The sequence below is a fragment of the Pseudomonas jessenii genome (assembly GCF_002236115.1).
GTDB lineage: Bacteria > Pseudomonadota > Gammaproteobacteria > Pseudomonadales > Pseudomonadaceae > Aquipseudomonas > Aquipseudomonas jessenii.
Genome location: NZ_NIWT01000002.1, coordinates 1 through 229107, shown reverse-complemented (window position 1 = coordinate 229107; position 229107 = coordinate 1). Strand labels below are relative to the sequence as shown.

The window sequence follows — 229107 nt, the reverse complement described above, 5'->3', positions numbered from 1 at the left end:
CACCCACACCGGTATGGCGAAGACTGAAGCGCGTATACCTGGAATCATCAGCATGACGCAGACGATCATGACCATGAAGGCCAGGCACAGGTAGTTGCTGAAGGGAAACCAGAACGACTTGAAGCCCGGAACGATGCCTTGCTGGCTCATGCTTTTGCGAAACTTCAGGTGCGTCAGGCTGATCATCGCCCAGTTGATCATCAGCGATGCGACCACCAGTGCAAAGAGCAACTCAAGCGCTTCATGCGGGGCGAGGTAGTTGACCAGCACGGACAGCAGGGTGATCAACGCCGATACGCCCAGCGCCAGCAGAGGCACGCCCTGCTTGTTCAGTTTCATCAGCGCCTTGGGTGCGTCGCCCTGTTCGGCCAGGCCATAGAGCATACGGCTGTTGCAGTAGACGCCACTGTTATAGACAGAGAGCGCAGCGGTGAGCACCACGAAATTGAGGATGTGCGCTGCTGTGTCGCTGCCGATCAAGGAGAAGATCTGCACGAACGGGCTGCCGCCATAGGCATCGCCCGAAGCGCCGAGTGTCTGTAGCAGTTGGTCCCACGGATACAACGACAGCAGCACGGTGAGCGCGCCGACGTAGAAGATCAGCACGCGATAAACCACCTGGTTGATCGCCTTGGGAATCACCTTTCCCGGCTCGCTGGCTTCAGCGGCGGTGATGCCGACCAGCTCCAGGCCGCCGAAGGAGAACATGATGAACGCCATCGCCATCAGCAGACCGCTGTAGCCGTTTGGGAAGAACCCGCCGTGGTCCCACAGATTGCTGACCGAGGCCTGCGGGCCGCCGGTGCCGCTGAACAGCATGTAGCAGCCCAGGGCGATCATGCCAATGATCGCTACGACCTTGATGATTGCGAACCAGAATTCCATCTCACCGAAGACTTTAACGTTCATCATATTGATCAAATTGACCAGGACGAAGAACACCGCCGCGCTGACCCAGGAGGGGACTTCCGGCCACCAGAACTGCACGTACTTGCCGACGGCCGTCAACTCGGCCATGCCCACCAGCACATACAGCACCCAGTAGTTCCAGCCGGACAGAAAGCCGGCATAGCCGCCCCAGTACTTGTGGGCAAAATGACTGAAGGAGCCGGCCACCGGTTCCTCGACAATCATCTCGCCCAGCTGGCGCATGATCAGAAAGGCGATGAATCCGGCAATCGCATAGCCGAGGATCATCGACGGCCCGGCCGACTTGAGCACGCCGGCAGAGCCGAGAAACAACCCGGTACCTATCGCGCCGCCCAATGCGATCAGCTGAATATGACGATTTTTCAGCCCTCGCTTGAGTTCGCCTTGTCGCAAGATTTCATCCGCCATCTGGTTACCTTCTAATTGTTATGGTCAGGCATGGTTTGAATGCGTCAATTTTTTCAATTGCCGCCCGGTTTAAGCGTTCAGACATGACTCTCGGTAAATCAGAGCGTTGAGCGCACTCGCCACAACTCCGGGAACAGCACGGTATCGAGCATCTTGCGCAGATAACCGACACCTTCTGTGCCACCGGTCCCTGGTTGGAAGCCGATGATCCGCTCGACCGTGGTCACATGCCGGAAGCGCCATTGCCGGAACGAATCCTCAAGGTCGATGAGTTTCTCCGCCAACTGATAGAGATCCCAATAACGCGAAGGGTCCGTGTAGACCACGCGCCACGCTGCTTCGACCGACGCGTCATGCGCCGTCGGACTGGTCGGATCACGCTCGAAACGCTGTGGGTCGATGGTCAAGCCAGCGCTGGCCATCAAGCGAATCGCCTCGTCATACAGCGACGGTGTGGCGATCGCCTTTTCAAGCGCCTGCAACAGTTCCGGCCGATGCGCATGGGGGCGCAACAGGGTCGCGCTTTTGTTGCCCAGAATGAATTCGATCTCGCGGTACTGGAACGACTGAAAGCCCGATGACTGCCCCAGAAAGGGCCGTATCGCGTGGTACTCGGTGGGAGTCATGGTGGCCAGCACCGTCCAGGCATGCACCAGCTGATCAAAAATCCGCGAGACCCGCGCCAGCATCTTGAACGCGGGCGGCAACTCTCCCAGTCGAACGTGCTCACGGGCGGCATTGAGCTCGTGCAGCATCAGCTTCATCCACAGCTCCGAGGTCTGATGCTGGATGATGAACAGCATCTCGTTATGGTCCGGAGACAGCGGGTGCTGTGCGCTGAGAATGCGCCCCAGATCCAGGTAGTCGCCGTAGCTCATGGAGTCGGAAAAATTCAGCTCGGCGTTATGCCATTCTTCCGTCTGGTTTGCAGGTGAATAGGGGCATTGGCTCATTGAGTCGGTTCCTCAAGTTGCGGTTTGTTCAGTGGACGCAAAATTGCCCTGACCGGACTGGCGTCCAGATGGGCAAAACGCAGCGGCAGCGCGATCAATTCATAGTCCCCTTCCGGGACGTCATCGAGCACGATGCCCTCGAGGATAGCCATGCCATGTCGGGCCACGGCATTGTGCGAATCCATGGTTTTGGATTGCTGAGGGTCCAGCGACGGCGTATCGATACCGATCAAGCGCACACCGAGGCTCGCCAGCAGGTCGACGGTTTCTTTGGCGACTGCAGAGAAATCAGGATCCCAGGCGCTCAACGGCGCTTGTCGCCAGGTGCGCAGCAGCACCCGTTCAGGCAGGTCTTGCAAGCGACCTTCAAGCTGTTCGGGGTGCACCAGCCGGCCGCTGTTCAGGCAATGCAGCACACGGCAAGGCCCCATATAGACATCGAGCGACACATCGCCAATAGCCGCGCCATCAGCGCTGTAATGCAGTGGTGCGTCGACATGGGCACCCGTATGAGGCGACAGGGTGATACGCCCGACATTCACCGGACACTCTGGTCCGAAGCTCCACACGCGCTCTTCCTGAAAAGGTGTGTCACCCGGCCAGGTAGGTGTAGTGGTGCTCAACGGCGGGCTGATATCCCACCACGACAGTGTTGTTTTCATTGCAAAGCTCTCGGACTGTTCCGAGAGAATGATACGAGTGATACCTGTGAATTTTCTTGCGAAAATCTTCGGTAACGCCCAAATGTTTCGCACAAAATTCTAAAAAAACGGAATTTACCGGATGGAAATCTCAACGAGAAAAGCAGACAGCTAGAAAGCTGTTTTCATCCGTAAGGCGCTTTCGCGAGCAAGCCCGCGAAAGCGGTAAATCAGACGCCGAAGATCAACCAGCCACCCCCGCATCCGCCCTCAGCCCCTGCCCCTCGATCGCGCGGATCGCACATTGCTCGTCAACATCTGACAGATCCCCGCTGATGCCCACCGCCCCCAGCACAGTCCCGTCCTGATCCCGAACCAGCACGCCGCCCGGCACCGGGACGACGCTGCCCTGCCCCAAGCTATTCAGCGCGGCGAAGAACGCCGGGCGTTGTTGCGCGTCCTGTGCCAGCAGGCGTGACCCCTTGCCCAGCGCGATCGCGCCCCAGGCCTTGCCGATGGCGACGTGCGGGCGCAGAAGGCTGGCGCCGTCTTCGCGTTGCAGGGTGATCAGATGCCCGCCGGCATCCAGTACTGCGATGGTCAATGGCGCGGCAGAGATTGCCCGCCCCGCGGTGATGGCCTGATCGACCAGGTTGACTGCGACTTTCAAGGTTAAAGCGCTCATGGTGCCGTCCTCATTTGTTTTTCGGAAAGTCGGTGGACTGCGCCGTTGTGCCGCAGCCCGATGCAACAAATAGAACACAATGAATTATTTTTTTGTATACAATAATCATCGAAAGGCGCCACATGCGACGAAAAGCCACAGCAGAACGGGCTTCCGACGAATGAAACAAGCGCTTGAGAAAATGGATTGACCTGCGCCGTCCGCCGTGAATACACTCTGCGCAAAGCCACTTGTATACAATTACAAAACGTAAAGAGGCACAAAACCATGAGCAAAATGAGAGCAATCGAAGCCGCCGTTCTGGTGATGCGCCGTGAAGGGGTCGATACCGCTTTTGGCATCCCGGGTGCCGCCATCAACCCGTTGTACTCCGCCCTGCAAAAGGTCGGCGGCATCGATCACGTACTCGCTCGCCACGTTGAAGGCGCCTCGCACATGGCCGAGGGCTACACCCGCACCAAGGCCGGCAACATCGGCGTGTGCATCGGCACTTCCGGCCCTGCCGGTACCGACATGGTCACCGGGCTCTACAGCGCCTCGGCCGACTCGATTCCAATCCTCTGCATCACAGGGCAAGCACCCCGCGCCCGTATGCACAAGGAAGACTTCCAGGCTGTCGATATCACCACCATCGTCAAGCCAGTCACCAAGTGGTCGACCACCGTCATGGAACCGGGCCAGGTGCCTTACGCGTTCCAGAAAGCTTTCTATGAAATGCGCTCCGGCCGTCCGGGCCCGGTGCTGATCGACCTGCCGTTCGACGTGCAGATGGCCGAAATCGAATTCGACATCGACGCCTACCAGCCACTGCCATTGGCCAAGCCGAGCGCTACCCGCGTCCAGGTTGAAAAGGCCCTGGCCATGCTGGATCAGGCCGAGCGTCCATTGCTGGTGGCCGGTGGCGGCATCATCAATGCCGATGCCGCCGATCTGCTGGTGGAGTTCGCCGAACTGACCGGTATTCCAGTGATCCCGACCCTGATGGGCTGGGGCGCCATCCCGGACGATCACCCGTTGATGGTGGGCATGGTTGGCCTGCAGACGTCGCACCGCTACGGCAACGCCACCATGCTCAAGTCCGATGTGGTTCTGGGCGTAGGCAACCGCTGGGCCAACCGTCACACCGGTTCCGTTGACGTGTACACCGAAGGCCGCAAGTTCATTCACGTTGATATCGAACCGACCCAGATCGGCCGCGTGTTCACCCCGGACCTGGGCATCGTTTCCGACGCTGCCGCCGCGCTGACCGTGTTCATCGAAGTCGCTCGCGAATGGCAAGCCGCCGGCAAGCTGAAGAACCGCAGCGCCTGGTTGCAAGACTGCCAGCAGCGTAAAGCCAGCCTGCAGCGCAAGACTCACTTCGACAACGTGCCGGTCAAGCCGCAACGCGTTTACGAAGAAATGAACCAGGTGTTCGGCAAAGACACCTGCTACGTCAGCACCATCGGTCTGTCGCAGATTGCCGGCGCTCAGTTCCTGCACGTCTACAAGCCGCGTCACTGGATCAACTGCGGTCAGGCAGGTCCTCTGGGCTGGACCATTCCGGCAGCACTGGGCGTGGTCAAGGCTGATCCGAACCGTAAAGTCGTGGCCCTGTCGGGGGACTATGACTTCCAGTTCATGATCGAAGAATTGGCAGTGGGCGCGCAGTTCAAGCTGCCGTACATTCATGTGGTGGTAAACAACTCGTACCTGGGTCTGATCCGTCAGGCGCAGCGCGGTTTCGACATGGATTACTGCGTACAGCTGTCGTTCGACAACCTGAACGCGCCGGAACTCAACGGCTACGGTGTGGACCACGTCGCAGTTGCCGAAGGCTTGGGCTGCAAGGCACTGCGTGTGTTCGAACCGGCTCAGATCCAGCCTGCCCTGCGCAAGGCCCAGGAGCTGATCGAAGAGTTCAAGGTTCCGGTGATCGTCGAGATCATCCTGGAGCGCGTGACCAACATTTCCATGGGTACCGAGATCAACGCCGTCAACGAATTCGAAGACCTGGCGCTGGTCGGCGACGACGCACCGACTGCGATTTCGTTGCTTGATTAACTTGTAGGATCGTTCCCACATCCTGTGGGAGCGAGCTTGCTCGCGATTGCGTACTGCCATTCAGCATCCATGTCGACTGACACACCGCTATCGCGAGCAAGCTCGCTCCCACAGGGATCCGGGAACGCTCACCATACATATTCAGGAGACCACCATGCCGCGTTTCGCAGCCAACCTGTCCATGCTGTTCACCGAACAGGACTTTCTTGCCCGTTTCGAAGCGGCCGCCAAGGCCGGTTTCAGTGGTGTTGAGTACCTGTTCCCGTACGACTTCAGCTCCGCCGAAATCAAGGCCCAGCTCGATGCCAACGGTCTGACCCAAGTGCTGTTCAACCTGCCGGCCGGCGACTGGGCCAAGGGCGAGCGCGGTATCGCCTGCCTGCCGGACCGGGTCGAAGAGTTCCGTGCCGGTGTCGACCTGGCCATCGCTTACGCGCAAGTGCTGGGCAACACCCAGGTCAACTGCCTGGCCGGTATTCGTCCGCAGGGCTTTGACGATGCCACCGTGGAGAAAACCTTCGTCGCCAACCTCAAGTACGCGGCCGACAAGCTGCAAGCGGCGGGCATCAAACTGGTGATGGAAGCGATCAACACCCGTGACATTCCAGGTTTCTACCTGAACAACACGGCGCAAGCCCTGTCGATTCGCGAGCAGGTCGGTAGCGCCAACCTGTTCCTGCAATACGACATCTATCACATGCAAATCATGGAAGGCGATCTGGCCCGCACCCTGCAATCGCACCTGGGCGAGATCAACCACGTGCAGCTCGCGGACAACCCGGGGCGCAACGAACCAGGCACCGGTGAAATCAACTACCGCTTCCTGTTCGAACACCTGGACCGCATCGGTTACCAGGGCTGGGTCGGTTGCGAATACAAGCCGCTGACCACCACTGAAGCGGGCTTGGGCTGGCTCAAGACCCATAACGCGATCTGATGTAGATCCCTGTGGGAGCGAGCTTGCTCGCGATAGCGGTGGGACAGTCGACATCGATGCTGAATGTTATGGCCCCATCGCGAGCAAGCTCGCTCCCACAAAGAGCAGTACTCCCCTATTTGCTTGAAGCAGCAATAAAAACAAGAGGATTTTCTCATGGCTAAAATCGGATTTATCGGCACCGGCATCATGGGCCACCCAATGGCGTTGAACCTGCAGAAAGCCGGTCACAGCCTGTTCCTGTCGGCTCACCACGACCCTGCGCCTGCCGACCTGGTCGCCGCTGGCGCCGTTGCCCTGGCGAACCCGAAGGAAGTCGCCCAGGAAGCCGAATTCATCATCGTCATGGTGCCGGATACCCCACAGGTCGATGACGTGCTGTTCCGCGCTGATGGCGTTGCCGCCGGTGTTGGCAAAGGCAAAGTGGTGATCGACATGAGCTCGATCTCGCCGACCGCCACCAAGGCTTTCGCAGCAAAGATCAACGAAAAAGGCGCGCAATACCTCGACGCCCCGGTCTCCGGCGGTGAAGTCGGCGCCAAGGCTGCGACCCTGAGCATCATGGTCGGCGGCGATGCCGACGCCTTCGAGCGCGCCCTGCCACTGTTCCAGGCCATGGGCAAGAACATCACCCTGGTCGGTGGCAACGGCGACGGTCAAACCGCCAAGGTGGCCAACCAGATCATCGTGGCCCTGAACATCCAGGCCGTGGCCGAAGCCCTGCTGTTCGCTTCGAAAAACGGTGCCGATCCGGCCAAGGTGCGTGAAGCACTGATGGGCGGTTTCGCGTCCTCCAAGATCCTCGAAGTGCACGGCGAGCGCATGATCAAGGGCACCTTCGATCCAGGCTTCCGCATCAGCCTGCACCAGAAGGACCTGAACCTGGCCCTGCAAGGCGCCAAGGAGCTGAACATCAACCTGCCGAACACCGCCAACACCCAGCAAGTGTTCAGCACCTGCGCGGCCATCGGTGGCAGCAACTGGGACCACTCGGCGCTGATCAAGGGCCTGGAACACATGGCGAATTTCTCGATTCGCGATAAGAAGTAAGCCCCTGCCCGAAACTGCATCAAACCTGTGGGAGCGAACTTGCTCGCGATGAGGCCCTGACTATCAACATCCATGTTGACTGACACACCGCTATCGCGAGCAAGCTCGCTCCCACAGGAACCCGAGTTGCCCTTCAAATAACAAGAATTCCGGGAGCCCGCCATGTCGGTCGATCCGCAACAATTGCTGCGCGAGCTGTTTGCCACAGCCATCGATGCGGCGCATCCGCAACAAGTCCTCGAAGCCCATTTGCCTGCTGACCGCAGCGGTCGCGTGATCGTCATCGGTGCTGGCAAAGCCGCAGCCGCCATGGCCCAGGTGGTCGAGCGCTGCTGGCAGGGTGAAGTGTCCGGCCTGGTGGTGACCCGCTACAGTCACGGCGCACCTTGCGAAAAAATCGAAGTGGTCGAAGCCGCACATCCGGTACCGGACGCGGCTGGTCTGGCGGTGGCCAAGCGTGTGCTGGAACTGGTCAGCGACCTGAACGAATCCGACCGCGTGATCTTCCTGCTCTCCGGCGGTGGCTCTGCCCTGCTGGCACTGCCGGCCGAAGGCATCACCCTGGCCGACAAGCAGTTGATCAACAAAGCCCTGCTCAAGTCCGGCGCCACCATCGGCGAGATGAACTGCGTGCGCAAGCACCTCTCGGCGATCAAGGGTGGGCGTCTGGGCAAAGCCTGCTGGCCTGCCACGGTTTATACCTATGCGATTTCCGATGTGCCGGGCGACCTCGCCACGGTCATCGCCTCCGGCCCTACCGTGGCCGACCCGAGCACGTCGGCCGAAGCGCTGGCGATCCTAAAACGCTACGCCATCGAGGTTCCGGCTTCGGTGCGCACCTGGCTGCAAAGCCCCGAATCGGAAACCGTCAAACCCGGCGACCCGAGCCTGGCACGCAGTCATTTCCAGTTGATCGCCCGCCCGCAGCAATCCCTTGAAGCGGCGGCGGTGAAATGCCGTCAGGCCGGGTTCAGTCCGCTGATCCTCGGCGACCTTGAAGGCGAATCCCGCGAGGTGGCGAAAGTCCACGCCGGCATCGCACGGCAGATCGTCCTGCACGGTCAGCCGCTGGCGGCGCCCTGCGTGATTCTCTCGGGCGGTGAGACCACCGTGACCGTGCGCGGCAATGGCCGTGGCGGGCGCAACGCCGAGTTCCTGCTCAGCCTGACCGACAGCCTCAAGGGCCTGCCCGGCGTCTACGCACTGGCCGGTGACACCGACGGCATCGACGGTTCCGAAGACAACGCCGGCGCGATCATGACCCCGGACAGCTACGCCCGCGCCGCGGCAAAGGGCCTGAGCGCCAGCGACGAGTTGGATAACAACAACGGTTACGGCTACTTCGAGGCGCTGGACGCCCTGATCGTCACCGAGCCGACCCGTACCAACGTCAACGACTTCCGCGCCATTCTGATCCTTGAGAGCACTAAACATGACGCCTGATAAAAAGGTCAAAATCCTCGCCACGCTCGGCCCGGCCATCGACGGCATCGATGCCATCCGTGAACTGGTGCTGGCCGGGGTCAACATCTTCCGTCTGAACTTCAGCCATGGCGATCATGCTGACCACGCCCAGCGTTTCCAGTGGATTCGTGAAGTCGAGCGTCAGCTCAATTATCCATTGGGCATCCTGATGGACCTGCAAGGCCCGAAACTGCGGGTCGGCAAGTTCGCCGAAGGCAAGGTGCAACTGGTTCGCGGCCAGGCCTTGCGTCTGGACCTCGATGCCACGCCGGGCGATGAGCGCCGGGTCAACCTGCCCCACCCGGAAATCATCGCCGCGCTGGAGCCGGGCATGGACCTGCTGCTGGACGATGGCAAGTTGCGTCTGCGGGTGGTGACCAAGTACGCCGACGCCATCGACACCACCGTGCTCAATGGCGGCGAACTGTCGGACCGCAAAGGCGTGAACGTACCGCAAGCGGTGCTCGACCTGAGCCCGCTGACCGCCAAGGATCGCCGCGACTTGGCCTTCGGGCTGGAGTTGGGTGTGGACTGGGTGGCGCTATCGTTCGTGCAACGTCCCGATGACATCCGCGAAGCCCGTACCCTGATCGGCGACAAGGCGTTCCTGATGGCCAAGATCGAGAAGCCCTCGGCCGTCGAGCAACTGCGCGAGATCGCCGAATTGAGCGACGCGATCATGGTCGCCCGGGGTGACCTGGGCGTGGAAGTGCCGGCCGAAAGCGTGCCGCAGATCCAGAAGAACATCATCAGCACCTGCCGCCAGCTCGGCAAACCGGTGGTGGTCGCCACTCAGATGCTGGAGTCGATGCGCTTCTCACCCGCGCCAACCCGCGCCGAAGTCACCGATGTGGCCAACGCCGTGGCCGAAGGTGCGGACGCGGTGATGCTGTCGGCGGAAACCGCATCCGGCGAATACCCGCTCGAAGCCGTGCAGATGATGAGCAAGATCATCCGCCAGGTGGAAAACGGTCCGGACTATCAGACTCAACTGGACGTCAGCCGGCCGAAAGCCGAGGCGACTGTTTCAGATGCGATCAGCTGCGCCATTCGCCGTATCAGCAACGTGTTGCCGGTGGCGGTGCTGGTCAACTACAGCGAGTCCGGTGCGTCGAGCCTGCGTGCGGCGCGGGAGCGGCCGACGGTGCCGATCCTCAACCTGACACCAAACCTGCAGACCGCCCGTCGCCTGAGCGTGGCGTGGGGTGTGCACTCGGTGGTCAACGACCGCCTGCGTCAGGTCGATGAAGTCTGCTCGACGGCACTGGAAATTGCCCAGGCCCAGGGCATGGCGCAGCGTGGCGACACACTGTTGATCACCGCAGGTGTGCCCTTTGGCCAGCCGGGGTCGACTAACTCTCTGCGTATCGAGACATTGATCTAGCGCCTGTACCGGCCTTATCGCGAGCAAGCTCGCTCCCACATTGGTTTTGTGTCGTTCACGGAACCAAGACTGAACAAAGATTCAGTGTGTGAGCGAGCTTGATCGCGATGCAGGCAACCCGGTCCCACTGACTTTCAGACCTGCCATGCCTGCCAACCATTTCAACACCCACTGCCCCGACTGGGCCGAAGCCTTGCTCAACGGCTTCAGCCAGATCTTTCTCCAGCGCAATCCGCTGTGCGGCCTGCTGTGCGTCCTGGCCATTTTGTTCACGGCGCCCGCCTTGCTCGGCGGCGCCTTGCTCGGTGGTGTCGCCGGGCTGCTCACCGCGCAACGCCGAAACTATGCCAAGGCTGATCGTCAGGCCGGGTTGTTCAGCTACAACGGCGTGCTGCTCGGACTGTTGCTGAGCCTGTATTTCCCCTGGTCGGCGATGATGCCGCCACTGATTCTGGCCGCCGGTGGCCTGAGCGCGATGGTCACCCAACAGTGGCTCAAGCGCGTCCGGTTCAGCCAATACCTGCCGGCTTACACCGCGCCCTTCGTTGGGCTGGGCTGGTTGCTGCTGTGCTTCGCCACGCCCTCGACAGAGCCGCATTTGATCGAAGTCAGCACCCTGAACATGCTCGCCGCGCCACTCAAAGGCCTCGGCCAAGTGATGTTCCTCGGTCATCCGCTGGCCGGTGCGATGATTGCCGCCGGTTTGCTGATCGCTGATCGCCGCGCATTCTGCTGGGCGTTGCTGGCCTCAGTCGCGGGCATGGGCTGGAGCCTGCTGAACCACGATTTCTATACCGCACTGCTCGGCCTCGGTGGCTATAACGCCGTGCTGGCCGCCCTCGCCTTCAGCTCGCAGCGTCGCCAACCGTGGCTGCCGCTGGTTGGCATCGGCCTGGCGCTGCTGCTGACGCCGCTGTTTGCCGCCATCGGTCTGCCCACCCTGACCGCGCCGTTCATTCTTGCCGGCTGGCTGATTCGCAGTGTTATTCAAATGCTCGGCAAAGCCACAGTCGAAAGCGCGCCTTGCGCTCCCGGGGAGAATCAACCTAGGCTGCGCTGATTTGCGGCCAAGGCGATGTGCATGATCAGCAACGACACGTGGCGAAATCGCCTGTACGTGATTATTTTCCAGACCGACACCGTCGCCGGTCGACGCTTCGACTCCACCCTGCTGCTGATCATCTTCGCCAGCCTGGTAGTCGTGATTCTGGACAGCATCGATGACGTTCACCAGCACTACGCCAGCCTGCTGGCGTACATCGAGTGGGGCTTCACGGCGATCTTCCTCGGCGAGTACATCCTGCGCCTGTACTGCTCGCCCAAGCCCCTGCGCTACGCCTTCAGTTTCTATGGGCTGGTGGACCTGCTGGCCATCGTGCCCGGCATCCTCGCGCTGTACTACAGCGATGCCCAGTACCTGCTGATCATCCGGGTGATCCGGATGCTGCGGATCTTCCGCGTGCTCAAGCTCGGCCCGTACCTCAAGCAAGCTCATTACCTGCTCGATGCCCTGCGTGGCAGCAAGCAAAAGATCCTTGTTTTCCTGCTCAGCGTCTGCACCCTGGTGACGGTGTTCGGCACCCTGATGTATGTGGTCGAAGGCCCGCAACATGGCTTCACCAGCATTCCCAAGGGCATTTACTGGGCTATCGTGACGTTGACCACCGTCGGTTACGGCGACATCGTGCCCAAGACCGCACTGGGCCAGGTCATCTCGTCGATGGTGATGATCACCGGTTACTCGATCATCGCCGTGCCCACCGGGATCTTCACCGCCGAACTGGCCACGGCCATGCGTGGCGGCCAGTTGCAGCACCACTGCCCGGTGTGCGCCAAGGACAGCCATGAGCCGGAGGCGTCGTTCTGCTCCCGTTGCGGTAATGCGCTGTTCAGGAAACGGGAATAAGCAAAGAGCTTTTTAATCTTTAAAGGACTATACGAGCCCAGTTATAGTCGCTGGCAAATTGCCCCACTTTTAATAGAACAAGGAATGCGCAGTGAAAAAACTCTTTGGCGCCTCGCTTATCGCCGCTGGCCTGGCCCTGGGCAACATCGCCCAGGCTGCACCGACCCTGCTCAACGTTTCCTACGACGTGATGCGCGATTTCTACAAGGACTACAACACTGCGTTCCAGAAACACTGGCAAGCCGAGCATAACGAAAACATCACCCTGCAAATGTCCTTCGGCGGCTCCAGCAAACAGGCGCGTTCGGTCATCGACGGCTTGCCGGCCGACGTCATCACCATGAACATGGCCACCGACATCAACGCCCTGGCGGACAATGGCAAACTGGTCCCGGACAACTGGGTCACGCGCCTGCCGAACAACAGCGCGCCGTTCACCTCGGCCACCGTGTTCATCGTGCGCAAGGGCAACCCGAAAACCCTGAAAGACTGGCCTGACCTGCTCAAGGACGGCGTTCAGGTCATCGTGCCAAACCCGAAAACCTCCGGTAACGGTCGCTATACCTACCTCTCGGCCTGGGGCTACGTGCTGAAAAACGGCGGCGACGAGAACAAGGCCAAAGACTTCGTCGGCAAACTGTTCAAGCAAGCGCCGGTACTCGATACCGGTGGCCGTGCCGCCACCACCACCTTCATGACCAACCAGATCGGCGACGTGTTGGTGACGTTCGAGAATGAAGCGGAAATGATCGCCCGCGAGTTCGGCCGTGATCAGTTCGAAGTCATCTACCCAAGCGTTTCCGCCGAAGCCGAGCCACCGGTGTCGGTAGTCGACAAGACCGTCGACAAAAAAGGCACCCGTGCAGCGGCCGAGGAATACCTGAAATACTTGTGGTCGCCGGAAGGTCAGGAAATTGCCGCGGCAAACTACCTGCGCCCGCGTGACCCAGCCGTGCTGGCCAAGTACACCGACCGTTTCCCGAAAGTAGACTTCCTGTCGGTCGAGAAGACCTTCGGCGACTGGCGCACCGTGCAGAAGACCCACTTCAATGATGGCGGGGTTTTCGACCAGATCTACAGCGGCAAGTAATCGACTGAAACACTGCAACTTCTATGGGAGCGAGCTTGCTCGCGATGACAATTGAACAGTCAGCATCGTCGTTGACTGCCATTACGCTATCGCGAGCAAGCTCGCTCCCACAGGTTCTGCGACCTCCCGCTACATCGGCGGCGTCACGCCATCCTTGCCCGCCGAAATGGATTGGGCGGTGAGCGTGCCGTCAGCGCCCTGCGTCACAAAGGTCACGATCTTCACGAACAAGATGTAAGTGAATGTATCATTCACCCTCGATGCTCTGACGCAAGACACACACGTTCGTCAGTCATTCCGCAATGGAATGATTGCTATCACTCCAATCCCACTTCCGCCGTTTCAGTCAGCCCATTAGCCTGCGCGCATTCCTTTCCGTACAGCGAGACCCGTTATGAACCCAGCGACCCAGGTGCCCCACGGCACCACGACAATGACCCGAGGCATGGTGCTGCTGTTCGCCTTCTGCTGCGGCGCCATTGTCGCCAATATCTACTACGCCCAGCCGATCATCGGCCTGATCGCGCCGGACATTGGCCTGACCAACACCATGGCCAGCCTGATCGTTTCCTTGACTCAGATCGGCTATGCGCTGGGACTGTTTTTCCTGGTGCCGCTGGGGGATCTGCTGGAGAACCGCCGGTTGATGATCATCACCACGCTAGTGGCAATTGTCAGCCTGCTAGGTGCGGCGTTTACCGACCAGCCGAACGTGTTTTTGCTGATTTCGCTGTTGGTGGGCTTCAGTTCGGTTTCGGTGCAAATCCTGATTCCGTTGGCCGCGCACCTGGCACCGGAAGAAACCCGTGGTCGTGTGGTGGGCGGGATCATGGGTGGGTTGTTGCTCGGCATTCTGCTGGCCCGACCGGTGTCCAGCGTGGTGGCCGACCACTTTGGCTGGCGGGCGATGTTTGTGATTGCCGCAGTGTTGATGGCGGCCATCAGCATCGTGCTGGCCGTGACCATTCCCAAGCGTGAGCCTGATCACAGCGCGTCCTATGGCCAGTTGCTGGGCTCGCTTTGGACGCTTTTGCGCAAGCAACCGGTCCTGCGCCAGCGTGCGTTTTACCAAGGCTGCATGTTTGCCACCTTCAGCCTGTTCTGGACCGCCGTGCCGCTGGAACTGGCGCGCAATCACGGTTTGTCGCAAAGCGAGATCGCGATCTTCGCCCTGGTCGGGGCCATCGGCGCCATTGCTGCCCCGATCGCCGGTCGCCTGGCCGATGCCGGTCACACCCGCATCGCATCGTTGCTGGCCCTGCTGTTCGCCAGCCTGAGTTTCATGCCGGCGTTTATCCATCCGGCCTACAGCGTCATCGGCCTGGCGGTGACCGGCGTGGTGCTCGACTTCTGCGTGCAGATGAACATGGTCCTCGGCCAGCGCGCGGTCTACGCCCTCGACGGCAAAAGCCGCAGCCGCCTGAATGCGCTGTACATGACCAGCATCTTCATCGGCGGCGCCTTCGGCTCTTCGGTGGCCAGCGCGTTGTACGAACACGGCGGCTGGTTGTGGATCGTGATCGTCGGCAGCGCTTTTCCGCTGTTGGCGTTGTTGCGGTTCTTGAGTGTTTCGCAGAAGGCTTCGCTGGCGACGGCGTAAGCCTCAAAACCCGGTCGGATCGCCGCCCGGAGCAGGCTCGCTCCCACAGTGGATCGGCCGTTCAACAAGGCCGGCGAGGAGCAATCGGTCATCTTCAGTGGCCGGATCCGCGTCAATGCCGCCGAAGGCCTGCGAGAAGCCGTGCTGGCCCACCAAGGGCTGGCCATGGCCTCGCAATGGATGTTTGCGCCGGAACTGGCCGACGGTTCGGTTCGGGAAGTGATGAAGGACTGGACACTGCCGGACCTGGATTTGTGGACGGTTTTCCCTACGGGGAGAATGGCCAGCGCCAACGCTCGGGCATTCGTGGAGTATGTGCAGGGGTTGTTGGCCTGGAAGGCCTGAAAGGCAGCCGGGAGTTACTCGTCAATGCAGACCAGCAACCGTTCGACCGTTTGCTCAAGCGGCCCTGAGTTGTCGAGCAAGTGCACGGCCGGGTCCTCCGCCAGCAATTGCTCGCAGAATCGGGCATTGCGTGCCAACCGCTGATCGATCTCGATCGGCGATTCCCGCCCGCGTTCCAGCAAGCGCTGGCGCAGTACTGCCTGATCCACAGTCAACAACAGCACCAACGCGTTCGGATAGCGCTGGCGCGTGTTCTGCAAATGCCCTCGAGAGCCATTGATCAGCACGTCCTGCCCGGCGGCCAGCCAATCGTCGATTTCCCGCGGGATGCCATAGGACAACCCGTTGGCGTGCCAGCTCAGGGCAAACGCGCCCTGGGCCTCCATTTCGGCGAACTGCTGTTCACTGACGCCCAGCGCCGCTTCGCCCACGGCTTCTGCCGAACGCGTGATGACCCGCCGCACGACGCGGCAGCCTCGTTCGGCCAACCGTGTACGCGCGGCATCCAGCAGGCTGTCCTTGCCCGAACCTGAAGGCCCGATGAGATAGATCAACCTGCCCGCCATCAAACCACCCTCTTCATTTTTCGACCTGTTTGCCGGCCCCACGGCAGACCGTCCTGATTGCGCTTGCGCCAGATCAGCCCGCAGGCCCCGCGTATGATCCATCACCGACACCGGTTGCACCAGCGGGTTTTCCAGCGGGTCACGGTTACGCTGAGGGTGTCCTCGCAGCGCAGGTCAATCCGGCGTTGGAGGCTGTGGGTGCTTGGCTTGCCTGCGGTGGCGGAGTGTTTTTACCGGTGTACATATCCGTTTCTGCGGTCACGGCCATTTAGGGTTCCGCCCTTATGTATGGACTCATTCAGGCCGCCATCGCGAGCAAGCTCGCTCCCACAGAATTCAGCAGTGACCCACCCATCACATTCCGGCAGGCACAAAAAAGGCGACCCGAAGGTCGCCTTTTTTGCGTTACTGCCCGAATTTCCGTCCCAGGCCACCCGGTACACCCTGGATGTCAGTATCTTCCCACGGCCCTTGCGGACTAATCGACCGACTCCAACCATTATCCCAGCGGTAATAGGTACGTTGGCGATAAAAGGTATTGGGCTGGTCATCAAGCACATACACCCCAAGCTTCGGATCCCAATGGCTATTGCCCCCCGGTGGTGGCGCGAAGCTGGCAGAAGTGCGTGGCAACGGCTTGGAGGGTTTGGCCGGGATGGTCGGCTTGCTCGGTACAGGCGACGTCGATGGCGTGGGGCTAGGCTGCGACGGCGGGAACGGTGGTGGTGCCTGATGTTCCGTTGGTTGCTGGACCGCACAAGCGCTTAACCCCAAAACAGCGCTGAGCAGGGCAATACGAGCAATGGCGGTCATGGTGGCGTTTCCTGTTATTTATCCGGGCTGTCGATGGTCAGTGTCTGCGGCGCGGTGGTGCTGCTGGCCAGGGGCTGGCTGCGACCAATCCATTCGCCGGCGGTCGGTTTGCCGGCACGGGAAATGCGCGCAACCAGTTGGACTTCAGGGAAGTTCGACAGTTTCAATTGCGGCATCATTGCGTCGGCGTCGCCCAGTTCGACGGTCACCGGCAGGTCGGCCACGGTCATGCGCTTGACCGCCAGCGGGGCCGGAGGACCGGAGATCGCACGGGCGAAGATGAACACGCTGTCGCCAGGCTGGACCTTGGATTTGAGGTCCGCGGCCAGATCGACACTGACCTTGAGCAACGCCGAGGCCTTTGCCGCCGGTGCTTGTGCAACCTTGCCGCCACTGGCCACCAGCTTTTCCGTGGCCCGGGTAATTCCGCCTTGCAGCGCCTCGCGGGACTTGTCCTCCGGCGGCAGCTGCGCCAACAGGCGATTCCAGTAATCGATGGCGTCCTGATAACGCTCGCTTTCAAACGCGGCAATGCCAAGCAAGCCAAGGCTGGTGACTTCTTTCGGATCGGTCTTGAGCGCTTCGTCGGTCAGGGCCTGGACCTTGTCCGACCACTTCTTGCCATCGGCGAAGTACTGGGCCTGGGCCCATTGACCGAGCAACTCGGGCTGGCGACCGGCCAGACTCACGGTGCGTTCGAACATTTTCGCCGCGTCCGCCGGGCGATCCTGAGCCATGTAGGTGCGACCGAGGAAATACATGCCTTCAGCGGAATCCGGTTGAGCGGCGACCGCACGTTCCAGGCGCCGCGTCATCTCTTCCATCGACTGGGGTGCCTGGGAGAATTCGCGGGTCAGTTCGACCTTGTCGCTGGCACCGAAATGCAGATACAGGCCCAGGCCCAGCACCGGCACCAGAATGGCCGCCAGCAACGGCAAGGGTTTGCCCAGACGCGACACTCGTGGCGCTTCAGCGCCTTCGGTGTCCGCCAGCAACTCACGGGCAGCTTCGGCGCGACCGGCGTCCATTTGCGCGGCATCGAGCACGCCCTCTTCCTGCTGAGTCTGCAACTCAGTCACGCGCTCCTGATACAGCGCGACGTTCAGGGCGGTACGATCCTCTTCGCACTGGGCGCGACGGCTGCGCAGCACCGGGATCAACAGAAAACTCAGGGCAACCAGAAGCAGCAGACCTGCAGCGAGCCAGAAATCAATCATTCTTGGTTTTATCCAACAGGTGGTCGAGGCGCGAGCGCTCCTCGGCAGAAAGCGAGTCCGGGGTGCCGGCGCGTTGCACGCGACGACGGCGGACGATCACCGCGATGATCACGACACCGCCCAGCAGCAGGCCGGCGGGGCCAAACCAGAGCAAGGCGGTCTTGGCGTTCAGCGCAGGCTTGTAGCGGACGAAATCACCGTAGCGATCGACCATGAAGTCGATGATCTGCTGGTTGTCCTTGCCCTCGCCGAGCATGCGGTAAATCTCTTTGCGCAGGTCGGCGGCAATCGGTGCGTTGGAATCGGCGATGTCCTGATTCTGGCACTTGGGGCAACGCAGCTCCTTGGTCAACTCGCGGAAACGCTCGCGGTCTTCTTCCTTGGCGAACTCGTAGGTGTCGATGGCCGCGTGGGCCACGCCCGCCAGGCTCAAGCCCAGGACAACGGCAGCGAACCAGCGCTTCATGGCTTGACCTCATCGACCAGCGCCTGGTACTTGCCCGCCAGTTTTTCACGCCAGACCTGCTCGTCGATCACGCCGACGAACTTGTCACGGATGATGCCCTTGGCGTCGATGAAGAAGGTTTCCGGTGCGCCGTACACGCCGAGATTCAGGCCCAGCGAGCCTTCGTCGTCACGAATGTCCAGCGCATACGGGTTGTGGAAGTCCTTCAGCCACTTCAAGGCATCAGCGTTGACGTCCTTGTAGTTGATGCCGTAGATCACCACGCCCTGCTGGGCCAGTTTGTTCAACACCGGGTGCTCGACCCGGCAGGAAATGCACCAGGTGCCCCAGACGTTGACCAGCGCCGGTTTGCCCAGAATGTCAGCGCGGGTCAGGGTCTTGTCGCCCTGCACCGACGGCAGGGAAAACTCCGGGAACGGCTTGTTGATCATGGCCGAAGGCAGCTCGGCCGGATCCAGGTACAACCCACGGTAAAGGAATACCGCGACCACCAGAAAAATCGCCAGTGGCAGCAACATCAACCAACGCTTCATGCAGTGGCTCCCGACATGCCCAGTGCTTCGCGCACGCGGCTTTTGACCTTGACCCGATAACGCCGATCCAGCGCCGCCAGCAACCCGCCTGCACCTGTCAGCAAGCCGCCGAACCAGATCCAGCGCACGAACGGCTTGACGTGCACACGCACAGCCCAGGCGCCGTTACCCAGTGGTTCACCGAGGGCGACATAGAGGTCGCGGGTGAAACCGGCGTCGATACCCGCTTCGGTCATCACCGAGTTCTGCACGGTATAGAGGCGTTTTTCCGGGTGCAGCACGCTGATTTCCTTGCCGTTGCGGATCACCCGCACGGTGCCCTTGTCGGAGGTGAAGTTCGGGCCTTCGAAGTGTTTGGCGCCTTCGAAGACGAACTGATAGCCGCCCAGGTCCATGGATTCGCCGGGCGCCAGGCGCAGGTCGCGCTCGGCACTGTTCTGGCTCGACAGCACGACACCCAGCGCACACACGGCGATGCCCAGGTGCGCGATCTGCATGCCCCAGTAGCTGCGGGTCAGGGTTGGCAGTCCTTTGATCAGGCCCTTGTGGCGAGTCTTGTCGAAGATGTCACGCACGCCGGCCAGCAACACCCAGGCAGCGAGCATGAAGGTCGCGAGCACGGCCCAGTTGAAATCGCCGTAGGCGATGCCGGCCACTACGGCCAGCGCGGCACTGCCGAGCAGGACCGGGGTGAGCATGCTTACCAGCCATTTCACCGGAGTGTCTTTCCAGCGCACGATCACGCCGACCGCCATCACCACCATCAGCAATGCCATCAACGGAATGAACAGCGCGTTGAAGTATGGCGGGCCGACGGACAGCTTGGCGCCGGTCATGGCGTCCAGAATCAGCGGATACAAGGTGCCGAGCAGAATCATCGACGCGGCCACCACCAGCACCAGGTTGTTACCCAACAGCAGGGTTTCCCGGGACCAGAGGTTGAAGCCCACCTGGCTCTTGACCACCGGCGCGCGCAGGGCGAACAGCGTCAGCGAACCACCGACCACGAACAGCAGGAAAATCAGGATGAACACCCCGCGCTCCGGGTCGGACGCAAAGGCGTGCACCGAGGTCAGCACGCCGGAACGCACGAGGAAGGTGCCCAGCAGACTCAAGGAGAATGCGGCGATGGCCAGCAACACGGTCCAGCTTTTGAACACGCCACGTTTTTCCGTGACCGCCAACGAGTGAATCAGTGCGGTGCCCACCAGCCATGGCATGAACGAGGCGTTTTCCACCGGGTCCCAGAACCACCAGCCACCCCAGCCGAGTTCGTAGTACGCCCACCACGAACCGAGGGTGATGCCGATGCCGAGGAACGCCCAGGCCACGATGGTCCACGGACGCGACCAGCGCGCCCAGGCGGCGTCCAGGCGACCGCCCATCAGCGCGGCGATGGCGAAGGCGAAGGCCACCGAGAAACCGACGTAGCCCATGTACAGCATGGGCGGGTGAACGATCAGGCCGATGTCTTGCAGCAGCGGGTTGAGGTCGGCACCGTCGGTGGGCATTTGCGGCAGGATGCGCTTGAACGGGTTGGAGGTCATGATCAGGAACAGCAGGAAACCGGTGCTGATCATGCCCATCACCGCCAGCACGCGGGCCAGCATGACCTGCGGCAATTGCCGGGAAAACACCGATACCGCAAAGGTCCAGCCGCCGAGAATCAAGGCCCACAACAGCAGGGAACCTTCGTGGGCACCCCACACGGCGCTGAACTTGTAGTACCACGGCAAGGCACTGTTGGAGTTGTTGGCCACATAGGCCACGGAGAAATCGTCGACCATGAAGGCGTAGGTCAGGCAACCGAAGGCGAACAGCAAGAACGCGAACTGCCCCCACGCGGCCGGCTGGGCCAGGCTCATCCAGAAGCGGTCACCGCGCCAGGCACCGACCAATGGCACCACGGCCTGAACCAGCGCGAAACATAGCGCCAGGATCATGGCCAGGTGGCCCAATTCGGGAATGAAGATTCCAGCTGTCATCAGTTAGCCCTCTTTCGCGGGAGTGGGTGCCGACTGGCCGCTGTCTTTCAACGCCTTGGTCACTTCCGGCGGCATGTACTTTTCATCGTGCTTGGCCAGCACTTCATCGGCCACCACGACGCCGTCAGCGTTGAGTTTGCCCAGGGCAACAATGCCCTGCCCTTCGCGGAACAGGTCCGGCAGGATGCCGCGATAAGTGATGGTCACGGATTTGTTGAAGTCGGTGACGACAAACTTCACGTCCAGCGAGTCGCCGGAGCGCTGCAAGGAACCGGCTTCGACCATGCCGCCGGCACGGATACGCGTGTCCTGCGGGGCTTCGCCGTTGGCGATCTGGGTCGGTGTGTAAAACAGGTTGATGTTCTGCTGCAGGGCACTCAGGGCCAGGCCAACGGCAGCGCCGACCCCGACCAGGATCGCGAGAATGATGATAAGACGCTTTTTACGCAGCGGATTCACTTGCCGTTCTCCCGGCGCAGACGGCGCGCCTCTTGTTGCAGATACCGCTTGCGGGCCAGGATCGGCGCCGCCACGTTGAGGGCCAATACCGCCAGGCAGATGCCATAGGCTGACCAGACATACAGGCCATGATGACCCATGGCGATGAAGTCGCCGAATGAAGCAAAACTCATCGAGCGACCTCCAGGCTGTTTTCGACTTCGGTCTTGACCCAACTGGCCCGGGCTTCGCGCTTGAGCACTTCAAGACGCATGCGCAGCAGCAGGACCGCGCCGAAGAAACAGTAGAAACCCAGCGCCGTCAGCAGCAGTGGCAGCCACATCTCGGCTGGCATCGCCGGTTTTTCGGTGAGGGTGAAGGTCGCGCCCTGGTGCAGGGTGTTCCACCACTCCACCGAGTACTTGATGATCGGGATGTTGATCACACCAACGATCGCCAGCACCGCACAGGCCTTGGCCGCGCTGTCACGATTGCTGATGGCGTTGCCCAATGCAATGAGACCGAAGTACAGGAACAGCAGGATAAGCATGGACGTAAGGCGTGCATCCCAGACCCACCACGAGCCCCAGGTCGGCTTGCCCCAGATGGCCCCGGTGACCAGCGCCACGGCGGTCATCCAGGCGCCGATGGGCGCCGCGCATTGCAGGGCGACGTCGGCCAGTTTCATCTTCCACACAAGGCCGACGATGCCGCACACGGCCAGCATCACGTAGATGGACTGCGCCAGCATGGCGGCCGGAACGTGGATATAGATGATGCGGAAGCTGTTGCCCTGCTGGTAGTCCGGCGGCGCGAAGGCCAGGCCCCAGACCACGCCAACGCCGATCAGCAGCAACGCCGCGACGCTCAGCCAGGGCAGCATTCTGCCGCTGATACCGTAAAACCATTTGGGCGAGCCGAGTTTGTGAAACCACGTCCAGTTCATACTGTTTCCATCACGGTTGCTCTTTACTGTGAAGAGCCAGGGCCTTTACTGATCAATTTTTGACCAGACCTCATTATTCGCCGACGCTGATCTTCAAGCCAGCGGCTATTGCAAAAGGTGTCAGGGTTATCGCCAAGGCGGTCAGGCTGCCAAGCCATAGGAGATAACCGGTCGCCGGCATTCCCTGCAAGGCCGCCTGCAAGGCGCCACTGCCAAGGATCAATACCGGGATGTACAACGGCAGAATCAGCAGTGCCAGCAACAGGCCGCCGCGCTTCAAACCTACTGTCAGCGCCGCACCCACCGCACCGAGCAGGCTCAGTACCGGTGTACCGAGCAGCAACGAAAGCAGCAACACCGGCAGACAGGCGGCAGGCAAACCGAGCATCAGCGCCAGCAAGGGTGCGAGCAAAACCAGTGCCAGACCGGAAAAAGCCCAGTGTGCCAGCACTTTGGCCAAAACCAGAAGAGGCAGGGGGTGCGGCGAAAGGACCCACTGCTCAAGGGATCCGTCTTCGAAATCACTGCGGAAAAGCCCGTCCAGCGAGAGCAGAACCGATAAAAGTGCCGCGACCCAGACCAACCCCGGAGACAAGGTTTGCAACAATTGAGACTCGGGTCCGACCGCCAACGGGAACAAGGAAACGACGATGGCGAAAAACACCAGCGGATTGGCCAGCTCCGCGGGACGGCGAAACAGCAGACGGGCCTCACGGGCGACCAACAGGCCAAAAACACTCATACGGCCCAATTCCCCAGATCGATGTCGCGATAAGCGGCCGGCATCCGGCTCAGCGTGTGGTGGGTGGTCAACACCACCATGCCGCCACGTTCGCAGTGGCCGGCCAGGTGTTCTTCGAGTTGCGCCACGCCTTGCTTGTCGAGAGCGGTGAACGGCTCATCGAGAATCCACAACGGCGGGCTGTCCAGATACAAACGCGCCAGTGCGACGCGACGCCGCTGCCCAGCGGACAGAGTGTGGCAGGGAACATCTTCGAATCCGCGCAATCCGACCGCCGCCAAGGCTTGCCAGATCGCCTCACGGGAGGCCGGTTGATGCAAGGCGCACAGCCAGCTCAGGTTCTCTTCCGGCGTCAGCAGATCCTTGATCCCGGCCGCATGGCCGATCCACAGCAGGTTGCGCGCCAGCTCACCGCGTTGTTCATTCAGCGGCTGGCCGTTGAGCAACACTTGACCGGCGGTCGGCTGCATCAGCCCCGAGAGCAGGCGCAACAGGCTGGTCTTGCCGCTGCCGTTGGGGCCGCTGATTTGCATCATTTCGCCACTGGCCAGTCTCAAATCGAGATTTTCGAAGAGCAGCCGAAGGTCTCGCTCACAGGCAAGGGCAACGGTTTGCAGGACAGGACTGGTCAAGGGATCACGGGCCTTATACGGTTCAAGTCGGCTCTGGCGCGGCCGTTAAAGAGATGCAGCATAGTTGCAATGGCGTCTTGTTCTAGAGAGCTGCGTCAAACAATTGCAAAGTTTTCGCCATTATTGGATACAACGGCGCGGCATTATACATGCCATACCTTACTCTAAAGAGTGCATTTTCCTCAGGTTGTGACCGCGTATGACAGGCGAAATGAACATCCTCCCGCTACCTCAAACCCTCCCGGCGACTTCGCGCCCGCAGGTGGTCAGCGGTGAGTTGCTCAAGTTGCTGACGCCAGTGGAGGGGCTGATCAGCGTCGGTCAAACCGCCCAGGCCGAAGTGTTGTCGCTCAAGCAGGCGGACCAGACTTTCCAGCTGCTGCTCAAGGTCACCCTCGACAGCGGTCGCCAGACCACGGTCCAGACCACCAGCAATCAACCGCTGGCCCAGGGCACCACGCTGGTCGTCACCCAACCCTCTGCCGGCAACCTGGCCGTGACGGTGCAACAGGCCATTGCTTCGAACGTCGCCACCCTCACCCGCCTCGACACCGCGCAACTGCCCGTTGGCACCCTGCTGCAGGGCAAAGTGCTGACCTCGCAAGTGCTACCCCAGGTGCCCGGCCAGCCCATGGTGTTTCGCTCGATGGTGGGCCTGCTCAACACCGCACTGAGCGGCAGCACACTGAGTATCGACAGCCCGCAACCCTTGCGCATCGGCACCTTGTTGAGCGCACAGGTGCAGGACGCCCAGACCGTGAAGTTCGTGCCCCTGAGCAGCCGACAGGAACAACTGGCGGTGACCCAGCAACTGGTCGACCAGCAAAGCCGCCAGGGCTCGCTGGATAGCTTGCTCAAGCGCCTGCAGAACCTTCCGCCCTCGGACCAGACATCCGTTGAATTGCGCAGCGCTGCTGCCCGTTTGCTCGCCGGCTTGCCGGATGTTCAACAGTTGAGCACCCCCAAGGGCCTGGCCCAGGCCCTGGCCAGCAGCGGCATGTTTCTCGAAAGCAAACTGCTGACCGGGCAAAACCCGACGCTCGCGCCGGACATGAAAGGCGATTTGCTCAAACTGGTTGCGCAGTTGAGTCAGGGCTTGCCAGCCAACACCAGCCTCGGCGCGATCATCGCCGCCAATACCCTGGCCCAGGCCATGCCGAATTTTGTCCGCAATGCCCTGGGCATGCTCGGTCAGGTCAGTGCCAAGCCGTCGCCGACCGGTTTCCCGCTGCCCGAACGTCTGTTAAAAGGTGCCGACGGTGAAAACGACCTCGAACACCTGCTTCGCCTGGCCGCCGCCGCGGTTTCACGCCTGCAAAGCCATCAACTGTCGAGCCTGGAACAGACCGGCGTAACCGCCGACGGACGACTGATGAGCACCTGGCAGCTGGAAATCCCGATGCGCAATATGCAGGACATCGTGCCCTTGCAGGTCAAGTTCCAGCGCGAAGACGCCCCCGAAAAACAACAGCCAAAGGAGCGTCGCGAAGAACACGAACCCAAGCAACAGCTGTGGCGTGTGGAGCTGGCCTTCGCCATGGAGCCTTTGGGGCCGCTGCAAATCCAGGCGCAACTGGTCAAGGGCAGCCTCTGCGGCCAGCTCTGGGCCGAGCGGCCATACACCGCCAGCCTGATCGAAAGCAATTTGGCCGGGCTGCGTGATCGCCTGCTGTCCGCCGGCCTGAACGTCGGCGATCTGGACTGCCACCTCGGTACACCGCCCCAAGGCCCGCAAACCCGCCTCGAACAACGCTGGGTCGACGAAACCGCATGAAAAACCCCAACGCCCCACGCCAGGCCATCGCCCTCAAATACGACGGCACCCACGCCCCCACCCTCACCGCCAAGGGCGACGAAGAGCTGGCGGAAGAAATCCTGCGCATTGCCCGCGACTGCGAAGTGCCGATCTACGAAAACGCCGAACTGGTGAGACTGCTGGCGCGCATGGAACTGGGGGACAGCATTCCGCAGGAACTCTATCTGACGATTGCCGAGATCATTGCGTTTGCGTGGAGTTTGAAGGGGAAATTTCCGGCGGGGCAGGATACGGATGCGCTGATGGTCGAGAAGGATATTACCGAGCGCGGGGATGATTATTGAGTTTGCGAGTACGCCATCGCGAGCAGGCTCGCTCCCACAGATGAACTCATGTTCCATGTCCGACATGGAACCATTGTAGGAGCGAGCTTGCTCGCGATGGAGGCATGAGCGCCGCGTTTCTCCAGGAAGCCCGCGTCATCGTTGACGTCCATCGCGAGCAAGCTCACTCCTACAGATGATCTGCGGTGAACACATGTTCTGTGTCCGACATGGAACCATTGTAGGAGCGAGCCTGCTCGCGATGGAGGCATGAGCGCCGCGTTTCTTCAGGAGGTCCGCGTCATCGTTGACGTCCATCGCGAGCAAGCTCGCTCCCACAGATGATCTGCGGTGAACACATGTTCTGTGTCCGACATGGAACCACTGTAGGAGCGAGCTTGCTCGCGATGGAGGCATGAGCGCCGCGTTTCTCCAGGAAGCCCGCGTCATCGTTAACGTCCATCGCGAGCGGGCTCGCTCCTACAGGCTGTCAGTTCTTGTGCAACTTGCTCATCAACTCCGCCTCAGCCTGGGTCAAGCCGCAGGACTGGGTCAGTTCGCTGACGCTGGCGCCCATCCCGACCAGTCGCGCCGCCTGGGCGAACGACAGGCTTGAGGGGTCGCGTTGTTCCAGCTGGGCGAGTTTGTCCGGCAAGGGCGCAACGATCGCCCGCAGTTCATGCAGGTCCTCGCCCATGCGCACATTGCCGTTCTGGTAATCCTCGACGCGCCTGGCCAGGTCCTTGATGCGCTGATCGCGCAGCGCATCACCTTGGGCCTGTTGCGCGGCGATCTGCTTTTGACCGCGAATGTACGCCAGGAACATTGCCAGCGTGCCTGCCCAAAACAGGAACAGGACAATGACCGCAACCTCGAGAATCAATCAGATACTCTCCAGTTCCGACCATTCTTCTTCGCTCATCATCTTGTCGAGCTCGACCAGGATGAGCAATTCGTTGTTCTTGTTGCATACGCCTTGAATGAACTTGGCGGACTCTTCGTTACCCACGTTCGGCGCGGTTTCGATTTCCGACTGACGCAGGTAAACCACTTCGGCCACGCTGTCGACCATGATCCCGACCACCTGCTTGTCGGCTTCGATGATGACGATACGGGTGTTGTCGCTGATCTCGGCATTCATCAGGCCGAAGCGCTGGCGGGTGTCGATCACGGTCACGACGTTGCCGCGCAGGTTGATGATGCCCAGCACGTAGCTCGGGGCACCCGGGACCGGGGCGATTTCGGTGTAACGCAAGACTTCCTGGACGCGCATCACGTTGATGCCGTAGGTCTCGTTGTCCAGCTTGAAGGTGACCCATTGCAGGATCGGATCTTCGGAACCTTTTGCCGCCGTTGCCTTGTCATTCATACCCTGCCCCCTCAAGAAACCGCCCTGGCGGTGTGTGTTCTGTGCAACATCATCAGAGTGACGTCGCCTGTTTTGTTTATTTGACTGATGTCGGTTTGTGGCCCGGCTTGTCGCCGGACATGTGCCGGGCTCCGCCGCTGGCGATCAACTCGGCCAGTGAGGCGACATCGAGCAAGGCGCACATGTGTTCAATTACCGTGCCGGCGAGCCATGGCCGCTGACCTCGGTGACTTCTCCATTTGATTTCATTCGGGTTCAGGCGCAACGAGCGGCTGACCTGATGCACTGCCAGCCCCCACTCGTAGCCTTGCACCGAAATCACGTATTGAAGACCTTGCTTGAAATCGTCGCGGTATCGGTCGGGCATGACCCAACGCGCGGTATCGAGCACCTTGAGATTGCCGGCCTGGCTCGGCAGGATGCCCAGGAACCATTCGGGCTGGCCGAACAATGGGGTCAACTCGTGGCCGGCCAGGGAGTAAATCGACCCCAGGCACACCAGCGGCACCGCCAGGGTCAAGCCGGCGACATCGAACAGCAGGCATTCGAAGGGTTCGGCAGCCCAGGACGGACGACCGTCGGTTTCCACCGGTGGCGGCGTATTGCTTGGCGGCAGATGAACTTCGACGACTGGCGGCACCAGTGCCTGAGGCACTTCGACAACAGCTGGCTCCGGTGCTGGCTGCACCTCGACGGCCGGCGGCACCAACGCCTGGAGCAACGGTGCGATGGTCGATACCGGCGCCAGCATGGGTGTCGGTGCTTCGACCACAGCTACTGGAGCCTTCGCTACCGGCGTGACCACAGGAGCGGGAGCAACCACAATTTTCTGCGCATCGTGGGCCTGTTCTTCGAGCACTGCCGCCTGGAATTCGTCCAGCGCCGCTTCAACCTCGACCACCCGGGGAGGCGCTTCGATTTGTGGCGCAAATTCCTCGGTGATGTCCTGCAGCAAGCTGTCCAGATAAGACTGAAGCGCCAGTTGCGGGCGCGAGGTGGTCTTAAACGGCCGGTTCATGGCTGCCCCCCTGCAGGAGCGAGCTTGCTCGCGAAAAACTGTCGGGAAACGCGATCATCCAGACAGCGCACGTAATCGTTGTCGTCCATCGCGAGCAAGCTCGCTCCTACAGGGATTGGTTTCATCTCATGCCACCTGTGGCACAAGTTGCGCCGCCAGCAAATGCTTGAGCAACGCACGGTAAGCGAGAACGCCACGGCTCTTGCCGTCGAATTGTGAAGGCGTCAGACCGGCGCGGCTGGCGTCGCGCAGGCGCGTGTCCACCGGGATATAGCCTTGCCAGATTTCGTCGGGGAATTTGTCGCGCAGCACGCGCAACGTTCCGAGGGACGCCTGGGTGCGGCGGTCAAACAGGGTTGGCACGATGGTGAAGGGCAGCGCCTGTTTGCGAGAGCGATTGATCATCGCCAGGGTGTTGACCATGCGCTCAAGGCCTTTGACCGCCAGATGCTCGGTCTGCACCGGGATCACCAGTTGCTGGCTCGCCGCCAAGGCATTGACCATCAGCACGCCGAGCAATGGCGGGCTGTCGATCACGGCGTAATCGAAGTCCTGCCACAGTTGCGCCAGGCTCTTGGCAATCACCAGGCCCAAACCGCTCTGCCCCGGCGACTGGCGCTCAAGGGTGGCCAGTGCGGTGCTGGAGGGCAACAGGGAGATGCGCTCGTCACTGGTCGACAGCAGCAGTTGACCCGGCAGGCCTTGGGGCACGTTGCCTTTGTGCAGGAACAAATCGTAGCTGCTGTGCTCCAGGGCGTCGGGATCGTAGCCGAAGTAGCTGGTCATGGAGCCGTGGGGGTCGAGATCGACCACGACCACGCGCTTGCCCGCCTCCGCCAGTAAACCGGCTAAAGCGATGGAGGAAGTGGTTTTACCGACACCACCCTTTTGATTGGCGACTGCCCAGACTCTCATTCGGATTGTTCCTCCCGGCCGAACGGATCGACCGAGAAATAGCTCAACGTGTTAATGCGGGTGACGGAGAATTGACGGCGTTCTCTCGTACCGGCGACTTGACCGGGGTCGGTGCAGTTTGTGTGCCAGCACGCTTCAATGCGGCATCCGGTTGCGCATGGGCGGTTCCGGTGCCGGTCAGGCTGCGGCGAACATCGAGGTTGCGCGACACCACCAGCACCACGCGACGGTTTCGGGCGCGGCCTTCGGCGGTGGCGTTGTTGGCCACCGGCTGAAACTCGCCGTAGCCCACTGAAGCCAGGCGACCGGGGTTCACCCCCTGCATCGCCAGCATGCGCACGATGCTGGCCGAGCGGGCCGAGGACAGCTCCCAGTTGGTCGGGTACTGCGCGGTGCGGATCGGCTGATCGTCAGTGAAACCTTCGACATGGATCGGGTTGTCGAACGGCTTCAGGATCGCCGCGACCTTGTCGATGATGTTGAACGCGATGTCGCTGGGCATGGCGTCGCCACTGCCGAACAGCAGGCTGGAATTGAGCTCGATCTCAACCCACAACTCGTTGCCGCGCACGGTCATCTGGTTGGAGCTGATCAGGTCACCGAACGCCGCACTGATGTCGTCGGCGATGCTCTTGAGCGGATCGCTGGCGCCGGAGACGCCGGCATCGACCTGGTCACTGTCCTTGACCAGCGGCTTGGCCGGGGTCACGGTCTTCGGTCGCTCGTCACCGATCGGGATCGGCTTGAGCGAACGATCGGAATCGGTAAAGACCCCGATCAGCGCCTCGGAAATGACCTTGTACTTGCCTTCGTTGATCGACGAGATGGAGTACATCACCACGAAAAAGGCGAACAGCAAGGTGATGAAGTCCGCGTAGGACACCAGCCAGCGCTCGTGGTTAACGTGTTCTTCCTGATGTCGACGACGGGCCATGAGCTTATTCCCTTAATCCATGAAGCCCTGAAGCTTCAACTCAATGGAGCGAGGGTTTTCACCTTCGGCGATCGACAGGAGCCCTTCCAGCAACATCTCGCGATAACGCGACTGACGTAACGCGATGGATTTGAGTTTGGCGGCAATCGGCAGCAGCACCAGGTTGGCACTGGCCACGCCGTAGATAGTGGCGACGAACGCCACGGCAATACCGCTGCCCAGTTGCGATGGATCAGCGAGGTTGCCCATGACATGAATCAGGCCCATGACCGCACCGATGATGCCGATGGTCGGCGCGTAACCGCCCATGCTTTCGAAGACTTTGGCCGCTTCGATGTCGCGGCTTTCCTGGGTGTAGAAGTCCACTTCCAGAATGCTGCGGATCGCTTCCGGCTCGGCGCCGTCAACCAGCAGTTGCAGGCCTTTGCGTGCGTAGTTGTCCGGCTCGGCGTCGGCGATGCCTTCAAGGCCCAGCAGGCCTTCCTTGCGGGCGGTCAGGCTCCAGTTCACCACGCGGTCGATGCCACCGGCCAGATCGACACGGGGCGGGAACAGGATCCAGGCGAGGATCTGCATGGCACGCTTGAAGGCACTCATCGGCGATTGCAGTAGCGCGGCGCCAATGGTGCCGCCGAGCACGATCAGCGCTGCCGGGCCGTTGGCCAGGGCGCCGAGGTGACCGCCTTCAAGGTAGTTGCCGCCGATGATCGCGACAAAGGCCATGATGATGCCAATCAGGCTTAGGACATCCATCAGATACAGGCCTCGACCAGGTGCCTGCCAATGTCGTCCAGGCTGTACACCGCGTCGGCAAGCTCGGCTTTGACGATGGCCATCGGCATGCCGTAGATCACGCAACTGGCTTCGTCCTGGGCCCAGATCGAACTGCCGCCCTGCTTGAGCAGGCGCGCGCCTTCGCGGCCGTCGGCACCCATGCCGGTCAGGACCACCGCCAGAACTTTGTCACCGTAGGTCTTGGCTGCCGAACCGAAGGTGATGTCCACGCACGGCTTGTAATTGAGACGTTCGTCACCCGGGAGGATTTTCACCGCGCCGCGGCCGTCGATCATCATCTGCTTGCCACCCGGCGCCAGCAGCGCCAGGCCCGGACGCAGGATATCGCCATCCTCGGCCTCCTTGACGCTGATGCGGCAGAGCTTGTCCAGGCGTTCGGCGAAGGCCTTGGTGAAGGCCGCCGGCATGTGTTGAACCAGCACGATCGGGGCCGGGAAGTTGGCCGGCAATTGAGTCAACACTCGCTGCAGGGCGACCGGGCCGCCGGTGGACGTACCGATGGCCACCAGTTTGAAGGCTTTGCGTTTCGGCGCGGGCGACGACGCAGTGGCCGCATGCGTACGCGCAGGGATCGGTGCCGGACGCGCGGGCGCGCTGCTTCCGTAACTGCCGACGCTCGAAGGCGCAGCTGTTGGAGCAGGTGCGGCCACAGGGGCCGGAGCGCTGTAAGTGCTGACGCGACGATTGCTGCGCGAGATGCTCAGGATCTTCTCGCACAACAGTTGTTTGACCTTCTCGGGGTTGCGCGAGATGTCTTCGAAATTCTTCGGCAGGAAGTCCACCGCGCCGGCATCCAGCGCATCGAGGGTGACCCGGGCGCCTTCATGGGTCAGCGAAGAGAACATCAGGACCGGGGTCGGGCAGCGTTGCATGATGTGCCGCACGGCGGTGATGCCGTCCATCATCGGCATCTCGTAGTCCATGGTGATCACATCCGGCTTGAGGGCCAGCGCCTGATCGATCGCCTCTTTGCCGTTGGTCGCCGTGCCGACGACCTGGATATTGGAATCCGCTGAAAGAATTTCCGAGACGCGGCGGCGGAAAAACCCCGAATCGTCCACCACCAGGACTTTGACTGCCATAAACACTCCATTAGATGGAGCGAGGCCAGGCGCCTCGCTCCACCAGAATCAAATACGCCGTGTGGCGTAACGCTTGAGCATGCTCGGAACATCGAGAATCAGCGCGATGCGGCCGTCACCGGTGATGGTGGCGCCGGACATGCCCGGGGTTCCCTGGAGCATTTTGCCCAATGGCTTGATGACTACTTCTTCCTGGCCCACCAGTTGATCGACGACAAAGCCGATCCGCTGCGTGCCCACCGAAAGGATCACCACATGGCCCTCGCGCTGCTCTTCGTGAGCGGCGGAGCTGACCAGCCAGCGTTTGAGATAGAACAATGGCAGCGCCTTGTCCCGCACGATCACCACTTCCTGGCCGTCCACGACGTTGGTGGTCGACAGGTCGAGGTGGAAGATCTCGTTGACGTTCACCAGCGGGAACGCGAACGCCTGGTTACCGAGCATGACCATCAGCGTCGGCATGATCGCCAGGGTCAGCGGCACCTTGATGACGATCTTCGAACCCTGGCCCTTGGCCGAGTAGATGTTGATCGAGCCGTTGAGCTGGGAAATCTTGGTTTTCACCACGTCCATGCCCACGCCACGACCCGATACGTCGGAAATCTCGGTCTTGGTCGAGAAACCCGGGGCGAAGATCAGGTTGTAGCATTCGGTGTCGCTCAGGCGATCGGCGGCGTCCTTGTCCATCACACCGCGTTTTACCGCGATGGAACGCAGCACGTTCGGGTCCATGCCCTTGCCGTCGTCGGAGATCGACAGCAGGATGTGGTCGCCTTCCTGCTCCGCCGCCAGGATCACCTTGCCACCCCGGGCCTTGCCCGAGGCTTCGCGTTCTTCCGGCGACTCGATGCCGTGGTCAACCGCGTTGCGCACCAAGTGGACCAGCGGGTCGGCCAGGGCCTCGACGAGGTTCTTGTCGAGGTCGGTTTCTTCGCCGACCAGCTCCAGGTTGATCTCTTTCTTGAGCTGGCGGGCCAAGTCGCGAACCAGGCGCGGGAAGCGCCCGAAGACTTTCTTGATCGGTTGCATCCGGGTCTTCATGACTGCGGTTTGCAAGTCGGCGGTGACCACGTCGAGGTTCGACACGGCCTTGGACATGGCTTCGTCGCCGCTGTTGAGGCCCAGGCGGACCAGGCGGTTACGCACCAGCACCAACTCGCCGACCATGTTCATGATCTCGTCCAGACGCGCGGTATCGACACGTACCGTGGTCTCGGCTTCGCTCGCCGGCTTTTCCGCCGGTGGCGCGGCCGGGGCACGGGACGATGCCGGTGCAGCAGTTGCCGGGGCCGGCGCTTCGGTTTTTGGCTCGGGGGCCCTGGCCACCGGTTTCGGCGCGGCTGCCTTGGCGGCAGGTGCCGCAACCGAGGCGTTGGCGCCGGTTGCCGTTCCAACCGTCGCGCCCACTTCAGTGAACTTGCCTTTGCCGTGCAATTCGTCGAGCAGCGCTTCGAACTCGTGATCGGAAATCAGATCGCTGCCGGCCGCCACCGCGCTTGGTGCCGCGGGTGCAGGCACAGAAGCAATGGCCGACTCCAGCGCCTCGACAGCAAAATTACCCTTGCCGTGCAGCTGGTCGAGCAGTGCTTCGAATTCGTCGTCAGTAATATCGGAACTGTCGCCAGCCGCTTTCGGGGCTTCTGGCGCAGCCGGTGCCTGGACCACCGCGTCAACGGCGAACTGGCCTTTACCGTGCAGTTGATCGAGCAACGACTCGAACTCGGCATCGGTGATTTCGTCGCTGCCAGCGGCATTGCCGGCAGGCGCTGGAACAGCCGCCGGGGCCTCGGCCTGGGCCTTGACGGCGTTCAGTGAGTCCAGCAGTTGTTCGAATTCATTGTCGGTGATATCGCCCGATTCGCTTTCAGCCACAGGCGCTTCGACCACGGCGACGACAGGTGCGGCAGCCGCCTCGTCAGCCGATTGCGGCTCGGCCAGACGGGCCAGTGCCGCGAGCAGTTCCGGTGTCGCGGCCGTGATCGGGCTGCGTTCGCGGACTTCGCTGAACATGCTGTTCACCGCGTCCAGCGCTTCGAGAACCACGTCCATCAGTTCCGAGTCGACGCGACGCTCACCCTTGCGCAGGATGTCGAACACGTTCTCGGCGATGTGGCAGCACTCCACCAGCTCGTTGAGCTGGAGGAAGCCGGCGCCCCCTTTTACAGTGTGAAAACCGCGAAAAATTGCATTGAGCAAATCCGCATCATCCGGGCGGCTTTCCAGCTCGACCAGTTGCTCGGACAGTTGCTCTAGAATCTCGCCGGCCTCAACCAGGAAATCCTGAAGGATCTCTTCATCGGCGCCGAAGCTCATTAAGGGGGTGCTCCTAAAGGTCTAAAAACCTAAAATGCCTAAAATTCTAAAACCCTAGGCTGGATAGCAAATCGTCCACATCGTCCTGACCGGACACAACGTCTTCTCTTTTATCGGCATGAATCTGCGGACCTTCACCCTGAGAGAGATGTTTTTGTGGATCTTTTTCAGCAAGCATCGCTTCACGGTCATGTTCGATGCCCGCAAAGCGGTCCACCTGACTGGCCATCAGCACGAGCTTGAGCAGGTTGCTTTCAACTTCGGTGACCAACTGGGTCACACGCTTGATCACCTGGCCTGTGAGGTCCTGGTAATCCTGGGCGAGCAGGATGTCGTTCAGGTTGCCCGACACCGCGCGATTGTCCGTGCCGCTGCGCGTCAGGAACCCGTCGACCCGCCGGGCCAGTTCACGAAACTCTTCGGCGCCGACTTCGCGACGCATGAAGCGCCCCCAGTCCGCGCTCAACACCTTGGCTTCATCGGCCAGGCCATTGACCAGTGGTGTGGCACTTTCCACCAGATCCATGGTGCGGTTGGCCGCAGCCTCGGTCAGCTTGACCACATACCCCAGGCGCTCGGTGGCGTCGGTGATCTGCGACACTTCTTCGGCCTGCGGCATGTGCGGGTCAATCTGGAAATTGACGATCGCGCTATGCAGTTCGCGGGTGAGCTTGCCCACTTCCTGATACAGGCCGCGGTCACGGGTCTGGTTGAGCTCATGGATCAATTGCACCGCGTCGCCGAACTTGCCTTTTTCAAGGCTCTCGACCAATTCGACGGCGTGTTTTTTCAGGGTCGATTCAAAATCGCCCAATGAAGTTTCGTTATTGCCCATAGCTCCCCCGTGGCGCACTCATCAACCGATGCGTTCGAAAATCTTCTCGATTTTTTCTTTCAACGCCTGGGCCGTGAAGGGCTTGACCACATAGCCGTTAACGCCGGCCTGGGCCGCTTCGATGATCTGTTCGCGCTTGGCTTCAGCGGTCACCATCAGCACCGGCAGGTGCTTGAGCTTTTCATCGGCACGCACGTGGCGCAGCAGATCGATACCGGTCATGCCAGGCATGTTCCAGTCCGTTACCAGAAAGTCGATGCTTCCGCTGTTGAGCACCGGGATGGCGGTAGTGCCATCGTCGGCCTCGACGGTGTTGGTGAACCCAAGGTCACGCAGCAGGTTCTTGATGATCCGCCGCATCGTTGAGAAGTCATCAACGATGAGGATTTTCATGTTCTTGTCCAATTCGACCTCCAAGCAGTCTTAAACGCGCCCAGCACCTGGACACGCCATTTCAATCAATCCGGCAAAGCACTCAATGACTGTCTGGAGCACAACAGATCGCGACCGGCGCAGTTCAACACCACACCAGCCTCGTTCGCAGTGTCCCCCACACTGCCTTCAGCGCGCTCGCCACTCCCCCAAACGCCCCCGCAAACGGGCCGCGCACTGGCTGTGTAACTGGCTGACCCGCGATTCGCTGACCCCCAGGACCTCACCGATTTCCTTGAGATTCAACTCTTCGTCGTAGTACAGCGCCAACACCAGTCGCTCACGCTCCGGCAAATTGGCAATCGCATCCGCCAGCGCAGCCTGGAAGCGTTCATCCTCCAGGTCGCGTGACGGCTCGACATGAGCACTCGCGCCATCCTCGTGCAGCCCTTCGTGTTCGCCGTCCTGCAACAGGTCGTCGAAACTGAACAGCCGGCTGCCCAGGGTGTCGTTCAAAATCCCGTAGTAATCGTCGAGACTCAATTGGAGTTCGGCCGCAACTTCGTGATCTTTAGCGTCACGGCCGGTTTTAGCTTCAATCGAGCGAATGGCATCGCTGACCATGCGCGTATTGCGGTGGACCGAACGTGGCGCCCAGTCCCCCTTGCGCACTTCATCGAGCATGGCGCCGCGGATTCGTATGCCCGCGTACGTCTCGAAACTGGCGCCTTTGCCGGCGTCATATTTGGTCGACACTTCAAGCAGGCCAATCATCCCGGCCTGGATCAGGTCTTCGACCTGGACACTGGCCGGTAAACGCGCCAGCAAGTGGTAGGCAATGCGTTTAACCAGCGGCGCGTAACGCTCGATCAGCTCGTACTGCGCATCACGTGCCGACTTCTTGTAGAGGTTGTAGCCGCTGGCTGTCATAGAACAGGTCCTGCTGTCTGCTGCACGAGGCGCTCGACGAAAAACTCCAGGTGCCCGCGCGGGTTGGCAGGCAGCGGCCAGGTATCAACCTTCTGCGCGATGGCCTTGAACGCCAGCGAGCACTTGGAACGAGGGAAGGCCTCGTAGACGGCGCGCTGCTTCTGCACGGCCTTGCGCACGCTTTCGTCGTAAGGCACCGCACCGACGTATTGCAGGGCGACGTCGAGGAAGCGATCCGTGACCTTGGTCAACTTGGCGAACAGGTTGCGTCCTTCCTGCGGGCTCTGGGCCATGTTGGCCAGGACGCGGAAGCGGTTCATGCCGTAGTCGCGATTGAGCAACTTAATCAAGGCGTAGGCATCGGTGATCGAGGTCGGCTCGTCGCACACCACCAGCAGCACTTCCTGGGCTGCGCGGACGAAACTGACTACCGAGTCACCAATGCCCGCAGCGGTGTCGATCACCAGTACGTCGAGGTTATCGCCGATATCACTGAAAGCCTGGATCAGGCCGGCGTGTTGCGCGGGGCTCAGATGCACCATGCTCTGAGTGCCGGATGCGGCCGGAACGATACGGATGCCGCCGGGTCCCTGCAGCAATACATCGCGCAGTTCGCAGCGGCCCTCGATCACGTCGGCCAGGGTACGTTTGGGTGTCAGGCCCAGCAGAACGTCGACGTTCGCCAGTCCCAGGTCGGCGTCCAACAGCATGACGCGCCGGCCAAGTTCGGCCAAAGCCAGGGACAAGTTCACTGACACATTAGTTTTCCCGACGCCACCTTTGCCGCCGGTCACCGCGATCACCTGTACGGGATGCATGCTGCCCATGTTATTTCTTTACCTTGTCTTGCATAGACGGAGGCCACATTACTGGCTGCGCGTTCACAAACGGAACAATGCATGGCAGACCATCGATGTAGGTACAAAAACTGTTCATTATTACCTCAGCCAACCTGCTTGGTCGGGCTGTGGTAGATGTCAGCGAACATGTCAGCCATGGCTTCTTCGCTGGGTTCTTCCTGCATTTGCACGCTCACGGCGCGGCTGACCAATTGATGACGGCGCGGCAGATGCAAATCATCCGGGATCCGCGGGCCATCGGTCAGGTAAGCCACCGGCAGTTCATGGCTGATGGCAAGGCTCAACACCTCACCCAGACTAGCCGTTTCATCCAGTTTAGTCAGAATGCAGCCGGAGAGCCCGCAGCGCTTGTAACTGTGATACGCGGCCGTTAGAACCTGTTTCTGGCTGGTGGTTGCCAGGACCAGATAATTTTTTGATTTGATGCCGCGACCGGCCAGGCTTTCGAGCTGCATGCGCAGCGCCGGATCGCTGGCCTGCAGGCCCGCGGTATCGATCAGCACCACGCGTTTGCGCAGCAACGGCTCCAGGGCCTGCACCAGGGACTGGCCGGGATCGACGTGGGTCACCGACACATTGAGAATGCGCCCCAGGGTCTTGAGCTGTTCCTGGGCGCCGATGCGGAAGCTGTCCATGCTCACCAGCGCAATGTTCTGCGCGCCGTACTTGAGTACGTAACGGGCGGCCAGCTTGGCCAGGGTGGTGGTCTTGCCCATGCCGGCAGGGCCGACCATGGCGATCACTCCGCCCTCTTCCAGCGGCTCGACGTCCGGAGTGACGATCATGCGCGCCAGGTGCGCCAGCAACATACGCCAGGCCTGACGAGGCTCTTCGATTTCGGTGATCATTGCCAGCAGGTCGCGCGACAGCGGGCCAGACAGGCCGATACGTTGCAGGCGACGCCAGAGGTTGGCCTGGTCCGGACGGCTGCCTTGCAGCTGATTCCAGGCCAGGGAGCCGAGTTGTACTTCCATGAGTTCGCGCAGGCTGTTGAGCTCGAAACGCATCGAGTCGAACGCGCGCGGGTCCACGCCACCGGACGCTGGCGCAGCGGCCGGCGCGGGGCGACGGGGTTCGGCGTAGGTCGGCTCGATCAGAGGCTCGGCGGCAGTCAACGGCAATCCGGCGAACAGTTGGCGATTGGTTGCATTGTCGCTCTCGCCATCGCCACGCAGGCTCAATTCGGCCTGGGCGGTGACGATCCGCGACTGAGTCTTGCGCAATTCGTCTTCGAGTTCCATGTTCGGAACCCGCGGCGCCAGCGCCGACAACTTGTAATCCAGCGCAGCTGTCAGTTCGACCCCCCCGGCGATCCGGCGGTTGCCAATGATGGCGGCATCAGCGCCCAACTCATCGCGAACCAGCTTCATGGCCTGACGCATATCGGCGGCGAAAAAACGCTTAACTTGCATAAACCACTACCTCAGCCGTTGGGCCCTACTGTCGCAACGATGGTCACTTGCTTGTTGTCAGGGATTTCCTGGTAAGCCAACACATGCAAACCCGGGACTGCGAGCCGGCCAAATCGCGAGAGCATCGCGCGAACCGGACCGGCCACCAGCAGAATCACCGGCTGACCTTGCATCTCCTGACGCTGCGCCGCGTCGATCAACGAACGTTGCAGCTTCTCAGCCATGCTTGGCTCCAGCAGAACGCCCTCTTCCGAGCCTTGTCCTGCCTTTTGCAGACTATTGAGCAATATCTGTTCCAACCTTGGCTCCAGCGTGATAACTGGCAGCTCCGACTCAGTACCTACAATGCTTTGGACGATTGCGCGGGATACGCCAACCCGCACGGCAGCCACCAGCGCGGCGGTATCTTGACTCTTGGCGGCATTGTTGGCGATCGCCTCGGCAATACTGCGGATATCGCGAACAGGCACTTGTTCGGCCAACAGCGCTTGCAGCACCTTGAGCAACTGCGACAGCGAAACCACGCCCGGCACCAGCTCCTCGGCCAGTTTCGGCGAGCTTTTGGCCAGCAATTGCATGAGTTGCTGCACTTCTTCGTGACCGATCAGCTCACTGGAATGCTTGTAGAGTATCTGGTTCAAGTGAGTAGCCACTACTGTACTGGCATCGACCACCGTATAACCGAGGGATTGCGCCTGAGCGCGCTGGCTGATTTCGATCCAGACCGCCTCCAGGCCGAAAGCCGGATCTTTGGCGGTAATGCCGTTGAGCGTGCCGTAGACCTGCCCCGGGTTGATCGCCAGCTCGCGATCCGGGTAAATCTCCGCTTCGGCCAGGATCACTCCCATGAGGGTCAGGCGATAGGCACTCGGCGCCAGGTCGAGGTTGTCGCGGATATGCACCGTGGGCATCAGGAAGCCCAGATCCTGGGACAGCTTCTTGCGCACGCCCTTGATTCGCGCCAGCAACTGGCCGCCCTGGTTGCGGTCCACCAGCGGAATCAGGCGATAACCCACCTCCAGGCCGATCATGTCGATCGGTGTCACGTCATCCCAGCCAAGCTCCTTGGTTTCCTGTGCGCGGGCCGGCGACGGCAGCAACTCCTGCTGGCGCTTGACCTCTTGCAGGGCGTGAACCTTGGCGACGTTCTGCTTCTTCCAGAACAGGTAAGCGCCACCGGCCGCCAGGGCCGCCATGCTCAGGAACGAGAAGTGCGGCATGCCGGGCACCAGGCCCATGACCGCCATCAAACCGGCCGCCACCGCCAGCGCCTTGGGCGAAGCGAACATCTGGCGATTGATTTGCTTGCCCATGTCTTCCGAACCGGACGCACGGGTCACCATGATTGCCGCTGCTGTCGATAACAACAGTGATGGCAATTGCGCCACCAAACCGTCACCGATGGTCAGCAGCGCATACACCTTACCGGCGTCACCGAAGGTCATGCCGTGCTGGAAGATACCGACCGCCATGCCGCCGATCAGGTTGATGAACAGGATCAACAGACCGGCGATGGCGTCACCGCGGACGAATTTGCTGGCGCCGTCCATGGAACCGTAGAACTCAGCTTCCTGGGCCACTTCCGAACGACGGGCCTTGGCCTGGGCCTGATCGATCAGACCGGCGTTGAGGTCGGCGTCGATCGCCATTTGCTTGCCGGGCATCGCATCGAGGGTGAAACGCGCGCTCACCTCGGAAATCCGCCCCGCGCCCTTGGTCACCACGACGAAGTTGATGATCATCAAAATCGCGAAGACCACGATACCGACCACGTAGTTACCGCCGATCACCACCTCACCGAAGGCCTGGATCACCTTGCCGGCCGCCGCATGACCGTCCTGGCCGTGGAGCATCACCACCCGCGTCGAAGCCACGTTCAACGCCAGGCGCAACAACGTCGCCACCAGCAGAATGGTCGGAAACACCGCGAAATCCAGCGGGCGCAGAGCATAGACGCACACCAGCAGCACGACGATGGACAGGGCAATGTTGAAGGTGAAGAACACGTCCAGCAGGAACGGCGGCACCGGCAACATCATCATCGCCAGCATGACCAGCAGCAACAGCGGCACGCCCAGATTGCCGCGACTCAAATCGGCAACGTTTGTGCGAGCAGTGTTGAATAACTGAGAGCGATCCACCGGTTTTCCCCGTTCCTTTAAAGCAAACTTTTGACGCCTGAAGCGGGCGCAGGGCGGCTACTGCAAGAAGCTTTCCAACTTTTGCGTGGAGGGAAATTGAGGTTGTGGAGTAAGCCTGTGCGGCTTCAGAAAAAGGCTAAATTTCAGAACAGCGGAGAACCCAGTGGGAGCGAGCTTGCTCGCGATGACGTCGGCACAACAAACATACTTGCTGGCTGACCCACCGCTATCGCGAGCAAGCTCACTCCCACAGGAATTGCGGCGCTCCGAACTGCCCACCCGCCGCAAAGACTACTGAACCTATCAGTTCTGCTAGTACCCACCTGCGACTGACCGACCGATACTCAATCGCCCTCCCTTTGAGAATCTGGAGCGACCTCCATGGAATCCACACAACCCATCCTGCGTTGCCGCTACAGCTATGACCCTCTGGATCGCCTGATCAGCCAGCTTCAACCGGATGTACCCGCTCACCAGCGTTTTTACTGCAAAAGCCGCTTGGCGACCGAAATTCAGGGCGCGACGAGGCATTCAATTTTTCAAAACGACGACCTTTTATTGGCTCAGCAGCAACGCGAGGGCGACGCACTCGATACCACGTTGCTGGCTACCGACTTGCAACGCTCGGTATTACACACCGTCAACAAGGGCCTCCAACCGCCCCCCATCGCTTACTCCCCTTATGGCCATCGCCCGGCACTCAACGGCTTGCTCAGCCTGCTGGGTTTTAACGGCGAACGGCTGGACCCGGTGACCGGGCATTATTTGTTGGGAAATGGCTATCGGGCGTTTAATCCGCATTTGATGCGGTTTAATAGTCCGGATAATTTAAGCCCATTTGGGAAGGGAGGGCTGAATACCTATGCTTATTGTTTAGGCGATCCAATAAATCGTTACGATCCAAATGGACATTTTTCTATAACAAAATTGTTTCGCACGTTTTTTTCACGCTTTGGAACCAATCCTGTTCGACCCGCCTATAAAAACGGACCTGAAACGCTATTCACAACAGCTAAAAATGTGAAAACACTTAAACCTGATAACTCTTGGCAAGAATTGACTACCTGGAAATGGAGCGACGATGATTATCGAACTAAAGTCGTGATAGCTGACGAAACAACAATATCAACAAAAACCGAGCATAGCATATGGACAACTACAAAGCGCAACCCCACTCTTCAAGAACTAATCTACTCAACACTAAATCATGAACAAATGAGTCAACTTCCTCCACCGCTCCCTTACCGCATAGATAGGTACGTGGATTTATACAACATGAAAAATGCAGCAGAAAATATAAGACCTGCACTTAGAGAAAATAACCTTTCAGGCAGAAATATTGTTCACGAAAGCCTTAACGTAACAGCCGTAAAAGCAACAGAAGGCGTATTAACCGGAGTTCATCCAGAAAAAGCCCGTTTACTAATCAGGGATGGAATCTATCCAATTTATTAACTCGCACGTGCAGCATCCAATCTAGGAGTCACGCCTCAAATCCGGCGGAATCGGCAAATCATCCTTAAGCGGATCAGGCCGCTTGCCCTTGCCCGCCCGATACTGTCGAATCTGATAAACGTAAGCCAGCACCTGCGCGACCGCCAGGTAGAGACCGCCGGGAATCTCCTGCTCCAGTTCCGTGGAGTAGTAGATCGACCGCGCCAGCGCCGGAGACTCCAGCAACAGAATCTCGTTGGCCGCAGCGATCTCACGGATCTTCAGGGCCAGGAAGTCGCTACCCTTGGCCAGCAATACCGGCGCATTACCCTTTTCCGGGTCGTACTTGAGCGCCACGGCGTAGTGCGTCGGGTTGGTGATGACCACGTCGGCCTCGGGAATGGCGGCCATCATCCGTCGCTGGGACATCTCGCGCTGCAGCTGACGGATCCGTTGTTTGACCTCCGGCCGCCCTTCCTGGTCCTTGTGTTCATCGCGCACTTCCTGCTTGGTCATCAGCAGCTTCTTGTGGCTTTCCCAGAGCTGCACCGGTACATCCACCGCAGCGATGAGGATCAATCCGCAGGCCATCCACAAGGTGCTCCAGCCCACGACTTGCAGACTGTGAATAATGGCCATATCCAAGGGCTCATGGGCGATGCGCAGCAGGTCGTCGATGTCCGACGACAGCACCGCCAGCGCCACGAACAGGATGATGATGAACTTGGCCAGAGCCTTGAGCAGTTCGACCAGCGACTTGGTCGAGAACATGCGCTTGAGGCCGGGACCGGGGTTCAAGCGGCTGAATTTGGGCGCCATGGAACTTGGCGCGAACAGCCAGCCACCCAAGGAAATCGGACCGATGATGGCGGCCAGCACCAACGTGATCATCACTGGCTGGATCGACCACAGGGCAATCTGCCCCGAGCGCATCAGGTAGGTGGCCATGGAGCGCTGATCCAGAATCACCTCCCGCGGCAGCGAGAAGTTGATGCGCATCAGCTCCATCATGTCCTGCGCCATGGCGCCGCCAAAAATCAGCAGCGCCGAGGCACCGACCAGCATGATCGCCAGGGTGTTGAGCTCCTTGGACCGCGCAATCTCACCCTTTTCACGGGAGTCCTGCTTGCGCTTCTCCGTGGGGTCTTCTGTTTTATCCTGACCGCTTTCGCTCTCGGCCATGACTCAGCTCGCCCGTGCCATTTCGCGTAACAACTGCAAGGCCTCGGAGGCCAGCGGTTGATACTGGTTGAGAATGTCCGCCAGCCCGACCCAGACGATAAACAGCCCAAGCACCAGGATCAGCGGGAAGCCGACAGAGAAAATATTGAGTTGCGGCGCCGCCCGGGTCATGACGCCAAACGCGATGTTGACCACCAGCAACGCGGTGATCGCCGGCAGTACCAGCAACAGCGCCGCACCGAGCACCCAGCCGAGCTTGCCGGCCAGTTCCCAGTAGTGGTTGACCATCAGGCCGCCCCCCACCGGCAACGTGGTGAAACTCTCGGTGAGGATCTCGAACACCACCAGATGACCGTTCATGGACAGGAACAGCAGCGTCACCAGCATGGTGAAGAACTGCCCGATCACCGCCGTCGATACGCCGTTGGCCGGGTCGATCATGGAGGCGAAGCCCATGCCCATCTGGATGGCGACGATTTGCCCGGCCACCACAAAGGCCTGGAAGAACAGCTGCAAGGAAAAACCCATCACCGCACCGATGAGAATCTGCTCGGCAATCAGCAATAGCCCGCTCAAATCCAGAGCATTGACCGGAGGCATCGGCGGCAGGCCCGGCGCGATGACCACGGTGATGGCCAACGCGAAATACAGGCGGATGCGCCGGGGCAGCAAGGTCGTGCCAAACACCGGCATGACCATCAGCAAGGCGCCGACGCGAAACAGCGGCAACATGAACGTCGCCACCCAGGTGCTGATCTGGGTATCGGTCAGTGCAAGCAGTGACATGGCTTAGCCGATGACCTGCGGAATACTGCCGTACAACTGCAGGATGTACTCCATGAAAGTCTGCACCAGCCATGGACCGCCAACGATCAGCGTCACCAGCATCACCAACAGGCGCGGCAAAAAGCTCAGGGTCTGTTCGTTGATCTGCGTGGCGGCCTGAAACATCGCCACCAACAGGCCCACCAGCAAACTCGGAATCACCAGCACGGCGACCATCATGGTGGTCAGCCACAGCGCTTCGCGAAAGATGTCGACCGCAACTTCCGGGGTCATGGCGAGACACCGCCAAAGCTGCTGGCCAGCGTGCCGATGATCAGCGCCCAGCCATCCACCAGCACGAACAACATGATCTTGAACGGCAGGGAAATGATCAGCGGCGACAGCATCATCATACCCATGGCCATCAACACACTGGCCACGACCAGGTCGATGATCAGGAACGGAATGAAGATCATGAAGCCGATCTGGAATGCCGTTTTCAGCTCGGAGGTCACGAAGGCCGGCACCAGGATGGTCAATGGCGCCTGATCCGGCGTCGCGATGTCAGTGCGCTTGGACAGGCGCATGAACAGTTCCAGATCGCTGGTGCGGGTCTGGGCGAGCATGAAGTTCTTGATCGGCACCTGGGCCTTGGCGACCGCATCCTGGGCCGTCAGTTTTTCCGCCAGATACGGCTGCAAGGCGTCCTGGTTCACCCGGTCGAACACCGGCGCCATGATGAACAGGGTCAGGAACAGCGCCATGCCGGTGAGGATCTGGTTCGACGGTGTCTGCTGCAGGCCCAGGGCCTGGCGCAGGATCGAGAAGACAATGATGATCCGGGTGAAACTGGTCATCAGCATGACAAACGCCGGGATAAAACTCAGCGCGGTCATGATCAGCAGGATTTGCAGGCTGACCGAGTATTCCTGCGCACCCTGCGCATTGGTGCCCAGGGTGATGGCCGGGATCGACAACGGATCGGCGGCGAATGCCAGCGGCGCGGCCAGCATCAGGGTCAGCATCAAGGCGATGCGCAGCGCACCCATTACTTCTTATCCTTCTGATCTTTACCCAGCATCTCCAACAGGCGCTGGGCAAATTCCGGCGTCGGCTTCTCGGTACTCGGCACTTGCACCGGCTCCTTGAGCACATGCAATGCAGTGATGTTGCCGGGGCTCAGGCCCAACAGGATCTGCTCGTTGCCGACCTGCACCAGCATCAGGCGGTCGCGAGGCCCCAGCGCGCGGGAACCGACAATCTCGATCACCTGCCCCTTGCCAGCCGGACCTGCCTGCTGGACCCGACGCAGCAACCAGGCGAGGAGGAAGATCAGCCCCAGCACCAGCAACAAGCCGAACACCAGCTGCGTCAGTTGCCCAGCCACACCGCTGCTCACCGCCGGCGCGGCAGCCGTGGTCGCCGTAGCGACAGGCTCAGCCGCCAGCACGTTGAACGGCATCGCCAATACAAACCCGAGAACCCTTTTCACTCAGCGCAGCTTCTTGATGCGTTCGCTCGGGCTGATCACGTCCGTCAGGCGGATGCCGAACTTCTCGTTGACCACCACCACTTCGCCGTGGGCGATGAGCGTGCCATTGACCAGCACGTCCAGCGGCTCGCCGGCCAGGCGATCAAGCTCGATCACCGAACCCTGGTTCAGTTGCAGCAGGTTGCGGATGTTGATGTCGGTGCTGCCCACTTCCATGGAAATCGACACCGGGATATCGAGGATCACGTCCAGGTTCGGGCCTTCGAGGCTCACCGGATCGTTGTTTTTCGGCACGCTGCCGAACTCTTCCATGGGCAGGCGGTTGGACGCGGAGCTGCCGGAGTCGGCGGCCAGCAAGGCATCGATATCGGCCTGCCCGGCATCACCGGTTTCTTCCAGGGCTGCTGCCCACTCATCGGCCAGAGCCTGGTCGTCTTGCGTGTTCATTTGTCAGTGTCCTCGGCGAGCAAAAATTCAGAATTCGTTTAATCGCGAATGGGTACGAGCGCCGGTCAACGGCGCTCGATCGGCTCGATCACTTGCAACGCCAGATTGCCCTTGTGCGAGCCCATCTTGACCTTGAAGGCCGGCACGCCGTTGGCGCGCATGATCATTTCTTCCGGCATGTCGACCGGGATCACATCCCCCGGCTGCATGTGCAGGATGTCGCGCAGGCGCAACTGACGACGAGCCACCGTCGCACCGATCGGCACGTCGACGTCCAGCACGTCCTGGCGCAGGGCGTTGACCCAGCGCTCGTCCTGATCGTCGAGATCCGACTGGAAGCCGGCGTCGAGCATTTCGCGCACTGGCTCGATCATCGAGTACGGCATGGTCACGTGCAGGTCGCCGCCACCGCCATCGAGTTCGATGTGGAAGGTCGACACCACAATGGCCTCGCTCGGGCCGACGATGTTGGCCATGGCCGGGTTCACTTCCGAGTTGATGTACTCGAAGTTGACTTCCATGATCGCCTGCCAGGCTTCCTTCAAATCGACGAACGCCTGCTCCAGCACCATGCGTACCACGCGCAGTTCGGTCGGCGTGAATTCACGCCCTTCGATCTTGGCGTGGCGGCCGTCGCCGCCGAAGAAGTTGTCCACCAGCTTGAACACCAGCTTGGCGTCGAGGATGAACAGCGCGGTGCCGCGCAGGGGTTTGATCTTGACCAGGTTGAGACTGGTCGGCACGTACAGCGAGTGCACGTATTCGCCGAACTTCATCACCTGCACGCCGCCGACCGCCACGTCCGCCGAGCGACGCAGCATGTTGAACATGCTGATGCGTGTGTAGCGGGCGAAACGCTCGTTGATCATTTCCAGGGTCGGCATGCGTCCACGGACGATGCGATCCTGGCTGGTCAGGTCATAGCTTTTGACGCTGCCGGGTTCGGCAGCGTTTTCGGTCTGTACCAGACCATCGTCGACGCCATGCAACAGCGCGTCGATCTCATCCTGGGACAGCAGGTCCTGCACGGCCATGTCGTGTTCCTACTGCAGTACGAAATTAGTGAAAAGCAACTGTTCGATCACCACTTTACCGAGCTCTTTCTGCGCCACTTCCTGGACACTGGCGGTAGCTTTCTGCCGCAGCATTTCCTGGCCGACCGGCGAGGCGAGGGTCGCGAAGTCCTGCCCGGAGAACAGCATCACCAGGTTATTGCGGATCACCGGCATGTGGACCTTGAGCGCCTCCAGATCCGCCTGGTTGCGCGCGAGCATGGTGATGCTCACTTGCATGTAGCGCTGGCGACCGTTCTGGTTGAAGTTGGCCACGAAAGCTGGCGCCATCGCCTCGAAAATCGCTGGCTGCTTGCCGACAGGAGCGGTTTGTTCCACTGCGGCGGCAGGCTTGCTCTGAGCGCTGTGCATGAAGTACCAGGTCGCCCCCACGGACACACCGATCGCCAGCAGCAGGGCCAGCACGATCACGATAATCAGCTTGAGTTTGCCTTTCGTTGCGGGGTCTTTTACTGCTGCGTCGCTCTTCGCCATGCCAATAATCCGTCACTATTCGGGTTTTCACAGTCGCACGGCAAGGCAAGAGCAAGTGTTATGCCAGAAGTATCGGGAAGAGCTGGGCGGACCGGCTTCGATCGGAAGATCACCACGAAGCCACTGTGGGAGCGAGCTTGCTCGCGATGGCATTTTAACAGTCAACAGTTTCATCGACTGTTACACCGCTATCGCGAGCAAGCTCGCTCCCACAGGGTTAGGTGTTCGTTTGGTCAGGCGTAGTAATCGACCGCGCTGGAGCCGATCACGCTGGTGGTATTGACCGCCGCTTCAGCGACGCTTGGGGTGATGTCATCATCCATTGAATCGAGGCGACCGCCGCTGGCACTGGTCCGCCCGCTCTGACCTTGCCGGGCTTGTTCCTGCCCCTGCTGCGAACCACGGGACTGGTCCGAAACGTTGACATCGACCTGCCCCATGCCCTGCTGCGCGAACATGTCGCGCAAGCGATGGACCTGCCCATCCAGCGCCTCACGGACGCCCGGATGCGCACTCATGAACGTGACCTGGGTCTGTTGATCGGGAACCATGTTCACCCGAATGTCCAGACGCCCGAGCTCAGCGGGCTGCAACTGGATGTCCGCCGCCTTGAGATTGGCGCTGGACAGGTACATGACCCGGTTCACCACCTCTTCGGTCCACCCGCTCTGGTGCATGGCGATCGGCTGGTTCACCGGCAAGGCATTGGCTGTCTTCGGTGTGGCCGCCTGGGTCAGCGCTGCCAGACGGTTGGCGAAATCATCGACACGGGTGTCGCTGCTGGCGGACTTGAGATCCTTCAGGCCATCATCGATCAAGCCGCTGAAAGCCTTGTCTTCACCCGGGCTGGTGTCGCTCTTGTCGCCCTTAACACCCAACAGGGTCGCCATGCCGGCGGCAAAGTTTTGCTCTGGCGTCAGCTCTGCGTCAGCCTGGGCTTGCGCCTGTGTCGGTGCAGCCTTGGGCTGCGCCTGGCTGGAAGCCGATACGTGACCGCCCTGCTCCATCGCCAGGCGCACCGCCGGCAATGCGTCGAGCGGATCGGTCGAGGGATCGAAATCGCCCTCGGCAGTGGCCAGCGCTGGAGCGAGTACAGCCGTAGCCATTGCCGTAGCGGCAACCGGCGCATCAACGACAGGTTGCACCGTGTCGACCACGGCGGGGGCTACCGGTGCCGATACGATGGATTGCAATGTAGGATCAAGCGCCGGATCCAGCAGTGCGGCGTCAACGACCGGAGCCGGGTCGGCATCTGACGCATCATCGCCAGCGACCTTGTCGCCAGCCTGCACCGAACTCTCGGCAGGCAAGGATTTGCCGCCATCGGCAACCACCGGTTCCTCGGCGGCAGACTTGTCGTCACCAGCGTCTTTGGTTCCGGCAACATCGCTGGTTTTGTCGCGACCCGGCTTGAGCGACGCATCCGCCAACGCAGTGGGCTTGCTTTGCGCCTGATCGGCGTAGACATCAGCGAAGCTTGCGGCCTTGCCCCCGGGCTCAGAGGTCTGCGCCGGAGGATTGGCGGAGCCAGCTTGAGTCTTGGCCTGCCTGGAGGCCTGAAACAGAATATCGGGGGTAACGGGCATGAAACGGTCTCCGCTGCACGGGGCTCGTAAGTACAGTTGGATGAGTTGATTGCAAAGGTCGAGCCAGTTTCACTCGAAGAGGACCAAATGCAGCGTGTGCTCAGATTTTCGCCGGGCAACGCTGTCGTTCAGCTTCGTACAGAGGCCGGATACCGGCGAACTCGCGATCGATTTCGCCGACCAGTTCCTGAACGGCGGTGCATGGCAAACTTCTGGCCTGCAGCTCAAGTTGATGGCACAGCTCGGTCAGCCTCAGGGCGCCCATATTGCTGCTGCTGCCCTTGAAGCTATGGGCGGTTTCAACCAGCAGTGCAGCACTGTCAGCCGTTCTCAAGACTTTCAGGCGCTCTTCGGAGTCCGCAAGAAAGATATCCAGCAGATCCGGATAGCCCCCTTCCATCACTTCCTGCAATACGCTCAGCACGTCGCGATCCACATGTGTGTCGTCCACTTGCTCACTCCTTGATCAAGAATGCGCGGATTATGCCAGAGCCTCCCAGATAAACTCCACGCGTGCACTTCGACCATTGTCGCTCCAGCGGGCATTACGCCCCAACTGGCGGATCAGACTGACCCCTCGCCCCGACAGGCGGACGTCTTCCAAAGGTCTTGCGATCACCCGCTCGACATCGAAACCCTTGCCGCTGTCTTCGATGTGAATGGTCAGGCAACCGCCATCGTCCGTTGGCGTCACCTGCAAATGCAACCGTACATAACCATCCAGCAGCTCGTCCAGCCGGGCATTGCGCTCTTGATAATATCGCGCAAAACCCGAGGCATCGCGCTTGAGACTCGAATCCAGCCCCAGCACGCCATGCTCCAGCGCATTGGAGTAGAGCTCCGCCAGCACGCTGTAGAGCGCACCGCTCTGAGCCCGAAGACCATGGACCTCAAGCAACAACTGCAACAGATAGGGTAACGGATTGAAGCGCTTGAGCGTGGCGGCGCGAAACTCGAAACTTACCGACCAGTCCAGCGGGCAGGACTGGCCGCTGTCGGAGTAGACCAACGCCGGCGGAGTGATTTGCGTCGACTCCAGCAGGCTGACTTCGACCATACTGACATCGTCACGCGCTTCACCGCCGAAATGACGCAGCGCCTGCTCGATCTCTTCGAACAGCGCATTCGGATGCCGATTGGCGGCAAACACTTGCTGCAATCGCTGCGCGCCAAACAGTTGATCATTGGCGTCGCAGGTATCGATCACCCCATCGGACAGCAGAAACACCCGATCCCCGAGGGCCATGGGATACACGTCGGTACGCTCATCGAAGGATTCCGGGCTCAGCACACCCAAAGGCAGGTTCCGCGCAGGCAGAGGCGTTCGCTCGCCACTGGCAACGCGATGCAGGTAACCGTCCGGCATGCCGCCATTCCAGACTTCCACCGAACGACGCTGAAAACTCAGGCACAGCAACGTGGCACAGCAGAACATGTCCACCGGCAGGATGCGCTTGAGCTTGGCATTCATCTCGCGCAGGATTTCCGCCAGGCCATAGCCCTTGGCGGTCATGCCGTAGAAGACCTCGGCCAAGGGCATCGCACCCACTGCCGCTGGCAAACCGTGGCCGGTGAAATCGCCCAGCAGCACGTGCATGTCTCCAGCCGGGGTGAACGCGGCCAGCAACAGGTCGCCGTTGAACAGCGCATAGGGCGATTGCAGATAACGGATATTCGGAGCGGCATTCAGGCAGCCGGAGTGCGCCACCTTGTCGAAAACGGCCTTGGCCACACGCTGTTCGTTGAGCAGGTAGTCGTGGTGCCGGGCGATCTGGTCACGCTGTTGCAGCACGGTGTCCTGCAAGCGCCGCAAGCGATCCATCGCCTTGATCTTGGCAGCGAGAATCACCTGGTTGTAGGGCTTGGCCAGAAAGTCGTCACCGCCGACTTCCAGGCAACGGGCCAGGGCTTCGCTTTCGGACAACGACGTGAGGAAGATGATCGGCACCAGGGTTTCCCCGGCCAGAGCCTTGATCTGCCGGGCCGCCTCGAAGCCGTCCATCACCGGCATCAGCGCATCCATCAACACCAGGTGCGGTGATTGCTGGCGAAACACCTCGACCGCTTCGGCACCGTTGGCCGCCGTCAGCACTTCGTGCCCCTGGCGGCGCAGAATGCTCGACAACAGCAGGCGATCGGCGGCGCTATCCTCGGCAATCAGGATCGTCAGCGGCTCCAGTGGCTGCATGGCAATCAACTGATGTCGAACAGCTTGTCGAAGTTGGAGATGGCGAGGATCTTGCGCACGTCGGTACTGCTGTTGACGACGCGGACATCGGATTCGTCGCCACCGGCGTGATCACGCAGCAAAAGCAGCATGCCCAGCGCCGAGCTGTCGAGGTAAGTGGCGTCTTTCAGGTCGACCACAACCGCCGATATCTCTTTATTTTCGTAGGACTGACGAAACTCCTGATGCTTGGCGAAATCGAATCGTCCCTTGACCGATATCGTCAGTTTTTGCCCATCCGGAGAGAGTTCTGTAACGACTGACATTTCATGGCTTCCTTGTCATTGGTAAACCCGCTTGCACAAGGTTTAGCATTTGGTAGAGGTTGGAGCAAGGCGGTAGGTTGTGGTGACTGTCGAATCGTTATCGCTGTAAACCTGACACCCCCGTGCGCTCACAGGTTCATCGCGAGCGAGTTCGCTCCTACAGGTGATCCTGCCGTGGCAGGCGCTGGGACAATTCATCCAACAGTTTCTGTTCGCGCCGGTCTTCAAGCGCCCGCGCCTCATCGGCATAGCGCTGAACCAGCTTGCGCAAACCCTCGACCCGGGCAAACGCCTGCTGCCAGGTTTCCCGGGCCTTGTTCAGGTTGTTCTGATGCCAGGCCAGGCTTTGCCGCTGCTGGTCGATGGCCGTGCCCAGTTGCGCGAGAAAGCCCTGATAGCCCAGCAACCATTGGCCCGAGACGCCGCCGCTGCCGCGCACGATCCATTGTTCCTGATAGTCGAGACGGAAGGCTTCGAGGTCGGCGAGTTTGCTTTCGGCCAAACGCACTTGCCCCTGAAAGTGCCCCAGGCGCTGGACTGCGGTTTTCTCGGCCTTTTCGGCCATTTCCACCACGGGGGCCAGGCGCCCTGCCCGAGTCTGGGCCATGGCCGGTTAGCCGCCTGCCGCGGGCGCGAAGATCGACGCGAGGTAAGCTTCGCTTTCGCCCAGGCTGATGCTGTCGTTGAGCCCCTGGCGCAGGTATTTGACCAGCTGCGGTTGCAAGGAAATCGCCAGGTCGGTCTCGCGGTCGCCGCCAGCGACGTAGGCGCCGACGCTGATCAGGTCGCGACTCTGCTGATAGCGCGACCACAATTGCTTGAAATACTGCGCTCGCATCATGTGCTCCGGCGACACCACCGCCGGCATCACCCGGCTGATGGATGCCTCGATATCAATGGCCGGGTAATGACCTTCCTCGGCCAGTCGCCGGGACAGCACGATGTGCCCGTCGAGCACGCCCCGCGCCGAGTCGGCAATCGGGTCCTGCTGGTCATCGCCTTCGGACAGCACGGTGTAGAACGCGGTGATCGAACCACCACCCTTCTCGGCATTACCGGCCCGCTCCACCAGTTTCGGCAGCTTGGCGAATACCGACGGCGGATAGCCTTTGGTCGCCGGCGGCTCGCCGATGGCCAAGGCGATTTCCCGCTGGGCCTGGGCGAAACGGGTCAGCGAATCCATGAGCAACAGGACGTTCTTGCCCTTGTCGCGGAAATATTCGGCGATGCGCGTGCAGTACATGGCGGCGCGCAGTCGCATCAGCGGCGCATCGTCCGCCGGGGACGCCACCACTACCGAACGCTTGAGCCCTTCTTCACCGAGGATGTGCTCGATGAATTCTTTAACTTCACGCCCCCGCTCACCGATCAGCCCGACGACGATAATGTCGGCCTCGGTAAAGCGCGTCATCATCCCCAACAGCACGGATTTACCGACACCGGTACCGGCGAACAGGCCGAGCCGCTGGCCGCGGCCGACCGTCAGCATGCCATTGATGCAACGGATGCCCACGTCCAGCGGTTCGCTGATCGGTTCGCGCTTGAGCGGGTTGATGGTCGGGCCGTCCATTGGCACCCAGTCTTCGGCCTTCATCCCGCCCTTGCCGTCCAGCGCACGACCGGCGCCATCCAGCACCCGCCCGAGCATGCTCATGCCCATGGGCAGGCGACCGGTATCGGCCAAGGGCACCACTCGGGCACCGGGCGCGATGCCGGCGACACTGCCGACTGGCATCAGGAAGACTTTACTGCCGGAGAAGCCCATCACCTCGGCTTCGACCTGCATCGGGTGATAGCTGTCGTCGTTGATGACCATGCAGCGGCTGCCCATGGCGGCGCGCAGGCCTTCGGCTTCAAGGGTCAGGCCGACCATGCGTAGCAGGCGGCCTTCGAGGATCGGTGCGCCCTCCAGTCCCGTGGCCTCGGCATAGCTGCCCAGGCGCTTGGCGAAACTGGTGCGTTCAAGGCGCATCGGGAACATCCTGAGCCGGTGCGACCGCAGGCTTACTTTCGATCGGCAGTTCCAGGCTCAGGTCCGGCGCGGCCGGGTGCAAGGCCTGCTCGTGCAACTGATCGAACAGCTTGTCCATCACCCGCGCGACACGGGTTTCGACCGTGGCGTCGATGCGGCTGTGTTCTGTCTCGACCCGGCAACCGCCAGGCAACAACGCTTCGTCCTCGACGATGCGCCAGGTTTCTTCATGACGTTCGCGCAGGGCTTTGACCTGTTCGAAATCCTGCGGATTGATGTACAGCCGTACATTGCCCACGCCCAGCGGCAAGAGCTTGAGCGCCTCGCGCATGACGTGTTCGATCTGCGTCGAGTCGATGGCCAGTTCGCGCTGAATCACCTGTCTGGTGATGTGCTGCACGAGGTCGACCAGGGACTTTTCAATCTCGGTGTCCTGTTCGGCAATGGGCTCGAACAGGTGCGTCATCAGTTGCTCCAACGCCGCAATCTTGGCGGTCAGGGCCATTTCGGCTTCCTGACGGACCTTGAGCGTGGTGCTGTGGAAACCTTCCTTCTCACCCACCGCGAAGCCTTCGTTATAGGCTTCCTGGCGAATGCTTTCGAGCTCTTCGAGGGTCAGTGGCTGGACTTCCTCCAGCGGCACTTCTTCCATTTCCGGCGGTTCGGGTTCAGGCTCAGGTTCCGGCTCGGGCTCCGGCGGGTCGAAACTGGGTAGCGCCCAGGTATCGAAACCACTGACATCCCTGGCCCGGATCAGGTCAGTGGGTGCATCATCATTCTTGACCATGGTGTTAGATCATTTCCTCGCCGCCCTTGCCGCCGAGAACGATTTCCCCGGCTTCGGCCATACGGCGGGCGATGGTGAGGATTTCCTTCTGCGCGGTTTCCACGTCGCTGACGCGCACCGGGCCCTTGGCTTCCAGGTCGTCGCGCAACAGTTCGGCGGCACGCTTGGACATGTTCTTGAAGATCTTCTCCTTGACGCCTTCGTCCGACCCTTTGAGGGCCAGCACCAGCACATCGGAGGACACCTCGCGCAGCAGCGCCTGAATCCCGCGGTCGTCGACATCGGCCAGGTTGTTGAACACGAACATGAGGTCTTCGATCTGACCGGACAGGTCTTCGTCGACTTCGCGGATCGAGTCCATGAGCTGGCCTTCGATCGAGCTGTCGAGGAAGTTCATGATGTCCGCCGCGCGTTTGATGCCACCCAGGGTGGTGCGCGAGGCATTCGAGTTGCCGGAGAACTGCTTCTCGAGAATCTGGTTGAGCTCTTTCAGGGCCGCTGGCTGTACGGTGTTCAGCGAAGAGACCCGCAGGATGATGTCGAGCCGCACCTTGTGGTCGAAGTTGCCGAGCACTTCACCGGCCTGGTCCGGATCGAGATACGCCACCACGATCGCCTGGATCTGCGGGTGTTCATAACGGATCACGTCGGCGACGGCGCGCGGCTCCATCCACTTCAGGCTGTCGAGGCCGCTGGTGTTGCCACCGAGCAGGATGCGGTCGATCAGGCCGTTGGCCTTGTCTTCGCCAAGAGCCTGGGTGAGCATCTTGCGCACATAGTCGTCGGAGCCGACGCCCAGGCTGGTCTGGTCGCCGACGATATCGACGAACTCGCTCATCACCTGTTCGACCTGCTCGCGGTGCACATTACCCATCTGGGCCATGGCCACACCCACGCGCTGAACCTCTTTGGGGCCCATGTGGCGCAGCACCTGGGCAGCGTCGGTGGACCCCAGGGACAGCAACAGGATTGCGGCTTTGTCGACCTTGGACAGTTTGGCGGCAACGGCTCGGTTATCACTCATCTGCGTTAATCCACTCTTTCACGACCTGGGCCACACGACCCGGGTCTTCTGCCACCAGACTCTTGATTGCGTTCAACTGAGCGTCATAGCCTTCGCTCGGGCTCGGCAACAGGATGCTGGTCGGGCCACCGAGGCTGACACGGTCGTTGGCCAGTTCGCCATCCAGACCGCCCATGCCACCCAACTCGACGTCGCTGCCGATACCGGCCAACTGCTTGCCCTTGCCACCACCGGTAATATTGTTGAGCACCGGACGCAGCACACCGAATACCAGCACCAGAATGAACAGCACACCCAGCACTTGCTTGACGATGTCCCAGAACCACGGCTGGGAGTAGAACGGAATTTCGGCAATCGCTTCACCGCGCTCGGCGGAGAACGGCATGTTGATCACACTGACGCTGTCACCACGGCTGGCATCGAAGCCGACCGCGTCCTGAACCAGGCGAGTGAAGCGCGCCAATTCATCGGCGCTCCATGGCGCACGGGTGGTTTCGCCGCTGGCCGGATTGATCTTGACCTGATCATCGACCACCACCGACACCGACAGGCGATTCAACCGGCCCTGCTGCTGCTTGGTGTGGCTGATGGATCGGTCGAGTTCGAAGTTCTTGGTCGATTGTTGACGCTTGTCTGCCGGGTACGGAGCGAGCATCGGCTGACCGGTGGCCGGGTCCATGATTTGCTGGCCATTGGCATCAACCAGCGGCTGGCCCGGCTGCACCATGCCGGCTGCCCCCGGAGTGCCGCCGGTGGTTTGCGGTGCGGAGGCCGGCGCTGGAGGCTGGTTGCTCAAGGCACCCGGCACGCCTTGCGGGCCATTGCTGGCGGTACGTTGTTCGTTGACCGACTGCTCGCTGCGCAACGCCGGTTGATCCGGGTTGAATTGCTCGGAAGTCGATTCGACCGCACTGAAATCCACGTCGGCCGAGACTTCGGCCTTGTAACGGTCGTTGCCCAGCACCGGCTGCAGGATGTTGTGCACGCGCTGAGTGAGCATGCTTTCCATGCGACGGCTGTAGTCGAACTGCTTGCCAGCCATGGTCAGTTCGGAGTTTTCCGCCTGATCGGAGAGCAGGTTGCCCTTCTGGTCGACCACGGTGATCTGCGATTTGCTGAGTTCGGGAACGCTGGTCGCTACCAGATTGATGATGGCAACGACCTGGCCTGGCTCGAGGGAGCGACCGGAATAGAGTTCAACCAGAACCGAAGCGCTTGGCTTGCGTTCGTCGCGCACGAACACCGAACTTTTCGGGATCGCCAGGTGTACGCGGGCACCCTTGACGTTGTTCAGGCTGGAAATGGTGCGGGCCAGTTCGCCTTCGAGGCCGCGACGGTAGCGGGTCGCTTCCATGAACTGGCTGGTGCCAAGCCCCTGCTCCTTGTCGAGGATTTCAAAACCGATGTTGCCGTCGCTGGGAGTGACACCAGCGGCCGCGAGCTTGAGCCGCGCTCGGGACAGGTCATCGGCCTTGACCAGCAAGGCACCGGAATTGGGTTCGACGGTGTACGGGATATCGGCGGAGGCCAGGGTATCCATGACCTGCTTGGCGTCCATGCCGGCAAGGCTGCCGTACAGAGGCCGGTAGTCCGGTTGCTGGGACCACAACACCACGGCAAAACCAATCGCCACGCTCGCCGCCAGGCCGACCAACAGGCCCACCTGACGCAACATGGTCATCTCGGAGAGGTTTTCCAGGAAGGACAACCCGAACAGCGGCGGTTTGCCGTCTATTGGAGTGGCCTTGGCCGGAACGTTATCGGCGACTGCTTCTGCCATGACTCAATCTCGTCCTTTAAACCGGCATCTGCATGATGTCTTGGTAGGCCTGAACCAGTTTGTTGCGCACCTGGGTCAATGCCTGGAAGGACACGCTGGCTTTCTGCGATGAGATCATCACGTCTGTAAGATCGACGCCGCTTTTGCCGATTTCGAACGCACTGGCCAACTGCGTGGAAGCCTGTTGGGTGTCGTTCACTTTATTGACGGCCTGACCGAGCATGTCGGAAAAGCTGCTGCCCGACACTTCAGGAACGGCAGTCGATTTCGGCGCAGACATGGCATCCATTTGCATGGCGCGCATATCCAGCATCAACCGATTGAATTCAATACCTTGGCTCATGGTTTCTCTCTTTGACGACCCGCAATTTTTTGACACTCACTCGGCGGGTCATGAGGTGTTAGCAACAAGGGTGCCAGCTCCATGGCCTTGTTTCACAAAAGCCCTTCTCATCGCCGCTAGCCGCTGTAGGAGCGAGCTTGCTCGCGATGAACTGAAGAACGCCGCGTTTATCCTGACGCCCCGCATTATCGTTAACGACCATCGCGAGCAGAGCTCGCTCCTACAGGAACAGGATCAGGTGGCGAACAGATAGGCTTCCACATCCATACCGGCATCGCGCATTTGCGCCAGCTTGTAGCGCAGGGTCCGCGGGCTGATACCCAGGCGCTCGGCCGCCTCTTTGCGACGACCGCGCTCGGCGCGCAGGGTATCGATGATCATCTGGAATTCTCGGCGACGCAGATCATCGCCCAGCGCACCGGCCGACTCGGCCTCGACTTCCACTGGACGCACCGGCGCCTGCGCCAACGCAGGCAATGGAGCGCAAGCCACCGGCCCGGCCAGGCAGAAATCCTGCGGCTGGATCAAGCCACCCTGCTGCAGAATCAACGCTCGCTGAATCGCGTTGTCCAGCTCACGCACGTTACCCGGCCACGGATAAGCGATCAGACACGCCTGGGCCTCGGGGGACAATCTGGCCGGTGAATGCTTCATTTTATTGACGTGCCTGGCCAGCAGACGCTCGGCCAGCGGCAGGATGTCGGCGGTACGCTCGCGCAACGGACGCCAGGCCAGGGGAAACACTGACAGGCGATAGTAAAGATCTTCACGGAAGCGCCCCGCTGCCACTTCACCCGCCAGGTCGCGATTGGTGGTGGCGACTACACGAATGTCCAGCGTGATCGGCTTGCGCGCCCCAACCCTTTCGACCTCACGTTCTTGCAGTACGCGCAGCAATTTGGCCTGGAGCCCCAGGGGCATTTCGGAAATTTCGTCGAGCAGAATGGTGCCGCCGTCGGCCTGCTCGAACTTGCCGGCTTGCGCGGCAATGGCACCGGTGAAGGAGCCCTTCTCGTGCCCGAACAAGGTCGCTTCGAGCATGTTGTCCGGGATCGCCGCACAGTTGATCGCAATGAATGGCTGATTGGCGCGATGAGAATGCTGATGGATGTAGCGCGCCAGCACTTCCTTGCCCGTGCCCGACTCACCCGAGATCAACACCGTGGAATCGCTGCGTGCGACCCGCGCTGCCAATTCGAGCAACTGCGCGCTCGCCGGCTCGAATGCTATCGGCCCTTCACCCTCAGCCAGACCGAGACTGCCCAGGGCATGACACCCCACCAGATCGAGCAACGCCTTGGGCTCGAATGGTTTGACCAGATAGTCCACCGCACCTTGGCGCATCGCATCGACCGCACGCTCGACCGCGCCGTGAGCCGTCATCAGCAACACCGGCAATTGCGGCTGCCGCGCTCGCAACAGGCCCAGCAACTGGTGGCCGTCCATACCCGGCATGTTGACGTCGCTGATCACCAGGCTGAAGGACTCGCCGCCGACGGCAAGCAACGCCTCCTCTGCCGAACCCACCGCCTTGTAATCGTGCCCCGCGAGCAATAGCGTATCGGCCAGCGCCTCGCGCAACGCGCGGTCGTCCTCGACCAGCAGAACCTTGATACCCATCTGTGTCACTCCGCTCCTTGAGCGCTGCTGAACAACGGCAGGATAACTTGCGCGCAAGTGCCGCGACCGAGTCGCGAGCGCAACTGCAATTGTCCCTGATGAGCACGCGCCACTGCCTTGACCACGGTCAGGCCAAGACCTGTGCCAGTGGCCTTGGTGGTAAAAAAGGGTTCGCCCAATCGCGCCAGAACGGCGGCATCGATACCGGAGCCACTGTCGCTGACGCACAGGTGCAGGTAATTGCCGCGGGTATAGAGGTGAATCTTGAGGCGCAATGGACCGGCACTGGACTGGATGGCGTTCTCGATCAGATTGAGGATCGCACCGACCAGGGTGTCGCGATTGCACAGCAATTCCCCCGAATGACTGTCGCACTGCCAGCGGATCGGCAGATCCTGTACGTGGGTCAGCGCTGCCGCTTGCAACGATTGCATCAACTGAGCGGGCGTCACGCGATCGGTCAGCGGCAACTCGCCCCGGGCGAAAACCAGCATGTCGCGCACCTGGTGCTCCAGCTCGTGCAGGCGCTCCTTGAGGCGCCCGGCAAAGCGCTGCTGGGTAGCGACCGGCAGCTCTTGCTCGGTCAAATGACTGGCATACAGCAACGCGGCGGACAACGGCGTGCGTATCTGATGAGCCAACGAAGCGACCATGCGCCCCAACGACGACAGCCGCTCATGACGGGCCAGTTGATCCTGCAGGTGACGGGTTTCAGTCAGGTCGTTGAGCAACACCAACTGGCCAGGCTCGGCGTCCAGCGAGCGCGTGGCGATCGACAGGCGCCGACCATCCTTGAGGGAGACTTCATGACCATCGTCTTCGCGCGGCGCAAAACAGCGGGCAATGACGTGGCGCCACAATTCACCTTCCAGCGGCAACCCCAGCAACTCGCACGCCGCCGGATTGGCTTCGCGCACGATGCCCTGGGCGTCAATGACGATGACGCCGCCGGGTAAGAGATCAAGGAGGTTTTGCAGGCGGTTGGCCAGGCGTTCTTTTTCCGCCAGCTCCTGCATGCGCTGGGCACTGACCACTGCCAATTCACCCTTGAGCTCGGTTACCCGGGCTTCAAGCATGCTGTAGGAATCGGTCAACTGACTGGACATCTGGTTGAACAGCGAAAATGCCTGCTCAAGGCCAAGCCGGCTCGCCAGCTCTACGGACGACGGTTGTCCCGAAGCATCAAGGACAGGAGACATCTGGGCGGCTTGGGGCATCGTGCTCTCTCGCTTGGCTGACCGTCAGTGAAACGGAACGTTGCGAGGGACGTAGCAATACCCGTGCCTAAAAAAAACTTCTTATAAATGAACGAGTTGAAAAACAGGCGTCAATCATCCGCCTGCTCGTCTCCATCACGACGGCTCATGCCGTACTTGCGCATCTTTTCCACCAGCGTGGTACGACGAATACGCAGGCGCTCGGCCGCGCGCGCCACAATGCCGTTGGCATCATCCAGCGCCTGCTGGATCAGCCCCTGCTCCAGACCACCGAGGTAGTCCTTCAGGTCCAGACCTTCCGGAGGCAACATGGCATTGGCGGTAAAGTCCTGGGTATGGCCGTTGATAGCCACGCGCTCTTCCAGATCGCTGCGCAGGCTGTCGACCATTTGCTCGTCTTCATCGTCGACGTAGCGGAATTTCTTCGGCAACTCGACCACGCCGATCACGCCGTATGGGTGCATGATCGCCATGCGCTCCACCAGGTTGGCCAATTCGCGGACGTTGCCCGGCCAGCCATGACGACACAGCGACATGATGGCCGCCGAGTTGAAACGGATCGAACCGCGCTTCTCGTGCTCCATGCGCGAGATCAGCTCGTTCATCAGCAGCGGAATGTCTTCGACGCGCTCACGCAGCGGCGCCATCTCGATCGGGAACACATTCAGGCGGTAGTACAAATCTTCGCGGAAGGTGCCGATCTCGATCATGCTTTCGAGATTCTTGTGGGTCGCCGCAATGATGCGCACGTCGACGCTCTGGGTCTTGTTGCTGCCCACGCGCTCGAAGGTGCGCTCCTGCAACACACGCAGCAACTTGACCTGCATCGGCAGCGGCATGTCGCCGATTTCATCGAGGAACAGGGTGCCGCCGTTGGCCAGCTCGAATCGACCGGCGCGGCTGGTGATCGCCCCGGTGAAGGCGCCCTTCTCATGGCCGAACAATTCGCTTTCCAGCAACTCGGCCGGAATCGCCCCGCAGTTGACCGGCACGAACGGCGCTTCGCGGCGCTTGGAATGGTAATGCAGGTTGCGCGCAACCACTTCCTTGCCGGTGCCGGACTCACCGAGGATCAGCACGCTGGCATCGGTGTCGGCGACCTGCTGCATCATCTGGCGGACGTGTTGAATCGCCCGGCTGGTGCCGACAAGGCTGCGGAAAAGATTGGGTTCGCGATGACGACCGCGCTCGCGGGCCTGGTCGTACATCTCGCGATAGACCTGGGCACGGTGCAGCGAATCGAGCAATTTGCTGTAGCTGGGCGGCATTTCGAGGGTCGAAAGCACTCGCCGACGCTGGTCTTCCGGCAAGTCAATGGAAGAATTATCGCCCATTAACAAAACCGGAAGGAACTCATCCCATGTCGACAGTGTCTTAAGCAAGCCCAGAAGTGCACCAGGAGCATTGACCGTCCCGATGAGGACACAGATCACTTCACGACTTGACGACAAAGAGCCGACAGCCTGCTGCCAGTCATGGCTTCCGCAGGGTAAATTTTCTTCGCCGAGAAAATTCAAAATCACCGCCAGGTCGCGGCGGCGGACGCTATCGTCATCAATCAGCAGAATTTTGGTTTCACGCCACATGCAATAGCAACTTCCCTAGTCAACTCAATGCCCAAAATGCTGGGGCAAGCTAAACGCTTGCAGGCCTTGTATGCCTGAAGACGACTGAAATCTGGAACCAGCCACTAGTTAAGTCAAAAATCCGTGCACAGTCAAATTTATGGCGCACTTGTTTGGATTAACCGGGTTTTATTATCCAAACAGATGGTAAACCTTTGCCGCGTTCCGCGCTTGCTGGATCTGAGACATTTCATCGACTATCGCCTGCCTTTCACCCATCGCGACTTCAAGCAACTGCTTGTAGACATACAGCAACTCCTCAAGATTGCTGCGCAAAACCTCTTCATCCAGCGAAGCCTCGCTCATGACATCTTCCATGCAGGAACGGCAATCCAGGTCCAATTGACCGATGGCCTCCCAGTCACGCTCGGCCAAAGCACCGACCAGCGCTTCACGAGTTTGCTCTATCCGCTGCAATACAAGACTCATGGCGATCTCCCTTAGAACTGCGGACCTGGCTCAGCAATGCCGTCCCAGCCTTCTTTCACCGTGCGCAACAAGCTCGCGACCTCATCGAGAATCTCCGGATCGCTGCTGATGTTCGCCTCGGCCAGGCGCTTCATCATGTAGAGGTAAAGGCTGTCGAGTTCACCCACGGCATCGGCGCAGTTTTCAAGATCCAGGCCTTCACGCAAACCACCGATGATGCCGATCGCCTTGCTGATCGACACACACTTGCCGGGAATGTCCTTGCGCTCCAGGGCGCCTTTGGCCTGGGCAATACGGTCCAGGCCACCCCCCATGAGCATCTGCACCAAACGATGCGGACTTGCTTCTGACGTCTGGGCGTGCGCACCCACTTTCTGATACTGCCGAAGGGCTAACATTGGATTCATGTTCTACCTCATTACCACAAAGACTCGTATGACCAGTGTATCGTCCGCGAGCCAGAGAACTTTAGATCAAAAGACAAAAACCCGGCACACGCGAAAATGCGTAGCCGGGTTTTTATCGTCAGTTCATGACTAGCTGTTGGACTTCTGGGCGTTCAAGGAAGTGAAGAACGAGGTGATGTTACTCGCCGTCGCTTTCATCTGCCCGACCAAAAGGTCCATTGCGTTGTACTTGGCGGTCAACGTCTTGGTCATGTTGGCGACACGCAAGTCCAGCGCAGTCTGCTGATTTGAAAGGTTCTTGCTCACGGTCTGCAGGCTGGTATTGCGCTGGTCAAGCAACCCGCCCGTCTGCACATAAGGCTTGATTACAGTGCCCATGCGCGCCAGGAGGCCGTTGGTAGCATTGCTACCGTTGAACAACTGCTGCACCTGGCCGCTCATGCCGTTGATGGCCATCGTCTTGTTGAACGCCGTTGTATCGAACGCCAGGTTGCCAGTTTTCTCATTCGTCAGCACGCCGATCTGCGACAGCACGGCCAATGGACCGCCCGCCCCGGGAGCGGTCAGCACGCTGCGGATATCGGAGATCAGTGTGCGCGACATCGAATCACCGGTAAACGCCGCCTGAACAGTCAGGTTGCCATCGGCATCCGCTGTCGCCTTGGACAGGGAGTTGATGGTGTTCATCAGGGTGTTGTAGGAATCAACGAACGACTGGATCGACGTCTGCAAACCGGCGGTGTTGTTCGCGACGGTGACGGTCGCCGCAGCCGGCGGCGTACCCGGGCTCACGGATGTCAGGTTCAGGGTCAGGCCACTGACCGCGCCGGTAACCGTATTGCTCTTGCTGGTCACTGCCAGTCCATCGATGGTCAGCGATGCATCCACCGCAATCCCGTTGACAGCTCCTGAACTGGAGGCCGAAGGGTTGGTGCCCATCGGTTGGGTGCCGTCGATTTCAAGGCCGGCGATACCGCTGACCGTCAGGTCGGAACCCGCGCCAGTCTTGGTGGAGCTGATCACCAGACGCGACGCACCCGTGCTGTCGGTCACGATGTTGGCAGAAATACCATTACTCGCCTGTGCAGAGTTGATGGCGTCCCGGGTGCTCTGCAAGGTCGCATTGGCTGGAATCGTGACATCGTAATCAGTGCCATTCTGACTGATTTTCAAAGTACCACTCGGAATGGCACTGGCGGCACCGCCAGCAAAAGAAGCACTGGCTACTTTCGAGCTGGTGGCCAGGTTATTCACAACAACGCTGTAAGTACCGGCAACGGCGGTATTGTCAGAAGTTGCACCCAGGATCGACGGGGTACCCGAAGTTGCGGTATAGCCCGCAAACGCAGGATTGGTCTTGCTACCGAGATTGGTCAGCGCCGTCTGAAAGGCCGTCAGTGCGCTTTTCAAGGAACCGACACCGGAGATCTTCAGCGTGTTGGTTTTGGTCTGAGTATCGATCTGCGTCTGTTTCGCCGATTTGTCGGCATTGACCAGCGCAGTAACGATCGCACCGATATCCAGGCCAGAGCCCAGGCCCGTACCCGGTAAAATTGGACTTGCCATTTTTCGTCTCCCTTCAGGTTGCTGCCACTCTTTTGACCTTTATCAGCGCCCAAAGAACGTACAAACACTATTCATGCCAGCTATCAAACTTTGGCATCGAACAATACATGGCTCGCATTGCTCAGGCTTTCCGCCAATTTGAGGGCCTCGGCGGAGGGGATCTGTCGCACGACTTCGCCCGTTTCGCTTGCAATCACTTTGACGACGACTTTTCCGGATTGCTCGTCTATCGAGAACTCCAGATTGCGCTTGATCGACTGTACAAACTTTTCGATCTGCTGCACCGCCTGCTTCAAGTGGGTGTCATCCGTATCCAGCTTCTTTTGCGCCACGGGAGTCTCGCTGGCGACTTTAGGCTTTTCCGGCGCTTTATCCGAAACGGTGCTCGCTGGCTGGGGAGCCGGATAAGACACGCCAAGCTTTACGCTCATCTCCATGCCCATCACCTCTTAACGTAAAAAGCGAGAGAGCGTGACAGCACACTCCCCCGCCCAAACTCTTGCCGAAATTACTGAAGCAGCTTCAGTACAGCGGAAGGCAGTTGGTTGGCTTGAGCCAGAACCGAGGTAGAAGCCTGTTGCAGGGTTTGCTGCTTGGTCAGGTTCGCGGTTTCTGCGGCGAAGTCGGTGTCTTGTACACGGCCTTGTGCAGCAGTGGTGTTTTCCACGATGTTCTGCAGGTTGGAGATGGTGCTGGTCAGACGGTTCTGCGAAGCACCCAGGTTTGCGCGGGTGGCGTTGATCGATGCCAGAGCAGCGTCGATCGCGGTGATCGCGTTGTCGATGTTGGCAGACAGGGTAGCGGAAGTTGCACCAGTCAGAACAACAGTACCGCTGCCTACGGACAGGGATACGGCGTCGAACTTGGAGCTCAGTACCAGGTCGATGCGGTTAGCCGAACCAGTGTTGGCGCCAACTTGCAGTTGCATGGTACCAGCGGTACCGTCCAGCAGGTTTTTGCCGTTCAGATTGGTGGAAGCAGAGATACGAGTGATCTCGTCAGACATCTGAGCGAATTCGGAGTTGGTAGCGGTCTGGTCAGCAGTGCTGTTGGTGCCGTTACGTGCTTTAACAGCCAGTTCACGCATACGCTGCAGAATGTCGGTCGAAGCTTGCAGCGCGCCTTCAGCGGTCTGGGCAACGGAGATACCGTCGTTGGCGTTCTGCACTGCCTGATTGCCACCACGAATCTGCGCAGCCATGCGAGTTGCGATCTGCAGGCCAGCGGCGTCGTCTTTAGCGCTGTTGATTTTCAGGCCGGAAGACAGGCGAGCCATCGAAGTCGACAGAGCGTCGGTAGCACGGTTCAGGTTTTTCTGAACGTTCAGCGACGTGGTGTTGGTGTTTACTGTTAAAGCCATGACGAATTCCTCGTTGGTTGGGTACTGCGGCTTCCGGCCCTGGCAACCGCCGGGTATGGCCTAGAGAACCTTCGTATTAGTTATCGTCGGGTTGGCAGGTTGCTTGAGGGCTTTTTTTAAAAAAAATGCCATCACCCTGCCACCCCCGAGAAAACAAGGGCTTAGCGCCCCTCAACCGCGAAAAAATGACGCCATAAAACTGTCCAGCCCGAAAACGCCCGTGCCAAAGCTGTTGTTGCCCTCAGGCCGGCATGTTTTCGAGCAATTCGATCAACTCATATTCCATGAAATCGGCGAGCCCCAGCCAATCCTGGCGCTCCTGGCAGGCGAGCATTTGCCTGAGCAACGATGCCCACGCCTGTTGCACGTCCTGAGGCGCCTGCAAAAACAGGCGCTGCGCCTCATCGAACAGATCGACCATGTTCAACGCCGCTTCGACATCACGCCCCAAGCGAAACAAACCGGCGCATTGCCGGTATTCCTCGATACCTATCGCCTGATGCTTCATCGCACGAAATCCTGATTGAACTGTGTCCCGGCAATCATTGCCCCCGCCCGACTGCTGTTGAGGAAAAGGACCTGGGGATGCCTGGCAATGTAACGCTCCAGCTCGCACAGATAGCCGCGAAAATTCAACTGCGTCTTGACCTTCTGGCCATGACCATCGTGCACCCAGTATCTGGCCTGACTCACCGGCGGCCCCAGGTCACCATCGTTCCAGCCGGTGTGGGTCCGGTTCATTGGAAAGGCAAAGTCGGCACCGAAAAGCGTGATGCGCTGCGCGCCCATCTTCACCGCCAGATCCACGGCCGGGTGAATCACGCTGCCGCCCACGTTCAGTTGCGCACGGGGATGCTGTTCGCGCAACGTGGCGTAGATCGGGCTTGCGGAGTAACCACCGTAACGCTTGCCTTTCCAGGCATTGAGCATTTGTGGATCGCTCAATGGCAAGTACACCAGCGCAATATCCTCGGACGCATCACCGGGCAAGTGCAGCACGCTGATGCGCTGGTCGATGCTCACGACCAGGTCAGGCTTGATTCCGTGCTCGCGAAGGGGCTTGTAGGCCGTGTCCACACAGATGAACAGAGGTCGCGGGGATTGGTTGCGCACCGCTGCCAAACGCTCGAAATTCCCTTCCAGGCTCGGCCCGGTGGCAATCACATAAACCTCACGCCCGGGACAAGTGCCAAAGAGCCGAGCCACATCGTCATCGGCAAGCAGTAGTCCAAGGGTGTCCTGCAAGCGCTGCAGAATGACCGGCGACTGCGGGTCGAAATCACGATTGTTGAAACTCAAGTGCACTTCGCTGACCAGCCGATCACGAATCTTCGCACTGTGGTCATCGGCCAGCAGCATTTCGGCGGGCAAGGCAAAAAACGGCGTGAAGATGTCGGACAGATCGCCGGCGTAGAGCAATTGCACGCGCGGATCGCCCAGCCATTGGCGTTGATCGATCAGCTCCAGCACCAACAGGAAAAGCGCGCCGTTGAGAATGTGGACATAGAGTTTTTCAAGCCCGGCGCGTTCCAGCAAAACCGCAGGCAAATCGCCGAAGCCGGTGCCGTAAACGTGCAGCTGTGGCTTGTCGAGCGGGAGGCTGGCGGCCTGCAGGCGGGCCTCGCGCAGACGACCATGACGGCTGGTGAGCTGGATGCCACCCACACACAGCGTCGAGTCCCGCCCCTCGATCAGGTCGACCTCGACGGCCAGGCGGTCTTCCGTTTTCAATCGCGCATACAGCGACGGCCAGCGACGCTGGATAACCTGAGCATTGTCTTCAAAGCATTCGCTCATGCTACCTCGCATTCCTTACAAGCAAAAAAGCGCTCAAGGTTAACCCTTGAGCGCTTTTTTGTACCGGCCTTTTTATTAAAAGACGTTCACTCAAGGACGATAGATAATCGCCGAACCCCATGACAGCCCCACTCCGAAACCGCTGAGCGCAACGCGCTTCCATTCGGAATCGAGAATATGCTTTTCCAGCAGCAATGGAATGCTCGACGACACCGTGTTACCGGTCTCGACCATGTCCTTGATGAACTTCTGCGGGCACTCTTCGAAGCGCCTCGCAACTGCGTCGACAATCGCCGCGCTGCCTTGGTGAATGCAGAACGCATCGATGTCGTCAGCGCTCAATTGCGATTCGCCCAGCAACTCATGCAAATGCGCCGGCACCTTGAGCAGTGCGAAATTGAACACCTGGCGACCGTTCATGAAGAACACGCCGTCGGTGACTTTCAAATGTGGGGCGCCGGAACCATCGGTGCCGAACTTGGCCTTGCCCAGTGCCCAGGTCGGGTTCTCACCCATCCAGGTAGCCGTGGCCGCATCGCCGAACAGCATGGTGGTGTTGCGGTCTTCCGGGTCGACGATCTTCGAATACGGGTCGGCAGTGATCAGCAGGCCGTTCTTCAGGCCAGCGGCCTCCATGAAGCCCTTGATCGCATAAATGCCGTAGACGTAACCGGAACAACCCAGGGAAATATCGAACGCAGCGACGTTGGTCGGCAGGCCGAGTTTGTCCTGCACGATGGCCGCGGTATGCGGCAGGCCCTCTTCGTCACCGTTCTGGGTGACGACGATCAACGCATCGATGGACTCGCGTTTCAAATCGGGGTTGCTGGCAAACAGCGCATTGGCCGCTTCAACGCACAGATCGGAAGTTTCCTGATCAACGCCCTTGCGCGGCAGGAAAGCCGAACCAATCTTGCCCAGGATGAATTCTTCATCCTTCTCGAATTTTGCACCTTGTGCGTAATTGTCCACGCCGGCTACAGGAACGTAGCTCGCAATGCTCTTTATGCCAATCATTACGGCTTCCCAATAATAAACAGCCCAATACCACCACTCGCAGGAATCGAGGGGCGCCGACAAACCTGGATTTGCGTCGCCCCAAGGCGACGGCCGGGAAGCGTAGAGGGCCATCACTGAACCCGATAAAGGGTCAGGCGCCATCTTCCCGGTCAATACAATACAGTGAAGATGCCCGTTATGACTCGCAGGTCACGCTATTTTGCCGAATCAGCCCGGCAACGGGTCATTCGACCAACGACCAATCCAGTGCTGTTCCACGCTTGATGGCCTGACGGGCACGGCGTCCCAGGAGACTTTGCGCGTGTTTGGGCGCCAGCCCGAGACCCGGACGGATGGCTCTCAGATTTGTCCCATCGAAGGGCTCGCCGGCCGCCATATCCCGGGTTACATACAACGATCTACGGTACACCAGGGATTGGCGCTCAGACTCGGTGACACCGTAATGCACCTGCCCCATGGCTTGCCAGGCGCGCTCGGTTTCAATCACCAGGCTGGCCAGTTCGGAAGGCTCCAGCGAGAAACTGGCGTCGACGCCACCGGCCGCACGGTCGAGGGTGAAATGCTTTTCCACCACCGTTGCCCCCAATGCCACCGCCGCCACGGACACACCGACCCCCATGGAGTGATCGGACAGCCCCACCTGGCAATCGAACAACTCGCGCAAATGCGCGATCGTGCGCAGGTTGCTGTTCGCGGGTGATGCCGGATAGGTGCTGGTGCATTTGAGCAGCACCAGATCCTTGCACCCGGCCTCGCGGGCGGCGCGCACGGTTTCATCGAGCTCGGCGATGCTGGCCATGCCGGTGGAAATGATCAGCGGCTTGCCCGTCGCGGCCACCCGGCGTATCAGCGGCAGGTCGGTATTTTCGAAACTGGCGATCTTGTAGGCCGGCACGTCGAGGCTTTCGAGGAAGTCCACGGCGCTCTCATCGAATGGCGTGGAGAACGCCAGCAGGCCCAACTCCCTGGCGCGAGCGAAAATCGGCGCATGCCATTCCCAGGGCGTGTATGCCTTCTCGTACAGCGCGTACAACGAACTACCGGCCCACAGGCTGTTGGGGTCCTTGATGAAAAACTCACCCTCGGCCAGGTCCAGGGTCATGGTGTCGGCGGTGTAGGTCTGCAGTTTCAACGCATGGGCACCGGCCTTGGCCGCGGCCTCGACGATTTGCAGCGCCACGTCCAGGGACTGGTTATGGTTGCCGCTCATCTCGGCAATAATCAATGGCGGCGCATCGGCACCGATCAGGCGCTCGCCAATCTTGAAGCTAGTCATCTGCGTGATCCTTCAATACGCGCGTGAACGCGCAGGCACTCTGGGTAAAACCGGCTTCGCGAAAGACATTCAGCGACGGCTGGTTAGCGGGCAATACCTGGGCGGTGAGCGACTCAAGTTCTGGCCAGCGGGCCTTCACAAAGGCTTCTCCACGGTCCAGCAGCGCCCTGCCCCAGCCCAGGCCGAACCGGCCTTCGAACAGATAAATCGACACTTCGGCGGTAAAGCCACGCACGTCATAACGCAGCACACCGACCGGACCGTCATCGGCCTCGGCTATCAGCAGCAGCCGCCGGGGATTGCTCAGGGTCGCCGTCAGCCAGTTTTGATGCGCGGGCCACTCGATCACTCCGGTCTCCAGCGACCAGTGGCGCACGGCCTCGGTGTTGCGCCCGTCGAACAACAGCTGCGCATCACCCAGGGTCGCCGGACGCACCCTCAGCACCGCGCCGGCCAGCGCAGCCGCCACTCGCTGCGCCCCCCGGCCATCGACCAGTTGTCGCGATTGCCGCGCCAGGCTCTGGCGCAGCCCCTGGTTACCCGCGACAAAGCCGATGGCCAGGCGCAATTGCTCGACACTGACCTGCTCGCGCGCCCCCATGAACACATGGGCGCCCGCGACCGCCATGACCTCGCCGTTGACCTGCTGGTTGTTCGATACGGCAATGCAAATCGTCGGCAGCCCCATGGCCGCCCGCTCCCAACTGGTGCCGCCACCCGCCCCGACAAACAGGTCGGCCTCGGTCATCAATCGATAAAAGTCACTGACAAAACTGTGCAGGCGCCAATGCGGGCGACTCACCGCCAACGCCTGCATCTGCGCCCAGGCCGGATTATCTGCTCCGGCGACAAAATCGACTTCCAGCTCAGCAAAGTCTGCCAGCGCCAGCATCGCATGATGGGTCTGCATTGCCGCGTCGAAACCGCCGAAATTTACCAGCACACGCCGGGCCTGAGGCTTGATTTCGATGGCCGGGCAACGGAACTCGTCGCGCAGCATGGCAAACCTTGGGCCGAACAAGGTCCGGCAGCCTGGCGCCAGCAGCGACGCATAAGCCTCTGGCGTTCCCGAGAGATTCTGGTTCAGCAGCAAGTCGGCGCTGTAGGTCCGCGTGGCGAGGTCATCGACCACGGCGATCCGTGGTGCAAAGCGCCGGGCGGCCGTCTGCCAGTGATGATCGAGGCCGTAGTGGTCGACAATGATCCAGTCAAACGCCGGCTGGTGCTCCAGCAGCGGCTCGAGCGCGGCGATGTCCGTCTGCCATGGCAGCATGGACTCGATGGCTTGCTGCGGGTCTTCATCGCTGTAGCGCTCGGGCAGCGCGAAGGTTTCGAAGCCTTCGGCCCGCAGTGCCTCCAGTCGATGCCCCGGTAACAGGCGACAGGCGAACGCCACATGACTGCCCTGCCTGCGCAACACCCGGGCCAGGCACAGGCAGCGCGCAATGTGGCCGCTGCCGATGGTTGGCGAGGCGTCAGAGCGAATCAGCACTCTCATTGCAGCTCACCCCCGGCCTTCAGCGCGGCATACAGGTATTCGGCGCGTTTCCAGTCCTGCGGTGTGTCGATGTCCTGCACCAGATAACGCGGCAGGATGACCGGCAGGCTGTACGGCGAATACAACACCTCGCCACGCAGCCAGGCATCGCTGCGGCCCCAGTAGAACTGCCCGGCATCCTGATAGGCGATCGACAGATCCTGGGAGCGGGTATCACGATACTGCGGATACAGCGCCGTTAATGCCCCCTGATCATCAAGGGTCAGGGCTCGCTGGACCGGGAATCCGAAGTCGCACACCGAAAAAGCGTATGACTTGTCGGGATGCTGTTCCAGCAGGCTCAGCCCCTGGACAAGAAATCGCGATTGCAACAAAGGCGCGGTCGCGTAGATACAACAGGCGCGATCAAACTCGCCCCCTTGTTCGCGCAAGGCTTGCAGGGCATGGGCGATCACCGCCGCAGTGCCCGTGAAGTCGTCGGCTAGTGCCGCCGGGCGCATGAAGGGCACCTGGGCGCCGCAGTCCCGCGCCAGCCCGGCAATTTCCTCGTCGTCGGTGCTGACCACCACCCGGGAAAACAACCCGGATTCCAAAGCGACCTGAATCGATCGGGCAATCATCGGCACACCGGCAAACGGCTTGAGATTCTTGCGGGGTATGCGTTTGCTGCCACCGCGGGCCGGAATAATGGCGACGTTGTTCAACGGCATTTTTCCAGGACAAACCAGGTGATGTCATCCACCGGGAATTGCCGATCGCGGTGGTAACCAAAACCGTAATCAACCAGTTGCAGGTCGTCATAGCGATCGAGCATTTCACCGGCGAAATCGCGTTTGAACAACTTGCCGCTGTTACCGCGATACGGGACCTCGACCGGCACCGGGTTGTAGTACTCGGCGATCAGTATGTAGCGCTGGCTCAGCTCATACAGTTGCGCGTACGCGACCGGCAGCAACTCCGGCGCCAGGTGAATCAGCACACCTTTGCTCAGGGTCAGGTCGAAGGTGCGTTCCCGTGGGAAGTCGAACAGCGAACCCTGCCAGATGTGTGCGATACCCAATGCCCGGGCCGCGGCACAAGCGCTGGCATTGATTTCCACGCCGAACAACTCGCAGCGCGGCAACAGCTGGTGCAGTGCCTGCAGGTTGTTGCCGGCATTGGTGCCCAGTTCTACCAGGCTGTCGATGTGCCCGACCCGTGTCAGTGCCTTGGCGAACAACGCCAGGTTGGCCGCCACCAGCGGCTGCCCGACATTGCGCTCAACGTACTGGTTACCGAATTCACCCTGCCAGAAGGTTTCCTGCTCGGTCAGTTCATGCATCACACATTTCCCACCCGCCGCAATGGCTGGATTATTTCGATCAGCTGCCGCATCTGCTCGACCACGTAGTCCTGTTGTTCATCACTGAGCAACGGATATAACGGCAGGCTGATGGCTTCGGCGTAGTAACGTTCTGCCTGCGGAAAATCACCTTCGACGAACCCTAGATCACGATAGTAAGGCTGCAAATGCACGGGAATGTAGTGCAGGTTCACACCGACCCCGGCCTCTCGCAACCCCTCGAACACCTCACGATGAGTGAGACCGATCTGATCGAGTTGCAGCCGCACCACATACAGATGCCATGACGACTCGGCCTCGGGTTGCGCACCAGGCAAGGTCAGCGGCAAATACGCCAGCAAGCGGTCATAACGAGCCGCCAGTTCACGCCGGCGCTCGATGAACTCATCCAGTTTGTTCAACTGCGACAAACCAAGGGCCGCTTGCAGGTCGGTAATGCGGTAATTGAAGCCCAGCTCCACCTGCTCGTAGTACCAGGGGCCGTGGCTGGGCCCGGTCATCTGCTGCGGATCCCGGGTCATGCCGTGGCTGCGCAAGCGTTGCAGACGCTCGGCCAGTTCCGGGCTGTTGGTCATCACCATGCCACCTTCGGCGCTGGTGATGATCTTCACCGGATGAAAACTGAACACGGTCATCGCGGCAAACTCGCCACAACCCACCGGCCGCCCGGCGTAGGACGCACCAGCGGCATGGGCCGCGTCTTCGATCACAGTAACGCCATATCGCCTGGCCAGTGCGGCAATCCTGCGCATGTCGCAGCTCTGCCCGGAGAACGCCACCGCCACCAGCACTTTCGGCAGCCGGCCTTCACGCTCGGCCCGCTCCAGCTTGACGGCCAGCGCAGCGGCATCGAGATTCCAGGTCAGCGGGTCGATGTCGACAAAATCCACCTCGGCACCGCAGTAGCGACCACAGTTGGCCGAGGCGAGAAAGGTGTTCGGTGTCGTCCACAGCCAATCGCCCGGGCCGAGCCCTGCCGCCAGGCAAGCGATGTGCAGGGCCGCCGTGGCATTGCACACCGCCACGGCAAAACCTGCCTCGCAGCGTTCGGCCATCGCTCGCTCAAAGCGCTCGATGGTCGGCCCCTGGGTCAGCCAGTCAGACTGCAATACACCGACCACGGCATCGATGTCCGCCTGATCAAGGCTTTGCCTAGCGTAAGGAATCATGCTGGCAACCAGACACGCACCAGCGCGTCCCGAATGATCCGACACCCGAACGAACCGGTCCCGCCTGCGATGAAAATCGATTTTCCGTTGAACATGCCTTGAATCCTTATACCTGTTCGCCAGGCCTAGCCGAGCATCTGCGCCCAGTTCACCGAAGCACTTTCGCCCAGGGCAAAGCCTTTGCCGCTCAAGGCCAGATTGGCGTTATAGGCCTGGTCCTGAGCAAAGGCCGGGGCCCACTTGTCACGCAGTGCATCGAGGGCTTGCGGCGCTTGTGGTATTTCACCCGAATGAATCACCTGTACCAGCGGCGTCCACACGGTGAGGTAACCGGCCTGACCGGCCCGCAGGCACAGGTCGACGTCGCTCAAGCCGTCGGCGAAGGTCACGCTGTCCAGACCGTCCAGCTCGTCGAACAACGCTTTACGCACCATCAGGCATACCATCGACACCGCCGAGTAGTTCTGCTCCAGCGCCAACCGGTGCAAGTAACCTTCGGCGTCGTGTTTTTCACCAACAAAGGCTGAACCCACACCACCGTTCATGCCGAGAATCAGACCGGCCTGAGTGACCTTGCCGTCGCGGTCGATCAACTTGGGACCGACCACGCCGACTTCCGGACGCTGGGCGTGATTGAGCAGCGACTCAAGCCAGTTCGGGTTGACCACTTCACTGTCGGCGGCCAACAGTATCAGGTACTCGCCCTGCGCCTGCTGGCTGGCCGCGTTGTACAACGCCGCATCGCTCATACGCTGATCGGTGCGCAGGACGCTGACTTTCGGATGCTGATAAGTACCGAGCCAGTCATTGACCTCGGCCGACTGATGCTGATTGATCGCAACCAACACTTCGTACTGGATGTAGCGGGTTCGCAGCAAGACCGCTTGCAGGCACTGCTGCAGGGCCGAAAGATTGTCCCCGGCCGGCACGATGATCGATACCAGCGGGCGTTCGGTGTGGCGGTAATCGATCTGCCAGGTGCCAGGTACCGTCGAAGTGATCTTGGCCTTGTAGCCGCGATTGCCCAGGTGGCGCAACAACGCCAGGCGCTCATCGGCGTTTTCTTCCAGTACCGGCGCCCGGGCAATCACCAGCGGCTCATCCAGGTGGGCCAGCCCGTTGAGGCCACCCTGCTCGATGATGCGCAGCAGCAGGTCGAACTCAAGGGCCTTGCTGAAGTCAGGCTGGTACCCACCGACTTCAAGGAACACTTCCCGACGGATCAGCCAGTGACGCGCCATCAAGGCCGGCAGGCTTTGCAGCAGATCAAGATTGAAGCCAGGACGGAATACGTCCACCAGTGCGCCTTCGCTGGTGCGCTGGATTTCGTCGGTGGCGACGGCGCGGCAATCCGCGGCAGACAACAGTTCCAGACTGGCGCGCAACAGCCCGCCGGTAGTGAACTCGTCGCCGGCTTCGGCCAGCATCAACCAGTCGCAAGGCGACTGACGAGCACCCTGGTTCAGCTTGTCGACGTAGTTGCTTTGGGTAACCCGGACAAAGTGCAGAGTGTTCTGCGCCGTGGTCGCGGCCGGTGCTTCACCGGTGGTGAAGACCACAATCCTGAACGCCTTGCTGTGACCTTCGAGCAGGCTGTCGAGAGAGACTTGCAGCTTGTCGATATCGTTATCCAGGTCGAGCAGGAAAATCCCGAACTGAGGACCACCGTCGTTGGCCGCAAGGTGTTGGGCGATCGTCTCAGCCTCTTGTTCATCAGGCTGGCGGGGGGAGAGCCATTTGAGCAGTCGACCGGAGAGCATCTTGTCGAACGTCGCACGATTACCCTCAACCGACACCGCCTCCAGACGTGCAGCCCAATCGCCCAGGGCCTGCGCTTCTTCGTCTTCACCCAGCAGTTCCAGCTGGGCCACCAGACGCTTGACCACCGCGCGGTTGAAGATGTTGCTGTCGTGGGCTTGCCACAAACGGTCGACCACACTTTCCGGCGTGTCATTGTTGCGCGCCAGCATCAGGCTCTGCTGACGGGTCCAGATACCCTCCAGGCCTGCCAACTGAACGCGACCGGCCGGCATGGCGTGCAACAGGAACTCGAACTGGGTCAACTGATCGAAAAACGCCTGGTTGTAGAACGGCATTTCGACGTATTGCTTGGGGCCGAAACGGCGCACAGGGCCTTTCTCGACGCTCGTCCAGGCGGACTCGATAATCAGCTCGGTGGTCAGTGCGCGACCGGTGCGCAAGCTATCGGCCAAGGCCTCAAAGCTTTGCAGCGCGAACTGCCGGCCTTGCTCCGGGTCCTCGCTTTGAACTTGAGTCGGCAAGCCGAAGAGGAAAGCGGCAAAGGCTTCACGCTCGGCGACCGTCCTGGCATCCGTATGAGCCAGCGTGTGGAAGATTTCAGTGTTGTGATCCGAGTACCCGTAGTTCATTTCACGCACGACATACGGGATCGGCAGAATCCGCGCCTTGCCCCGCGCCAGCATGTAATAGGTGTGACCGATTTCCTGCCATTGGAAGGACGTATCCTGAGGCATCACCTGATACCAGTCACGTACCAGGTCGGTGCGCTGTACGGCATAGAAAGGCGGCAGGTACTGGTGCATGTAATCGAGCACACGCTCCTCGGCGTGCTCGGACGAATAGTCTTCGCAGACCTTCTTGTCCCGCCGGAAGTAGCTGACGCTGTTGGGTTGCGACAGGTACATCATGCTGTAGCCGTGGCACAGGCCGTAATCGGGATTGGCCTGCATGAATGCCACGGCTGCGCGCAGGGCGTCGTGCACATGGAAGTCATCGTCGGCGGCGAACACCATGAACGGCGTGGTCACTTGTTCCACGCCAAAGGCCAGCTTGGCACGGACTCCCCAGTAGCCAAACTGCGGAACATGCTGGTAATCCACATTTTCAAACTGCCCGGCCAGGCTTGGCTGACCTTCAGTCGAAGAATCCAGCACCAGAATCCTGCAAGGCAAGCTGCTGTAGAAACGTGCGGCCCGGCGCAAAAATGCCGGCCGCTCGTGAGACATCAGCACCACGGTCAACTGTTCGTTGAGTGCCAACCCGTGTTCAGAATTGTTCTTGCCTTGCATACATTTCCCCACAACGGCGAATCGCCGAAAAAACCCAACGATGTCTTGTCGATTACCGCACGCGACGCAGATAGCCATCCGGCGCGACGGTGATCAGCAGCTTGCTGTGAATGGCCTGATCGATTTCAAAACCGCCGTTTTCTTCCAGGTAAGCCCATACCGCGGTCTTCGGGTTGTCACCCTTGCCCCACGGACGGTCCGGGAACGCGTCTTCGGGCATGTCTTCAACCACGGTATCCATCACCACGCAGTAGCTGCCCACCGAGGTCATCGGCGCATAGGCCCGCAGCTCTTCCAGGACGTGCTCGTGGGTATGGTTGGAGTCCAGCACCACCAGCACTTTCTTGCCTTCGACGCGCTGACGGACCTGCTCGACGATTGCCGGATCAATGCTCGAACCCTGGATCATCTGGATCCGCTTGCTCATCGGGTGCGCTTCGATCGCCTCACGGTTGTGCTGGCGGATATCGATGTCGACGCCCAGCACTTCGCCATGGCCGATCAGTTCGAGCATCGAGGCGTAAAACACCAGCGAGCCGCCGTGGGCAATACCGGTCTCGACAATGATGTCCGGCCGCAGCGCCCAGATGATCTCCTGCATGGCGACCATGTCCTGGGGAAACTGAATGATCGGGCGGCCCATCCAGCTGAAGTTGTAGGTGTACTTATGTTTGGCGGTCGTGCCAACCCAGTCCAGCGACGTGGCTTGCAACGCTTTGTCCTGTTGCAGGCCTTCGATGTTCTCTTTTACTTCTTCACGAAACTGCTCATGAGGATTCATTACAGACTCTCCGGAAATTGGTGCGGTGGTTAATTGAAAACCCGACCGTCTTGAAAGGAAGCAGGATTGGTCTTGATGGTCCTGGCGGGACTGCCCACCACAACCGCATAGTCTGGAACGTCTTTGGTCACCACGGCGCCTGCACCGATGGTGACCCAACGACCGATGCGCAATCGCGGCAGGATCGTGGCGTTGGTGCCGATGAAGGTGCCATCGCCGATCTCGACGCAACCGGCAATGCAGACACCCGGCGCCATGAATACCGAATGGCCGATCTGTCCCTCATGCCCGACGACGCTGCCGGCGCTGATGCTGGTGTTATCACCGAGGCTGACTTGCGCCTGCATGATCACGCCCTCTTGCAGATAGGTGCCGACGCCCATGGTGATCATCGTCAGATCGATGCCCGGGTGGATGAAGTTGCCCAGGGTGCCACCGGCCTCGACGATTTCGCAGGTGGTCCGGTAACGCAGCGCCGTGGTGCCAGTGATCAGATTGACAAAGCGTGTATCGGGGCCTTTCAGCTCGGCCACCTTGTCGGTACCACCCACCACCGGTACGCCATAAAACAGCGTGCCTTGCTTCGCCGGATCGTTATCGAGAAAGGCGAACTGCACGTCCGGCTGGCTGCGTTGCAGGGTGAGGATCATCCGTACCGCTTCAGGATTGGCCGCCCCCAGCAGGTAAACCTTCATAGCTGCGTCCTTTTGAGTACCAGCGCGCGCAGCACCTCGATGACCCGTTGCTGATCGTCATCAGTCATGTCGTGATAACTCGGCAGATTGATCGCGCGCTCCGGCAGCGCATGCGCCACGGGCGAGTCAGCCGTCAGTTCGCTGAACATCGGCAAGGACGACAGCGGCCAGAAGAACACCCGCGCATCGATATCGGCGGCCTGGAAGGCTGCAATCAACATGTCCCGCGTGATCCCCAGCTCGCGGTCAAAGACGACGGTGGGCATCCAGTAACCGTTGCGTGCGTGTTCGGACTCAGGGTTCATGGACAGGCCCGGCAGCAGGGCCAGCGCCTGGGCATAGTTGGCGAAGATCGCGCGCTTGCGTTCGATCAGCTCGTCGATCCGTTCAACCTGAGCGCAACCGACGGCCGCTTGCAGGTTGCTCATTTTGTATTTGAAGCCCAGGAAATCCGGCCAGAACTGTTTGCTGCCGCCCGCTACCCGGCCATGGTTGGACAGGGTCAATACCCGGTCATACAGGGCCTTGTCCGACGTCACGAAGATCCCGCCTTCGCCGGTGGTCATGGTCTTGGTGCCGTGAAAGGAAAACGCACCGAACGCGCCCAGTGAACCCGCCGCCTGACCGCGCCACTGCGAGCCGATCGCCTCGGCGGCGTCTTCGATGACCGGCAGGCCAAACTCGCGACCGATGGCCAGCAGCGCATCCATGTCGCAGAGATTGCCGTAGAGGTGCACCGCCAGAATCGCCTTGGTCCGTGGGGTAATTGCCCGGCGAACCTGCTGCGGGTCAAGGCACCAACTGTCGGCCAGCACGTCGACGAACACCGGTGTCGCACCCAGATAGGTGATGGGCGCAGCCGAGGCGATCCAGTTGGTATCGGCGAGGATCACCTCATCGCCGGCACCGATGCCCAGCGCCGCCATGCCCATGTGCAGCGCGCCGGTGCAACTGGACGTTGCAATCGCGTAGGTCGCACCCACGTGCTCGGCAAAGGACTTTTCGAAGCGTGTCAGGTACTCGTAGCAGCGCTCTCCCCAACCATGGCGGACGGCATCGAGTACGTAGTCAGCTTCCAGCTCACCGACACTGGGCTTGGTGTAATGAATTCGGCTCATCGAATGATCAACTCGGGAATGGCAATGACAAAACGGCCGTCCCATGCACGAATGCCGGCAAAGGCCTGGGTGATCTCATCCAGCAGGTTCCACGGCAGCACCAGCACGTAGTCCGGTTTTTCGATGTCGATCTGTGCTGGCGACACGATCGGAATGCGGCTCCCGGGCAGGTACTTGCCTTGCTTGTGCGGGTTGGCATCGGCCACCCAGGCCAGCAGGTCCGGCTTGACCCCGGCGTAGTTGAGCAAGGTGTTGCCCTTGGCGGCGGCGCCGTAGCCGACCACGCGCTTGCCATCGGCCTTGGCCTGCAACAGGAAGCGCAGCAGGTCATGCTTGATGCGCTCGGCGGCGGGCGCCAGGGTCGCGTAGTACTCAGGGGTTTTCACCCCGGCGGCGAGTTCAGCCTGCAGCTGTTGCCGAACCGTCGGTTGCACTTCGCGACGCTCGCCGTCCAGCCGCTGGACGAAGACCCGCAGCGAGCCGCCATGGGTGGGGAGCTGACTGACGTCGAACACTTGCAGGCCATTGCGCTCGCACAAGGTCTGCACAGCGGTCAGCGAGAGGTAGGAATAATGCTCGTGGTACAGCGTGTCGAACTGCTGGCCGGCCATCAGGGTCAGCAACTGCGGGAATTCGAAAGTCGCCACACCCGCCGGCTTGAGCAAGGTCGCAAAGCCGCCGAGGAAATCGTTGATATCCGGGACGTGGGCCAACACGTTGTTGGCGGCCATCAGGTCGGCGCCCCAGCCTTCGTTTTTCAATTGCGCGGCGGTGTCGCGACCGAAAAACAGCTCACGAATCTCCAAGCCTTTTTCCCGCGCCGCTTGCGCGGTGCTGCGGGTCGGCTCGACGCCCAGGCAAGGGATGCCGCGCCCGGCCACGTACTGCAACAGGTAACCGTCGTTGGCCGCGACTTCCACCACACGGCTGTCGGCGCTCAGGCCGAAGCGTTCGACCATCTCGGCCACATAACGCTCGGCATGGGCCAGCCAGGTGCTGGAGAACGAACTGAAATAGGCGTACTCGGCATCGAACAGGCTGTCGGCGCTGGTGTAATCCTCGGTTTGCACCAGCCAGCACTGCTGGCACACGGCAACCTTCAACGGCACCCATTGTTCGGCCTGCTCCAGCTGATCGGCACGCACGTAAGCGTTGGACGGCGGCGAGGTGCCCAGGTCAATCAGCGGCAGGGCCAGCGCAGCGGCGCAACCACGGCAGTTCATAGACGCACTCCGGCAAAGTGTTCATCGAGCGCCGGATGGCTCGCATCGCGCACCGACAGATTATTGACAGGCAACGGCCAGGCAATCGCCAGCCGTGGATCGAGCACCGACAACCCGCCTTCATGTTCCGGCGTGTAGTCGTTGCTGTGCAGGTAAAGCAGCTCGGCATCGGCACTCAGGGTCTGGAAGCCATGAGCGAACCCGGCAGGAATCAACAGGCTGCGGCCATCGCCGGCACGCAGGTGTTCGGCGTGCCAGTGCAGGAAAGTCTCGGAGTCGGGACGCAGATCCACCGCGACATCCCAGACTTCACCGCGCAGGCAAGTGATCAATTTGGCTTCCGGTGCACGGGCACTCTGGTAATGCAGGCCACGCACGCTGCCGCGTTCGCGGGTGCAGGAGTGATTGATCTGGCGAATATGAAACGCCTGGCCAAACGCACCGAGGCTGCCTTCGCAAAACAACCGGGAAAAGTGCCCGCGCTCGTCCTCGAAACGTTTGTGCTGCACGCTGAACAATCCGTTCAGCGGCAACGTCTTCAGCAGAAATTCACTCACAGCGTGCCTCGGTACAGGTTCAATTGCGCCAGGCTGACGGCGCGCATGTCATCGCCGTTCTGCCACGCCAAATGCCAATCCAGGGTCTGGGTCAGGCACTGCTGCAACGACCAGCGCGGTTGCCAGCCCAGCAATTGACGGGCGCGGCTGCTGTCCAGGCGCAACAGGCCGGCCTCATGCATATCGCTCGGTTCGATGCGTAGCCCGCGTGCTTGCGGCCAGCGGCTGGCGAGCAGTTCGACCACTTCACCGACGCTGCGCATGTCCGCCTCACCGGGGCCGAAATTCCACGCCCCGGCGAATTGCGGGCCCTGCTCAAACAGGCCGGCCGCCAGTTGCAGATAGCCGGCCAGCGGTTCCAGCGCGTGCTGCCATGGGCGCACCGCCTGGGGATAGCGCAAGGTCACGGGCTCATCCGCCGACCACGCCCGCAGCACGTCGGGAATCAGCCGCTCCGGGGCGAAATCGCCACCGCCGAGCACATTGCCGGCGCGGGCCGTGGCCAACGCCAGACCATGCTCGCCATGCTTTTGCGGCGCAAAGAACGAGGCGGCATAGGATTGCGCCAGCAATTCGCAGCACGCCTTGCTGCTGCTGTAGGGATCATGACCGCCCAACGCTTCGTTTTCGCGGTACGGCCACAGCCATTCCTGATTGGCGTAGACCTTGTCGGTGGTCACCAGCACGCAGGCGCGCACGCCGCCCACCTGACGGATCGCCTCGAGCAGGTTGAGCGTGCCCATGACGTTACTGGAGTACGTGCCCAACGGGTCGCGATAACCTTCGCGCACCAGCGGCTGGGCCGCCAGGTGCAGAACGATCTGCGGCTGGGTTTCGGCGATCAGTTCCAGCAAGGCCCCCAGATCACGCAGGTCGCCGCGCTGATCATTGATGCCTTCGTGAACCCGGGCCAGTTCGAACAGGCTCGGCTCGGTGGACGGGTCGAGGGAAAACCCGCTGACCTCGGCACCCAGGCTTTGCAGCCACAACGTCAGCCAACTGCCCTTGAACCCGGTGTGGCCGGTGACCAGCACGCGCTTGCCACGCCAGAATTGCGGGCTCAATCCCATTGCTTCCATGGGGCCTCCCCGCTCTGCCACAGCGCTTCGAGGTGATTCTTGTCGCGCAGGGTATCCATCGGTTGCCAGAAACCGTCGTGCTGGAACGCCATGAGTTCGCCGCGCTCGGCCAGGCCGTCCAGCGGGCCGGACTCCCACGAGGTTTCATCGCCGTCAATCAACGGCAGCACTTTGGGCGACAGGACAAAGAACCCGCCATTGATCCAGCCACCGTCGCCGCGAGGTTTTTCAGTGAAGCCCAAGACCTTGTCGCCATCGCGATTGAGCGCACCGTAGCGACCTGGTGGCTGTACTGCGGTGACGGTCGCGAGCTTTCCGTGCTTGAGATGAAAATCCACCAACGCACCGATATTGAGGTCCGACACGCCGTCGCCATAGGTAAAACAGAAGGCCTTTTCGTCTTCGAGGTAGCGTCGGGCGCGGCGCAAACGGCCGCCGGTCATGGTCTCTTCGCCGGTATCGATCAGCGTGACGCGCCATGGCTCGCTGTAGTTCTGGTGAACATCCATGCGGTTATTGCGCATGTCGAACGTGACGTCGGAGGTGTGCAGGAAGTAGTTGGCGAAGAAGTCCTTGATCGCATAGCCCTTGTAGCCAAGACAGATCACGAAATCGTGGATTCCGTGAGCGGAGTACTGCTTCATGATGTGCCAGAGAATTGGCTTGCCGCCGACCTCGATCATCGGCTTGGGCTTGAGGTGCGACTCCTCGCTGATCCGCGTACCCAGGCCACCCGCCAAAATAACTGCCTTCATCCCCTTCCCTCTTGTTCGTCACAGGGCTCAGCCAAGCTGTATCAAGCTTTTGCGGGGCCATCTGGGTTAAACCTGCCGCCGTTCAGGACACGTCCGGACTCCCCGGAAGTGCTCGTTTTATGGCGATATAAGGGGGACTTGCAGGAAACGCGCCAGCTCTTTCAATCCGCTACCGGGCAATGCCTGGCGGGCATCTTCAACGCTGATTGGAAAACCTGGCGGCAAAAAAAAGGCAGGCGACTCAACGTCGCCTGCCTGGACGGGATGGATGCGCGAACGGTCAGTCCGCCAGCCAGCCATTTTCCCAGTAGCGCAAATTGTCGCCGCGCAGCACGTAGTCACGCAGCACGATCTCGCGCAACTCATCGCCCATGCGATAGCTGGCGTCCGGATCGGCCAGGTGCATGCGGATCGCCTGCAGCCATTCATCCGTGGAGTTGGTCTTGATCCGGGTGCACGGCAAGTAGCCGCGATAGGCTTCGGTGTCGGTGCAGATCACCGGGTAACCGCACGCGCCATACTCCAGCAGCCGCAGGTTGCTCTTGCAGTCGTTGAAGATGTGGAACTCCAACGGCGCCAATGCCAGATCCAGGTTCAGGCTGGCCAGCTTGGCCGGGTACACATCCAGCCCGATCACCCCATGAAACTCATGCATGTACGGGCGCAAATCGTCCGGGCACATGCCGAAGAAGACCCAGTCGACTTCATTGGCCAATTCGCGGACCACATCGGCGATGACCGCCAGGTCACCGTGGTGGCTGGTGCCGCCACCCCAGCCGACCCGAGGCTTTTTCGAAGTGCGGCGCTGACTGCGCAGATCGGCCCACAAGTGCGACGCCAACATGTTGGGTACCACGCGGATGTCGTGATGCATGTCCGACAGTGCGTTACCCAGCGGTTCGGTGGAGACCACCACGCGATCGCACATGCCGATGGCGCGCCGGACCAGCGACTCCATTTCATCCTTGCCCGGCATATTGCGAATATGCGCATTACGGTGCGGGACGTTGATCACAAAGTCATCCAGCTCATAGATACGTCGCGCGCTGGAATATTTTTGCAGGCTCGGGATTTCGTTGATCGGACCTTCGGAATAGCGCCCCTGCAAGATGATCACGTCAGGCGAATGGCGCTCGACTTCGATGATGGTCGGCAGGTTGTAATGAATGCGCCCATGCGCCCTGCCGGCGGCCTCCAGTTCGATCAGCGGTTGCGTGACCCGATAATGGCCAATGGCGGATGCGTTGACCGGCAACGCGAGAATCTTCGGTAATTGCGCCTTGGAAAACGGACTCCAACCGGATCGCAAGCCGGGCTCGAGACTGAAGCTTGCCCCGCCCAACCCCTGCAACGCCAGGTTGGTGTTGTAGGCCGGATCACGGGCCACGATCGGCAGCCAGCGCTTATAGAAAACCTCCTGTTCCTGTTCGCTCCGGGCCTGGTCACCCTCTTGCGCAACCACCGCCGGCTGCGCGCCCAAGGCCAGTTGCGCGTGGGGCGTCCACACCACCAGATAACCTTCCTGGCCGACCCGCAGGCACAGGTCCACCTCGTTGAGGGAGTGCGCCAGGCCCTGCTCATCCAGGCCGCCGACCGCATCGAAGACCGCCTTGCGCACCATCAGGCAGTCGCCGCCGACGGCACTGAAATTGTGGGCGACCTGCAAGCGGTACATGTAGCCTGCCGCGTGCAGCATCTCGCCATGGAACGGCACGCCGGCGGGCCCTTGAAGCCCGAGAATCAGGCCGGCATGCAGCACGCGGCCATCGGGGTTGAACAGCTTGGCCCCCACCACACCGACTTCCGGACGTTGTGCATGATTGAGCAGTTCACCCAGCCATTGCGCCTGGGTGATCACCGTGTAGGGGTTGAGCATCAGGACATACTCGCCAGCGGCCTGCTGCACGGCGAAGTTGCGCACCGCCGCTGCATTGCCCTGCAACTCGTAACGCAACACCCGGACCCGGTCGCTGCCCAGTTGCGCCATGCCGGCGAACCAGTCAAGCGCCTCGGCGCTCTCGCTGCCATTGTCCACCAACAGCAACTCGTATTCACCGTACGCGGTTTTCTCCAGCAGGCTCTCGACACAGCGTTGCAACGCCAGGGTCTGGTCCTTGCTGACGATAACGATCGACACCAGCGGCCGATCTTCATGGTGATAGTCGACCCGATTGAGCAGTGCCGAACTGCCCTGGCGAATGCCGTGGGCGACACCCAGGCGCTGCAAGTGCGCCTCGAGTAACCGCGGATTGGTGTCCACCACTTGCGGCAGCGACAGCCATTTGGTCAGGTCGAACGCCGACTCCAGCAGAACCTCCGAAACGTGTCCGACCACCTGCGTACCGCCGCTCTCGACCATTCGCCACAACACATCGTGTGGCGCCAATTCGCCGTACACCGAATCGAAACCGCCCAGCGCCAGGAACTGCTCGCGCTCGAATGCCAGCGCTCGCCCCACGTAGGGATAACTGCGCATCAGGTCCAGGTTGAAGTCCGGCTTGAATGCAGGCTCGGCCGACTCCCCCTGATGCAACCCACCTTCGTCGCTGTACAGACAGGTAAGCGCGCGCGACAGCGCAATGCGTTCAGCCATGACCAGCAAGGCCGGCGCCACCAGCCGATCACCGGCACGCAGCAGATAGAACCAGCCAGTGCCTTCCAGTTGCGGTAACAAGGCGTTGATCTGCTGCTGCCAGTCGTCCTGCAACGGCAAACGGAACACACGCTCGTCCAGCACGGCTTCTGTGCACGATGCCGACAGCACCAGCGTCAGCTCAGGGGCGTAATCCTGATCCGCCAGCGATTGCAGGGTGAGCTCCAACGCCGAACGGCTGCCGTGCTCATCGATGATGATCGGAACGATTTTGGGCTTTGTTGGCCACGCCTCCAACGTGTCCGCCAGCAGCTCGCGCTGACCGTCGGAGAGACGGCGGCACGCCAGCCACTGGGCATACAGTTGCGCGAAACTGACACTGGCGATGCCGACATGCCAGTCCTGGGTGGTCTGCTTGGTGCCCAGGGTCCGGCTCAGCGGCAACTCCTCCCAAACCCGCGGCGACTCGTCCACCCGGGTCAATGGCAGATAGCGCACCCAGCCCTGGGCCGGCGCTGATTCGCCGCTACGTGCCTTGAGCATCTGCGACAGCCACTGCCGCTCGATTTCGGCTGCGTCCCTCATCGACTGTTGGCCGCTCAATCGTTCGGGGTACAGGCGTTCGACGCCGAGCACGTGATTGGACACCGCCAGGTTGCCGCGCCGCATCAGGCAGACATACAAGGCGAAGTCGAGGGTCGCGACGAAGCAATGGCCTGGCTGAGTCAGTACCGGGAACAGTTCGAGCACGTCAGCCCGACGGAACATCGCGTTGCTGAAACCACCGAGGATGTTGACCGGGAAGTTTTCGAAGATCGCCAGCAGGTCCTCCCCCTTGAACACCCCGCCCACCGGGGACAGCGGGGTATTTTCCAGGCGCGAAGGCAGAGGCATGTCGTCGGCATCCCAAAGCAGTCGCTGGGCGACGACCAGATTGACGTCGGCACAATCGATGAGCATCTGCGCCTGACGCTCGATGCAGGCCGAGAACAACTGGTCGTCATCACAAAGAAACTTGATGTACTCGCCCCGCGCCTGCTCCAGGCAAGCCTGCAGGTTACCCACCAGCCCCAGGGTTCGCGGGTTACGCACATAACGTACGCTCGCCCCCTCCTCAACCAGCGAAGCCACGATGTCTTCGATTTCCTGGCCGCGACTGTCATCGCAAACGATGATCTCCAGATTGCCGTAGCTCTGGCTCACAGCCGTGTGCAAGGCACGACCGAAAAAGCGCGGATTGAAGGCGGGAATGACCAGGCTGACAAGCGGGAGTGAATTCACGGCGGGCTCACAGGCGGCGCGAGCCCGCCCTGAAAAGCGAGCCCTTTGTTACCGCAAAAAAAGACGATAAATACTGAAGGGACAAGGCCATCGGGCGCCTGCGCGCCCGACCACCGTCAGATCTTGTTGAACAGGCCCAACTGGGAAATCTTGCTGAACGCCAGCTGCGCAGCCTGCAACATGGTTTGCTGCAAGGTCAGGCGAGTCATGACTTCGGCCGGGTCCGAATCGCGAATTGACTTCTGGCTCTCGCTGTTCGCAAGGGTCAGGCTCTCGTTGGTCGCGGTCTGGTTATCCAGCGCCTGGCCGCGAGCACCGATCGTGGTGATGGCCGAACCGATCTGGTTGGCCGCACTGTCGATGTTGCCCATTCCCGACTCCATGGCCCCCAGAAACTTCTGCTTGGCCACTGCGTCGCCGTCGACTGGCGTGTTCAGCGCGGTGATCATCTGGCCCAGGGTGTCGAGCACGTTCTGGGTCTGATGGTTGTTGTTCTGGATCACGAACTGGTCGCCGGACGCTGGAGTGCCTCCGCCCAGGGCAAAGGTCACGCCCGCCGCAGTGGCGTTGCCGCCCGAAACCGTGCCCGACGAGACCGGCTTGCTGTCAGCGGTGATCGGGGCTGCATACAGGTCGAAATTGGTGGTGCTGGTGAACTTGAGGATCGCCCCGCCCGCCGGGAAGGCGTTGGTGTAAGCCGTCGGGTCGGTCACGCTGGAACCGGTGATGACCGCGGTCGACGGGTTACCGGCGCTGCGCGAGGTGTTGAAGGTATCCGACGTGGAAGACAGATTGAAACTGTGGCCGGCGATCACCGCATCCGGGTTGGTATCACCGGATTTGAGGTTGATGTTCAGCTTGAGGTCGACGCCACGGAAACTGACCGTCTGGTTGGCGCCGTTGGCATTGCTGATCAGACCGTTCTGGCTGGCTTCGGCGGTCACGTCGTTGCCCAGCGAGTCGGTGATCTTCAACTGGGTGCTGCTGAGGAAACTGACGGTGTAGGGCTGGCCGCCAGTGAACTTCGCGTTGTAGGTGGAGCTGGTGCCAACCGTACCGTTGGACAGCACCACGCGACCGTCATCCACCACCGGAGCAGTCATGGTGGTCTGGGTGCGACTGGTATTGATGGTCTGCTGGAACGCATCCCAGCCAGTGGTGTTGGTCCCGACCGTCATGCCATCGCCAATGCCAAGGTCGATGGTGGTCTGGTCACCGTTGTAGCTGTAGGTGCCGTCGGCGTTCTGCGAGTAAGGCGCGGTGTCGGTTTTCGAACCGGAGAACAGGTAGTTGCCGCTCGCGTCCTTGGAGTTCATCAGGCCCAGCACTTGTTGCTGGATCTGGCCCAGTTCCGACGCATAAGCCTTGCGGTCCGCGTCGGTGGCAATGCCGTTGCTGGCAGCGAGGGCCAGTTCCTTGACGCGCTGCAAAGCGGTACCGATGGAACTGAGCGTGGTTTCCTGCAGGCTCAACGCATTCTTGGTGCTGCCGATGTTGGTTTTGTACTGCTCAAGCATCGCGCTCTGCTGGCCCAGTTGCAGCAAACGACCGGCGCCGATCGGATCATCGGCGGCAGTATTGATGCGGGTCAGGCTGCTGGCTTCGTTGCTGGTCGCGATGGCCTTGTTGAAGTTGCGCTGGTAGTTGGCAGCGGTGATTTCGTAATACTGGGCGGTGGAAATGCGCATGAATTACGACTCCTTAAAGGCTATTGATCAGCGTGGTGAAAATTTCCTGCGCAGCCTTGATGATCTGCGAAGACGCGGTGTAGTACTGCTGGTACTTGACCAGGTTGCCGGTTTCCTCATCCAGGTCGACCCCGGAGTTCGAATCCCGCGCCCCCTTGGCATTGGCCAGGATTGCCGTGGTGGCGTCGCTGTCGGACTTGCCCTGGGCAGCCTTGGCGCCGACGTTGGTCACCAGCTTGTTGTAGGCATCGGTCAGGCTGATGCCCTTGCTCGCGGTGCCGGTGTCTACGGTCTGCTTGGTTTGCAAACCCACCAGCGCTTGAGCATTGCGGTTGTCCGAAGACGCCGCGCCGGTCAGGTTGATGGTGAAGCTTTCGCCGCTCGCTGGCGTGGCGCCGACCGTGGTCTGCACAGTGAAGGTCTTCTGCACGGCTGGCGTGACGCTGTTGTCCATCACCGGCGCACCGCTGGCATCGACCATGCCCACTTTCAGGTTCAGGGTGTTGCTCTGGCCGGGAACGATGGTGCCGGTGCCGATCGAGTTGCCCTTGGCATCGACCATGTTGTAGGTCTGGCTACCGCCGCTGGCCGCCCCGAACACCAGTTTGACCGGCGTCGAGTTCTTGAGCGCGGTCTGCATTTCCGCCTGGGCCGCCGGGTTGTAGATATCTATGGTGCTGGTCAGCGTCGGCTGGGTGTAGGTGCCGGTGTTGTTGGCGCTGGTCACACCGGTCAAGGGTGCGGCCGCGGCGATTTTTTTCGGGTCGCTGAGCACGGTCTGGATACCGGCCGCCGCGCCACGGGTCGGTGTCACCTTGAACGAGTCGCCGGCGCTCAACGCACCGCCGTTGAGGTTCAGGCTGAAGCCATCGATCACCGGAGCCGGCGTCGTCGTGGTGCTGAACGAGCCCATGTCGGTGCCGTCCGAGCGCTTGACGCTGTAGTTGGTCGCGCTGGTGAACGTCACCTGATAGTCGCTGGCGGTCAGCTTGCCGGTATCCTTGATGGTGACATCCAGGTTGCCGGAGCCGGCACTGTTGCCCGCTGCCGCAATGCTGCGCTGACTGATCAGGGCGGCACTGTTGATGTTGTTGAAGATCGCCGCGCCGAAGTCACCGTTCTTGTCGATGCCTTGCGCCTGCTGGCTGTTGATCTGGTCGGCCACCACCAGCGCCACGCGCCCCAGCTCATTGAGCGAAGGGTCGAGCACTTCCTTGCGGTAAGTCAGCAGACCACCGATTTCACCACCGCTGATCACCGAGGTCACGTCGATGGTGCTGGAGCCACGGTTCAGCTGCAGCGCCATGCGCGACGGATCGTTCTGGCTCGGCACGGTTTGCAGTGAATTGGTGGTGTTGCCGACCACCAGGGGCTGGCCGCTGCCGATGTAGATGTCGTAGCTGCTGCCACGCTCGACCACTTGGGTACCGACCAGCTCGGACAGTTGCCGCACGGCTTCGTTGCGTGAGTCCAGCAGGTCGTTTGGCTGATTGGTGCCGGTGGAGAGCTCGGAAATCTTCTGGTTGAGCGTGGCAATAGTGGTAGACAGCTTGTTCACCTGATCCGCCATGTCGCCCAGGCTGCCGTTCAGGTTGGTGTTCTGGTCGTTCAACTGCTTGGCAATCGAATTGAAGCGGGCGGACAGGGCCTGGGCACCGGTCAGCACCGACTGGCGGGACGTGTCGTCGGTGGCCGAGGTCGAAACGCCCTGCATCGAGGTGAAGAACTTTTGCAGCACGCCGGTCAGCCCGGTGTTGGTATCGGAAAGCGTGGCGTCCAGCGGAGTGGCCTGAGCGTTGTACGACGCCGCTTCGCTGTTGAGCGAGGTGGCGGTACGCAACTGCGAATCGAGGTAGGCGTTGTACACGCGACGCACATCGGCCAGCGTTGTGCCGGTGCCGATGAACACATTGCCGTACTGAATCGAGCCTTTGGTGCTCTGCACAGATTGCTGGCGCGAGTACCCGGCGGTGTCGACGTTGGCAATGTTGTTGCCGGTCGTCACCAACGAGTTATGGCCAGCACTCAGCCCCGACATCCCGATATTGAGCAAACTCATGGTTCAGACCTTATACCTTGTGCCTATAAAGGCGTAGTTGAAACGCCCGCCGCAGCGTAGTTCTGGTAACTCGTCATCTGCTTGGCTATCTGCGAAATCTTGCTCGCGTAGTTCGGATCGGTTGCGTAACCGGCCTTCTGCAACTCGCGTACAAACTGTTCTGGGTTATCGGCCGACTTCACGACATCTTGATAGCGATTGTTGGTCTGCAGCAAAGTTACAAGGTCGTGGAAACTGTCCTCGTAGGAGTCGTAGGAGCGGAACTGCGCCGTCTCCTTGACCATCTGCCCGTTCCTGAATTCGCTGGTGATCGCCCGCGCCGAATTGCCCTGCCAACTATTGCCGGCCTTGATGCCGAACAGGTTGTGGCTGCTGCTGCCGTCCTGAGCACGCATGACCGACTTGCCCCAGCCGGTTTCCAGGGCCGCCTGCGCCACCAGGTAACGCGGATCGACACCAATGCGGGCCGCCGCTTCCTTGGCCATCGGCAACATGGTGTTGACGAACTGGTCGGCGGAACCGAAGGCTTTCTTCGCCGGCGCCAGCGGAATCTGCGCCATGGCGCGACCGTAGATCTGCATGCCGCCACTGGAGGTTTGCTGCGCGCTGGCCAGCCAGTCGCCGTTATACAAAGGACCGGTGCCAGTGCTTGTCGCGCGCTCAGGCAACGGTGTCTTGTTGATCGTCGTGGCTGCGGCCGTCGCCGAAGGCACCAACCCGGCCAACAGACGATCAGCCAGCTTCGGCGGCAACGCCAGGCGTCGCTGATTGATCAGAGCCATGTCATTGCGATGACCACCCTCGCCCGCCTCTTGCGGCGCATGGACCGATCGCGAAGCCCACAATGGACGCTGGCCATTGACCCGCGACAGCGGCCCATTGACCGCAACCGTGCCCGCCGCCACCGGCGTTTGCACGGCGGCCTTGGCAGCCTCTTGCCTGGCCAGCGATGCAGCAGCGGCCTCGCCCGGCGCCAATGGCTTGTTCTTCGACATCTGGCGCATCAGCACGTCCGCCAGGCCGATACCACCGCCCTCGCGGGACATGGAAACGGCCAGTTGCTGGTCGTACATTTCCTGGTACTGCTTGGCCGCCGGCGTGTTCATCGGATTGTCCTGCCCCAGCGCTTCGGTTGCCGAGCGCATGGACTTGAGCATCTCACCGAGGAACAGCGATTCGAACTCCTGCGCCACCTTGCGCATGTTGCCGTCGCTGTTCTTGTCGCCGACCTTGAGCTGATTCAGACGATTGAGGTCCGAATAGGAGCCCGAATCGCTGCTGCTGACCAGACCGCTCTTGCGCATATCCACGATGGCCGTCCTCAGATCACGATCAGATCGGCTTGCAGGGCGCCGGCCTGCTTCAGCGCTTCGAGGATGGCCATCAAGTCACCCGGTGCCGCGCCGACCTGGTTCACCGCCCGCACGATCTCGTCGAGGGTGGTACCAGGGCCGAACTTGAACATCGGCTTGGCTTCCTGCTGGGCGTTGACCTTCGAACGCGGCACCACCGCCGTCGTGCCATTGGACAGAGGGCCGGGCTGGCTGACGATCGGGTCTTCGGTAATGGTCACGGTCAGGCTGCCGTGGGTCACGGCGGCCGGGGAAACCTTGACATTCTGGCCGATCACGATGGTGCCGGTACGGGAGTTGATGATGACTTTCGCGACTGCCTGGCCCGGATCGACTTCGAGGTTTTCCAGGATCGACAGGTAGTCGACGCGCTGGCTCGGATCGAGCGGCGCGGTGACGCGAATCGACCCGCCGTCGATGGCCTGGGCCACGCCAGGACCGAGCATGTTGTTGATCTTGTCGACGATGCGCTTGGCGGTGGTGAAGTCGGAACGGTTGAGGTTCAGCGTCAGGCTGTTGCCCTGGTTGAAACCGCTCGGCACCGCACGTTCCACCGACGCACCACCGGGGATGCGACCGGCCGACGGAACGTTGACGGTGATCTTCGAGCCGTCTCGCCCTTCCGCGTCGAAACCGCCGACCACCAGGTTGCCCTGGGCCACCGCATAGACGTTGCCATCGATACCCTTGAGTGGCGTCAGCAGCAAGGTGCCGCCACGCAGGCTCTTGGAGTTACCGATGGACGAAACGGTGATATCGACCTGCTGACCCGGCTTGGCGAACGCCGGCAAATCGGCACTGATCGACACCGCCGCGACGTTCTTCAACTGCACGTTGCCCGAACCCGGCGGCACCTTGATGCCGAACTGCGAGAGCATGTTGTTGAAGGTCTGCAGGGTGAACGGGGTCTGCGTCGTCTGGTCGCCGGTGCCGTTTAGCCCGACCACCAGGCCGTAGCCGATCAATTGGTTGGAACGCACGCCGGAAATGCTGGCGATGTCCTTCAGGCGCTCGGCTTGAACGTTGAACGCTGCGGACATCAGGAACGCAGCCATCATGAGACTTCTGAAATTCAACGTAGCCACCTAGAAAGGGAACAGCGGGCTGAGGAAGAAACGGTCGAACCAGCCTGGCTGACTCGCATCGGCAAACGAACCGGTGCCCGAGTAGGTGATGCGCGCATCGGCGACACGGGTCGACGGCACGGTGTTGTCGGTGGCGATGTCATCGGCGCGAACCAGGCCGGCAATCCGCACCAGCTCGTCGCCGGTGTTGAGGGTCATCCACTTCTCGCCGCGTACCGCGATAATGCCGTTGGGCAACACATCGGCGACGGTGACAGTGATCGAACCGGTCAAGGTGTTGCCCTGAGCCGCCTTGCTGTCCCCCTTGGTCGCGCGGTCACCTTCGTAGCTGGCACTCAGGCTCAGGTCGCCATCGCTGAACGGGTTGTTGGTGGTGGCGCTGCTGCCGAACAGCGAACTCAGGCCGATGTTGGCCTTGCTGTTCTTGCCAATTTGCGAGTTGGCGTTTTTGCTGGCCTGGGTCCTTTCGTTCAGGGTGATGGTGATGATGTCACCGACCCGGAACGCCTTGCGGTCGCTGTAGAGGTTCTGTTCGAAACCGGCCTGATAGATCGAGCCATTGTTCGCGGCCGCCGGCAACGGCGTGCGCGGCAACACCGGAGCGTAGTAAGGGTCATTGGGCTTGGGCGTCGCAGGCACGCAACCTGCGAGCGCGGTGATCCCACTCAGTGCCAGAACAGATACATAGCGATTCATGACCCTACCTCACGGTGTTGCAGGCGACCCAATGGCCGCCACATAGACTTGATTACAGATTCTGCGTTACGAACGAGAGCATCTGGTCGGCGGTGGAGATCACCTTGGAGTTCATCTCGTAGGCGCGCTGGGTGGTGATCATGTTGACCATCTCCTCAACGGTGCTGACGTTGGACGTTTCCAGGGTGTTCTGCAGCGTGGAGCCGAAACCGTTCAGGCCCGGAGTGCCGACTTGCGGCGCGCCACTGGCGGCGGTTTCCAGGAACAGGTTGTTGCCCACCGCCTGCAGGCCGGCCGGGTTGATGAAGTCGGCGGTTTGCAGGTTGCCGATCACCTGGGCTGCCGGGTTGCCGGCAACGGTGATGGACACGGTGCCGTCGCGGCCGACCGTGAAGGTCTGCGCGTCGTTCGGAATGACAATGGCCGGCTCCAGGGCAAAGCCGCTGGCGTTGACGATCTGGCCGTTGGAGTCCAGGTGGAACGTACCGTCACGGGTGTAGGACGTGGTGCCGTCCGGTTGCAGGATCTGGAAGAAACCACGGCCGTCGATGGCCATGTCCAGCGGCTGCTCGGTAGTTTGCAGGCTGCCGGCGGTGAAGTTTTTCTGGGTGCCAACGATGCGCACACCGGTACCCAGTTGCAGACCCGACGGCAGTTCGCTGTCCTGGGTCGACTGGGCGCCTGGCTGGCGCTTGATCTGGTAGAGCAGGTCCTGGAACTCGGCGCGGTCACGTTTGAAACCCGTGGTCGACACGTTGGCCAGGTTGTTGGAAATGGTGGTCAGGTTGGTGTCCTGGGCGGACAGACCTGTTTTGGCAACCCATAGAGCCGGAAGCATTCGATTCTCCTCGTGCGCCTGTTTTACGGCGCGACGTTCTGGTAATTAGCTGATCTGCAAGACCCGAGCCATGGCCTGGTCATCGTCTTTGGCGGTGTTCATCATCTTGATGTGCAGCTCGAACTGCTTGGCCAGGGCCAGAACGGAGGTCATCTCCTCCACGGCATTGACGTTGCTCGATTCGAGGAACCCGGACACCAGCTTGACGTTGGCATCGGCCTGCGCAGGCGCGCCGTCTTTGGTGTGGATCGAACCATCCAGGCCCTTGGTCATGTTCTTGAAGTCCGGGTTGACCAGCTTGATGCGGTCGACTTCCGCCATCACCCGGGGACCTTCGCCCATCGCGCGGATGCTGATGGTGCCGTCCTCGCCGACTTCGATCTGCTGCTCCGGCGGCACGGAAATCGGCCCGCCATTGCCCATGACCGGCATGCCGTTGCCGGCGCGCAGCACACCCAGGGCGTCAACGTTCAGGCTGCCGGTGCGCACGTAGCTTTCACCGCCATCGGGATTCTGTACGGCAATCCAGCCGTTGCCTTGCACGGCAACGTCGAGGTCGCGGCCGGTTTCCACCAGTGAGCCGGGGGAAAAATCCGTGGCCGGGCGTTCGGACATGGCAAACGCACGCGCCGGAAAGCTGTCACCGAACACCGGCATCGAACGGGCCTGCTCCAGGTCTTTCTGGAAGCCGTTGGTGGAGATGTTCGCGAGGTTGTTGGCATGAGCCTTTTGCGCCAGTGCATTCTGGCTGGCGCCGGTCATTGCCACATAAAGGTACTTGTCCACACTCTTTCCTCTGCCTGCCGGACGTTTGCCGCCCACTGCTGTGTTGCGCAGGCTGTAGCAATTTGCAGACCAACTTGCGCGCAGCGGCTCCAACCCCCTTTAAACAGGGGCTGAAGGCTAATCAGAAGGGAATCGAACGATGTATCGAAGACGAAAAACCGGCGCGGTTATGCCGCTTGGCGGCAACGCCTTGAAAAGCCGGCTACCAACCTTTCACGCCGCTCATGTCGGGCAATTTGTGGGCAATGCCTTTATGGCAATCGATACAGGTCGCCTGGCCGCTGGCCAATGAGGTGGAGTGCATGTTGGCGGCGCGTTTACCCTGGCGTGTGAAGTCCATGAACTCGAAGTTATGGCAGTTGCGACACTCCCGGGAATCGTTGGCCTTGAGCCGTGCCCACTCATGTTCGGCCAGCTCCCGGCGCATGCCCAGAAACTTGTCCCGGGTACTGATCGTGCCGAACAGCTTGCCCCAGACCTCCTTGGAAGCCTGCATCTTGCGGGCGATCTTGTGCGTCCACTCGTGGGGGACGTGACAGTCCGGGCACGTGGCGCGCACGCCCGAGCGGTTGGTGTAGTGAATGGTTTCCTGCAACTCGACAAAAACGTTGTCACGCATTTCATGGCAAGACGTGCAGAACTTCTCGGTGTTGGTCGCTTCCAGCGCGGTGTTGAACCCACCCCAGAAAATCACCCCGGCGATAAACCCGCCGAGGGTCAGGAAACCCAGGCTGTAATGCACACTGGGCCGACGCAGCACACCCCAATAATCCTTGAGCAAGGCAAGCAAAGATTTCATGGCCTTTCCTCAAGGTTTCGGCTGGTGGTTGATTTCGTCTTGCAAGACCTGGTCGATGTTCTTGAAGCTGTTGCTCACCAGTGGCTTCACATCCTTTTGCGGCACGTGACACTGGTTGCAGAAGTATCGGCGCGGCGACACCGCCGCCAATGCCTGGCCGTCGCGGTCCATGTAGTGAGTGATGCTGATCATCGGCGCCTGGGTACGCGCACTGTTGGCGCGACTGTGGCAGGTCAGGCACTTGTTGCTGTTCATGTCGATGGCATACCCGCGAATGCTGTGGGGTATGGTGGGCGGTTGATCGGGGTAATTGCGCTCACGCTTGAGGTCCTTGTTCTCGTCTTCGGCAATGGGCGGTGCCGGCAGCTCCTGGGTCAGGGTCCCGCCGACTCGCCGCCCATCCGGTGCCGGCGCATCCAGTGGGTAACCGGGTTCTGCCGCAAATGTCGCGGGCAGCCACATCAGCAGCATGACAAGCAAGGACAGCGAACGATAATTCATGAAAGCTCTCCTTATGCCGTCTTGATCAACTCAATCCTGATCGCGCATTTCTTGTAATCGGTCTGTTTGGAGATCGGGTCCGTCGCATCAAGCGTGACTTTGTTGATCAGCTTGTTGGCATCGAAAAACGGCACGAACACCAGGCCTTGGGGCGGCTTGTTGCGCCCCCGGGTTTCAATCCGTGCACGCATCTCGCCGCGCCGACTGATCAGTTTTACTTCGCTGCCACGCCGGGCATTCAAGGCCTTGGCATCGGCCGGGTGCATGTAGACCAGCGCATCGGGGACCGCTTTATAAAGTTCTTCGACACGCTGGGTCATAGTCCCGGTGTGCCAATGCTCAAGCACCCGACCGGTGCTCAACCAGAACGGGAAGTCCGCGTCCGGGGCTTCCGCTGGAGGCTCGTAAGGCAGCGCGAAGATGATTGCCTTCTTATCGGGGTAGCCGTAGAACTGCACGCCACTGCCCTTCTCGACATACGGGTCGTAACCTTCGCGGAAGCGCCAAAGCGTTTCCTTGCCTTCGACGACAGGCCAGCGCAACCCGCGCTCGGAGTGATAACGATCAAAGGGTGCCAAGTCATGACCATGTCCACGGCCGAACTGGGCATATTCTTCGAACAGGCCTTTTTGCAGGTAGAAACCGAAATCCCGGGCTTCGTCGTTCTGATAGCCCGCCGCCATTTGTTCAACAGGGAACTGATCGACCTGGCCATTCTTGAACAGCACCTCATACAGGGTCTTGCCCTTGTATTGCGGTGAGCCGTCCAACAGTTCCTGCGGCCAGACCTCGTCGGTTTTAAAGCGCTTGGAAAACTCGACCAATTGCCAAAGGTCCGACTTGGCGTCACCCGGCGCCGAGACCAGTTGATGCCAGAACTGCGTACGCCGCTCCGCGTTGCCGTAAGCGCCTTCTTTCTCGACCCACATCGCCGTCGGCAAAATCAGATCGGCCGCCTGTGCCGAGACGGTGGGATACACATCCGACACCACCACGAAGTTCTCGGGGTTGCGCCACCCCGGCAGCACTTCCTGCATGATGTTGGGCCCGGCCTGCATGTTGTTGCTGGCCATCGTCCAATACACATTGAGCACGCCGTCCTTGAGCATGCGACTCTGCTGCACGGCATGGAACCCGACCTTTTCCTTGATAGTGCCCGCCGGGAGCTTCCAGATTTTTTCCGCGGTGGCGCGGTGCGCCGGATTGGTGACCACCAGGTCGGCCGGCAAACGATGGGAGAACGTGCCCACTTCACGTGCCGTCCCGCAGGCCGAAGGCTGGCCCGTCAGGGAGAACGGACTGTTGCCCGGCTCGCTGATTTTCCCGGTCAGCAGGTGAATGTTGTAGATCAGGTTGTTGGCCCACACACCCCGGGTGTGCTGGTTGAAGCCCATGGTCCAGAACGAAACCACCTTGCGCTTGGGGTCGGCGTACAGTTCGGCCAATGCCTTGAGGCGCTCGGCCGGCACACCGGTTTCTTTCGCCGTGCGCTCAAGGGTGTAGGGTTTTACAAAAGCGGCGAATTGCTCGAAGTCGATGTCGGTCCAGGTGTTCGCCTTGTCGGCATTTTTGGCTTTCATCTCCAGCGGATTATCGGCACGCAAACCGTAGCCGATGTCATCCGTGCCTTTGGCGAACTTGGTGTGTTTGCTGACGAAGTCTTTGTTGACCGAACCGCTTTCAATGATGTGATTGGCGATGTAGTTGAGAATGAGCAGGTCAGTCTGCGGCTTGAACACCATCGGAATGTCGGCCAGTTCAAAACTGCGATGTTCGAAAGTAGAGAGCACGGCCACTTTCACATTCGGCTGGCTTAGACGGCGATCAGTGACCCGACTCCACAGAATCGGATGCATTTCCGCCATGTTCGAACCCCACAAGACGAATGCATCGGTGACTTCGATATCGTCATAACAGCCCATTGGCTCATCGATACCGAACGTGCGCATAAAGCCCATGACCGCCGAGGCCATGCAATGGCGTGCATTGGGATCGATGTTGTTCGAGCGAAACCCCGCCTTCATCAATTTGTTGGCCGCGTACCCTTCCCAGATCGTCCACTGTCCGGAACCGAACATGGCGATAGACTCCCCGCCCTTGTTCTTCAGCGCCTCCTTGTACTTCAACTCCATCACATCGAACGCCTGTTTCCAGGACACCGGGTGAAACTCGCCTTGTTTGTCATATTGCCCATTGGTCATGCGCAACAGTGGCTGAGTCAGCCGATCAACGCCGTACATGATCTTGGATAGAAAGTAGCCTTTGACGCAGTTCAACCCGCGATTGACCTCGGCTTTTACGTCGCCGTGGGTTGCAACAACCCTGTTGTCCTTGGTCGCCACCATGACGCTGCAACCGGTGCCGCAAAAACGACAGGGCGCCTTGTTCCAGTCCAGGGCGACCATGTCTTGTTCGGTAATCAGGTTGCTGGCAGAGGTAAAGACCGGGAGGCCCGCAGCCGCTGCCGCGATCCCGGCAGCCTGGGCTTTGACAAACTCTCGCCGCGTCATAGGCATGTGCTTTCTCCCGTTACATCGAGAATCTCGTGATAAACCAGGGCGGCATTGAGCACGCCTGGCAAGCGATTGATCTGATCGATTCGCTGAAGAATCTGGCTTTCGTGATCGGTTTCCAGCACAACCACCAGTTTGCCGGCAGGGCTTTCCTGATGAAGTTCAACACCCTTGAGCAAACGCAGGTTGGCTTTCACCGCCTCGAACAGGGCCGGACGGGCATGTACCACCAGACTGGCAATGTGCAGCGTCTTTCCCATGTCCCGTACTCCCCGCTGAAATAGAGATAGATGGCGATCAGTTGGGGGGGCCTGGCGGACCGAGGAGCATTTGCAGGAACCAGACAAAAAAACCGTAACCACCGACTATCGCCACCGATAACAGTGGAAACAGAACAATGATCAGGAAATAGAAGAGGCGAGTTTCTTTGCGAACTCGCTGGGTAGAGTCATCCATTGATGGCATGGTCAGCACTCCTGCCAAACTTTGAGAGGAGCCTAGATGGCTTCCTCTATAAGTTCCATGATTCAGATCAATAGCAGAAGCTTTAGCGCCTTAAATGCGAACTGACAGCACTGGATAAATATTGACACTCGAGAAGAGATTTTATTTGAGTGAGTTTTTAACGCTCCAGTTTGCCTATTTCATATTCACGCAACTTGTTGGCAATCGTTGTGTGGGAAACACCCAGTCGCTTGCCGAGCAATCGGCTGCTGGCATGTTCCGAATAAAGCCGTTCCAGCACCGCCTTCTCGAAACGCCCGACGATCTCGTCCAACCCACCCTCCAGCGAAAAATCGCCAAGGGGCTGACGCACGCCATAATCCGGCAGACGAATATGCTCGGCCTTGACCGTGCCGCCGTCGCATAGGGAAACCGCCTGGAATAGCACATTCTCCAGTTGCCGCACGTTACCCGGCCAATGGTAATGGCTGAGCCGCTCCATGGCCGCCGGCGCCAGCTTTGGCAACGAGCAGCCGATCTGCCGACTGGCCTGATCGAGGAAGTGCTCCACCAGCGGCGTCAAGCCGTCGAGGCATTCGCGCAACGGCGGGATGTGCAGCGACAACACATTCAAGCGGTGGTAGAGGTCCTGGCGGAACTCACCGCGAGCGCACAATTCGGACAGGTCGACCTGGGTCGCGCAGATCACTCGCACGTCGAGGTAGACCTCTTCATCACTGCCCACACGACGGAAGCAACCGTCCTGCAAAAAACGCAGCAATTTCACCTGCAAGCGCGGGCTCATTTCCCCGACGCCATCGAGAAACAGCGTGCCGCCCGCCGTCAGTTCCAGCAGCCCGAGCTTGCCTTCGGCCCGCGCCCCTTCAAAGGCACCCGGGCCGTAACCGAACAATTCCGTCTCGGCCATGGACTCCGGCAGACCGGCGCAATTGAGCGCCATCAACGGCGACTGCCCTCGAGGACTGGCCAAGTGGCAGGCCCGCGCCAGCAACTCTTTGCCGGTGCCGGTTTCCCCTTCTATCAACAGCGGTGCATCCAATGGCGCCATGCGCCGCGCTTCGCGCACCACGGCGGCCATGACTTTCGAGCTTTGGAAGATGCTGTCGAAGCCGCGCAATTCCTGCTTGCGCACGTTGTAGATGCGCTCGCCCACCCGGTCGGCGCGGTGCAATGTCAGCACCGCACCGGCCATGGCCTCGCTGTCGTCATGCTCCGATTGCAGCGGCGCGATGTCGGCCAGGAACACATCCCCCTTGACCTTGACCCGCAGCCCGTTGATCCGCGACTTGTTGGCGCGCACCAGTTCCGGCAAATCGAAATCCTCGGCATACCGCGACAGGGGAATCCCCGGCACCTCGTCGACGCGCACCCCGAGCAACTGCGCCGCCGCACGGTTGGCCGCGACAATGGAACCGCCCATGTCGATCGACAGCACCGGAAACTCCAGCGCACCGAGCAGTGCATTGAGTTCCATGTGCCGACGCTCGCTGGGCATCAGCCCTACACGCTTGACGCCAAAGACCCCGGCAATCGCTTCGAATTTCGGACGCAAGGCCTGGAACTGAATGTTGATCAGGTTTGGGCAATGCAGGTAGATGGCATTGCCATGCTCACCGCCCACCTCACCGCGGGCCACGTTGATCCCGTACTCCACCAACAGGTTGAGAATGTCGCGCAGGATGCCGATGCGGTTCTGGCAGTGGACTTTGATACGCATATAAAAGGCCCGAAAAAACGATGAATGGGGTGCGTAACCTGTAGGAGCGAGCCTGCTCGCGATGGAGTCGAGCGCAACGCGTTTATTCAGGATGAACGCGTTTTCGTTTACGTCCATCGCGAGCAGGCTCGCTCCTACGGGGATTATTTTTCTGCTGAGGTGCTCAGATAGTCGTCAAGATTATGTGACAGGTACGATGTTTTTCAAACCCGAAAAACTCAACATCTGCGCCACAGCAGTTAATCCGTAACGAAAAATTTACGAAAAACGGTAAATCTTCCTGCGAATTACCAGAGTCACCTGCTGCAACAGCGCAATTCTTGAGGTATTTCTAGGTCCATAGCAGTACATAACAAGAACGAATCCCCCTAGCAGGAGAGCAGCATGAAGCAGACGCAATACGTGGCTCGCGAGCCCGATGCGCAAGGTTTTATCGACTACCCCGCCGAAGAACACGCGGTGTGGAACACGCTGATCACTCGTCAACTGAAAGTGATCGAAGGGCGTGCGTGCCAGGAGTACCTGGACGGTATCGAAAAACTCGGTCTGCCCCACGACCGCATTCCTCAACTCGGCGAAATCAACAAGGTCCTCGCTGAAACCACCGGCTGGCAGGTTGCCCGGGTTCCCGCACTGATTCCCTTCCAGACCTTTTTCGAATTGCTGGCCAGCAAGCAGTTTCCGGTGGCGACCTTTATTCGTACCCGCGAAGAACTGGACTACCTGCAAGAGCCGGACATTTTCCACGAGATCTTCGGTCACTGCCCGCTGCTGACCAACCCGTGGTTCGCCGAATTCACCCACACCTACGGCAAGCTCGGCCTCAAGGCGTCCAAGGAAGAACGCGTGTACCTGGCGCGCCTGTACTGGATGACCATCGAGTTCGGCCTGCTCGACACCCCGCAAGGCCAGCGCATCTACGGCGGTGGCATCCTGTCCTCGCCGAAAGAGACCGTCTACAGCCTGTCGAACGAGCCTGAACACCAAGCCTTCGACCCGCTGGAATGCATGCGCACGCCTTACCGCATCGACATCCTGCAACCCCTGTATTTCGTTCTGCCGAACCTCAAGCGCCTGTTCGACCTGGCCCACGAAGACATCATGGGCATGGTCAAGCAAGCGATGCAGATGGGTCTGCACACGCCGAAATTTCCGCCAAAGGCCGCGTGAACCGCGACTTTTACTGACAAGTGAGTCTGTCAGTCACCGTCGCTTTGGTTTAGCGTGACGGCACTGTCGACCGATATAAAAACACTCGATTACAGGAAACACACCATGTCCACTTTGAACCAAGCCCATTGCGAAGCCTGCCGCGCCGACGCCCCACAAGTCAGCGACGAAGAACTGCCGATCCTGATCAAGCAGATCCCGGACTGGAACATCGAAGTACGTGACAGCGTCATGCAGCTGGAAAAGGTCTTCCTGTTCAAGAACTTCAAGCACGCCCTGGCGTTCACCAACGCCGTCGGCGAAATCTCCGAGGCCGAAGGCCATCACCCGGGCCTGCTGACCGAGTGGGGCAAAGTGACCGTGACCTGGTGGAGCCACTCGATCAAGGGCCTGCACCGCAACGATTTCATCATGGCCGCGCGCACTGACGAAGTGGCGAAGGACGCTGAGGGGCGCAAGTAATGCATTTCGACGCCATCGGTCGAGTGCCTGGCGACCCGATTCTGGGCCTGATGGAGGCCTACGCGCAGGACCCGAACCCGCGCAAATTCGATTTGGGCGTGGGTGTCTACAAGGACGCCCAGGGCCTGACGCCGATTCTCGAGTCGGTGAAACTTGCCGAGCAGCGCCTGGTGGATCACCAGTCCACCAAGACCTACATCGGTGGTCACGGCGAACCGGCGTTCGGCAAAGCGATCAATGAGCTGGTGCTGGGTGCCGACTCGAAGCTGATCAGCGCACAACGCGCCGGCGCCACCCAGACTCCGGGCGGCACTGGGGCTTTGCGCCTGAGCGCGGACTTTATCGCCCAATGCCTGCCAGGGCGTGGCGTGTGGTTGAGCAACCCGACCTGGCCGATCCACGAAACGATTTTTGCGGCAGCCAAGGTCAAGGTCAGCCACTACCCGTACGTGGGCAGTGACAACCGTCTCGACATCGACGGCATGCTGGCGGCGCTCAATGAAGCGCCCAAGGGTGACGTGGTCTTGCTGCACGCCTGCTGCCACAACCCGACCGGTTTCGACCTGTCCCAGGAAGACTGGCAACGGGTGCTGGACGTGGTGCGCCGTCGCGAACTGCTGCCGCTGATCGACTTCGCGTATCAAGGATTCGGCGATGGGCTGGAACAGGATGCCTGGTCGACCCGGCTGTTCGCCGCCGAGTTGCCGGAACTGCTGATCACCAGTTCCTGCTCAAAGAACTTCGGCCTCTACCGCGACCGCACCGGCGCGCTGATTGTCTGCGCGAAAACCGCCGACAAGCTGGTGGATATCCGCAGCCAACTGGCCAACATCGCCCGCAACCTTTGGTCGACGCCGCCGGATCATGGCGCTGCCGTTGTAGCGACCATCCTCGGTGATCCAGAGCTGAAACGCCTGTGGGCCGACGAAGTTGAAGCGATGCGCCTGCGTATCGCCCAACTGCGCAGCGGTTTGGTAGAAGCTCTGGAGCCTCACGGTTTGCGCGAGCGCTTTGCCCATATTGGCGTGCAACGCGGAATGTTCTCCTACACCGGCCTGTCGCCTGAGCAAGTGAAGAACCTGCGCGATCATCACAGCGTGTACATGGTCAGCTCGGGCCGGGCCAACGTGGCCGGCATTGATGCCACGCGCCTGGATTTGCTGGCCGAGGCGATTGCCAGCGTCTGCAAGTAATCCTCGGGCACTGCAATCCCCCTGTGGGAGCGAGCTTGCTCGCGATAGCGGTCTATCAGTCAACATCATCGTTGAATGACACTCCGCAATCGCGAGCAAGCTCGCTCCCACATTTGCTTCTGCGTAATTGTTACTTATCTGTCTATACAACCCCATCCGTCGAAACAAATGGATATAAAAGTCCGTTTGTCATTTTCAGTGCTGTATCCTGCCCAGGCTTTTTTAAAGCGCGGATCTACCAGATCTATCAACAGACTTAGCGAGGAGCGCAACCATGCACGAGATTCCTAATCTCCCCTTCCCAAGCCTGCACGTACCTGAGCAGACGCCCACGCAGCAAGCCGGAGCCCAACAGCCCGAGCCGAAAGAAGCCACTGACAGCCGCCAGGCTGACAGAGAAGACTGAAACACCCGCCGTACAGACCGTGTGGAAAGCGCTACCATGCGCTTTCCACACTGCCTGAAACGAGAACTTTCCATGACCGATGAATTCAGCGAAGCGCAGGCCAGCGTCCTGATCGGCACCGCCGAGAAAATGATCGAGATCTGGAATCGCCTCTCTCCCGAGAAACAAGCCGCTTTGCTCGCCCGCTTCGGCACCCAGGAAAATGCGCTGGCCGCCCTGGTCACCACGCAACTGGTCGCTCCCGTCAAAGCTGAATGACCACCGCCCGGTAAATAGTTTTACTTTTTCACAACCGACGACCGTCCACACCGCTATCATAAGCAGCCTATCTATCCTGCTTTACCGTGGACCTTTACCCATGCCTGAAAACCAGCGCCCCCTGGCGGTCACGCTGCAAGTCGTTTCCATCGTCCTTTTCACCTTCATTGGCTACCTGAACATCGGCATCCCCCTGGCCGTATTGCCCGGTTACGTCCACAGCGACCTGGGCTTCGGCGCGGTGATCGCGGGTCTGGTGATCAGCGTGCAATACCTGGCCACCCTGCTCAGCCGCCCCTATGCCGGGAAGATCATCGACAATAAGGGCAGCAAACTGGCTGTAATGTATGGCCTGGCCGGTTGCGGCTTGAGCGGTGTGTTCATGTTGATCTCGGCCTGGACCCAGAGCCTGCCGACCTTGAGCCTGATCAGCCTGTTGATCGGCCGCCTGGTTCTCGGCAGCGCGGAAAGCCTGGTGGGCTCGGGCTCGATTGGCTGGGGTATCGGCCGGGTCGGTGCAGCGAACACCGCCAAGGTCATCTCCTGGAACGGTATCGCCAGCTACGGCGCACTGGCCGTCGGCGCGCCCCTGGGCGTGTTGATCGTCCATCAACTGGGCTTGTGGAGCATGGGCGTCAGTATTGTGTTGCTGGCCGTGCTCGGTCTGCTGCTGGCCTGGCCGAAAACCGCCGCGCCGATCGTTGCCGGTGAGCGCCTGCCGTTCATGCATGTGCTGGGGCGAGTCTTCCCCCACGGTTGCGGCCTGGCCCTGGGCTCCATCGGCTTCGGCACCATCGCCACCTTCATCACCTTGTATTACGCCACGCAACACTGGGACAACGCGGTGCTGTGCCTAAGCCTGTTCGGCGCCAGCTTCATCGGCGCGCGCTTACTGTTCGGCAACCTGATCAACCGCCTCGGCGGCTTTCGCGTGGCCATTGCCTGCCTGTCAGTGGAAACCCTGGGATTGCTCCTGCTGTGGCTGGCACCGGATGCCCATTGGGCACTGGCGGGTGCGGCGCTGAGCGGCTTCGGCTTTTCGCTGGTGTTTCCGGCACTGGGCGTGGAGGCGGTCAACCTGGTCCCGGCCTCCAGCCGTGGTGCAGCGGTCGGCGCCTATTCGCTGTTCATCGACTTGTCACTGGGGATCACCGGGCCGCTGGCCGGGGCGATTGCCGCCGGGTTCGGGTTCGCTTCGATCTTCCTGTTCGCCGCCCTCGCCGCGCTCAGCGGTTTGATGCTGAGCCTATACCTGTACCGGCAGGCGCCGAAGCAACGCGAAGCGCGGGACGCCCGTTAGAAGTCGACCTTGCCGCGCCCGGCCTTGATGTTGCCGCGCTTGCTCTTGGATTCGAGGCGACGGGTCTTCGAGCCGAGGGTCGGCTTGGTCGGACGGCGCTTTTTCTCGACCTTGGTGGCACTGAGGATCAACTCGGTCAGCCGCAACAGCGCATCGGCGCGGTTCTGCTCCTGCGTCCGGTACTGCTGGGCCTTGATGATCAACACACCGTCGCTGGTGATGCGACTGTCGCGCAGCGCCAGCAGCCGCTCCTTGTAGAACTCGGGCAAGGACGACGCCGGAATGTCGAAGCGCAGGTGCACGGCGCTGGAAACCTTGTTGACGTTCTGCCCACCCGCGCCCTGGGCGCGAATGGCCGTCAACTCGATCTCGGCATCCGGCAGCTGCACGTTGTTGGAAATCACCAGCATGGAAAAGCGTCCGTATTCAGAACGTGCAGGATACCGCGAATAGATGGGAGGAATCCGGACCTTGTGGGAGCAAGCCCGCTCCCAGAAAGGGATTTATGTGAACCCCGAAAACAACAAACCCGGCACATGGCCGGGTTCGTTGTTTCTGCGTTCTGCGTTTACTTCGCCGCAGAGCCGGCAACCTGCAGTGCATGTTGCGCACTGCGCTTGTTCTTGATGCCGTAGCAGACCCACATGAACACGAGCCACACCGGAATCGCGTACACCGATGTCTGGATCCCCGGAATCAACAACATCACACCAAGGATGAACAACACGAACGCCAGGCAGATGTAGTTGCCGTACGGATACCACAAGGCCTTGAACAGCGGCGTCTGTTTTGTCTTGTTCATGTGCTGGCGGAACTTGAAGTGCGAGTAGCTGATCATCGCCCAGTTGATCACCAGGGTGGCCACCACCAGCGACATCAGCAGTTCCAGCGCGCTGTGCGGAATCAGGTAGTTCAGCAGTACCGCGATCAGAGTCACGGCGGCCGAGGCCAGGATCGAGCGCACCGGCACACCGCGCTTGTCGATCTTCGCCAATGCCTTTGGCGCATCGCCTTGCTCGGCCATGCCCAGCAGCATGCGGCTGTTGCAGTAGGTGCCGCTGTTGTACACCGACAGCGCAGCGGTCAGGACCACGAAGTTGAGGATGTGCGCGGCGGTATTGCTGCCCAGCATCGAGAACACTTGCACGAACGGGCTGCCGCTATAGGAATCACCGGAAGCGTTCAGGGTGGTCAGCAAGCTGTCCCACGGCGTCAACGACAGCAGGATCACCAATGCACCGATGTAGAAAATCAGGATCCGGTAGATCACCTGGTTGATCGCTTTCGGAATCACGGTTTTTGGCTTGTCGGCTTCGGCAGCGGTGAAACCGAGCATTTCCAGGCCACCGAAGGAAAACATGATGAAAGCCATGGCCATCACCAGACCCGTGACACCGTTCGGGAAGAAGCCACCGTGGGACCACAGGTTGCTGACCGCAGCTTGCGGGCCGCCATTGCCACTGACCAGCAGGTAGCTGCCCAGAGCGATCATGCCGACGATCGCCACGACCTTGATGATCGCAAACCAGAACTCGGCCTCGCCAAAGACTTTGACGTTGGCCAGGTTGATGGCGTTGATCAGCACGAAGAAGGCAGCTGCGGAGGCCCAGGTCGGGATGTCCGGCGCCCAGTAGTGGATGTATTTGCCGACCGCGGTCAGCTCGGACATACCCACCAGAATGTACAGAATCCAGCAGTTCCAGCCCGACAGGAAGCCGGCAAAGCCGCCCCAGTACTTGTGCGCGAAGTGGCTGAAGGAGCCGGCCACCGGATCTTCGACGATCATTTCGCCCAGTTGGCGCATGATCATGAAGGCGATGAAGCCGCAGATGGCGTAGCCGAGGATCATCGACGGGCCGGCGGATTTCAGCACCCCGGCCGAGCCGAGGAACAAGCCGGTACCGATCGCGCCACCGAGGGCGATCAATTGAATGTGGCGATTTTTCAGGCCGCGTTTCAGCTCGCCTGATTGCGGGTTTTGTCCACTCATGAAAAGGGTCTCACGCAAGGTTTGATGATGTTCAGTAGACGTTGCTGCTCAAGAAAGGCGTTAAGCGGCACCGATCAAACCCCAGCGCAGGCACCAGGAGTTCAGCGTAATTACAACGGTCATGCGTCACCTGTTTGTTTTTATCTGTGACGAAATCGAACCCGACACGCTCGTGACGCGACGGAGTGAACAAGGCGGATAGCCTTGAGGTTTGCGCAGATGCGCAGGAGGTCACAGGTAAAACGCGGCGCATTGTACACCTGTAACCCCCTGCTGCCAGACCCGCTGGACAAGCGTGTCTATGGCCGGGATTGCCTGTGTCCGCCCCGAGAGGCTCGGGCGGCTGCAAAAAATGGGTCAGATCCTTGCGGATCATCGACGCAGACGGCGCCAAACACGCCACTCGCGGAGAGATGAAAACGGATTGCGGCGTTCATTGCGCCTCCTTTTTGTTATGCACCTGCACGACAGGCATGGCGCGCATAACACCCTGCATGGAGCGGTGAAACAAGCGGGCCAGAGGGTCGGAAGGAGGAAGGAAGACGCTGAAGCGTAAGCGTTTTCTTACGGTATCCAGGGAGTGGCGAATCCACGGGGTTAATCCGTGGTTTTTGTCAGGATTTCTTTACATCGCGTAAACCATGATTTCCATATTGGAGGTCTCAGCGCGATGGCGCCCTCAAAAACAATACGGACATAAAGCCAGACGAAAAAAACGCCAACCCGAAGGTTGGCGTTTTTGAATTGTCGCTAACAGCTTACCGCTGCCTCACTCCGGCTTGCGACGACCGAAGCCTGGACGCTGACCGGAACCGGCCGGTGCGCCACGGCGCTTGCCCGATGGCGTGTCACCGTCGACCAGTTTGATCCCCGGACGCTTCGGCGCAGGCTTGGCCGGGCGCTTGGTGTCCGCCGGGCGATCGGCTACCGGCGTACCACGACCTTCGCCACGCTCGGTACGACCGTTGGCCGGACGTGGTGTACGTGGACCGCGTTCGCCGTCCTGACGGGCAGCAGGCTTGCGCCCTGGACGCTCGCCTTCGATCTGCGGCTCGCGGCTGGCACGAGGCGCGGCAGGTGCGGCGGCTGCACCAGTGGCTGGACGCAGGGTACGAACGCGTTCGGTCTTGGCCATCGGACGCGACGACTTGCGCTGCATCCGGTCAAGCTTGTCCTTGCTCTTGGCGTTCATCTGCGGCATCGCGACCGGCGTCAGGCCGACCTCGGCACTCAGGATGTCGACTTCGTACTGGCTCATTTCGCGCCAGCGGCCCATCGGCAGATCGGAGTTGAGGAACACCGGGCCGAAACGCACGCGCTTCAGACGGCTGACCACCAGGCCCTGGGATTCCCACAGGCGACGAACTTCGCGGTTACGACCTTCCATCACCACGCAGTGATACCAGTGGTTGAAACCTTCACCGCCTGGCGCCTGCTTGATGTCGGTGAACTTGGCCGGGCCGTCTTCAAGGACAACACCAGCCTTCAGACGCTCGATCATCTCGTCATCGACTTCACCACGCACACGTACCGCATATTCACGGTCCATTTCGTAGGAAGGGTGCATCAGGCGGTTGGCCAGTTCACCGTCGGTGGTGAACATCAGCAAACCGGTGGTGTTGATGTCCAGGCGACCGATGTTGATCCAGCGGCCTTCTTTCGGGCGCGGCATCTTGTCGAACACGGTCGGACGGCCTTCCGGGTCAACGCGGGTGCAGATCTCGCCGTCGGGCTTGTTGTACATGATCACGCGGCGGACCGACTCGGCAGCCTCTTCGCGCTTGATCACCTTGCCATCGATGGTGATGGCGTCGTGCATGTCGACACGCTGGCCGAGGGTGGCGTCTTTGCCGTTGACCTTGATGCGACCGTGGCTGATCCAGGCTTCCACGTCACGGCGCGAGCCGACGCCGATACGGGCGAGGACTTTCTGCAGTTTTTCGCCTGCTGGGCCGATTGGCTGATCGTCTTGCTGGTCTTTGATACTCATCTGGGCACCTCCCGGTGTGGTCTGAAAACTGGGTACTTGGGCGAAGGGATCGCCGAAGGGTCGCGAATCATACGCGCATGAGGGCGTTTGCGCATCAGAGACTAGCTGATCAAGGCAAGGTTATTTGCTTTTCCGCCGACCGGTGACACGCAACTTGATCATTCGGCGATCACAACCCCCTGTAGGAGCGAGCTTGCTCGCGAAAAACCCAATGGCGCCACGGGCATCCGGATGTGCGCGTCATCGTTCACGACCATCGCGAGCAAGCTCGCTCCTACAGGATCGGTGTCAGTCCTCGAACTGGCGCCGTTCGGCCTCGATGGCTTCGGCCAGGGCCTGGGCTTCGGCTTCTTCGTCCGACAGTTCGGGCTCGGGTTTCGGCTGTTCGAGGGCAGCCACGGCGGCCAGGAGCTTTTCCCGGGCTTCGGCGACACCGAGGATGTCGTCTTCTTGCTCCGGTTCAATTTCCGGTTCAGGCTCGGGCTGTGCCGCTTCGACTTCTGGCTCGATGACCGACTGTTCCGGATCGAATTCAGGCGACGCCCCATCACGCAGCAAATCGTCGAAATCGGTCTTGATCCCCTCCTCCATGCTGTCCAGCTCCAGCAGCAGCGTGTGGAAACTGGTTTCTTCCTTGGGCTCTTCCGGTTCGGCACTGGCGTCGGCCAGTTCCTGCAGGGCTGCCGGTACCGGGGCATCATCGAAGTCGAGCACCGGATCCGGTTCCAGCTCGCGCAGTTCCGCCAGCGGTGGCAGGTCGTCGAGGTTCTTCAGGTTGAAGTGATCGAGGAACGCCTTGGTGGTGGCGAACATCGCCGGCTTACCGGGCACATCGCGGTAGCCAACGATGCGGATCCACTCGCGCTCCATCAAGGTCTTGACGATATTGCTGTTGACCGCCACGCCCCGCACGTCTTCGATTTCACCGCGGGTGATGGGCTGGCGATAGGCAATCAGTGCCATGGTTTCCAGCATGGCCCGGGAGTAACGCTGCGGGCGCTCCTCCCACAGACGCCCGACCCAAGGCGCAAATTTCTCGCGAATTTGCAGGCGATACCCCGAGGCCACTTCCTTGAGTTCAAACGCGCGGCCATCGCAGGACTTGGCGAGAATCGTCAGGGCCTTCTTGAAGACCGGTGGTTCCGGGCGTTCGCCTTCTTCGAAGAGTTCGAACAGGCTTTCCAAAGATTGCGGCTTTCCCGAGGCCAACAGAAAGGCTTCAAGCAAGGGTGCCAGATCACGGGGTTCAGTCAGGTTCATGTTTCGACTCGTTACTCGGCTCGGGCTCGCACGTGGATCGCGGCAAATGGCTCATTCTGCACCAGCTCGACCAGGGATTCCTTGACCAATTCAAGGATCGCCATAAAGGTCACCACCACCCCCAGGCGCCCTTCTTCAGCGGTGAACAGCTCGACAAACGGTACGAAACCGCCGCCCTTGAGGCGCTCCAGCACATCGCTCATGCGTTCGCGGGTCGACAGCGCTTCGCGGCTGACCTGATGGCTTTCGAACATGTCGCCACGGCGCAACACCTCGGCCATGGACAACAGCAGCTCTGACAAGCGCACATCCGGCAACAGCTTGCGTGCCCGGGCCTCCGGGGCGTCAAGCTTGGGCACCACCACATCACGGCCGACGCGGCTCAAGCCATCGATGCCTTCGGCGGCAGCCTTGAAACGCTCGTACTCCTGCAAGCGGCGGATCAGTTCGGCGCGCGGGTCTTCCTCTTCGTCTTCGACGGTTTCGGCCCGTGGCAACAGCATCCGCGACTTGATCTCGGCCAGCATCGCGGCCATCACCAGGTATTCGGCGGCCAGCTCCAGGCGCACCGACTGCATCAATTCGACGTAGCCCATGTACTGGCGAGTGATTTCCGCCACCGGGATGTCGAGGATGTTGATGTTCTGTTTGCGGATCAGGTACAGCAGCAGGTCGAGCGGGCCTTCGAACGCCTCGAGAAAGACTTCGAGGGCATCCGGCGGGATGTACAGGTCCAGCGGCATTTCCATGACCGCCTGGCCATAGACCATGGCGAAGGGCAGTTCCTGCTGGGCTCCGGCCTGACTGTCGACGGGTTCTACTGCGGACATCTAGGCCTCGACCATGAACGGCGCAGGGTCGCCGCAACCAACGCGAATGACTTCCGGCTCGCCGTCGGCGAGGCTGATCACGGTGGACGCCTTGATCCCGCCGAAACCGCCGTCGATGATCAGATCGACCTGATGTTCGAGCAACTGGCGCATTTCGTGGGGATCGCTCAACGGATCTTCATCGCCTGGCATGATCAGGGTTACGCTCATCAACGGCTCGCCCAGTTCAGCCAGCAGCGCCAGGGCAATCGGGTGGCTAGGCACACGCAGTCCGATGGTGCGCTTCTTCGGGTGCAACAACAGCCGCGGCACTTCGCGGGTGGCATTGAGAATGAAGGTATACGGCCCCGGCAGATGGGCCTTGAGAATGCGGAAAGTGCCGGTGTCGATCTTGGCGAACAGCCCCAGTTGCGACAGGTCGCTGCAAATCAGCGCGAAGTTGTGCTTTTCATCCAGCTGCCGCAGACGCCGAACGCGCTCCACGGCTACCTTGTCGCCGATCTGGCAACCTATGGCGTAGGAAGAGTCCGTGGGATAAATCACCACCCCGCCCTTGCGGATGATCTCGACTGCCTGTTTGATCAGGCGCGCTTGCGGGTTTTCCGGATGAATCTGGAAAAATTGACTCACATTCTCTACCTGTTCAGACGGCGGCAATAACTGGGTCATGTTTGAATCGACACCATAGCGGTGGCAGATCCTCCGGGAGTGGCCGGTATTCACCGATCTCCGACCAGCCTCCGGGGCCATGAAAATCACTGCCGGCACTGACCAGCAGACCGAACTCGCGGGCCAGAATGGCCAAGCTGCCCACTTGCTCGGCAGGCTGGTAACCATTGACCACTTCGATGGCGTGGCCCCCTGCTTGAATATAGTCGGCAATCAGGCGACGTCGCTTGCTGCGCGTGAATTCATAGTGCCATGGGTGTGCCAGACTGACCCAGGCCTTGGCCGCGCGCAGGGTTTCGACGGTTTCCTCCAGGGTCGGCCAGTGTTGCTTGACGTCGCCCAGCTTGCCGGCGCCCAGCCATTTGCGGAACGCCTCGGCGCGATCCTTGACGAATCCTTCACGCACCATCCAGTCGGCGAAATGCGGGCGAGCCGGCGCGTTACCGCTGTCGCCCAGCTCCTGCTGGATCTCCCGGGCGCCTTCAAGCGCCCCCGGCATGCCTTTGAGCGCCAGTTTGCGGCTGATTTCCTCGGAGCGTAGCCAGCGGCCATCATGCAATCTGGCGATGGCCTCGACCAACGGAGCGGCGTTGACGTCAAAACCGTAGCCCAGGATATGAATGGTCGCGCCGCCCCAGGTGCAGGACAATTCGACGCCGTTGACCAGTTGCATCCCCAGCGCGGTAGCCGCGTGCCGGGCCTCGTCGAGGCCCTCGAGGGTGTCGTGATCGGTCAAGGCCAGGACTCGCACGCCTTTCTCGAACGCCCGCGCCACCAGAACCGCAGGCGCCAGGGCGCCATCGGAGGCCGTGCTATGGCAGTGCAAATCAACATTCACAGGGCTTTGTAACCTCAAATCAGCTGGCGCTATCGCGCGCCCATATGTTTGTTATTATGCCGCCACATCCTGCTTCTGGCTGCCACTGTGAAACAATTCATCGATTTCATCCCGCTACTGCTGTTTTTCATCGTCTTCAAAATCGACCCACAGGTCGTCGACATCGCCGGTCATGAGATCACTGTAGGCGGTATTTACAGCGCCACCGCGATGCTGATCGTCAGTTCACTGGTGGTCTACGGCACACTGTTCATCAAGCAGCGCAAGCTGGAGAAGAGCCAGTGGCTGACCCTGATCGCCTGCCTGGTCTTCGGCAGTCTGACGCTCGCGTTCCACAGCGAGACGTTCCTTAAGTGGAAAGCACCGGTGGTCAACTGGCTGTTCGCCCTTGCGTTCATCGGCAGCCACTTCGTCGGTGACAGCCTGCTGATCAAACGCATCATGGGCCACGCGCTGAGCTTGCCGGAGCCGGTCTGGACGCGCCTGAACATCGCCTGGATCGCCTTCTTCCTGTTTTGCGGTGCCGCCAACCTGTTTGTCGCGTTCACCTTCCAGAGCTACTGGGTCGACTTCAAGGTCTTCGGCAGCCTGGGCATGACTTTGCTGTTCCTGATCGGCCAGGGCATCTACCTGTCCCGTCATCTGCACGATGCCGACACCACAACGCCAAAAACCGAGGACTGACATGCTTTACGCAATCATTGCCACAGACGTCGCCAATTCCCTGGAAGCCCGCCTGGCCGCTCGGCCTGCACACCTCGAGCGCCTGCAAGTGCTCAAGGGCGAAGGTCGCATCGTACTGGCCGGCCCACATCCGGCGATCGACAGCAATGATCCGGGCGCGGCGGGTTTCACCGGCAGCCTGATCGTCGCCGAATTCGATTCCCTGAGCGCCGCCCAGGCCTGGGCCGACGCTGATCCGTACATCGCCGCAGGCGTCTACGCCAACGTTCTGGTGAAGCCGTTCAAGCAAGTCCTGCCGTAACTTTCTTCTCGCAATGCCCCCACGCGGTGAACCATATCGGTTCATCGCGCTCTCAATCGCTCATTATTCTCGTTTGCCGGCCGACAACTTTCCCAATACTCGTATTGGAACCAGGAGTCGCCATGCGCAAGGGTCCGTTGTGCCTGATGTTGGTCACGTTGTCGATCGTGGCGCCCGCCCACGGTGAAGAAAACGCCGAGGGGGGCAACTCGACGCCGCTTTCCTTGAGCGCCGGAAGCCAGATCACCGAGCTGCAGCAACGCTTGAAAGAAAGCGAACGGCAACGGGAAGAACTGAACAAACAATTGCAAACTGCCGATGGCGAACGCGAAAGCCCGCTCCTGGCCCGGTTGCGCCAGGAGAACCAGCGTTTGAAGCTGCAACTCAAGGAAGCCCAGGCCAGCAGTCCGCTGCCGCGCCTGCTGACCGACCAGCAACAATGGTTCGTCATTGGCGCCGGGGTAGCGCTATTGGCTCTGCTCTGCGGTATCTTCGCCAGTGGAGCAAGTCGAAAACGTCGACAATGGCTAAATTGAGTGAGTCATGAGCGAGCTGTTACTTATTGATGATGACCAGGAGCTGTGTGAGCTCCTGAGCAGTTGGCTGAGCCAGGAAGGGTTTCAGGTTCGGGCCTGTCACGACGGCCAGAGCGCACGCCGCGCGCTGGCTGAAACCGCCCCGGCGGCCGTGGTGCTGGATGTGATGTTGCCCGATGGCAGCGGCCTGGAACTGCTCAAGCAGTTGCGCAGCGATCACCCGGACTTGCCCGTACTGATGCTCTCGGCCCGGGGCGAACCGCTGGACCGTATCCTCGGCCTGGAACTCGGCGCCGACGATTACCTGGCCAAGCCCTGCGACCCACGGGAACTGACCGCCCGCTTGCGCGCAGTCCTGCGCCGTAGCCACCCGGCGGCGGTGTCCAGCCAGATGGAACTGGGCGACCTGTGTTTCAGCCCGGTGCGCGGCGTGGTCAGCATCGACGAACAGGAATTCACCCTCACCGTCTCCGAAAGCCGCCTGCTGGAAGCCTTGCTCAAGCAACCGGGCGAGCCCCTGGACAAACAGGAACTGGCGCAGATCGCCCTCGGCCGCAAGCTGACCCTGTACGACCGCAGCCTGGACATGCACGTCAGCAACCTGCGCAAGAAGATCGGCCCACACCCCGATGGTCGACCCCGCATCGTGGCCCTGCGCAGCCGCGGTTACTACTACAGCCTGTAGGAGCAGCCGGTCGACGCTCGATTGCTCGCGATGGTCTCACAGTCAACGCGCTTTTCCAGACAGCACGCGTAATCGTTCAACTCCATCGCGAGCGAGCTCGCTCCTACAGTCAGGCACCTGGACGTTTTGTCAGGTCGGCGCAAAATCATCTTTACCCAAGCTTTACGTACCGCTGACCGCCGCTGACCTTGATCTGCGTAATCTGTACTCATCCGGAACGTACCGGGAACGAGACAAGGAGATACACCATGCGCAAGACTCTTATCGCTCTGATGTTCGCTGCTGCCCTGCCGACCGTTGCCATGGCCATGCCTGAAGGCACGGGCCCCATGGGTGGGTCGATGGACGGTTCGCGCCACGGCGGTCAGATGCACGGCATGCACGGCAAAGGCCCGTACAGTGAACTGGACCTGAGCCGCGAACAGCGCGAGCAGATCCGCAAGATCATGGGCGAGCAGATGCACGAGCGTAAGCAACTGGTCGATAAGTACCTGGAGAAACTCTCGCCAGCCGACCAGAAAGCCATGAAGGACGAGATGGCCGCCAACCACAAGAAAGCGGAAGCGGATGTGCGCGCCTTGCTGAAACCGGATCAACAGAAGAAATTCGACGAGATCCAGAAAAAACAGGCTGAACGTCGCGCCGAGTGGGCCGAGTTCAAGGCCTGGAAAGCGCAACAACCGCAAAAGGCGCAATAATGCGCTGACCCCGGACCCGACGGCTGAACACCGTTGGTGTCTGACACCACACAATTCACTGTGGGAGCGAGCTTGCTCGCGATAGCGTCAGCACGTTCAACATCAACGTGACTGAAAGACCGCCATCGCGAGCAAGCTCGCTCCCACATGGACTTGTGATCGTTTGAGGATTTTCCGTGCGTTCATTGTTCTGGCGTATCCTGGCCAGCTTCTGGCTGGCCATCGCCCTGGTTGCAGGGCTTTCCATCCTGCTCGGGCACATGCTCAACCAGGACGCATGGATTCTCAGCCGCCACCCGGGCCTCAACACGCTGGCCGAAGAGTGGACGCAAACCTACGAAAGCCAGGGTGAAGACGCCGCCCAGGACATTCTCCAGCAACGCAAACGCCAGTATCACATCGACGTTCAGGTGCTTAACGAAAGCGGCGATCCGCTGGTGCGCGGCACTTTCCCCAAACGTGCGGCGGCCTTTGAGGCGCGCCAGAACAATGAGGACCGGCGCCTGCCGTGGCGGCGTCTGACCGATGAGTTCACCAGCGAAAAAACCGGTGACACCTACCTGTTCATCTACCGCATTGCGCACCCGGAACTGGACGCTTGGCACCGCGAGAGCCTGCTCTGGCCGCTCAGTGCGCTGGGGATCGCCCTGGTGGTGCTGACCCTGTTCAGCCTGCTGGTGACCTTCTCCATCACTCGCCCGCTCAGCCGTCTGCGCGGCGCGGTGCATGACCTGGGACAAACCACGTATCAACAGAACAGCCTGGTCAAGCTGGCCAACCGTCGCGATGAGTTCGGCGTCCTTGCCAACGACTTCAACCGCATGGGCGCGCGCCTGCAAAGCCTGATTGGCAGTCAGCGGCAACTGCTGCGGGATGTGTCCCATGAACTGCGCTCGCCCCTCGCCCGCCTGCGTATCGCGCTGGCACTGGCCGAACGGGCCACCCCGCAGGAACGGGAACAGCTGTGGCCGCGCCTGACCCGCGAGTGCGACCGACTGGAAGCGCTGATCAGCGAAATCCTGGTACTGGCGCGGGTCGACTCCGATAACGCCAGTGCGGAAGAGGTGGACCTGAACGCCTTGCTCAATACCCTGCAAAAGGATGCGCAACTCGGTTCACCCGAGCAACTGGTCCACCTCGAAGCCGAATCGCAACTGAATCTGAAGGGCTGGCCGACCATGATCGAACGGGCCGTCGACAATCTGCTGCGCAATGCACAGCGTTTCAATCCGGTGGGTGGCCTACCGATCGAAATGCAGGCGCTGCGTCAGGGTGAGCGGATCGTCGTGACTGTGCGCGATCATGGGCCCGGAGTCAGTGCCGAATACATGAGCCAGCTCGGTGAGCCGTTCTATCGGGCGCCGGGGCAGACTGCGGCCGGACACGGCCTGGGCCTGGCTATCGCCCGGCGCGCGGCGGAGCGACATGGCGGCAGCCTGGTGCTGGCCAATCACCCGGAAGGCGGGTTCATTGCCAGCCTGGAATTGCCGTTGGTGCCGGGGGCTGTCGTACAGCCCTGAAACGGACACCCTTTGATGTGAGCTACCTGGATCTACTGTGGGAGTGAGCTTGCTCGCGATGACGGCGGCACTCTCAACAATCAAATTGACTGACCGGCCGCTATCGCGAGCAAGCTCGCTCCCACAGGTTTTGCGGTGTCAGACTTTGCCCGGCCAGGCGCTGACGAATTCGGCCAGGTCGACTTTCTCGGCCACACGCGGTTCTTTCTGCGGTGTGCCCAGATACAGGAAAGCAATCACCTCCTCCCCTTCCGCCAGGCCCAAACCCTTGGCCACATGGGGCGAGTAAGCCAGGTCACCGGTACGCCACACCGCGCCAATGCCCTGCGCATACGCTGCGAGCAAAATCCCGTGGGCCGCACAGCCTGCCGCCAGCAATTGCTCGGACTTCGGATACTTGACGTGATCCTGCAACCGCGCAATCACCACCACCACCAGTGGTGCACGCAGTGGATTATTGCGCGCCTTGTCGATGGCCGCTTCGCCGACTTCGCTGTCTTGCAGTTTCGCCGCCTCGGCCAGCAACTCGCCCATCTGCTCACGCGCCGCGCCTTCCACCGTCAGGAAACGCCAAGGCTGCAAGTGACCGTGATCCGGAGCGCGCATGGCGGCGCCAAACAGCACCTCGCGCTGCTCGGCAGTGGGTGCAGGGTCAATCAGTCGTGGAACGGAAACACGGTTGAGCAAAGCGTCGAGAGCCTGCATCGGCCACCTCCTGAAAAATTTGTGCGGCTATTCTAGCTGTAACTGTCGCAGCAGTGCCGGTTTACATGCCCTGCCCCGCAGGTAGAATGGCGCCCTTTCCACTATCAGCCGAGCGGACCTCATGGCGTTGCCGACCTTACGGATCATTGGTTTCATCATCGGCATCTTCCTGATCACGCTGGCGATCTCCATGGTCGTGCCCATGGCCACGCTGGTCATTTTCGAGCGCACCAGCGATCTGCCGTCGTTCCTCTGGGCCAGCATGATCACCTTTGTCGCCGGTTTGGCGCTGGTGATTCCAGGGCGCCCCGAACATGTTCACCTGCGCCCCCGGGACATGTACCTGCTGACCGTCAGCAGTTGGCTGGTGGTGTGCATCTTCGCCGCGCTGCCATTCCTGCTGACCCAGCACATCAGCTACACCGATTCATTCTTCGAAAGCATGTCCGGCATCACCGCCACTGGCGCAACCGTGCTCAACGGCCTGGACAACATGTCCCCCGGCATCCTGATGTGGCGCTCGTTGCTGCACTGGATCGGCGGCATCGGCTTCATCGGCATGGCGGTGGCGATCCTGCCGCTGTTGCGCATCGGTGGCATGCGGCTGTTCCAGACCGAGTCGTCGGACCGCTCGGAAAAGGTCATGCCCCGCTCACACATGGTGGCGCGGCTGATCGTGGCGGCCTACGTCGGCATTACCATTGTCGGCAGCCTGGCGTTCTGGTGGGCCGGGATGAGCCCGTTCGACGCCATCAACCATGCGATGTCGGCCATTTCCACCGGCGGCTTCTCGACCTCCGACCAGTCTTTGGCCAAGTGGCCGCAACCGGCGGTGCATTGGGTAGCGATCGTCATCATGATTCTCGGTGCCCTGCCGTTCACCCTGTATGTGGCCACGTTGCGTGGAAACCGTCGGGCACTGATCAAGGACGAACAGGTTCAAGGCCTGCTCGGCATGCTGCTGGTGACTTGGCTGGTGCTCGGCACCTGGTATTGGTGGACTACCCAGCTGCATTGGCTGGAGGCGTTGCGGCATGTGGCGCTGAACGTGACATCGGTGGTGACGACGACCGGTTTCGCGCTGGGGGACTACAGCCTCTGGGGCAATTTCTCGCTGATGCTGTTTTTCTACCTGGGGTTTATCGGCGGTTGTTCCGGCTCGACCGCGGGCGGGATCAAGATTTTCCGCTTCCAGGTGGCCTATATCCTGCTCAAGGCCAACCTTAACCAGCTGATTCACCCGCGGGCGGTGATCAAGCAGAAGTACAACGGTCACCGCCTCGACGAAGAAATCGTACGGTCGATTCTGACCTTTTCGTTCTTCTTTGCAATCACCATCTGTGTGATCGCGCTGCTGCTGTCGCTGCTTGGCGTGGACTGGATGACCGCGCTCACCGGCGCGGCCAGCACCGTGTCCGGTGTCGGCCCGGGGCTCGGCGAAACCATCGGCCCGGCGGGCAACTTCGCCACCCTGCCGGATGCCGCCAAGTGGATTCTCTCGTTCGGCATGCTGCTGGGCCGACTGGAGATCATTACGGTGTTTGTGCTGTGTATTCCGGCATTTTGGCGTCATTGACCGCATCAGGTGCTTGCATCAGCCGCATCCGGTACTCGCCGGGTGTGGCATCGAACCAGCGCCGGAAAGCACGGAAGAAGTTGCTCGGATCGGCAAACCCCAGCAAGTAGGCAATTTCCAGCAAGGTCATGTTCGGTCGTGCCAGGTACTGTTCGGCCAGTTCGCGCCGGGTATCGTCCAGCAGCGCCTGAAAACTCGTACCCTCTTCCTGCAAGCGCCGCTGCAAGGTGCGCTGGGACAGATGCAGCGTCTGCGCCACGGTATCGCGCTTGGGTTCGCCTTGGGGCAACAGGCGGCACAACACCTGCCGCGCCTTGTGGGTCACGCGGCTTTCGGAAAAACGCGCCAGGTACTCGCCGGCAAAGCGGTCATGCAGCAACGCCATGGCCTCGTTGGCCGTCGGCAGCGGCGCTTCCATATCGGCGGGTTCGAAAATCAGCGCATCGTAAGGTGCGTTGAACACCAGCGGTGCATGGAAAGCTTGTTTATAGGGTTCCAGATTGACCGGCTCGGTACCTTGCAACAACACTTTGCGCGGTTGCAACGTACGCCCGGTCAACCAGCCACACAGCGCCAAGGCACAGGCCATTGAAGCTTCGGCGCTTTGCCGGGTCGGCGGCAGGTGATCGCCATGCACTGTCAGAATCAGCCCGTAGCCTTCTTCCAGCAGCTGGAAACTCAGGTCGGCACTTTCGGCGATGATCCGCTGATAGCGCACCAGACGCTGAAAGCCTTCGGCCAGGGTCCGGCTGGACATCAAGGCGTAACCGGCCACATGAAACTGCGCCGGTCGCAGCACCTTGCCCATGTTCAGGCCGATGGCCGGGTTCCCGGACAGCTCGACCGCGCGTTGCCACAACCGGGTCATGGAATCTTGGGGGAAGCGTGCGTCCGGATCATCCAGTGCCGCGTAGTCGAGCCCCAACTGCTTGAACAGAGCCCGGCAATCCAGGCCGTCCATCTCCAGCGCTTTGACAATCCCCATCGCCCAGCTTGCAGAAGTCGTTCGTTCGCTCATGGCGTTTTCTTACATGGTGGCCGCATGCTACGGCTATTGACCGAAGGATACTAAAGTGGCGCCTATTGTCAGTGGCTGATGCCATTGATCACTCTAGACTCAAATAAGCTACCCACAGAACAACTTGCAGCAAGAACAATAACCACAGAGATCGCTGTCGTGGAAAACGTCAAACGATTCAACAGCTTCGCTGAGTTCTATCCTTACTACCTCAGTGAGCACAGCAACAGTACCTGCCGCCGTTTACACTTTATCGGCACGACCCTGGTTATCTTGATTCTGACGCTGACCATTGGTCGCGGAGCCTGGATGCTGTTGTGGGCCCTGCCACTGGCAGGCTACAGCTTTGCCTGGGTCGGGCATTTCTTCTTCGAGAAAAACCGCCCGGCAACGTTCCAACACCCCTTCTATAGCCTGCTCGGCGATTTTGTCATGTACCGGGACATGGTCCTGGGGCGCGTTCCGTTCTAGCTGACTTGCGTCACAAGAGAGTTACCGATGAATGCCAATGCCCGCTTCACCCACATGAAGGACGGCACACAGGAAGACTGGGCGATCATCGCCGCGGACTTCAGTGCCTATGCGCGACAATTGCCGACAAGGATCGTGGCGCACCTGAAGTTGCTGGAGGGGGATTTTGGCGGCTTCCCGGTGGATCGCCTGACCCACTCCCTGCAAACCGCCACCCGCGCCTGGCGCGATGGTCGCGACGAGGAGTACGTGGTCTGCGCCCTGCTCCACGATATCGGCGACACCCTGGGCACCTACAATCACCCGGACATCGCGGCGGCGATCCTCAAGCCGTTCGTCAGCGCCGAGAACTTGTGGATGGTGGAAAAGCACGGGATTTTCCAGGGCTACTATTTCTTCCATCACTTGGGTATGGATCGGCACTTGCGCGAGCAATTCAAGGACCATCCGCAGTTCCAGGCGACCGTCGAGTTCTGCGCCAAATACGATGCGGCGGCGTTTGATCCGGCGTACGACACGCTGCCGTTGAGCTTTTTCGAGCCGATGATGGAGCGCCTGTTTGCGCACCCCAGGAATTCGATCTACAAGGCGGCGATGGAAGAACAGGCTCCAGCGTGATGACCTATGGCGACCATTGTGGCGAGGGGGCTTGCCCCCGTTGGGCTGCGCAGCAGCCCTAAAGCCATTCACCGCAGATCACCAGATAGATCGCGCTCACAGGTTCACGGCGGCTTCGCCACCGAACGGGGCGGTGCGGCGTTCCGACAAGCCCCCTCGCCACAAAAATCAAATCAATCAGGCCAACTCCGCAACCCTGGCCGCCTTCATCTGTTCCTCGCGCGCCTGGGCATCCGCCAGTCGATACAACTCGATCGAGCCATCCCAGTGCTCGATCAGCGCGGTGCACGATTCCACCCAGTCGCCGCAATTGAGGTAGTCCACCTCGCCGACCTTGCGAATCTCGGCATGGTGAATGTGCCCGCACACCACTCCGTGCAACTCGCGCTTGACGCATTCATGGGCGATGGCTTCTTCGAAGTCGCTGATGAAGCTGACCGCGGTTTTCACCTTGTGCTTGAGGTAGGCCGACAGCGACCAGTAGCCGTAGCCATATCGCGCGCGCCAATGATTGAGCCAGCGGTTGAGGGTCAGGGTGAATTCGTAGGCCGAGTCACCGAGAAACGCCAGCCAGCGATGGTAACGGGTGATCACATCGAACTGGTCGCCGTGTATCACCAGCAGGTGTCGGCCGTCGGCGGTGACGTGCACGGCTTCGTCGACCAACTGGATGTTGCCCAGGATCAGCTTCGAATAGCGGCGCAGGAATTCGTCGTGGTTGCCGGTGACGTAGATCACCTCGGTACCACGCTTGCTCATGGTCAGCAGGCGGCGGATGACGTTGGTGTGTGCTTGCGGCCAGTACATGCCGCCGCGCAGTTTCCAACCGTCGATGATGTCGCCGACCAGGTAGATCTTGTCTGCGTGGTAGCTCTTGAGAAACTGCGACAGGTGTTCAGCCTGGCAATCCCGGGTGCCCAAATGCACGTCGGAAATCCATAAAGTCCGTACGCGTTGCTTACGGGTGGGTTTGGCGAGCTCGGCGCTGGTCATGGGCAACCCTCTGACAAGTTTTGCCAAGTCTGCCCCGGCCCGGTTAATGGTCCATGACAGCGTCAAGTCAGTCCTGTGACAGCGCTTGTTGGCCCGCTCGGTGTAGACTGACGCCCTGAACCGGGAGACCCGCGATGAGACCGATCCTCACGCTTCGCCAATACAGCCACGACCTGATCGTCCATAGCCACGAACACGCGCAACTGGTGTTCGGGCTCTCGGGCGCCCTGGATTTCGAGGTCGACGGCCGTGGCAGCCAGGTGGTCCAGCAGAGTTTCGTGGTGGTGCCCTCCGGAGCGCATCACGCGTGTGGCAGCACCAATGGCAGCCGTTGCCTGGTGCTGGATGTCCCCAGCGAACAATGGGTTGCCCAGTCGTTGGGCGATCACGCCGACTCCAGCCGACGCCTGCTCGACAACGCCGGGCGCCTGCCTCTGGACGCCGGGCAAAGCCAATTGGTCAGTTGGCTGGCGAACAGTCCGGTCGATGATCCGCTGATCGCTCAACAAGGCGCGGTGCTTTTGCTGGCCAGTCTCAACAACGCCAGGCCCGAGGCCGTCGGCGGTCGGCGCCTGCCCTATGCGGCGCTGAACGCACACATCGATCAGTACGCGGCGTACCCGTTGCAAGTGGCCGACCTGGCCCGGGTCGCCGGCCTTTCCAGTGCCCGTTTGCATGCGCGGTTCGTGGCCGAATGCGGGCAGACGCCGATGGACTACATCCGCAGCCGACGCCTGCACATCGCGGTGGGCTTGCTGCGCAATTCGGCGTTGCCCATCGGCGAGATTGCCAGCCGCGTCGGCTACAGCTCCCAGAGTGCCTTTGCGGCGGCGGTGCTGCGCGAGTTCGGGGCATCCCCCGGAAAACTGCGGCGCGAGGCTGGCGACAAATAACGCGAGTTTGCCGACAGACTTGATGGGCCATTACGCGCTTCAATGAGGCCTCTGTTCGTTTGTCGTTAAGGATTGCAATGACTCCCCGTACCGCCCTTGGCGCCTTGCATATAGGCGCATTGATGTTCGGCCTGACCGGTGTGTTCGGCAAACTGGCCGCTGCGTCCCCGGCGATCATCGTTTTCGGCCGTGCCGCTTTCGCCGTGCTCGCGCTGGCGTTTTTTGCACGGTTCGCCAGCCAGACGCGCTGGCAGAAACTCGAGGCCATGGACTGGCGTCGGTTGTTGCTCAGCGGCTTGTTGCTGGCCGGACACTGGGTGAGCTTCTTCATTGCGGTAAAAGTCGCAGGCGTGGCGATTGCGACGCTCGGTTTCGCCAGTTTCCCGGCCTTTACCGTGATCCTCGAAGGGTTGATCTTTCGCGAGCGCATTCGCGCCAATGAGATCGTGTTGGTGCTGCTGGTGAGTGTCGGCCTGGTGCTGGTCACGCCCGATTTTGACCTCGCCAGCGGCGCCACCACCGGCCTGCTGTGGGCCGTGGGTTCCGGATTGCTGTTCGCCCTGCTGTCACTGACCAACCGTGCCAGCTCCGGGCGAGTTCCGCCGGTACAGGCGGCACTGTGCCAGAACGTGGTGGTTGCCCTGTGCCTGCTGCCGGTGGCGGCGCCTCAATTGAGCGAAGTGCGCGCCATCGACTGGCTGTGGATCGGCCTGCTCGGTGTGTTCTGTACCGGTGTCGCCCACAGCCTGTTCGTCGCCAGCCTCGCGGTGATCAAGGCCCGCACTGCCGCCGTGGTGTTCGCCCTGGAGCCGGTCTACGGCATCACCGTCGCCTGGCTGCTGTTCAACGAAAACCCGACCCTGCGCATGTTGCTGGGGGGTGCGCTGATCATTGTGGCGATTGTGGTCTCCAGCCGCTTCTCAAGTGGCACAAGCAAGAAAGCCATTGCAGCCGAGGCCACATCTCACTGAGTGCGGTCGTTGTGCCCCAGGTCGCGGTCCGGGTCGATCTGGTCGCGGACCCGCTGCTTGAGCACTTTGGCCTCGGGGAAGCCACCGTCCGCCTTGCGCTCCCAGATCTGCACGGCGTCACAGTAGATATGAAAGACCCCGCCGGTGCCTGGCACCAGGGAGACTTTGCCCAGGTCATCACCAAAGGTGCTGAGCAGTTCCTGGGCCAGCCAGGCCGCACGCAACAGCCATTGGCATTGCGTGCAGTAGGTGATGATGATTTCCGGTTTGTTGACGGTCATGGTGGGACCTGACTCCAGAGTTTGACGACGCCGCTATGATAGCCCGACCGGAGGCTGTCGAGACGGCGCAACGGGTTGCATCTCCAACTCGAACTCAGGCTCGATCATGGCCAGAGCCGCCGGCTGCGGGTTCTCGGTCAGACTGATCACGTCCCAACTCGACGCCATGGACAGCTCCTCCAGGTTGAGCCGGTACTCATCGTCAGTAGCGGATTCGCCGGATATCGCCAAACCCGGAACCACCGCCATGGCAACAGCAACCGGGACGGAATGATGGCTATCGACCCGTTCAAGCTCGTCGTTGGCCGGCACCCCGTCGCGATGCCCAGTGGATGGTTGCATGACGGAGGGCCACATCACTGGCTCGGTAAAGAGCTCAGCCAGCGGTTCATGCTGCGACGGCAGCGCCTCTGACGCTGTGGCTTGAAGCTGCCGGCGGCGAACAAACCAACCCAGCGCCAGCAACGCTATCAGCGCCGACAAACCGGCAATCGGCAGCCAGCCAATCCCGGGGGTTTCAGCAACAACAGGGGCTGGCGTCGCCACGTCGGAAGCAACCGGTTGGGCCTTTACCTTCTGGAGCTCCGCGAGTTGGGTTTGCAGCTCGGCCAAATGTTTTTTCTGGCCGGCGATCAGCTCATCCTGGCCTTGAAGCTTCGCGTTGAGCTCATCGACAGTGGTTTGCAACTGGTGGTTTTGCAGGGCGCTGGCGGCCAGTTGTTCGACAGCGGGATCAACCACTGCGGCGTCCGTTTCTGGCGTCGTCCTGGTCACGGGTGACGGCGCCACGACCGGTTTAACACGGGGGAATGCGGACGCCGGAGAACCGGATGCCGCTTCATCAGCGGCGGGAGCAACCCCAGGCGCACCCGGCGGATCGATCAGTAACGTGTACTCACGCAGCAATCGCCCATTAGGCTGATTGAGCTGCACGAGGAAATTCAGGAACGGCTCACTCACCGGTTTGTTGGAGGTCACCTGGATCACGCTGCGATTACCGCGCAACACCGGGGTGAACTTCAGGTTGCTGAGGAAAAACGCCCGGTCGACCCCGGCACGGCTGAACTCGTCTGCCGTTGCCAGGCTCACCGACAGCTGGTTTTCCTCCACGCCAGCAGCATCCACCAGTGCGATATCGGCACGCAGCGGTTGATTCAGCGCCGAATGCAGGGTGATTTCACCCAGGCCCAGCGCAGGTGCCCATGCCGAATAAGTGACCGCGGCCCCGGTCAGCAACCACAGAGAACCACCGCGTAAAACCAATCGCCAACACTTGAGCATGAGCATCCTTGAGATCTACAGAAACCATCCGCACGGGTTCGTACATCCGTTACGAACACGATATTGCCGAGTAGTTCTTATAGTCTGTCCAATGCGGTCTCTCAAAAATCTGGCGTTCGGTTATGCCTCAAGACTTTTCAAGGTTGCCCAGGATGTGCCCGTGAACCCGCATGCACACCTTCAAATCCGCCTCATCGACGCCTTCGAACAGTTCGTGACGCAGTTGCGTGGCAATGGTTTCAATTTGTTCGATCAGGGGACGCGCTGGCGCGCAGAGCACGATTTTCTTCGCCCGACGGTCTTCCAGCACTGCCTGGCGTTGCACCAGGCCCTGGCTTTCCAGGCTGTCGAGTAAACGGGCCAGGGTCGGACCTTCGACGCCGACGCTTTGTGCCAGCTCACGCTGGGTCGGTGCTTCTTCGAAACGGGCCAGGTGCAGCAGCACCAGCCAGCGCGCCTGGGACAAGCCCATGCCCGCCAGTCGGCGGTCCAGTTCGGCACGCCAGCCACGGGACATCTGGGCCAATTGCATGCCAAAGCGGTGTTGATCGGTTAACGGCATAAAACACTCATGATTAGACTGAAATAAATAAAAACTAATTATTAGTCAGCTAAGCATGAGCCTCGACTTGAGGCAAGGCTTGATCTGTAGTGAATCGTTACATCAGCACTACGGATGTCTCAAATCTCAAACTCCGACTGCAAGGCAGCGCGAACGCAGTACAACACCCCTTCCGGCACCCGGCCCGCGAACAGCGCGGCGATCTCGGAAACCGGCGGCAACTCGCCTTCGCCGTCGAGGAAGGCGTCCTGGACTTCACCCATCAGGTCTTCAGGCAGATCCAGCGCCTGTTCCAACGACAACTGCTGCTTGCCGATCGCTTCGGCCAGCATGGTGTAGACGTTCTTTTCCGAGCACTGCAACTGACCGGCGATCTGCACCGGCGTCATCCCGGCCCGCGCCAGCGTGATCAGTTCGTGACGTACGTCGGCCACCGGTTTCGGCGCCTCGACCTGGCCGCCGAGCACTTCGAGGAAGGCCTCGCCGTAACGCTCCAGCTTGCGCGCGCCGACGCCGCTGACCGTGGCCATTTCCGCCAGCGAGGTCGGCTGGCTGCGCAGCATCTCCAGCAAGGTCGAGTCGGGGAAGATGACATACGGCGGCACGCCATGTTCTTCGGCGAGCTTGCGACGCAGGGCGCGCAAGGCTTCCCATTGTTCGCGCTCCTCGCCACGGACCAGCTGGCTCGCCTGGCTCTTGCTGCTTTTCGCCACGGTTTGCGCCTTGAGATCGCGGCGCAGTTCCAGGGTCACTTCACCCTTGAGCAGCGGCCGGCAGCTGTCGCTCAGGCGCAGGCCACCGTAGCCTTCGAGGTCGATGTCCGCCAGACCACGGGCCACCAGTTGGCGGAACAACGAGCGCCATTCGCCCTCCGCCATCGTCTTGCCAACACCATACACCGACAGGTGCTGATGGCCGAAGCTGCGGACCTTCTCGTTGTCCTTGCCCAGCAATACATCCACCAGGTGCCCGACGCCGTAGCGCTGACCGGTGCGGTAGATCGCCGACAGCGCCTGACGCGCAGGCTCCGTGGCATCCCAGGTCTGCACGCCGTCGACGCAGTTGTCGCAATGACCGCAGGGCTCGGGCATGTCTTCGTCGAAGTAGGCCAGCAGCGTTTGCCGACGGCAGCGGGTTTCTTCACAGAGCGAGAGCATGGCGTCGAGCTTGTGCTGCTCCAGACGCTTGTGGCGTTCGTCGCCTTCGGAGTTCTGCAGCATCTGCTTGAGCATCACCACGTCTTGCAGGCCGTAGGCCATCCAGGCATCCGCCGGCAGACCGTCACGGCCACCACGACCGGTTTCCTGGTAATAGGCCTCAAGGGATTTCGGCAAATCGAGGTGCGCGACAAAACGCACGTTGGGCTTGTCGATGCCCATGCCGAACGCCACCGTCGCGACCATGATCAGGCCTTCCTCATTGAGGAAGCGCTTCTGATGGTAGGCCCGCAGATCATTGGGTAGCCCGGCGTGGTACGGCAGCGCCGGGAAGCCTTGCTCGCTGAGGAACGCGGCGACTTCCTCGACTTTCTTGCGCGACAGGCAATACACGATGCCCGCATCGCTACGGCGCTCGGCGAGGAACGCCAGCAACTGCTTGCGCGGCTGTTCCTTGGGCACGATGCGATAAAAGATGTTCGGTCGGTCGAAGCTCGACAGGAAGCGCTCGGCGTCTTGCAGGTGCAGCCGGGTGACGATTTCTTCCCGGGTGCGCTTGTCGGCCGTGGCGGTCAGGGCGATGCGCGGCACGTCGGGGAACATTTCCGCCAACTGGCCCAGTTGCAGGTATTCCGGGCGGAAATCGTGGCCCCATTGCGACACGCAATGCGCTTCGTCGATGGCGAACAGGGAGATGTCCAGGCCCTGCAGGAAGGACAACATACGCGGCTGGACCAGGCGTTCCGGCGCCAGATAGAGCATTTTCACTTCACCGCGGCGGATACGGGCGGCGAGGTCGCGTTGCTGCTCGGCACTGAGGGTGGAGTTCAACGCGGCGGCGGCCACGCCCAGTTCTTCGAGGGTAGCGACCTGATCGTCCATCAGTGCGATCAGCGGCGAGACCACCACGGCCAGGCCTTCGCGCAACAGCGCCGGAACCTGGAAGCACAGGGACTTGCCGCCGCCGGTAGGCATCAGGACCAGGGCATCGCCGCCGCTGGCCACGCGCTCAATGATTGCACCCTGGCGGCCACGGAAACTGTCGTAGCCGAAGATGTCCTTGAGGACGCGTTGAGCCTGTTCGAGCATAAAAACTCCAAAAATCACCGAAACATCCCTGCAAGGCTGGTTCAGAACCCGCGACGCTGCACCGATAAATCGTAAGTGCGCATTGCATGACGCTTCACATTTCAGCCGTGACGCCAGCAGGGCATCACAAAACGCGCGAGTATACCCGAGCCCCGTCCGGCAAAGGGCACCGCTGATAAGACACCGGCAAACCCGATGTGCATAAAAAACTGTGGGAGCGAGCTCGCTCGCGATGAGGCCATCACAGTCAACATTGATTTCGCCTGAACCACCGCTATCGCGAGCAAGCTCGCTCCCACAGGGGTAGCGCTTGACCGAACTGTAAGGGGAGCAGCTCCCACAAACGGGCAAATATGCCGTGCGGCTGGCCCAAGTGCTCAAGAAGGCCTAGAATTCCCGCATCGAACATTCCCCAAGGTAGTCCTTTAATGTCCTTCGCTGAGCAACTAACCCGCCTGCAAGTCTTCCTCGACGCTGATGAACTGCATGACGAGGCGCTGGACTACGTGGCCGCCCACGGCTACCTCACCGCGCTGTCGATCTGTTCCGAAGTCGTTCCTGATCGTGAGTGGATCGACGCACTTTTCGCCGAGGAGCCGCATTACAGCAGCGAAGCCCAGCGCGAAGAGATCGAAGCCACCCTGATCGGCCTCAAGGCCCACATCGCTCGCCAGCTGGCCTCCGATGAAGAATTCGAACTGCCATGCGACCTGGACCTGGGCGACGAGCCGGACGATTCCGACCTGCGCGGCTGGTGCATCGGCTTCATGGAAGGCGTATTCCTGCGCGAAGCGGCCTGGTTCGAAAGCGCCGAAGACGAAGTCAGCGAAATGCTGCTGCCGATCATGGTCGGTTCGGGCCTGTTCGACGAGCAGCCGGAGTTCGAAGACATCGCCAAAGATGCCAACCTGATGGACGACATGATCGTACAGATCCCGGAGGCCCTGACCGCGCTGTACCTGCTGTGCAACGCGCCAGACGAAAAACCGGCGATTCTCAAGCCCCGCCACCACTAAGGTTCTGCCTATGGACAACCCCATAGGCAACCGCCCCCTGATGTTGCGCTACGTGCTGCTGGCCATCGGCTGGCTGAGCGTGGCGCTGGGGGTGATCGGGATTTTCCTGCCGGTATTGCCCACCACCCCTTTCCTGCTGCTGGCGGCCGCCTGCTTCGCCCGCAGTTCGCCGCGCTTTTATCAATGGCTGGTCGAGCATCCACGGCTTGGCCCGTGGATTCGCGATTACCTCAACGGCAACGGCATTCCGCTCAAGGGCAAGGTCTACGCCATTGGCCTGATGTGGCCGAGTATCCTGTTCTCCTGCTACCTGGTGCCGCTGTACTGGGCACGGTGTTTCATGCTGACTAGCGCGGTGCTGGTGACGATTTACATCCTCAAGCAGAAAACCCTGCGCAAATCCTGAAATTTCCCGCGACCATTGTGGCGAGGGGGCTTGCCCCCGTTGGGTTGCGCAGCAGCCCTAAAGCCATTCACCGCAGATCACCAGATAGATCGCGCTCACAGGTTCACGGCGGCTTCGCCACCGAACGGGGCGGTGCGGCGTTCCGACAAGCCCCCTCGCCACAAAAAACTCAGTGAGCGTCCTTCGGCCGACGACCTGCCCTGCCCCGGCAAAAACACCACCTAAACTTCACAAACCTACACTCGAGCAGCCAGACATGGCCCGCAGTCTGCGTAGTCCAGGATGGTCAACGCTCCGACTTCGGCTCGGCGGCTGGTTGCTGCTGGCTGGTTTGGTACTGATTGTATGCAACGGGGTCCGGGCCGACTGGGATTTTGCGCAGATCCTGCAAACCGTTGAAAAACGCTACGGCCCCCTTGGACCGGCGAGAGGCCGGATCGAGGCCTGGAGTCAAATGCTGCAAAGTGCACGCGGCGCCCCCGAACGCGAGCAGCTCAACGCGGTGAACCGCTTCTTCGATCAACAGCTGAACTTCCAGGACGACACGCGCATCTGGCAACAGACCGATTACTGGGCCACACCCGTCGAAGCCCTGATCAAGGGCGCCGCCGATTGCGAGGACTATGCTCTGGCGAAGTATTTCAGCCTGCGCCGGCTTGGTATTCCCAGCGAAAAACTGCGCATCACCTACGTCAAGGCCTTGAGCCAGAACCAGGCGCACATGGTGTTGACGTTCTACAGCACTCCCACAAGCGAACCACTGGTGCTGGACAACCTGATCGGCGATATCCGCCCCGCCTCCCAACGCAAAGACTTGCTGCCGGTGTACGCCTTCAATGCCGAAGGCCTGTACCTGCCGGGTAAAAACGGCGGCCAGCGCAGCAGCGACTCGAAAAAGCTGTCGCGCTGGCAGGACGTGTTGAAAAAGATGCAGGCCGAAGGGTTCGACATCGGCGACGGCTAACCGCCTTGGCAAGGAGCGAAGCATGACACTGCGTAAACAGTTGTTCCTGGCAATCTGCCTGTTCCTGCTGGTGGCGTTCAGTGGCAGTTTTTTTGCCAGCCTGGAAAGCTCCCGCGAACAAACGCTCAGCCAACTGCGCGCCCACGCCCAGGACGCGGCCACCGCGCTGGGGCTGTCGCTGACGGCACAGGTCGATGACCCGGCAATGATGGAACTGATGGTCAGTTCGATTTTCGACAGCGGCTATTTCAGCAGCATCCGCGTCATCAGGCTCAAGGATCAGCAAACCCTGGTGCAACGCTCCGCACCGACAAAAATCGACGGTGTGCCTGACTGGTTCGTCAACCTGGTCGACCTGCGCCCGGAAGGCGGCGATGCCCTGATCATGCGCGGCTGGGAACAACTGGCACGGGTCGAAGTGCTGAGCAATCCGCAATTCGCCCTGGCCAAGCTCTGGGAAAGCACCCTTGGTAGCCTGATCTGGCTGCTACTGTGCGGGCTGTTCAGCGCCGTGATTGGAGGATGGATGCTGCGCCGGCAATTTCGCCCACTCGACAGCATGGTCCGACAAGCCGAGGCCATCAGCAAACGCGAATTTCTCAGTCTGCCCAAACTGCCGCGCACACCGGAATTGAAACGGGTCGTGCTGGCGATGAACCAGATGGTCGAGAAGCTCAAGGCGCTGTTCGTCGAGGAGGCTGCACGCAGCGAAAAACTGCGGGCCGAATCCTATCTGGACAGCCTCACCGGCCTGGCCAACCGACGCCTGCTCGACGAGCAACTGGCAGACCATTTACGCGTGTGCGAACAGAGCCGTGACGGCCATTTGCTGATGTTGCGAATCAACGACCTGAACGGCCTCAACCAGCGCCTGGGTGGCCAACGGACTGATGCGCTGATCACTGCCGTCGGCGAATTGCTCAAGCGCCTGACTCAACTGCCGGAGCGTCGAACCTGGCTGGCGGCGCGTAACCGTGGCGGCGAATTCAGCCTGCTGACACCGGGTCTGGATGCTGAAAGTGCCGCGCGCCTGGCCGCCGATGTCAGCGTCAGCCTGGAGAACCTGCGCCTGACCGGCGCCAGCGATTGCATGCCGGTCGCCCATCTGGGCGTTGTCGCCTACCGCCCCGGTGAGCCGATCAGCACCGTTCTCCTGCGCCTTGATCAGGCGCTGACAGAGTCCCGCCAGCATCCCGAACGCCCCTGGGTTCATTTGAGCCATCGTGACACGGCACCCAATCACTCCCAGCACGACTGGCGCACCTGGATCGACGACGCCCTGACCCATGGCAAAGTGCAGCTGTACTTTCAGCCCGTCGTGCAATGCGCCGACACCCGCCAGATGCTGCATCACAAAGTACTCGCACGCCTGCTCGACCCGCAGGGCGAAGCGATTGCCGCAGGGCATTTCCTGCCGTGGATCGAGCGTCTCGGCTGGTCGGGACGGTTCGACCTGGCGATGCTCGAAGCCACGCTGGACGAGCTGGTGGTCAACCGCAGCCCCTTGGCATTGAGCCTGTCCGGGAGCACCCTGCGCGACCCGGTGCAATGGCGAACAATTCTCGACCTGCTCGAATCCCTTCCCGAACTGGCGCCGCTGTTGACCCTGGAAATCGACGAGCGCCAGTTGCCATCCCCCGAAGTGCTGCAGAACCTTTGCAGCACATTGCTCAAGACCGGTTATCGAGTCGGCCTGCAACACTTTGGCGGGCGCTTCAGCCAGATCGGCAACCTGACCCAATTGGGCTTGGCGTACCTGAAAATCGATGGAGCCTACATTCGCAACATCGACGAGCAGCCTGACAAACGGCTGTTCATCGACGCGATCTTTCGCGCGACCCACAGCATAGATTTGCCGCTGATTGCGGAAATGGTCGAGACGCGTGGGGAACTGGAGGTCATCAGTGAGTTGGGAATATTCGGGGCCATGGGTCGATTGATCGGGGCGCCCAGGTTTTCTAACCACTGACCGGGCATCGACCATTGTCCCGGGCAACAAAAAACCCGCCTCCCCTTCACAGGGATGGCGGGTTCTTTAGCGGGTTTTCAGGTCACACGGTATCCACCTTCAATGAATGATCGTTGAGCATGCCGTTGATAATGGTCCCCGTGTCATGCCCACCCGCGACCACCCCACCCGCGCCTGGCGTTACACCGTATTGACTGGCGAGGTCGACGCCGGCCAAGTCGATGGTCTGGTTCGGCGCGGCACCGGCCATGGCGCTGACGTCGATGCTGGTCACTGTCGACGGCCCGCTGCCGGTGACGGTGAAGTGCAGGTAATCATCCAGCGAAGCCGTGGTGCCGCTTTCCCCTTGCAGCAGTTGCGACAGGTCGAGTTTGTCGGTGCCGGGCGTGAAGTCAGTGATCACGTCATGGCCACTGTTGCCCTTGAACCACTGGAAGGTATCGCCCCCCGCCCCCCCGGTCAGGGTGTTATTGCCCAGGCCACCAATCAGCAAGTCATCGCCGCCCCCACCGCTGAGGATGTCGTTGCCAAGACCGCCATTGATCGTGTTGTTAGTGTTGTCGCCGGTCAGGGTGTCGTGGAAGTTCGAGCCGATGAGGTTTTCGATACCGGTCAGGGTGTCAGTGCCGGCACCGAGAGTATTTTGCCCACCCGGCAGGCTGAGGCCGACCGTCACTCCAGCCGTGGCGTGGGCGTAACTGGCCGTGTCGATACCCGTGCCGCCATCAAGGATGTCATTGCCCTGGCCGCTGAAGAGCAGATCATTGCCGGCGCCACCATGCAGCTCGTTGTTGCCGGAACCGGCAGTGAGCACATCGTTGCCGTCGCCGGCATTGATGATGTTGTTGCCCGTGCCCGCCACCAGTACGTCATCCCCGCTGGTACCGGTGAGGGTATGGCCGTCCTGATAGCTGATGGTCAGGTTGGCCGAGTCGCTGCCGCCGTGGTTGTCGTTGGCGGTGTAGGTGCCATGGTAGTCCGTAGTGACTTCGTGTGCTCCGGCGTAGTTGACGGTCATGGTCAGTTCGTAGTTTTCTGCCCCATTCTTATTGCCGCCACTGGAGTTGGCGATGTTGGTCACGTGGATCTGGTAAGTGCCATCGGCGCCTGCGGTGATGGTGTCACCATCGGCGATGCTTACGAACGCCCCACCGTTGAGCGAATACTCCATCGTGATGTGCCCGGCATCCAGGTTGTGATTGAGGTTGAGCGTCTCACCTTGATTCAGCTTGACCGTGATGAAGTCTTCATTGTTGCCATTGGAGTTGTTCGCTGCGCCAAGATAGCCACTGACCACCAGCAGCGCCGTCATGGTCGCCGCGTTGGCCGCAAAGGCGTTGCGCACGTTGGCCAGATTCTGGTTGCCGGGGTTGTTGTTTTCGCCGGCGAAGCTGATCGCGCCGGTGCCGGCGAAGTCCGCGCCTTTCACGACCCAGCCGGTGTTGAACGAGGTCGGTGTCGCCGAAAGTTGGTCGCCATTGGGGTCGGTGTCGTTGGCCAGCAACAGTTCGCCCGGCACCACGATGGTGCCCGAGAGCACGTTGGTGATGACGTGGTCGTCCACCGCCACCGGAGGCGCGTTGGGGATCACTTTCACGGTCAGCGTCGAGCTGGCGAGGTCGCCATCGTTGTCGCTGGCGGTGAAACCGATGTTCTCGGTGATCACCACCGCAGTGGTTTTCTGCGAGGTGTAGTTGTAATCGCCAGTGTCGAGGTTGATCACCAACGTGCCGCCGTTGTTGGTGGCGATGCTCACCGTGTTGTTCACGGTGTTGAAGGTGCCGTGGTTGGTGCCGCCGCTTGATGTCAACGAACCCTGGCCGCTGAGGGCGTTTGGATCGTAAGTGTAGGTAGTGCCGTCGACCACGATGGATTTGATGAAACCGCCATCAGCGCCGAACGTGCCGCCCTCACCCAGCAACGAACCGGTGACCGGTGAGCCGACCACGGTGCCGGACAGCACCGAGTTGAGTTGGTTGAGGTCAGTGACCACCACCGCATTGGTGTTGGTGTGGCTGATGCCGTCGTAGGCCAGCGGATCGAGGTTGGCGTTGCTCACGCCACTGCCCAGGCCGATCGCGTAGTTCTTGATGTTGTTGGCATCGAGGAAGGCTTTCAGCGCGGTTTCGTCGGCGGTGCCGATTTCCTGGCCGGTGGTGGGCTTGCCGTCGGAGAAGAAGTAGCCGACGTTTTGCGCACCGGTCAGTTTGCCCGAGGTGTTGAACGCGGCCTGCATGGTCACCACGGCCGCGTCGTAGTTGGTCCCGCCGTTCGCGGTGAGGCCGGCCAGCAGTGTCTTGGCGGTCGCGACATCGACCCACACAGAGGTCATGTCGGTAGCGCTGCTGCTGAAGGTGACGAGCTGCACTTTCACATCGCCGAGATCATCGTATTTATCCAGCAAGGCACTGATGGCCTGCTTGGCCAGGGCCAGGCGCGACAGGCCCGACACGCCGGATGGGTCGGCCATGCTGCCGGAGACGTCGAGCACGATCAGCAGGTTGGAATCGATCTCCACCGCCGCCACCGAGCGATCCGTTGCCACCGCCTTGGGCACGTCATCGACAATGTTGACCACGATGGTGCTGGTGCTGCTGTTGCCCAGCGCATCGGTCGCTTTGTAGGTGAAGCTTTCACTCAGGCTGTTCGGCCCGTCGTTGGCATTCGGCAAGGTTTTCGGAGCCGAGGTCAGGGTGTAGGTATAGCTGCCGTCGGGGTTGATCAGGATCTTTCCGTAGGTGCCTGTCGCGCTGCCGACCAGGGTGTAGGTGAGCGCGCCGCTGGCACCCGAGACCGAACCGACCAGGGTCCCAGACGCGGTTTCGCCAGTGTTGTCCGGGTCGCTACCGGTGACCGTACCGGCGACCAGGTCCAGCCCGTCCTTGCTCAGGTCGAGGGCTTTTTCGTAGACCGTCACGTCGCTATCGGGGTTGGCCTTGATCGTGCTGCTGGCGACGTCGATGGTGATGGTGGTGGTGCTTTCATCGCCATCGGCATCACGCACGGTGTAGGTGAACGTGTCAGTGGCACCCGGATCGCCGACGGAATCCTGGTTGCTGTGATACACCGCGTTGCCGTTGGCATCGAGGGTCAGGTAGCCATAGGTGCCGTTGATCTGGTTACCCAGTCCGCCGATGGCCGAGGTCGAGGTGTTGCCGCCGGCACGCACGCCGACCACCGTCGCCGGACCATCGGCGCCGCTGGCGTCATTGCCCAGCACACTGATGTTGACGGTGCCGCCCTCCACTACCGACGACGAGTCAGGTTTGGCGTTCGGCAAGTCATCGATGATGTTGACGTTGATCTGCCCGGTCGCCGTGTCGCCATTGCTGTCGGTAGCGACGACGTTGAAGTTCTCGGTCAGGCTGTTGGTGCCGTTGGCGGTTGGATGGGCTTCGTTATCGTTGAGGGTGTAGCTGTAGCTGATTACCCCGGTCGCCGGGTTGTAATCGGTGATGGTCAGGGTGCTGCCCAGTAGCGTAACGGCCGTTTGCGGGAAGCCGACGGCCACACCTCCGCTGACGACAGTGATGCCGCCCACGGTCAGGGTCGTCACGCCGTCCAGTGCGGTGACGGTGAAGGTGCCGCTCTGGGTCAGGGCCGATGCGTTGGGGTTGCTGCCGTCGCTGAGATTTTTTTCGTAGACCGTCAGCTCACCGCCATACACGTTGAGGCCGTCGAGGGTCACCGGATCGTCGTTGTTGTAGACGTTGAGCACCAGGTTGGCGGTGCTGCTGTCGCCGTCCGAATCGGTGATTGTGTAGGTGAAGGTTTCGGTGCCGTCGCCACCGCCGTGCAATGCCTGGAAGTCGGCATCGCTGGTGTTCAGGGTGTAGGTGTAAGTGCCGTTGGCATTCAGCACCAGAGTGCCGTAGGTGCCGGTGAAGGTGCCGGGGGTGATAGGGCCGGCGTTTTCGCCGATCGTTACCCGGTCAGCACCTTGCACGTCGTTGCTCAGCACGTTGCCGTTGAGGGTCAGCAGGGTTTCCGAAGCCGTTGATGCATTGCTGTCGTACACGCCTTTCGGCAGGTCGTCGACGATGTTCACGTCGAGAGAACCGGTGGCAGTCGTGCCGTTGTCGTCGACCACAGTCACCGCGAACTGCTCAGGCAGGGTGTTGGCACCGTTGGCGGTTGGATGGGCTTCGTTATCGTTGAGGGTGTAGCTGTAACTGACCACGCCGCTCGCCGCGTTGAACCCGGTGATGGTCAGGGTGCTGCCCAGCGGGGTGGTGATCGATTGCGGGAAGCCGGCGGCCACGCCAGCGGTGACCACGGCGATGCCGCCGACAGTCAGGGTCGTTACACCGTCGAGTGCAGTGACGGTGAAGGTGCCGCTCTGGGTCAGGGCCGATGCGTTGGGGTTGCTGCCGTCACCGAGATTTTTTTCGTAGACCGTCAGCTCACCGCCATACACGTTGAGGCCGTCGAGGGTCACCGGATTGTCGTTGTTGGAGACGTTGAGCACCAGGTAGGCGGTACGGCTGTCGCCGTCCGAATCGGTGATTGTGTAGGTGAAGGTTTCGGTGCCGTCGCCACCACCGTGCAACGCCTTGAAGTCGGCATCGCTGGTGTTGAGGGTGTAGGTGTAAGTGCCGTTGGCATTCAGCACCAGGGTGCCGTAGGTGCCGGTGAAGGTGCCGGGGGTGATCGGCCCGCTGTTTTCACCGAGCGTCACCCGGTCCGCGCCTTGCACGTCGTTGCTCAGCACGTTTCCGTTGAGGGTCAGCTGGGTTTCCGAAGCCGTTGATGCATTGCTGTCGTACACGCCCTTCGGCAGGTCGTCGACGATATTCACGTCGAGGCTGCCCGTGGCGGTCGTGCCGTTATCATCGACCACGGTCACGGCAAACTGCTCAGGCAGGGTGTTGGCGCCGTTAGCGGTCGGGTGCGCTTCATTGTCGTTGAGGGTGTAGCTGTAACTCACCACGCCGGTCGCCGCGTTGAACCCGGTAATGGTCAGGGTGCTGCCCAGTGGGGTGGTGATCGATTGCGGGAAGCCGGCGGCCACGCCAGCGGTGACCACGGCGATGCCGCCGACAGTCAAGGTCGTTACACCGTCGAGTGCAGTGACGGTGAAGGTGCCGCTCTGGGTCAGGGCCGATGCGTTGGGGTTGCTGCCGTCGCCGAGATTTTTTTCGTAGACCGTCAGCTCACCGCCATACACGTTGAGGCCGTCGAGGGTCACCGGATTGTCGTTGTTGGAGACGTTGAGCACCAGGTAGGCGGTACGGCTGTCGCCGTCCGAATCGGTGATTGTGTAGGTGAAGGTTTCGGTGCCGTCGCCACCACCGTGCAGGGCTTTGAAGTCGGCATCGCTGGTGTTGAGGGTGTAGGTGTAAGTGCCGTTGGCATTCAGCACCAGGGTGCCGTAGGTGCCGGTGAAGGTACCGGGAGTAATCGGGCCGGCGTTTTCGCCTAGCGGCACGCGGTCGGCGCCTTGCACGTCGTTGGTCAGCACGTTGCCGTTGAGGGTCAGCAGGGTTTCCGAAGCCGTTGATGCATTGCTGTCGTCCACGCCCTTCGGCAAGTCATCGACGATGTTGACGTTGATCTGCCCGGTTGCACTGTCGCCATCGCTGTCGGTAGCGACGACGTTGAAGTTCTCGGTCAGGCTGTTGGCGCCGTTGGCGGTCGGGTGCGCTTCATTGTCGTTGAGGGTGTAGCTGTAACTCACCACGCCAGTGGCGGCGTTGAACCCGGTAATGGTCAAGGTGCTGCCCAACGGCGTGACGGCGGTTTGCGGGAAGCCTGCGGCCACACCACCGCTGACGACAGTGATGCCGCCGACGGTCAGGGTTTGCAAGCCATCGAGGGCGGTGACGGTAAACGTCCCGCTCTGGGTCAGGGCCGATGCGTTGGGGTTGCTGCCGTCGCCGAGATTTTTTTCGTAGACCGTCAGCTCACCGCCATACACGTTGAGGCCGTTGAGGGTCACCGGATCGTCGTTGTTGTAGACGTTGAGCACCAGGTTGGCGGTGCTGCTGTCGCCGTCCGAATCGGTGATTGTGTAGGTGAAGGTTTCGGTGCCGTCGCCACCGCCGTGCAACGCCTTGAAGTCGGCATCGCTGGTGTTGAGGGTGTAGGTGTAAGTGCCGTTGGCATTCAGCACCAGGGTGCCGTAGGTGCCGGTGAAGGTGCCGGGGGTGATGGGTCCGGCGTTTTCGCCGAGCGTCACCCGGTCGGCGCCTTGCACGTCGTTGGTCAGCACGTTGCCGTTGAGGGTCAGCTGGGTTTCCGAAGCCGTTGATGCATTGCTGTCGTACACGCCTTTCGGCAGGTCGTCGACGATATTCACGTCGAGGCTGCCCGTGGCGGTCGTGCCGTTGTCATCGACCACGGTCACGGCGAACTGCTCAGGCAGGGTGTTGGCGCCGTTGGCGGTTGGGTGGGCTTCGTTATCGTTGAGGGTGTAGCTGTAGCTCACCACGCCGGTCGCCGCGTTGAACCCGGTGATGGTCAGGGTGCTGCCCAGCGGCGTAGTGATCGATTGCGGGAAGCCGGCGGCCACGCCAGCGGTGACCACGGCAATGCCGCCGACGGTCAGGGTGGTTACACCGTCGAGGGCGGCGACGGTGAAGATGCCGTTCTGGGTCAGGGCAGTGGTATCCGGTGCACTGCCGTCGCTGAGGTTTTTCTCGAAGACGGTCAACTCGCCGCCCCCGGTATTCAACCCGCCAATCGTGATCGGGTCATCGTTGTTGTGGATCTGCAGCACCAGGTTGGCGGTGCTGCTGTCGCCGTCTGAATCGGTGATTGTGTAGGTGAAGGTTTCGGTGCCGTCACCACCGCCGTGCAGGGCTTTGAAATCCGCATCGCTGGTGTTGAGGGTGTAGGTGTATGTGCCGTTGGCATTCAGCACCAGGGTGCCGTAGGTGCCGGTGAAGGTACCGGGGGTGATCGGGCCGCTACTCTCCCCAACCGTTACCCGATCGGCGCCTTGCACGTCGTTGCTCAGCACATTGCCGTTGAGCGTCAGCAGGGTTTCCGAGGCGGTGCCATTGCTGTCGCCCACGGCGTTGGGCAGGTCGTCGACGATGTTCACGTCGAGAGAACCGGTGGCAGTGGTGCCGTTGTCGTCGACCACGGTCACGGAGAACTGCTCGGGCAATGTATTGGCGCCGGCGGCGGTTGGGTGGGCTTCGTTATCGACCAGCGTGTAGCTGTAGCTGACCACGCCGGTCGCCGCGTTGAACCCGGTGATGGTCAGGGTGCTGCCCAGCGGGGTGGTGATCGATTGCGGGAAGCCGGCGGCCACGCCAGCGGTGACCACGGCGATACCGCCGACAGTCAGGGTCGTCACGCCGTCGAGGGCGGCGACGGTGAAGGTGCCGTTCTGGGTCAGGGCAGTGGCATCCGGTGCACTGCCGTCGCTGAGGTTTTTCTCAAAGACGGTTAACTCGCCGCCCTCAGTATTCAAACCGCCAATCGTGATCGGGTCATCGTTGTTGTGGATCTGCAGTACCAGGTTGGCGGTGCTGCTGTCGCCGTCCGAATCGGTGATTGTGTAGGTGAAGGTTTCGGTGCCGTCACCACCGCCGTGCAGGGCTTTGAAATCCGCATCGCTGGTGTTGAGGGTGTAGGTGTAAGTGCCGTTGGCATTCAGCACCAGGGTGCCGTAGGTGCCGGTGAAGGTACCGGGGGTGATCGGGCCGGCGTTTTCGCCGAGCGGCACGCGGTCTGCGCCTTGTACGTCGTTGCTCAGCACGTTGCCGTTGAGCGTCAGCAGGGTTTCCGAGGCGGTGCCATTGTTGTCGCCCACGGCGCTGGGCAGGTCGTCAACGATGTTCACGTCCAGTGAACCGGTGGCAGTGGTGCCGTTGTCGTCGACCACGGTCACGGAGAACTGCTCGGGCAATGTATTGGCGCCGTTGGCAGTTGGGTGGGCTTCGTTATCAACCAGCGTGTAACTGTAGCTGACCATGCCGGTCGCCGCGTTGAACCCGGTGATGGTCAGGGTGCTGCCCAGCGGGGTGGTGATCGATTGCGGGAAGCCGGCGGCCACGCCAGCGGTGACCACGGCGATACCGCCGACAGTCAGGGTCGTCACGCCGTCGAGGGCGGCGACGGTGAAGGTGCCGTTCTGGGTCAGGGCAGTGGCATCCGGTGCACTGCCGTCGCTGAGGTTTTTCTCAAAGACGGTTAACTCGCCGCCCTCAGTATTCAAACCGCCAATCGTGATCGGGTCATCGTTGTTGTGGATCTGCAGTACCAGGTTGGCGGTGCTGCTGTCGCCGTCCGAATCGGTGATTGTGTAGGTGAAGGTTTCGGTGCCGTCACCACCACCGTGCAGGGCTTTGAAATCCGCATCGCTGGTGTTGAGGGTGTAGGTGTATGTGCCATTGGCATTTAGTACCAGGGTGCCGTAGGTGCCGGTGAAGGTGCCGGGGGTGATCGGGCCGCTACTCTCCCCAACCGTTACCCGATCGGCGCCTTGCACGTCGTTGCTCAGCACATTGCCGTTGAGCGTCAGCAGGGTTTCCGAGGCGGTGCCATTGATGTCGCCCACGGCGCTGGGCAGGTCGTCAACGATGTTCACGTCCAGTGAACCGGTGGCAGTGGTGCCGTTGTCGTCGACCACGGTCACGGCGAACTGCTCGGGCAATGTGTTGGCGCCGTTGGCAGTTGGGTGGGCTTCGTTATCGACCAGGGTGTAGCTGTAGCCGACTACGCCGGTCGCCGCGTTGAACCCGGTGATGGTCAGGGTGCTGCCCAGCGGGGTGGTGATCGATTGTGGGAAGCCGGCGGCCACGCCAGCGGTGACCACGGCAATGCCGCCGACAGTCAGGGTGGTTACACCGTCGAGGGCGGCGACGGTGAAGGTGCCGTTCTGGGTCAGGGCAGTGGCATCCGGTGCACTGCCGTCGCTGAGGTTTTTCTCGAAGACGGTCAACTCACCGCCCCCGGCATTCAAACCGCCAATCGTGATCGGGTCATCGTTGTTGTGGATTTGCAGTAACAGGTTGGCGGTGCTGGTGTCGCCATCGGCGTCTGTCAGCGTATAGGCGAAGGTTTCCGTGCCATTGCCGCCGCCGTGCAATGCCTGGAAGTCGGCATCGCTGGTGTTGAGGGTGTAGGTGTAAGTGCCGTTGGCATTCAGCACCAGGGTGCCGTAGGTGCCAGTGAAGGTACCGGGGGTGATCGGCCCGCTGTTTTCACCGAGCGTCACCCGGTCCGCGCCCTGCACGTCGTTGCTCAGCACGTTGCCGTTGAGGCTCAGCAGGGTTTCCGAGGCGGTGCCATTGTTGTCATCGACTGCTTGCGGCACGTCGTCGATGATGCTGATATCCAGCGTACCGGTAACGCTGTCGCCATTGCTGTCGCTGGCCACCACGGTGACGTGTTCGGCAAGACTATTGGCACCCTCGCCGCTTGCGTGGGTTTCGGCACGGTTGAGGGTGTAGCTGTAACTGACCACGCCCGTGGCCGGGTCGTAACCGGTGATGGTCAAGGTACTGCCCAGAGGTGAGGTGATCGACTGCGGAAAACCTGCCGCCACACCGCCGCTGATCAAGTTGATTGCGCCGATGCTGAGGTTGGTCAGCCCGTCTGGCGCATTGATGGTGAAGGTGCCGCTTCGCGTCAGCGAAACTTCGTTCCTCGCCGAACCGTCGGCCAGGTTGGCTTCATTGACAGTCCGCTCGCCGTTCTGCTCCGACAGGCCGACGAAGGTGACCGGATTGTTCGGCACCTGCGGCGGCACCACAGGGGCTTCGTCCGCTACAGCGATGTCCGGATTAACGTTAAGGCGCTCTTCGGGAAATTCGGGAATGCCATTGAACCCGGCAGTGGGGAAGCCGATGACCGGATCGACTCGCCCGCCCACTTCTTCGAGCATGACAAAACTATGGCCACTGCCCGGGATGCCGCCCGGTACTCCGGTAGTCATGGCAGGCCCGGCAGCGGTGGCTTCAGCGGTTTGGGTCGGGTCGTCGCCCGCCGCAATGGCTTTTTGCAGCTGTTCGACATCGGTCAGTTGCGCTTCGCTCGGAGTCACCGCTTCGGGTGAGTCGATATGGGGAATCTGATTGGCGAGCATCTGCGGCGTCATCTGCATGCTGCTGTCGCGCCCGAGGGTCAGTTCCTGGCCATTTTGCAGATGTACCGCCACCGCGCCTTCAGCGCCGGTGCTCAGTCGGTCGCCAGCGAACAGTCGGTCCCCCTCGACCAAAGCACGCCGGGTGCCGTCGCTCGCAACCGCGAACACCTGACCGATGACCTTACTGACGATTCCGATGAGCGTTGCCATGTGCACTTCCTCCGCCGCCAACCGCTGTCGGCACCTTGATTGCGCGAAGAACGTGCTCATGGCCCGAGCGGGTTGTCTGGCGGATCGTGTTCCGGGTGCCGGTTTACTTGAGTAAGCCGTGGCCCCGGCAACGATCTCGCCCAGCCAGTCGCTCACGGCGCTGTTTACGATTTCGGGAAAATCCCTCTGCAATCAATGGCATCGGATCCCTGTTCGCAACAACGTTGCCTGTGAGCGATGCGTAACGATCTCGAAGCACTCAAGTGACAAAAAACCGTCGCCACAAGATCGCTCGCATCCCTCCCCTCCAGCACTTCTCCGCTCTATTTCGATAAGTGGATTGGAACTTTCCTAAAACCCTGATGAGCGCCCTAGAGCCCATAAAACAAGGGCTTTCTAATTGAACAATGTGCTGGATTTTGCAGAGCGCATAAGTTTTTTTTGGCATATCCGTTATGAAAAAAATTTCTTGGCTACGCTCCAGAATGTTCTTAGCTCTTTTGTTAAAGATGTGAAACAACTTTACCGGTAAATTTCGTCAAATAATTGGCGACAGACAAGCACCATCAGGAATCAGGGAGATGTACATGCGCCTATTAACCCCCGTCTGCAGCGCGGTTCTTTTGGCCATGGCCTGCTCGTCCCAAGCGCAGGCCATAACGCTGACCGAAGCGATCCAGAGCACCATTGCGACCCACCCGGAACTGGCATCCCGGGTGGACAGCCGACTGTCGGCGGATGAGGACGTGAAGGTCGCCAAAGGGGGCTTTTATCCATCGGTTGATTTGAACGCCGCCTACGGGCGCGGGTACAGCGATAACACCAATACCCGGGCGTTCGGCAATCACCACACCGAAATTCTCAACTACACCCAGTCGGAATTGCGCCTGCGGCAAATGCTCTTCGACGGGTTCAACACTTCCAATGAGGTCGAACGCACCAAAGGCGTGGTCAACTCGCGAGCCTATTACGCTCAGGGTACGGCTCAGGATCTGGCCCTGCGCACCACCGAGGTTTACCTCGAAGTCCTCAAGCGCCGCGAACTGGTGACCCTGGCCAAGAACAACCTGCAAGCGCACTTGCGGGTCAACGACCAGATCGGCCTGCGCACCCAGCGCGGCGTGGGCAGCAACGCCGATGCCGACCAGTCCAGCGCTCGCCGGGCACTGGCGGAAAACAACCTCGACACCGCCGAAGTCGATTTGGCCGATGCCGAGTCGAACTTCTATGCCGTTGTGGGGCGCATGCCCGATGAACTCGAAACCCCGCCGTCGATTCGCGGTGAAGTCCCCACTACCCTGCCCGAAGCCCAGCAGAGCATGGTGGAAAACAACCCTTACCTGAAATCCGCCCAGGCCGACGTGCAATCGGCCGAAAGCCAGTACGAAGTCGCCAAGTCGCCGTTCTACCCTCGCTTCGACGCCGAAGCGGCGGTGGGCGCGAACAACAACCTGCAGGGTGAGGAAGGTCACGACAACGAATGGCGGGTCGGCGTGGTGATGAACTACAACCTGTTCCGCGGCGGCAGCGACAAGGCGCGCCTGGCCTCCGACTCGCACAAGATCAACCAGGCCATGGACATCCGCAACAATGCCCTGCGCCAGCTCAACGAGAACATTCACCTGGCCTGGAACGCCATGGTCAACGCCAAGAAACAAACCCCGACCGCCCGTGAATACGCCGACACCAGTAAGCGCGTGCGCGTCGCCTACCAGGATCAGTTCGGCCTCGGCCAACGGACCCTGCTGGACCTGCTCGACAGCGAAAACGAGCTCTACAACGCCAACCGTCGCTACACCGAAGTGCGCTACACCGAAGAGTTCTCGATGTACCGTGTCCTGGCGAACATGGGCCAGTTGCTGAGCAAGCAACGGGTCGTACTGCCCGCCGACGCGATCGCCCAGACCGAAGTGAAAAACGAAGCTCGTCTACCTGACATGAAGTAGTGCACGGGAGGGTTCAATGACCAGCATGGAACCCGGCAACACCGGTGTCGATCCGCGCCTGAGCTTCGATGACCCGCTTCTGGACGGTCTGTTGATCCTCTGCAAACTCCACGGCGCGACGGTCAGTCGCGCCAGCCTCAGTGCCGGGCTCCCCATGGCACACCAACGCCTGAGCCTGGACCTGCTGCCCCGTGCAGCGGCCCGGGCCGGTTTACAGGCGCGCTTGTTGCGCCGAGACCTCAAAGACATCTCCTCGCTCAATCTGCCCGTGCTCCTGCTGCTCAACAACGGCCGCACGGCTGTGCTGCGTCGTTATGGCGAGGACGGCAAGGTGCTGATCCTGCCCAGCGAAGCCGACGGTGGCGAACAATGGCTCAGCCCAGAGGAGTTGGCCGAACACTACAGTGGCCAGGCATTGTTTGCCCGGCCGCGTCACGAACTCGAAGACTTGCGATCGCCGCTGGTGCCTCGGGTCCAGGCCTGGTTTCGCGATACGCTGAAGCTGTCGAAATGGCTGTACAGCGATGCGATCCTGGCGAGCTTCCTGATCAACCTGCTGGGACTGATGGTGCCGCTGTTCGTGATGCAGACCTACGATCGCGTGGTGCCGAACCAGGCCACTTCGACCTTGTGGGTGCTGGCGATCGGTTTGCTGATCGGCACGGCTTTCGAACTGGTGCTGCGAGTTGTGCGCGCGCACTTGCTGGATACCGCCGGCAAGAAAACCGATGTGATCCTGTCGGCCACCCTGTTCGAGCGCATCACCGGCATGGCGATGAAAGCACGGCCGGCGACCATCGGTGGCTTCGCCCAAAGCATTCACGACTTTCAGGGCCTGCGGGAATTTCTCACCGCCGTGACCCTCACCAGCCTGATCGACCTGCCCTTCTGCCTGCTGATGCTGCTGGTGATCGGCCTGCTCGGTGGCTGGCTGGTGGTGATCCCGATGCTGGCGTTTCCCATCACCATCATCTTCGCCATGGTGATCCAGATGCGCCTGCGCGATACCGTGCAAAAAAGCCTCAGCCTGGGCGCCGAACGCCAGGCACTGCTGATCGAAACCCTCAGCGGCCTGGAAACCCTCAAGGCCTGCAGCGCCGAAAGCGAACGCCAGCACAAATGGGAAAGCACCCACGGCGCCCTCACCCGCCTCGACAGCCACGCGCGCAACCTCTCGGCCCTGGCCACTAACGGCACGTTGTTCATCCAGCAACTGTCCGGCATGGCAATCATCGTCGCCGGGGTCTACAGCATCATCGCCGGCAACCTCAGCGTCGGAGCCCTGGTGGCCAGTTACATGCTCGGTAGCCGGGTACTTGCACCACTGGGTCAGATCGCCGGCCTGATCACCCGCTACCAGCAAGCGCAACTGACCATGAAAAGCACCGATGCGCTGATGGGGCTGCCCCAGGAGCGCGACGCCAGACAACGGCCACTGGAGCGCACCCAACTGCAAGGCGCACTGGATGTTGTCGGCGTAACCTTCCACTACAACGGCCAAAGTGCGCCTGCCCTGGCCAATGCCAGCTTCAGTGTGAAACCCGGCGAGCGCATCGGCATCATCGGCCGCAGCGGCTCAGGCAAAAGTACCCTGGCGCGACTGGTGATGGGCTTCTACGAACCGGATGAAGGCCAGTTGCTGCTCGATGGTCTGGACCTGCGGCAACTGGACGTCGCCGACCTGCGCCATCAAATCGGTTACGTCGCCCACGACCTGCCGCTTTTGGCCGGCAGCCTGCGCGACAACCTGACCCTCGGCGCGCGCTATATCAGCGACTCACGCATGCTCGAAGTGGCAGAGATGACCGGCGTTACCGAACTGGCCCGGCAACACCCGCAAGGCTTCGACCGGCCCGTGGGTGAACGCGGGCAACTGTTGTCCGGCGGCCAGCGCCAGGCCGTATTGATGGCCCGGGCGATGTTGCTCGACCCGCCCATCATGCTGCTCGACGAACCCACCAGCGCCATGGACAACAGCAGCGAAGACGTCCTGCGGCAAAAACTTCACGGATGGGTCCAGGGCAAAACCATCCTGCTGGTGACCCACCGCACCTCGATGCTGAGCCTGGTGGACCGGCTGGTGGTACTGGACAACGGACGGATCGTCGCCGACGGTCCGAAAGACGCGGTCATCGATGCACTGCGCAAGGGCCGTGTCGGCTCTGCGGCCGTCTAGGAGTCGCCCATGTCTGTCGATCAAGGTTCCCGTGGCTACTTCGACAGTTTCAACAAAAGTGCCGAAACCGAGTACATGCCGGAAACCGCCGGCGCCTCCTTGCAGGACTCACCGCGCTGGTCGCGGATCACCGTGTGGCTGGCGGCCGCGCTGTTGGTCAGTGCACTGGTCTGGGCCAAATTCGCCGTGTTGCAGGAAGTGACCATGGGCGAAGGCAAGGCGATTCCGTCAAGCAAGGTCCAGGTGATCCAGAACCTGGAGGGCGGCATCGTCACTGAAATTTTCGTCCGTGAAGGACAGATGGTGAACAAGGGCGACACCTTGCTGCGCCTGGATGACACCCGCTACCTGTCGAACAAGGGCGAAAGCGAAGCCGATCGCTTTGCCTTGACCGCGCAGGTCGAACGGCTTTCGGCCGAAGCCGAAGGCCGGCCGTTCAAGCTGTCGGAAGAAGTGATCGCCAAAGCACCGCAAGTGGCTGAAGACGAGCGTTCGTTGTACGAACAGCGGCAACGGCGACTGGCCAGCGAGCAGCGCACCCTGAGCGAACAACTACGGCAAAAAACCCAGGAGTTAGCGGAGTTCCGCTCGAAACAGGGTCAATTCAGTTCAAGCCTGGCGTTGTTGCAACAAGAGATGAACATGTCCGCGCCGCTGGTGGGCACGGGGGCGGTGTCACCGGTGGAAATCCTGCGGCTCAAACGCAGCGCGGTGGAGATTCGCGGCTCATTGAACGCCACCACACTGGCGATTCCCCGGGCGGAATCGGCGATCAACGAAATCAAAAGCAAGATCGACGAGTCGGAGCAAACCTTCCGCTCGGAGGCCGCCAAAGAGCTGAACGAGAAACGCACTGACCTGTCGAAAATCACGGCCTCGAGCATCGCCATCGACGACCGCGTGACCCGCACCACCGTGGTCTCGCCAGTGCACGGTATCATCAAGGTGTTGAAGGTCAACACCATAGGCGGCGTGGTCCAGCCCGGCAGTGACATGGTGGAAATCGTGCCGCTGGAAGACAATCTGCTGATCGAAGCCAAGGTACGGCCACAGGACGTTGCGTTCCTGCATCCGGGCCAGAAAGCCATGGTCAAGTTCAGTGCCTACGACTACACCATTTACGGCGGCCTGAGCGCCAAGTTGGAGTTGATCGGCGCTGACACCATCACCGACGATAAGGGCAACAGCTTCTATCTGATTCAGGTGCGTACCGACAAAAACCATTTGGGCGGGGATGTGAAACCACTGCTGATCATCCCGGGGATGGTGGCGACGGTGGACATTATTACCGGGGAGAAAACGGTGCTGGATTATCTGCTCAAGCCGGTGTTGAAGGCGCGGACCGAGGCGATGCGGGAGCGGTAGGCAGTATCTGCAGTAACTGATCTGCCGCCATCGCGAGCAAGCTCGCTCCCACAGTGTCCGTGTCGTACACAAATCTGCGAACGCCACTGAACCTGTGGGAGCGAGCTTGCTCGCGATGAGGCCGGCAAGACCACCAATCATTTTTCAGAATGATTGCGCTGGTAAACCTCCTCCCCCATCGCCGCAATCTGCCCCTCGATCAACGCTTCGAACGGTTTGAGCAATGGCGCAAACGAAGTCGGCGCCTCAAGAGTTTCCAGCGCCTGCACAATCGCCTCCACCGTCGACAACGCCCCCGGTCCCGGTGCCTTGCGCAACCGATAGCGGGACACACCGCCCTCGGCCAGCGTCACCCTTGGCAACGCCGCCAGCAGCGGATTGAGGTGCAACATCTTGCGTGCCTTGCGCCAGGTACCGTCCGGGACCACCAGCAGCAAGGGTTCGTCTGTCGCGGCACAAGCCTGCATCGGTTGGGCATCTTCGCCGGGAAACAGCAACCGCGCCCGATACCCCGGCTGATTCAACAGCGCTGGCAAATCCTCAAACACCTCGCCGACGATCAACTCGGCATTCGTCAACCCAAGCGCCGCCAGACGCGCGGTGTTCAACGCATGATTCACTTCGCTCGGATGCTGCAACAACAGTACCCGGGTGCGGCTGTCGAGGCTGGGAATCAGCGGGCACAGGCAATGAGTTTGCGGGCGCAGACAACGCTGACATTGAATTCTGGACATCGTCTCTACGCCTGATTCAGTTGAGCTTTAAGCAAGTCGCGGAATGTCTGGATCAGCGGCTCGCGGCTACGGCCCCGTCGCACGATCATCGAGAACGGCGCTTGATAACCGAAGGTCGCCGGCAGCAGCACCCGCAAGTCACCCTTGTCGGCCCAGGCCTGGGCGTAATGCTCCGGCAGGTAACCGATGTAGGCGCCGGACAGCACCAGGATCAACTGGGCCTCCATACTTTCTACCGTCGCGGCACTGTGCTTGAAACCGTGGCGCGCCAGTTCGGCCTGGCTCCAGTAGCCACGACCGACCATGCGCTGCTGGGTGATGACTTGCTCGGGAATGCGCCGCTCGTTGAACAGCGGATGCCGCGTGCTGCAATACAACCAGTGTTGTTCACGGTACAGCGGCATGTACACCAGGCCGCTCATGCGCGTGGAAAACGCACCGATGGCCAGGTCGAGACGGTTGTCCTGCACGCCGAGTTGCAATTCGTAAGGGCTCATCACCGACAGGTGCAAGTGCACGGCCGGGTGTTCCTGGCTGTAGGCGCCGATGGCTTCGGCGAACGGCAGGGCCTTGTCGCTGACGGTGGAGTCGATCACCCCCAGGTTCAAGGTACCGCGCAACTCGCCCTTGAGGGCGGCGGCGTACTGCTCGAAGCCTTCGAGTTCGCCCAACAGACGCAGGGTTTCCTGATGGAACAGTTCGCCCTTGCTGGTCAGGCTGAAACCGCCACGGCCGCGATGGCACAGCACCAGGCCAAGGGCTGCTTCGAGCTGGCTCATGTAGGTGCTGATGGCCGACGTCGAGAGATTGAGCTCCTGCTGGGCGTTGGCGAACCCCTGATGGCGCACCACGCTGACGAAGATGCGCAATAGTTTCAGGTCGGGTAAAGCGTTGGCCATGGAAATGCTCCGATCTCGGGGTGACGCGCAATGCTCGATTCAATGCAAATCCTGGTGGGAGCGAGCTTGCTCGCGATGAGGGCGTAACAGCCAACATCAATGTTGACTGACCCACCGCTATCGCGAGCAAGCTCGCTCCCACCAGGTTTGTTCCCGGCATTGGGTTTTGCGTATGGGGTGAAGTCTAACGCCGCCACTTCCATTAGTTTAGAAAAATCTGAACTAAGTATTTGCCCGTAGCGATTCTTCCCGGCCACTACATTTCGCAGAATCGGCCCACAACGGTGCCCTTCCTTCCGTGAACGGCGCAACCGACATAAATAAAACAACGACGATGAGGCCCTACCCGTGGACAAGATTCTTCACCAACCACTGGGCGGCAACGAAATGCCGCGCTTCGGCGGCATCGCCACCATGATGCGACTCCCCCATTTGAATACCGCTGCCGGCCTGGACGCTGCCTTCGTAGGCGTGCCCCTGGACATCGGTACCTCCCTGCGCCCCGGCACCCGCTTCGGGCCTCGCGAAATCCGCGCTGAATCGGTAATGATTCGCCCGTACAACATGGCCACCGGTGCTGCGCCGTTCGACTCGCTGTCGGTTGCCGACATTGGCGACATCGCGATCAACACCTTCAACCTGTTGGATGCCGTACGGATCATTGAAGAGTCCTACGACAACATCCTCGAACACGACGTGATCCCGCTGACCCTGGGCGGCGACCACACCATCACCCTGCCGATCCTGCGTGCCATCCATAAAAAGCACGGCAAGGTCGGCCTGGTGCACATCGATGCCCACGCCGATGTGAACGATCACATGTTCGGCGAGAAAATCGCCCACGGCACCACCTTCCGTCGCGCCGTTGAAGAAGGCCTGCTGGACCCGGACCGTGTCGTGCAGATCGGCCTGCGCGCCCAGGGCTACACCGCTGACGACTTCAACTGGAGCCGCAACCAGGGCTTCCGTGTGGTTCAGGCTGAAGAGTGCTGGCACAAATCGCTGGAGCCCTTGATGGCTGAAGTCCGCGAAAAAGTCGGCGGCGGTCCTGTTTACCTGAGCTTCGACATCGACGGCATCGACCCGGCCTGGGCACCTGGTACCGGTACCCCGGAAATCGGCGGTCTGACGACCATTCAGGCGATCGAGATCGTTCGTGGCTGCCAAGGCCTCGACCTGGTCGGTTGCGATCTGGTAGAAGTCTCGCCCGCTTACGACACCACCGGCAACACCTCGCTGCTGGCCGCCAACCTGCTGTACGAAATGCTCTGCGTACTGCCTGGCGTAGTCCACCGCTGAGGATCGGTCATGAGCGAACGTGATCAGGTTCTCAAGGCCGCCGCCGATCTGGTGTCCGCTTTTGCCCGTAACGATCGCGAAGCCTACTTCGGCGCGTTCAGCGCCGATGCCAGCTTCGTCTTCTACACCCTCGAACAGCCCCTGCTGTCGCGCGACGCCTATCAGGCGTTGTGGGACGGCTGGCGCTCTGAGGATGGCTTCGAGGTGCTCTCGTGCACTTCAAGCAACGCTTTCGTCAGCCTGCAGGGGGACGTGGCGATTTTCATCCATGACGTGGCCACCGAGTTGCGCATGCAAGGGGAGCAACACTTCAGCCAGGAGCGCGAGACGATTGTTTTCAAGAAACAAGCGTCTGGCCAAGAACAACAAGGCCTATGGCTGGCCTGCCACGAACATTTATCCGCGATGCCGGAAGGGCTGCCACCCCCTTAGCCAACACAGGTGACGCTCACGCACGATGAGCGCGCCTTTATGATCGGAGCTGATCATGAATAACAAAAACAACGAAAAAAGCCTTAGCAGCATCGAAACAAACGGGGTCGAACAGATCCCGGACAATGAGCGTGACGCCAAGCCCAGCGATCTGTTTCGCCTGATCTTCGGCGGCGCCAACACCTTTGCCACCGCCGTGCTCGGCAGTTTCCCGGTGCTGTTCGGCCTGTCCTTTCAGGCTGGCGTCTGGGCGATTGTGCTGGGCGTGGTACTCGGTGCGCTGATCCTGGCGCCGATGGGCCTGTTCGGCCCCATCAACGGCACCAACAACGCCGTCTCTTCCGGTGCGCACTTCGGCGTGCACGGGCGAATCGTCGGTTCGTTCCTGTCGCTGCTGACCGCTATCGCGTTTTTCTCGCTCTCCGTCTGGAGTTCGGGCGATGCGCTGGTGGGCGGTGCCAAACGCCTGATCGATCTACCGGAAACCGATCTGACCCTGGGCCTGGCCTACGGTCTGTTCGCGCTGCTGGTATTGACCGTGTGCATCTATGGTTTCCGCTTCATGCTGTGGGTCAACCGCATTGCGGTGTGGGCGGCCAGCCTGCTGTTCCTGCTGGGCGTTTTCGCTTTCGCCCCTGCATTCGACAGTCAGTACGCCGGCACCGTAGCCATGGGCCAGGCCGGATTCTGGGCTGCGTTCATCGGGGCAGCATTGGTGGCCATGAGCAACCCGATCTCCTTCGGTGCGTTCCTCGGTGACTGGTCGCGCTACATCCCCCGTGATACGCCCAAAGGCCGGATCATGGTGTCGGTGATCGCTGCGCAACTGGCCACGCTGATTCCGTTTCTGTTCGGCCTCGTCACCGCCACTATCGTAGCGGTCAAGGCACCGGACTACATCGCGGCCAACAACTATGTCGGCGGCCTGCTGGCGGTATCGCCGAGCTGGTTCTTCCTGCCGGTGTGCCTGATCGCGGTCATCGGCGGCATGTCCACCGGCACCACTTCGCTGTACGGCACCGGCCTGGACATGTCCAGCGTGTTCCCTCGGGTGCTGTCGCGAGTCAAGGCCACGTTGCTGATCGGTGTGATGTCGATTGCCTTCATCTTCATCGGGCGCTTCGCGGCCAACCTGGTGCAGAGCGTGTCGACCTTCGCCGTGCTGATCATCACCTGCACCACCCCGTGGATGGTGATCATGATCATCGGCCTGCTGGTGCGTCGCGGCTTCTACTGCCCGGATGACCTGCAAGTGTTCACCCGCGGCGAGAAAGGTGGCCGCTACTGGTTCACCCACGGCTGGAACTGGCGTGGCATGGGTGCCTGGATCCCGAGCGCGGCCGTTGGCCTGTGCTTCGTGAACCTGCCGGGTCAGTTTGTCGGGCCGCTGGGCGAAATGGCCGGTGGTATCGACATCAGCCTGCCGGTGACCCTGGGCCTGGCATCGTTGGTGTACCTGGTTCTGCTGAGCCTGTTCCCGGAATCGAGCGCAGTGTTCGGTCCAAACGACCCTCGCAGCAAGAGCACGGATTCGCTCGCTAAACCGGCGATGCGTCAAGCCGCCTGATTCAACGCACTACCTGCGGTCAACACATTACCTGTGGGAGCGTGGCTTGCCCGCGATGAACGATAACGCGGTCTGCCTGGCGGACCGCGGCGCTCCCTTCGCGGGCAAGCAACGCTCCCACAGGGATTGATTTTCAGCCTCACATAAAAAAGACAATCGGAGACACGCCACAATGGCTTTGGATTTATTCGTCGTACTCATCTACGCCGCCGCGATGCTGATACTCGGCTACTACGGCATGCGCAAGGCCAAGACCAACGAAGACTTTTTGGTCGCCGGTCGTAACCTCGGCCCAAGTCTGTACATGGGCACCATGGCTGCCACCGTTCTGGGCGGCGCGTCCACCGTGGGCACCGTGCGTCTGGGCTACGTGCATGGCATCTCCGGCTTCTGGCTGTGTGCCGCACTGGGTTGCGGGATCGTGGCGCTGAACCTGTTCCTCGCCAAACCGCTGCTGAAACTGAAGATCTACACCGTTACCCAGGTCCTGGAAAAACGTTACAACCCGATGGCCCGCTCCGCGAGCGCGGTGATCATGCTGGCCTACGCGCTGATGATCGGCGTGACCTCGATCCTGGCAATCGGCACCGTGCTGCAAGTGCTGTTCGGCCTGCCGTTCTGGATCTCGGTCCTGCTCGGCGGCGGCGTCGTGGTGATCTACTCGGCCATTGGCGGCATGTGGTCCCTGACCCTGACCGACATCGTTCAGTTCGTGATCAAGACTGTCGGCCTGATGTTCATCCTGTTGCCGATCTGCCTGTACCGCGTTGGCGGTTGGGATGAGTTGGTAATGAAACTGCCGGCGGCGAGCTTCAGCTTCACCACCATCGGCTGGGACACCATCATCACCTACTTCATGATCTACTTCTTCGGCATCCTGATCGGTCAGGACATCTGGCAACGGGTGTTCACTGTCAAGACCGCCAAAGTGGCTCAGGTTGCCGGTACCGCTGCCGGTATCTACTGCATCCTCTACGGCCTGGCCTGCGCCTTGATCGGCATGGCTGCACACGTACTGATCCCGGATCTCGACAACGTCAACAACGCCTTCGCTGCGATCGTGAAACTGTCCCTGCCGGACGGTATCCGTGGTCTGGTGATCGCTGCCGCACTGGCCGCCATGATGTCCACCGCCAGCGCCGGCCTGCTGGCCGCCGCCACCACCCTGACCGAAGACCTGCTGCCGAAACTGCGTGGCGGTAAACAGTCGAGCCTGGCGATCAACCGCCTGTTCACCCTGTTGACCGGCATCGTGGTACTGGGCATCGCTCTGATCGTGAACGACGTGATCAGCGCCCTGACCCTGGCCTACAACCTGTTGGTAGGCGGCATGCTGATCCCGCTGATGGGTGCGATCTTCTGGAAACGCGCTACCACCGCCGGCGCTATCGCCAGCATGGGCATGGGCTTTGCCACCGCGCTGCTGTTCATGTTCAAGGACGGTCTGGACGCCAACACCCCGATCTACTACAGCCTCGGTGTAGGCCTGGTGAGTTTCGTGGTGGTGAGCTTGATGTCCCGCCGCACGGCAGCAGTGGCCAGCGCTGCCTAAGCTGAACATAACGACTTGATGCTTTCTTCGACGAGTGTGGCGTCGGTTGCCACACTCGTTTTTTTTCGCCTGGAGAAAACGTTCATGAAGATTGTTTCTCGTGACCAGTGGTTCGAGGTGAAACCGCTCAGTGACGGCATCCGCCTGATCCACGAGCCGTACATCCGCCCCTTCTACCGCTGCAACCTCTGGCATATCCAGGGACGTGACAAAGACCTGCTGCTGGACAGCGGCTCGGGCCTGGTCAGCCTGCGCGAGCAACTGCCGTGGATCACCGAGCGGCCGCTGGTGGCCGTGGCCAGCCACTGCCATTTCGATCACATCGCCGGTCATCACGAATTCGCTGAACGGCTGGTGCATCCGGCCGAGGCGGACATTCTCGCGGCACCCGATGGCAACAACGACCTGAGCAAAGCCTTTGTCGGCGACGACATGTTCGAGGCGCACCCCGATTGCCCGCTGTGCTACGCCGAATACCGGGTGAAGGCCGCACCGGCCACGGGGTTTGTCGAAGATGGCGATGTGCTGGACCTGGGCAATCGGGTGTTGCAGGTCGTGCACACACCGGGACACTCGCCCGGTGGCATCTGCCTGTACGAAGCCGCCACAGAGATCTTGTTCAGCGGCGACATCATCTACGACGGCCCGCTAATCGAAGACGCCTACCACTCCAATCTCGATGACTACGCCCGCAGCCTGCAACGTTTGCGCACGCTATCGATCCGCACGGTGCATGGCGGGCACTTCGGCAGTTTTTCCGGGGAGCATTTGCGTAGCATGATCGACCAATGGCAGCGCTCACACGGCTAAAGCCTGCTGTACTCAACGGCAGGAACTGCACCGGCAGGGAGAACTGAACCCACCTCCTCGAAGAACGATCATGAAAGAAGCTGCCCTTCGTGCTGTCGTACATCGCTACATCAGCCGCCTGCTGGAAGGTCGGGATGACTTCGACGACAACGCCAGCCTGGCGCAGTTGGGATTGGATAAAAATGATATCGAAGAACTGATCTTCCATCTGGAAGATGAGCTGGGTGTCACGGCGTTTACCGTGGAAGAAGACCGGATGCTCAAGACCGCCAGGACGGCGAATGATTTGAGCCGGTTCTTGCTGGAGATCGAACGGTACTAAGTCTGGTAATCAAACGTACACGAAGCGGCAAGGGAGCTTGCTCCCTCGCCACGGGAAAACCTTTCACCTGTCAGATGTTATCTGCCATTACCGGCGCCGCTGCTGGCGCCGACGTTGTTCGTCGTCAGTACGAACAGGCACGGGTTGCAGAGGCGGCTCGATCAAACCGAGAGCAACGCCCAAGTCATGCAGCCAGTTTTGGATTTTCTCTTTCATGATGCCCCCTTCAGGGTAGTGCCGAGCGGCCAAAGTACTGTAGCCCCTTCGTACAGATAATAGTCCGAAGTCCTACGCAATGCTCGCGCAAAGTCACAATGATCTGTTACTGAATCCATCAAAATCAGCCTGCGTTCAGGCAATGTCCTGCGCCCGTACATGTGCCGGTGGAAAAACCACCTGTTGCTGCTCGATCCAGGCATTCAGGTTGGCCCCGACCATGCCCTTGCGCCACATCAGCCAGGTGGTAGCACTGGCGAACGGTTCGGCCAAAGGATGTACGGCCACACTCTCACGGCCCGGCAGACTGGCGAGCATCGACTCCGACATCAGCGCCACACCGGAACCGGCAATTACACACGCCAACATTCCCGGATAGGACTCGATCTCCATCGCCCGGCCCATGGCCGCATGATCATGGGCGAACCAGGCTTCCAGGCGCATGCGGTAGGAGCAGCCCTGGCGAAAGGTGAACACCGAGCGACCTTGCACATCCAGCGCGCTGCGCACGGGCGGATGGTCGGCCTCGCTGATCAGCACCAGGCGCTCGTCGCACAAGGGCACCCCGTCGAGTCCGGCCAGTTCCAGCGGGCCATCCACCAGCGCCGCATCGAGTCGACCGGTGAGCAGGCCTTCGAGCAGTTCACCGCTGGGGCCGGATTGTACTTGCAGGTTCACCGCCGGATACAAACGGTGGTAATGCGCCAATAGCCCCGGAAGGTGAATCGCCGCCGTGCTGTACATGGTGCCGAGCACGAAGTCTCCCGCCGGTTGCCCGCCCTGCACCGCCGCGCTGGCTTCATCGCGCAAGGCCAACAGCCTGGCGGTGTAGTCCAGCAGGACTTTTCCCGCAGGCGACAACTGCAAGCGCTGACGTTCGCGCAGGAACAGTTCGACACCCAATTGCTCTTCCAGCTGTTTGAGCCGGGTCGACAGGTTCGACGGAACTCGATGTAGCCGTTCGGCGGCACGGGTTATGGATCCTTCCTCTGCCACCGCCTGGAAGATGCGCAATTGGCTGAACTCCACGACATTCTCCAAAAAAGAACAAGTTACTCACTATTATTCATTTTTAAAGAAAGTCAATCAGTCCTAGCCTGACGGTCATTGATCCTCCAGACGGACTCCAGACCATGTCTCCCCTGATCCGCTTATCCGCCAGCTTCGTTGCCCTGATGATGGCCATGGGCATCGGCCGCTTTGCCCTGACACCACAATTGCCGCACCTGCTCAGCGAAGGCCAGATCGACCTGACTGCCGCCGGGCTGATCGCCGCCGCCAACTACCTCGGTTATTTCATCGGTGCAGTGGATGCCATGTTTTCCCGGCGTCCGGCACAAGTGCGCCGACGCTTGTTCGGCGGATTGTGGCTGTGCGTGCTGCTGACCCTGGCGTCGTTCTGGGCCAATGGTTTCTGGTCGCACCTGTTGCTGCGCTTCGGCACCGGCGTGGCCAGCGCCTGGGTGTTGGTGATGATTACCGCCCTGAGCCAACCCCTCGCGGCAGCGGCCGGTCGTCCTCGGCTCGGAGCCCTGGTCTTCGCCGGACCCGGTTTGGGAATTTTTCTGACAGGTCTGTTGGCCCTGGGCTCGAATCTGCTGGGCCAGACATCCGCCACCTTGTGGCTGGTGTACGCCGCCACGGGGCTGGCGATGCTGCTGGGGATCCTGCCGTTCCTGCCACAACCGAGTGTCACCGCGACTGCTGCACCCAGCGCCAGCGCCTCGGGCAATCAAGGCATCGCTCGCCTGGGCTGGATCTATGCCTTGTACGGATTGGGCTACATCATTCCCGCGACCTTTTTGTCGCAAATGGCCAACGCGCAATTCCATGGCCAATGGCAGGCCGACCTGTTCTGGCCATGCTTTGGCCTCGCTGCGGCAACCGGTGTGGTGCTGGTGAGTCTGCGTCGGCAAAAACCTGGCGCCACGGGTCACTGGCTGATGGCGACGTTATGGCTGCAAGCCGCTGGCGTGTTCGCCTGCCTGCTGGGCAACGGTCCAGGCTTGGCGTTGGGTGTGATCCTGTGCGGCACGCCGTTCCTGGCCTGCATGCAACTGGTGATGCAACGCTCCCGGGAACTGGCGCCCCATGCCACCCAGCGCAATGCCGGCCTGCTGACAGCCTGCTTTGCCGTGGGCCAGCTCAGCGGGCCATTGCTGGCGGCGCTGAGTAGTCATTTCAGTGGCGGTTTACAGCCGGCACTGGTGGTCGCCGGCTGCGGCTTGTTGATCGCCGGCGGTCTATTGCTCGCGCCGGTCAATGCTGCCCGAGGGCTTTGCGCAAACGACGGCGCAACCACTGCTCGGCGCTGACAAACGTGATGCCCGCCAATACCAGAACGGCACCGATGACGAAGTTCAGGCTCAGTTCCTCGCCGAGCAGTACCACACCGAAGGTGACGCCGAACAACGGCGTCATGAACGAAAACACCGCAAGGTTGGCCGCCAGGTAACGGCGCAGCAGCCAGAACCAGACCAGGTAACTGAAGAACGACACGACCACGCCCTGAAACAGCACACTGGCCACCGCCACATGGGTCAGGCTGACATGGGTGATCTGGCCGCTGAGCAGCGCAATCAACAACAAGCCGAAGAAGCCGACAATCAACTGATAGAACAGCGTCAGGGTCACCGGCGCTTCCGACAGGCGCGAGGCGCGCACCACCACCGTGGTCGCGCCCCAGGCGGCACCCGCCAGCACACCCAAGGCATCGCCCATCAACATGCGGTAATCAAGGTTGTCCCAGGACACCCCGCCGGCAAACGCGATGGCAATCCCAATAAACGCCAGGACAATCCCCAGCCATTGCAAGGGCCGCAATCGCTCACTGGGCAGCAACCAGTGCACTCCCAATGCGGTGAAGATCGGCGCGGTGTAGAGGAACACCGACATGTGCGCCGCCGTGGTCAGTTGCAGGCCTTCGGAAATGAAGAAGAACTCCAGGCCGAACAAGGCACCGGCCAACAGACCGCCGCGCCAGGTCGTACCCACCTGGTTCCAGCCGCCCTTCCAGCAGATCAGCAGCCCGACCAGCAACGCCGACATACCGGAACGTCCGGCCGCCTGCATCACCGGCGCGATATCGGCCGCCGCCCACTTGATCATCACCTGCTGCACGCCCCAGATCAGGCACAACCCGACCATCACTTGCAGGGCAAACCCGTCGGCGCTGCGCCGGGTGGCGCTCACCGGAACACCTCGAAGACACTATCCATGGCAAAGACTCGGCAGAAAAAAACAAAGCCCCGGCCTTCTCGTTAAAAAGAAAACACCGGGGCGAAGAATCATGTTGTCGATTATTAACCAGAAGGCCAGAAAATGCCGCCTGCCAGAGACCTCTACTTCTCTGCTTGCGCCATCCTGGCCCTCTGTCTTGTCAGCGCATCAACTGAGTTCGATGCGATCGGCATGAATGACAATCTGGCCATTCTTGTACAACGCACCGATGGCCTTCTTGAAGTTGCCCTTGCTGACACCGAACAGACTGCTGATCAACGCCGGATCGCTCTTGTCGCTCACCGCCAGGCTGCCGTTGTTTTCGCGCAACTTGGCGAGGATCTTCGAGTTCAGGCTGGTGGCCGCTTCCTGGCCGACCGGTTGCAGGCTCAGGCTGATCTTGCCGTCGGCGCGAACTTCCTTGATGAAGCCCTTTTCTTCTTTACCGGCGCGCATGAACTTGAAGATTTCGTTCTTGTGGATCAGGCCCCAATGCTTGTTGTTGATGATGGCCTTGAAGCCCATGTCCGTGGCTTCGGCCACCAGCAGATCCACTTCCTGGCCCGCGGTGTAGTTGGCCGGGGTCTTGTCCAGATAGCGGTCCAGGCGCGCGGTCGCGGTGATGCGACGGGTGTGCTTGTCGAGATAGACGTGCACCACCACATACTCGCCCGCCGTCATCTGGCGCTTCTCTTCGGAGAACGGCAGCAACAGGTCTTTCGGCAACCCCCAGTCCAGGAATACGCCGATGCTGTTGACTTCAACAACTTTCAAACTGGCGAATTCACCGACTTGAACTTTCGGCTTTTCAGTAGTTGCGATGAGTTTGTCATCGCTGTCCAGATAAACAAAAACGTTGAGCCAGTCTTCATCTTCGGTAGGAATATCTTTTGGAATATAACGATTAGGCAGAAGGATTTCGCCATCCGCGCCACCGTCCAGATATAAACCGAAGTTAGTGTGTTTAACCACTTGCAAACTGTTGTAACGCCCGACTAAAGCCATGTCCAATACCCTCATTGCGTGGGCGGCATTCTACCCGGTTTTAAGCGCCGCGTTCGGCAGCCGGCCCGGTGGCGCGAGAAAATCTCCCTGAAGCCCTTAATTTTCCCGGGTTTTCATCGCACCCCGTCCGCTCGTCAGGCCGTTCCGGGCATTTACGCCATGCCCAGGCAAGCGTGATGCGGTATTTTTCCAGGCAATGTTATTAGTTAAAACAGCGGCTTAGGTGCATATTTCGAATATTGGCCGGGGACTAATTACCCCGACCTCACGAATATGCCGAGGGGATATTTGCCAAGCAATTATCAGGCAACTCCTGTACGATGCCTGGCCAAGTTAATTTTCTACAGGTTAATGGCCGCCATGCGCGTAAAAGCATCCACCAGCAAAGCAAAGCCAGCTCCAGCCGTCGAAACCAGCGAATCGATCAACAGCCAGATCGCTGCGTTCCTCAAGTCCGGCGGTGAAATCCAGCAAATTGCCAAAGGCGTCAGCGGCCAGACGTTCGGCCCGTCCAAGCAGATCACCCTGGGCAAAAAGTAATCCCCCTCGCGTCACCTGGTCCCAAAGCGCTTTGAGCTTCGAAGCGCTTGGACTGGAACCCTCGTTACTCCTCCGGCACTCCCTCAAATCCCGTAGAAATCGACGAACGGCCTTTATTGCCGATTATTCGCCGGTATCCTTGCACACGTCTGGATCAAGCGTTTCAGCGGGTTCACCAGCCTGCCCTCGCAGTTCATGGAGTGACGCATGCTCAAATCTTTCTACCTTTCGGCATTGCTCGGCAGCCTGCTGGCATGCTCCGTAGCACAGGCACAAATCTTTCAGCGTGAGCTGGGGGGCTTCGACCTCAAGCTTGGCACCACCCCCACCCGCAGCATGGCCCAGGGCCTGGTCAAACCCTCGGCCGTCGGCTCGTTTCACGGTGGTCTGGACCTGAGCCACGACAGCGGTTTCTACGTGGGCCAATGGTCGCCCAGCATGGGCATCAGCCCGGGGAAAGACCTCGAGATCGACTCCTACATGGGTTTTAAACAACCCTTCGACCAAACCCTCGGCTACGAAGTGGGCTTGATCCGCTACAGCTACCCCGAAGTCACGACCCCTGACAGCCAGGAACTGTTCGGCGGCCTGACCTTGCTAGGCAGCCGTTTCGGCATCGCCTTCAGCAATGACCCGGACAAACAGAACAACACCCTGTTCGCTGACTTGAGCGGCAATCAACCGTTCGGTGTCGGCATCAGCCTGAAATACACCACCCACCAATTCAATACGCCAGTGGCGGTGGATGGCGGGTATGTAGGCAGTTTTACCGATTGGTCGCTGAAATTGTCCCGCCCGTTCATGGGCATCGACCTTGACCTGATCTACAGTGACTCCAGCCTGAGCGGCAGCGGTTGCTCGGCCTATGCCGGACACAACAGCCAGTGCGACGGGCTGGTGACGCTCAAGGCCGAACACGCGTTCTATTGATCGGCTGAACTGCCGGGCTCCTCCCGGGTTCACATGAGAATCAGACCCCGAAGACTGGCTTTCGCAAGGAATCGCCCATGTCCCGCTGGTTCAGACATTTCGCCGTTGTGTTGACCGTTACCCTCGCCCTCGGCGCGTGCAGCCGGGTGGGCCTGGCCTACCGCAATCTCGATGTGATCATCCCCTGGACGCTCAGCGACTACCTGGACATGAACGGCGAGCAGAAAATCTGGCTGGATGAACGCCTGAAGGAACACCTGAGCTGGCACTGCACCACCCAACTGCCCGGCTATCTCGACTGGCTGGACCGCCTGCAGACCATGGTCGCTACCAACCAGGTCACCGATGCCGCCTTGCAGGCCCGCGCCCACGAAGCCGAGCAGGCGATCGCCGAGACCGCGCGGGTAATCACCCCGTCGGCCATCGAGTTGCTGCAAAGGCTGGATGACAAGCAAGTCGCCGAAATGAACGACGCCTTCGCCAAGGATCGGCGCAAACGCCAGGAGGAATACCTCAAACCCTCCCTCGACCAGCAGATCAAGGAGCGCGGCGCGCGCATGGAGAAGCGCCTGAATGACTGGCTCGGGCCACTGAGCACCACCCAGCAACAGCGGGTAGCCACATGGTCCAGCGCCCTGGGCGAGCAGAACACCCAGTGGCTTGCCAACCGGGTCCATTGGCAGAAGCAGTTCAGCGCGGCCGTTGCCCAACGCCAGAGTCCACAATTCCCACAACGGATCGAAACACTTCTGGTCAATCGTGAGAAGTTGTGGACACCCGCCTATCGTCAGGCCTTTGCCAACACCGAAGCCCAGGCGCGTTCACTGTTCGTGGATCTGATGGCTGAAAGTACGCCGAGCCAGCGGGCACGTTTGCTGAAGAAAATTGAAGGTGTGAGGAAGGACTTCAACGACTTGAAGTGCCTGAAAGCGGCGAAACAAGACTGACTGCAACACAAGACGCATGTGGGAGCGAGCCTGCTCGCTCCCCCAGGGGATCACACAACATCAGGCAATCTGCGCTTTCGACGCTACCTCATCAAACGTCATCTCATCCAGCGCATCCTCCTGCTCGTCCAGCACCTGCCGCGGGTGATCATTGCCGGGAATACTGCTGTCGATCAGGCTCAACAAACGCGAACCCCGCGCCGTCAGAATGTAGTTGGTGCCCGTGCCACCTTCGTCTTCAGGTCGCGGCGCGATATAGCCACGCGCCAACAGTAACTTTTCGTACTCTCCAGCCACCGTTTTCAAGTGATCAAGATTTTCAATCGGCTCGCCTTCCGCGGCCTTCTGCGCGGCATGCTGTTCGGCGTAAGGCCGCGGCGTGAAGCTGTGGCCCGCGCTGTTTTGCACTTCATGCAGCAAGCGCTCAATCAAGTCCCAGTTGTAAGTCGTCATCCTGAACCTCCGGTGTCCGTTCGATTGATGCCCGTGCAATTGAACGGGCCTTACAGGTTGTGACCGGTACGCCCGGCCACCGTTCAGCCGGGCGTTTGCAGACGACCGACCGGCGGCATGTCGAAATCCATGCAAGCCAAACGACTAGGCTGTGTAAGTCACCTCCCCGCCCCACGCAGGAGAAAACAACATGAACATTCAGAACCATCCCGTCGTATCGCGGGAAGAATGGGTCGCCGCCCGCAAAGAGCACCTGGCCCACGAAAAAGCCTTCACCAGGGAAAGGGACAGACTCAGCGCCGAACGCCGCGCCCTGCCCTGGGTGAAAATCGACAAGGACTACCACTTCCAGGGACCCGACGGCGAACTGAAACTGGCGGACCTGTTCGGGGGGCGCAGCCAGTTGGTCATCTACCACTTCATGTTCGCCGAGGGCTGGGATGAGGGCTGCCCCGGTTGCTCGTACCTGAGCGATCACATCGACGGCGCCAACCAGCACCTGGCCCACCATGACGTGGCCGTGGTAGCGGTTTCCCACGCACCGTTCGCCGAATTCCAGGCGTTCAAACGGCGCATGGGCTGGAAGTTCGACTGGGTATCGTCCGAAGGCTGCGATTTCAACTACGACTTTGGCGTCACCGCCCGAGCCGAAGACGTCGCCGCCGGAAAGGCTACATACAACTACGAAAAAACCGACGGCGCCGAGGAGGAACTCCCCGGTCTCAGCGTGTTTTATCGCAATGACGCCGGCGAAATTTTCCATACCTACTCCACCTATGCCCGGGGCCTGGACATGCTGGTCGGCGCCTACAACTACCTCGACCTGACGCCCAAGGGTCGCAACGAGGAGGAAATCATGGAGTGGGTGCGGCATCACGACCGGTACGAAGAACAGGCGACCCCCAGTTGCTGCCATGGGGGTTAGCCTTGAAACGGAATCGAGGCCCTCGTCGGAGCGCCGCCCGGAGCCGGCTCGCGCCCACATTGGACTTGTGCTCGCCACGGTCCCCCTGTGGGAGCGAGCCCGCTCGCGAAGAGGCCCAACCCACCCGAAAATAAATAGCGCTCAACCGAAGAAATGACCGGAGAACTGTCATTTTTTTAAGCTACGCTCAAGGCTGTCCGACTGTTACAACACTAAAACAATAATTGGAGAGAATTGTGTCAGGACGACAAGACCAGAATAAAGTGACTGACGAAAGCTATTGGGACAGTGTGTGGTCCCCTGCACAGTCCTCGCTGTCCACCTTGAGCGGTTCAGACTTCTACTACGGGAAAAATGGCCTCTTCGCCAGGTTGATTCATGAGAGGCTTGGCTCGATCAAGGGCTCTCGTATTCTGGAACTGGGAGGTGGCGGCGAAAACAAACGCCTCTTGTCCATGAAAAAATGGATGGACGCAGACGTCACCGCTCTCGATTTCTCCGATGAAGGTCTGAAAGTCGTCAAGGAGCTCTTTGATATCAATCAATGTTCAGGCCACTTCCTCAACGCAGACATATGCAACTGGATACCCGATCAGCAATACGACACCGTCGTTCACTGGGGTGTCCTGGAACATTTCATTGATCCAAGGCCTATGCTTGAGAAGTCATTTTCCGCCTTGAAAAATAACGGCAGATTACTTTTTTCGATGCCGAACATGGAAGCTGTTGGCGCACAACTGTGGAAAAACTGGTGCCCTGAAAACTGGTCAAAACACGTATTCCACTCCAAAGAACTCATCGAAAAAACATTACATGAGATCGGCTTCTCAACAATTGGAAGCTTCCATTACGGTGTGCCTTTCTTGAAAGGTGCTGAGTGGGAGATTGCTGCCATGGGCCAGCGCCCCATCGATCTGTTACAGAAAGTCTGCAGTGCCTCGGCTCGTGTAGTGCCGATTTTTCATAAATATGGAAACAAGCATATTTCAATGGAAAGAGGATTCATTGCGGTCAAGTGATCGAGGCTTGAGTAAACGGGATCGACTCTCTCACCGTTTAGTCGAGTGCAGAAAACCGGACATTGTCCGGTTTTTTGTTGGGTACCCTATACGGGATGCATCCGCCACCTCGGCTGAACTTTTCTTGCCGTTGTCCCCTCAACCGGATATCTGCCGTTACCGGAACAGAGGACACTTATGAAAGTCCTGAGCAAGCTGACCCTCGCCATCACCCTCGCTTGCGCCCTGCCCGCCTGGGCCTGCACCCTCGAGGAAGCCACCGCCAAACGCGAGCAACTGGCCCGGGAAGTGGCCAGGCTCACCGAGCAGAACCCGACCAAGGCCAAGGAGATCAACGACGAGTTGCAGAAAATGGACCTGGGCACTGCCGCCAAGGACCTGCCGGACAAGTGTCAGTTAATCGATCAGCGCTTGAAGGAGTTGGACTCGGCAGAAAAGAAAACCGAGAGTTGATAATCATCAGACATAAAAAACCCGGACAGTGTCCGGGTTTTTTATGGGTCGCTTGCAACGACTTACTCAGCCGCCGGCGCTTCCGGCTTGCGGCGCTTGAGCGGGGCCATGCCGTCCTTGCTGACCAGGGAATCGCTCTTCGGCCGGTTCGCGCTCTTGCGCTTGGTCGGGGTCTTGGCGGCAGTTTTCTTCTTGTCACCCTTGGCGTCGGTCTTTTTCTTCTTCACGCCGACGGCCTTGCCCGAGGCCTTGACCTTTTTCGGTCCGCCGTAGGTGCCTTTGACTTCCTTGATGGTGCGGCGCTCGAAGCTCTGCTTGAGGTAGCGTTCGATGCTCGACATCAGGTTCCAGTCGCCATGGCAGATCAGCGAGATGGCCAGGCCATCGTTACCGGCGCGACCAGTACGACCGATACGGTGCACGTATTCGTCGCCGCTGCGCGGCATGTCGAAGTTGATCACCAGGTCCAGGCCATCTACGTCCAGACCGCGAGCGGCGACGTCGGTAGCCACGAGGATTTTCACGCCGCCCTGCTTAAGGCGGTCGATCGCCAGTTTGCGATCCTTCTGGTCTTTCTCGCCGTGCAGCACGAACGCTTTGTATTCCTGCGCCACCAGGCGGCCGTAGATACGGTCGGCCATGGCCCGGGTGTTGGTGAAGACGATGGCCTTCTGGTAGGTCTCGTTGGCCAGCAGCCAGTTGACGATCTGTTCTTTGTGCTGGTTGTGGTCAGCGGTGATGATCTGCTGGCGGGTGGTGTCGTTCAGCTGGCTGACCGCATTGAGCTGCAAGTGCTCAGGGTTGTTCAGGACTTTGGCGATCATCTCGCGCAGGCCAGAACCACCGGTGGTGGCAGAGAACAGCATGGTCTGCTGACGGTTGGTGCACTCGTCCACCAGACGCTGAACGTCTTCGGCGAAGCCCATGTCGAGCATGCGGTCGGCTTCGTCGAGCACCAGGACTTCAACTTCTTTCAAGTCGAGGTTGCCGGCGTTCAACTGCTCGATCATCCGGCCCGGCGTACCGATCAGGATGTCCGGCACCTTGCGCAGCATCGCGGCCTGGACCTTGAAGTCTTCACCGCCAGTGATCAGGCCGGACTTGATGAAGGTGAACTGCGAGAAGCGTTCAACTTCTTTCAAGGTCTGCTGGGCCAGTTCGCGGGTCGGCAGCAGGATCAGGGTCTTGATGCTGACGCGGATTTTCGCCGGGCCGATCAGACGGTTGAGGATGGGCAAAACGAATGCAGCGGTTTTGCCGCTACCGGTTTGCGCCGTCACCCGCAGGTCACGCCCTTGGAGCGCCAGCGGAATGGCCGCTGCTTGCACAGGCGTTGGCTCGACAAATTTCAGCTCGGCCACGGCTTTGAGCAGGCGTTCGTGCAGGGCGAATTGGGAAAACACGGGTGCTACCTCGAAGAAATGCAAAAAAACAGCTGCATAGGGTAACGGTTTCGAGCGCTCAGGCCGAGTTTCTTTATACAAATGGCGGTAAACAGTTGGTTTTTTGTTGCCTGATTTTTCCCGAAACGTAATACAAAGCGTCTTAAATGCTCTAATCCCCTCTCGCGCCTTACAGAAGAATCGTTTTCGACCATGGATATCAAACAGCTCTGGACCAACGTCCTGGACCTTTGGGGTGCCCTCGACCAGCACCCGCTCGTGCACTCCAGCCTGTCGCTGTTGCTGCTGCTGGCAATTGCGCTGTTCCTCGGACGGGTGGCGCGCTACCTCATTCTGCACGCGGCAAAAATGCTCAGTCGCCAGCCGGCCCTGCACTGGGTCAATGATTTTCTACAGAACAAGGTGTTCCATCGCCTGGCCCAGATCACGCCTTCGCTGGTGATCCAGTTCGGTCTCAATCTGGTGCCGGACCTGAGCAAAACCGGCCTGAATTTCCTCGGCAATGTCGCGCTGTCCTTCACCTTCCTGTTTCTGCTGCTGGCGGTCAGCGCCCTGCTCAATGCCCTGCTGGATATCTACGCCCGCACCGAACACGCCCGCACCCGTTCGATCAAGGGCTATGTGCAACTGGCGAATTTGGTGTTGTACGTGTTTGGCGCGATCATCATCGTCGCTACGCTGATCGACCGCTCGCCGCTGTTGCTGCTGTCGGGCCTGGGTGCCATGTCGGCGGTGATTCTGCTGGTCTACAAGGACACGCTGCTATCGTTCGTCGCCAGCGTGCAATTGACCAGCAACGACATGCTGCGGGTCGGCGACTGGATCGAGATGCCCCAGGTGGGCGCCGACGGCGATGTGGTGGACATCACCTTGCACACGGTCAAGGTGCAGAACTTCGACAAGACCATCGTCTCGATCCCGACCTGGCGCCTGATGTCCGAGTCGTTCAAGAACTGGCGCGGCATGCAGGCTTCCGGCGGCCGCCGGATCAAGCGCAGCCTGTTCATCGATGCCAGCGGCGTACGCTTTCTGCGTGACGACGAAGAGCTGAAGCTGTCCCAGGTGCACTTGCTCACCGACTACATGACCCGCAAACAGGCCGAACTCAAGGCCTGGAACGAAGCCCAGGGCAACGTCGCGGCCATGTCGGCCAACCGCCGGCGGATGACCAACATCGGCACGTTCCGCGCCTATGCGCTGGCCTACCTGAAGAGTCACCCGGAGATCCAGCCGAACATGACCTGCATGGTGCGCCAGATGCAGACCACGGCCCAGGGTATTCCGCTGGAAATCTATTGCTTTACCCGCACCACGGCGTGGGCCGACTACGAGCGGATTCAGGGGGATATTTTCGACTACCTGCTGGCGGTGCTGCCGGAGTTTGGCTTGAGCCTGTACCAGCAGCCGAGCGGTACGGATTTACGGGCCGGGCTGCTGCCGGCGGTGTTGGGTGCGAGTCACATTCCCGAAGCCGAAAAACGCATGATGTAACACTACAAAAAACCTGTAGGAGCGAGCTTGCTCGCGATGAGGGCGTGTCAGTCAACATATGTGTCGTCTGACAGTCCGCAATCGCGAGCAAGCTCGCACCTACAAGGGCAGGGGTACATCCATTTCAGCGTTTGCGGGTTACTTGACCTGCCGCTGCGGCGCCTTGTGCACCATGGTGTAGGCGTAATCCACGCCCATGCCGTACGCGCCGCTGTGTTCCAGCACCAGTTCCATGACCGCCTCGTAAGTGTCCTTGTGCGCCCAGTCACGCTGGTATTCGAGCAACACTTGCTGCCAGGTCACCGGTACCGCGCCGGCCTGAATCATCCGTTGCACCGACATGTCATGGGCCTCTTTGCTGGTGCCACCGGAAGCGTCGGTGACAATGTAGACCTCGTAGCCTTCGGCAAGGGCTTCCAATGCCGGGAACGTCAGGCAGACCTCAGTCCACAGTGCCGCGATGATCAGTTTTTTGCGCCCCGTGGCTTTCACCGCGTCAACCAGTGCCTTGTCTTCCCAGGAGTTCATCGAAGTGCGTTCGATCGGCTTTTGATCCGGGTGCACAGCCAACAATTCCGGCCAGATGTAACCGCTGAAACTTTCGGTTTCGACCGAGGTGTAGATGGTCGGTACGTTGAAGATCTTCGCCGCCTTGGCGAGGCCAACGGTGTTGTTCTTCAGGGTCTGACGGTCGATGGACTGAACGCCGAATGCCATTTGCGGCTGGTGATCGATCAGGATCAGGGCGGAGTTGGTTGGGTTGAGCAGTTCACGAATAGACATGGCGCGTTCCTTTTGATGTCGATACTTTCGAATGAGTTCAGGGTTAGTCGACGTTGCCGCAAGAGGCTTTGCTGTCGGCTTGGATGTCACTTTAGGGGCTAGCCATAAAAGGGACAATCACCTAAAATCGAGAATCATTGATTCCAAAACAGGGACAATATGGATCGCATCGAATGCATGCGTGCCTTCGTCGTCACGGTCGGCGAGAATGGCTTCGCCGCAGCCGCCAGGGCTATGGACGTGCCGCGCTCGAAAGTCAGTAAACAGATTCAGGCGCTGGAAGAAGCCATCGGCGTGCAATTGCTGCAACGCACCACCCGCAGCCTGCACCTTACGGAAGCCGGGGCCGAGTATTTCGAAGCGGCACGGGAGGTATTGGCGGCGCTAGACGAAGCCGAGCAACGCGCCCGTGACGGCATCGGCGAGTTACGCGGTGTATTGCGGGTCAATGCGCCGATGTCATTCGGTCTTCGGCGATTGGGGCCGTTGATTCCGCTGTTTCATGAATTGCACCCGAACATCGAGTTGCAACTGGTGCTCAGCGACCAGCAAGTCGACCCGGTGCGGGGTGGGTTTGACGTAACCATCCGCATCGCCAGCATGCCGGACTCGACGATGATCGCCCGGCAACTGGCGCCCGCACCGCGCATCATGGTGGCATCCCCTGCTTATCTCGAGCGCGCGGGCGTTCCGCAGACTCCACAGGATCTGCGCGCCCATCAATGCCTGAACTACGGCTATCTACAGAGTGGAGTCAGCCTGCAACTGTGCAATGGCAAGGAAACCCAGCGGGTAAACGTCACCGGCCCACTGCACGCCAACAACGGCGACTTGCTCGCCCAGGCCGCCGAAGCCGGCATGGGCATCGCCCTGCTGCCCGACTTCATCGTCGAGGATGCGCTGGCAGCCGGGCGCCTGGTGCCGGTGCTGTGCGAATGGCAGGCCCCGGCGATCACCATCAACGCGGTGTATTCGTCGGCACGGCGGGTGCCGCAGAAGACCCGGGCGTTTATCGAGTTTCTGGTGGATCAATTGGCGCCCAAATGACTTTTGGGCATCCCACAAGGTTGGCGTGTTGCGACGTGACTCAGAAATGGCGCCGTTCCGATCAAAAATGATCAAGCACCCATTCTTGAACTGCAGGTGTATCGTTTATATCGCCATTAAAAACAAATGGCGGATCATAACTTTGATTGTTTCCTCGAGCTCGGCCTCTCCATACCTTTAACGGCAGCCAGAACTGAGCACCACTCGGCAGTGTTTGAGAGCCTATGTCGATATAAAGTGTATCGCCGCTCGTTGGTAAACCTAAATGGACAACCCCCGGAACTGCAAGAACAACGTCCGCAAAGTCTAGACAGGCACTCGCGCAAAAAGAGTCAGTAACCAGTGCAAGCTTGCCTTTAAAACCTTGGGTATTGGATCCTCTCGCGCCTTCTTGAAGGACCGAGGATTCGTTCGGCTGTCGTAACCAGTCTTTCTTCTCGTGAAGCGCGAACTCCATCGACCCGGTCAGACCAAGAACAAACTTGTAAGCTTCGCTGTCTTTTCCATAATCACTCCCCATGGTAGTTAGAGCATTATTGAGCGTTGAGAGTGCAAAGGGAGAAACACGCCACATCGCATACGCACGAGATGGCTCACTCAGGTTTTTTACCCTTTGCGAGCCTAACAGCGCAGAAAGTATTTCAGCACCAACCAAGCTATTACCGCCGCGATTACCTCTTGTATCAAGCACAACCAGCTTGGCATCGTTAATACGCTTGATGGCCTCGAGCATTTTATCCAGGGAAGCATTCTCGGCTGCTGACGGCATGAAATTCGATACATGTATCCAATATCGCCCTTCTCCCAAACTCTGGAGCGATTGAGGTGGTTGGGGTTGGCGCAGGAAAGTCTTCAGCTGCCCGGAATCCTCTTGCCACAGCAACGCAAAGCTTTGTCTTTCCCCATTTGGAAGAGCAACCAGACAGTTTTTTGACAAATCTCTCGCCAGTACGGGATAACTGGCATCATCGACAGTTAACTGCTGAGCCAAATGCAACCATGTGGACTGTAGATCAAGCCTGCGATCAATATATGGAGATATTTCACTCTCTATTTTTTCTCGGACCGATTTGTTATCACACGATATAACCTCGGAGCCTATCGGCGGCAGCGGCACAGGCCAATTTTCAGCGACGCGCCTTACAAAAAAACTCTGACCTCGCCTATCCAGAATAAAACCTGCCCAGGACGAACTTCCTTTATCCGGTTGACTCAGCCCTACGTGCCCGTCCTTAAAGCCTGCGATGTAGAAATTAAGCACAGCCAGGGAGTCTTTCCTTGAGTTGACGCGTCTGGACAGCTGACTGGCATCCACATAACCCCGTTCAACCCAGCCTGAAAAAGACTCATTTTCACGGTCTATAGCGCCCGGATGAGAAGTAACTACCAGTTGTCGAATGACAGAAAGATCATTAACAGTAATCGCTCTCCAGTCTTTTGCATGCACCTCATCAGCCAACACAAAAGATGGTAAATCAATAAGCAAAAGAAGCATTAAACATAAACGATTCAAGAGAAATACATTACACGTCATTTAAATAACCAGACAAATTATGCTCAGATAGAGGTCATCCGAGCATTGCGCACCAGTATGCCAACGCTCGCTGCTCACCGAATGCGAGCAGCTCTTCGTCAAAAATCGCAGCCTGCGGCAACGCCTACACGAAGCTGGTTGCGCGCCGTATACCCAACCGACTGATCCACACCGCCAGCAAAATCACGGAACCACCGAGCAACAACCGCCCCAGTTCTTCGTGCTGGTTCCAGATCAGCAGGTTGATCAGCAACCCCACCGGCACATGCAGGTTGTTCATCACCGCCAGGGTACCGCCGTTGACCAGGCACGCACCTTTGTTCCACCAGTAGAGTCCCAAAGCGGTCGAGACCAGGCCGAGGAACAGCAGCACGCCCCATTGCAACGGCGCTTCGGGCAGGAAGTTCTGTTTGCCGAACAACAGAAACGCCGGCAATGCCACCGCCAGTGCGCCGAGGTAGAAGAAGCCGAAACGCCGGTAATGCGGCAGATCGCTCGGGTGGCGCGCGACCAGATGTTTATAGAGCACCTGCCCGGCGGCGTAGGTAAAGTTGGCCAGTTGCAGCAACATGAACCCCATGAAGAAGTCCGGGTTGATCCGGTCAAGGCGAATCACCGCAGCCCCCGCCACCGCCACCAGCGCCGCGACCAGGGCCCAGGGGTTGAAGCGACGATTGAGCGCATCTTCAATCAGGGTCACGTGCAGCGGCGTGAGGATGGTGAACAGCAACACTTCCGGCACCGTCAGTACGCGAAAGCTCAGGTACAGGCAGACGTAGGTCACGCCGAACTGCAACGCGCCGATCAATAGCATGCCACGCATGAATGCCGGCTCTACCGAGCGCCAGCGGGTCAGCGGGATGAACACCAGCCCTGCCAGTAGCACGCGTACCAGCACGGCGAAGTAACTGTCGACATGACCGGCCAGGTATTCGCCGATCAAACTGAAGGAAAACGCCTGGATCAGCGTGACAAAAAGTAGATAGCCCATGCTCGCCTCATTTCGAATGGCGGCGACGATAGCGGGTTTTGCTGCTGATCGCGAACACCCAAATAATACAAATTCCTTGTGGGAGCGAGCTTGCTCGCGATAGCGGTGGATCATTCAACATCATTGTCGACTGACACTCCGTCATCGCGAGCAAGCTCGCTCCCACAGGGTTTTGTCGGTGTTGGTTAAATCGCAGGCAAAAAAAAAGCCCGATCTCGCTAAAGCGTTCAATCGGGCCAGGGCACTCAGGAGCAACAAGTGCGAAGGGAGGTTCGATGCGCGTACAGGCTTGAAGGGTTGCGCCAGGTCACTAAACCATCCAGCGATTATCTGGCGATTAACCGGTCAGGCCACTTGCGAAAGCTTGGCGTTCGCCTGGTTCAGGCCTTTCTCCTGGAAGTCACCGCCCAGGTTCATGCCTTCGGCGTGGATGAACGTCACGTCGTGGATGCCGATGAAACCCATGACCTGACGCAGGTACGGTTCCTGGTGATCGGCGGTGCTGCCGGCATAGATGCCGCCGCGAGCCGTCAACACATACGCACGCTTGCCGCTGAGCAGGCCTTGGGGACCGGTTTCGGTGTACTTGAAGGTCACGCCGGCACGCAGTACATGGTCGAGCCAGGCTTTCAGGGTGCTGGGGATCGCAAAGTTGTACATGGGCGCGGCCATGACCAGTACATCGGCGGCAAGCAATTCGTCGGTCAACTGGTTGGAACGTTCCAGGGATGCCTGTTCGATGTCGCTGCGCTGTTCGGCGGGTTTCATCCAGCCACCCAGCAGGTTGATGTCCAGGTGCGGCACCGGCTTGACGGCCAGGTCCCGGACGGTGATCTGGTCATTCGGGTGAGCGGCTTTCCACTGGCTGATGAACGTCTGGGTCAGTTGGCGGGAAACCGAGTCTTGCTGACGGGCACTGCTTTCGATGATCAGAACGCGGGACATGGGATGTAGCCTCCATCTGAGAATGCTGTAGGTCGATGGAGTGAAGGTTAAACAGAGTCATATCGATGAAAAAGCGCAAATAACTGCTATAACCCATCAATAAATTCGTTTATAAGCTCAGCATGCACTACCCCCTGTAGGAGCGAGCTTGCTCGCGAGGCGTCATGTCATTCAATTTTTCTGTTGCCTGACACACCGCTATCGCGAGCAAGCTCGCTCCCACAGGGGGATTGATTTCATTTCGGAGTGCAGGTCAGTTCGATGCGCAGCTTGATGATGCTGCGGGTGAACTTGGCGGTGGCATTTTTGTGCTTGCCGGCCGGTACGTCGATCTTGCGGGTACGCGGGGCTTCCGGGCCATTGATGAAAACAACCTTGCAGCTGGCATCGACGTCGCCGTAGTTGGCCACCTGGATGGATCCGATGTCGTTATCCGTGTCGTAGGTCTGGTAATCGATCTTCATGCCGTTGAGGTCTTTTTTCACATCGATCGGGTAAGCCATCGCCGTCAGCGGCAGCAGCGCCAGCAGCACACAACAGAATTTTTTCATTCAGCAGCCTCCAATTAGGGCTGCCAGCTTAGGACAAGAGGAGTTCAACATGAAAGCGCCCCGCGTGACCCTCGATCAATGGCGAACGCTGCAAGCCGTGGTCGATCACGGTGGTTTCGCCCAGGCCGCCGAGGCGCTGCATCGCTCGCAATCGTCAGTCAGCTACACCGTGGCCCGCATGCAGGATCAACTCGGCGTGCCGTTGCTGCGTATCGACGGACGCAAAGCCGTGCTGACCGAAGCCGGCGGGGTGCTGTTGCGCCGTTCCCGGCAACTGGTGAAACAGGCCAGTCAACTCGAAGACCTGGCCCATCACATGGAGCAGGGCTGGGAAGCCGAAGTGCGCCTGGTGGTCGATGCCGCTTACCCAAGCGCCCGCCTCGTCCGCGCCTTGACCGCGTTCATGCCGCAAAGCCGTGGCTGCCGGGTGCGCCTGCGCGAGGAAGTGCTGTCTGGCGTGGAGGAAGTCCTGCTCGAAGGCGTGGCCGACCTGGCCATCACGGGTTTCAGTATTCCCGGTTACCTGGGCGCGGAGTTGAGCGATGTCGAGTTCGTTGCGGTTGCCCATCCGGAGCATCCCCTGCACCGCCTCAACCGCGAACTGAGCTTCCAGGACCTGGAAAGCCAGATGCAAGTGGTGATCCGCGACTCGGGCCGCCAGCAACCACGGGACGTCGGCTGGCTCGGTGCCGAACAGCGCTGGACCGTCGGCAGCCTGGCCACCGCCGCGACCTTCGTCGGCAGCGGCCTGGGTTTTGCCTGGCTGCCCAGGCACATGATCGAACGGGAACTCAAGGAAGGTACGCTCAAGCTGCTACCGTTGGATCAGGGCGGCAGCCGTAACCCGAGCTTTTACCTGTATTCGAACAAGGACAAACCGCTGGGGCCGGCCACGCAGATTCTCATCGAACTGCTGCGTACGTTTGACACCGCACCACTGGACGCACCGTTCGCCGCCCCCGAACAAGCCTGACACGGAGTGTATGCATGGCCTATTTCGAACACGAAGGTTGTAACCTGCACTATGAGGAATATGGTCACGGCACTCCGCTGCTGCTGGTCCACGGCCTCGGCTCCAGCACCCTGGACTGGGAAAAACAGATCCCGGCACTTGCTACCCGCTACCGGGTGATCGTCCCGGATGTGCGTGGTCATGGCCGTTCGGACAAGCCCCAAGAGCGCTACAGCATCGCCGGATTCAGCGCTGACCTGATTGCACTGATCGAACACCTCAATCTCGGTCCGGCACACTATGTCGGCCTGTCCATGGGCGGCATGATCGGCTTCCAGCTGGGCGTGGATCAGCCGCAACTGCTCAAGAGCCTGTGCATCGTCAACAGCGCGCCCGAGGTCAAGCTGCGCAGCCGCGATGACTACTGGCAGTGGTTCAAGCGCTGGAGCCTGATGCACGCACTCAGCCTGCGCACCATTGGCAAGGCACTGGGCGGCAAGCTGTTCCCCAAACCCGAGCAGGCCGATTTGCGACAAAAAATGGCCGAACGCTGGGCAAAAAACGACAAACATGCTTATCTCGCCAGCTTCAATGCCATTGTCGGCTGGGGAGTCCAGGAACGACTTTCGAAGGTCACCTGTCCAACCCTCATCGTCAGCGCCGACCGTGACTACACACCGGTGGCGCTGAAGGAAAACTACGTAAAACTGCTGCCCGACGCGCGGCTGGTGGTGATCGCCGATTCACGCCACGCCACGCCGCTGGACCAGCCGGAACACTTCAACCAGACGCTGCTGGAGTTTCTGACCGCAGTCGACACCACCACTCAGGATCACTGACCCATGCTGAAAAAAATCGCCCTCGCCGCAGGCACCGTCCTGTTTGCCGCCAACCTGATGGCCGCGACGCCGGAAAAGGCACCGCATGTGCTGCTGGACACCACCAACGGCCAGATCGAAATCGAACTGGACCCGGTCAAGGCCCCGATCAGTACCAAGAACTTCCTTGCGTACGTCGACAGTGGCTTCTACAACAACACGATTTTCCACCGGGTGATCCCGGGGTTCATGGCCCAGGGCGGTGGTTTCACCTCCTCGATGCAGCAGAAACCGACCAAGGACCCGATCAAGAACGAAGCCAGCAACGGCCTGCATAACGTGCGTGGCACGCTGTCGATGGCACGCACCTCCGATCCTGACTCGGCCACCAGCCAGTTCTTCATCAACGTCAAGGACAACGATTTCCTTGATCCGGGCCGCGACGCCGGCTACGCCGTGTTCGCCAAAGTGGTCAAGGGCATGGACGTGGTCGATATCATCGTCAACACGCCTACCACCAGCAAAAACGGTATGCGCGACGTGCCGGCCGATCCGGTGTTCATCAAGTCAGCCAAGCGCATCGACTGAGACTAAGCTGGACAAGGATGTCCGAGCCGTTGCCGGTGTTTGCCGGCAACGCTCAAAACGTTAAAAGGAGAGCCCGCTCGCGGGCGAACAACCAATGCTTTATCGCCGTTTTGAAAAACTGATCGATGTTTTCCGCGAAGCACCGACGGCGTCTCCGCCGGACCGGGTTTTCCCTTTCTACACTTATTACCTCAAGCAGGTCTGGCCGAGCTTCGCCGCCCTGCTGATCGTCGGCCTGATTGGTGCGTTGATCGAGGTGGCGTTGTTCAGCTACCTGAGCCGTATCATCGACCTGGCCCAAGGCACGCCGAACATCAATCTGTTCCAGGATCACGCCCTCGAACTGACCTGGATGGTGGTGGTTGCGCTGGTGCTGCGCCCCATATTCGTGGGCCTGCATGACCTGCTGGTACACCAGACCCTGAGCCCCAGCATGACCAGCATGATCCGCTGGCAGAACCACAGCTACGTGCTCAAGCAGAGCCTGAATTTCTTCCAGAACGACTTCGCCGGGCGCATCGCCCAACGCATCATGCAAACCGGCAACTCACTGCGCGATTCCGCCGTGCAGGCCGTGGATGCGTTGTGGCATGTGCTGATCTACGCCATCAGTTCCCTGGTGCTGTTCGCCGAAGCCGACTGGCGCCTGATGATCCCGCTGCTGACCTGGATCTTCGCCTTCATCGGCGCCCTCTGTTACTTCGTGCCACGGGTCAAGGATCGCTCGGTGGTGGCGTCCGATGCGCGCTCCAAACTCATGGGGCGGATTGTCGACGGCTACACCAACATCACCACCCTGAAATTGTTCGCCCACACCAACTTCGAGCAGCAATACGCCCGCGAAGCGATCAAGGAACAGACCGAAAAGGCGCAACTGGCTGGCCGTGTCGTCACCAGCATGGACGTGGTCATCACCAGCATGAACGGCTTGCTGATCGTCTGCACCACCGGCCTGGCCCTGTGGTTGTGGACGCAGTCGTTGATCAGCGTCGGGGCGATTGCCCTGGCCACCGGCCTGGTGATCCGCATCGTCAACATGTCCGGCTGGATCATGTGGGTGGTGACCGGCATTTTCGAAAACATCGGCATGGTGCAGGACGGTCTGCAGACCATCTCGCAACCGGTCAGCGTCACCGACCGCGACCAGGCCAAACCCCTGGCGGTGGCCCGCGGCGAAGTACGCTTCGAACAGGTGGATTTCCACTATGGCAAGCAGAGCGGGATCATCGGCGACCTCAACCTGAGCATCAAGGCTGGCGAGAAAATCGGCCTGATCGGCCCTTCCGGCGCCGGCAAGTCAACCCTGGTGAACCTGCTGCTGCGCCTGTACGACGTCGAAGGCGGACGCATCCTGATCGACGGCCAGAACATCGCCGACGTCAGCCAGGAAAGCCTGCGCGAACGCATCGGCATGATTACCCAGGACACCTCGCTGCTGCACCGCTCGATCCGTGACAACCTGCTGTATGGCAAACCCGACGCCACCGACGCCCAACTTTGGGAAGCGGTGCACAAGGCCCGGGCTGACGGTTTCATTCCTTCGTTGTCGGACGCTGAAGGCCGTACCGGTTTCGATGCCCACGTCGGTGAGCGCGGGGTGAAACTCTCCGGCGGCCAGCGCCAGCGCATTGCCATCGCCCGGGTACTGCTCAAGGACGCGCCGATCCTGATCATGGATGAGGCCACGTCGGCACTGGACTCGGAAGTCGAAGCGGCGATCCAGGAAAGCCTCGAGACCCTGATGCAGGGCAAAACCGTGATCGCCATCGCTCACCGGCTCTCGACCATCGCCCGGATGGACCGGCTGGTGGTGCTGGAAAACGGCAAGATCGCCGAAACCGGAACCCACGCCGAGCTGCTCGCCCATGGCGGTTTGTATGCGCGGTTGTGGCAACACCAGACCGGTGGGTTTGTCGGGATCGATTGATCCATTGGATCAACACACCAATCCCTGTGGGAGCGCCATACCGAAGATCGAAATAACCGCCAGGGCCCGCCAACAACGGGCCCTGGCGGTTTTTTGTGCCTGCTGGAATTCTGAAAAAACCGTGCTGTACTGACTTCAACGTTCTGGAGATGGTTCTGCAGTCCATCGGCTGGATGCTCAAGGCAGCATAATCTCGAAAGGGCACTCTCCTATGTCTCTGTTAAAACGTTCGGCGACTGAGTTGGTAGGTACGTTCTGGCTGGTGTTGGGTGGTTGCGGCAGCGCAGTGTTGGCGGCGGCTTTTCCGGAGGTGGGGATCGGTCTGCTCGGGGTGTCCTTCGCGTTTGGCCTGACAGTGCTGACCATGGCTTTTGCCATTGGCCATATTTCCGGCTGTCATCTCAATCCCGCGGTATCCCTCGGCCTGGTGGTGGGTGGGCGGTTTCCGGCCAAGGAATTGCCGGCCTACATCATTGCCCAGGTCATTGGCGGTGTGATTGCCGCCGCGCTGCTGTACTTCATTGCCAGCGGCAAACCCGGCTTCGAACTGGCGGGAGGCCTGGCGTCCAACGGCTACGGCGAACACTCGCCTGGCGGCTATTCGATGGCGGCAGGGTTTGTCTGTGAACTGGTGATGACCGCGATGTTCATCCTGATCATCCTCGGCGCCACCGACAAACGTGCACCGGCAGGACTGGCACCCATTGCCATCGGCCTGGGGCTGACGCTGATCCACCTGATCTCGATCCCGGTCACCAACACTTCAGTCAACCCGGCGCGCAGCACCGGCCCGGCGCTGATCGTCGGCGGCTGGGCGATTCAACAACTGTGGATGTTCTGGGTCGCGCCGCTACTGGGTGCAGTGGTCGGTGGCGTGCTGTATCGCTGGCTGGGCAAGGAAGAAAGCTGACACGCTGAAGTTCAGCCTTGTCGATAAGGCAAGGCTGACTTCGCATCCTCCGCATAAGCCAGCACCCCCAACCGCTCCTGCTCCAGGAAGTCTTTCACCGCAGCTTTCAATCCCGAATGCCGCAAGTAGTGCCAGGAATGCGTAATGACTGGCTCGAATCCGCGAATCAGTTTGTGCTCGCCCTGGGCTCCGGCATCGAAACGCTGGAAACCGTTGGCAATGGCATAGTCCATGCCCTGGTAGAAACAGGTCTCGAAATGCAGGCGGTCGAACTCTGCCAGGCATCCCCAGTAACGGCCATAAAAGCTGTCGCCCCCCACCAGACTGAACGCCATCGCCACCGGCCTTGAATCCTGTTTGGCCAGTACCACGCGAATCGACTCCGGCATGCGCTCGGCCAGCAGGCTGAAAAACTCCCGCGTCAGGTACGGCGCTTGCCGGCGCACCGCGTACGTATTGGCGTAGCAGGCATAGACGAAATCCCATTGCGCCTGGCTCAGTTCCCGCCCCTCCAGCCATTCGAATTCGAAGCCCTGGCCGGCCACCTGCTCGCGCTCCTTGCGCATCTGTTTGCGCTTGCGCGAACTGAGCACGTCGAGGAAGTCCTGGAAATCCCGGTAGCCGCGATTCTGCCAGTGGTATTGACAGCCAACGCGCTGCAGCCAGCCCGGTTGCTCGCTCAGTGCCGCGTCGGTGAACGGATCGGTGAAATTGATGTGGGCACTGGAGAGCCCTTCAAGCTCCAGGTAGCCCGGCAGGCTTTTCAACAACTCGAAGCCGTCATCGACCGTGGCCGCCAACAACCGCGGCCCGGTGACCGGACTGAACGGCACCGCGCCCAACAGCTTGGGGTAGTAGTCGATGCCGGCACGTTCACAGGCATCGGCCCAGGCGTGATCGAACACGTACTCGCCATAGGAATGCCACTTGCGATAACCGGGCAGCGCGGCGATCAGTCGATCCCCTTCGACGTGCAATAAATGCTCGGGCTGCCAGCCGGTATGGGGTCCGACGCTGCCGCTGTCTTCCAGTGCGCTCAAAAAGGCGTGACGCAGAAAAGGCTGAGTCTCGGGCACCAGTGCGTCCCACGTCTGCGGGGCGATTTCTGACAGTTTTTGCAGGCGTTGCAACGGCATCACCATCCTCACTCTTCATGGCGTGAAAGCCCCGCGAGTATCGCCTATCGCTCTGCAATGCACACGGGCAAAACGACGACAGCGCTCTAACTCAATAGTTCACGGCAGCTTTGTATCGTCATCGACATGACATCACATTGCCACCGCCCTGTAATAAACCATCGCGATACTGGCGCCTGTTTTTAGAGCGCCGGGTTATACCCGGCCACTGTTTTCCGCCCCCTTATGGTCGGTTGTGTCCCGGATGGCTCTGTCATCCCCTCTCATCTTCGGAGATTGATATGCGTCTTGCTTCCACGAAAACTGCGGCGGCCTTGTGCGGTGGCCTGTTGCTGGCCATGAGTGTTCCGGCCAGTGCCGCAGTCGACGCCAAACTGCTCGACATGCTCAAGGCTAACGGCTCGATCACCAGCGCGCAGTACAGCGAACTGCAAGCCGAGCTGGCCAGGGATCAGAAAGAACAGCAGATCGCCCGTCAGGCTCAGCAAGAGACCAACGAGCAAATTGCGGCCACCGCGAAGAAAACCGACACACTGAGCGCTTTCGACCAGAAACTGGCCTGGGCTGCCAAGACCCAGTTCAAGGGCGACGTGCGCTTCCGTCAGGAAACCGTCCACAACGATGGCGTATCCAACAACAAAGACCAGGACCGTCAGCGCATTCGTGCCCGCCTGGGTGCCTACACCGAAATCAACCCGCAAGTCGACACCGGTATCCGTATCGCCACCGGCAACAACGACGACGCTCGATCCACCAACCAGAGCCTGGACAACTACTTCGACAAGAAGCAGATCTGGCTGGACCAGGGTTACGTCGACTACCACCCGGACGCGATCAAGAACCTGCACCTGGTTGGCGGCAAGATGCCGCAACAATGGGTGAGCATGGGCGACATCATCTGGGATAGCGACATCAGCCCGGAAGGTCTGGCCGTTACCTACAAGTACCCGCTGAGCGGCAGCACCGAGCTGTTCGGTAGCGCCGGTCACTACACCCTCAAGGACAACGTCGACGGTGAAGGCGTGCAGTTCAAACACGACCTGCGCCTGTATGCCGGCCAGTTGGGTGGTCGCTTCGCCATCACCGACAGCATGAAAATGACCTTGGGCGGCAGTCTCTACGCCTACGACAACGATGACAGCAGCGCCTGCCCTACCAGCGGCACCGTCACCACGCCGTGCGCATTGGCCGTCAACGGCAACAGCCCGGGCGAACAGTTCAAACTGTACGAAGGCTTTGGCCAGCTGGACTTCTCCAACCTGCCAGTACCGCTGTCGCTGTACGGTCAGTACGTCAACAACGCCGATGCCAGCAACGACCAGGACACTGGCTGGTTGGCCGGTGTCAAGACCAAGCTCTACGGCTTCGGCGTGGACTACAACTACCGCGACGTACAGCGTAACGCTGTGGTGGGCGCCTTCACCGACTCCGACTTCGCCAACGGCTTCACCGGTTCGCGAGGAAGCAAGCTGAAAGTGAGCTACGAACTGGACAAGAACTTCACCCTGGGCGCGACCTACTACATGGCGACCTCGGACCAGACCAACGCCAACATCAAGAAAACCGATTCGGACATCAACACCCTGCAACTGGATGCCGAAGCCAAGTTCTGATTCACCCCGCTACACGACTCGGGCAAGGAAGCCCGGGACGCTTTTACAGCCTGTCGTTGTTATCTCGGTCCCCATCATCCTCCGATATAACAACGCCAGGCTGTTTTCATATCCCCGCCTGCACATATTCATTGTGGCGAGGGGGCTTGCCCCCGTTGGATCGCGAAGCGATCCCAAACCCGGACACTGCAATTAGACAGACATACCGTATCAGCCTGTTCTACGTCGACTTCGTCGCCGAACGGGGGCAAGCCCCCTCGCCACAAAAGCCCTGCCAAAAAAATCGCAGCTGCGACAGTTAAAAAACTCAGCGCTTGCGCAGCAACACGCTACCAATCGAATAACCGGCACCGAACGAGCTGAGCACGGCCAGCGAACCTGCAGCCAGATCGTCCTGGTTCTTGTGGAACGCAATCACGGAACCGGCGGAACTGGTGTTGGCGTAGGTGTCGAGAATCACCGGCGCTTCCTGTTCGGTGGCATCGCGACCCAGCAGTTTCTTGACGATCAGGTGGTTCATGCTGAGGTTGGCCTGATGCAGCCAGAAGCGCTTCACGTCGCTGACGTTGAGCTGGTTCTCCTGCAGATGCTCACCGATCAGCTCGGCAACCAACGGGCAGACTTCCTTGAATACCTTGCGGCCTTCCTGCACGAACAGTTTGTCCTTGGCACCGATGCCCTCTTCCGCCGCGCGGTTGAGGAAGCCGAAGTTGTTGCGGATGTTGTTGGAGAACTTGGTCAGCAGCTTGGTGCTGACGATGTCGAACTGGTACTTGGACGTCGCCAGGTCAGCACGCTCGATGATCACCGCGGTGGCAGCGTCACCGAAGATGAAGTGGCTGTCGCGGTCACGGAAGTTCAGGTGACCGGTGCAGACCTCCGGGTTGACCATCAGGACCGCCCGGGCCTGGCCCAGCTGCACGCTGTTGGCGGCGGTCTGGATACCGAAGGTCGCCGAGGAGCACGCCACGTTCATGTCGAAACCGAAACCCTGGATGCCCAACGCTTCCTGGACTTCGATGGCAATGGCTGGATAGGCGCGCTGCAGGTTGGAACAGGCGACGATCACGCCGTCGATGTCCGCGGCGGTCTTGCCGGCGCGCTGCAAGGCTTGTTCGGCCGCGCCGATGGCCATCTGGCACAGCACCGACCACTCGTCGTTGGAGCGCTCCGGCAGGCGTGGGGCCATGCGCTGCGGGTCGAGGATGCCATCCTTGTCCATGACAAAGCGGCTTTTGATGCCCGAGGCCTTTTCGATGAACGCGGCGCTGGATTCGGTCAATGCCTCCACTTCACCGCGCGCAATGGCATCGGCGTTGTCGGCGTTGAATTGCGCGACGTAAGTATTGAAAGACTGCACCAGCTCTTCGTTGGAAATGCTATTGGCCGGGGTGTACAGGCCGGTGCCGCTGATGACGACGTTATGCATGGTCGTGTCTCTAATCTGTTCAGGCAGAAAGCATTGGCACCGTCGTACCAATACACAAAGGGTCTATTCCCATCCGGGGGACGCAAACCTGGCATCGCTTTATTCCGACCTGCCCGAGACCGTGAAGGCTCAAAACCGCGGGGCCGGCGTTTATAGGCGCGAAGTTTGCCATAAACCGTGGGTTTTGGCCCCTTTTTGCTGGACAACCCACCTGTTATAGACACCACAGCAACCTGTGGGAGCGAGCTTGCTCGCGATGGGGCCATCAAATTCAACATCTATGCTGCATGACAGGCCGCTATCGCGAGCAAGCTCGCTCCCACAGGGGTTGCACCGCCTTCGAGCCTACGGCTCTACTTGCGACCACTGCTTGTTCAGGCGCTTGTCGGAGATAGGCACCTTGGTTCCCAACTGTTGCGCAAACAACGAAACCCGGTATTCCTCCAGCCACCAGCGATACAACTCAAGCTGCGGATCGCGCTTGCCTTCCTGGGCGTGTTTGCTGGCGCGGGTCTGGTATTGCGTCCACAGGCCGCTCAATTCGCCGCTCCAGACCCGGTCGCGCTGCACCTGGGCACCGATTTTTTCAAAGCGCTGTTCGATCGCCTTGAGGTAACGCGGTAACTCCTTGAGCCACTGCATCGGCGTTTCCCGGACAAATCCCGGATAGACCAGGTAGCTGAGCTGCTGCTTGATGTCGTTCAGGGCCACGGCTTGGGCGAGATCGATCTTGCCCTTGAAGCGCTTTTGCAGGCCATGCCAGAGCTTGAGGATTTCCAGGGTCAGCTTCGCCACACGTTCGGCGTGCTCGGTCCAGGCGCCACGCTTGCGCTCGGCCAGGGACGCCAGACCGGCGCCGTCACGGGGCAGCGGGTCTTCACCTTCGAGAATGCAGCTGTCGAGGCTGGCCAGCAGAATGTCTTCCACCAGCGCATCGACCCGTCCCATGTCGCGGTACAGCAGGCCCAGCTCGGTCAGGCCCGGCAACTTGCCGCGCAGGAACTTCGCAGGCTCAGCCAGTTGCTGCATCAGCAAGCGTTGCAGGGCACGACGATGCTGGAACTCGGCTTCGGCCGGGGTGGAGAAACGCCCTTCCTTGACCGTCCCGGCTTCCTCCACCAGCGCCGGGTAGACCGTCATCGACAGCCCGGCGATCTTCTGTTGGGTTTTCTCGGCCACGGCGGCAAACACTTTCGGCTCCACCGGTTGCTGGCTCTTCGCGGTTTGCGGCACCGCCAATGCTGCCTGGCTGGCTTCGGCGAAACGCGCGGTGAGTTCGGCCAGATCGCGACCTTCGCCGAGGAACTTGCCCTGGGCGTCGACGATTTCCAGGTTCATCCGCAGATGACTTTCGACCTGCTGCGCGGCCTCGCTCCAAGCTTCATCGCTGACGCGGGCACCGGTCATGCGCAGCAGTTCGCGACCCAAGGCCTGAGGCAGCGAGCCCTCGGCAAAGGTCATGCGCTGCAAGGCCGCCTTGACGAAGTCCGGCACCGGTACGAAATTCTTGCGCAAGGCCTTGGGCAGGTTGCGCACCAGGGCAATGCATTTGGCTTCGATGACGCCCGGCACCAGCCATTCCAGGCGTTCCGGTGGCAGCATCGGCAACAGCGGTGCCGGCACGCGCAGGGTCACGCCGTCGCGCGGGTGATTCGGTTCGAAGTGGTAGCTGAGGGCTAATTCCAGATCGCCGATATGCAGCGTATCCGGGTAATGCTGGGCGGTGACTTCACTGGCTTCGCGGGCCAGCACGTCTTCTTCGCGCATGATCAGCAGCTGCGGGTCTTTCTGGCTGTTGATGCGGTACCAGCTGTCGAAGGTCGCGGTCTGATGGATCTCCCCCGGCAGCCGTGCGTCGTAGAAGGCGTACAGGGTTTCTTCGTCGGCGAGGATATCGCGACGGCGGGCCTTGGCTTCCAGTTCGTCGAGTTGTTCCAGCAGCTGTTTGTTGGCGGTCAGGCACTTGGCTTTCGACTGGATCTCGCCGCGCACCAGTGCTTCGCGGATAAACAACTCGCGTGAAACCACCGGATCCACTGGGCCGTAATGCACCGGCCGGCGCCCGACCACGATCAACCCGAACAGGGTGATCTGCTCGAACGCCACGACCTGGCCGCGCTTCTTCTCCCAGTGGGGCTCGAAGTGGTTCTTCTTGATCATGTGCCCGGCCAGCGGCTCGATCCAGTCGGCATCGATCTTGGCGACCATACGCGCGTAGAGCTTGGTGGTTTCCACCAGTTCGGCGGTCATCAACCATTGCGGGCGTTTTTTGCCGATTCCCGACGACGGGTGAATCCAGAAGCGCCGCTGACGGGCGCCAAGGTAATCGCCCTCTTCGGTTTTCTGGCCGATCTGGCTCAGCAACCCCACCAGCACCGCTTTGTGCAGTTTCGGATAGTCCGCCGGCTCTTTATTGAGGCTCAGCTGCATGTCGCGGCAGATCAGGCTCAATTGGCGATGGGAGTCGCGCCACTCGCGCAGGCGCAGGTAATTGAGGAAATTCTTGCGGCACCAGTTACGCAGCGGACTGGCCGTCAACGCCTGGCGCTGCTCTTCGAAACCACGCCACAGATTGACCAGCCCGGCGAAGTCCGAGTCGGCGTCCTTCCACTGGGCGTGGGCCTGATCCGCCGCTTGCTGACGCTCCGGCGGACGCTCGCGCGGGTCCTGGATCGACATGGCGCTGGCGACGATCAGCACTTCCTGCAGGCTGCCGAGCTTCGCCGCTTCCAGCAGCATGCGGCCCATGCGCGGGTCCACCGGCAGCCGCGCCAGTTGCCGACCGAGCGGAGTCAGCTGGCTGTTGCGGTCCACCGCCGAAAGTTCTTGCAGCAGGTTGTAACCGTCGCTGATCGCTTTGCCGTCCGGTGGCTCGATGAACGGGAATGCGGTGACCTCGCCAAGGCGCAGATGCAGCATCTGCAAAATAACGGCGGCGAGGTTGGTGCGCAGGATTTCCGGATCGGTAAACTCCGGGCGACCGAGGAAATCCTCTTCGCTGTACAGGCGCACGCAGATGCCCGGCTCGACCCGTCCGCACCGGCCTTTACGCTGGTTGGCGCTGGCCTGGGAAATGGCTTCGATGGGCAGGCGCTGGACCTTGGCCCGGTAGCTGTAGCGGCTGATGCGCGCCGTTCCGCTGTCGATCACGTAGCGAATGCCCGGCACGGTCAGCGAGGTTTCCGCGACGTTGGTCGCCAGAACCACGCGACGGCCTGGGTGAGATTGGAAAATCCGCTGTTGCTCGGCCGGCGACAACCGCGCGTACAACGGCAGGATTTCGGTGTGCTTGAGCTGAGCCTTGCGCAGCATGTCGGCGGCGTCGCGAATCTCGCGTTCACCGGGCAGGAACACCAGCACGTCACCGGGGCTACGGCGTTCGCTGCGCTCGTAGGCGGCGATTTCGTCGAGGGTGGCGAGGATCGCCTGATCCACCGTCAGGTCGTCCTCGACGCGGTTGCCCTCTTCGTCCTGCTCAAGCGTCAGCGGGCGATACCAGGTCTCCACCGGGTAGGTGCGGCCGGATACCTCGACAATCGGCGCGTCATCGAAGTGCCTGGAGAAACGCTCCAGGTCAATGGTTGCCGAAGTGATGATGACTTTCAGGTCGGGACGGCGCGGCAGCAGGGTTTTCAGGTAGCCGAGCAGGAAGTCGATGTTGAGGCTGCGTTCGTGGGCCTCGTCGACGATGATTGTGTCGTAGCGTTCCAGATAACGATCATTCTGGGTTTCCGCCAGCAGGATGCCGTCGGTCATCAGTTTGATAAGGGTGCTGGAATCGCTCTGATCCTCGAATCGCACCTGATAGCCGACCAACGCGCCCAGCGGTGTACCGAGTTCTTCGGCGACCCGGCTGGCGACGCTGCGGGCAGCGATCCGGCGGGGCTGGGTGTGGCCGATCAGGCCGTGCTGGCCGCGGCCGATTTCCAGGCAGATCTTCGGCAACTGGGTGGTTTTACCCGAGCCGGTCTCACCGGCGATGATCAGCACCTGATGCTTTTCCAGCGCCTTTTTGATTTCGTCGCGCTTGGCGGCGATCGGCAGGCTGTCGTCGTAACGGATCACCGGCAGGCTGGCCTTGCGCGCCAGTACCTGCTCACAGGACGCCTGCATCCGCGTCACCCACTGGCCCAGCCTGGCCTCGTCGGGTTTCTTGCGCAACTCAAGCAACTGCCGCCGCAGCCGGTGGCGGTCGGCGAGCATGGCGTGATCGAGGTTTTTCAGCAGTTTGTCGATGGAGGGCGATTCGTCGGTCATCGGGTACGCAATTCAGTCGTCTAGTGGCGCAGGGTGGCGATTGTCGCAGATTTTACGACCGCTGCGCGGCCGATCGCGAGCAAGCTCGCTCCCACACGGGATGTATAGCGACCACAAAATCAGGGCACACTGCAGTCAAATGTGGGAGCGAGCTTGCTCGCGATGGCGTCAGTGAGAACTACTCGTTGTCCAAGCCTTTACGCCGATACGGAAACACATCAATCACCTTCCCCGCCCGAATCGCTTCCTGAAGGCTCTTCCAGTAATCGGCGTTGTACAACTCGCCATGCAACTGATCGAACAACTTGCGCTGCCCCGAATCGGCAAACAGGAACGGTGGAAACTCTTCCGGGAACACGTCCAGTGGCCCGATCGAGTACCACGGTTCGGACGCCATTTCATCTTCGGGTGTACGTGGCAACGGGATGTGGCGGAAATTAGCCTCGGTGAGGAAGCAGATCTCGTCGTAGTCGTAGAACACCACCCGACCGTGACGGGTCACCCCGAAGTTCTTCAGCAGCATGTCGCCGGGAAAGATGTTGGCCGCCGCCAGTTGCTTGATCGCCAGCCCATAGTCTTCCAAGGCCTCGCGCACCTGCGCCTCGTTGGCGTTTTCCAGGTAGAGGTTCAGCGGGGTCATGCGGCGCTCGGTCCAGCAGTGGCGGATCAGCACCGTATCGTCTTCCACCGACACTGTGGATGGTGCGACTTCCAGCAGTTCCTCCAGGCACGCCGGATCGAACTTGCTCAGGGGGAAACGGAAGTCGGCGAACTCCTGGGTATCGGCCATGCGCCCGACCCGGTCGACGCTTTTCACCAGGCGGTACTTTTCGATCACCGTGGCGCGGTCGACGTTTTTCGACGGCGAGAAACGGTCCTTGATGATTTTGAACACGGTGTTGAAACCCGGCAGGGTGAACACGCTCATGACCATGCCGCGCACGCCGGGGGCCATGATGAACTGGTCGTCGGTATTGGCCAGGTGATTGATCAGTGCCCGGTAGAATTCCGACTTGCCGTGCTTGTAGAAGCCGATCGAGGTGTACAGCTCGGCGATGTGCTTGCCCGGCAGGATGCGCCGCAGAAAGCCGATGAACTCCGCCGGCACCGGCACATCCACCATGAAATACGAGCGGGTGAACGAGAAGATGATCGACACGTCTGCTTCATCGGTGATCAGCGCATCGATCTGGATGCCGCGACCCTCCAGGTGCAGCAATGGAATTGCCAGCGGCCATTGCTCGTCGGCGGTGTAGATGCGCCCCACCAGGTACGCGCCTTTATTGCGGTACAGCACCGAGGAAAACAGCTCGACGCTCAGCTCCGGATCCTTGCACACCCAATCCGGCAGGTTCTCGCGCAACTGCGCTTCGAGGCGCTTCAGGTCACCGGCCAGGTCGGCGTAATCCTCACTGAAACGGTAGTCGGCGAAGATGCTGGCGAGCATCGCCGACAATTGGCCTTGCGGCTTGTAGGTACGGGTTTGCGCGGCCCGGGCGCGGCGCAGGCTTGGCCGGGTGGTGTGGATGAACATGCAGCCGTCGCTGATCAGGTCATGGCTGAACAGTCCGCAGAAGATCGAGTTGTACCAGGTCTCGGACAGTTCATCGTCGAAGCGCAGGTCGATCAGGCTGATGTAGGCGTTTTTGACCAGCGGCCAGCAGCTGACGTCCAGGGTGTCGGCGTCAAACGCGGTGCGCAGTCGCTCCACCGTTTCACCGACCTTGTCTTCATACAGATTGATCCGTGCCGCCGACGCCGTCTGCGTTTCCTGCCACTTGGCCTGTTCGAAGCGGGCCCGGGCGCCGTCGGTGATCTGGCGAAAATGCTCGCGGTAATCGTCAAAGCCATCGAGGATCAAGCGGGCGATGTCGGCGGCTGGCCATTGCTGCGGCATGGTGAGACCTCTGCGGGAATTCGGGAGGCTTGAGCTTAGCCAGTGAACCGGGTGCAGGAGAAGCGTAATTTTGCGGGTGAATTAAATGCCCGGTTTTCGGTTGCCATCGATCACACACTCAGCAACACTTTCGCCCCTCCCCCAAGGAAGGACCGCGCTGTGAACCCCGTCGATATTTTCCGTTTACTGTCCCTGGCGGCCATTTGGGGGGCCAGTTTTCTGTTCATGCGCATCATCGCCCCGGTGATCGGCAGCATTCCTACCGCTTTTTTCCGTGTATCGATCGCCGCTGCCGGACTGCTGGTGATTCTCGGCCTGATGCGCATCAGTTGGGACTTCAAGGGCAAACTCAAGACCGTGATGCTGCTCGGGGTGATCAACTCCGGGATTCCGGCGACGCTCTATTCGGTGGCTGCGCAGGTGCTACCAGCCGGTTACTCGTCGATTTTCAATGCCACGACACCCTTGATGGGCGTGCTGATCGGCGGCCTGTTTTTCCATGAAAGGCTCACTGGCGCCAAACTCGGCGGCGTGTTCCTGGGGCTGTTCGGCGTGGGCGTGCTGACCCGTGCCGGTCCGGTGGCGTTCGATTTGGAACTGCTGATGGGTGCCGTCGCCTGCCTGCTCGCGACCACCTGCTATGGATTTGCGGGGTTTCTGGCCCGCCGCTGGCTCGATCAGGCCGGTGGTCTCGACAGCCGTTTGTCGGCAGTGGGCAGCATGCTTGGCGCGACATTGTTCCTGCTGCCGCTGTTCGGCTACAGCGTGATCAGCCAACCACCCTCGACCTGGGGCGGCTGGAGTGTATGGCTCTCGTTGCTGGGGTTGGGTCTTGGATGCACGGCGTTTGCGTACATTATTTACTTCCGCCTCCTGAGCTCGATTGGTCCGGTGAAATCGATGACTACGACCTTTTTGATCCCGCTGTTCGGTGTGCTGTGGGGGGCGTTGTTTCTCGATGAGCCACTGTCGATGGCGCATATCTATGGCGGGTTGTTGATTGCACTGGCGTTGTGGTTGGTGTTGAAGCCGGCGGCGGTGAAACCGGGTTTGGTGGCTGGCCGGTAGTGTTGTGGCGTTTCAGATGACGCCAAAAATCACAAAGGCCCGGAGCATGGCTCCAGGCCCTTGCGGGTTTGCACGCAATTACGCGGTTTTACGGAACACAAACACCAGACCGACGATGATCAGCAGCATACCGAACAGGCTCAACATCGCCAGTCGGTTACCGAAAATCAGATAGTCCATCACCGCCGTTACCGCCGGCACCAGATAAAACAGGCTGGTGACATTCACCAGATTGCCCTTGGCGATCAAGCGGTACAGCAATAGCGTCGCCAGCACCGACACCACCAGCCCCATCCATAGCACCGGCAGGATGAATCCACTGCTGTGTTCGAAGTGAAACGGCTGGAAGGGTACGAAAATCCCGCACAACAGCAGTCCGGCCAGATACTGCACCGGCAGTGTGCCGAGGGGATTGTCGGTGATGCGTTTCTGCATGATCGAACCGAACGTCATGCTCGCCAGCGCCAGCAGACCGAAGAGCATGCCCGCCAAAGACATGCCGGCCAAACCGATGCCCTGGTAAACCACCATGATCAACCCGGCCAAGCCTAGCGCCAGACCGAACATCCGGCTTATTGATCGGTGCCGCTCCATGATCACTACGGTGAGAATCGGCTGCACGCCCATGATGGTCGCCATCACCCCGGGCGTGACTTTAAGGTCCAGGGCCAGCAGATAGAAAATCTGGTAGGCCCCCAACAACACCACGCCGGTGACCATCGCATACAGCATCGGTTTGCCGCCCTTGGGCAACTTCAGCTTGAGCAACGGCACCAGCAACACCAGGCCGCCCAGGGCGATGACGAAACGGAACATCAGGAAGGCAAAGGGCGACGCGTGGGCCAGCCCCCATTTGGAGAAGATCGCCCCGCTGCTCCACAGCAGAACGAACAGGCTCGTGGACGCCGCCGCGAGCGCGGAGTTTTTCGAAAGGACAAACATGAATACCACCTGTAGTCAGGCAAAAAGCCAACTCAGCCGAAGCTGAAATTCAGTCGTTTTTTTCAGGCGGGCGCTTTTTCAGACGTGCTTGGCAGCAGCAGAAAGCAGCTGATCAGCCCGAAATGCCAACGCCTGGCGGTGAGACCACCGCGCACACTGGCGTGCGACTGACAGGAGGGGGGTAATGACTGATCTGCCCCGGCTGCTGATTCCCGCACGGCACGACGCCAGCGTTGACCGCTGAATCGACTACCGCGTTGAAGTGGGGTGCAGGCATTGGGCTGATCTTTATTCGAGGGATAAAAAAGTGAGTCCGAAACTCACCGTGCGCCGACTATAACCAGCGTTCGACATGGATTGCAACGACTCGACCAAAAGGCCAGCTACGACAGTCGGTACAAAGTCTGCATTGTGCGGTTGGAGGGGTATTCAGGGATTGCGCGAAAACCTGTAAAAAACCGCTCACAACGAACGATTCTTTTATTCTGTATCCGGCGTTAGCCAAACAACCAATACCCCAGCAACATCAGCACCAGCACCGCCAGTACCGGACGCAGTACACGGTAGGCCTCGGGATTGCGCCGCTTCCATTGCTTGACCACACCACTGAATTTATCGCTGGAGTTCTTGCTCCAGGCATAGACCCGGTTGATGCCCCCTACTCGCTCGTCATCAAGGTTCTGCGGTGCAGTCGCACGACCTAGCCAGGCGCTGATACTGCGATTGATGCGGGTCATGAAGCGATTGCTCAGCGGACGTTCGATATCGCAGAACAGTATGACACGGGTCTTTTGCGTTTCATTCTTGACCCAGTGCACGTAGGTTTCGTCGAACATCACGTCTTCACCATCGCGCCAGGCGTAAACCTGACCGTCGACAAAGATGCGGCAATCATCGGAATTGGGGGTGGACAGGCCCAAGTGATAACGCAGGGAACCGGCAAACGGATCGCGATGCGGATTGAGGTGGCTGCCGCCCGGCAGTAGCGCGAACATGGCGCCTTTGACGCTGGGAATGCTGTTGACCAGTTGCACGGTTTTCGGGCACAAGGCTTCGGCGGAAGTCAGCGGTTTGTCGTACCACTTGAGATAGAAGCGCTTCCAGCCCTTCTTGAAGAACGAGCCAAAGCCAGCGTCGTTGTTCTTTGCCGCCGCGCGGATATACCCCTCGTCGAACAAGTGCATCGCTTCGTCGCGAATCACCTCCCAGTTGTCCTTGAGCACATCAAGTTCCGGGAACTTGCTGCGATCCAGATACGGTTTCGAAGGTATGCCGGAAAACAGGTACATCAGGGCGTTATAGGGGGCGAACAGTGCCGAATGGTTAACGAACTGGCGCAAAACCGGCAGGCGCGCCTTGCCGCGCAAATGCACATAGAGGGTGCTACCGAGAAACAGCAACAACAACGAGGCTTTCGCGGCAAACGACGGGATCATCGACAACTCCTTTGAAGATAAACGGCACCGCACCACGTCCATTGCCCGACGTGGCTACCAGCATGATAAACACTACCGCCCCGGTGAAAACCTGCACTTTTCAACATTCAATGTTAATGAATGTGCAACAAAGCACTTATTAACATAAGGTGCCTGAACGCTGGCTGATGCAATCCATCATCAACCGGAACAGATCAATGGATCGCAACCAGCGATAACGCCTCAACCGTCAGCGCCAGCCACGATCCGCCAATATCTGGCACTTACTGGCGATTCTCCTGTTCGGTAAACAGATCACTGAACAGCATGCTCGACAGGTAACGCTCACCGGAATCCGGCAAGATCACGACAATGGTCTTGCCCTGCATTTCCGGGGTCTCCGCCAGTCTTACGGCCACCGCCATGGCGGCGCCGCTGGAAATCCCGCACAAGATTCCCTCTTCCTGCATCAAGCGCAAGGCCATGGCCTTGGACTCTTCGTCACTGACCAGTTCCACCCGATCGACAATCGACAAATCGAGGTTCTTCGGCACAAAACCGGCACCGATGCCCTGGATCTTGTGCGGGCTCGGCTTGATTTCTTCACCGGCCAGGGCCTGGGTGATCACCGGCGACACCACTGGCTCCACCGCCACCGAGAGTATCGGTTTGCCCTGGGTATTCTTGATATACCGTGAAACCCCGGTGATGGTTCCACCGGTTCCGACGCCAGCCACCAGCACGTCGACCGCGCCGTCCGTATCGTTCCAGATCTCCGGGCCGGTGGTTTTTTCGTGGATGGCCGGGTTGGCCGGGTTATCGAATTGCGCCGGCATGAAGTACTTCGACGGGTCGCCGGCAACGATTTCACCGGCTTTCTCGATGGCGCCTTTCATGCCTTTGGCCGGCTCGGTCAACACCAGTTCGGCGCCCAGTGCCTTGAGTACCTTGCGGCGTTCGATACTCATGGACGCCGGCATGGTCAGCATCAGCTTGTAGCCACGGGCGGCGGCCACGAAGGCCAGGCCGATGCCGGTATTGCCGGAGGTGGGTTCTACGATGGTCATCCCCGGCTTGAGTTTGCCGCTGCCCTCGGCATCCCAGATCATGTTCGCACCGATCCGGCACTTGACCGAGTAGCCGGGGTTGCGCCCTTCGATCTTGACCAGGATGGTCACACCACGCGGCGCAATGCGATTGATCTGCACCAGCGGCGTATTACCGATGGAGTGGGCGTTGTCAGCGAAAATGCGGCTCATGGCTGGGTCCTTAACGACAGCATTGAAATAGGGCATCAAGGTAAGCCTCTTGCCCGCAGGCGTCCAGTCGGGTCGAACGTCCGCTTATCAGTGCAGTCAATGGCTTTAGACAGCCAGAGATTTGCCGCCATGAAACGTCGATACAGCTGGCCCCTGTGGACCCTCGCCGGCCTCGTTCTGCTGCTGGTTGCCTTGCACATTGCCCTGCCCTACATCGTGCGCGATTACCTCAACGAGAGATTGGCGAACATGGGTGACTACCACGGCCAGATTACCGACGTGGACCTGGCCCTGTGGCGCGGCGCCTACAAAATCAATGGACTGAAAATCGTCAAGGTCAATGGCAAGGTCCCCGTGCCTTTCGTCAATGCGCCATTGATTGACCTCTCCGTCAGCTGGCACTCGCTCTGGCATGACCACGCAGTGGTGGCCGAGGCGCAGTTCGACAAACCCGAGGTCAACTTCGTCGATGGCGCCAACAAGCAAAATTCCCAGACCGGCGAGGGTACCGACTGGCGAGCACAATTAGGCAAGCTGCTGCCCATTACCCTGAACGAAGTGCGGATCAACGACGGCAAGATCAGCTTTCGCAACTTCAACTCCAAGCCACCCGTGAACATGAATGCCACAAAAGTGGATGCCAACATCTACAACCTGACCAACGTGGTCGACACCAAAGGCAAGCGTGATGCGCGCTTCGAAGGCAAAGCCCTGCTGCTGGGGCACGCACCACTGGAAACCACAGCCACTTTCGATCCCTTGAGCGACTTCGAAGACTTCGAGTTTCGCTTGCGCACCACGGATATCGAGCTCAAGCGCTTGAACGACTTCGCCGCGGCCTACGGCAAGTTCGACTTCAATGCCGGCCATGGCGACGTGGTGATCGAAGCCACAGCCAACAAGGGGCGACTGACCGGCTATATCAAGCCATTGCTGCGCGATGTCGATGTGTTCAACTGGCAGCAGGATGTGCAAAGCGAGGACAAAGGGCTATTCCGCTCGATTTGGGAAGCCCTCGTCGGCGGTACCGAGACCGTCTTGAAAAACCAGGGCAAAAACCAGTTTGCGACACGGGTCGAGCTCAAGGGTAATGTGCATCAGCAAGATGTCAGCGCATTCCAGGCTTTTTTACAGATTTTGCGCAATGGTTTCATCCAGGCATTCAATGCGCGGTATGAACGGCCAAAGCCGGATGCAGGCTGAGTCACCAAGTGACGCCCCATTCAGAGACTGAATAAGCCGTCTGCGTTCACAGTCGACCGGACACCGCGTTATAGTCGGGGCTGACTCTTTTATTGCCCCCCGCCCTGCCTCGTACAGGTCGGCGTTACCGTTCGAGGATTAGCAGATGAAGTTCGAAGGCACCCAGGCCTACGTCGCCACCGATGACCTGAAGCTGGCGGTCAACGCCGCCATCACCCTGGAGCGGCCGTTGCTGGTCAAGGGCGAACCGGGCACCGGCAAGACCATGCTCGCCGAGCAACTGGCCGAATCCTTTGGCGCCAAGCTGATCACCTGGCACATCAAATCCACCACCAAGGCCCACCAGGGCCTGTACGAGTACGACGCGGTCAGCCGCCTGCGCGATTCGCAGCTCGGCACGGAAAAGGTCCACGACGTTCGCAACTACCTGAAAAAGGGCAAGCTCTGGGAAGCCTTCGAATCCGAAGAGCGGGTGATCCTGCTGATCGACGAAATCGACAAGGCCGACATCGAATTCCCGAACGACCTGCTGCAAGAACTCGACAAGATGGAGTTCTACGTTTACGAGATCGACGAGACCATCAAGGCGAAAAAACGCCCGATCATCATCATTACCTCCAACAACGAAAAAGAGCTGCCGGATGCGTTCCTGCGCCGCTGCTTCTTCCACTACATCGCTTTCCCGGATCGCGTGACGATGCAGCGGATCGTCGACGTGCACTACCCGGACATCAAGAAGGACCTGGTCAGCGAAGCGCTGGACGTGTTCTTCGACGTGCGCAAGGTGCCCGGCCTGAAGAAGAAGCCTTCGACCTCCGAGCTGGTGGACTGGCTGAAGCTGCTGATGGCCGACAACATCGGCGAAGCGGTGCTGCGCGAGCGCGATCCGACCAAGGCCATCCCGCCGCTGGCCGGTGCGCTAGTGAAAAACGAACAGGACGTGCAACTGCTGGAGCGTCTGGCGTTCATGAGCCGGCGCGGCACCCGCTAAGAGGCTGATGCCATGCTGCTCAACCTGTTCAATGAAATGCGCGCAGCCAAGGTACCGGTCTCGGTGCGTGAGCTGCTGGACCTGATCAACGCGCTGAAACAGCGCGTGACCTTCGCCGACATGGACGAGTTCTATTACCTGTCCCGGGCGATCCTGGTGAAGGACGAACGGCATTTCGACAAGTTCGACCGGGCCTTCGGAGCCTATTTCAATGGCCTGGAAAAACTCGACGACCACCTGCAGGCGCTGATTCCCGAAGACTGGTTGCGCAAGGAGTTCGAACGCTCGCTGACCGATGAAGAGCGGGCAGCGATCCAGTCCCTCGGCGGCCTGGACAAGCTGATCGAAGAGTTCAAGAAACGCCTCGAAGAACAGAAGGAACGCCACGCCGGTGGCAACAAGTGGATCGGCACCGGTGGTACCAGCCCGTTCGGTTCCGGGGGCTTCAACCCGGAAGGCATCCGGGTCGGCGACGCCGGCAAGCGTCAGGGCAAGGCGGCCAAGGTCTGGGACCAGCGCGAATACAAGAACCTCGACGATTCGGTCGAGCTGGGCACCCGCAACATCAAGGTCGCCCTGCGCCGCCTGCGCAAGTTCGCCCGTCAGGGCGCGGCGGAAGAGCTGGACATCGATGGCACCATCGATCACACCGCCAAGGATGCGGGGTTGCTGAACATCCAGATGCGGCCGGAGCGGCGTAACACCGTCAAGCTGTTGCTGCTGTTCGACATCGGCGGTTCGATGGACGCCCACGTAAAGATCTGCGAAGAGTTGTTCTCGGCCTGCAAGACCGAGTTCAAGCATCTGGAGTACTTCTACTTCCACAACTTCATTTATGAATCGGTGTGGAAGAACAACATGCGCCGCACCTCCGAGCGCACGTCGACCATGGACCTGCTGCACAAGTACGGTGCCGACTACAAGGTGATCTTCATCGGCGACGCCGCCATGGCGCCCTACGAAATCACCCAGCCGGGCGGCAGCGTCGAGCACTGGAACGAAGAAGCCGGTTACGTGTGGATGCAGCGGTTCAAGGAGAAGTACAAGAAACTCATCTGGATCAACCCGTATCCGAAGGACACGTGGGGCTATACCTCTTCGACCAACATCGTGCGGGATTTGATTGAGGACCAGATGTATCCGCTGACCCTTCGCGGGCTGGAGGAAGGGATGCGGTTTCTGTCCAAGTAGTTCTGTTGTCTGGACTGACGCCATCGCGAGCAAGCTCGCTCCCACAGGGTCTTATGTACAGCAAAGATCCAATGTGGGAGCGAGCTTGCTCGCGATGCTTTTAAAGGCTAACAAACTGACGCAGATACTGAATCTGTTCTCGATGCGCCACATCCTGCACCACCGGCCGCAACCGCACCCGCGCCCCCGGCAGGCACTGCGCAAGCCGTGCCAGTGCCAACGGTGTCAACGCCCCCAATCGCGGATAACCACCGATGGTCTGTCGATCATTGAGCAACACAATCGGCTGCCCGTCAGGCGGCACTTGCACCGCCCCCAACGGAATACCTTCGGAAATCATCGGTTTGCCCTGGTACTGCAGCGCCGTGCCCAACAGGCGAATGCCCATCCGGTCGGCTCGGCTGTCAAGACTCCACACGCTGTTGAACGCATCGAACAGACTCTGCCCGCTGAACTCGCCAATCTGCGCACCAAGCACCAGATCCAGCAATGGCTCGCCGGTGAAATCCGGCACGCATTGGCTTGGCAACTCCCGCAGCAATACCAGCGAGTTCCCCGAGTAGCTCAAGGACGCGCCTTTACCCAGCGCATGGCCCATTCCGTCCAGGCCACCCAGTTCTTCACGGGCCACCGTCGCGCTGCTGCCCAGAACTTTCGGTGCATCAAACCCACCCGGCGCCGCCAGATAAGCCCGGGCGCCGAGTAGCGGCCGGGTGAATTGCAAACGCTGACCTTTGTGCAACCTGAAACTGCGCCATGGCGCCAGCGCTTCGCCGTCCACCTGCGCGCCAAGATCCGCGCCGGCCAAGGCCAGCACGCAATCTTCCTCGGCCACGAGGGTGAATCCGCCAAGGGTGATTTCGATTACCGGCGCATCCAGCCCGTTGCCCAATAGCCAGTTGGCCCAGGACATCGAACGCCAATCGGCGGCTCCGCCCTGGGTCACGCCCAGATGCCGCACGCCGAATCGACCGGCATCCTGCAACAGGCACAGCGCCGTACTCGCTTCAATGGTCAGACGGCTCATGCCTGGGCCTCCAGTGGCGTATCGTCACCGCCCAGGTTAATGAATTCGGCGTGGCCGATTGCTTCAAACCGTACGGTGTCACCGGGTTTCATCAGGCTGTAGCCGTCACGGTTGCGATCGAACAATTTTGCCGGTGTGCGGCCGATCAGGTTCCAGCCCCCAGGCGACACCACCGGGTAGGCCGCCGTTTGCCGTTCGGCGATGCCGACACTGCCGGCGGCGACTTTCTTGCGGGGCGTGTTCAGACGCGGAGCGGCGAGCACCTCTTCCACCAGCCCCATGAAGGCGAAGCCCGGCGCAAAGCCCAGGGCAAACACCTGATATTCACGCTCGCAGTGACGACGGATCACCTCCTCCACCGCCAACCCGCTACGTTGCGACAACAGGCTCAATTCCGGACCGACGCTCAAGTCGTACCACACCGGCAACACATGGCAGGTACCGCGCGTACGCGCATTGGGCGACAGATCGATCAGTGCCTGGGCAATCAACTCCCTGGCCTGGGCGGGACTCAGCGCGGTCAAGTCGTAATGCACCATCAAGGTGGTGTAGGACGGCACCAGATCGATCAGATGCCCGGCAAATGCCGTGCGCAGACTTTCACTGGCCGCCAGCATCCACGGCATGTTGGTTTCGGCAATTTCATCGAACAGGCGCACCATCAGGCAATCCAGCGCCACCACTTCCACCCGCAGCTTCATGACGCGCTCTGCCGGTTCAAGGCTTCACGGATGCGTTGCACGGCAGCGACCGAACTGGCGTTGTCGCCGTGCACGCAAAGAGTGTTGGCCTGCAAATGCAGGGCGCTGCCATCGCTGGCGGTGAGCGGATCGCCACGGGCAATGGTCAGTGCCTGTTCGATGATTGTTTCCGGATCGTGATGCACCGCTCCCGGCAGTTGTCGCGACACCAGTCTGCCGGCGCTGTCATAAGCACGGTCGGCAAAAGCCTCGAACCACAGGGTCACGCCGTATTCATCGCCCAGTTGTTGGGCGGCGCTGTTGTCGCGGGTGGCCATCAACATCAACGGCAGGTTGCGATCATAGGACGCTACCGCTTGCAGCACCGCGCGCAGTTGTGCCGGGTTGGCCATCATGTCGTTGTACATCGCGCCATGGGGTTTGACGTAACTGACACGACCGCCCTGGGCCCGGCAGATGCCGTCGAGGGCGCCGATCTGGTAATGCAGAATGTCTTGAAGTTCCTGGGGGGCATAGGCCATGGAACGACGGCCGAACCCCACCAGATCCTGATAGGCCGGATGCGCGCCAACTTGCACACCGTGGCTGAGGGCCAGGCTGACGGTCTTGCGCATGATGCTCGGGTCGCCGGCGTGAAAACCGCAGGCAACGTTGGCGCAATCGATGAAGGGCATGATTTTCGCGTCCAGACCCATGGTCCAGCTGCCGAAACTCTCGCCGATGTCGCAGTTCAATAGCAGGCGGCTCACACTGAACACTCCTGTAGGCTTTATTCTTTTCAGCTGCGGGACATATCTGTAAGACAGCCCCGCAGATTATCAGTTACTGGGCGTCGAGTTGCTTGCCACGGGTTTCCGGCAAACTCAAGGCCGCGAGGATCACCACGCCGTAGGAAACCGCCGCAAAGGCACCGATGCCTACACTCAGCGGCACGGTCTGGCTGAGCAGGCCAATCAACAGTGGAAACAACGCCGCCAGCGCCCGTCCGATGTTGTAGCAAAAACCCTGGCCCGAACCGCGAATGCGCGTGGGGAACAACTCGGTCAGGAATGCACCCATGCCACTGAAGATCCCGGAGGCAAAGAAGCCCAGCGGAAAGCCCAGCCACAGCATCACGCCGTTGCTGACCGGCAGTTGCGTGTACAGCAACACAATGGTGAACGAGCCGACGGCGAACAGGATGAAGTTCTTTTTACGTCCGAGGATGTCGGTCAAATAGGCGCTGATGACATAACCCACGTAGGACCCGATGATCACCATCGCCAGATAACCGCTGGTATTGAGCACGCTCAAACCGCGTTCGTTCTTCAGGAAAGTCGGCAACCAGGACGTGATCGCGTAGTAGCCGCCCAGGGCGCCGGTGGTCAGCAACGAAGCGCGAATCGTGGTGAAGAGCATGCCGGGGGCGAAAATCTCGTAGAACTTCGACGGGTTGCTCGGCTCCTGCCTGGCTTTGGCTTCACGATAGATTTCCGGGTCCTTGACCAGGCGGCGGACGAATATCACGAATATTGCCGGCACGATGCCGAGGATGAACAGCGCACGCCAGGCGTCTTCCGGTGGCAATACCGAGAACAGCAGCGCATACAGAATCGCCGTCAGCCCCCAACCCAGCGCCCAGCCGGACTGCACCATGCCCACGGCCTTGCCACGGTCCTTGGCTCGAATGACTTCACCGATCAGCACCGCGCCGGCCGTCCACTCGCCGCCGAAACCGAAGCCCATCAGGGTCCGTGCAATCAGCAGTTGCTCGTAGCTCTGGGCAAAGCCGCAGAGGAAGGTGAAGAAGGCAAACCACAACACCGTCAGCTGCAAGGTGCGAACACGACCGATGCGATCGGAGAGAATCCCCGCTACCCAGCCGCCGATGGCCGAAGCGATCAGCGTACTGGTATGAATCAGCCCGGCTTGACCGGTGGTGATGCCCCACATGGCAATCAGGGTTGGCACAACGAAGCTGAGCATCTGGGTGTCCATGCCGTCCAGGCCATAGCCGATTTTGCAGCTCCAGAAGGTGCGGCGTTCCTGCTGATTGATGTTGCGATACCAGTCGAAAGGTCCCGGACGGGCCGAGGCTTTCGGAATGGCGGTGGTGTCGGGCGCACTCATGGCAAATCTCCGCGCTGATTTTATTGGTATTGTTCTGAGCCCCGACGACGCCTATCGTGGGAACCGGATGCGCCGATTTTTGGACGCGCGCCCCTGCTGCGTCCAACTAATAAAAACCCGCCTTAGACATAAGAAATCTTTATCCCATGAACCTGAAGTTTCTCGAGACCTTTGTCTGGGTCGCCCGACTCAAGAGTTTCCGCCTGACCGCCGACAAACTCTTCACCACTCAGGCCTCGATTTCCAGCCGCATCGCAGTGCTTGAAAGCGAGCTGGGGGTAAAGCTGTTTCTGCGGGATTCGCGCGGCGTGAGCCTGACGCCCGAAGGCCTCAAGGTGCTCGATTACGCCGAGCAGATGATGGACACCATGCAGGCGCTCAAGCAGTCGATCGAGACCCGCTCGAGCAAGGCCGGACGGGTGCGCATCGGCGTGATGGACACGGTGATCCATACTTGGCTCAGCCCGTTGGTGGCGCAGATGACCGATCACTACCCGCTGGTGGAAATCGAACTGGTGGCCGATACCTCGCTCAACCTCTGCGATCAGCTGCAAAAAGGTTTTCTCGACGTGATCCTGCAAACCGACCTGCTGCGCCAGGAAAGCGTGCGCAGCCTGGAACTGGCCAGCCACCCCATGGGCTGGATTGTCGCCAGCAACTCGATCTACAACCGCAATTACACAAACGTCGCCGAACTGGCGCGTGAGCGGATCATCACTTATTCGAAAAACTCCCATCCGCATCAGGAAGTGCTGGCGCTGATGCAGGCCAATGGCGTCATGACACCGCGACTGAACTGCGTGAATTCGGTGTCGGCCATCACCCGTTTGTTGCGCGACGGCTTCGGCATCGGCGCATTGCCACCGGTGCTGGTGGCCGAGGAACTGGAGCGGGGGGAATTGACCTTGCTGGCCATCGACCAACGCCCGCCCAACCTGCAAGTGGTGGTGTCATGGCGGGTCGGCGCGGAGTGGGTCGAAGAGATCGTGACGTTGTGTCAGCACGTGGTGGAGAACTATGCGCAGAAGGTGGGCGAGCACTACATGGTCTTGAGCAAACCCCTGGCCAGCCTCTGAAAAGGAGCGCCCCACAGCACAACAAGCAATTACTATCATTTGCATTAATATTTTGAAAATGTATTCTCTGCGCGCATTCAGCTAAACCACTGTCCAGAAGGAATCGGACTTGATGCGCGCTTTCACGCAAAGACAGCAGCAACTGCTCTCACACTGGAGCGAAGCCTTCGGCACTCAGGCCTTCCAGTCTCGCCGCATCACCCCCGACCATTTGAGCTATGCACCGGCGCCCGCCGCGCTGCGCCGCTTCCAGCGTCTGATCCCGCTTACATCTTGCGTCTCATCGAGAGCGTTGCCTGGCTCTGCGCCTTGACACTGGCGGCCACGGCGCTGGCTTACGAATGGCTGGGGGTTCTCGTCTCCGGGGCATCTGGCAAGGCGCACTGTTCCCCATCACCTAGGCACTGATCGCCAACACCGTGTTTTCAAGCCAGCAGGGTTTTGCCCTCGGGATCCGCCGGGGGCGCTCATTCACCTCCACATCCGGCCCCGCAAAGTTACCTAGCCACACTTATCACGACTAAAAAAAGACCACCTCATGACCCGAACCAAACTTACCTTGCTGATTCCGCTGCTCGGCTCCGTCAGCGTCCAGACCTGGGCCGAGGACACCGACCAGCAACCCGGCACATTGAACATGCAAGCCACCGTCGTTTCCGCGACTCGCAGCGAAGCGAGCATTGCCTCGATTCCTGGCTCGGTCCAGGTGATCGACGAACAACAGGTCCGCGAACAGAGTGGTGCCGGGCGTCGGGTCTCCGACATTCTGGGGCAACTGGTTCCCGGCCTGGCGCCGTCCAGCGGCGGGATGAGCAACTTCGGCCAGACCCTGCGCGGGCGCAACATGCTGGTGTTGATCGACGGCGTGTCGCAGAACGCCACGCGTGACAACTTCCGTCAGCTCAACAGCATCGCACCGGCCAGTATCGAACGCATCGAGGTGGTTTCCGGCGCCAGCAGCATTTACGGTGCCGGCGCCTCAGGCGGCATCATCAACATCATCACCAAACGCAATCAGGGTCAGGACCTTGCCTACAGCAGCAAACTGGGCCTGACCAGCGGCAACAACCTCAACAGCAAGGGTTTCGCCTACGAGGCCTTTCAGAGTGCGACCGGGCGCAAGGATGCCCTGGACTGGTACGTGTCCGCCGACCTGACCCAGCGTAACGATCAGTACGACGGCAACGGCAACCGCATCCCTCAGGACACGTCCCAGGGCAGCAACATGGACACCGAAACCTATGACCTGCAAGGTCGTTTCGGTTACGAACTGGATGCCGACAAAAAACTCAGCCTGTCGCTGCAGGACTACAAGGACCAGCAAGACACCGGCTACACCAAAGACCCGAAAAACTCGCTGCAAGCCGTGGCGGTCCAAGGGCTGAAACTTGATGACCAACCCTATACCCATAACCAGGCGGCCAACCTCAACTACACCGACAACGACTTCTACGGCCAGGGCCTGCAACTGGAAAGTTACTGGCGCCGGGCCGACGCGTTGTTCTTCCCGGACCTGTCGCGGGGCAAGGCCGGGATCGCCGACAACAACAGCGTGCAGGATGTCTACGGCCTGCGTGCGGCCATCGACACGCCGTTGCCGGCCATTGGCAGCGCCACAGGCAACCTGGTCTGGGGCGCCGACTATGATCACGAACGCTCCCGCCAGCGTGGTGACCAATACACCCTCAAAGGGCTGACCTACACCAAGACCGGCACCACTTACGAGATGGGCCCGGATATCGAAACCACCACCAAGGCGCTGTTCGGGCAGATGTCCTGGGACATCGGGGACTGGACCTTGCGTGGCGGTGTGCGCCGCGAATGGATCGAAAGCGAGGTCTCCGACAGCATCGCCTACGGTCAGATCGTGCAGACCGGCGTACGCGCCATCCTGCCCGGTGACACCCTCAAATACGACGCCACGCTCTATAACCTGGGCGCGGTCTATCACCTGAGTGAGCATCAGGACGTCTTCGCCAATTACAGCCAGGGCTTTTCGCTGCCGGACATCCAGCGCTTCTTGCGTGACGTGAGCAGCACCTTCGACATCCAGAGCCTCAACGCCCAGGCCATCAAGGTCGACAGCTATGAGCTGGGCTGGCGCGGTGACTGGGACCGGTGGCAGGCCGACGTCACCGTCTATGAAAACACCTCGGACGTGACCCAGTTCTACGATGCCAATAGCCGTGTCTTGCGTCTGATCAATCAGAAGGAGCGGGTTCGCGGCATCGAAAACAGCCTGACCTACCGCGCAACCGATCACTGGTCGGTGGGTGGTACCTATGCCTGGGCCAAGGGCGAGACCCAGCAGAACGGGAAATGGATCGATCTGCCGGCAACACGCATTTCACCGGCCAAGACCACGCTGTTCGTCGGCTACACCGAAGACGACTACAGCCTGCGTCTGCAAGGCATGCACCTGTCCAGTTACGACGCTGCGGCCAAGGACAACAACGGGCGCGACATCGAAGGCTATACGCTGGTGGACCTGCTCGGCTCCGTGTACTTGCCGGTCGGTCGCCTGGAAGGCGGGGTGTACAACCTGACCAACCGCACGTACGTCAATCTGTTCGCCCAGGCCAACGCCAAAGCACCGTACCCCAATGCCGAAGGCCGTACCTTGAGCATGAGCTATTCGATAGATTGGTAATCAACCGAGGAGCCGGCTTGCCGGCTCCTTGACGTTCGACGGGGTTACAACCCGCGCAAATCCCGCTCTTCGATCGGCCGGCTCTGGCGCAGACGCTTGCCGCCCAGCACCACCCAGTCGATCAGTCGGAACAGGCACTCGATCCCGAACGACAGCAGCAAGGCGCCGCTCATGCCCCAGACCATCGCTTCGGGCGTCAACAGGATCTGGTAGCTGTAGCCATTCCAGGTTTCCTTGCGGATATCCGGATCGGCGGCCAGCACCACTTGCAGGAAGCGGATGTACCACGGGCCCTGCATCGCCTGGAATTGCTTGTCCAGCGCCACCTGACGGGTCAGCAGGTTGCCCAGGCTGTCGGCGTCGCTGCGAAAGATCGGGTCTTCGCTGGCGCGGTAATGCGCGACCAGAGCCTGCATGTCACCCTTGAAGAACTGATTGGCGGTGTTCTGGAAGCCGCTCAGACTGGCCTGCGCCTCGATCAGGTGCGCCTCGACCCGTTTGGTGTAATCGCTGATGAAGCCCGGTACCTGGACACCGATCAACAGGCCCGCCGCAAACAACACCAGCCGTAGATAACTGAGCAACATGCAAGGAGTCCTTATTCGGTCTGGCCCTGGCTGACGCATTCGCCGCGTCGCCACAGGCTCCATTGACCCGGTTCGTAACGGGTCCAGGTTTCGTTTTCGGTCAGGGGTTCGGTGGCAATGACGGTCACCACATCGTTAGGCGTGGTTTCGGCCTGAAAGTCGACGATCACGTCGACATCCTTCAAGCGTGCCGGGCCAAACGGTGCACGACGGGTGATTTGCGCCAGCTTGGTCGAGCAATAGCAGAACAGCCAGTCACCGTCGCTGAGCAGGCAGTTGAACACGCCTTTGCTGCGGTATTCGGCGCACGCTGCCACCAGGTCAGGCAGCAGCTCTTCGACCTCGACCGGCTCGGGGAACGCCGCACGCACACGGTTGAGCAAATCGCAAAACGCTGCTTCGCTGTCGGTATCACCGACCGGGCGATAGAAACTGGCCACTGGCTGGAAATCCGCCAACTGGCCGTTATGGGCGAAACACCAGTTGCGCCCCCACAGCTCACGGACGAACGGATGCGTGTTGGACAGGGAGACCTTGCCGACGTTGGCCTGGCGGATGTGCCCGATCACCACTTCGCTCTTGATCGGATAGCGCTGCACCAGGTTCGCGACCTCCGACTCGCAGCTCGCCGCCGGGTCCTGGAACAGCCGCAGTCCACGGCCTTCATAGAAGGCAATGCCCCAGCCATCGCGGTGCGGGCCGGTGCGTCCGCCGCGCTGCATCAGCCCGGTGAAGCTGAACACGATATCGGTCGGGACATTGGCGCTCATGCCCAATAACTCACACATGCTCGGACTCTCGCTCAATCGCAGGGGCAAGGTTACAGACGGGGTTCGACTCGCATCCGCTGAGGAGTGCTCGGCACGGGCGGACGACCATAACGATCATCGCCGGCACCGCCGAACGGTTGATCGTCCTCGGGCTCGTCGGCACGGACGGCGGCTTTGGCGGCGGCAGCCTGTTCCCTGCGGGCATTGGAGGCGCGCTCGATGGGGAAACGGATCGCCACCAGCACCAGATAGAGGCCGAACGCGATCATGCCGTACATGAACAGATCGGAAATCGCCCGCCAGGCGTTGTTGCCGACCTTGAACAGCAGGTCGAGCGCGGTAATGGCGAGAGCCGGTGCGATTTTGTCCTTGACCGGGTCGATGATGGTCGGGCTGAACAGCAGCACGACCATCGCCAGCCGTAGCGGCTCACGCAGCCAACGCCACATCCAGCGGGTCAAGCGCATCCACACCAACAGGCAGCCTAAAGCGGCGAAGGCGTAGAGGCCCCAAGCGATCAGATAGTCGTTCTCGGTCATGGTGTCCATGGCAAGGCAGGCAAAGAGGCGCTTATGATAACGGCTTTTCGCCCATCAGGCTGCATCAATGCCTTCGGTCAAGACATAGAACCCTGTGGGAGCGAGCTTGCTCGCGATGGCGGACTGACAGTCAACATTGATGTTGGATGTACTGGCCTCATCGCGAGCAAGCTCGCTCCCACAGGTTCCAAACCTATTCCGTACACTGCTCGAGAACCCTTCATGCCCCTATCCGCCAACATTCACGACGCTCCGATTGCCCACAAGGCTGAAGGCTCCGACCCGTATGCCTGGCTGCAAGAGCGCGACACCGAGGCAGTGCTCGACTACCTGAAAGCCGAAAACAGCTATCAGCAAGCGCAAACCGCCGACCAGGCCGCATTGCGCGAAACCCTGTTCCAAGAGATCAAGGGGCGGATTCTCGAGACCGATCTGTCCCTGCCCTCGCCATGGGGCCCCTATCTGTATTACACCCGCACCACGGCAGGCGATGAGTACGCCAGGCACTACCGCTGCCCGCGTCCGATCGATGACAGCCTGACCCTCGACGAAAGCCGCGAACAACTGCTGCTGGACCCCAACGAACTGGCCAAGGGTGGTTTCTTTTCGCTCGGGGCGTTCAGCATCAGCCCGGACCACCAGCGTCTGGCCTACAGCATCGACTCCAGCGGCGAGGAGATTTACACGCTGTTCGTGAAGGAATTATCCGACGGCCGTGTCAGCGAGCTGGAATTCCAGGACTGCGATGGCAGCATGACCTGGGCCAACGATAGCCTGACGCTATTCTTTGGCGAACTGGATGACACCCATCGTCCGCACAAGCTGTATCGCTATCGACTGGACGGCACGGCGGCCGAAGAAGTGTTCCATGAGCCGGACGGGCGCTTCTTCATGCATTGCTACCGCTCAAGCTCCGAGCAGCAATTGCTGCTGTCCGTGGGCAGCAAGACCACCAGCGAAGCCTGGGTGCTTGACGCCAACCAACCGCAGCACGCCTTTACCTGCATCGCGCCACGGGTCGAGGAGCATGAGTACGACGTCGATCACGGCGTACTCAATGGTCAATGGACCTGGTTCATTCGCAGCAACCGTGACGGCATCAATTTCGCCTTGTACACGGCCGTCGATACCGGCGTCGCGCCCACCGAAGCCGACTGGCAGAACCTGATCCCCCACAGCGACACCGTGATGATCGACGGCATCAGCCTTAACACCGGGGCCATGACCCTGAGCCTGCGGGTTGGCGGCTTGCCGGTCATTGAAGTTCACCCACAAAGCCTGGCGCCTTATCGTGTGCAACTGCCGGATGCGGCCTACAGCCTGCACGTGCAAAACAGCCTGGAGTTCGAAAGCAACCGGATTCGCCTGCGCTACGAAGCGTTGAACCGTCCGGCGCAAATCCGCCAGCTTGAACTGGCGACCGGCGAGCAGAAAGTCCTCAAGCAAACCCCGGTGCTCGGCCCGTTCGATGCCGACGCCTACGTCAGCCAACGCCTGTGGGCCAGTGCGCCGGACGGCACGCAAGTGCCCATCAGCCTGGTGATCAAGCGCGCAGACCTGGGCAAACCCGTGCCGCTGTACCTCTACGGCTATGGTGCCTACGGCGAAAGCCTCGACCCATGGTTTTCCCACGCGCGCCTGAGTCTGCTGGATCGCGGCATGGCGTTTGCCATTGCCCACGTGCGTGGCGGCGGCGAACTGGGGGAAGCCTGGTATCGCGCCGGCAAGCAGGAGCACAAGCACAACACCTTCAGCGACTTTATCGCCTGCGCCGAACACCTGATCGCCCAAGGCTTCACCACTGCACCGCAGTTGGCTATCAGTGGCGGCAGCGCCGGTGGCTTGCTGATCGGCGCGGTGCTCAACCAACGGCCGGAGCTGTTTGGCGCCGCCATCGCCGAAGTGCCGTTCGTCGACGTACTCAACACCATGCTCGACCCTGATCTGCCATTGACCGTGACGGAGTACGACGAGTGGGGCAACCCTGAAGAGCCGGACGTCCATGATCGGATCAAGGCCTACGCCCCGTATGAAAATGTCACCGCGCAAGCTTATCCGGCAACCCTGGTGATCGCCGGTTACAACGACAGCCGCGTGCAGTATTGGGAAGCAGCCAAGTGGGTGGCGAAATTGCGCGAGACCAAGACCGACAGCAATCCCCTGCTACTCAAGACTGAATTGGGTGCCGGGCATGGCGGGATGAGCGGTCGATATCAGGGATTGCGTGACGTAGCACTCGAATATGCATTTTTGTTCAAGGTTTTGGGCATGGCCTGAGGAACCTGGCGCGGTGTGCCGGTCTTAATTGCGTACACCGGCAGCCGATACAACACCTGTACCCTGTGGGAGCGAGCTTGCTCGCGATGGCGTCAGCACAATCAACATTACCGTTGCCTGTGAAGCCGCAATCGCGAGCAAGCTCGCTCCCACAAGGGGTTTTCGGTGACTTCAAATTCGAGCCAGTAACAGACACAACAATAAAGACCGTGACGACATGTCTGAACCAACCTTTCTGAACAACGAAATTCGCGACTGGCTGATGGATTGCGGCCTGTTCAATCAACTGCAGCCAGCCGACTTCGCCGCGGCTTCGGGCTACTTCAGTATCAGCACCATTGCCCAGGGCGAGGAAATCTTCCAGGAGGGCGATGCCGGCAGTTTCATGTGCATCATCCATAACGGTCAGGTGGCGGTGCAGAAAACCAACGCTGACGGGCAGCGAGTTACCATCGCCACGTTGCGCAGCGGCCGCTCGTTCGGTGAAATGGCCGTGCTCGACGGCGAACGGCGCTCGGCCAGTTGCGTGGCCGCAAGCAACTGCCAGTTGCTCAACCTGGGCAAGGACTCGCTGGAAAAGATGCTCAACGACGCACCGAAAATCGCCGCCAAGATCATCCGCGCCCTCGCCGTGTCCCTCTCCAAACGCTTGCGCATGGCCGACGGTCAACTGCTTTCGCAGCAGGTCTAGCCGCCCGGCGATTTGGTTTTCGGCGGATTGGGCTCCAGGCCCGGTATAGGCTGGTCCTTGATCGGCGGGCTGGGCATTTCAATCGGCACCAACGGCGGACCGCTACTGCCGGGGCCGACTTTAGGTAAAGGCGCCGGGCTGATTTGCGGGTACGGCGTGGGCGTCGCGGTGCCGGGCGAACCGGGTATCGGCGCGGGGCTGACGGGAATCGATTGCAGCTGTTGCGCCTGCACTGCAGTTATCGAGAGCGCGGCCAGGGCAATGACCGTTAGAATGGTGCGCTTCATCAATGGCTCCGTTGGCCTTGTCGTCATAAACAGGCTACTCCCAACTGCGTCTGTTTGCCCTCCCGAGTTCTGCCAATTTTCTTCAAGTGAGCCCCATGAAACGTTTCGTTCTGCTGGACACCACCCCCATCCCTGAAAACGGCGGCGCCCTGTGCCTGTTCGAATACGGCGAGGATTTTGTCATCAAGATCCAGGGCGGCGACGGCGGACAATTGATGAACACGCGCATGCACGGCTCCGAAGATGCCCTGGCCGAGATCCCGTGTCGCAAGGTCGCCGGCCGACCGGGTTCACGGGTGCTCATCGGCGGCCTGGGCATGGGTTTCACCCTCGCTTCGGCGCTCAGGCACCTGGGCAAGACTGCCGAAGTGGTGGTCGCTGAATTAGTGCCTGGCGTTGTGGAGTGGAATCGCGGGCCACTCGGCGAGAAAGCCGGAAACCCGCTTCAAGACCCGCGGACCGTGATTCGCATGGAAGACGTGGCCAAAGTCCTGCAGGCCGAACCCCAGGGTTTCGATGCCATCATGCTCGACGTCGACAACGGTCCCGAAGGCCTGACCCAGAAAGCCAACAGCTGGCTCTACTCCGCCGCAGGCCTCAGTGCCTGCGCCAAGGCCCTGAGACCAAAAGGCGTGTTGGCCGTCTGGTCGGCCAGCGCTGACCGGCAGTTTTCCGACAAACTGAAGAAGGCGGGTTTCAAGGCCGAGGAAGTGCAGGTCTTCGCCCACGGCAACAAGGGCACCCGCCACACCATCTGGATTGCCGAGAAGCTCAAGGGCTAGGCTAAACTTCACCCTATAACCGTCATTAGTCTTTCTACAAAGGTGAACCCATGAGTTCGTCCACCCCGACCAACACTTCGAAGCTGGATCGCATCCTCGCCGACAACCAGCGCGACAAGGAAATGGGCTACCGCGACAAGGCCCTGAAGATGTACCCGCACGTCTGTGGCCGCTGCGCCCGTGAGTTCTCCGGCAAGCGCCTGAGCGAACTGACCGTGCATCACCGCGACCACAACCACGACAACAACCCGCAGGACGGCTCGAACTGGGAGTTGTTGTGCCTGTACTGCCACGATAACGAACACTCGCGGTATACCGACCAGCAGTATTTCGACGAAGGCTCGCTGAGCACGCCGAAAATCGCCAAGGCCACGCACAACCCGTTTGCGGCGTTGGCGGGGTTGATGAAGAAAGAAGACTGAAGATTTTCAGCGCCTGATCCGGCCTCATCGCGAGCAAGCTCGCTCCTACAGTTGACTTTGTGAACGACACAGATCAAATGTGGGAGCGAGCTTGCTCGCGATGGCAATAGCCCTGCCACCGCCAATCTCCAAACTGACCGCTGCCGCCCAATCCCCGTATAATCCCGCTTTTTTCCCGAAAGGCACCCCGCTCGTGGCAGACAAACGGTACAGCTGCATTGGTTTGTATAACCCCAAATCACCGGAGAACGTCGGTTCGGTGATGCGCGCCGCTGGCTGTTATGGCGTGGCGTCAGTGTTCTACACCGGCAAGCGCTATGAGCGCGCCGCCGACTTCGTCACCGATACCAAGCGCGTGCACTACGACATCCCGCTGATCGGCATCGACGACCTGAAGAAAATCCTGCCCCTCAATTGTGTGCCCGTCGCCGTGGAACTGGTCGAGGGCGCCCGCCCGTTGCCGGAATACACCCACCCGGATCGCGCGCTCTACATCTTCGGCCCGGAAGACGGATCGCTGGATAAAGAGATTCGCGACTGGTGCGAAGACGTGGTCTACATTCCGACCACCGGTTGCATGAACCTGGCCGCCACGGTCAACGTCGTGCTCTACGACCGCATGTCCAAGGGTCTCAATACCCGCTCCGGGCCAAAATTCCGCTGAATCGCCACACATCCGATTGAACGAGCTGCCCGCCCAGGCTGTCAGTTTGACTATCGATCACTGAAGCCTGGAGACAGACCATGAGCGAACTCAAACCCGTCGAGCGTATCGAATCCACCCCGTTCCAGAGCCCTTCCGAGCAAAACGTGCAGGGTTGGGAACGCATTGGCTCCCTGGCCGGTGGCGTGGTGATGGTGGGCAAGGGACTGCGGCGTGGCGGGATCTTTGGCCTGATCCAGGTGGCCATCGGCGGCGTGGCCCTGGCGCGTGGAATTACCGGCCACAGCTCGGCGAAAAGCCTGCTGGAGAAAAGCCGTCAGGACATGAACAACGTGCGGGCGAAAATTCAGCGGGCGGGTGAAGAGTTGAAGACGCTGAAGGCCAATGCCGAGGCGGCGACCAAAACCGCAACCGTTACCGGCAATGATTCCTTGAAGTCGCCGAAAGCCGGGGTTTGAATCGGGATTTGCGCTGAAGCCACTGGCCTCATCGCGAGCAAGCTCGCTCCCACAGGGTTATGTGGCGCTCAAAACATTTGTGTTCACCCCCAATCACTGTGGGAGCGAGCTTGCTCGCGATGACGGACTCACTGAAGTAAACCGGTATCAAGGACTTTGGAAGAGTCGCCAATAACACTCTCCGACAGCTGCACAAAGTCCTTGGTATCAACGTTATCCAGCCGCATCGCCCCGCGCAGCACATCATCGAGCGAACGCTTGTTGTGGGTTTTCAGGCGAATCTCGCGGTCCAGTTCCTGCAGCAACACCACCGCCCTGGCCACCTGCGTCGAGCTGATCCGCTCACCGCGCAGCGTGGTGACTTTCTGGCTGATCTTGACCAATTTGCGATGCAGGCTCTCGTAGCGTTCATCGCTCATGCCGCCAGCCCGGCGCACCAGTTCGATGGCGTAATACTCAGCAAAGCCCTCACTGATCCAGTCACTGCGCCGGGTGCCTTTGACACGCCCGAACACCAGGGCCAACTCACGGACCAGGGCACTGGTGCCGCTTTCGCTGACCACCGGCAGACGACTGTTGAGGTAGATCGACTCGTGCGCCGACTGGCTGCCGCGCCACATTGGATCATTGGCCCCGACGATCAGCAGTTTGCCCGGGTGTCGCGGATACAGCGCCTGCACTTGCGGCCAGACGAAGGTCAGCAGCGTCAGCACATCCATACGGCGCATGCCCTGCCCCAGCGGTGAGGCGACTGTGACTTCGGTCTCGCCCAGACGAGTGCGGCGACTGCCGAGCTCACCTGCGAGCATCCAGCCGGTAGGCCGGTCGAACAGTCGGGAAGGGTTATCGATACGGAATTTATTCGGGCCGATTCGTGGCCAAGCGGTTTCAACGCTTTTCCAGCCACCGGGCAGCTCGAACTCAAGACGTGAAACCAGTTCGATGCCGTCCTGTTGATCGAGTCTGGCAGCCGGCACCAGATTGTCGCCGCGCATCAACGCCCAGCCTGGCGTCATGCGCGTGTCGAAGCTGCCGCTCTTGCGCCCGTGGCTGATACTCACGCGGTAGGTCAGGCTGGCCTTGTCCGCAGCCGGACGCCAGACACCGCGCGCCGCTTTGCCGGGGGTCAGTTGCCATTGGCCGTCAGCCTTGAAATCGCTGTAATGGCTGCCGTCGCCAAGATCGAAATCCAGGCTGCGTACCGCCGAGCCCTGGGCGAGCGTCAGGCGCACTTCGGCCTGATCGCTCTGCGGCAACAGGCGCACGTGATAATCCAGATTGACCTTGTTCGCAGCCCATGCCGGCGAATTCACGGCCAGTAATCCAAGGATCCACGCCTGCCGCCATCCCACAGCCATACACACTCCCTCGTGAAACGTTGAACCTCAGGCAATCAGCCTGCGCGGAAAATCAGATGATCTTCCCAATCATCTTCCGGCACGCTGCCTTCGGCGAGCATGCGCCCGGACTGGGAAATCCGCTCGTGATGAACGGCATCGCGATCACCGCACACCAGGTGATGCCACAACGGCAGGTCCTTGCCTTCGCTGACCAGGCGATAGCCGCAGGTCGGTGGCAGCCATTTGAATTCGTCGGCCTTGCCTGGCGTGAGCTGGATACAGTCCGGCACCGAGTCACGGCGGTTGGGATAGTCCGTGCACTGGCAGGTTTTCAGGTCCAGCAACTTGCAGGCGATGCGTGTGTAATAGACGCTGTTGTCGTCTTCGTCTTCAAGCTTTTGCAGGCAGCACAATCCACAGCCGTCGCACAGCGACTCCCATTCCTCCTGATCGAGTTGATCAAGGGTCTTGCGTATCCAGAACGGTTCTACTTTGGCGGCCATGGTTCGAGTATCGACATCAGGTGGTGAAAAGGCCGCCAGTCTAGTGCCCGCAGCTCCGCGGGCCAAGCATTGGCGACTGTCGGTACACCGGGCTTGTCAGTTTTTGCGCTGCCAAGTAGGGTTTTGTGTTGCTCCCACTTTTAAACGTAGCCAGGAATCTCTTGATGAGTGCCAACCCACGCGTTGCCGATTACGCCATTCACCCTCAGTTCACCGATCGCTGGTCGCCCCGCGCCTTCACTGGCGAAACGATTCCGGAGGAAACCCTGCTGAGCTTCTTCGAAGCCGCCCGCTGGGCACCCTCGGCCTACAACTCGCAACCCTGGCGCTTTCTCTACGCACGTCGCGACACGCCGAACTGGGAGCGTTACCTGGGCCTGCTGAACGAATTCAACCGCAGCTGGGCGCAACATGCTTCGGCCCTGGTGATCGTGATTTCGAAAACCACCTTCGCCGTGCCTGGCGCCGCCGAAGAAACCCCGGCCCTGTGGCACACCTTCGACACCGGTTCCGCCTGGGGCCACCTGGCCTTGCAGGCGAGCCTGAGCGGCTGGCACACCCACGGCATGGCCGGCTTCGACCAGGAGCTGACCCGCAAGGCGCTGAACATTCCTGAAGGCTACGCCCTGCACGCCGCCGTCGCGGTGGGCAAGCTGGGGGACAAGGCGAGCCTGACGGATTATCTGCAAGCCCGTGAAGAACCCAGCCCGCGTCGTCCGTTGAGCGAACTGGCGGCTGAAGGTGACTTCACCCTCTGAGCCATACTGAAAATCCCTGTGGGAGCGAGCTTGCTCGCGATAGCGGTAGGACAGTCAATATTGATGTTGAATGTACCAGCCTCATCGCGAGCAAGCTCGCTCCCACAGTTTTTGAGGGTGTGTTCAATACCCGCGATCGAAATCCACTTCCCCGCGCAACGCCTCTCCCGCCTCATAAGCCCGCAGGTTCTCGACAAACAGCTTCACCATCATCGAAGGCGAAGTCGGTGCCGAGCTGTGGCCGGTCAGCAGCAGGCCCCAGGCCGTCCAGAACGGATGACGCTGGGGCAAGGGTTCCTGACGGCACACATCGATCACTGCACCCGCCAGATGCCCTTCCTTCAAGGCATCCACCAGATCCGCATCGACCACCGCCACTCCGCGCCCGGCGTTGATGAACAACCCGGTCGGCTTGAATTGCTTGAACAGCGCCGTGTCGTAGACATCGTGGGTGTCCGGCGTGTTCGGCAGCAGATTGACCACGTAATCGACTTCACCGACCAGCCGCGGCAAATCCGCCATCGAACCAACTTCGATAAACGGTGCCTGCTCCCGTGCGCTGCTGGCAACGCCATACAGTTCGACGCCAAACGGCACGAGGAACTGCGCGACACTTTGACCGATATCACCGGTGCCGACGATCAACACCCTGCGCCCCGCCAGGCTCTGGACCTGGCGACTGTCCCACTTGCGCTCGACCTGGCTGACCAGTCGCGCCAGCACTTCACGCTCGTGACCGAGCATGTACGTGAGCACGTACTCGGCCATGACCTGGCCAAAGATTCCGACTGCACGGGTCAGCCGATAGTGCCGCGGCAAGCCATCGGCCAGCAGCGGCGTGATGCCGGCCCAGGTCGATTGCAGCCATTGCGGTTGATGACCCTGGCGTAACAGGGTCGCCAGCAAATCAGGCTGGCCGAGCCACACCGGGCAATCGGCGGCCTGGCTGGCCAGTTCGGCGGAATCACCGCTGGTCAGTACCTCCAGGTCCGGTGCCGCCTCGCGCAACAGTTGGGCGTACACGGGGTGGTCGTGTTCAGCAATCAGGACGCGCATGCTTCAAACCTTTCAAAAACAGTGCAGACGGCCGCCGACAGAGCAGTGCTCCGTCGATGCTGCCATCGCTAAAATCAATCAGTGTTTCATAACCACTCTGAACAGAGTCTGTCTGCCGCTCACATCGGATCGTTGCGACGCAACAATTCTTCCGGCAAGTGCTCGATGTACTCGTCTTCGGCAGGCGGCATTTGCAGGTGATAACCCTGTTTCTCGAGGTTTTCCAGCACGACCGTGATGTCCTCGCGCGACAGCTTGCGCTCGGGGCTCAGCACCAGGTCGAACGCGTGGATGGCCTTGCCGAAGGCTGCCATCAGGGTATCCGGCACGCGCTCCAGAGCATCGCTCTTGAGCACATACAGGTACATTTCGTTTCTTTTCGAGCTGCGGTAGATGGAGCAAATACGTTTCAAGGCTGTTCTCCGGCGGTGGCCAGGCTGTCGAGCAGCGCCTGGCCCATCAATTCGCGGCGCCAGCCACGCAGCGAATCAGGCAATTGGTAGGGACCATTGGGGAAGCCGCTCTTGAGCAGCGCTTCCAGGGTTTTCTTGCGCAGCATCAGTTCCGGCGCGATGTTCAGGCGCTCGGCTTCGGCCTGGCCTATGGCCTTCATTTGTTTGAGCAGCGCAGCAGCATCCACCGGCAACGGCTCCGGCACGGCTGGCGGCCACTGATCAGGCGACACACTGCCAGAGCGCTTGATCAGATCAAGCAGAAACTCGCCGTCCTGACGCACGGTACGTGGGTGCATGTCTTCGATTTTCGCCAGCGCGCCGAGGTTATCCGGTTGCGTACGCGCCAGTGGCCACAACGAATGCTCGCGGATGATCCGGTTGCGCGGCAGGTCGCGGGCCCGGGCTTCCTTTTCACGCCAGGCGCAGAGCTCACGCAAAACGGCAAGTTGGGCGCGAGACAGCTTCCAGGCCAGCTTGGCATCGCGATAGACCTCGTACGGATCGATCTCGCGGCGCAGGTTGGCCACCAGTTCGGCGCCATCCTCCAGGACCCAGGCGTATTTCTCGTCGGAAAGCTTTGGACGCAGTTTTACGAAAACTTCAGCCAAATGCACGGCATCTTCGGCGGCATAGCTGATCTGGGTTTCGGAAAGCGGGCGTTGCAGCCAGTCGGAACGGGTTTCCCCCTTGGGCAGGTCGATGCCGAGCACTTCCTGCACCAGCCGCGAATAGCCCATGGAAAAACCAAGGTTCAGGTAAGCGGCAGCCAGTTGCGTATCAAACAGTGGCGCCGGCAGGCTGCCGGTCAGGCGTAGCAGGACTTCGAGGTCTTCGCTGCACGCGTGGACAACTTTGACCACCGCAGGGTTTTCCAGCAAAGCGGCCAATGGCTGCCAGTTGTCGATGGTCAGCGGGTCGATCAGATAGGCGCGAACGCCATCACCGATCTGCAGCAGGCCGGCGATTGGGTAGAAGGTGTCGACCCGCATGAATTCGGTGTCGAGGGCAACGAATGGCAACTGTTGCCACTCGGCACACAACCGTCCGAGGCTATCGTTGTCGCGAATCCAGTGAATATCGATGGCCACACGGCTCTCCCTTGAAGAATGGCGCGCAGTATATATCGCCCCCGGCGATTTCCGCGCATCCACTGAACAAGAGCATTAGCGAAAATTACTGCGTGACATAAAGAATAGTCCTACAAAGCCGAGCTAGCTGGTCTTACCCAGCACCTGGAACCGTCGCGAGAATCACCGTGTTAGGCCAACACCGATCAAAAACCAGGTCGACGGCCGCCGCGTGAAACAGAGTCAGAGGCGATCAATCCTTGGCCAACACGCCGTCTGTCACTGGACCACGACATCCGGCAAACATGTCCAGATCCTGGTGGTAGACCTTGCTGTCGACCTCCAGCAGCCCAAGCATCGAATGGAACAGGTTGTCCTGGCTGAGGGACTTTTCACGGCTCTGTTGCAAGCAGCGGGTATCTAACGCAAACGACTTTTTATAGCTGTCGGAGAACCAGGCAAACATGGCGACATGCTTTTGCTGCTCCGGTGCCAGCATGTAGGGCGTGCCGTGGAGGAACAAGTTGTATTCACCCAGGGACTCGCCGTGATCCGACAGATACAGCATCGCGGTATCCACTTTGTCCTGGTTGCTGCGCAGCAGATCGATCAAGGTCGACAGTACATGGTCGGTATAGACCAGGGTGTTGTCGTAGCCATTGACGATACTTTCGCGGCTGCAATTGTTCAGGGCATTACTCTCGCAAACCGGGGTGAAGCGCTCGAACTCTTTCGGATAACGCTTGAAGTACTCAGGACCGTGGCTGCCCATCTGGTGCAATACCAATACCGTGTCCTTGTCCAGGGTATCGATGAAATGCTGCAGCCCTTGCAGCAGGATTTCATCGCGGCATTCACTGTTGGCGCACAGCGCCGGGTCCTTCAGATTGCTGACGTCCTGAAGGGTGACGCGATCGCACGTACCTTTGCAGCCTGACTGGTTGTCACGCCAGATCACGTCGATACCCGCATGCTTGAGCACGTCCAACAGGCCTTCTTCGTTCTTTGCCTTGCCGGCGTTGTAGTCCTTGCGCCCCATGTTGGAGAACATGCAAGGCACCGATACGGCGGTTTCAGTACCGCAGGAGTGCACATCGGTGAAAGCGATCAGGCCATCTTCCTTACTCAGCTTCGGAGTGGTGTCGCGGCTATAGCCAAGGATGCCGAAGTTCTCCGCCCGGGCACTTTCACCCACGACAAGTACCGTCAGGGATTTGCGCCCGTGAGTTTGCCAGGCTGGATTGCGCCGGGCATCTTCACCGAGCTTCACAAAAGGTTGATGTGCAGACGCAACCTGCTCGCGCAAGAAGCCAGCCGAGGCACCAATGTAGTTACTTGGCACCACCATCAGGCGTAACTCGTGGTGATTGCGAAACAGCGAAGACAGGCCTTGATAGTTAACCAGTGCAACTCCACCAATGACTGCTGCCGAGGCAAAAGTCACCAAAACCTTACTGAGCAGTTCACGGTGCCAACGACGATAATTAATCGGTGTCCTCCACAACAGCCAGGACGGCAAAACGCCGAGCAGTAAAATATAAACAAACAACTTGAGCGATAGTAAGTCACGCACTTCCGTTGCATTTGTCTCGGCGAAGTTACGCAACATGCCGGTATCGATCAAAACACCATACTGGCTCATGAAATAAACCACGCCCGCGCTGGTCATGAACAGCAGGGTCAGGAGCGGCTTGAGCACTGGCCGGAATGCCAGCAGGGTCAGCACAATGTTGAAGGCCGCGAAGATCATCACCCCGAAAGCCGCGCGCATGACGATGCCTTTGCCATCGGATGCGGTGATTTCGAACAGGTGTTGCCAAAGTACGTAATTGAAGCCGACTAACAAAAACGTGCTGGCAATCAGTGTCACCCATTCAGGGCGCACGGCTTTAATCTTAAGCATGATATTTGGCGGATCCTGAAAGTAAGTATCTCCGGCAAATGTGAAAATTTCATTTACCGAGACAGCTGTAATTTTAGGTAGCCAACAATCAATTTTTTGTGAAAAATAAGCCAACAATTAGTTGGCTTATTAAGTCCGCCTGACACTTTCAGACTATTTGAGAATGGTTCAGCCCCGATTCAGATTCGACTCAAGCCTGATGCAAATACCAGCGCCAGTCCTGTTCACCGACCTCCCCCATGAATTGACGATACTCAGCGCGTTTCACCGCCAGATAGACGCCGAGGAATTCACCGCCGAAGGCTTCCCTGGCCCAACTCGAACCTTCCAGTGATCGCAAGGTGGTCAGCCAGTCTGTCGGCAACAGTTTCGTGGCCTGGGCGTAGCCATTGCCTTCCACCGGCGCACCAGGATCGAGTTGTTCGCGGATGCCGCGATGAATACCGGCCAGAATCGCCGCAGCCGCCAGATAGGGGTTGGCATCTGCGCCACAAATTCGATGCTCGATGTGCCGGGAATACGCAGGCCCACCTGGGACACGCAAACTCACGGTGCGATTGTCTACGCCCCAGGTGGCCGCCAGGGGCGCATAGCTGTTGGCCTGGAATCGACGGTAGGAGTTGGCGTTGGGGCAGAACAGCAACAGCGAATCGAGCAAGGTACTGAGCATGCCGGCGACGGCCTGCTTGAGCAGCGGCGTTCCATCCGCAGCTTCGCTGGCGAAGAGGTTGTTGCCGTCCTTGTCCGCCAGGCTCACGTGCATGTGCATCCCGGTGCCGGCGAGGTCATCGAAAGGCTTGGCCATGAAACAGGCTGTCATGCCGTGCTTGTGCGCCACGCCTTTGACCAGACGCTTGTAGCGCACCGCTTCATCCATCGCCTGTAGTGCGTCGGTGCGGTGTTCGAGGGTGATCTCCACTTGCCCCGGCGCGTATTCGGAAATGGCCGTGCGCGCCGGAATCCCCTGGAGTTTGCAGGCACTGTAGAGATCGGCCAGGAACGGCTCGATCTGTTCAAGCTCGCGTAAACCATAGACCTGGGTGCCGTACGGACGCCCGCCATCGACATCCCGTGCCGGTTGCGGCCGGCCATTGCTGTCGCGTTGCTGATCCAGCAGGTAGAACTCCAATTCCGCCGCCATGACCGGGTAATAACCGTCGGCCTGCAAACCCTCGATGACTTTCGCCAGCAAATGACGGGGATCGGCAATAGTGGCGGGCATTCCCTCCGTTGGGTGCATGCTGACCTGCACGGCCGCGGTCGGTATCAGACGCCACGGCATACGCGTGAGGCTGCCGCTGATCGGGTAGGCCCGGCAGTCGATATCACCGACATCCCAGACCAGCCCGGAGTTTTCCACGTCATCACCGTTGATGGTCAGGCCGAGGATGGTGCTCGGCAATGGTCGCCCGCTTTCATACACCGCCAGCAACTCGTCACGATGCAGCAACTTGCCCCGCGGCACACCGTTGTTGTCGAGGATGAACAGCTCGAACATTTCAATATCCGGGTTCTGCTCCAGAAAGGTCAGGGCTTCTTGCCGGGTGGCAAACGAGGTCGTGGCACAACTCATGGGAACTCTCTTTTTCCGTGTCAGACGGGTACGCAAAAGCACCCGCACTTTAATCCCGCCATCAAGCGGAACAGGTAGGAACAATCAGCGGAAAAAGCAGGAATCCGGCGGGCGCGCATGGCGGCAATGCCACAGCGCCCAAAAAGCCAGTTCAGAAGGAAGTGCGGAGAGGTTTGGCGCGGTGGCAGGCGTGAATCGACGGCCAAGGCTCGACGCTCGAACGCCGTTGGATGCCTTGCAGTGGATTGCGACTGGCCAACCGTCCATAGAGAGAACCGCAGAAAACAGATGACCCGCAGCGTCACACGATGGCTTAAGTCGTTAAATCAGGATTTGAAGAACCTTGGATGTCGTTTGGCTAAACATTTGGCTGTTTTGTGCTGCCTTCAGTGGGGAGAAGGCCTGTATTTGATTTCTAAATACCACCCCGGACTTTCTGATTTGCGCCCTTCGGGGCTCGCGCGCCTTAATCGCCCGCCTATTCATCAAGGTCCGATCATGGAAAACACCCGAGCCACTTCCCGCCCTGCCCTCTGGCTCATGTTCAGCATTGTCCTGGTTGCCCTGAACCTGCGCCCTTCCATGGCCGCTGTCGGGCCGCTGCTCTCAGCGATTCGCGACGACATTGCGCTGAGCTTCAGCCAGGCTTCACTGCTGACAATGTTACCGGTGACGGCCATGGGGCTGGCGATGTTTGTCGGCCTGCGCGTCAGTCAGCGATTCGGCGATCAACGCACGGTAGTCTTCTCGTTGCTGATCATCGGCGTGGCCACGCTTTCGCGGTTGTTCCTTGATTCAGCCGCGCAGTTGCTCCTCAGCGCGGTGCTGGCCGGTGTCGGGATCGCCCTGATCCAGGCCCTGATGCCAGCGTTGATCAAATCCCGCTTCAGCGACCACGTAGCCCTGTGCATGGGGCTCTACGTCACATCGATCATGGGCGGTGCGGCCATGGGTGCCTCCTTTGCGCCGCTGGTCATGGAACGTACCGGCAGCTGGCGTATGGGCCTGGCGATCTGGGCCGTTCTCGCCGTGCTGGCATTGCTCTTCTGGCGCAGCCAAAGCGCGGGGATGCCAACACTGGATTCGAGGGCATCCGGCAAAGGTTCGTACTTTGCCAATTCCCGCGCGTGGTTACTCGCGATTTTCTTTGGCCTGGGCACTGCGTCCTACACCTGTGTTCTGGCCTGGCTGGCGCCTTACTACGTGGAAAAGGGCTGGAGCGAGCAACACGCCGGATTGCTGCTCGGGTTTCTGACCGCCATGGAAGTGTTGTCGGGTCTGTTGACGCCCGTCATTGCCAATCGCAGCCGCGACCGCCGCGTCGTGCTGATGGTATTGCTGACACTGATCATCGCCGGTTTCTGCGGACTGATTCTGAGCCCACGGCATTTGAGCCTGCTGTGGCCATGCCTGCTGGGGCTGGGCATTGGCGGCCTGTTTCCGATGAGCCTGATCGTATCGCTGGATCACCTGGACAATCCATTGCGTGCTGGCGGCCTGACCGCATTCGTGCAAGGCATCGGCTACTTGATCGCCGGCCTGTCGCCGCTGCTGGCGGGGATCATCCGCGACCAGCTCGGCAGCTTTGAATGGGCCTGGTGGTCGCTCACGGCGGTCATGGCGCTGATGATGCTGATGGTTTTGCGCTTCAACCCAAGGCACTACGCCCGCCACATCCATTGACCCGGAGCCTGTCATGAAAACCACCGTTTTCGCCGTCGCTCACGCCAGCATGCTGCTTTGGGCCTTGTTGATCGCCGCATCGTTTTCCGCGGCGGCGCAAGTCAGTCAGGCCATCGACCCGATCCTGCTGACGGGTTTACGCCTGCTGTTTTGCGCTTTGGTGTTTCTGCCGTTGTTGCTGCTCAAAGGCGATGCCGTGATGACCGCCCGCGCACTGTTTGGTCACGCGGTGCTCGGCCTGCTGCTGGCGTTGTACTTCGGTTCGCTGTTCGAAGCGTTGCGCTACACCTCGGCCGTCAACACCGGGACGATGTTCACGCTGGTGCCACTGATGACCTTGGGTTTCGAAGCCGTGCTCACACCTGACAGCCGTCTGAAACAACGGATTATGCCGATGCTGCTCGCCGCTGCCGGGGCAGTGTTGTTGATCATGAAAGGCATCGGCCCCGGCGAGTTGCCATCGCCCTATGCATTGACGGTGTACGGCATCGGTTGCTTGGCGATGGCGCTCTACGCCCCCCTCAGCCAGCGTCTGAAAGCCAATAGCCTCAAGGGACGCGGACCGGTGTCCATGACGTTCTGGAACATGCTGTTCGGTGCGCTGTTTCTACTGGTGTTCTGTGGATTCAGTGGCGGTTGGCGTTCGGCATCATTACTAACGCTCAACGACTTCTATTGGCTGATGTACCTGGCAGTGTTCGCCACCCTGGCGACGTTCTGGCTGCTGCACCGGGCCATCGGCGTGATCGCGCCGTCCTCGGTGATTTCCTACATCTATATGAGCACGCTGTTCATCACCTTGTTCCACTGGCTATGGGGACACCAGACGCCGCTGCCGCTGGAAATGACCGGCGCGGTGCTGGTGGGCCTCGGCAGGTTCGCGCTATTGATGTCCAGCCGCCGCGCCGTGTCGGCGATGGTCCAGGGCTGACACGGCCTTGGGCGAAACGTCCTGCAAGGCATTCTCCCTGCTCGCCCATTCCGCTAGGATAATTCACCCCCCTTGCACACGGTCAGCGCAAGGGACGCAGCGAGATGGAATGGATGCTGAACAGTAATTCGCTTAGAAAGCTCGACATGCAGGACCTCATGGTATTCGTCGCCGTGCATGAGCAGAACAGTGTCACCGACGTATCCGAGACGCTTTGCGTCAGCCAGTCCACCGTGAGTTACTGCCTGAAGAAATTGCGCACCAGTTTCGAGGACGAACTGTTCATCAATACTCGCACCGGCGGCATGCAGCCCACCGGCAAGGCCAGCGCGATGTACCCTCACGTGCTGAAAATCCTCGAAAGCATCAACCTGTGTCACGCCGGCTTACCCACGTTCGACCCAGGCCTGCAACCCGTGACCTTCAACATCTGCGCCCCGGAGTATTTCGAGCAACTGATCCTGCCGCGCTTGTTGAAAACCTTCGACCTCGCCGATCTTCCGGTGATGGTCAATGTGTTCAAACTCCAGGCCGATATCCCTGCCCAAGCGTTGCGCGAAGGCAGCCTCGACCTGGTGATGTGCTTCGGCCCGAACTTTCATCGCAGTCACGTCGATTTCAAATCGCAGACGCTGCTCGAAGATGACCTGGTGTGTGTTTTCGACAAACGCGCCACGCCGGCAGTACCACGCTTGAGCCTGCAAACCTATGTCGAACGTCGACACGTGTTCCCGACACCCTGGACGTCCGCCACCAACATGGTCGACGGCTGGCTTGCGCAGCAGGCACAACAGCGCCATATCGTCGCACGCGCCAACAGCTACAGCGCAGCGCTGAAGCTGATTACCGGCACCGACTATGTTCTGACCCTGCCCCGGCGCATCCAGCGACTACTGGCCAATGCAGACACCTTCAATCACTGTGAAGCGCCCGCTGGTTTGCCGGGTTTCACCCTCGACATGCAGTGGAACCAGGCTGTTGATCAGGACAGCGCCAACACCTGGCTGCGAGCGCAAGTGATCCAGGCCTGCTTCGAGCAGGAAACGGCCTGATGCTCAGTTGCTGATGGCGGTCTTGCTGTAGGAATCGCGATCGATGTCGAGAATTTCCACGCACAACTGGACCTCAACGCCGCTCGGCCACTCACACACGTCCTGCACCACCGCCAGCAGGCTTTCAGACAGCTGTTTCTTGATCTGTGCGGAACGACCACTCAACAGTGCCAGTTTCACATGCACGAACGCCCGTTCAGCCAATGCAGTACCGACCTTGAACGCCTCGACCCTGATCGCACGGCTCTTGATGTCGAATTCGGCAGCAAACTGACCGGAAGCCACCAGCGTATTGTTCAACCGCATCAATGCCACTTCGGCATTCAGATCAGTCAGGTTGGCGGTGTATTCCATGTGCAGGTGAGGCATGAGTGGGTTCCTGTAAGTGGGGTGGAAAGGTCGTACATATAACACAGCGCCACCCTGTTCATTCGGGCAGCGGCAATACGGCACGCTCACTCATGAACGCCTCCAGGCGCGAACGTAACCAGCGCTCGGCAGGGTCGCTATCGACATGGCTGAGCCAGACCATGGATAGATCCAGGGTCGGTGTCTTGAAGGGAAAGGGTTCCTTGAACAGCATTCCCGATGCAGCCATCGCCGCAGCGGTGTAGTCCGGCAGACTGGCAATCAGGTCGGTGCCGGCAAGCAGGGCCGGCAATGCACTGTACTGCGGCACCGAAAGCACCACCTGGCGTGTGCGACCGATATCCGCCAGCCACTCGTCGGCATAGCCACTGACGTTGGCGGTATGGGACACCAGCACGTGCGGTCGCGCGCAATATTCATCGAGGGTCAGCGGTGTATCAGAGGCATCGGCGCGCAAAATGCTGGGCTGGATGTGTCGCAACAACTTGCGCTTGGCATTGGCCGGCAAGCCACGGGTCTGGCTGATACCCACCGTGATATCGCCGGCTGCCAGCAAGTCGGGAATCCGCCAGTAATCGACATGCTGCACCACAAACACCACGTTGGGCGCTTCCTGGCGCAGCGCTCGCAGCAATGGCGGCAACAGCCCGAACTCGACATCGTCGGACAACCCGATGCGGAACGACATCGTACTGCTGGCCGGGTCAAAATCATGGGTCAGGCTCAAGGCCACGGACAAAGAATCCAGCGCCGGCGACAGGTGCCTGATGATCTCCTCGGCCCGTGCCGTCGGCTCCATGCGATGGCCAACGCGTATGAACAGCGGATCATTGAACATCGCACGCAAGCGGTTGAGCGCCGAACTGATGGTCGGCTGACCGAGAAACAGCTTCTCCGCCACCCGAGTGACATTGCGTTCGAGCATCAGCGTTTCGAATACCACCATCAGGTTGATATCCGCCTTGCGAAGTTCATTGCGATTCATCCACTGCCCCGATCCAAAAAATCTGCTGACAGTTTAGGTAGCTGGTGCGACTGCCGTCTATCCAACACAGGTCCAACAGCCTGATGCGGGCTGTCAGGGGATATTTCGCACTGAGGCCCATCGCGAGCAAGCTCGCGCCTACAGGGACGCCAAAAACAAAACCCCTACCTGCATACGCAGATAGGGGTTTCGGAATTTAATCTTGACGATGACCTACTCTCACATGGGGAAACCCCACACTACCATCGGCGATGCATCGTTTCACTGCTGAGTTCGGGATGGGATCAGGTGGTTCCAACGCTCTATGGTCGTCAAGAAATTCGGGTACTGAGTCGTGGCCGGTTGGCCTCGCTTCAGCAAATTGGGTATGTGATAAAAATCGGTGTTTTGTGAGCGTCGAACTTTCGGTTCTTTCGTCTTCACACACCGCAATCTGATGCTTCTTTCGGCTTTTTAGCCAAGAGCAGGCAAATTGCTTGGGTGTTATATGGTCAAGCCTCACGGGCAATTAGTATTGGTTAGCTCAACGCCTCACAGCGCTTACACACCCAACCTATCAACGTCGTAGTCTTCGACGGCCCTTCAGGGGACTCAA

210 protein-coding genes, 2 rRNA genes and 3 pseudogenes (1 of these 215 only partly in view) are annotated in these 229107 nt (G+C 60.3%); 75 read left to right on the top strand and 140 right to left on the bottom strand.

Features of this window, described 5'->3' with window-relative positions; all coding sequences use genetic code 11:
- From PSJE_RS05640 to PSJE_RS05625, 4 genes are all read right to left on the bottom strand, one after another.
- Positions 1-1338: the 5' portion of an amino acid permease gene (locus PSJE_RS05640; protein ID WP_090453878.1), read on the bottom strand. Its footprint begins 66 nt before the window's first position; the window shows 1338 of its 1404 coding nt (coding positions 1-1338); the start codon lies at positions 1336-1338; its stop codon lies beyond the left edge, outside the window.
- A 98-nt stretch (positions 1339-1436) separates the two neighbouring features.
- Positions 1437-2291 carry a tryptophan 2,3-dioxygenase gene (kynA, locus tag PSJE_RS05635; protein ID WP_057715845.1) on the bottom strand — a complete coding sequence of 285 codons (855 nt, stop codon included), beginning with the start codon at positions 2289-2291 and terminating at the stop codon, positions 1437-1439.
- Positions 2288-2953: an arylformamidase gene (gene kynB / locus PSJE_RS05630; protein WP_057715846.1), complete on the bottom strand. Its 666-nt coding sequence runs from the start codon at positions 2951-2953 to the stop codon at positions 2288-2290. Before kynB ends, kynA begins: the two co-directional genes overlap by 4 nt.
- 223 nt (positions 2954-3176) lie before the next feature.
- On the bottom strand, positions 3177-3617 hold the full coding sequence (locus tag PSJE_RS05625) for a GlcG/HbpS family heme-binding protein (RefSeq protein ID WP_090453876.1): 441 nt from the start codon (positions 3615-3617) through the stop codon (positions 3177-3179).
- 267 nt (positions 3618-3884) lie between these two features.
- Here PSJE_RS05625 and gcl point away from each other — a divergent pair, with 267 nt between their 5' ends.
- The 8 genes from gcl (at position 3885) to PSJE_RS05585 (ending at position 13491) form a co-directional block, all read left to right on the top strand.
- Positions 3885-5660 (top strand): glyoxylate carboligase, encoded by a 1776-nt coding sequence (gene gcl / locus PSJE_RS05620; RefSeq protein WP_057715848.1) that lies wholly within the window; start codon positions 3885-3887, stop codon positions 5658-5660.
- A 154-nt stretch (positions 5661-5814) separates the two neighbouring features.
- Positions 5815-6597 carry a hydroxypyruvate isomerase gene (gene hyi / locus PSJE_RS05615; protein WP_090453874.1) on the top strand — a complete coding sequence of 261 codons (783 nt, stop codon included), beginning with the start codon at positions 5815-5817 and terminating at the stop codon, positions 6595-6597.
- Between the two features lie 156 nt (positions 6598-6753).
- Positions 6754-7647, top strand: a complete 894-nt coding sequence (locus PSJE_RS05610; protein ID WP_057715850.1) for a 2-hydroxy-3-oxopropionate reductase — start codon at positions 6754-6756, stop codon at positions 7645-7647.
- Between the two features lie 162 nt (positions 7648-7809).
- Positions 7810-9090, top strand: a complete 1281-nt coding sequence (locus PSJE_RS05605) for a glycerate kinase type-2 family protein (RefSeq protein ID WP_090453872.1) — start codon at positions 7810-7812, stop codon at positions 9088-9090.
- A complete protein-coding gene (gene pyk, locus PSJE_RS05600) occupies positions 9080-10495 on the top strand; it encodes a pyruvate kinase (protein WP_090453871.1) in 1416 nt (471 codons plus the stop codon). Before PSJE_RS05605 ends, pyk begins: the two co-directional genes overlap by 11 nt.
- Before the next feature lie 145 nt (positions 10496-10640).
- Positions 10641-11555, top strand: coding sequence for an urea transporter (locus tag PSJE_RS05595; protein WP_090457776.1), 915 nt, complete (start codon positions 10641-10643; stop codon positions 11553-11555).
- A 21-nt stretch (positions 11556-11576) separates the two neighbouring features.
- Positions 11577-12401 (top strand): ion transporter, encoded by an 825-nt coding sequence (locus PSJE_RS05590; RefSeq protein ID WP_090453869.1) that lies wholly within the window; start codon positions 11577-11579, stop codon positions 12399-12401.
- A 91-nt stretch (positions 12402-12492) separates the two neighbouring features.
- A complete protein-coding gene (locus tag PSJE_RS05585) occupies positions 12493-13491 on the top strand; it encodes a sulfate ABC transporter substrate-binding protein (protein WP_090453867.1) in 999 nt (332 codons plus the stop codon).
- Between the two features lie 129 nt (positions 13492-13620).
- On the opposite strand, the pseudogene PSJE_RS32110 reads toward PSJE_RS05585, so the two are convergent.
- Positions 13621-13716, bottom strand: a pseudogene (locus tag PSJE_RS32110) (hypothetical protein); the annotation flags it as partial.
- 169 nt (positions 13717-13885) lie between these two features.
- Between PSJE_RS32110 and PSJE_RS05580 the strand changes: the two are divergent.
- Both PSJE_RS05580 and PSJE_RS05575 read left to right on the top strand, forming a co-directional pair.
- Positions 13886-15091 (top strand): MFS transporter, encoded by a 1206-nt coding sequence (locus PSJE_RS05580; protein ID WP_090453865.1) that lies wholly within the window; start codon positions 13886-13888, stop codon positions 15089-15091.
- 60 nt (positions 15092-15151) lie between these two features.
- Positions 15152-15436, top strand: a pseudogene (locus PSJE_RS05575) (LysR substrate-binding domain-containing protein); the annotation flags it as partial.
- A 14-nt stretch (positions 15437-15450) separates the two neighbouring features.
- On the opposite strand, the gene phnN reads toward PSJE_RS05575, so the two are convergent.
- The 11 genes from phnN to ccmA form a co-directional block, all read right to left on the bottom strand.
- Complete coding sequence (gene phnN / locus PSJE_RS05570) at positions 15451-16002, bottom strand: phosphonate metabolism protein/1,5-bisphosphokinase (PRPP-forming) PhnN (RefSeq protein ID WP_090453863.1); 552 nt, start codon at positions 16000-16002, stop codon at positions 15451-15453.
- A gap of 405 nt (positions 16003-16407) precedes the next feature.
- Entirely contained in the window at positions 16408-16815 is a 408-nt protein-coding gene (locus PSJE_RS05565; RefSeq protein ID WP_079246789.1) for a hypothetical protein, read from the bottom strand.
- 14 nt (positions 16816-16829) lie between these two features.
- On the bottom strand, positions 16830-18032 hold the full coding sequence (gene ccmI, locus PSJE_RS05560) for a c-type cytochrome biogenesis protein CcmI (RefSeq protein ID WP_090453862.1): 1203 nt from the start codon (positions 18030-18032) through the stop codon (positions 16830-16832).
- Positions 18025-18498, bottom strand: a complete 474-nt coding sequence (locus tag PSJE_RS05555) for a cytochrome c-type biogenesis protein (RefSeq protein ID WP_057715860.1) — start codon at positions 18496-18498, stop codon at positions 18025-18027. The genes ccmI and PSJE_RS05555 overlap by 8 nt, the downstream gene beginning before the upstream one ends.
- Complete coding sequence (locus PSJE_RS05550) at positions 18495-19031, bottom strand: DsbE family thiol:disulfide interchange protein (RefSeq protein ID WP_090453860.1); 537 nt, start codon at positions 19029-19031, stop codon at positions 18495-18497. Before PSJE_RS05550 ends, PSJE_RS05555 begins: the two co-directional genes overlap by 4 nt.
- Positions 19028-21016, bottom strand: a complete 1989-nt coding sequence (locus PSJE_RS05545) for a heme lyase CcmF/NrfE family subunit (RefSeq protein WP_057715862.1) — start codon at positions 21014-21016, stop codon at positions 19028-19030. The genes PSJE_RS05550 and PSJE_RS05545 overlap by 4 nt, the downstream gene beginning before the upstream one ends.
- 3 nt (positions 21017-21019) lie before the next feature.
- The gene (gene ccmE / locus PSJE_RS05540; protein ID WP_008052305.1) at positions 21020-21475 is read right to left on the bottom strand and encodes a cytochrome c maturation protein CcmE; all 456 of its coding nucleotides are present in this window, start codon (positions 21473-21475) and stop codon (positions 21020-21022) included.
- Positions 21472-21648, bottom strand: coding sequence for a heme exporter protein CcmD (gene ccmD, locus PSJE_RS05535; RefSeq protein ID WP_007980758.1), 177 nt, complete (start codon positions 21646-21648; stop codon positions 21472-21474). Before ccmD ends, ccmE begins: the two co-directional genes overlap by 4 nt.
- Positions 21645-22400 carry a heme ABC transporter permease gene (locus tag PSJE_RS05530; protein ID WP_090453858.1) on the bottom strand — a complete coding sequence of 252 codons (756 nt, stop codon included), beginning with the start codon at positions 22398-22400 and terminating at the stop codon, positions 21645-21647. The genes ccmD and PSJE_RS05530 overlap by 4 nt, the downstream gene beginning before the upstream one ends.
- Before the next feature lie 73 nt (positions 22401-22473).
- Positions 22474-23142: a heme exporter protein CcmB gene (ccmB, locus tag PSJE_RS05525; RefSeq protein WP_007983326.1), complete on the bottom strand. Its 669-nt coding sequence runs from the start codon at positions 23140-23142 to the stop codon at positions 22474-22476.
- Entirely contained in the window at positions 23139-23774 is a 636-nt protein-coding gene (ccmA, locus tag PSJE_RS05520) for a cytochrome c biogenesis heme-transporting ATPase CcmA (RefSeq protein WP_090453856.1), read from the bottom strand. Before ccmA ends, ccmB begins: the two co-directional genes overlap by 4 nt.
- 199 nt (positions 23775-23973) lie before the next feature.
- On the opposite strand from ccmA, the gene fliK reads away from it, so the two are divergent.
- On the top strand, positions 23974-25548 hold the full coding sequence (gene fliK / locus PSJE_RS05515; RefSeq protein ID WP_090453854.1) for a flagellar hook-length control protein FliK: 1575 nt from the start codon (positions 23974-23976) through the stop codon (positions 25546-25548).
- Positions 25545-25874: an EscU/YscU/HrcU family type III secretion system export apparatus switch protein gene (locus PSJE_RS05510; RefSeq protein ID WP_057715867.1), complete on the top strand. Its 330-nt coding sequence runs from the start codon at positions 25545-25547 to the stop codon at positions 25872-25874. The genes fliK and PSJE_RS05510 overlap by 4 nt, the downstream gene beginning before the upstream one ends.
- A gap of 469 nt (positions 25875-26343) precedes the next feature.
- Here the strand turns inward: PSJE_RS05510 and PSJE_RS05505 are convergent, their stop codons facing one another.
- The 14 genes from PSJE_RS05505 to flhA all read right to left on the bottom strand — a co-directional run bounded on the left by PSJE_RS05505 (position 26344) and on the right by flhA (position 40829).
- Positions 26344-26736, bottom strand: a complete 393-nt coding sequence (locus PSJE_RS05505) for a DUF2802 domain-containing protein (RefSeq protein ID WP_090453853.1) — start codon at positions 26734-26736, stop codon at positions 26344-26346.
- A complete protein-coding gene (locus PSJE_RS05500) occupies positions 26737-27222 on the bottom strand; it encodes a chemotaxis protein CheW (RefSeq protein ID WP_007980742.1) in 486 nt (161 codons plus the stop codon).
- Positions 27223-27298: 76 nt separating this feature from the next.
- Positions 27299-28240, bottom strand: coding sequence for a CheW domain-containing protein (locus tag PSJE_RS05495; RefSeq protein ID WP_090453851.1), 942 nt, complete (start codon positions 28238-28240; stop codon positions 27299-27301).
- Positions 28241-28366: 126 nt separating this feature from the next.
- On the bottom strand, positions 28367-29155 hold the full coding sequence (locus tag PSJE_RS05490; protein WP_008000390.1) for a ParA family protein: 789 nt from the start codon (positions 29153-29155) through the stop codon (positions 28367-28369).
- 43 nt (positions 29156-29198) lie between these two features.
- Complete coding sequence (motD, locus tag PSJE_RS05485; RefSeq protein ID WP_056721611.1) at positions 29199-30089, bottom strand: flagellar motor protein MotD; 891 nt, start codon at positions 30087-30089, stop codon at positions 29199-29201.
- 12 nt (positions 30090-30101) lie between these two features.
- Positions 30102-30842 (bottom strand): flagellar motor protein, encoded by a 741-nt coding sequence (locus tag PSJE_RS05480; RefSeq protein WP_057715870.1) that lies wholly within the window; start codon positions 30840-30842, stop codon positions 30102-30104.
- Positions 30842-31966, bottom strand: coding sequence for a protein-glutamate methylesterase/protein-glutamine glutaminase (locus PSJE_RS05475; RefSeq protein WP_090453850.1), 1125 nt, complete (start codon positions 31964-31966; stop codon positions 30842-30844). The genes PSJE_RS05480 and PSJE_RS05475 overlap by 1 nt, the downstream gene beginning before the upstream one ends.
- Before the next feature lie 48 nt (positions 31967-32014).
- Positions 32015-34279: a chemotaxis protein CheA gene (locus PSJE_RS05470; protein WP_090453849.1), complete on the bottom strand. Its 2265-nt coding sequence runs from the start codon at positions 34277-34279 to the stop codon at positions 32015-32017.
- 46 nt (positions 34280-34325) lie between these two features.
- Positions 34326-35114, bottom strand: coding sequence for a protein phosphatase CheZ (locus PSJE_RS05465; RefSeq protein ID WP_008052267.1), 789 nt, complete (start codon positions 35112-35114; stop codon positions 34326-34328).
- Between the two features lie 21 nt (positions 35115-35135).
- The gene (locus tag PSJE_RS05460; protein ID WP_003183998.1) at positions 35136-35507 is read right to left on the bottom strand and encodes a chemotaxis response regulator CheY; all 372 of its coding nucleotides are present in this window, start codon (positions 35505-35507) and stop codon (positions 35136-35138) included.
- 168 nt (positions 35508-35675) lie between these two features.
- Entirely contained in the window at positions 35676-36416 is a 741-nt protein-coding gene (gene fliA / locus PSJE_RS05455; RefSeq protein ID WP_057715873.1) for an RNA polymerase sigma factor FliA, read from the bottom strand.
- Positions 36413-37243 carry a flagellar synthesis regulator FleN gene (gene fleN, locus PSJE_RS05450; protein ID WP_008001746.1) on the bottom strand — a complete coding sequence of 277 codons (831 nt, stop codon included), beginning with the start codon at positions 37241-37243 and terminating at the stop codon, positions 36413-36415. The genes fliA and fleN overlap by 4 nt, the downstream gene beginning before the upstream one ends.
- A gap of 116 nt (positions 37244-37359) precedes the next feature.
- Positions 37360-38688, bottom strand: a complete 1329-nt coding sequence (gene flhF / locus PSJE_RS05445) for a flagellar biosynthesis GTPase FlhF (protein ID WP_090453847.1) — start codon at positions 38686-38688, stop codon at positions 37360-37362.
- Positions 38689-38699: 11 nt separating this feature from the next.
- Positions 38700-40829 (bottom strand): flagellar biosynthesis protein FlhA, encoded by a 2130-nt coding sequence (flhA, locus tag PSJE_RS05440; RefSeq protein WP_057715875.1) that lies wholly within the window; start codon positions 40827-40829, stop codon positions 38700-38702.
- Between the two features lie 381 nt (positions 40830-41210).
- On the opposite strand from flhA, the gene PSJE_RS05435 reads away from it, so the two are divergent.
- Positions 41211-42284 (top strand): RHS repeat-associated core domain-containing protein, encoded by a 1074-nt coding sequence (locus PSJE_RS05435; protein WP_090453845.1) that lies wholly within the window; start codon positions 41211-41213, stop codon positions 42282-42284.
- Between the two features lie 21 nt (positions 42285-42305).
- Here PSJE_RS05435 and flhB read toward each other — a convergent pair whose 3' ends face one another.
- From flhB to PSJE_RS05150, 56 genes are all read right to left on the bottom strand, one after another.
- Positions 42306-43445 carry a flagellar biosynthesis protein FlhB gene (flhB, locus tag PSJE_RS05430; protein ID WP_090453843.1) on the bottom strand — a complete coding sequence of 380 codons (1140 nt, stop codon included), beginning with the start codon at positions 43443-43445 and terminating at the stop codon, positions 42306-42308.
- Between the two features lie 3 nt (positions 43446-43448).
- Positions 43449-44231 (bottom strand): flagellar biosynthetic protein FliR, encoded by a 783-nt coding sequence (gene fliR, locus PSJE_RS05425; RefSeq protein WP_057715877.1) that lies wholly within the window; start codon positions 44229-44231, stop codon positions 43449-43451.
- Between the two features lie 3 nt (positions 44232-44234).
- A complete protein-coding gene (gene fliQ / locus PSJE_RS05420) occupies positions 44235-44504 on the bottom strand; it encodes a flagellar biosynthesis protein FliQ (protein WP_015096238.1) in 270 nt (89 codons plus the stop codon).
- Positions 44501-45259: a flagellar type III secretion system pore protein FliP gene (gene fliP, locus PSJE_RS05415; protein ID WP_057715878.1), complete on the bottom strand. Its 759-nt coding sequence runs from the start codon at positions 45257-45259 to the stop codon at positions 44501-44503. Before fliP ends, fliQ begins: the two co-directional genes overlap by 4 nt.
- The gene (gene fliO, locus PSJE_RS05410) at positions 45259-45672 is read right to left on the bottom strand and encodes a flagellar biosynthetic protein FliO (protein WP_090453841.1); all 414 of its coding nucleotides are present in this window, start codon (positions 45670-45672) and stop codon (positions 45259-45261) included. Before fliO ends, fliP begins: the two co-directional genes overlap by 1 nt.
- A 30-nt stretch (positions 45673-45702) precedes the next feature.
- A complete protein-coding gene (gene fliN / locus PSJE_RS05405; protein WP_057398370.1) occupies positions 45703-46149 on the bottom strand; it encodes a flagellar motor switch protein FliN in 447 nt (148 codons plus the stop codon).
- 65 nt (positions 46150-46214) lie between these two features.
- Positions 46215-47183, bottom strand: a complete 969-nt coding sequence (fliM, locus tag PSJE_RS05400) for a flagellar motor switch protein FliM (RefSeq protein ID WP_015096242.1) — start codon at positions 47181-47183, stop codon at positions 46215-46217.
- A 9-nt stretch (positions 47184-47192) separates the two neighbouring features.
- Positions 47193-47696 carry a flagellar basal body-associated protein FliL gene (gene fliL / locus PSJE_RS05395; protein ID WP_090453839.1) on the bottom strand — a complete coding sequence of 168 codons (504 nt, stop codon included), beginning with the start codon at positions 47694-47696 and terminating at the stop codon, positions 47193-47195.
- Between the two features lie 233 nt (positions 47697-47929).
- Positions 47930-49282 (bottom strand): flagellar hook-length control protein FliK, encoded by a 1353-nt coding sequence (locus PSJE_RS05390; RefSeq protein WP_090453837.1) that lies wholly within the window; start codon positions 49280-49282, stop codon positions 47930-47932.
- Positions 49283-49382: 100 nt separating this feature from the next.
- Positions 49383-49733 (bottom strand): Hpt domain-containing protein, encoded by a 351-nt coding sequence (locus tag PSJE_RS05385; RefSeq protein WP_090453835.1) that lies wholly within the window; start codon positions 49731-49733, stop codon positions 49383-49385.
- Positions 49734-49763: 30 nt separating this feature from the next.
- A complete protein-coding gene (locus PSJE_RS05380) occupies positions 49764-51470 on the bottom strand; it encodes an ATP-binding SpoIIE family protein phosphatase (RefSeq protein ID WP_090453834.1) in 1707 nt (568 codons plus the stop codon).
- A 5-nt stretch (positions 51471-51475) separates the two neighbouring features.
- Positions 51476-51775: an STAS domain-containing protein gene (locus PSJE_RS05375; RefSeq protein ID WP_090453832.1), complete on the bottom strand. Its 300-nt coding sequence runs from the start codon at positions 51773-51775 to the stop codon at positions 51476-51478.
- A 157-nt stretch (positions 51776-51932) separates the two neighbouring features.
- Positions 51933-52382 (bottom strand): flagellar export protein FliJ, encoded by a 450-nt coding sequence (fliJ, locus tag PSJE_RS05370; protein WP_090453830.1) that lies wholly within the window; start codon positions 52380-52382, stop codon positions 51933-51935.
- Positions 52383-52388: 6 nt separating this feature from the next.
- Positions 52389-53747 carry a flagellar protein export ATPase FliI gene (fliI, locus tag PSJE_RS05365; protein ID WP_057715886.1) on the bottom strand — a complete coding sequence of 453 codons (1359 nt, stop codon included), beginning with the start codon at positions 53745-53747 and terminating at the stop codon, positions 52389-52391.
- Positions 53737-54534, bottom strand: a complete 798-nt coding sequence (gene fliH, locus PSJE_RS05360; protein WP_090453828.1) for a flagellar assembly protein FliH — start codon at positions 54532-54534, stop codon at positions 53737-53739. The genes fliI and fliH overlap by 11 nt, the downstream gene beginning before the upstream one ends.
- A gap of 4 nt (positions 54535-54538) precedes the next feature.
- On the bottom strand, positions 54539-55558 hold the full coding sequence (fliG, locus tag PSJE_RS05355; protein WP_007983391.1) for a flagellar motor switch protein FliG: 1020 nt from the start codon (positions 55556-55558) through the stop codon (positions 54539-54541).
- Positions 55551-57338: a flagellar basal-body MS-ring/collar protein FliF gene (fliF, locus tag PSJE_RS05350; RefSeq protein ID WP_057715888.1), complete on the bottom strand. Its 1788-nt coding sequence runs from the start codon at positions 57336-57338 to the stop codon at positions 55551-55553. Before fliF ends, fliG begins: the two co-directional genes overlap by 8 nt.
- Positions 57339-57354: 16 nt before the next feature.
- Positions 57355-57681, bottom strand: a complete 327-nt coding sequence (gene fliE / locus PSJE_RS05345; protein WP_057715889.1) for a flagellar hook-basal body complex protein FliE — start codon at positions 57679-57681, stop codon at positions 57355-57357.
- 234 nt (positions 57682-57915) lie between these two features.
- On the bottom strand, positions 57916-59301 hold the full coding sequence (locus PSJE_RS05335) for a sigma-54-dependent transcriptional regulator (protein ID WP_090453824.1): 1386 nt from the start codon (positions 59299-59301) through the stop codon (positions 57916-57918).
- A 5-nt stretch (positions 59302-59306) separates the two neighbouring features.
- Positions 59307-60500, bottom strand: a complete 1194-nt coding sequence (locus PSJE_RS05330) for a sensor histidine kinase (RefSeq protein WP_167362883.1) — start codon at positions 60498-60500, stop codon at positions 59307-59309.
- A gap of 128 nt (positions 60501-60628) precedes the next feature.
- Positions 60629-62104 (bottom strand): sigma-54 dependent transcriptional regulator, encoded by a 1476-nt coding sequence (locus tag PSJE_RS05325; protein ID WP_046037712.1) that lies wholly within the window; start codon positions 62102-62104, stop codon positions 60629-60631.
- 171 nt (positions 62105-62275) lie between these two features.
- Positions 62276-62572, bottom strand: coding sequence for a flagellar protein FliT (fliT, locus tag PSJE_RS05320; RefSeq protein ID WP_056721566.1), 297 nt, complete (start codon positions 62570-62572; stop codon positions 62276-62278).
- An 11-nt stretch (positions 62573-62583) separates the two neighbouring features.
- Entirely contained in the window at positions 62584-62979 is a 396-nt protein-coding gene (fliS, locus tag PSJE_RS05315; protein ID WP_090453820.1) for a flagellar export chaperone FliS, read from the bottom strand.
- A gap of 129 nt (positions 62980-63108) precedes the next feature.
- Entirely contained in the window at positions 63109-64545 is a 1437-nt protein-coding gene (fliD, locus tag PSJE_RS05310; protein WP_090453818.1) for a flagellar filament capping protein FliD, read from the bottom strand.
- Positions 64546-64628: 83 nt separating this feature from the next.
- Complete coding sequence (locus PSJE_RS05305) at positions 64629-64982, bottom strand: flagellar protein FlaG (protein WP_057715894.1); 354 nt, start codon at positions 64980-64982, stop codon at positions 64629-64631.
- 71 nt (positions 64983-65053) lie between these two features.
- Positions 65054-65905: a flagellin domain-containing protein gene (locus PSJE_RS05300; RefSeq protein ID WP_057715895.1), complete on the bottom strand. Its 852-nt coding sequence runs from the start codon at positions 65903-65905 to the stop codon at positions 65054-65056.
- Positions 65906-66146: 241 nt separating this feature from the next.
- The gene (locus tag PSJE_RS05295; protein WP_057715896.1) at positions 66147-66413 is read right to left on the bottom strand and encodes a hypothetical protein; all 267 of its coding nucleotides are present in this window, start codon (positions 66411-66413) and stop codon (positions 66147-66149) included.
- Positions 66410-67702: a motility associated factor glycosyltransferase family protein gene (locus PSJE_RS05290; protein WP_090453816.1), complete on the bottom strand. Its 1293-nt coding sequence runs from the start codon at positions 67700-67702 to the stop codon at positions 66410-66412. The genes PSJE_RS05295 and PSJE_RS05290 overlap by 4 nt, the downstream gene beginning before the upstream one ends.
- 90 nt (positions 67703-67792) lie before the next feature.
- Positions 67793-68719, bottom strand: coding sequence for a ketoacyl-ACP synthase III (locus tag PSJE_RS05285; protein WP_056721553.1), 927 nt, complete (start codon positions 68717-68719; stop codon positions 67793-67795).
- Between the two features lie 226 nt (positions 68720-68945).
- Entirely contained in the window at positions 68946-69998 is a 1053-nt protein-coding gene (pseI, locus tag PSJE_RS05280; RefSeq protein ID WP_090453814.1) for a pseudaminic acid synthase, read from the bottom strand.
- Entirely contained in the window at positions 69991-71496 is a 1506-nt protein-coding gene (gene pseG, locus PSJE_RS05275; RefSeq protein ID WP_090453812.1) for a UDP-2,4-diacetamido-2,4,6-trideoxy-beta-L-altropyranose hydrolase, read from the bottom strand. The genes pseI and pseG overlap by 8 nt, the downstream gene beginning before the upstream one ends.
- Positions 71493-72200, bottom strand: a complete 708-nt coding sequence (gene pseF, locus PSJE_RS05270; RefSeq protein WP_090457774.1) for a pseudaminic acid cytidylyltransferase — start codon at positions 72198-72200, stop codon at positions 71493-71495. The genes pseG and pseF overlap by 4 nt, the downstream gene beginning before the upstream one ends.
- Positions 72197-72817 (bottom strand): pseudaminic acid biosynthesis-associated methylase, encoded by a 621-nt coding sequence (locus PSJE_RS05265; protein ID WP_090453810.1) that lies wholly within the window; start codon positions 72815-72817, stop codon positions 72197-72199. Before PSJE_RS05265 ends, pseF begins: the two co-directional genes overlap by 4 nt.
- Entirely contained in the window at positions 72817-74007 is a 1191-nt protein-coding gene (gene pseC, locus PSJE_RS05260) for a UDP-4-amino-4,6-dideoxy-N-acetyl-beta-L-altrosamine transaminase (protein WP_057715901.1), read from the bottom strand. The genes PSJE_RS05265 and pseC overlap by 1 nt, the downstream gene beginning before the upstream one ends.
- A 125-nt stretch (positions 74008-74132) precedes the next feature.
- Positions 74133-77057, bottom strand: coding sequence for a TIGR00180 family glycosyltransferase (locus PSJE_RS05255; RefSeq protein WP_090453809.1), 2925 nt, complete (start codon positions 77055-77057; stop codon positions 74133-74135).
- A gap of 52 nt (positions 77058-77109) precedes the next feature.
- The gene (locus PSJE_RS05250; RefSeq protein ID WP_090453807.1) at positions 77110-77838 is read right to left on the bottom strand and encodes a cephalosporin hydroxylase family protein; all 729 of its coding nucleotides are present in this window, start codon (positions 77836-77838) and stop codon (positions 77110-77112) included.
- A gap of 29 nt (positions 77839-77867) precedes the next feature.
- Entirely contained in the window at positions 77868-78533 is a 666-nt protein-coding gene (locus PSJE_RS05245; protein WP_090453805.1) for an acetyltransferase, read from the bottom strand.
- A complete protein-coding gene (locus tag PSJE_RS05240) occupies positions 78530-79651 on the bottom strand; it encodes a DegT/DnrJ/EryC1/StrS family aminotransferase (protein ID WP_090453803.1) in 1122 nt (373 codons plus the stop codon). The genes PSJE_RS05245 and PSJE_RS05240 overlap by 4 nt, the downstream gene beginning before the upstream one ends.
- Positions 79648-80874: a class I SAM-dependent methyltransferase gene (locus tag PSJE_RS05235; RefSeq protein WP_090453801.1), complete on the bottom strand. Its 1227-nt coding sequence runs from the start codon at positions 80872-80874 to the stop codon at positions 79648-79650. The genes PSJE_RS05240 and PSJE_RS05235 overlap by 4 nt, the downstream gene beginning before the upstream one ends.
- The gene (locus PSJE_RS05230) at positions 80871-81431 is read right to left on the bottom strand and encodes a dTDP-4-dehydrorhamnose 3,5-epimerase family protein (RefSeq protein ID WP_090453799.1); all 561 of its coding nucleotides are present in this window, start codon (positions 81429-81431) and stop codon (positions 80871-80873) included. The genes PSJE_RS05235 and PSJE_RS05230 overlap by 4 nt, the downstream gene beginning before the upstream one ends.
- Positions 81428-82510: a CDP-glucose 4,6-dehydratase gene (gene rfbG / locus PSJE_RS05225; protein WP_057715908.1), complete on the bottom strand. Its 1083-nt coding sequence runs from the start codon at positions 82508-82510 to the stop codon at positions 81428-81430. Before rfbG ends, PSJE_RS05230 begins: the two co-directional genes overlap by 4 nt.
- Entirely contained in the window at positions 82492-83265 is a 774-nt protein-coding gene (gene rfbF / locus PSJE_RS05220) for a glucose-1-phosphate cytidylyltransferase (protein WP_057715909.1), read from the bottom strand. The genes rfbG and rfbF overlap by 19 nt, the downstream gene beginning before the upstream one ends.
- 280 nt (positions 83266-83545) lie before the next feature.
- On the bottom strand, positions 83546-87139 hold the full coding sequence (locus PSJE_RS05215) for a glycosyltransferase (RefSeq protein ID WP_090453797.1): 3594 nt from the start codon (positions 87137-87139) through the stop codon (positions 83546-83548).
- Between the two features lie 116 nt (positions 87140-87255).
- A complete protein-coding gene (locus PSJE_RS05210) occupies positions 87256-88827 on the bottom strand; it encodes a flagellar hook-associated protein 3 (RefSeq protein WP_090453795.1) in 1572 nt (523 codons plus the stop codon).
- Between the two features lie 13 nt (positions 88828-88840).
- Positions 88841-90886: a flagellar hook-associated protein FlgK gene (gene flgK / locus PSJE_RS05205; RefSeq protein WP_090453793.1), complete on the bottom strand. Its 2046-nt coding sequence runs from the start codon at positions 90884-90886 to the stop codon at positions 88841-88843.
- Between the two features lie 23 nt (positions 90887-90909).
- The gene (flgJ, locus tag PSJE_RS05200; protein WP_090453791.1) at positions 90910-92196 is read right to left on the bottom strand and encodes a flagellar assembly peptidoglycan hydrolase FlgJ; all 1287 of its coding nucleotides are present in this window, start codon (positions 92194-92196) and stop codon (positions 90910-90912) included.
- 11 nt (positions 92197-92207) lie between these two features.
- Positions 92208-93296 (bottom strand): flagellar basal body P-ring protein FlgI, encoded by a 1089-nt coding sequence (locus tag PSJE_RS05195; protein ID WP_057715914.1) that lies wholly within the window; start codon positions 93294-93296, stop codon positions 92208-92210.
- Between the two features lie 27 nt (positions 93297-93323).
- Complete coding sequence (flgH, locus tag PSJE_RS05190) at positions 93324-94019, bottom strand: flagellar basal body L-ring protein FlgH (RefSeq protein WP_057715915.1); 696 nt, start codon at positions 94017-94019, stop codon at positions 93324-93326.
- Between the two features lie 52 nt (positions 94020-94071).
- Positions 94072-94857, bottom strand: a complete 786-nt coding sequence (gene flgG / locus PSJE_RS05185) for a flagellar basal-body rod protein FlgG (protein WP_057715916.1) — start codon at positions 94855-94857, stop codon at positions 94072-94074.
- A gap of 45 nt (positions 94858-94902) precedes the next feature.
- Positions 94903-95643 carry a flagellar basal body rod protein FlgF gene (locus PSJE_RS05180; RefSeq protein WP_090453789.1) on the bottom strand — a complete coding sequence of 247 codons (741 nt, stop codon included), beginning with the start codon at positions 95641-95643 and terminating at the stop codon, positions 94903-94905.
- 202 nt (positions 95644-95845) lie between these two features.
- Positions 95846-96442 carry a cytochrome c3 family protein gene (locus PSJE_RS05175; RefSeq protein WP_085723386.1) on the bottom strand — a complete coding sequence of 199 codons (597 nt, stop codon included), beginning with the start codon at positions 96440-96442 and terminating at the stop codon, positions 95846-95848.
- Between the two features lie 9 nt (positions 96443-96451).
- Positions 96452-96913: a nitrate reductase cytochrome c-type subunit gene (locus PSJE_RS05170; RefSeq protein WP_371319448.1), complete on the bottom strand. Its 462-nt coding sequence runs from the start codon at positions 96911-96913 to the stop codon at positions 96452-96454.
- 41 nt (positions 96914-96954) lie between these two features.
- A complete protein-coding gene (gene napA, locus PSJE_RS05165) occupies positions 96955-99459 on the bottom strand; it encodes a nitrate reductase catalytic subunit NapA (protein WP_090453787.1) in 2505 nt (834 codons plus the stop codon).
- Positions 99450-99716, bottom strand: a complete 267-nt coding sequence (locus PSJE_RS05160; RefSeq protein ID WP_057715921.1) for a chaperone NapD — start codon at positions 99714-99716, stop codon at positions 99450-99452. The genes napA and PSJE_RS05160 overlap by 10 nt, the downstream gene beginning before the upstream one ends.
- Before the next feature lie 37 nt (positions 99717-99753).
- Positions 99754-99921, bottom strand: coding sequence for a periplasmic nitrate reductase, NapE protein (locus PSJE_RS05155; RefSeq protein WP_173677902.1), 168 nt, complete (start codon positions 99919-99921; stop codon positions 99754-99756).
- 157 nt (positions 99922-100078) lie between these two features.
- Complete coding sequence (locus PSJE_RS05150) at positions 100079-101638, bottom strand: sigma-54-dependent transcriptional regulator (RefSeq protein WP_057715922.1); 1560 nt, start codon at positions 101636-101638, stop codon at positions 100079-100081.
- 384 nt (positions 101639-102022) lie between these two features.
- Here PSJE_RS05150 and phhA point away from each other — a divergent pair, with 384 nt between their 5' ends.
- From phhA to PSJE_RS05120, 6 genes are all read left to right on the top strand, one after another.
- The gene (gene phhA, locus PSJE_RS05145) at positions 102023-102808 is read left to right on the top strand and encodes a phenylalanine 4-monooxygenase (RefSeq protein ID WP_057715923.1); all 786 of its coding nucleotides are present in this window, start codon (positions 102023-102025) and stop codon (positions 102806-102808) included.
- A gap of 105 nt (positions 102809-102913) precedes the next feature.
- Positions 102914-103270, top strand: a complete 357-nt coding sequence (locus tag PSJE_RS05140) for a 4a-hydroxytetrahydrobiopterin dehydratase (protein ID WP_007938547.1) — start codon at positions 102914-102916, stop codon at positions 103268-103270.
- Positions 103270-104463 (top strand): amino acid aminotransferase, encoded by a 1194-nt coding sequence (locus PSJE_RS05135; RefSeq protein WP_090453786.1) that lies wholly within the window; start codon positions 103270-103272, stop codon positions 104461-104463. Before PSJE_RS05140 ends, PSJE_RS05135 begins: the two co-directional genes overlap by 1 nt.
- 274 nt (positions 104464-104737) lie before the next feature.
- A complete protein-coding gene (locus PSJE_RS31910) occupies positions 104738-104869 on the top strand; it encodes a hypothetical protein (RefSeq protein ID WP_263597030.1) in 132 nt (43 codons plus the stop codon).
- A gap of 72 nt (positions 104870-104941) precedes the next feature.
- Positions 104942-105127, top strand: a complete 186-nt coding sequence (locus PSJE_RS05125; protein ID WP_057715925.1) for a hypothetical protein — start codon at positions 104942-104944, stop codon at positions 105125-105127.
- Positions 105128-105227: 100 nt separating this feature from the next.
- Positions 105228-106427, top strand: a complete 1200-nt coding sequence (locus PSJE_RS05120; RefSeq protein ID WP_015096288.1) for an MFS transporter — start codon at positions 105228-105230, stop codon at positions 106425-106427.
- Here the strand turns inward: PSJE_RS05120 and arfB are convergent.
- The 7 genes from arfB to PSJE_RS05085 all read right to left on the bottom strand — a co-directional run bounded on the left by arfB (position 106424) and on the right by PSJE_RS05085 (position 114004).
- On the bottom strand, positions 106424-106837 hold the full coding sequence (gene arfB / locus PSJE_RS05115) for an alternative ribosome rescue aminoacyl-tRNA hydrolase ArfB (RefSeq protein WP_057715927.1): 414 nt from the start codon (positions 106835-106837) through the stop codon (positions 106424-106426). The two genes, PSJE_RS05120 and arfB, sit on opposite strands and share 4 nt — an antisense overlap.
- A gap of 158 nt (positions 106838-106995) precedes the next feature.
- Positions 106996-108417, bottom strand: coding sequence for an amino acid permease (locus PSJE_RS05110; RefSeq protein WP_057715928.1), 1422 nt, complete (start codon positions 108415-108417; stop codon positions 106996-106998).
- 769 nt (positions 108418-109186) lie between these two features.
- A complete protein-coding gene (rluB, locus tag PSJE_RS05105) occupies positions 109187-110407 on the bottom strand; it encodes a 23S rRNA pseudouridine(2605) synthase RluB (RefSeq protein WP_057715929.1) in 1221 nt (406 codons plus the stop codon).
- Positions 110408-110695: 288 nt separating this feature from the next.
- Positions 110696-111667 (bottom strand): SMC-Scp complex subunit ScpB, encoded by a 972-nt coding sequence (gene scpB, locus PSJE_RS05100; protein ID WP_090453783.1) that lies wholly within the window; start codon positions 111665-111667, stop codon positions 110696-110698.
- Between the two features lie 11 nt (positions 111668-111678).
- Complete coding sequence (locus PSJE_RS05095; RefSeq protein ID WP_172435389.1) at positions 111679-112437, bottom strand: segregation and condensation protein A; 759 nt, start codon at positions 112435-112437, stop codon at positions 111679-111681.
- 60 nt (positions 112438-112497) lie between these two features.
- Positions 112498-113127 (bottom strand): L-threonylcarbamoyladenylate synthase, encoded by a 630-nt coding sequence (locus PSJE_RS05090; RefSeq protein ID WP_032829738.1) that lies wholly within the window; start codon positions 113125-113127, stop codon positions 112498-112500.
- Positions 113128-113140: 13 nt separating this feature from the next.
- Entirely contained in the window at positions 113141-114004 is an 864-nt protein-coding gene (locus PSJE_RS05085; RefSeq protein ID WP_090453782.1) for a PHP domain-containing protein, read from the bottom strand.
- A gap of 87 nt (positions 114005-114091) precedes the next feature.
- On the opposite strand from PSJE_RS05085, the gene PSJE_RS05080 reads away from it, so the two are divergent.
- From PSJE_RS05080 to PSJE_RS05055, 6 genes are all read left to right on the top strand, one after another.
- Positions 114092-114688 (top strand): septation protein A, encoded by a 597-nt coding sequence (locus tag PSJE_RS05080; RefSeq protein ID WP_090453780.1) that lies wholly within the window; start codon positions 114092-114094, stop codon positions 114686-114688.
- A 1-nt stretch (position 114689) separates the two neighbouring features.
- Positions 114690-114989 carry a YciI family protein gene (locus tag PSJE_RS05075; RefSeq protein ID WP_057715934.1) on the top strand — a complete coding sequence of 100 codons (300 nt, stop codon included), beginning with the start codon at positions 114690-114692 and terminating at the stop codon, positions 114987-114989.
- A 122-nt stretch (positions 114990-115111) separates the two neighbouring features.
- On the top strand, positions 115112-115525 hold the full coding sequence (locus tag PSJE_RS05070) for an SH3 domain-containing protein (protein ID WP_057715935.1): 414 nt from the start codon (positions 115112-115114) through the stop codon (positions 115523-115525).
- Between the two features lie 7 nt (positions 115526-115532).
- Entirely contained in the window at positions 115533-116210 is a 678-nt protein-coding gene (locus tag PSJE_RS05065) for a response regulator transcription factor (protein ID WP_007984138.1), read from the top strand.
- Positions 116211-116458: 248 nt separating this feature from the next.
- Positions 116459-116908 carry a Spy/CpxP family protein refolding chaperone gene (locus PSJE_RS05060; RefSeq protein WP_090453778.1) on the top strand — a complete coding sequence of 150 codons (450 nt, stop codon included), beginning with the start codon at positions 116459-116461 and terminating at the stop codon, positions 116906-116908.
- A gap of 176 nt (positions 116909-117084) precedes the next feature.
- Complete coding sequence (locus PSJE_RS05055; protein WP_057715937.1) at positions 117085-118428, top strand: sensor histidine kinase; 1344 nt, start codon at positions 117085-117087, stop codon at positions 118426-118428.
- Between the two features lie 138 nt (positions 118429-118566).
- Here the strand turns inward: PSJE_RS05055 and PSJE_RS05050 are convergent, their stop codons facing one another.
- Positions 118567-119133 carry an NAD(P)H nitroreductase gene (locus PSJE_RS05050; protein ID WP_090453776.1) on the bottom strand — a complete coding sequence of 189 codons (567 nt, stop codon included), beginning with the start codon at positions 119131-119133 and terminating at the stop codon, positions 118567-118569.
- Positions 119134-119254: 121 nt separating this feature from the next.
- On the opposite strand from PSJE_RS05050, the gene PSJE_RS05045 reads away from it, so the two are divergent.
- Positions 119255-120709 carry a TrkH family potassium uptake protein gene (locus PSJE_RS05045; RefSeq protein ID WP_057715939.1) on the top strand — a complete coding sequence of 485 codons (1455 nt, stop codon included), beginning with the start codon at positions 119255-119257 and terminating at the stop codon, positions 120707-120709.
- Here the strand turns inward: PSJE_RS05045 and PSJE_RS05040 are convergent.
- A complete protein-coding gene (locus PSJE_RS05040) occupies positions 120666-121727 on the bottom strand; it encodes an AraC family transcriptional regulator (protein ID WP_079246791.1) in 1062 nt (353 codons plus the stop codon). The genes PSJE_RS05045 and PSJE_RS05040 overlap by 44 nt on opposite strands.
- Before the next feature lie 159 nt (positions 121728-121886).
- Between PSJE_RS05040 and PSJE_RS05035 the strand changes: the two genes are divergently transcribed.
- Together PSJE_RS05035 and PSJE_RS05030 are read left to right on the top strand one after the other, a co-directional pair.
- Positions 121887-122198 carry an Mpo1-like protein gene (locus PSJE_RS05035; RefSeq protein WP_008051185.1) on the top strand — a complete coding sequence of 104 codons (312 nt, stop codon included), beginning with the start codon at positions 121887-121889 and terminating at the stop codon, positions 122196-122198.
- Positions 122199-122225: 27 nt separating this feature from the next.
- Positions 122226-122816, top strand: a complete 591-nt coding sequence (locus PSJE_RS05030; protein WP_090453775.1) for an HD domain-containing protein — start codon at positions 122226-122228, stop codon at positions 122814-122816.
- Between the two features lie 177 nt (positions 122817-122993).
- Here PSJE_RS05030 and PSJE_RS05025 read toward each other — a convergent pair whose 3' ends face one another.
- Entirely contained in the window at positions 122994-123809 is an 816-nt protein-coding gene (locus PSJE_RS05025; protein ID WP_090453773.1) for a UDP-2,3-diacylglucosamine diphosphatase, read from the bottom strand.
- Between the two features lie 134 nt (positions 123810-123943).
- Between PSJE_RS05025 and PSJE_RS05020 the strand changes: the two genes are divergently transcribed.
- Both PSJE_RS05020 and PSJE_RS05015 read left to right on the top strand, forming a co-directional pair.
- A complete protein-coding gene (locus PSJE_RS05020) occupies positions 123944-124702 on the top strand; it encodes a helix-turn-helix transcriptional regulator (RefSeq protein WP_090453771.1) in 759 nt (252 codons plus the stop codon).
- 77 nt (positions 124703-124779) lie between these two features.
- Positions 124780-125673 carry a DMT family transporter gene (locus PSJE_RS05015; protein ID WP_057715945.1) on the top strand — a complete coding sequence of 298 codons (894 nt, stop codon included), beginning with the start codon at positions 124780-124782 and terminating at the stop codon, positions 125671-125673.
- Here the strand turns inward: PSJE_RS05015 and PSJE_RS05010 are convergent.
- The 4 genes from PSJE_RS05010 to recQ all read right to left on the bottom strand — a co-directional run bounded on the left by PSJE_RS05010 (position 125667) and on the right by recQ (position 130043).
- A complete protein-coding gene (locus PSJE_RS05010) occupies positions 125667-125954 on the bottom strand; it encodes an Rdx family protein (RefSeq protein WP_057715946.1) in 288 nt (95 codons plus the stop codon). The genes PSJE_RS05015 and PSJE_RS05010 overlap by 7 nt on opposite strands.
- Before the next feature lie 33 nt (positions 125955-125987).
- Positions 125988-127235, bottom strand: a complete 1248-nt coding sequence (locus PSJE_RS05005; protein WP_090453769.1) for a FimV/HubP-related protein — start codon at positions 127233-127235, stop codon at positions 125988-125990.
- Between the two features lie 127 nt (positions 127236-127362).
- Positions 127363-127797: a MarR family transcriptional regulator gene (locus PSJE_RS05000; protein ID WP_007984163.1), complete on the bottom strand. Its 435-nt coding sequence runs from the start codon at positions 127795-127797 to the stop codon at positions 127363-127365.
- A gap of 119 nt (positions 127798-127916) precedes the next feature.
- The gene (gene recQ / locus PSJE_RS04995) at positions 127917-130043 is read right to left on the bottom strand and encodes a DNA helicase RecQ (protein WP_057715948.1); all 2127 of its coding nucleotides are present in this window, start codon (positions 130041-130043) and stop codon (positions 127917-127919) included.
- Between the two features lie 428 nt (positions 130044-130471).
- On the opposite strand from recQ, the gene PSJE_RS04990 reads away from it, so the two are divergent.
- The 4 genes from PSJE_RS04990 (at position 130472) to lapD (ending at position 134398) form a co-directional block, all read left to right on the top strand.
- Positions 130472-131059, top strand: a complete 588-nt coding sequence (locus PSJE_RS04990) for a UPF0149 family protein (protein WP_057715949.1) — start codon at positions 130472-130474, stop codon at positions 131057-131059.
- Between the two features lie 10 nt (positions 131060-131069).
- Positions 131070-131465 carry a YbaN family protein gene (locus tag PSJE_RS04985; protein WP_057715950.1) on the top strand — a complete coding sequence of 132 codons (396 nt, stop codon included), beginning with the start codon at positions 131070-131072 and terminating at the stop codon, positions 131463-131465.
- Positions 131466-131721: 256 nt separating this feature from the next.
- Positions 131722-132429: a cysteine protease LapG gene (gene lapG, locus PSJE_RS04980; protein WP_090453767.1), complete on the top strand. Its 708-nt coding sequence runs from the start codon at positions 131722-131724 to the stop codon at positions 132427-132429.
- A 22-nt stretch (positions 132430-132451) separates the two neighbouring features.
- Positions 132452-134398: a cyclic di-GMP receptor LapD gene (gene lapD / locus PSJE_RS04975; RefSeq protein WP_057715952.1), complete on the top strand. Its 1947-nt coding sequence runs from the start codon at positions 132452-132454 to the stop codon at positions 134396-134398.
- Between the two features lie 82 nt (positions 134399-134480).
- Here lapD and PSJE_RS04970 read toward each other — a convergent pair whose 3' ends face one another.
- The gene (locus PSJE_RS04970) at positions 134481-144647 is read right to left on the bottom strand and encodes a retention module-containing protein (RefSeq protein ID WP_159439175.1); all 10167 of its coding nucleotides are present in this window, start codon (positions 144645-144647) and stop codon (positions 134481-134483) included.
- Between the two features lie 587 nt (positions 144648-145234).
- Here PSJE_RS04970 and PSJE_RS04965 point away from each other — a divergent pair.
- The 3 genes from PSJE_RS04965 to PSJE_RS04955 are packed head-to-tail and all read left to right on the top strand — an operon-like array spanning position 145235 to position 150134.
- A complete protein-coding gene (locus PSJE_RS04965; RefSeq protein ID WP_057716654.1) occupies positions 145235-146593 on the top strand; it encodes a TolC family outer membrane protein in 1359 nt (452 codons plus the stop codon).
- A 16-nt stretch (positions 146594-146609) separates the two neighbouring features.
- A complete protein-coding gene (locus PSJE_RS04960; RefSeq protein WP_090453765.1) occupies positions 146610-148769 on the top strand; it encodes a type I secretion system permease/ATPase in 2160 nt (719 codons plus the stop codon).
- Positions 148770-148778: 9 nt separating this feature from the next.
- The gene (locus PSJE_RS04955; protein WP_090453763.1) at positions 148779-150134 is read left to right on the top strand and encodes an HlyD family type I secretion periplasmic adaptor subunit; all 1356 of its coding nucleotides are present in this window, start codon (positions 148779-148781) and stop codon (positions 150132-150134) included.
- Between the two features lie 137 nt (positions 150135-150271).
- On the opposite strand, the gene PSJE_RS04950 is transcribed toward PSJE_RS04955, so the two are convergent.
- Together PSJE_RS04950 and PSJE_RS04945 are read right to left on the bottom strand one after the other, a co-directional pair.
- Positions 150272-150868: a tRNA-uridine aminocarboxypropyltransferase gene (locus tag PSJE_RS04950; RefSeq protein ID WP_090453761.1), complete on the bottom strand. Its 597-nt coding sequence runs from the start codon at positions 150866-150868 to the stop codon at positions 150272-150274.
- 5 nt (positions 150869-150873) lie between these two features.
- A complete protein-coding gene (locus PSJE_RS04945) occupies positions 150874-151767 on the bottom strand; it encodes a LysR family transcriptional regulator (RefSeq protein WP_007972518.1) in 894 nt (297 codons plus the stop codon).
- A gap of 348 nt (positions 151768-152115) precedes the next feature.
- On the opposite strand from PSJE_RS04945, the gene speB reads away from it, so the two are divergent.
- From speB to PSJE_RS04915, 6 genes are all read left to right on the top strand, one after another.
- Positions 152116-153066, top strand: coding sequence for an agmatinase (speB, locus tag PSJE_RS04940; RefSeq protein ID WP_007984912.1), 951 nt, complete (start codon positions 152116-152118; stop codon positions 153064-153066).
- Between the two features lie 9 nt (positions 153067-153075).
- Positions 153076-153498 (top strand): YybH family protein, encoded by a 423-nt coding sequence (locus tag PSJE_RS04935; RefSeq protein ID WP_090453759.1) that lies wholly within the window; start codon positions 153076-153078, stop codon positions 153496-153498.
- Positions 153499-153553: 55 nt separating this feature from the next.
- A complete protein-coding gene (locus tag PSJE_RS04930) occupies positions 153554-155065 on the top strand; it encodes a purine-cytosine permease family protein (protein WP_090453757.1) in 1512 nt (503 codons plus the stop codon).
- A gap of 172 nt (positions 155066-155237) precedes the next feature.
- Entirely contained in the window at positions 155238-156617 is a 1380-nt protein-coding gene (locus PSJE_RS04925; RefSeq protein ID WP_057715959.1) for a sodium:solute symporter family protein, read from the top strand.
- Positions 156618-156701: 84 nt separating this feature from the next.
- Complete coding sequence (locus PSJE_RS04920; protein WP_090453755.1) at positions 156702-157427, top strand: MBL fold metallo-hydrolase; 726 nt, start codon at positions 156702-156704, stop codon at positions 157425-157427.
- Between the two features lie 70 nt (positions 157428-157497).
- A complete protein-coding gene (locus PSJE_RS04915; protein WP_090453753.1) occupies positions 157498-157749 on the top strand; it encodes a phosphopantetheine-containing protein in 252 nt (83 codons plus the stop codon).
- 87 nt (positions 157750-157836) lie between these two features.
- On the opposite strand, the gene PSJE_RS31905 is transcribed toward PSJE_RS04915, so the two are convergent.
- Complete coding sequence (locus tag PSJE_RS31905; protein WP_007972508.1) at positions 157837-157965, bottom strand: PA1414 family protein; 129 nt, start codon at positions 157963-157965, stop codon at positions 157837-157839.
- 135 nt (positions 157966-158100) lie between these two features.
- Positions 158101-158994 carry a putrescine utilization regulator PtrR gene (ptrR, locus tag PSJE_RS04910; RefSeq protein WP_090453751.1) on the bottom strand — a complete coding sequence of 298 codons (894 nt, stop codon included), beginning with the start codon at positions 158992-158994 and terminating at the stop codon, positions 158101-158103.
- 104 nt (positions 158995-159098) lie between these two features.
- Here ptrR and PSJE_RS04905 point away from each other — a divergent pair, with 104 nt between their 5' ends.
- The gene (locus tag PSJE_RS04905; RefSeq protein ID WP_090453750.1) at positions 159099-160280 is read left to right on the top strand and encodes an MFS transporter; all 1182 of its coding nucleotides are present in this window, start codon (positions 159099-159101) and stop codon (positions 160278-160280) included.
- Here PSJE_RS04905 and PSJE_RS04900 read toward each other — a convergent pair.
- Positions 160225-161157, bottom strand: coding sequence for a DMT family transporter (locus PSJE_RS04900; RefSeq protein ID WP_057715964.1), 933 nt, complete (start codon positions 161155-161157; stop codon positions 160225-160227). The two genes, PSJE_RS04905 and PSJE_RS04900, sit on opposite strands and share 56 nt — an antisense overlap.
- 195 nt (positions 161158-161352) lie before the next feature.
- A complete protein-coding gene (locus PSJE_RS04895) occupies positions 161353-162189 on the bottom strand; it encodes a CvfB family protein (protein WP_008018234.1) in 837 nt (278 codons plus the stop codon).
- 351 nt (positions 162190-162540) lie between these two features.
- On the opposite strand from PSJE_RS04895, the gene PSJE_RS04890 reads away from it, so the two are divergent.
- The 3 genes from PSJE_RS04890 to PSJE_RS04880 all read left to right on the top strand — a co-directional run bounded on the left by PSJE_RS04890 (position 162541) and on the right by PSJE_RS04880 (position 164606).
- The gene (locus PSJE_RS04890; RefSeq protein ID WP_015096330.1) at positions 162541-162729 is read left to right on the top strand and encodes a hypothetical protein; all 189 of its coding nucleotides are present in this window, start codon (positions 162541-162543) and stop codon (positions 162727-162729) included.
- Positions 162730-162936: 207 nt separating this feature from the next.
- Positions 162937-163659 (top strand): TorF family putative porin, encoded by a 723-nt coding sequence (locus PSJE_RS04885; RefSeq protein ID WP_090453748.1) that lies wholly within the window; start codon positions 162937-162939, stop codon positions 163657-163659.
- A 77-nt stretch (positions 163660-163736) separates the two neighbouring features.
- Positions 163737-164606, top strand: coding sequence for a DUF6279 family lipoprotein (locus PSJE_RS04880; RefSeq protein WP_090453746.1), 870 nt, complete (start codon positions 163737-163739; stop codon positions 164604-164606).
- A 60-nt stretch (positions 164607-164666) separates the two neighbouring features.
- Here PSJE_RS04880 and PSJE_RS04875 read toward each other — a convergent pair whose 3' ends face one another.
- A complete protein-coding gene (locus PSJE_RS04875; protein ID WP_090453744.1) occupies positions 164667-165059 on the bottom strand; it encodes a transcriptional regulator in 393 nt (130 codons plus the stop codon).
- A 190-nt stretch (positions 165060-165249) separates the two neighbouring features.
- On the opposite strand from PSJE_RS04875, the gene PSJE_RS04870 reads away from it, so the two are divergent.
- The 3 genes from PSJE_RS04870 (at position 165250) to PSJE_RS04860 (ending at position 167456) form a co-directional block, all read left to right on the top strand.
- Positions 165250-165984 carry a DUF899 domain-containing protein gene (locus tag PSJE_RS04870; protein WP_090453742.1) on the top strand — a complete coding sequence of 245 codons (735 nt, stop codon included), beginning with the start codon at positions 165250-165252 and terminating at the stop codon, positions 165982-165984.
- Between the two features lie 263 nt (positions 165985-166247).
- A complete protein-coding gene (locus PSJE_RS04865) occupies positions 166248-167003 on the top strand; it encodes a class I SAM-dependent methyltransferase (protein WP_158247453.1) in 756 nt (251 codons plus the stop codon).
- Positions 167004-167180: 177 nt separating this feature from the next.
- Complete coding sequence (locus PSJE_RS04860; RefSeq protein WP_090453738.1) at positions 167181-167456, top strand: hypothetical protein; 276 nt, start codon at positions 167181-167183, stop codon at positions 167454-167456.
- Positions 167457-167518: 62 nt separating this feature from the next.
- On the opposite strand, the gene PSJE_RS04855 is transcribed toward PSJE_RS04860, so the two are convergent.
- Complete coding sequence (locus PSJE_RS04855) at positions 167519-168859, bottom strand: DEAD/DEAH box helicase (protein ID WP_007972492.1); 1341 nt, start codon at positions 168857-168859, stop codon at positions 167519-167521.
- Positions 168860-169051: 192 nt separating this feature from the next.
- Between PSJE_RS04855 and PSJE_RS04850 the strand changes: the two genes are divergently transcribed.
- On the top strand, positions 169052-170350 hold the full coding sequence (locus tag PSJE_RS04850; protein WP_090453736.1) for a mechanosensitive ion channel family protein: 1299 nt from the start codon (positions 169052-169054) through the stop codon (positions 170348-170350).
- Positions 170351-170488: 138 nt separating this feature from the next.
- Here PSJE_RS04850 and PSJE_RS04845 read toward each other — a convergent pair whose 3' ends face one another.
- On the bottom strand, positions 170489-171133 hold the full coding sequence (locus PSJE_RS04845) for a hydrolase (protein ID WP_008018228.1): 645 nt from the start codon (positions 171131-171133) through the stop codon (positions 170489-170491).
- Between the two features lie 159 nt (positions 171134-171292).
- On the opposite strand from PSJE_RS04845, the gene PSJE_RS04840 reads away from it, so the two are divergent.
- A complete protein-coding gene (locus PSJE_RS04840; protein WP_090453734.1) occupies positions 171293-172180 on the top strand; it encodes a LysR family transcriptional regulator in 888 nt (295 codons plus the stop codon).
- Between the two features lie 61 nt (positions 172181-172241).
- Here the strand turns inward: PSJE_RS04840 and PSJE_RS04835 are convergent, their stop codons facing one another.
- The 4 genes from PSJE_RS04835 to PSJE_RS04820 all read right to left on the bottom strand — a co-directional run bounded on the left by PSJE_RS04835 (position 172242) and on the right by PSJE_RS04820 (position 176201).
- Entirely contained in the window at positions 172242-173714 is a 1473-nt protein-coding gene (locus PSJE_RS04835) for a S41 family peptidase (RefSeq protein WP_090453732.1), read from the bottom strand.
- Between the two features lie 124 nt (positions 173715-173838).
- Positions 173839-174705: a carboxylate/amino acid/amine transporter gene (locus PSJE_RS04830; protein ID WP_090453730.1), complete on the bottom strand. Its 867-nt coding sequence runs from the start codon at positions 174703-174705 to the stop codon at positions 173839-173841.
- A gap of 345 nt (positions 174706-175050) precedes the next feature.
- A complete protein-coding gene (locus PSJE_RS04825) occupies positions 175051-175650 on the bottom strand; it encodes an FMN-dependent NADH-azoreductase (protein WP_046043697.1) in 600 nt (199 codons plus the stop codon).
- Between the two features lie 236 nt (positions 175651-175886).
- On the bottom strand, positions 175887-176201 hold the full coding sequence (locus tag PSJE_RS04820; protein ID WP_057715974.1) for a hypothetical protein: 315 nt from the start codon (positions 176199-176201) through the stop codon (positions 175887-175889).
- 49 nt (positions 176202-176250) lie between these two features.
- Between PSJE_RS04820 and PSJE_RS04815 the strand changes: the two genes are divergently transcribed.
- The 5 genes from PSJE_RS04815 to aqpZ all read left to right on the top strand — a co-directional run bounded on the left by PSJE_RS04815 (position 176251) and on the right by aqpZ (position 181396).
- Entirely contained in the window at positions 176251-177174 is a 924-nt protein-coding gene (locus PSJE_RS04815; RefSeq protein ID WP_057715975.1) for a PA3225 family LysR-type transcriptional regulator, read from the top strand.
- 14 nt (positions 177175-177188) lie between these two features.
- Entirely contained in the window at positions 177189-177992 is an 804-nt protein-coding gene (locus tag PSJE_RS04810; RefSeq protein ID WP_090453728.1) for an alpha/beta fold hydrolase, read from the top strand.
- A gap of 3 nt (positions 177993-177995) precedes the next feature.
- Positions 177996-178559 carry a peptidylprolyl isomerase gene (locus tag PSJE_RS04805; protein ID WP_090453726.1) on the top strand — a complete coding sequence of 188 codons (564 nt, stop codon included), beginning with the start codon at positions 177996-177998 and terminating at the stop codon, positions 178557-178559.
- Positions 178560-178653: 94 nt separating this feature from the next.
- Entirely contained in the window at positions 178654-180486 is a 1833-nt protein-coding gene (locus PSJE_RS04800) for an ABC transporter ATP-binding protein (RefSeq protein WP_057715978.1), read from the top strand.
- Positions 180487-180697: 211 nt separating this feature from the next.
- Positions 180698-181396: an aquaporin Z gene (aqpZ, locus tag PSJE_RS04795; protein WP_090453724.1), complete on the top strand. Its 699-nt coding sequence runs from the start codon at positions 180698-180700 to the stop codon at positions 181394-181396.
- Positions 181397-181407: 11 nt separating this feature from the next.
- Here aqpZ and PSJE_RS04790 read toward each other — a convergent pair whose 3' ends face one another.
- Complete coding sequence (locus PSJE_RS04790) at positions 181408-182532, bottom strand: GNAT family N-acetyltransferase (protein WP_090457770.1); 1125 nt, start codon at positions 182530-182532, stop codon at positions 181408-181410.
- Positions 182533-182813: 281 nt separating this feature from the next.
- Here PSJE_RS04790 and PSJE_RS04785 point away from each other — a divergent pair, with 281 nt between their 5' ends.
- Positions 182814-184145: a putative porin gene (locus PSJE_RS04785; protein WP_057715980.1), complete on the top strand. Its 1332-nt coding sequence runs from the start codon at positions 182814-182816 to the stop codon at positions 184143-184145.
- 307 nt (positions 184146-184452) lie between these two features.
- On the opposite strand, the gene PSJE_RS04780 is transcribed toward PSJE_RS04785, so the two are convergent.
- From PSJE_RS04780 to aceK, 3 genes are all read right to left on the bottom strand, one after another.
- Positions 184453-185574, bottom strand: coding sequence for a beta-ketoacyl-ACP synthase III (locus PSJE_RS04780; protein WP_057715981.1), 1122 nt, complete (start codon positions 185572-185574; stop codon positions 184453-184455).
- Positions 185575-185919: 345 nt separating this feature from the next.
- Positions 185920-189831 carry an ATP-dependent RNA helicase HrpA gene (gene hrpA, locus PSJE_RS04775; RefSeq protein WP_090453722.1) on the bottom strand — a complete coding sequence of 1304 codons (3912 nt, stop codon included), beginning with the start codon at positions 189829-189831 and terminating at the stop codon, positions 185920-185922.
- Positions 189832-190009: 178 nt separating this feature from the next.
- On the bottom strand, positions 190010-191728 hold the full coding sequence (gene aceK / locus PSJE_RS04770) for a bifunctional isocitrate dehydrogenase kinase/phosphatase (protein ID WP_057715983.1): 1719 nt from the start codon (positions 191726-191728) through the stop codon (positions 190010-190012).
- Between the two features lie 159 nt (positions 191729-191887).
- Between aceK and PSJE_RS04765 the strand changes: the two genes are divergently transcribed.
- Positions 191888-192796, top strand: coding sequence for a DMT family transporter (locus PSJE_RS04765; RefSeq protein ID WP_090453720.1), 909 nt, complete (start codon positions 191888-191890; stop codon positions 192794-192796).
- 78 nt (positions 192797-192874) lie between these two features.
- On the opposite strand, the gene PSJE_RS04760 is transcribed toward PSJE_RS04765, so the two are convergent.
- The 3 genes from PSJE_RS04760 to cysK form a co-directional block, all read right to left on the bottom strand.
- Entirely contained in the window at positions 192875-193738 is an 864-nt protein-coding gene (locus tag PSJE_RS04760) for a DMT family transporter (RefSeq protein ID WP_057715985.1), read from the bottom strand.
- A gap of 497 nt (positions 193739-194235) precedes the next feature.
- Entirely contained in the window at positions 194236-195174 is a 939-nt protein-coding gene (locus PSJE_RS04755; RefSeq protein ID WP_090453718.1) for an aspartyl/asparaginyl beta-hydroxylase domain-containing protein, read from the bottom strand.
- 263 nt (positions 195175-195437) lie between these two features.
- Positions 195438-196412: a cysteine synthase A gene (gene cysK / locus PSJE_RS04750; protein WP_090453716.1), complete on the bottom strand. Its 975-nt coding sequence runs from the start codon at positions 196410-196412 to the stop codon at positions 195438-195440.
- A gap of 99 nt (positions 196413-196511) precedes the next feature.
- Between cysK and PSJE_RS04745 the strand changes: the two genes are divergently transcribed.
- From PSJE_RS04745 to PSJE_RS04735, 3 genes are all read left to right on the top strand, one after another.
- Positions 196512-197615: a DUF748 domain-containing protein gene (locus PSJE_RS04745; RefSeq protein WP_456239062.1), complete on the top strand. Its 1104-nt coding sequence runs from the start codon at positions 196512-196514 to the stop codon at positions 197613-197615.
- Between the two features lie 145 nt (positions 197616-197760).
- Positions 197761-198606, top strand: a complete 846-nt coding sequence (locus PSJE_RS04740) for an AAA family ATPase (protein WP_007984829.1) — start codon at positions 197761-197763, stop codon at positions 198604-198606.
- Positions 198607-198618: 12 nt separating this feature from the next.
- Positions 198619-199797 (top strand): vWA domain-containing protein, encoded by a 1179-nt coding sequence (locus tag PSJE_RS04735; protein ID WP_007984827.1) that lies wholly within the window; start codon positions 198619-198621, stop codon positions 199795-199797.
- 100 nt (positions 199798-199897) lie between these two features.
- Here the strand turns inward: PSJE_RS04735 and PSJE_RS04730 are convergent, their stop codons facing one another.
- The 4 genes from PSJE_RS04730 to PSJE_RS04715 all read right to left on the bottom strand — a co-directional run bounded on the left by PSJE_RS04730 (position 199898) and on the right by PSJE_RS04715 (position 203634).
- On the bottom strand, positions 199898-200824 hold the full coding sequence (locus tag PSJE_RS04730; protein ID WP_090453712.1) for a 5-oxoprolinase subunit C family protein: 927 nt from the start codon (positions 200822-200824) through the stop codon (positions 199898-199900).
- Entirely contained in the window at positions 200821-201525 is a 705-nt protein-coding gene (locus PSJE_RS04725; RefSeq protein ID WP_090453710.1) for a 5-oxoprolinase subunit B family protein, read from the bottom strand. Before PSJE_RS04725 ends, PSJE_RS04730 begins: the two co-directional genes overlap by 4 nt.
- Complete coding sequence (locus tag PSJE_RS04720) at positions 201522-202274, bottom strand: 5-oxoprolinase subunit PxpA (protein ID WP_090453708.1); 753 nt, start codon at positions 202272-202274, stop codon at positions 201522-201524. Before PSJE_RS04720 ends, PSJE_RS04725 begins: the two co-directional genes overlap by 4 nt.
- A 73-nt stretch (positions 202275-202347) precedes the next feature.
- Positions 202348-203634: an MFS transporter gene (locus tag PSJE_RS04715; protein ID WP_090453706.1), complete on the bottom strand. Its 1287-nt coding sequence runs from the start codon at positions 203632-203634 to the stop codon at positions 202348-202350.
- A gap of 146 nt (positions 203635-203780) precedes the next feature.
- Between PSJE_RS04715 and PSJE_RS04710 the strand changes: the two genes are divergently transcribed.
- From PSJE_RS04710 to PSJE_RS04695, 3 genes and pseudogenes are all read left to right on the top strand, one after another.
- Positions 203781-204710: a LysR family transcriptional regulator gene (locus tag PSJE_RS04710; protein WP_090453704.1), complete on the top strand. Its 930-nt coding sequence runs from the start codon at positions 203781-203783 to the stop codon at positions 204708-204710.
- A 261-nt stretch (positions 204711-204971) separates the two neighbouring features.
- Positions 204972-205234: pseudogene (locus PSJE_RS31520) on the top strand (MFS transporter); the annotation flags it as partial.
- Between the two features lie 14 nt (positions 205235-205248).
- Positions 205249-207360, top strand: a complete 2112-nt coding sequence (locus tag PSJE_RS04695) for a TonB-dependent receptor (protein WP_090453700.1) — start codon at positions 205249-205251, stop codon at positions 207358-207360.
- Positions 207361-207404: 44 nt separating this feature from the next.
- Here PSJE_RS04695 and PSJE_RS04690 read toward each other — a convergent pair whose 3' ends face one another.
- The 3 genes from PSJE_RS04690 to PSJE_RS04680 are packed head-to-tail and all read right to left on the bottom strand — an operon-like array spanning position 207405 to position 209265.
- Complete coding sequence (locus PSJE_RS04690) at positions 207405-207947, bottom strand: DUF2937 family protein (protein ID WP_057715995.1); 543 nt, start codon at positions 207945-207947, stop codon at positions 207405-207407.
- Positions 207948-207958: 11 nt separating this feature from the next.
- Complete coding sequence (locus tag PSJE_RS04685) at positions 207959-208735, bottom strand: class II glutamine amidotransferase (RefSeq protein ID WP_090453698.1); 777 nt, start codon at positions 208733-208735, stop codon at positions 207959-207961.
- Positions 208736-208767: 32 nt separating this feature from the next.
- A complete protein-coding gene (locus PSJE_RS04680) occupies positions 208768-209265 on the bottom strand; it encodes a hypothetical protein (protein WP_057715997.1) in 498 nt (165 codons plus the stop codon).
- Positions 209266-209478: 213 nt separating this feature from the next.
- On the opposite strand from PSJE_RS04680, the gene PSJE_RS04675 reads away from it, so the two are divergent.
- On the top strand, positions 209479-211533 hold the full coding sequence (locus PSJE_RS04675; protein WP_090453697.1) for a S9 family peptidase: 2055 nt from the start codon (positions 209479-209481) through the stop codon (positions 211531-211533).
- Positions 211534-211750: 217 nt separating this feature from the next.
- Entirely contained in the window at positions 211751-212224 is a 474-nt protein-coding gene (locus tag PSJE_RS04665) for a cyclic nucleotide-binding domain-containing protein (RefSeq protein ID WP_090453696.1), read from the top strand.
- On the opposite strand, the gene PSJE_RS04660 is transcribed toward PSJE_RS04665, so the two are convergent.
- Positions 212221-212511 carry a hypothetical protein gene (locus tag PSJE_RS04660; protein WP_057716000.1) on the bottom strand — a complete coding sequence of 97 codons (291 nt, stop codon included), beginning with the start codon at positions 212509-212511 and terminating at the stop codon, positions 212221-212223. The genes PSJE_RS04665 and PSJE_RS04660 overlap by 4 nt on opposite strands.
- 95 nt (positions 212512-212606) lie before the next feature.
- On the opposite strand from PSJE_RS04660, the gene PSJE_RS04655 reads away from it, so the two are divergent.
- The 4 genes from PSJE_RS04655 to PSJE_RS04640 all read left to right on the top strand — a co-directional run bounded on the left by PSJE_RS04655 (position 212607) and on the right by PSJE_RS04640 (position 214837).
- Entirely contained in the window at positions 212607-213293 is a 687-nt protein-coding gene (locus tag PSJE_RS04655) for a spermidine synthase (RefSeq protein WP_057716001.1), read from the top strand.
- 50 nt (positions 213294-213343) lie between these two features.
- A complete protein-coding gene (locus PSJE_RS04650) occupies positions 213344-213715 on the top strand; it encodes a YajD family HNH nuclease (protein WP_007898702.1) in 372 nt (123 codons plus the stop codon).
- Positions 213716-213908: 193 nt separating this feature from the next.
- Positions 213909-214379, top strand: coding sequence for an RNA methyltransferase (locus tag PSJE_RS04645; protein ID WP_007993783.1), 471 nt, complete (start codon positions 213909-213911; stop codon positions 214377-214379).
- An 80-nt stretch (positions 214380-214459) separates the two neighbouring features.
- Complete coding sequence (locus PSJE_RS04640; RefSeq protein ID WP_057716002.1) at positions 214460-214837, top strand: YgaP family membrane protein; 378 nt, start codon at positions 214460-214462, stop codon at positions 214835-214837.
- A 128-nt stretch (positions 214838-214965) separates the two neighbouring features.
- Here PSJE_RS04640 and PSJE_RS04635 read toward each other — a convergent pair whose 3' ends face one another.
- Together PSJE_RS04635 and PSJE_RS04630 are read right to left on the bottom strand one after the other, a co-directional pair.
- Positions 214966-216195 (bottom strand): hypothetical protein, encoded by a 1230-nt coding sequence (locus tag PSJE_RS04635; protein WP_090453695.1) that lies wholly within the window; start codon positions 216193-216195, stop codon positions 214966-214968.
- Between the two features lie 35 nt (positions 216196-216230).
- Entirely contained in the window at positions 216231-216680 is a 450-nt protein-coding gene (locus PSJE_RS04630; protein ID WP_008015986.1) for a YcgN family cysteine cluster protein, read from the bottom strand.
- Positions 216681-216844: 164 nt separating this feature from the next.
- Here PSJE_RS04630 and PSJE_RS04625 point away from each other — a divergent pair, with 164 nt between their 5' ends.
- The gene (locus tag PSJE_RS04625; protein ID WP_090453694.1) at positions 216845-217438 is read left to right on the top strand and encodes a nitroreductase family protein; all 594 of its coding nucleotides are present in this window, start codon (positions 216845-216847) and stop codon (positions 217436-217438) included.
- 123 nt (positions 217439-217561) lie between these two features.
- On the opposite strand, the gene PSJE_RS04620 is transcribed toward PSJE_RS04625, so the two are convergent.
- The 5 genes from PSJE_RS04620 to PSJE_RS04600 all read right to left on the bottom strand — a co-directional run bounded on the left by PSJE_RS04620 (position 217562) and on the right by PSJE_RS04600 (position 223492).
- Positions 217562-218494, bottom strand: coding sequence for a D-2-hydroxyacid dehydrogenase (locus tag PSJE_RS04620; RefSeq protein WP_090453693.1), 933 nt, complete (start codon positions 218492-218494; stop codon positions 217562-217564).
- 119 nt (positions 218495-218613) lie between these two features.
- Positions 218614-218907, bottom strand: a complete 294-nt coding sequence (locus tag PSJE_RS04615) for a YcgL domain-containing protein (RefSeq protein ID WP_057716006.1) — start codon at positions 218905-218907, stop codon at positions 218614-218616.
- On the bottom strand, positions 218904-220037 hold the full coding sequence (gene rnd / locus PSJE_RS04610; protein ID WP_090453691.1) for a ribonuclease D: 1134 nt from the start codon (positions 220035-220037) through the stop codon (positions 218904-218906). Before rnd ends, PSJE_RS04615 begins: the two co-directional genes overlap by 4 nt.
- Positions 220038-220269: 232 nt before the next feature.
- Positions 220270-221919, bottom strand: a complete 1650-nt coding sequence (locus PSJE_RS04605; protein ID WP_090453689.1) for a phosphoethanolamine transferase — start codon at positions 221917-221919, stop codon at positions 220270-220272.
- 190 nt (positions 221920-222109) lie between these two features.
- Positions 222110-223492, bottom strand: coding sequence for a glutamine synthetase family protein (locus tag PSJE_RS04600; protein WP_057716009.1), 1383 nt, complete (start codon positions 223490-223492; stop codon positions 222110-222112).
- 498 nt (positions 223493-223990) lie between these two features.
- On the opposite strand from PSJE_RS04600, the gene PSJE_RS04590 reads away from it, so the two are divergent.
- The 3 genes from PSJE_RS04590 (at position 223991) to PSJE_RS04580 (ending at position 227158) form a co-directional block, all read left to right on the top strand.
- On the top strand, positions 223991-225175 hold the full coding sequence (locus tag PSJE_RS04590) for a cyanate transporter (RefSeq protein WP_090453687.1): 1185 nt from the start codon (positions 223991-223993) through the stop codon (positions 225173-225175).
- Between the two features lie 13 nt (positions 225176-225188).
- The gene (locus PSJE_RS04585; protein ID WP_090453685.1) at positions 225189-226106 is read left to right on the top strand and encodes a DMT family transporter; all 918 of its coding nucleotides are present in this window, start codon (positions 225189-225191) and stop codon (positions 226104-226106) included.
- 113 nt (positions 226107-226219) lie between these two features.
- Positions 226220-227158: a LysR family transcriptional regulator gene (locus PSJE_RS04580; protein WP_090457768.1), complete on the top strand. Its 939-nt coding sequence runs from the start codon at positions 226220-226222 to the stop codon at positions 227156-227158.
- Between the two features lie 3 nt (positions 227159-227161).
- Here the strand turns inward: PSJE_RS04580 and PSJE_RS04575 are convergent, their stop codons facing one another.
- From PSJE_RS04575 to PSJE_RS04560, 4 genes are all read right to left on the bottom strand, one after another.
- Complete coding sequence (locus PSJE_RS04575; RefSeq protein ID WP_090453683.1) at positions 227162-227527, bottom strand: 5-carboxymethyl-2-hydroxymuconate Delta-isomerase; 366 nt, start codon at positions 227525-227527, stop codon at positions 227162-227164.
- A 58-nt stretch (positions 227528-227585) separates the two neighbouring features.
- Positions 227586-228512 (bottom strand): LysR substrate-binding domain-containing protein, encoded by a 927-nt coding sequence (locus tag PSJE_RS04570; RefSeq protein WP_090453681.1) that lies wholly within the window; start codon positions 228510-228512, stop codon positions 227586-227588.
- A 200-nt stretch (positions 228513-228712) separates the two neighbouring features.
- A 5S ribosomal RNA gene (gene rrf, locus PSJE_RS04565) occupies positions 228713-228828 on the bottom strand.
- 171 nt (positions 228829-228999) lie between these two features.
- A 23S ribosomal RNA gene (locus PSJE_RS04560) occupies positions 229000-229107 on the bottom strand; the annotation flags it as partial.

What these genes read in the sequence shown, in the direction of transcription:
- motD (WP_056721611.1), bottom strand. Translation starts at nt 30,089, where the DNA reads ATGGCCCGTCGTCGACATCAGGAAGAACACGTTAACCACGAGCGCTGG.
- PSJE_RS05075 (WP_057715934.1), top strand. Translation starts at nt 114,690, where the DNA reads ATGCTTTACGCAATCATTGCCACAGACGTCGCCAATTCCCTGGAAGCC.
- fliK (WP_090453854.1), top strand. Translation starts at nt 23,974, where the DNA reads ATGACAGGCGAAATGAACATCCTCCCGCTACCTCAAACCCTCCCGGCG.
- PSJE_RS04930 (WP_090453757.1), top strand. Translation starts at nt 153,554, where the DNA reads ATGAATAACAAAAACAACGAAAAAAGCCTTAGCAGCATCGAAACAAAC.
- PSJE_RS04640 (WP_057716002.1), top strand. Translation starts at nt 214,460, where the DNA reads ATGAGCGAACTCAAACCCGTCGAGCGTATCGAATCCACCCCGTTCCAG.
- flgG (WP_057715916.1), bottom strand. Translation starts at nt 94,857, where the DNA reads ATGCTTCCGGCTCTATGGGTTGCCAAAACAGGTCTGTCCGCCCAGGAC.
- PSJE_RS05475 (WP_090453850.1), bottom strand. Translation starts at nt 31,966, where the DNA reads ATGGCAGTCAAAGTCCTGGTGGTGGACGATTCGGGGTTTTTCCGCCGC.
- phnN (WP_090453863.1), bottom strand. Translation starts at nt 16,002, where the DNA reads ATGGCGGGCAGGTTGATCTATCTCATCGGGCCTTCAGGTTCGGGCAAG.
- PSJE_RS05550 (WP_090453860.1), bottom strand. Translation starts at nt 19,031, where the DNA reads ATGAAGCGTTGGTTGATGTTGCTGCCACTGGCGATTTTTCTGGTGGTC.
- PSJE_RS05140 (WP_007938547.1), top strand. Translation starts at nt 102,914, where the DNA reads ATGTCCACTTTGAACCAAGCCCATTGCGAAGCCTGCCGCGCCGACGCC.
- fliL (WP_090453839.1), bottom strand. Translation starts at nt 47,696, where the DNA reads ATGGCGAAGAGCGACGCAGCAGTAAAAGACCCCGCAACGAAAGGCAAA.
- PSJE_RS05305 (WP_057715894.1), bottom strand. Translation starts at nt 64,982, where the DNA reads ATGGAGATGAGCGTAAAGCTTGGCGTGTCTTATCCGGCTCCCCAGCCA.
- PSJE_RS05010 (WP_057715946.1), bottom strand. Translation starts at nt 125,954, where the DNA reads ATGACCGTCAACAAACCGGAAATCATCATCACCTACTGCACGCAATGC.
- PSJE_RS04920 (WP_090453755.1), top strand. Translation starts at nt 156,702, where the DNA reads ATGAAGATTGTTTCTCGTGACCAGTGGTTCGAGGTGAAACCGCTCAGT.
- napA (WP_090453787.1), bottom strand. Translation starts at nt 99,459, where the DNA reads ATGCCTATGACGCGGCGAGAGTTTGTCAAAGCCCAGGCTGCCGGGATC.
- lapD (WP_057715952.1), top strand. Translation starts at nt 132,452, where the DNA reads ATGACACTGCGTAAACAGTTGTTCCTGGCAATCTGCCTGTTCCTGCTG.
- PSJE_RS04735 (WP_007984827.1), top strand. Translation starts at nt 198,619, where the DNA reads ATGCTGCTCAACCTGTTCAATGAAATGCGCGCAGCCAAGGTACCGGTC.
- PSJE_RS05290 (WP_090453816.1), bottom strand. Translation starts at nt 67,702, where the DNA reads ATGAGCGAATGCTTTGAAGACAATGCTCAGGTTATCCAGCGTCGCTGG.
- PSJE_RS04740 (WP_007984829.1), top strand. Translation starts at nt 197,761, where the DNA reads ATGAAGTTCGAAGGCACCCAGGCCTACGTCGCCACCGATGACCTGAAG.
- ccmD (WP_007980758.1), bottom strand. Translation starts at nt 21,648, where the DNA reads ATGAGTTTTGCTTCATTCGGCGACTTCATCGCCATGGGTCATCATGGC.
- PSJE_RS05495 (WP_090453851.1), bottom strand. Translation starts at nt 28,240, where the DNA reads ATGAACCGGCCGTTTAAGACCACCTCGCGCCCGCAACTGGCGCTTCAG.
- PSJE_RS04825 (WP_046043697.1), bottom strand. Translation starts at nt 175,650, where the DNA reads ATGTCCCGCGTTCTGATCATCGAAAGCAGTGCCCGTCAGCAAGACTCG.
- rfbG (WP_057715908.1), bottom strand. Translation starts at nt 82,510, where the DNA reads ATGGAAGCAATGGGATTGAGCCCGCAATTCTGGCGTGGCAAGCGCGTG.
- PSJE_RS05000 (WP_007984163.1), bottom strand. Translation starts at nt 127,797, where the DNA reads ATGCCGTTAACCGATCAACACCGCTTTGGCATGCAATTGGCCCAGATG.
- PSJE_RS04985 (WP_057715950.1), top strand. Translation starts at nt 131,070, where the DNA reads ATGGACAACCCCATAGGCAACCGCCCCCTGATGTTGCGCTACGTGCTG.
- PSJE_RS05210 (WP_090453795.1), bottom strand. Translation starts at nt 88,827, where the DNA reads ATGCGCATTTCCACCGCCCAGTATTACGAAATCACCGCTGCCAACTAC.
- PSJE_RS05070 (WP_057715935.1), top strand. Translation starts at nt 115,112, where the DNA reads ATGCGCAAGGGTCCGTTGTGCCTGATGTTGGTCACGTTGTCGATCGTG.
- PSJE_RS04780 (WP_057715981.1), bottom strand. Translation starts at nt 185,574, where the DNA reads ATGCATAACGTCGTCATCAGCGGCACCGGCCTGTACACCCCGGCCAAT.
- PSJE_RS04965 (WP_057716654.1), top strand. Translation starts at nt 145,235, where the DNA reads ATGCGCCTATTAACCCCCGTCTGCAGCGCGGTTCTTTTGGCCATGGCC.
- PSJE_RS05490 (WP_008000390.1), bottom strand. Translation starts at nt 29,155, where the DNA reads ATGAGAGTCTGGGCAGTCGCCAATCAAAAGGGTGGTGTCGGTAAAACC.
- PSJE_RS05255 (WP_090453809.1), bottom strand. Translation starts at nt 77,057, where the DNA reads ATGCAAGGCAAGAACAATTCTGAACACGGGTTGGCACTCAACGAACAG.
- fliJ (WP_090453830.1), bottom strand. Translation starts at nt 52,382, where the DNA reads ATGGCCCAGACTCGGGCAGGGCGCCTGGCCCCCGTGGTGGAAATGGCC.
- PSJE_RS05390 (WP_090453837.1), bottom strand. Translation starts at nt 49,282, where the DNA reads ATGCCCGTTACCCCCGATATTCTGTTTCAGGCCTCCAGGCAGGCCAAG.
- PSJE_RS04905 (WP_090453750.1), top strand. Translation starts at nt 159,099, where the DNA reads ATGTCTCCCCTGATCCGCTTATCCGCCAGCTTCGTTGCCCTGATGATG.
- PSJE_RS04955 (WP_090453763.1), top strand. Translation starts at nt 148,779, where the DNA reads ATGTCTGTCGATCAAGGTTCCCGTGGCTACTTCGACAGTTTCAACAAA.
- PSJE_RS05480 (WP_057715870.1), bottom strand. Translation starts at nt 30,842, where the DNA reads ATGGATGTCCTAAGCCTGATTGGCATCATCATGGCCTTTGTCGCGATC.
- gcl (WP_057715848.1), top strand. Translation starts at nt 3,885, where the DNA reads ATGAGCAAAATGAGAGCAATCGAAGCCGCCGTTCTGGTGATGCGCCGT.
- PSJE_RS05330 (WP_167362883.1), bottom strand. Translation starts at nt 60,500, where the DNA reads ATGTCTCCTGTCCTTGATGCTTCGGGACAACCGTCGTCCGTAGAGCTG.
- PSJE_RS05300 (WP_057715895.1), bottom strand. Translation starts at nt 65,905, where the DNA reads ATGGCTTTAACAGTAAACACCAACACCACGTCGCTGAACGTTCAGAAA.
- PSJE_RS05160 (WP_057715921.1), bottom strand. Translation starts at nt 99,716, where the DNA reads ATGGGAAAGACGCTGCACATTGCCAGTCTGGTGGTACATGCCCGTCCG.
- fliM (WP_015096242.1), bottom strand. Translation starts at nt 47,183, where the DNA reads ATGGCCGTGCAGGACCTGCTGTCCCAGGATGAGATCGACGCGCTGTTG.
- PSJE_RS05470 (WP_090453849.1), bottom strand. Translation starts at nt 34,279, where the DNA reads ATGAGCTTCGGCGCCGATGAAGAGATCCTTCAGGATTTCCTGGTTGAG.
- PSJE_RS04710 (WP_090453704.1), top strand. Translation starts at nt 203,781, where the DNA reads ATGAACCTGAAGTTTCTCGAGACCTTTGTCTGGGTCGCCCGACTCAAG.
- ccmI (WP_090453862.1), bottom strand. Translation starts at nt 18,032, where the DNA reads ATGATTGATTTCTGGCTCGCTGCAGGTCTGCTGCTTCTGGTTGCCCTG.
- PSJE_RS04570 (WP_090453681.1), bottom strand. Translation starts at nt 228,512, where the DNA reads ATGAATCGCAATGAACTTCGCAAGGCGGATATCAACCTGATGGTGGTA.
- PSJE_RS04590 (WP_090453687.1), top strand. Translation starts at nt 223,991, where the DNA reads ATGGAAAACACCCGAGCCACTTCCCGCCCTGCCCTCTGGCTCATGTTC.
- PSJE_RS04895 (WP_008018234.1), bottom strand. Translation starts at nt 162,189, where the DNA reads ATGGCTTTAGTCGGGCGTTACAACAGTTTGCAAGTGGTTAAACACACT.
- PSJE_RS04800 (WP_057715978.1), top strand. Translation starts at nt 178,654, where the DNA reads ATGCTTTATCGCCGTTTTGAAAAACTGATCGATGTTTTCCGCGAAGCA.
- PSJE_RS04890 (WP_015096330.1), top strand. Translation starts at nt 162,541, where the DNA reads ATGGCCGCCATGCGCGTAAAAGCATCCACCAGCAAAGCAAAGCCAGCT.
- PSJE_RS05110 (WP_057715928.1), bottom strand. Translation starts at nt 108,417, where the DNA reads ATGAGTGGACAAAACCCGCAATCAGGCGAGCTGAAACGCGGCCTGAAA.
- PSJE_RS05325 (WP_046037712.1), bottom strand. Translation starts at nt 62,104, where the DNA reads ATGTGGCGTGAAACCAAAATTCTGCTGATTGATGACGATAGCGTCCGC.
- PSJE_RS05050 (WP_090453776.1), bottom strand. Translation starts at nt 119,133, where the DNA reads ATGCAGGCTCTCGACGCTTTGCTCAACCGTGTTTCCGTTCCACGACTG.
- fliN (WP_057398370.1), bottom strand. Translation starts at nt 46,149, where the DNA reads ATGAACACGCAAGACGACCAGGCTCTGGCCGATGAGTGGGCAGCAGCC.
- PSJE_RS04745 (WP_456239062.1), top strand. Translation starts at nt 196,512, where the DNA reads ATGGCTTTAGACAGCCAGAGATTTGCCGCCATGAAACGTCGATACAGC.
- PSJE_RS04600 (WP_057716009.1), bottom strand. Translation starts at nt 223,492, where the DNA reads ATGAGTTGTGCCACGACCTCGTTTGCCACCCGGCAAGAAGCCCTGACC.
- PSJE_RS05605 (WP_090453872.1), top strand. Translation starts at nt 7,810, where the DNA reads ATGTCGGTCGATCCGCAACAATTGCTGCGCGAGCTGTTTGCCACAGCC.
- PSJE_RS05030 (WP_090453775.1), top strand. Translation starts at nt 122,226, where the DNA reads ATGAATGCCAATGCCCGCTTCACCCACATGAAGGACGGCACACAGGAA.
- PSJE_RS04945 (WP_007972518.1), bottom strand. Translation starts at nt 151,767, where the DNA reads ATGGCCAACGCTTTACCCGACCTGAAACTATTGCGCATCTTCGTCAGC.
- PSJE_RS05120 (WP_015096288.1), top strand. Translation starts at nt 105,228, where the DNA reads ATGCCTGAAAACCAGCGCCCCCTGGCGGTCACGCTGCAAGTCGTTTCC.
- PSJE_RS05045 (WP_057715939.1), top strand. Translation starts at nt 119,255, where the DNA reads ATGGCGTTGCCGACCTTACGGATCATTGGTTTCATCATCGGCATCTTC.
- PSJE_RS04835 (WP_090453732.1), bottom strand. Translation starts at nt 173,714, where the DNA reads ATGACGTGTAATGTATTTCTCTTGAATCGTTTATGTTTAATGCTTCTT.
- PSJE_RS04875 (WP_090453744.1), bottom strand. Translation starts at nt 165,059, where the DNA reads ATGACGACTTACAACTGGGACTTGATTGAGCGCTTGCTGCATGAAGTG.
- pseI (WP_090453814.1), bottom strand. Translation starts at nt 69,998, where the DNA reads ATGACTAGCTTCAAGATTGGCGAGCGCCTGATCGGTGCCGATGCGCCG.
- fliG (WP_007983391.1), bottom strand. Translation starts at nt 55,558, where the DNA reads ATGAGTGATAACCGAGCCGTTGCCGCCAAACTGTCCAAGGTCGACAAA.
- flgK (WP_090453793.1), bottom strand. Translation starts at nt 90,886, where the DNA reads ATGAGTTTGCTCAATATCGGGATGTCGGGGCTGAGTGCTGGCCATAAC.
- PSJE_RS05250 (WP_090453807.1), bottom strand. Translation starts at nt 77,838, where the DNA reads ATGAATCCTCATGAGCAGTTTCGTGAAGAAGTAAAAGAGAACATCGAA.
- PSJE_RS04680 (WP_057715997.1), bottom strand. Translation starts at nt 209,265, where the DNA reads ATGGACACCATGACCGAGAACGACTATCTGATCGCTTGGGGCCTCTAC.
- scpB (WP_090453783.1), bottom strand. Translation starts at nt 111,667, where the DNA reads ATGAACCTGACTGAACCCCGTGATCTGGCACCCTTGCTTGAAGCCTTT.
- PSJE_RS04950 (WP_090453761.1), bottom strand. Translation starts at nt 150,868, where the DNA reads ATGTCCAGAATTCAATGTCAGCGTTGTCTGCGCCCGCAAACTCATTGC.
- PSJE_RS05175 (WP_085723386.1), bottom strand. Translation starts at nt 96,442, where the DNA reads ATGAAATCTTTGCTTGCCTTGCTCAAGGATTATTGGGGTGTGCTGCGT.
- PSJE_RS05235 (WP_090453801.1), bottom strand. Translation starts at nt 80,874, where the DNA reads ATGAACTGCCGTGGTTGCGCCGCTGCGCTGGCCCTGCCGCTGATTGAC.
- phhA (WP_057715923.1), top strand. Translation starts at nt 102,023, where the DNA reads ATGAAGCAGACGCAATACGTGGCTCGCGAGCCCGATGCGCAAGGTTTT.
- PSJE_RS04675 (WP_090453697.1), top strand. Translation starts at nt 209,479, where the DNA reads ATGCCCCTATCCGCCAACATTCACGACGCTCCGATTGCCCACAAGGCT.
- fliD (WP_090453818.1), bottom strand. Translation starts at nt 64,545, where the DNA reads ATGGCAAGTCCAATTTTACCGGGTACGGGCCTGGGCTCTGGCCTGGAT.
- PSJE_RS04695 (WP_090453700.1), top strand. Translation starts at nt 205,249, where the DNA reads ATGACCCGAACCAAACTTACCTTGCTGATTCCGCTGCTCGGCTCCGTC.
- PSJE_RS05065 (WP_007984138.1), top strand. Translation starts at nt 115,533, where the DNA reads ATGAGCGAGCTGTTACTTATTGATGATGACCAGGAGCTGTGTGAGCTC.
- PSJE_RS04620 (WP_090453693.1), bottom strand. Translation starts at nt 218,494, where the DNA reads ATGCGCGTCCTGATTGCTGAACACGACCACCCCGTGTACGCCCAACTG.
- flhB (WP_090453843.1), bottom strand. Translation starts at nt 43,445, where the DNA reads ATGGCCGAGAGCGAAAGCGGTCAGGATAAAACAGAAGACCCCACGGAG.
- fliE (WP_057715889.1), bottom strand. Translation starts at nt 57,681, where the DNA reads ATGAGCCAAGGTATTGAATTCAATCGGTTGATGCTGGATATGCGCGCC.
- PSJE_RS05590 (WP_090453869.1), top strand. Translation starts at nt 11,577, where the DNA reads ATGATCAGCAACGACACGTGGCGAAATCGCCTGTACGTGATTATTTTC.
- PSJE_RS04925 (WP_057715959.1), top strand. Translation starts at nt 155,238, where the DNA reads ATGGCTTTGGATTTATTCGTCGTACTCATCTACGCCGCCGCGATGCTG.
- PSJE_RS04960 (WP_090453765.1), top strand. Translation starts at nt 146,610, where the DNA reads ATGACCAGCATGGAACCCGGCAACACCGGTGTCGATCCGCGCCTGAGC.
- PSJE_RS05380 (WP_090453834.1), bottom strand. Translation starts at nt 51,470, where the DNA reads ATGCAGCCACTGGAGCCGCTGACGATCCTGATTGCCGAGGATAGCGCC.
- PSJE_RS04880 (WP_090453746.1), top strand. Translation starts at nt 163,737, where the DNA reads ATGTCCCGCTGGTTCAGACATTTCGCCGTTGTGTTGACCGTTACCCTC.
- PSJE_RS05465 (WP_008052267.1), bottom strand. Translation starts at nt 35,114, where the DNA reads ATGGGCAATAACGAAACTTCATTGGGCGATTTTGAATCGACCCTGAAA.
- PSJE_RS04785 (WP_057715980.1), top strand. Translation starts at nt 182,814, where the DNA reads ATGCGTCTTGCTTCCACGAAAACTGCGGCGGCCTTGTGCGGTGGCCTG.
- fliT (WP_056721566.1), bottom strand. Translation starts at nt 62,572, where the DNA reads ATGAGTCTTGTATTGCAGCGGATAGAGCAAACTCGTGAAGCGCTGGTC.
- PSJE_RS05155 (WP_173677902.1), bottom strand. Translation starts at nt 99,921, where the DNA reads ATGCCATCAATGGATGACTCTACCCAGCGAGTTCGCAAAGAAACTCGC.
- PSJE_RS04730 (WP_090453712.1), bottom strand. Translation starts at nt 200,824, where the DNA reads ATGAGCCGTCTGACCATTGAAGCGAGTACGGCGCTGTGCCTGTTGCAG.
- flhF (WP_090453847.1), bottom strand. Translation starts at nt 38,688, where the DNA reads ATGCAAGTTAAGCGTTTTTTCGCCGCCGATATGCGTCAGGCCATGAAG.
- fliR (WP_057715877.1), bottom strand. Translation starts at nt 44,231, where the DNA reads ATGTCACTGCTTGCACTGACCGATACCCAGATCAGCACCTGGGTGGCG.
- PSJE_RS05295 (WP_057715896.1), bottom strand. Translation starts at nt 66,413, where the DNA reads ATGAAGCATCAGGCGATAGGTATCGAGGAATACCGGCAATGCGCCGGT.
- PSJE_RS05240 (WP_090453803.1), bottom strand. Translation starts at nt 79,651, where the DNA reads ATGAGCCGAATTCATTACACCAAGCCCAGTGTCGGTGAGCTGGAAGCT.
- PSJE_RS04690 (WP_057715995.1), bottom strand. Translation starts at nt 207,947, where the DNA reads ATGTTGCTCAGTTATCTACGGCTGGTGTTGTTTGCGGCGGGCCTGTTG.
- PSJE_RS05150 (WP_057715922.1), bottom strand. Translation starts at nt 101,638, where the DNA reads ATGCGTATCAAAGTCCACTGCCAGAACCGCATCGGCATCCTGCGCGAC.
- PSJE_RS04580 (WP_090457768.1), top strand. Translation starts at nt 226,220, where the DNA reads ATGCTGAACAGTAATTCGCTTAGAAAGCTCGACATGCAGGACCTCATG.
- PSJE_RS04665 (WP_090453696.1), top strand. Translation starts at nt 211,751, where the DNA reads ATGTCTGAACCAACCTTTCTGAACAACGAAATTCGCGACTGGCTGATG.
- PSJE_RS05595 (WP_090457776.1), top strand. Translation starts at nt 10,641, where the DNA reads ATGCCTGCCAACCATTTCAACACCCACTGCCCCGACTGGGCCGAAGCC.
- PSJE_RS04845 (WP_008018228.1), bottom strand. Translation starts at nt 171,133, where the DNA reads ATGTCTATTCGTGAACTGCTCAACCCAACCAACTCCGCCCTGATCCTG.
- PSJE_RS04850 (WP_090453736.1), top strand. Translation starts at nt 169,052, where the DNA reads ATGGATATCAAACAGCTCTGGACCAACGTCCTGGACCTTTGGGGTGCC.
- cysK (WP_090453716.1), bottom strand. Translation starts at nt 196,412, where the DNA reads ATGAGCCGCATTTTCGCTGACAACGCCCACTCCATCGGTAATACGCCG.
- PSJE_RS05610 (WP_057715850.1), top strand. Translation starts at nt 6,754, where the DNA reads ATGGCTAAAATCGGATTTATCGGCACCGGCATCATGGGCCACCCAATG.
- fliP (WP_057715878.1), bottom strand. Translation starts at nt 45,259, where the DNA reads ATGGGTGCGCTGCGCATCGCCTTGATGCTGACCCTGATGCTGGCCGCG.
- fleN (WP_008001746.1), bottom strand. Translation starts at nt 37,243, where the DNA reads ATGGGCAGCATGCATCCCGTACAGGTGATCGCGGTGACCGGCGGCAAA.
- PSJE_RS05555 (WP_057715860.1), bottom strand. Translation starts at nt 18,498, where the DNA reads ATGAAGCGCTGGTTCGCTGCCGTTGTCCTGGGCTTGAGCCTGGCGGGC.
- PSJE_RS04760 (WP_057715985.1), bottom strand. Translation starts at nt 193,738, where the DNA reads ATGTTTGTCCTTTCGAAAAACTCCGCGCTCGCGGCGGCGTCCACGAGC.
- PSJE_RS05265 (WP_090453810.1), bottom strand. Translation starts at nt 72,817, where the DNA reads ATGCATGAACTGACCGAGCAGGAAACCTTCTGGCAGGGTGAATTCGGT.
- PSJE_RS04860 (WP_090453738.1), top strand. Translation starts at nt 167,181, where the DNA reads ATGAAAGTCCTGAGCAAGCTGACCCTCGCCATCACCCTCGCTTGCGCC.
- PSJE_RS04915 (WP_090453753.1), top strand. Translation starts at nt 157,498, where the DNA reads ATGAAAGAAGCTGCCCTTCGTGCTGTCGTACATCGCTACATCAGCCGC.
- PSJE_RS04840 (WP_090453734.1), top strand. Translation starts at nt 171,293, where the DNA reads ATGGATCGCATCGAATGCATGCGTGCCTTCGTCGTCACGGTCGGCGAG.
- PSJE_RS05580 (WP_090453865.1), top strand. Translation starts at nt 13,886, where the DNA reads ATGAACCCAGCGACCCAGGTGCCCCACGGCACCACGACAATGACCCGA.
- PSJE_RS04970 (WP_159439175.1), bottom strand. Translation starts at nt 144,647, where the DNA reads ATGGCAACGCTCATCGGAATCGTCAGTAAGGTCATCGGTCAGGTGTTC.
- PSJE_RS04755 (WP_090453718.1), bottom strand. Translation starts at nt 195,174, where the DNA reads ATGATCCCGTCGTTTGCCGCGAAAGCCTCGTTGTTGTTGCTGTTTCTC.
- PSJE_RS04725 (WP_090453710.1), bottom strand. Translation starts at nt 201,525, where the DNA reads ATGAAGCTGCGGGTGGAAGTGGTGGCGCTGGATTGCCTGATGGTGCGC.
- PSJE_RS04575 (WP_090453683.1), bottom strand. Translation starts at nt 227,527, where the DNA reads ATGCCTCACCTGCACATGGAATACACCGCCAACCTGACTGATCTGAAT.
- PSJE_RS05565 (WP_079246789.1), bottom strand. Translation starts at nt 16,815, where the DNA reads ATGACCGCCATTGCTCGTATTGCCCTGCTCAGCGCTGTTTTGGGGTTA.
- PSJE_RS04870 (WP_090453742.1), top strand. Translation starts at nt 165,250, where the DNA reads ATGAACATTCAGAACCATCCCGTCGTATCGCGGGAAGAATGGGTCGCC.
- fliI (WP_057715886.1), bottom strand. Translation starts at nt 53,747, where the DNA reads ATGCGCCTTGAACGCACCAGTTTCGCCAAGCGCCTGGGCAGCTATGCC.
- PSJE_RS04935 (WP_090453759.1), top strand. Translation starts at nt 153,076, where the DNA reads ATGAGCGAACGTGATCAGGTTCTCAAGGCCGCCGCCGATCTGGTGTCC.
- fliO (WP_090453841.1), bottom strand. Translation starts at nt 45,672, where the DNA reads ATGCCGTTCAACGTGCTGGCGGCTGAGCCTGTCGCTACGGCGACCACG.
- PSJE_RS05015 (WP_057715945.1), top strand. Translation starts at nt 124,780, where the DNA reads ATGACTCCCCGTACCGCCCTTGGCGCCTTGCATATAGGCGCATTGATG.
- PSJE_RS05005 (WP_090453769.1), bottom strand. Translation starts at nt 127,235, where the DNA reads ATGCTCAAGTGTTGGCGATTGGTTTTACGCGGTGGTTCTCTGTGGTTG.
- rfbF (WP_057715909.1), bottom strand. Translation starts at nt 83,265, where the DNA reads ATGAAGGCAGTTATTTTGGCGGGTGGCCTGGGTACGCGGATCAGCGAG.
- PSJE_RS04635 (WP_090453695.1), bottom strand. Translation starts at nt 216,195, where the DNA reads ATGGCTGTGGGATGGCGGCAGGCGTGGATCCTTGGATTACTGGCCGTG.
- kynB (WP_057715846.1), bottom strand. Translation starts at nt 2,953, where the DNA reads ATGAAAACAACACTGTCGTGGTGGGATATCAGCCCGCCGTTGAGCACC.
- PSJE_RS04790 (WP_090457770.1), bottom strand. Translation starts at nt 182,532, where the DNA reads ATGCCGTTGCAACGCCTGCAAAAACTGTCAGAAATCGCCCCGCAGACG.
- PSJE_RS05625 (WP_090453876.1), bottom strand. Translation starts at nt 3,617, where the DNA reads ATGAGCGCTTTAACCTTGAAAGTCGCAGTCAACCTGGTCGATCAGGCC.
- PSJE_RS04805 (WP_090453726.1), top strand. Translation starts at nt 177,996, where the DNA reads ATGCTGAAAAAAATCGCCCTCGCCGCAGGCACCGTCCTGTTTGCCGCC.
- PSJE_RS05060 (WP_090453778.1), top strand. Translation starts at nt 116,459, where the DNA reads ATGCGCAAGACTCTTATCGCTCTGATGTTCGCTGCTGCCCTGCCGACC.
- arfB (WP_057715927.1), bottom strand. Translation starts at nt 106,837, where the DNA reads ATGCTGGTGATTTCCAACAACGTGCAGCTGCCGGATGCCGAGATCGAG.
- PSJE_RS04815 (WP_057715975.1), top strand. Translation starts at nt 176,251, where the DNA reads ATGAAAGCGCCCCGCGTGACCCTCGATCAATGGCGAACGCTGCAAGCC.
- PSJE_RS04820 (WP_057715974.1), bottom strand. Translation starts at nt 176,201, where the DNA reads ATGAAAAAATTCTGTTGTGTGCTGCTGGCGCTGCTGCCGCTGACGGCG.
- PSJE_RS04810 (WP_090453728.1), top strand. Translation starts at nt 177,189, where the DNA reads ATGGCCTATTTCGAACACGAAGGTTGTAACCTGCACTATGAGGAATAT.
- PSJE_RS05025 (WP_090453773.1), bottom strand. Translation starts at nt 123,809, where the DNA reads ATGACCAGCGCCGAGCTCGCCAAACCCACCCGTAAGCAACGCGTACGG.
- PSJE_RS04885 (WP_090453748.1), top strand. Translation starts at nt 162,937, where the DNA reads ATGCTCAAATCTTTCTACCTTTCGGCATTGCTCGGCAGCCTGCTGGCA.
- PSJE_RS31910 (WP_263597030.1), top strand. Translation starts at nt 104,738, where the DNA reads ATGCACGAGATTCCTAATCTCCCCTTCCCAAGCCTGCACGTACCTGAG.
- PSJE_RS04715 (WP_090453706.1), bottom strand. Translation starts at nt 203,634, where the DNA reads ATGAGTGCGCCCGACACCACCGCCATTCCGAAAGCCTCGGCCCGTCCG.
- PSJE_RS04990 (WP_057715949.1), top strand. Translation starts at nt 130,472, where the DNA reads ATGTCCTTCGCTGAGCAACTAACCCGCCTGCAAGTCTTCCTCGACGCT.
- recQ (WP_057715948.1), bottom strand. Translation starts at nt 130,043, where the DNA reads ATGCTCGAACAGGCTCAACGCGTCCTCAAGGACATCTTCGGCTACGAC.
- flgH (WP_057715915.1), bottom strand. Translation starts at nt 94,019, where the DNA reads ATGAATCGCTATGTATCTGTTCTGGCACTGAGTGGGATCACCGCGCTC.
- PSJE_RS04605 (WP_090453689.1), bottom strand. Translation starts at nt 221,919, where the DNA reads ATGCTTAAGATTAAAGCCGTGCGCCCTGAATGGGTGACACTGATTGCC.
- fliQ (WP_015096238.1), bottom strand. Translation starts at nt 44,504, where the DNA reads ATGACCCCGGAAGTTGCGGTCGACATCTTTCGCGAAGCGCTGTGGCTG.
- PSJE_RS31905 (WP_007972508.1), bottom strand. Translation starts at nt 157,965, where the DNA reads ATGAAAGAGAAAATCCAAAACTGGCTGCATGACTTGGGCGTTGCTCTC.
- PSJE_RS05375 (WP_090453832.1), bottom strand. Translation starts at nt 51,775, where the DNA reads ATGTCAGTCGTTACAGAACTCTCTCCGGATGGGCAAAAACTGACGATA.
- PSJE_RS04650 (WP_007898702.1), top strand. Translation starts at nt 213,344, where the DNA reads ATGAGTTCGTCCACCCCGACCAACACTTCGAAGCTGGATCGCATCCTC.
- PSJE_RS05195 (WP_057715914.1), bottom strand. Translation starts at nt 93,296, where the DNA reads ATGATGGCTGCGTTCCTGATGTCCGCAGCGTTCAACGTTCAAGCCGAG.
- PSJE_RS05530 (WP_090453858.1), bottom strand. Translation starts at nt 22,400, where the DNA reads ATGAACTGGACGTGGTTTCACAAACTCGGCTCGCCCAAATGGTTTTAC.
- ccmB (WP_007983326.1), bottom strand. Translation starts at nt 23,142, where the DNA reads ATGAGTGTTTTTGGCCTGTTGGTCGCCCGTGAGGCCCGTCTGCTGTTT.
- pyk (WP_090453871.1), top strand. Translation starts at nt 9,080, where the DNA reads ATGACGCCTGATAAAAAGGTCAAAATCCTCGCCACGCTCGGCCCGGCC.
- PSJE_RS04630 (WP_008015986.1), bottom strand. Translation starts at nt 216,680, where the DNA reads ATGGCCGCCAAAGTAGAACCGTTCTGGATACGCAAGACCCTTGATCAA.
- PSJE_RS04625 (WP_090453694.1), top strand. Translation starts at nt 216,845, where the DNA reads ATGAGTGCCAACCCACGCGTTGCCGATTACGCCATTCACCCTCAGTTC.
- PSJE_RS05040 (WP_079246791.1), bottom strand. Translation starts at nt 121,727, where the DNA reads ATGAGCGAACGAACGACTTCTGCAAGCTGGGCGATGGGGATTGTCAAA.
- fliA (WP_057715873.1), bottom strand. Translation starts at nt 36,416, where the DNA reads ATGACAGCCAGCGGCTACAACCTCTACAAGAAGTCGGCACGTGATGCG.
- PSJE_RS05020 (WP_090453771.1), top strand. Translation starts at nt 123,944, where the DNA reads ATGAGACCGATCCTCACGCTTCGCCAATACAGCCACGACCTGATCGTC.
- fliH (WP_090453828.1), bottom strand. Translation starts at nt 54,534, where the DNA reads ATGGTCAAGAATGATGATGCACCCACTGACCTGATCCGGGCCAGGGAT.
- aceK (WP_057715983.1), bottom strand. Translation starts at nt 191,728, where the DNA reads ATGCCGCAGCAATGGCCAGCCGCCGACATCGCCCGCTTGATCCTCGAT.
- PSJE_RS05135 (WP_090453786.1), top strand. Translation starts at nt 103,270, where the DNA reads ATGCATTTCGACGCCATCGGTCGAGTGCCTGGCGACCCGATTCTGGGC.
- hrpA (WP_090453722.1), bottom strand. Translation starts at nt 189,831, where the DNA reads ATGACCGACGAATCGCCCTCCATCGACAAACTGCTGAAAAACCTCGAT.
- PSJE_RS05335 (WP_090453824.1), bottom strand. Translation starts at nt 59,301, where the DNA reads ATGGGTATCAAGGTTCTGCTGGTCGAGGACGACCGCGCGTTGCGCGAG.
- PSJE_RS05245 (WP_090453805.1), bottom strand. Translation starts at nt 78,533, where the DNA reads ATGAAGGTTTACCTGCTGGGGGCGGCCAATCCTGAAGCGGTACGGATG.
- aqpZ (WP_090453724.1), top strand. Translation starts at nt 180,698, where the DNA reads ATGTCTCTGTTAAAACGTTCGGCGACTGAGTTGGTAGGTACGTTCTGG.
- PSJE_RS04830 (WP_090453730.1), bottom strand. Translation starts at nt 174,705, where the DNA reads ATGGGCTATCTACTTTTTGTCACGCTGATCCAGGCGTTTTCCTTCAGT.
- PSJE_RS05545 (WP_057715862.1), bottom strand. Translation starts at nt 21,016, where the DNA reads ATGACAGCTGGAATCTTCATTCCCGAATTGGGCCACCTGGCCATGATC.
- PSJE_RS04685 (WP_090453698.1), bottom strand. Translation starts at nt 208,735, where the DNA reads ATGTGTGAGTTATTGGGCATGAGCGCCAATGTCCCGACCGATATCGTG.
- kynA (WP_057715845.1), bottom strand. Translation starts at nt 2,291, where the DNA reads ATGAGCCAATGCCCCTATTCACCTGCAAACCAGACGGAAGAATGGCAT.
- PSJE_RS05435 (WP_090453845.1), top strand. Translation starts at nt 41,211, where the DNA reads ATGGAATCCACACAACCCATCCTGCGTTGCCGCTACAGCTATGACCCT.
- PSJE_RS05170 (WP_371319448.1), bottom strand. Translation starts at nt 96,913, where the DNA reads ATGCTGCTGATGTGGCTGCCCGCGACATTTGCGGCAGAACCCGGTTAC.
- fliS (WP_090453820.1), bottom strand. Translation starts at nt 62,979, where the DNA reads ATGAATCCAATGTTAGCCCTTCGGCAGTATCAGAAAGTGGGTGCGCAC.
- PSJE_RS05500 (WP_007980742.1), bottom strand. Translation starts at nt 27,222, where the DNA reads ATGAATGACAAGGCAACGGCGGCAAAAGGTTCCGAAGATCCGATCCTG.
- PSJE_RS04585 (WP_090453685.1), top strand. Translation starts at nt 225,189, where the DNA reads ATGAAAACCACCGTTTTCGCCGTCGCTCACGCCAGCATGCTGCTTTGG.
- PSJE_RS05460 (WP_003183998.1), bottom strand. Translation starts at nt 35,507, where the DNA reads ATGAAAATCCTCATCGTTGATGACTTCTCAACGATGCGGCGGATCATC.
- pseC (WP_057715901.1), bottom strand. Translation starts at nt 74,007, where the DNA reads ATGATTCCTTACGCTAGGCAAAGCCTTGATCAGGCGGACATCGATGCC.
- PSJE_RS05285 (WP_056721553.1), bottom strand. Translation starts at nt 68,719, where the DNA reads ATGATTGGCATAAAGAGCATTGCGAGCTACGTTCCTGTAGCCGGCGTG.
- PSJE_RS05510 (WP_057715867.1), top strand. Translation starts at nt 25,545, where the DNA reads ATGAAAAACCCCAACGCCCCACGCCAGGCCATCGCCCTCAAATACGAC.
- pseG (WP_090453812.1), bottom strand. Translation starts at nt 71,496, where the DNA reads ATGAGAGTGCTGATTCGCTCTGACGCCTCGCCAACCATCGGCAGCGGC.
- PSJE_RS04655 (WP_057716001.1), top strand. Translation starts at nt 212,607, where the DNA reads ATGAAACGTTTCGTTCTGCTGGACACCACCCCCATCCCTGAAAACGGC.
- lapG (WP_090453767.1), top strand. Translation starts at nt 131,722, where the DNA reads ATGGCCCGCAGTCTGCGTAGTCCAGGATGGTCAACGCTCCGACTTCGG.
- PSJE_RS05095 (WP_172435389.1), bottom strand. Translation starts at nt 112,437, where the DNA reads ATGGTCTATGGCCAGGCGGTCATGGAAATGCCGCTGGACCTGTACATC.
- hyi (WP_090453874.1), top strand. Translation starts at nt 5,815, where the DNA reads ATGCCGCGTTTCGCAGCCAACCTGTCCATGCTGTTCACCGAACAGGAC.
- PSJE_RS04660 (WP_057716000.1), bottom strand. Translation starts at nt 212,511, where the DNA reads ATGAAGCGCACCATTCTAACGGTCATTGCCCTGGCCGCGCTCTCGATA.
- PSJE_RS05125 (WP_057715925.1), top strand. Translation starts at nt 104,942, where the DNA reads ATGACCGATGAATTCAGCGAAGCGCAGGCCAGCGTCCTGATCGGCACC.
- fliF (WP_057715888.1), bottom strand. Translation starts at nt 57,338, where the DNA reads ATGGCAGAAGCAGTCGCCGATAACGTTCCGGCCAAGGCCACTCCAATA.
- rluB (WP_057715929.1), bottom strand. Translation starts at nt 110,407, where the DNA reads ATGAGTATCAAAGACCAGCAAGACGATCAGCCAATCGGCCCAGCAGGC.